Raw genomic sequence first — 228,368 nt, 5'->3', positions numbered from 1 at the left:
GGGCCAGCGTGCTGACCGTACTCGGCCGTGCGCTGGAGCAGATCAGCCAGTCCGGTCGTGCCCGAGCCTGCTGGTCCGAAGCTCTGTCGCTGCACGAGAGGGCGGGGGCCACGGAAGCAGCCCAGGTACGCGCCCTCCTCAGCCCGTCGGCCGTCGCCTGACGCACGGTCAACGCGGCCGTTCATCGAACGTTTATCACGAACAGGCACTCTTCTTGTCATAGGCCCGTCACTTCAGGGGAATGGCAGGCCCGCCGAGCGGCCGCAGTGCAGCACCATTATGGTGAGCGGCCGCACGGCGCCCGTCCGGCGATCCGCGGGGGAGTCGCCGGACGGGTCGCCACGGATATGCACGCCACCGATAAGGGGGAGAGCAAGTGCCGGAGAAAGACGAAAAGCTCAAGTACACGACAAAGGGCAACTCCCGGCCGACGCCGCCGACCGACGAGCCCGACCCGAACCACGACCCGACGACGGTCCATGAGCCCACCAAGGACGACGACTCGAACGGCGACCTCAAGCCGCTCGGCAACTCAAGGCCCTAACGGGCCTGCAGAACGGCCCGAGGGGGGGCCGAAACGGCCCGGTCGCGGCAGCAAGATGGGGACTGCTGCGGCCGGGCCTTCCTCTTGTCCTGGAGCGTGACTTGCCTTCTCTCATCCACCCCGCCCGTCGACATCGGGCCGTGCGCGCCGACGCTGCTGACACAGCGCCACGCCCCACGAAGGACTGTCGAACCGGGGGTCGTTGTACCGGAGGGGGTGGCGTATGGCTGGCGGGCGAGCGGTGAAGTCGTGTACTTCGCGGTGCTCGGGCCCGTGGCGACGTGGCGTGGTGCCGCACCCGTCAACGTCGGTCCGCCGCAGCAGCGCTGCGTACTCGCCGCCCTGCTCATCGGCTCCGGCCACCACGCCACCACCCACGAACTCGTCGACGCCCTCTGGGGCGACGACCCGCCGCGCGATGCCGTGGGGACGGTACGTACGTACGTCTCCCGGCTCTGCAAGGCACTCGGCCCCGACGCCCACCTCATCACCGGCCGGGCCCGCGGCTACGTCCTGCGGCCCGGGGCCGGCGCCGTGTCGGACGTGGCGATCGCCGAACAGGCCGTCGCCCTGGCCGACTCGGCTACGCAGGACGGCGACGCCGAACGGGCCCGGTCGCTGCTCCGCGAGGCCCTCGCGCTCTGGGACGGCGAGCCGCTCACCGGCCTGCCCGGGGCGTTCGCGGAAACCGAGCGCGCGCGGCTCACCGAGTGCGGCTGTCGCTGCTGGAGCGCCGGCTCGCCCTCGACATCGAGTCGCACGACTACGCGGAGGCGATCTCGGAGCTGACGGCGTTGACGGCGGCGTACCCGCTGCGGGAGCGGTTCCGGGAGCTGCTGATGCTCTCACTGTCCCGCAGCGGCCGGCAGGCCGAGGCGCTGGCGGCCTACACGGACAGCCGGCGGCTTCTGATCGATGAGCTGGGCGTCGAGCCCGGCCCGAAGTTGGCGGAACTGCAGCAGCGGATCCTCCGGGGAGGTGAGCAGCCCGTGGCACCAGCGGCCACCACGACCGCGCGGTTGTCGCCTGCTCAGTTGCCGGCGAGGCTGGCGGACTTCACGGGCCGGGACGCGTTCGTCGACGAGCTGGGCAAGCAGTTGGAGCAGGCGTCCGGCATGGTGATGGCGGTGTCCTCGGTCTCGGGCATCGGCGGCGTCGGCAAGACGACGCTGGCCGTGCACGTGGGGCATGCGGTACGGGATTCGTTCCCCGACGGCCAGTTGTACGCCGACCTCCAGGGCGCCGGTGCGTCACCGGCGGAACCGGCCGCCGTCCTCGGCTCGTTCCTCCGCTCGCTGGGCACCCCGGACGCCGAGATCCCCGAGCCGCTGGAGGAACGCGCGGCGCTCTTCCGGTCGGTGCTGGCGGGCCGCCGCGTCCTGGCCCTGCTCGACAACGCCCGCGACGCCGCCCAGGTACGGCCCCTCCTCCCCGGCACCGAGGGCTGCGCCGCGGTGATCACCTCCCGCGCCCGTATGACGGACCTGGCCGGCGCCCACCACGTGGACCTCGACGTGATGGCGCCGGACGAGGCGCTGCTGCTCTTCACCCGCATCGTCGGCGCCCACCGCGTCACCCCGGAGCGCAACGCGGCGATGGACGTCGTCGCGGCCTGCGGCTTCCTGCCCCTGGCGATACGCATCGCCGCCTCCCGGCTGGCCGCCCGCCGCACATGGACGGTCTCCGTCCTGGCCCGCAAGCTGTCCGACGAACACCGCCGCCTGGACGAACTCCGCGTCGGCGACCTGGCGGTGAAGGCCACCTTCGAGCTGGGCTACGGCCAGTTGGAACCGGAACAGGCACGCGCGTTCCGCCTCCTGGGCCTGGTCGACGGCCCGGACATCTCGCTGAGCGCGGCCGCCGCGATCCTGGACCGCACGGAGGACGACGCCGAAGACCTCCTGGAAACCCTGGTCGACACCAGCCTCCTGGAGTCAGCAGCTCCGGGCCGCTACCGCTACCACGACCTCCTCCGCCTCTTCGCCCGCGCCTGCGCACGCCGCGAGGAACCGCCTGCGGAGCGCCAGGCGGCCGAGATCCGCCTCCTGGACTTCTACCTGGCCTCAGCGGCACGGGTCTATGAACTGGGCCGCCCGGGCGACACCCTGACCAGGCACCTTCCGCCCGTGTCGTACGAGGGTCTGGCCTTCGGCTGTCGCGAAGCCGCACAGGACTGGCTCTTCAACGAGGCCCCATGCCTGCTCGCCACGGCACAGCAATTCGCCCACGGGGAGTCCCTGTCCCGCGCGGTCGACCTCCTCTGGGTGACGAAGGATCTCGCCGAGTCCGGCATCTACTCACAGCCGTTCATCCTGGCGGCGGACCGCCTCCTTGATGCCTCCCGGCAGGCGGGCGACAGCCGTACCCAGGCCCGTGCCCACGACGTCCTGGCCGGGGTCCACATCGACGCCGGTTGCTTCAGGGCGGCGGACCTGCATGCGCAATGCGCCTACGAGCTCGCCCGGCGCGACCCGGATCCGCTCGTGATCGGCCACGCACAGAGCAACCGCGGAATCATCGCCGGCATTCAGGGCCGCTACGACGACGCCGGTGACCACCTCGCACTGGCGCTGTCCGAGTACCGCGCCGACGGCAATCTGCTCGGCGAAGCCTCCGTCCTCAGCAATCTCTCCCGCATGCACTGCGGCGCGGGCCGGATCTCGATCGCCATCGAGCTGGCCGAGCAGTCGCTGACCGCCCATCGCCAGCTCGGTACGAGCTTCCGGATGGCGAACAGCATGTACGCCCTCGGCATCGCCCTCACCGCTGCCGGCCGGCACGACGACGCGCTGATCCAGCACACCCAGGCCCTCAGCATCTTCCGCGAGAACCGCATGCACCTCTGGGACGGCATGACCCAATTCCGCATGGCCGAAGCGGCCCTCGCCGCCGGGCGGCACTCGCAGGCCGCCGTGCTAGCCGAGCAGGCGCTCGGGCGGTTGCAGGGCATCGGGGGTGACTGGCATCGCGGGGTCGTGCTGACCCTTCTGGGCCGTACGCTGCTGGCGATGGGGCACAAGGGGCGCGCTCGGGTCTGCTTGGCCGAGGCGCTCAGTCTGCTGGAGAGGGCGGATTCCGCGGAGGCCGCCGAGGTCAGCTCGCTGCTGGCGTCCATCCCTCCGGGCTGAGGGCCCTCACGGCGGTCCGTTCCCCAGCAGGGCCACCGCCCCGTACACTCCCGACGCCAGCGCGCATCCCGCCACCGTCCCCACCCCCCAGCGCCACCGCCCCAGCCACCCCGCCACCGGCAGCAGCAGTGGGAACGCCGGGAGCAGCAGGCGGGGGCGGGAGCCGAAGTAGGCGGAGCCGGCGAGGGAGAGGGCCACCGTGGTGAGGCTGAAGGCGAGGAGCGCGGGCGGCTGGCGGTCGCGGACGATGTGCATGGTCAGGAGGGCCAGGGCCGCGAACCCCGCGCAGAGCGCGGCGCCCGTGAGCGGCGACGGCCAGGGGCCCGTCAGGCGGGCCCAGGTGAAGCGGGCCAGGGCGGCGCCGCCGTCGACCCTGTTGCCCCACTCCGCCTGTACGTCGAGGTAGCCCGTGGGGCTTCCGCGGTGGACGCCCACGTACGTGACGTACGCCAGCCACCCCACCGGCGCCAGCAGCACCCCCGCCGCCGCCCGCCGGCGCTCCGCGCCCCGTACCCCCAGCGCCGCCACCGCCAGCGCCGCGATCAGCGCCACCCCGCTCGGCCGGCAGAGCCCCGCGAACGCCGCCAGCCCGCCCGCCGCGCGCCACCGGCCCGTCTGCACCGCGTACAGCGACCACGCCGCCAGCGCCGTGAACAGCGACTCGGTATACGCCATCCACTGCACGTAACCCACCGGCACCGCCCCCCACAGGGCGGCGAGGAAGGCCCCGGTCCGGTGCCCCGCCACGTGTGCGCCGACCGCGTAGATGCCCGCGGCGGCGGCGAAGGACGCCGTACCGGCGACCAGCAGCCCGGCGTCGGCGGCGTCGAGCGGCGAGACCGCCGACAGGCCCCGTTCCAGCAGCGGCAGCAGCGGGAAGAAGGCCAGGTCGGGGTGGACGGTGCCGTCGGGGAGGCGGATTTCGTGGCCGTAGCCGTCGCGGGCGATGCGCTGGTACCAGACCGCGTCCCAGCGGCCGTCGAGCCGGTGCCACGGGTCCTCGCCCCGGAGCGCCGCGCCCGCGCAGAGGGCGAGCAGGCCCGTGAGGCGCACGGCCGCGTACGCCGCCACGGCCTGCAGCGCGTACGGAACGGACGGGAGCGGGCGCGCAGTCGACGGGACCCGCAGGTCCGCAGGCGATGGGGCCGGCATGCAGGACCTCACCTCGGTGGTACGGAATCCGGAAGTCCGGATTGTCTCCCGCGACCACTGCGCGCAGGCTGCAGGACACTGCGACGGCGCGCGTCGGACCCGAAGAATTCCCGCGGCCTTCAGCTTTGCAGCCGCCTTCCCTCCCGGCGGTCTCAGCCCTGCGGTGCCTGCGTCGAGCCTGATTCCTGGAGGTCACGCGCCTCCGACAGACACGCCCGCGCCCGGTCCGCCTGCCCGAGTTCGTCGAGGGCCCGGCCCAGCACGGTCAGCGCGCTCCCCCGGTGCCAGTCGCCGCCGATACCGCGGAGCTGGGAGAGGGCCTTCTCAGCGTACGAAGCGGCCTCGGCCGGCCGCCCCATGGAGAGGTGGACCTGCGCGATACGGAAGTGGGCCAGCCCCACCCACAGGCCCATGCGGTCCTCGCCGAAAGCCGCGACGGCGAGGTCCAGTTGGGCGAGGGCGTCCGCGTGCCGACCGGCCTGGTTCAGCGCGATGGCCAGGTGGTACCTGCTGCATGCCATGCGGAGCAGTGCGCCGGCCCGCCTGTCGATCTCCACGGTCTGCTCGGCCAGCTCGATCGCGGTGGCCGTCGCACCCGCGTCGAGGTGGACGCGCGCGAGGTTGCTCAGCGCACAGGACTCCCCGTCCAGGTTCCCGTCCGCGCGGTAGGCGACCAGGGCCCGTTCCAGGTAGTACCGGGCGTCGTCCAGGTTTCCCAGAACGGAAGCCGTGACCCCGCGGTCGTTCGCGGCCTCGCCGGACTCCCAGATGTCCTTGCGGGCACCGGCCGAGCCATGGGCGTCGCCCGCGTGCTGGTACGACAGCTCGAACCGGCCCGTGAACTGGTGAGCCGACGCCAGCACGACATGCGCCCGCGCCTGGCTACGCACGTCGCCCGCCTCTTCCGCCGCCGCCAGCAGGGCCGTGGCCAGGCGTAGGAACCGCGGGGAGTGCAAACCGGACTCCGCGAGGTCCTTGGCCGTGAGCAGCACGTCCACGGTGCGCGGGAGCGAGTCGCCGTGGGCGAACTGGCGGGCGGCGGCGAGCAGGCACTCCACCTCGGTGAAGAGCCAGTCCCGTGCCGTGTGCTGGTTGTCGAAGTCGAGCCCGGCGTGGGTCACCGGGGCCAGGTGCCTGATCAGGGTGTCGCCCGGGCGGCCCAGCTCGTACACCCGTGCCGCCGTGGCCAGGTAGAAGTCCAGGAGGCGGGATACGGCTGCCTCACGTTCCGCCTGCGGCTCCTCGCGGGTCGCGCAGGTGCGGGCGAAGAGGCGGAGGAGGTCGTGGTAGCGGTAGCGGCCCGGTGCTACGGATTCGAGGAGGCTGGTGTCCACCAGGGCCTCCAGGACGTCTTCCGTGTCCTCTTCCGTACGGTCCAGGATCGCCGCCGCCGCGCTCAGCGAGATGTCCGGGCCGTCGGCCAGGCCCAGGAGGCGGAACGCGCGGGCCTGTTCGGGTTCCAACTGGCCGTAGCCCAGTTCGAAGGTGGCCTTCACCGCCAGGTCGCCGACCTGGAGTTCGTCCAGGCGGCGGTGTTCGTCCGACAGCTTGCGGGCCAGCACCGCCACCGTCCACGTGCGGCGCGCCGCCAGCCGGGAGGCCGCGATGCGGATCGCCAACGGCAGGAAGCCGCACGCCGCCACCACATCCATCGCCGCCGGGCGGTGCGGGTCGACGCGGTCGGCGCCGACGACGCGGGTGAAGAGCAGGAGGGCCTCGTCCGGGTCCATCACGTCCAGGTCGACGTGGTGCGCGCCGACGAGATGGGCCATACGGGCGCGGGAGGTGATCAGGGCCGCACAGCCCTCCGTGCCGGGGAGGAGGGGGCGTACCTGGGCGGCGTCGCGGGCGTTGTCGAGCAGGGCCAGGACACGGCGGCCCGCCAGCACCGAGCGGTACAGCGCGGCGCGTTCAGTCAGCGACTCGGGGATGTCGGCGTCCGGGACGTTCAGGGCGCGCAGGAACGAGCCGAGGATGCCCGCCGGGTCGACCGGGGACGGGCCCCAGCCCTGGAGGTCGACGTACAACTGGCCGTCGGGGAAGGACTCCCGCGCCGCGTGCGCGACGTGCACCGCCAGCGTCGTCTTGCCCACCCCGCCGATGCCCGAGACCGACGACACCGCCACCACCATGTGCGGCGCCTGCACCAACTGCTTGCCCAGCTCCTCCACCACGTGGTCCCGGCCGGTGAAGTCCGGCAGCGTCGCGGGGAGTTGCGCCGGGGCGACCGAGGCGGTGACCGATGCGGGGGCCGGCTGGTCCGTGCCGCGCAGGATCCGCTGCTGGAGCGCCGCCAGCTCCTGGCCCGGTTCGACGCCCACTTCGTCCGTGAGCTGGCGCCGCGTGTCCGTGTAGACGGCCAGCGCCTCGGCCTGCCGCCCGCTGCGGTACAGCGCCAGCATCAGCAGCTCCCGGAACCGCTCGCGCAGCGGGTACGCCGCCGTCAGTGCCGTCAGCTCCGAGATCGCCTCCGCCCGCCGCCCGGTCTCGACGTCCAGCTCCAACTGCCCTTCAAGCAGCGCCAGCCGCCACTCCGCCAGCCGGGTCCGCTGCCGCTCCGCGTACGGTCCCGGCAGCCCGGCGAGCGGTTCGCCGTCCCACAGGTCCAGCGCGCCGCGGCGCAGCTCCCGGGCCCGTTCCACGTGGCCCGCGGCCCGGGCGGCGTCCGCGTCGGCCGCCAGCCGGGTGGCGGTCTCGACGTCCAGTCCCGCGCCCGCGCGCAGGTGTACGGCGTAGCCGCCGGCCTCGCCGCGCAGCAGGTCCGCGTCGGGGCCGAGGGCGCGGCGCAGCCGGGAGACATAGGTGCGTATCGTGCCGGTCGCGTCCCGCGGCGGGTCCTCGCCCCACACCGCGTCGACCAGCTCTTCCACGGCCACGTGCCGACCGCCCCGCAGCAACAGCACGGCGAGCACTGCCCGCTGCTGCGGCGAGCCCATGCTCAGGGGCCGTCCGGCCTGCCTGACCCGCACCGGTCCGAGCAGGGCGAAGCGCACCGACGCGCCCTCCGCCGGGCCCTCTCCGGATAACTCCGCGTGCTCACCCTCGGACATCGCCACCCCCTGTCCAGTCCCGCGCACACAGTCTGCCGCACCCGGGACACCCCCGCCACCGGCCCGTTTGCGACAGCCGGCCGGGCCGATTGACAGCGGATTGACGGCCTCCGACGCACCGTCCACAGCATGTCCATGGCCGTCCGTTTCGCTGGACGGCATGAGCGACTCGACTCCCCGGAAAGAATCGCACGCACACGGTCTTCGTCTCGTCGTCGGCGCGTTCCCGGACGAGCCGGTCGACCCGCGGCCCGTGCGGCAGCTCCCCGCACCGCCGCCGCCTCATCTGGTGCCGGTGCTGGCCGAGTTGTCACGCGGTACGCCCGACACGGTCGCCTGCCGAAAACTGCACATGTCCCCGCGCACGTACAGCAGGCGGGTGGCGGAACTGCTGGAGTGCCTGGGCGCGGAGAGCAGGTTCCAGGGCGGGGCACAGGCGGTACGGCGGGGGTGGCTCGTCGGGGCGTGCCTCGCCGGTACGGCGGAGGGGGGCTGAAGGGGCTGCTGATCGGCGGGCGGGCGGCTGCTGGACGGCGGGTGGTTTCGCAGTCCGGTGCCTCAAGTCCCGTATCAGCTACGCGCCCTGCTCCCGCAGCGCGCGCAGCGGCACGGCGGCCAGCGCCCCGGCAGCGGCACCGGGTCCCCGTCCGAGGGCCGGTAGCGCGTACGGCTCGCGGGGCCGCGGCGGCCGGACCGCGAGACGTGGTAGACGGTGAGCGTCAGGCCCGGGTGGTCCGGCGGCGGGCGCAGCGGCTTCGATGCCATCGGGCCCCCCTCACCTCGGTTCCGCGGCCGCCGGGATGTCGACGAGGTCCAGGTAGGCGAACGCGAAGACCGCCGCCTCCGCGCGCGAGCGGACCCCGATCTTGCGTACGGCGTTGCTGAGATGCGCCCGTACCGTCCGTTCCGAAATCCCCAGCCGGCGCGCGATCAGCCGGTTCCCCGCGCCCGTACCGACGAGGAAGAGCGTCTGGCGCTCACGCTCGGTCAGAAGCGGGATGCCGTCCGGGTCCCCCGGAGCCCGTAAACGCCCTTGCGTGGCGGCCTCGCACAGGCTCGTCCTCCTCTGGCCCACGACAGTCAGTCCTCCCAGCCCCCCGATTCGCAGTGGCATGGCAGCCGCGAAAGTATTCCGGCGGCCGGACGCCGGTCAAGGAATCCGGACGTCCCCGCGCAATGCTGGCGATTACTCGCCAATGTCCCCGCGACTCCCTTGCGGCGGCGCCCCGTACGCCACGCCCGCCCCACGCCCGGGAACGCCCCGGAAGGCGCTGAACGAAAGCTTGACGTGGGCATTAACCAAACGTTGATCGGCCCCTGCCATTCTCTTCTCAGGCCCGCAACAGGGGGAAAAGCCGGGCCGAGCGGTCGGCCGCTTTCTACACCGATGAGGTGAGCGGCCCACACGGTGCCCGTCCGATGACCATCAGGGGAAGTCGTCGGACGGGCACCGTCCTCGTTTCCGGACGCGGTCACGTACGGTCGGGCTCCTCGGGCGGAAGGGGCGCGCGCATGGAGCGGGACGTACGGTCCGTGGAGGACGTACTGCGGCTCATGGACGGGATGTTCGAGGCTGGCGCGGACCGGTGGAGCGACCGGGGCGGCGGCTGGTGGGACGGCTTCTACGCGGACCGGGAGCGGGAGGTCCCGTTCTTCGCCGCCAAGCCCGACGAGAACCTCGCCGCGTACCTCGACCGCGGCCTCGTCACCCCCGGCCGGGCCCTCGACCTCGGCAGCGGCCCCGGGCGCAACGCGGTCTTCCTCGCCGGGCACGGCTTCGGCGTCGAGGCGGTCGACCTCTCCGCCACCGCCATCGCGTGGGGCGAGGAGCGGGCGCGGGAGGCGGGGGTGGCGGTGCGGTTCCACTGCGGTGACGCCTTCGACCTCGTACGGGACGAGCCCCATCCCGTACGCGCCGATCCCGGTCCCGTACGCGACCGGCCCCGCCCCCTGCGCGGCGGCCCGTACGACCTCGTCTACGACTCCGGCTGCTTCCACCACCTGCCCCCGCACCGCCGCGTCAGCTACCTCGCCCTCCTCCGCGCGCACGTCGCCCCCGGCGGGCACTTCGGCCTCGCCTGCTTCGCGGCCGGCGCCGGCGGGATGGGATCGGAGCTGCCCGACGCCGAGTTGTACGGGGACGGGCGGCTGCACGGCGGGCTGGCGTACACGGCGCAGTCGCTGCGGTGGATCTTCGGCGCGCTGGGGTGGGAGGAGGTCGAGCTGCGGCGGATGCGGGACGAGGGGGCGGACTCGGCGTACTTCGGCGAGGCGTTCTTGTGGACGGCCCTGTTCCGGCGACCGGTTCGAGGTGACCGCTGTGAGGCGGGCGGGGGCCTGACTGCCGCCGGGCCCGCCTGACTTCGGCGACCGCGCCCCGCTCCGCCGCCCCGTCTCAGCTCTCCCCCGCCACCTCTCGCGCCAGCTCCCCCGCCTCCGCCCCGATCTCCCGCAGGCTTCCGCTCACCGGCCCCGCGAACCCCACGAAGTGCAGCCCCCGCGCCCCTTCCGGCGACCGCCACCGCCGCGCTCGCGGCAGGCCGCGGGCGTCCAGCACGTCCAGGTGGCCGACCAGTTCCTCCAGCCCTCGCCGCCAGCCCGTCGCCGCGATCACCACGTCAGGTTCCGCGCGGTCGCCGTCCGCGAGGATGACGCCGTCGCCGTCCAGCGCCGCCACCGCCGGGACCGGGAGCACCCGGCGGTCGCGTACCGCCGCGACCAGGCCCGTGTCGACGACGGGGACCGCCCCCTCCCGCAGCCGGGTGTAGAGGCCGCTCGCCGGGCGGGGCAGCCCGTACGCGCCGAGGTCCGGGACCCCGATCCGGCTGACCCTGCCCGCCAGCCGGTCCACCGTCCTGGCCGGCAGCGCGCCGCTCAGCCGCCGGCCCGCCGCCGCGCACCAGCCGGCGGCCGGTCTGCGGACGACGTGCGGCAGCGTCCGTACCGCCAGCCGCACCCGCTGCGCGCCGCCGGCCGCCAGCTCCACGGCTATCTCCGCGCCCGTGTTGCCGCCGCCGACGACGAGGACGTCCTTGCCCTCGTACGGGGCGGGGTTGCGGTAGTGCGCGGCGTGCAGGAGTTCGCCGCGGTACGTGTCGCGGCCGGGCCAGTCCGGTACGTACGGGGTGTGGCAGTACCCGGTGGCGACGACGACCCGGCGGCCGTCGAGGACGCGGCCCCCGGTCGCGGCCACCGTCCATCCGGGCCCGGACCCGGACCCGGAACCGGACCCGGGCCCGGGCCCGGACGCAGACCCGGACCCGGAACCCGAGCCCGCGCGGTCGACCCGCGCCACCTCCACGTTGTGGACGATCTCCAGCTCGTGGCCCTCCGCATACTCCTCCAGGTAGTGCGCGAGCTCGTCCCGCCCCACCCACCGCCCGTACCGGCGCGGGAGCGGCGTGCCCGGCAGCCCCGACATCCCCCGCGGCGTGTGCAGCCGCAGTCCGTCGTAGTGCCGGCGCCACGAGTCGCCGACCCGGGCGCCCCGCTCCAGGACCACGGCCCGGACCCCGGCCGCCCGCAGCGCCGCCGCCGTCGCGAGCCCGGCGGGGCCGCCGCCGACGACGAGCACGGGACGCTCGTCCCGGCCACCAGGCTGCCTGCCACCCGGCTGCGGCCCGCCCGGCGGCCGCCCGCGATCTGATGGGACACGGTCATGAGACATGCGGGTGAGCGTAGCGCCGCCGGAGCGGCCGTCCGGCGGCTTGCCCGGCTCCGTGCACTAACGATTCAGCAGCCGCTACGCTGCGCGCTCACACCTGCTTCGGCGGCTTCCGCCCCGTCACCCCGAGGTGCACCAGCAGCGCCAGCGACGGCTTCAGCTCCGCCTGCTTCACGCCCCAGGTCTGGAACGCCTTCTGGTGCGCTGCCACCCCGGCGAGCATCACCACCAGCGACCCGGCCACCGCCGCCGGGTGCACGGCCGCGTCGGCCTTGCCCTTCGCCTGGAGCTCCCGGATCGACTCGGTGAGGGACTTGGTGACGGAGTTCAGGATCTTCATCCGGATCTTGTAGAACCGCTTGTCGCCCTCGGCGGCCCCGAGGTCGACGACCCGCAGGATCGCCTCGTTCCGCCGCCAGAACCCGAGGAACCCGTCGACCAGCTCCTCCGCGGCCTGGGCCCCGGACTTGCCCGTCCACGAACGGCCCGCCACGAGCCCGGTCAGACCGGCGCCCTCCTTGGCCATCTGCTCCGCCAGCTCCAGTACCGCGCCCTCGACATCGGGGAAGTACTGGTAGAAAGTCGCCGGCGAGGTGCCCGCCCTGCGGGCGACGTCGATCACCTTCACGTCCCGGTACGGCGAGGAGTCGAGCATCTCGCCGAGGCATTCGAGCAACTTGGTGCGGGTCGCCTGGCCGCGCCGGCCGGCGACACGGCCGTCGACCGTCCGAACTTGACCTGTCATGCCGTCAGCTTACCGACGCGTGATCGAACCGCGATCTGACGAGGGCAAACGGGGAGGTCACACGGTCGGAAGTGCGCGAATTGTCACTCTCGAACAGAATTGACGCGACGTTCGGGGTATTTTCGCAAGAGCCCATGTCCGCACCGGATACGTTGGCGATGCGACCCATCGCGCGATCCCCGTCCCGCCAGTCCCCCCATCACGCCACTTCCCCTCACGGTCCCATGGAAGGACGACGACGGTCATGGCCGTATTCGCCGAGGGCTCACCCTGCTGGGCCGACGCCACACTGCCCGACCTGCGCGCCGGTGAGCGCTTCTACGGTGAGCTGTTCGGCTGGACGTTCACGGAGGGCGGCGCGGGTACGGACGCCGGCCCCGGCTTCCCCCGGCACTCCCGGGCGTACCTCGACGGCAGGCCGATCGCCGCGCTCGTCGCCAAGCGCGACGGCCGGATGCCCACCGCCTGGGGCATCCACCTGGCCACCCCCGACCTCGCCGGCACCGTGGAGAAGGTCCGGCGGGCCGGCGGGACCGTGCTCACCGAGCCGGTGGCGGCCTCGGACGCCGGCCGCTCGGCGACGGTCGCGGACCCGGACGGCGCGGTGTTCTCCGTCTGGCAGGCGGGCGAGCGGCCGGGCTTCGGCGTGACCGACGTGCCGGGCTCCTTCTGCTGGACCGAGGTCTACGTACGGAACGCGGACGCGGCCGACGCCTTCTACCCGGCGGTTTTCGGCTACGAGTTGCAGGCACCCCCGTTCGACGCGGGCGACTTCAAGGCGTGGGCGCTGCCGGAGTCCGGCCGGCAGGTGGCGGGCCGGGCGATGGTCGGAGACGTGCTGCCGCGGGAGATGCCGCCGCACTTCCTCGTCTACTTCCGGGTGGGCGACGTCGGCGACGCGCTGCGGACGGTACGGCGCGGGGGCGGGCGGGTGCTCGTGGACCGGCAGGAGATCCCGGGCGCGACGTTCGCGGTGGTGGTGGACAACCAGGGGGCGGCGTTCGCGGTGATGGACGGGGCGGCGGCCGGGGACGACGAACCGGCGGGAGCCGAGGCGGCACAGGGCGAGGCGGCACAGGGCCCGCCCGCCGCCACCGGGGACGGCGAGCCGCCGCGGAGCGGGTCGGCCGGGGCCGGCGGCACCGCCTCCGGCGCGCGCGCAGCGGAGCCGCCCTCCGCCCCCGCGACCAGCGCCGACGGGACCTGACCCGGTGCTGTCCCGCGCCCCGCGCGCCGCGCGGCCCGCGGGGCTCCACCGGACCCGGCGGTTCCAGGGGCGGCGGTGTCCGGAGCCGCCCCCCGGGTTAGCCCCGGCGCGTTCCGGAGTGGAGAATCGGCAGGCGTACTTTCGGGACTGACGGCCGTACGCCTGCGGTGAGAGGCTGCAGGGGGGCCCGGTTCCGGGAGCCCCCCACGGGGAGGTGGATGGTTACGTGGTCGAGCAGCTTGCGCAGCACGACCCGAGGCGGATCGGTCCTTTCGAGGTGCTCGGCAGGCTGGGCGCCGGCGGGATGGGTCTCGTCTATCTCGCGCGGTCGGCCTCCGGCCGCCGCGTAGCGATCAAGACTGTCCGCACCGAGCTCGCCGAGGACCAGCTCTTCCGCGTGCGCTTCACCCGCGAGGTCGAGGCCGCCCGGGCCGTCAGCGGCTTCTACACCGCCCCCGTCGTCGACGCCGACCCGCGCGCCGCCGTGCCGTGGCTCGCCACCGCGTACATGCCCGCGCCCTCGCTGGAGGAGATGGTCAACGACTGCGGTCCGCTGCCGCCGAAGGCCGTGCGGTGGATCGCCGCGGGCGTCGCGGAGGCGCTGCAGTCCATCCACGGCGCCGGGCTCGTCCACCGCGACCTCAAGCCGTCCAACGTGCTGGTCCTGGAGGACGGGCCGCGCGTGATCGACTTCGGTATCGCGTCCGGGGTCTCCAACACCCGGCTGACCATGACCAACGTCGCCGTCGGCACGCCCGCGTACATGTCGCCGGAACAGGCGCGCGACTCGCGCAGCGTGACGGGTGCCAGCGACGTCTTCTCACTCGGCTCCACCCTCGTCTTCGCCGCTACGGGCCACGCGCCGTTCCACGGCGCGAACCCCGTCGAGACCGTGTTCATGCTGCTGCGCGAGGGGCCCGACCTGGAGGGGCTGCCGGGTGAGCTGCGGCCGCTCATCGAGGCGTGCATGCAGATGACCGCCGACCAACGGCCCTCGCCGGAGGCGCTGCAGTCCGACCTGGCGCCGCACCTGTTCGGCGCCGCGGGTGACGACAGCGGTACGGCGTCGGCGTGGCTACCGCGTACGGCGATCCGGATGATCGAGACGCGCCGGGGAGCCGCGGCCACGCTGGGCGGGGCCGGGGCGCACGGGGGTTCTTCGGGGCGGCACGGAGGGTCGCGGGGGTCCTCCGCCTCGCGCCGGTCGATGCCGCCGCGGCCCGCGCACCCGCCGTCGGCGGGTCCGGGGGCGGGGGGCGTACCGCAGTCGGCGCCCCACTCCGTACCCCAGCCGGCACCGCACTCCGCACCGCACTCCGCCCCCGGGCGGCACGCCGGGCCACCCGGGTCAGGACCCGCCCACGGCCCCGGCGGCGCGGGGCCCGCCCATGCTGCGCCCGGCGGCGCCGCGGCCGCACCCCCCGCGGCGCCGCCGGAGCGCGTGCCCCCGCAGCCGGCCCCCGCGTCCGCCGCCGCGCCGCCGCAGGCCCCCGGCGCCGACGTCCAGTTGGCCGGCGCCCCCGTGCCCATCGGCCCCGGACCCCGCGTCGTGGACGCCCGCGCGGCCCGCGCCCGCGCCGCCGCGGACGGCGGGCTCGACCTGGGCTGGGCCCGGCCCCGCGGCTCGGCCGCGGCGCCCGGCACCCAGCAGGCGCCCGCCGCGCACTCCGGCGGCCACCCGCCCGCCGGCTCCCCGCCCACCACCGCACCCACGCCCCCGGCCGAGGCGCCGCCGCAGGAGCCGGCGCGGTGGCGGCCGTGGCGGTTCCGGATGTCCAACGACGTGTGGGGCAAGCCCGTCGTCTCCGGAAACCTGCTCTACGTCACCTCCTTCGAGGTCCACGCCCTGGATGTGACCAGCGGCAGGCGGCAGTTCAAGACCCGCGAGGTCGCCTGGTCCATGGCGCTGTCCGAGGGCCTGATCCACGCCTCGGACGGCCCCAGCCTGTACGCCCTGGACGCCGCCGACGGCCGCGAGCGCTGGCGCCACGGCACCGGCGGCTGGGTGTACTCGCTCCAGGTCGCCGCCGGCACCGTCGTCACCGGCACCCGCGGCGGCGGCCTCCAGGCCCGGCACGCCGCCACCGGCGAGCCGCTGTGGGAACACAGCGGCGCCCAGACGGGGTTCGAGACCCAGGAAGCCGGGCCGCTGGCCCACGACGGCACGGTCTACGTCTGGGGCGACGGCCGGCTGCGCGCCCTGGACACCCGCTCCGGCGCCGAACGCTGGTCCTACCCCATCGGCGACGCCGCCGCCTGCGGCGGCGTCCCGGTGCGGCTGCACCCCGCCGACGACGTGGCCGCAGGACCCACGGTCTTCGCCGCCGCCGGCAAGCGGGTCCTCGCCCTGGACGCCGCGTACGGCACGCTGCGCTGGACGTTCGAGGCCCCCGCGGTGATCCTCAGCCCGCCCGCGTACGCCCCGGGCGCGGCGCTGACCGGCGGCGGCGTCTTCGTCGCCGACCACCTCGGCACCGTCTACGCCCTCGACGCCGCCGACGGCCGCGAACGCTGGCGCATCGCCACCGAGGCCCGCCAGTCCATCGAACCCGTCCTCGTCGCCGACAACCACGTCCACGTCGGCAGCGGCGCCGCCCTCTACACCCTCGACGCCGTCGCCGGCACCCCGATGTGGCGCTTCGCCACCCGCGGCGACCTCATCGGCGCCCCCGTCGCCGCCGACGGCCGCGTCCACTTCGGCTCCGCGGACCACTGCATCTACGCCGTCGACGCCGTCGGCGGCCAACTCCGCTGGAAACTCGCCACCGACGGCGAGATCACCGGCTCCCCCGTCGTCGCCAACGGCGTCGTCTACGCCTGTAGTAAAGACCGCTGCGTCTACGCCCTCGACGCCGGAAAGGGCACCGCCCGGCGCTGACTCCCGCGGGCGGGGCGGCCTCAGCGCAGGAGGAGATCGACCAGGCCGGTCAGGCCCTCGTCGGCCTTGCCTTCCGTGAGGCGGCGGCGCATCAGTTCGAAGTACGGGGTCAGGAGTTCGGGGCTCACGCCCTGCTGGCGGGCCGTGTCGAGGAACGTGGGCGTGCCGGCCACCTGCATGGCGAGGTTGGAGACGACGCCCTCCGTGTAGTCGCCGTCGCGGAGCTGGGCGGCGGTCTGGTGGACCGACTGGGCCATCGCCGTGAGCCAGCCGGCCAGCAGCGGGGCGAAGTCCACCGGGTCGACGGCTTCGCGCCGGAGCAGGGCGAAGGCGTGGGCGGAGCCCGCGTGCATGCCGTACATGGCGCTCAGCAGCGCCACGTCGTGCAGCGCCGCGAAGCCCGGGTCCTCGCCGACGTAGGTGGCGCCGGCCGGGACCGCCAGGGTGTCGCGGTGGTGGTCGAAGACGTCGCGCGGGCCGCTGTAGAGCACGTAGCCGCCGGTCTCCGGGACGCCGATCATCGGCGGTACGGCCATGATCCCGCCATCCAGGTAGCGCGCGCCCCGGTCGGCCGCCCACGCCGCGCGCGTACGGGCCTGGGCGGGGGTCGAGGTGGTCAGGTTGACCACGTCCTTGCCGGCGAGGTCCGTGCCGGCCAGGACCTCGCCGACCGACACGTCGTCCAGCAGGCAGACGACGACGAGGGTGCTCGCCTCGACCGCCGCCGCCGGGCCGTCCGCCCTGCGGGCGCCCTCGGCGGCGAGTGCTTCGGCGCGGGCGGGGGTGCGGTTCCAGACGGTCGTCGGGTGGCCGGCGGCGAGCCAGGTGCGGGCCAGCGCGGTGCCCATCGCGCCGAGGCCGAGGAGGGTCACGGGGGTCTTGTCAACAGTGTGCGGTGTCATGACGACAAGGCTGGTCACAGGCCCGTAAAGGATCAAGTACGCACTTCGGAGTGGGTGGTTACCCTGGGGTGAGCGAGCACCTCGGCGGGGGTCCGTGGGTGCGGAAGTAGGAGGGGAGAGCATGACCACGCTGAACCGGCCCGGTGCGCCCGACGGCCACGTCTGCGGCATCGACGCCGCGATGGAGATCATCGGCGGCAAGTGGAAGGTGCTGATCCTCTGGGCGCTCGACGACCGCCCCGCCCGCCGCTTCGGCGAACTCCGCCGCCTGCTGCCCGGCGTCACGGAGAAGGTCCTCGCCTCGCACCTGCGCGAGATGGAGGCGGACGGGATCGTCCGGCGGGTGTCGTACGAGGAGGTGCCGCCCCGCGTCGAGTACTCCCTGACGGCCTCCGGTGCCCGGCTGAACGCCGCGCTGGTGCCGCTGGCGGACTGGGGCCGGGAGCGGGTCGCCGCGGCGCGGGCCGCCGGTGCGGAAGCGCCCGTCGGCCGGGTCGTCGACGGCCGGGCCGTCGACGAGCAGGCTGCCGCCGGCCAGGACGCCGACGAGCGCGACCCCGGCCCGCAGGCCGCCGCCGCGCGAGCCTCCGGCGCGCCTGCCCCCGGCGAGGAGCACCCCCGCCCGCGGGCCACCCCCGCTCGGCGGCCCGCCGAAGGCCGGCCCCCCGGCGCACTGCCCGCCGCGGCGGCCTCCGGTGAGCAGCGCCCCGGCCCGCTCGCCGACCGTGCGCCGACCGCCGGGGGGCCGACCCACCGCTGGCCCGTCCCCGCCCCTGCCCGCGGCGGCGACCGGCAGGCCCGGTAGATGCGTCGTCGCCCCCTCGCCCCGCCCTCCCCCGCCCGCCTCACCGTCCGGCCCTACGCGCCCGCAGACGGGCCCGCCGTCCTCGAACTCGTCAACGCCGACCGGCTCCCCGGGCAGCCGACTGCCACCCACGCCATGCTCGCCGATGCCCTCGCCGGGCGGTCGCGCGCCGACGCCGACTGGTGGGCCGAGCTGGACCCGCCCGTCACCGCCGTCGCCGAGAGCCCCGGCGGCGGCGTACACGGCGTCGTGTCGTACGCGCTGCGCCCCCACGACGACACCGGGCTGATCCTCTGGGGCCACTGCCGCGAACGGGCCCCCGTCGCCCGCGCGCTGGCCGACCACGCCGTCGCCGCCCTCGCGCCCCGCGCCGTCGACGCCTTCCACATCACCTCCGCCCTCACCCTGGGCCTGGAGTGCCTGCCCGTACGCCACCGGCCCGCCACCCGCGCCGCCCTCGTCGGCGCCGGCTTCGCCGACCACCGCCGCTGGCGCTACCTCCGCCGCGGGCTCCCCGCCCCCGAACTCCCCCGCGTCCCGGGCCTCCTCGTGGGCCCCAGCCCCGACGACGACCCGCGGAAGCGGCAGTTGACCGTACGGGACGCGCGGGGCGACGCCGTCGTCGCCGAAGCCCTCGTCGGCGGCCACGGCGGCTACGGCGCCCTGTGGTGGATCGGCGTCGAGGAGCACGCCCGCGGCCGCGGCCTCGCCCGCCGCCTCCTCGGCTCCGCGCTCGCCACGCTGACGGACGACCTGCGGGCGAGGCAGGTCATCCTGCTGCTGGACGACGACGACACCGACGCCACGGCCCAGGACATCCGGGACCGTACGGCCGCGGCCGCGCTCTACGACCGCGCGGGCTTCACCGAGATCGACGTCCTCCACGCCTTCACCCGCCCCCGCGCCGACGGCCCGTGAGGGCCGCCGACGAGACGTACGCCCGCTGACAGGCCGCAGAGCCCGAGGCGTTCCGGGTACCGACCGGGGCCCCGCCCCCCGCGCGGGGCCCCTGACGGCGCTCACCGCCTGCGCCGGGGCCAGGGCCGAGGCCGGGGCCGGCTCCCCCGCGACGGCCCCGGCCCGTGCCGGTCCCGGGGCCGGGACCGGCTCGCCGTGCGCCCGGCGTAACGCGGCCGGCCCCCGTATCCGGCCCCGCCGCCGAGCGGTTGCGGCGACTGGGACCGAGAATGTGCGCCGCGGCGCGGACCTGACAAGGCGGATCGGCGTTCGCGTCCGTTCGGAACAGGGCTCACCTGTTCCGAACGGGCGCGAACGCCCCGCGAACAAGGCCGATTTCATGGTCGCGGGCGACCGCCCGCGCCGCCATGCTGGGGTCGTGATCCACGAGGAGGACGGCTTGCCAGGGCCGCGGCCGGTGCAGCCGGAGCCCCCGCGGGCGCCCCGGCCGGGGCAGCTTCGTACCCGCGCCGAGTACCTCGCCGCGCTGCGGGAGTTGCGCACCTGGTCCGGGCTGACGTACCGCGAGCTGGAGGCCAAGGCCGGCACGCACGCCGACTCCCTCCCGGCCAGCACCATCGCCACCACCCTCGGCCGGACCACGCTCCCCCGCGAGCGCTTCGTCGACGCCTTCACCCGCGCGTGCGGCCTGGCGGAACAGGACGTCGGCCCGTGGCTGGAGGCGCGCCGCCGCATCGCGACCCACGAACACGCGCCGCCGCCACCCGAGAAGGACGAGGGCGGCGAGCCACCGCCGCCCGCGTCCGGGCCCGTCCCGCGGTGGCGGTGGGCCGCCGCGCTGCTGGCGGCGGTGGCGATCGGCGCCGGGGGCGCGCTGGGCGTACAGGCGCTGCTGCCGGATGACTCCGGTCCCGGCGAGCCGCGCGCGGCGGTCGGCAACCCCGCGGTGCCCGGGCTCGGTCTCAAGGCCGTGGGCAGTTGGGCGGAGATCCGCCCGGCCCGCAGTCCCGAACTGTGCGTCACGGAGGGTACGGACCGTACGGGCCGCTACCGCACGGCGGTCGCGGCCCAGCAGCCCTGCGCGGAGGCGGCCCTGCCGCGGGTCTACCTCGAACCGGTCGGCGAGGGCGCCGTACAGATCCAGTGGCACCACCCGGAGCACGGCATCGGCTGCCTGACCGCGATGCGCGAGGGCCCCGGCCGGGGGTTGCTCGAACCGCGCGAGGCGTGCGCCGACGACGACCCGGCGCAGCGCTTCCGCCTCGAAGCGGCCGGCGAGGGCGAGGAGAGGCGCTTCCGTATCCGCCCGGACACCGGCGCGTGTCTGGCGCCGCGCGAGGAGGACACCGCTCCCGGCGCCGAGATGGCCCAGACGCGGTGCTCGGACGGGGCAGAGCAGGAGTTCACGATCAGCCTGACCCCGCCGCCGTAGCGGACCGCCTCAGTCGAGGAGCGTCCAGGTGCCCCTGTTCTGCTTGTCGTCGGGCTGCAGAAGAGGGTCCATCTGGTACGTCACGCTCGTGATCTCCGCGTCCTCCGGCACGTCGAAGATCATCCAGCCGGTGGCCTCCTCGCCCGGCGGAAGGTAGATGTTGATGGGCAGGGACGTCCCCGCGGTGGGGTCGCCGGGCTTGGCGGCGTAGGCGTTCCCGTCGGCGTCGACGACCTGCGCCCCGATGTTGCCGGGGTCGTCGTAGACGGTGTCGCCGGTGCTGAGGATCGTGAACTCCGCCGCGACCAGGCGCTGCCCGGGGCCCGCCCCGAAGATGGGCATCGCCGGTTCCGCGTCGTCCTCGTACGCGTTCAGCGTGGTGTCGCTCTGTACGCGCCCCGAGCCGCCCAGGCCGGCCGCGCCCTCCAGCGAGAGGGTGTCGCCGACCTTGGCGCCGAACGGCTCCGAGCTGCTGGGCGCGACGTCGGGCGTCTGCTCGGCGGACGGCACGGCGCCGGCGTCGGCGGCGGCGTCCGGGCCCTGGGTGGATTCGACGTCGCCGCCGTCCCCGACGGAGAGGTCGGAACCCCCGCACGCCGTGAGGACGGTGGCGAGTGCGACGGCTGCGGCGGTGGACGCGATGGTGCGGTGCATGGAGTTCCCCCGTGGTCGGCCCGTAGTCAACCGGGCGTGAAGTCAAAGGCATTATGGGGTCCGGACGTGCGTGCCGGGTGCCGGTTCTGTCACCGAACGGCATCAGAGGGCGCGGCCTGGCGGCGGCGGCCCGGGTTCAGGACGGCGACGCGTAGCGGGCGGCGAGGGCCGCGGCGCGGTCGCGCAGGGCCGTACGCAGCCACTCGGGGGTCAACGCCTCGGCGTCCGTCGCGAGTTGCCACACCGCCCACTCGGCGTGCCGCGCGTCCTGGAACGCTGCCTCCAGCCGCAGCCGCCCGTCCGGCTCCACGTCCTCGGCGAGTACGGCGAGCGCGGTGCCCACCAGCTCCTCGCGGCGCCGGGGCGTGATCCGTACCGCCACGGCGACCTGGTCCCCGCCGCTGCGGAACCGGGCGCTCCGCTCCTGCCACACCCGGTCGAGGTCGACGCGCTCGGGGCGCTGCGCGGGTTCGGGGAGTTCCTCCGCGGCGCGGACCCGCGAGAGGCGGTAGGTGCGGTCGGCGCCGTCGCGGGCGGCGAGCAGGTAGCCCTTGTCCCGTACGGTCACCAGGCCGATCGGGTCGACCGTGCGCCACGCCGCGGCCCGCCCCTCGGGGGCGTAGCGGATCCGCAGCTTCCGGCCGGCGAACACGGCGCCGCGGATGGCGGCCAGCACGTCGTCCGGTACCTCGTCGGCGGTGAGCGGGCGGGCGAGGAGGTCGGTCTCGGGGTCGACGAGGAGCCGTTCCGCGACCCCCGCGGCGGTGTCGCGGTAGCCGGGCGGCAGCGCGTCGACCACCTTGAGCATCGCCGACGCGAGCGCCGAGCCGAGCCCGAACGCCTGTGCGCCGCGCCGCGATCCGGCGATGAGGAGGGCCAGGGCCTCGTCGTGGTTGAGCCCGGTCAGCTCCGTACGGAACCCGGGCAGCAGCGCGAACCCGCCGTGCCGGCCGCGCTCGGAGTGCACCGGCACGCCGGCCGCGGACAGGGCCTCGATGTCGCGCAGCACGGTGCGGGTGGAGACCTCCAGCTCGCGCGCGAGCGTGGCCGCGGAGAGCCGGCCGCGCTGGCGGAGCAGCAGGACCAGCGAGACCAGGCGATCGGCGCGCATACGAAAAAATCTAGCAGGATATACGACACAGGATGTCGTCATTCGTTGCCAGGCTGACGCCCATGGAACGTACAGCGATAAACCCGGTCACCTGGTCGATGGAGATGGGCTTCAACCAGGGCGAACTGGTCTCGGGCCACACCCGCACCCTCTTCGTCTCCGGCCAGACCGCCATGAGCCCCGAGGGCCGTCCGCAGCACGAGGGCGACATGGCCGCACAGCTCACCCTCAGCCTCGACAACCTGGAGGCGGTCCTCGCCGGGGCGGACATGTCCCTGGACAACCTCGTCCGCCTCAACGTCTACACCACCGACGTCGACGCCCTCTTCCCGCACTACGGCGAACTGGCCGCCCGCCTCGCGGCGGCGAAGACGGCCCCGGCGACGACGATGCTCGGCGTCACCCGCCTGGCGATCCCCACCCTCCTGGTCGAACTGGAAGCCACGGCCGTCGCGTAGCACACCCCGGGACGGGTCCCCGGCCGGCCGCAGCACTCCGACCCCGCGGTCGATGAGGCTGTGGCCGGGCCGGGGCCCGGGGCCGCGCGACTGAACCCGCGCACGCCGGTTCCCGCGGGCGGGGTCAGCGTTTGAGGGTGAAGGTGAAGTCGCCGGTCTGTCTGGTGTTGAGGCGGACCGCCGAGATGAGCCTCCCCTCGCCGATCAGGCGTTCCGCCTCGGCCCGCGTGAGGGCGCGGCCGTCGGCGATCAGCCGCACCGGGCGGACCGGGATACGGGCCGCGAAGCGGCAGGCAGGTGGGCATGACCAACCAGTCTGTGAGCACAGAAGTACACCGGTATCCGTGTGAGAGAACCGCAGCAAAAAGCAGCGCGACGGCGCCCGCACGAAGCGGCGCACGACGCGCGGCCAATCAGCGCCTGGGAGGTCTCACACGGTGTACAACGGCACGCCCTTGCCTCGGGGACTCGGTCCCGGCACCGTACGGGCGCGGGGCGGCGCCCTCAAGGGATTTCCGCGGGCCGTAAATCCGTGGACGGCTCCGCGGTCGATCATCTACGGTGTGGCGGCACGCCCTGAGACGGTCGGAAGGAGGCGAGTGCCGTGAAGTTCACCCTTACCCAGCGCTCCCCTCGTCCGCAGTCCGGCGTGGTTCATCAGTCCTGACCGGGAGCGCGCCGCAAAGCCGTTGTCCCGGAGGAATCCATGACCGGTCCGGTCATCATCCGTGCGCTCACCGAGAGCGACGCCCATCTCTTCGACGCCCTGCCCGACCCCCTCGGCGCCCGCGAAGGCCACCGCCGCACCACCTTCCGTACGGAGTGGAAGCGCGTCGCCCTGCGCGACGGCCGGGTCGTCGCCCGCGGTGCCTGGTGGGGCGGCCCCGACGACGCGGAGCCCCTCAGCATCAACTGGTTCGACGTGGCGGAAGGTGAGGAGGAAGCGGGAGTCCAGCTCCTGCGCTCCGTGCCCTGGCGGGTCGAACTCGAAATCAACCTGCCCGGCGACTGGCGCGGCGACCCCGCCCTGCGCGCCGCCGCCGACGTCCGCTTCACCGCCGCCCGCGCAGCCGGGTACGAACTCCTCGTCGAGCGGTTCCTCTACCGCTGGACTCCCGACCACGGCGTCCCCGAGCGCCCCGGCCGGCTGCGCTTCAGGGCCGAGCCCGACGACAGCGTGTTCTTCGACGCCCTGCGCCGTATCCACTCCGTCACCCTGGACGCCCACGCGCTCAAGGCGATCGAGGAAGGCGGCCTGGACCAGGCGGCCAGGGAAGAACTGGACTTCTTCCACTGGTGCCCCTCCCCGCGGGAGTGGTGGCAGACCGCGTACACGCCGGACGGCGAGCTGGCGGGCATCCACATCCCCGCCCACAACCCCTCGGGCCCGATCGTCGGCTTCATCGGCGTCGTCCCCGAACAGCGCGGCCACGGTTACTCCTACGACCTCCTCACGGAGTGCACCCACTTCCTCGTGGAGCGGGGCGCGGAGTTCATCAGCGCCGCGACGGACCGGGGGAACTTCCCCATGGCGGCGAACTTCGCGAAGGCCGGCTATCCGGTCGTGAGGGAGCGGATCAACTTCCACCCGGCCGACGTGAAGGCGTAGCACGAGAGGCGGGGGCCCGGCGGCGAGCCGGGCCCCTCGTCCTACGGCTTCCGGCGCCCGCGGGGTTCAGGCGCCCACGGTCCCGTCGATGCCCTCGCGCAGGAAGTCCGCGTGCCCGTTGTGCCGCCCGTACTCCAGGAGCACGTGCACCATCACCATCCGCAGCGACACCTCCTCGTCCCACCGCGGCTGGTACCCGGCCAGGTCCAGCGACTCCGCCTCCCGCTCGATCCGGCGCGACCGCTCGACCTCCGCCTCCCAGGCGCCGAACGCCTCGGCCCTGGTCGACCCGCTCGCGTCGTACGCCGCCTGGAAGTCGATCCGGTCGGACCAGACCATGGGCGCGTCGTGGTCCTCGAACACGCGCCGGAACCAGGCCCGTTCCACCTCCGCCATGTGCCGCACCAGACCGAGCAGCGAGAGCGTGGACGGCGGCATCGAATTCCGCCGCAGTTCCTCGTCGCTCAGCCCCTCGCACTTCATGGCGAGAGTGGCGCGGTGGTAGTCGAGAGAGGCCCGCAGCGTGTCGCGCTCGCTGCCCAGCCGCGGCGGTCCCACCCGGTTGTCGACGGTCACGTGCCGTACCCCTCAGTCGTGCATGCGGTTCGGGGCCAGTATCCCCTCTTGGCGCACGGCTGCCGGGGCTGTCTCTTTGACGGGTTGGTCAGGTGACCGGGTGCGCCTGCCCGGTCCCGGCCGCGGTGATGTCCGCCAGTCGCCGTGCGGTGTCGACGTGGGGAGTGAGGCGGGTCTTGGTCATGGCGAAGGACGTACCGGTGGCGGTGTCGGCATACACGTAGCTGCCGCCGCCACCGACCCAGCCGAACGTGGTGGGCGTCTCGTCCGGCCGGGTACCGATGCGGCCGAGCGGATAGCCCAGGGCCAGGCGCGCGTCGTTGCCGAAGACCTGGTCCGTGCCCTCGAAGGCGACCGCCGTCAACTCCGCGAGCTGGTCTGCGCCGATGAGCCGGCCGTCGAGGACCGCGGCGTTCATGGCGGCGATGCCCCGCGCGGTGAAGGTACCGACCGACGGGATGTCCGCTTGCAGGATCTCGTGGCTGTTGCCCATGGCCGCGGTCGGTTGCAGTTCCCACGGCGCGAGAACGGCATCGTCGTCGCCGTCGGGCCGGGCCACCGGTGGCGGGGAGGCGTCTTCGAGTCGCGCCAGCCGGGCCAGGTCGGTTCCGGGGACACCGAAGTACAGGTCACCGTCGATGCCCAGGGGTGCGGCGACCCACTCGTCCAGAAGCTGTCCCATGGGTTTGCCCGTGGCCCTGCGTGCGACCTCGCCGACGAGGAAGCCGTAGGTGAAGGAGTGGTACCCCGTCGCGGTCCCGGATGGCCACCGCGGTTCGGAGCCGGCGATCGCGGCGCAGACCCGCGACCAGTCGGCCAGGTCGGCGGGGCCGATGCTCCGGGGCATCGCCGGCACGCCGGCCGAGTGTGTCAGCACGTGCCGAAGAGTCGCGGTCCCCTTCCCGCGGGCACCGAACTCCGGCCACACGTCGGCCACCGGCGTGTCGTATCCGACGGCACCGGTCCTGACGAGCAGGTGAGCGATCAGCGACGTCATGACCTTGCCGGCGGAGAAGCTGAAGAACGGAGTCTCCGGGGTCACCCCGCGCCCGGTTTGGCTGTCGGCGACACCGGCGACGGCGTCGACGACGAGAGCACCCCGGTGGTGAACGGCGACCTGCAAGCCGGTTTCGGCGCCGGAATCGACGAGTTCGTCGAGGACGCCTTGGACCTGCTGCTGCAATGAGGGCACCATCGCCACCGGCTCGGCCCGGTCCTTGTCCAACACGTCACATCCTCGACCGAGGCATGCTCAGCCATGCCGGACCTCATCGAACCACGGCTGCACCTGAAGCACACCGGTCCGGGTGAACCCGGGCTACGCGGCGCGCGGCGGCTCCTGGGGCCGCTCCTCGGGAGCTTCCGCCTCACCGGGCCGCCGGGACCGACCGGGCTCGCCCGGCTTCCCGGTGGTGGAGACGGAGCGGAGGTGCGGCTGCGGCGCGGGTTCTTCCGCGGGCGGGGTGAGGGGGCGGCGCTGCTGCTTGCCCCAGACGCCCACGCCGACCAGCATCAGCGCGGCGCCGATCACGGCGTTCGCCGTCCCGACGTCCAGCCCCGTACCGTCGGTGTTGACCTTCAGCCCGCCGACCGCCTGGCTCTGCCGGAGCATCCACAGCGCCGTGATGAAGAGCACCAGCAGCGCGGCGAGGATGACGAGGCGGCGCGAGCGCGTCAAGGTCCCGTAGACGGCCACCAGCGCGGCGACCGCGAAAGGCAGGAAGATCGAGCCGAAGAGCTGCGCCCGGGTCCCCGAGATCCCGTCGAAGACGCTGCCCAGCCCGTAGAACCGACCGTCCCGGCCGTTGTACCAGGGCCGCCAGACACTCCAGACCACGCCCACCACACCGGCGAGGACGAGGACGGATCCGGCGATCCAGCGCTTGTTGCGCGCGGTGTTCTCCAGCATCTTCGTACTCCTCCGATGCCGTAGTCCCCCATCCGACGCTACGTCCCACGCGCCCCTCCCGCCACCGGAAGAACAGAAGGCGCGACTGCGGCGAACAACTAGAGTCCTGTTCGACTACTTCTGGGGGGCACGGACCACGCATGCGCATTTCGTTCCTGCTGCACAATACGTACGGAATCGGGGGAACCATCCGTACGACCTTCAACCTCGCCCAGGCCCTCGCGGAGCGCCACGACGTAGAACTCGTCTCCGTCTTCCGGCACCGCGACGAGCCGATGATGGAAGCCCCGCGGGGCATCCCCATCCGCACGCTCGTCGACCTGCGTCGAACGAGCCCGGACTACGCGGGCGACCTGCCGGACCACCGAAAACCCGCCCGCGTCTTCCCGCGCGGGGACGGCAGACACCAGCAGTACAGCAAGCTCACAGACGACCGCATCGGCGCCTACCTGCGCTCCGTGGACGCCGACGTCGTCGTCGGCACCCGCCCCGGGCTCAACGTCCACATCGCCCGCCAGACCCGCCGCGGCCCCGTCCGCGTCGCCCAGGAACACCTCACGCTCGACGGCCACGGCGGGCGCCTGCGTCGCGAACTCGGCATCCGCTACGGCCTCCTCGACGCGGTCACCACCGTCACCGAAGCCGACGCCCACGCCTACCGCACCCGCCTGCACCTCCCCGGCGTCCGCATCGAGGCCGTCCCCAACAGCGTGCCGACACCGGCCGTCGCCCCCTCCGACGGCACCGCGAAAGTCGTCGTCGCCGCCGGCCGACTGACCCGGGTGAAGCGCTACGACCTCCTGATCGACGCGTTCGCCAAGGTCGTCACCGCACGCCCCGACTGGACGTTACGGATCTACGGCAGCGGCGACCGAACGGGCAACGAGCGCGACGCCCTGCGGGCGCAGATCGCGGATCTCCGGCTCACGGAGCACGTCTTCCTGATGGGCAACGCGAAGTCCCTGGAGAGGGAGTGGGTCAAAAGCTCCATCGCGGTGGTGACATCGAGCAAGGAGTCGTTCGGCATGACGATCGTGGAAGCGATGCGCTGCGCGCTGCCGGTCGTCTCCACGGACTGCCCGCACGGGCCGGGCGAGATCATCGAGGACGGCGTGGACGGCCGCCTGGTACCGGTCGGCGACGCGAACGCCGTGGCGGACGCGCTCCTTGAGCTGATCCAGGACGACGACCTGCGCCGCCGCATGGGAGCCGCGGCCCTCATCGCCTCCGAACGCTTCGCCCCGTCCCGGATCGCCGCCCGCCACGAGGCGATCTTCACGGAGTTGACGGAACGGACCCACCCGCGCGGGATGCTCCGCGACCTGGGCCTACGCTCCCGCGCGACGGCCTACGGCAGCGCCTATACGGCACGGCACCTGGCCGCTACCGCCCTGCGCCGAGCCCGCGGGCGAAGTCGGTGAACGCCTGCCAGGCGTCGGCGGAGAAGGTGAGCACGGGGCCGTCGGGGTCCTTGGAGTCACGGACGTGAACGGCGGCGGGGGTGGCGGCCACCTCGACGCAGGCACCGCCCTCGCTGTCGCTGTAGGACGACTTGCGCCAGTCGAGGGCGACCTCGACGCAGGCACCGCCCTCCCCGTCGCTGTAGCTGCTCTTGAACCAAGCCAGCATGCTCATAGCTCTCCCAGGACCTTCTCGATGAAGTCGAGTGATTCGCGAGGCGTCAGCGCCTGCGCCCGGATGATGCCATACCGAACTTCGATCTCACGGACCGTTTTCCGGTCCATGATCAGTTGGCTGGTGCCCTGCACCTCCACGTAGGCAATCCTGCGCTGGTCCTCCGTCTCAATCAAGTGCAGCGGGCCCGCCAGACCCGCGTGCTCGTCACGGTCCGTCGGCATCACCTGGATCTCGACGTTCGGCCGTCGCCCGATCTCAAGTAGGTGTTCCAACTGGGCGCGAAGCACGTCCCTTCCGCCGACCGGTCGTCGCAGCACGGTCTCTTCCAGCACGAAGCTCAGCATCGGCGGAGGCTGGCGGTCGAAGATCGCCTGCCGGTCCAGTCGGGCGGCCACTCGCTGCTGGATGGTGTCCTCATGTACGGGTGGACGGCGGGCGGCCAAGACTGCTCGCGCGTACTCCTCCGTTTGAAGCAGACCGTTGATCACTTGCGAGTCGTACGCCTGCAGTTCCACAGCCTCCTTCTCCAGGGCCGCGAAGTCCTCGAAGAACGCGGGATACTTCGCCCGCGCCACCTCCTCCTTCATCACCTTCAGTAACCCGCCCGCCTCCAGCGCCACATCCACCTGGTCGATGTACTCAGGCCGCGGGATCCGCCTGCCCTGCTCCACCGCTGCCACCAGGTCGAAGCCGTAGCCGATCCGCTCGGCGAGTTGCCGCTGTGTGAGACCGAGTCGCTCCCGCAGGATCTTCTGCTGCCTGCCGAAGGTCTTGAGGATCCCCGTCCCCTCGGCCCTTACCGGTCGACTCGGACGCTGAGATTCCGCCATACTGAATCGTCTCCCCATTCGCGATACGTGTCCGGTACAGCACTCTCCGTAGGCCCTGTACGCCTGGCCAGGGTATTCGCCTCAGGGGCACCGTGGGGATCCATGAATCCCCCAACGATTGCACGAGAACCGGAACGCGCCCCAGGCGCACAACCAACCGCGCTCGCCCGGACGTTCGCGATGCAGTTCACGTCCAGCCGCCGTGGCGCCCGCCTCGCCCGTCTGCTTGCCGTTCAGCGGCTGGAGACGTGGGGCTTTCCCCGCAACGGGGAGGTGTCGCTGAGGCTAGAGACAGTGGTCGCGGAGTTGTGTGCGAACGCCGTGCTGCACGGGCGGGTGCCCGGGCGGGACTTCCACGTGGCGATGCGGCTCCGCGTCGACGGCGTGATCCGTATCGAGGTGGCCGACGCGCGGCGCGAGCGGGTGCCGGTGCGGGAGCGGCAGTACGGCGTGGAGGACGAACGCGGGCGGGGGTTGCTGCTCGTGGAGTCGATGGCGGACCGGTGGGGGGTGGCGGAGCGCAAGGCCGTAGGGAAGATCGTGTGGTGCGAGCTTGATACCTGACGCCCGCCCTACGCGGCCTTCACGATCGGGGGGTGGAGAAATTGGATCGTAACTCGCGGTAACACCCCCCGATCCGCGCCGAATCGGGCCCCAGCGCCGACTTTCGCCCCTCCAGACGCACCCACCCACCGGGCAGCCGCCAGATCCGCCCCCAGGCCACCCGGAATGCGTGCCACCGCCACAAAGTCGCCGCAACAGCAGCCAGAAACCCGGGCAAAACCCCCGCCCAGCCCGACTTTCGCCCCACTACCGCCACCCCACACACCCACACCCACCGCACACCCCCCGGCGGAACACCCCAACCAGGGCTAGCAGACAAGCCGGCGGGCCCCGACTCCGTATGCCACCGGCACAGAGGCCGTACTGGCCACCGGCACAGGGGGCGGCGGCCTAAGCCACCGACGCAGGAGCCGTGTTGGCCACCGGCGCAGGGAGCCAAGCGGGCCACCGGCGCCGGGGCCGTCCGCGCACGGGGCGGGCCCGTCTCCGGTGGGTCGGCCCCCGTCCACCGGACGACCGATCCGTAGGTGGCTTCAAGGGACGCCGCTCCCTCCGGGCCACCCGTAGCCGCCGGTCTTTCGGGCCGGAGTCCGCAGTCAAGGGTGGGGCGAAGCCCCATCGCGCAGCGACGTTCCCGCAGCGAAGCGGAGGGGACGCCCTTGACGGCGGACGCAGGCCCGCACACTCAACAGCGGGGTGGCCCGGTGGGAGCCCCAACGACACGGCTACTCCCCTCGCCGCTCCCCCGTACACCGGCTGACCCACGGAGCAGAGCCCGCCCGACGCCGTACCCCCGTACCCGCCCCCGCACAGACACCACGTACCAGCTCAACGCGCTACTGCCCCCGCGCTGTCACACCGACCGCATACCCTTGGGCGGGTGTGAGGGCACGACTGGGCCTGAGCACGGACAGTCCATGTAAGCCGAACAGTGCGCGCAAGCCGAACAGGCCCCGCAAGCCCCGGGTAGCCCGCTTGAGCCGCGCGGACAGCCCCACCCGGCAGGCAGCCCCACCCGCGCACGCAGCCACCCGAGCGGGCAACCGCCTGGACAGTCCCCCGGCGACGGTCCGGCATCTCCTACGCCGCCGCCCGTACCGGCGCGTCCTCGCGTCCTCGCCTCACCACCAGCGACATCATCGCCGCCAGCGCGCACAGCCCGCCCGACGCCATCCACACCATGTCGTACGAGCCCGTGACGTCGCGTGCCACGCCGCCGAGCCAGGCGACGAGGGCGGCGCCGATCTGGTGGGAGGCGAGGACCCAGCCGAAGACGATGGCGCTGTCGTCGTCGAAGTGCTCGCGGCAGAGCGCGAGGGTGGGCGGGACGGTGGCTACCCAGTCGAGGCCGTAGAAGACGATGAAGAAGATCATCGGCGGGTGGATCGAGGGGCCGAGGAGCAGCGGCAGGAACATGAGGCTGAGGCCGCGGAGGCCGTAGTAGACGGCGAGCAGGCGGCGGGCGTCGTAGCGGTCGGTGAGCCAGCCGCTGGCGATGGTGCCGATGATGTCGAAGATGCCGACGAGCGCGAGGAGCGAGGCGGCGGCGGTCATGGCCATGCCGTGGTCGTGGGCGGAGGGCACGAAGTGGGTGCGGATGATGCCGTTGGTGGACGCGCCGCAGATGGCGAACGCGCCGCAGAGGAGCCAGAACGTACCGCTGCGGGAGGCGTCGCGCAGGACGCGCAGTGCTCGGCCCGCCGCGCCGCGCTGGGGCGGGGGCTTGGGGACGAACTCGTCGGAGCCGTAGGGGGCGAGACCGACGTCGGCGGGGTGGTCGCGGAGGAGGAGCCAGACGAAGGGGATGGCGGCGGCGGAGACGAGGGCGACGGTGACGGTGGCCGGCCGCCAGCCGTGGGTTTCCACGACCCAGGACAGCAGAGGGAGGAAGACGAGCTGGCCGGAGGCGGTGGCGGCAGTGAGAAGGCCGGTGACGAGGCCCTTGTGCTTGACGAACCAGCGGTTGGTGACGGTGGCGGAGAAGGCGAGGGCCATGGAGCCGGTGCCGAGGCCGATGAGGAGGCCCCAGTAGAGGATCAGTTGCCAGCTCGCGGTCATCCAGTGGCTGAGCAGGGCGCCCGTCGCGATCATCAAGAGGGCGACCGCCACCACGCGGCGTATGCCGAAGCGGTCCATGAGGGCGGCGGCGAAGGGGGCGGTGACGCCGTACAACGTCAGGTTGACGGAGGCCGCGAGGCCGATGGTGCCGCGGGACCAGCCGAACTCGTCGTGCAGGGGGCCGATGAGCAGCCCGGGGAGGGCGACGAAGGCGGCTGCTGCGACGACGGTCACGAAGGTCACCGCGGCCACGAACCAGGCGCGGTGCACGCGCCACTTGGCAGGGCGCTTCACCGGCGCGGGAGCGCCGGTCCCGGTCCCGGTCCCGGTCCGGGTCTCGGTCTCGGCCTCGGTCTCGGTCTCGGTTCGTGCGGAGGGCGTCGATGGCTGCGTCACCTGTCGAGGATGGCCCGGCGAGTACGCACGAACGAGTGGCCCGAGGGCCAAGGTATGCAAGGATCGGGCCATGGCTGATACGCAGCGCCCCGCCGCCGTGCAGGAGGCGGTCTCGGTGACCGTGTTCCGGCATCCGGAGCGGCATCCCGTCGCGGTCTTCGTACGGCACGGGATGCTGCCGATCGAGCTGGGGATCGTGCACCGGCTCTTCGGGCGGGCCAGGAATGCCGCGGGGAATCCGCTGTACGAGGTCGTGACCTGCACGGTCACGCCGGGTGAGGTCCGTACGGACGCGGACGTGACGATCAACGTGCGGTACGGGCCGGAGGCGCTGGCCCAGGCCCGTACCGTGGTCGTGCCCGCGTCGCACGAGGCGGACGAGGCGTACACGCGCGGGCGGCTGCCGGCGGAGCTGGCGGGCGCGCTGGCGTACGTGCGGCCGGAGACGCGGCTGGCGTCGATCTGCACCGGGGCGTTCGTGCTCGCCTCCGCCGGGCTGCTCGACGGGCGGCCGGCGACGACGCACTGGGCGTCGGGGGACCGGTTCCGGGCGCTGTTCCCGAAGGTGCGGTTCGATCCCGACGTGCTGTACGTGGACGACGGCGACCTGCTGACGTCCGCGGGGGTGGCCTCCGGGGTCGACCTGTGCCTGCACATGATCCGGCACGACCACGGCTCCGCCGTGGCCAACGACGTGGCGCGGCGCACGGTCGTACCGCCGCACCGGGACGGCGGGCAGGCGCAGTTCGTGCGGCGGCCGGTGCCGGAGCCGGCGGTGTCGACGACGGCGAAGGCGCGGGCGTGGGCGCTGGCACGGCTGCACGAGCCGCTGGCGCTGCGGGACTTGGCGGCGTGCGAGTCGATGTCGGTGCGGACGTTCACGCGGCGGTTCCGGGACGAGGTGGGGATGAGCCCGGGGCAGTGGCTGACGGTGCAGCGGATGGAGCGGGCACGGCAGTTGCTGGAGGACACGGACCTGCCGGTGGACCGGATCGCGACGGACGCGGGCTTCGGCACGGCGGCGTCGCTGCGGCAGCACATGCAGACGGCGCTGGGCGTCTCACCGAGCGCGTACCGCCGCACCTTCCGCGCGGAGTCGGACGGCGCGGTCGCCTGAGGCGGGGGTGCCGCCTGGCGCGGGGCGGGCCGCCTGAGGCGGGGCGGGCCGCCTGAGGCGGGGCGGGCCGCCTGAGGCCGGCGTGTGCCGCGGTGCGCCGGACTCGTCAGCGGGTCGGCCGGACCTGGGGCGGCACCTCCCGCTCGTCGGTCCTCCGGGTTCCCGGGCCGGGGCGTGAGGCACCTCCGTGTCCGTCCTTCGGGCCGCGAAGAGCGAGGAAGGCGCACAGCACGCCCATGACGGCGACGCCTGCCCACATGGCCTGCTGCCAGCCCGCCACGAAGGACTGCTGCGCGGCGTGGATCAGGTCCTGGGAGTGCGTGCCGGTGCCGGGTGCTGCCTCGACGGCGTTGGCGATGCCTTCGCGTGCGGTTCCCGCTGCACCCCGGGGGATGCCGTCGAGCTTGTCGTCGATGGCGCCGCGGTAGCCGGCCGACAGCAGGGCGCCGAGCATGGCCACGCCGAGGGCGGTGCCGAACTCACGGGTGACGTCGTTGAGTGCCGAGGCGACTCCCTGCTCGGCGCGCGGCAGCGAGCCGGTGATGGCCTCGGTGGAGGGCGTCATCGACAGACCCATGCCGATGCCCATGGCCAGCATGCCGGCCAGGATGGACGGGTAGCCGCCCTCGACGGAGACGAAGAGCGCCATCAGGGCCAGGCCGAGGGCGCCCAGGGCGACGCCCAGGGTCATGGTGAGGCGGGCGCCGGCGCGTGCGGCCATCCGGGGGGCCAGGCCGGACGCCGTCATCATCGTGACGGCCATCGGCATCATCGCCACCGTGGACAGCAGCCCGGACCAGCCGAGGACGGCCTGGAAGAACGGGAAGAGGACCACGGCGATCCCCGCCTGGACCCCGAAGACGACGAGCAGCGTGAGGGAGCCGCCGGCCAGGCCGCGCTCACGGAACAGGCGCACATCCAGCAGCGAGGCGTCGCGGCGGCGCAGCTCCCAGGCCACGAATCCGGCGGCGGCGAGAACACCGACGGCCAGGCTGCCCACGGTCACCGGGGCGGTCCAGCCGCGCTCGGGGCCTTCCTGAAGCACGAAGATCAGACCGGCCACCGCGACGGCGGACAGCAATGCTCCCAAGGCGTCGAAGGAATGAGCCGAGTGCTCACGGGAGTTGGGCACCGACTTCGCGGTCATCGCCAGCGCTACGGCGGCCAGGACCACGGGCAGGGCGAACAGCCAGCGCCAGTCGGCGACATCGACCAGCAGCGCGGACAGGAACATGCCCAGGATGCCGCCGCCCCCGGCGATGCCGGTCCACACCCCGATCGCCTTGCCCCGCTGCTCCTCGGGGAACGTACTCGTAAGGACGGCAAGCGTGATCGGCATGATCATCGCGGCGCTCACACCGGCGGCGACCCGCGCGGCGATCATGATCCCGGCGGACGGAGCCAGCCCCGCGAGGACGCCGGCGGCGCCGAAGACGACCAGTCCGGTGATCAGCATGGGCTTACGGCCCAGCCGGTCACCGAGGGCACCGAGCGGCAGCAGCAGCGCGGCGAGGACGAGGGTGTAGACGTTGATGATCCACAGAATGGTGGGCTGTGAGGCGCCGAACTCGACGGCCATGTGGGTCTGGGCGACGTTCAGCCCGGACACCGAGGCGATGACGGCCATCAGCGCGAGGGAGACGGCGACCAGGATCGTGCGTAGCTGACGGGCGTCCGGAGGATTCGCGCCGTTCAGCGGTGCCGCCGCTGGGAGGTGCTGGTGGTGGCTCATGGCTTCCTTCCGACGAATCCGGGCGTACGGGAGCAGCGCCGGAGCAGGGCCCGTCGCCGAACTGATGGGGTGGCGGCTCGTCCGGCTCACCGCGCGGACTGCCGGGTACCGGCCGCGCGGCTCCCCACGCTCCGGACACCTGCACTCGACGCTAAGCCCGTCTTGCAGCACAGGCATACGATGTTGCCTATGACGCAAGAAGATGGGCGGCTGGACAGCCTCGTACGCAAACGGATCCGCGCCCTGCGGGTCGCCCAGGGCTGGTCCCTGGAGGAGCTGGCCACCCGCGCCAAGCTCAGCCAGTCCTCGCTCAGCCGCATCGAGAACGGCCGGCGCCGCCTTGCCCTGGACCAGCTCGTCACCCTCGCCCGCGCCCTGGACACCAGCCTGGACCAGCTCGTGGCGAACGCCGCCGACGATGTCGTCATCAGCCCGATGATCGACAGTACCCACGGCCTGATGCGCTGGCCGATGAAAGGCGAACCCGGCATGAGCGTGATGCGTCAGCGGATGACCGAACCGCCGCCCGGCAACCCGGCCCGCATGCGCGCCCACCCCGGCCGCGAATGGCTTGTGGTGCTGTCCGGCACCGCCGCCCTCATGCTCGGCGACCGCCGGTTCCGCATCGAGACCAACCAGGCCGCCGAATTTCCCACGATGATGCCGCACGCGATCGGGGCCGAGGGCGGGCCGTGCGAGATCATGGGCATCTTCGACCGCGACGCCCGCCGCGGCCACCAACGCGATGCCGCGGAGGGCGACGGCTCCGGCGAGGCTCAGACGCCCTGACGGTGCCGTCGGCCGGCGAGGGCGGGTGCGGGGAAATGAGGGAACGGGCGGTACTCGGCTACGGCGTCGCGCCGGCCGACTGGGGCGCGTTCGCGTCTGCTCCCGCTGCCTGAGCCGCGTTCGCGTCTGCGGCGGCCGGCAGAGCCGCGTTCGCTTCTGCGCCGGCTGCCTGAGCCGCGTCGGCGCCGGCCGCCTGCTGCGGCGGCGGCGCGGGTTTGCCGGAGGGGCGGCCTGCCCTGGGGTGGGTGTGCGGGGAAGTGGGGGGATTTGCCGGGGTGTTGGGCGGCTGCTTGCGGTGGATGGTCAAGCCGGCTTCGCCCGGCGCCAGTTCCGGGCTCAGGCTCAGCTCCTCGTCGTAGTCCCCACTCCGCTCCGGGCGGTACGGCAGTGGCGTGGTCGTCCACAGGCCCCGCAGCCGGTCCGCCAGTTCCGACGCCGCCTGCGGGTACGCCTCCCGCGTCAGGCGGTCCGCACCGTAGACGACGAACGGCGGCAGCGGTGCCATCCCGGTGTAGAAGAACGTGCCGTGGTGCAGCGGCCACAGCACCTCGTCGATGTGTCCGTGGATGCCCCGCGGGCCGAAGCTCGCCTCGCGTGCGCCGACGGACGTGACCACCAGTGCGCGCCTCCCCGCCAGGCCCCCGTCCCCGTACCGCCGCGTTCTCCCCTCCGCGTCCTTCACCTTCGACGCCAGCCCCTGCACCAGCACCCGGTCGAACCACCCCTTCAGGATCGCCGGCGGTCCGAACCACCACAGCGGGAAGTGCACGACCAGCGCGTCCGCCCACGCCAGCTTCTCGTGCTCGGCCGCGATGTCGGGGCTCACCGTCCCCGCGCGCCAGGCGTCCTCCTGGGCGTCGCCGACCAGGAGGCGGTCCGCGTCACCGCCCGCGTAGTCGTCCGCGTCCAGGACGGCCTTGAAGCCCATGGCGTACAGATCGCTCTGTCGGACCTCGTGCCCCGCGGCGCGCAGCGCGCGGATGCCGTCGTCGCGTAGTGCGGCGTTGAGGGAGCGGTGTTCGGGGTGGGCGAAGAGCCAGAGGACGTTCATGCTTCGAGCTTCGCGCCGCTACGGGCCGGGGACGAGAGCCGTATCGCCATCATTCGCAAGAATCGCGCCACCCGCGCGAGAGAGGGTCGAGTGGCGGCGCGCCCGTGCAACCCCGAGCCCTGCACGGCGAACCGCCACCCGGCACCGGCGGATGGGGATTTACGCCGGATGCGCGACCCGCCTTCGCCAAGGGCGTCCGACCGGCCGGCAACCCTCGGCGTCCCCTCACGACGAATCGCTGCCCACCAGGGTGATCAGGCCCGTACGACTCGTCAACACCTGTTCCGCACCGGAGGTGTCACGTGCTGTTCGTGCCGGCGCGTGCGTGTTCGTGTGCGCCCGCGAAGAGCGCGCCGTCCGCGCCGTCCGCGCGCTCCCCCGGCGGCGGGGCAAAGGCGCAGGCGCGGTCGATCTCGCACCAAATGACCTTGCCGAATCCTTCCGCCTGCCAGCCCCAGCGGTCGGCGATGGCGTCGACCAGCTCCAGCCCCCGGCCGTGCGTCTCGTACTCCTGCGCGCGCCGCTGCCGCGGCGGGGCGGCGCAGGTGTCGACGACCTCCACCCGGTACGGGCCGCAGTCCGCGGCCGACGCGGGGAGGGCGAGGCGCAGCTCGGCGGGGCGGTCGGTGTGGACGACGGCGTTGGTGACCAGCTCGGAGACGAGCATCACCAGCGACTCGGCGTACGGCTCGTCGGCCGTCACCCCGGTCCACGCCAGCCGCGCCCGCGTCCACCGCCTGGCCCGGCCGACCTCGACCGGGTCGGGCCATACCTTGAGCTGTACCTGCAGGGTCTGCACCGCTCACACCATCCTCGGGATCACGCTGCGTGATCTCTCTGCCGTCCAGGATGATTGACGTAGCGTCACGACAACAAGCGCTTCGGGCATATTCCAGCGCGAAAGAGTGCGCGTGCGGCATACTGTGCGACGCTCACACACGACGGTCGAACGCCGGTCTGGCGTCGACCACTCATGCTGCTGTGACCTTGCACGAGTCCGGCAATTCCGCACCGCCCCGGCCACCGATTCGCGGGCCGCGGGTCCGTGCCGCCGCATGACAACTCGCACCCGATGAAGGGTAGTGGAGTCGGGGCCGACTTCGTTGCGTAACGGCAGAGTTCCCCCAAGCGTGTTGGGGCTCTGCCCAGTTTCGGCACTCTCCGTAGTCGAATCGCCGGACCTTCCCCCTTGCGCCGGCGACCCTCGATGTATAACTTCTTATACATGAGCGAGCAGGTCCACAACAGACTGGCGGTGATCCGCGCAGAGCGGAGCGTGTCGCGGAAGCAGTTGGCCGAGGCGGTGGGCGCGCACTACCAGACGATCGGGCACATCGAGCGCGGGCAGTACAACCCGAGCCTCGACCTCGCTCTGCGCATAGCGGAGTACTTCGAACTGCCGGTGGAAGTGCTGTTCGCCCTCCGGCCGTTCCGCCCGCTCAGCCACGAGCTGTACGGGGTGGAGAGGACACACGGGAACCACGGCAGGGACGACCACGAGCACGGCAGCGCAGACAGGGGAGCACGATGACCCAGCCCACGACCGAGCGCCCCCACGGGGACGCGAAGCAGGCCACGACGTACGACCGCGCCATGTTCCGGGTCATGAACGACCCCGCCGGGCGCCCGGTGTTCGCCACCGCCGGACGGCGCCGCGCCGCCGTGGGGGCGCACGTGGCGCTCACGGGCGCGACCCTGACGTGCGTCACCCTGCTCTACGCCCTCGACGACGCCTGGCTCATCGCGCCGTTGGCAGTCCTGCTGCCGCTCTGGATGGTCGCCACCGGCGTCCTGAACGGCGGCACGCGCGGCCTGCTTGAGCTGCGTACGCGGATGCTGGACGAGCGGCAGCTCGCCGACCGCGACCGGGCCGGGGCCGTGGCGCACCGGGCGGCGACGGCGCTGCTGGCCGTGGCGGCAGGGGTGTTCGTGCTCGCCGAGGCGGTGGGCGCGGACGGGCTGCCGGGGGTGCCCGCGGTGTGGGTCCTGGTGTACGCGGTGGCGGTGGTGTGGCTGATGCCGCTGTGGGTCGCCGGGCTCCAGGCGCGCGACGAGCCCGCGGAGGAGGCCGAGTTCGAGGAAGGGGGGGACGTGAAGGGGGAAATGTGAAGGGGTGAGACGTGAGGCGTGAGGGTGACGGCCGGCCCTGGCGGGCGGTACGGGCCCTCAGGGGCGCGTACGCCCCGCTCCCCCGGCTACGCCGACAGCGGCTCCGCCGTGCCGCTCGTCGCGTCGTCCACGTCCGCGTACACCGCGAACAGCCGCCGCACGCCCAGCGCCGCGAACACCCGGTTCACATGCGCCCCGCCGGAGACCGTGGTTCCCGGGACGCCCCCGGACGCGCCCACCCCGCCGTCCGCCGGCAGGATCAGGCGGAACTCGCCGCCGCAGGAACTCAGCAGCCGGCGGGCGGCGATGAGCACGCCGACGCCGCTGGAGTCGCAGAAGCGGACCGCGGAGAGGTCGAGGACGAGGCGGCGGCGGCCCTCGGCGACGGCGTCGTGCACGTGCTGCCGCACGCGGGGCGAGGTGACCAGGTCCAGCTCACCGCAGACCCACAGGACGTACCAGTCGCCTCGGTTGTCGGTGGTCACCTGCAGCAAAGACACCCGGTCGCTGTCCTTCCCTCGCCCGTCAGCCTGTCGTGCCCGCTCGCCTGCCCGTTTCGCTCATCCGCAATCTGCTGTGTTGCACGTGTCACCTGCTGTGCCCACAACACACAAGATGAAACACCGACCCTATGCGCAATCGCCCCAGACGTCCCCCGCATTCCGGTCAGCACTGGATAACCGTTGGCAATTCGTTGCCTTCTGTCGCGCGTCATGCGGTACGGATAACGCTCCTGGGGCGTACGCCCCCACTCTCCGGCGCTACATTCGTTGGCACCGGTAACCAGGGGGCGGGCGACGGATGGGGGGCGCATGGCGCACGGCACCGGACCGCACGGCACCGGACAGGGCGCCGTCCCGCCGCGCTGGAACCGCAAGATGCAGCAGCGGCTCGCGCGCGGCGAGGCCGCGGCGCTGAGCGAGCTGTACGACCGCTTCGCGCCTCTCGTCTACGGCCTCGCGCAGCGCGTGCTGGAGAACGAGGAGGAGGCGAACGGCGTGCTGGCCGAGGTGTTCTCGTACGTCTGGCAGCACCCTGACGCGTACGACCCGAAGCGCGGCCAACTGCGCTCCTTCCTGGCAGGTCTTGCGCACAAGCACGCCGTCCGGCGGCTGCGCTGGGCGGTGATCCAGGCGGGTGCGGCCGGGGAGATCGAGGACAGCGAGGAGCGCATCCGCGCCGTCTCCGCCGCCGCCCGCGCCGACTACATCGTCACGTCCATGCCGGAACCGCAGCGCGCCGCGCTGGAGCTGGCGTACTTCAAGCGCCGCGACTACCGCCAGACGGCCGAGGAACTCGGCGTCTCGCCCGACGAGGCCCGCCGCCGGCTGCGCTTCGGGCTGCAGATGCTCGCCACCGCGCACACCGAGGCCGGGCGGCCTTCATGATCATGGGCCCTTACGACCACGGCCGGCTGAAGTCCCTGCTCGGCGCGTGGGCGCTGGCGGCCTGCGCGCCCGAGGAGACCGCCGCCGTAGAGGCGCACTTGACCGACTGCGCGCCCTGCGCGGACGAAGCGCTCCGGCTGCGCGATGCCGTGCGCCTCCTGCACCCGCACGACAACCTCGACATGGACCCCGCGCTGCGCAGCCGGGTGCTGGAGCTGTGCCTGACGCGGCGGATGCCGGGGATCCCGATGCCGGCCTGGTCCGTGCCGTACGACGCCGAGGCGGCCCGGCTCGACGCGCTGCTGGCCGACATGAACGAGGCGGACTGGGGCGCTCCGGTTCAGCTCGCCTGGTACGACGACGACCGTCCCGCGGTCCGCGAGACGTCGGTGGCCGGTGTCATCGGCCATCTCCTGGCCGTGGACGGCCTGCTGGCCCTCGCGCTCGGCCTCCCCGACCCGCTGGCGGCGGACGCGCCCGCCGCCGGGACCCACCCGCGCACGGTCGCCTCCCCCGCCGAGCGCACCGAGGCGCTGTGGCGGGTGGCCGGCTCGTCGTACGCGGAACAGCAGTCGCTCGCCCGGGAGTTCCGGCGCAAGCACGCGAGCAAGATGCGCGGCGAGTGGCGGGGCCAGACGTACAAGCTCATACGGACCGCGGGGTTCGCCGGCAGCGGCGTCGCCGACGTGCAGGTGCCGTACGGCGGCGGGGCGGCGCTGCCGCTGCGCGACGCCTTCCTGGACCGGGCCTTCGAGTGCTGGATGCACGCCTGGGACATCGCGGAGGCCGTGGACTACCCGTACGTGCCGCCGACGCCCGAGCACATGCACCTGATGATCGACCTGGCGGCGCGGCTGCTGCCGCAGACGCTGGCCGACCGGCGCCGCTCGGGGCGCGCGGCGCCGCCGCGGACGCTGGTGGCCGCGGGGACGCCGGGGCGCACGCTGCACCTGGAGATCGAGGGCAAGGGCGGCGGGAACTGGTACCTCCCGCTGGACTCGCCGGCGGCGGTCGCGGGTCCTGAGCGGGCGGTGGCCCATGTGGCGCTGGAGGGCCTGGAGTTCTGCCGGCTGGCGGCGGGGCACGTATCGCCCGCCGAGGCGGCGGTGGGGCGCGACGGGGAGCGCGAGGCGGTGGAGGACTTCCTGTACGCGACGGCGTCGCTGTCGCGGCTGTAGCGGGCCGCGGGGGCGTGCAGGGCTTCGCGGGCGCCTGGGGCGGCCTGCGGGCGCGTACGGCGCCTTCAGGGGCGTACGGGACCGCGGACCGTACCGCGGGCGCGCAGGAGCTACGCGAAGACCACCGTGCGCGTGCCGTTCAGCAGCACCCGGTGCTCGCTGTGCCACTTCACCGCCCGTGCCAGTGCCTGGCACTCCACGTCCCGGCCGACCGCCACCAACTGCTCCGGCGTCACCTCGTGCCCGACCCGCTCGACTTCCTGCTCGATGATCGGGCCCTCGTCCAGGTCCGCCGTCACGTAGTGCGCGGTGGCGCCGATCAGCTTGACCCCGCGCGCGTGCGCCTGGTGGTACGGCTTGGCGCCCTTGAAGCTCGGCAGGAAGGAGTGGTGGATGTTGATGATCCGCCCCTCCAGCTGCTTGCAGAGGTCGTCGGAGATCACCTGCATGTAGCGCGCGAGCACCACCAGCTCGACGTCCTCGGCCCGGACCAGCTCCAGCAGCTTCTGCTCCGCCTCCGCCTTGGTGTCCTTGGTGACCGGCAGATGGTGGAAGGGGATGCCGTAGGAGCCGACCAGCTCCCCGAAGTCGGTGTGGTTGGAGACCACGGCCGCGATCTCCACCGGCAGCGCGCCGATGCGGGCGCGGAACAGCAGGTCGTTCAGGCAGTGCCCGAACTTGCTGACCATGAGCAGCACCCGCATCTTGGTGCCCTGCTCGTGGATCTGCCATTCCATCGCCCACGACTCCGCCACCGCCGCGAAGCTGGCCCGCAGCTTGTCGACGTGCGCCTGCGGCTCGGCGGAGAAGTGCACCCGCATGAAGAACAGGCCGGTGGTGGGGTCGCCGTACTGCTGGCTGTCCTCGATGTTGCAGTCCGTCATGAAGAGATAACTGGAGACTGCGTGCACGATGCCCTTTTTGTCCGGGCAGGACAGCGTCAGTACGTACTCGCTCATGGGCCTACGATCCCACACCCGTCAGGCGGCGCCCGTCATGATCGCCAGCACTTCGAGGGAGCGCGGCGGGGCGTCCGGGTCGTCACCGTCGGCCTCCGCGAGCCGCACGTGCGCCTCGCGCGCCGCGCGCACGGCCTCGGGCCACGCGTGGTTCGCCATGTACGCGGAGACCGGCGAGTCCGCGCCGACCTGGTGCATGATCCGCAGCACCCGCAGCACGGCGACGTCGACGAGCGCGGCCTCGCGGGAGTCGCGGAAGATCGTCCCGACGTACTTCTCCGCCGACCAGTTGTCCAGCCAGGTGTCCTCGACGAGGCGGTAGACGGCGTCGGTGACGTCCCCGTACCCCGCCGTCCCCGCCGCCCAGTACTCCCGCTGAAAATCCGGGTCGGAGAGCATGTGCAGCGCGGAGCGCACATTGGCGCGCCAGCGCCACCACGGCATGTCGTTGATGGGCATGGGCACCATGGTGGAGTAACGGCGGTCGCGGCGGGAAGCCCTTTCACCGACGGGACCGCCGGCGTCTTCTCCGGTGCCGTTCGCGGGGCTCACAGTTGCGTCGCCTGGCGCTGCGTGAGGCCGTACTCGTCCGCGATCGGGTTCCAGAGCCCGGCCGCCTCTTCCTTGGCGGTGGTGGCCTCGCCGCTGGCGCTGTTGCCCGCCGACAGGTGGTTCCCGCCGCCGCCGCAGCCCTTGCCGCGCTTGGCGGCGTCGGCCCAGGCGGCGTAGTGGTCGTCGGCGGAGGCGCTGGCGTTCCAGGCGTCGGTGAGCGAGCGCGTCAGGTCCTCGTACGACGGGAGCTTGTCGACGCTCAGGTCCGAGAGCCGGGCGACGAGGTCGCGGCGCTGGCCCGCCGCGTCGCGCAGGTCCTTGGCGGCCTTGCCGAGCGCCTTGCACTCGCGGATGTTCGCGACCGAGCCGATCACCGCGTCGCGGCTGTCGTTGCTCTCGGCGAGCAGCGCGTCCAGTTCCTCGGCCTGGGCCTTGGCGGGGTCGTCCTTGACCGGCTTCTCGCCGCCGTCGTCCTTGCCCCCGTCGTCCTTGCCGCCCGGGTCCTGGTCGGCGCTGGCGCTCGGGGTGGCGCCGCTGGCGCTGTCGCCGCCGCCGTCGCCGCTGCTGAGGAGCCAGCCCGCGGTGATGCCGACGGCGGCGCAGGCGGCGGTGCCGATGGCGATGGCGGCCCAGCGGGGGATGCCGCCGCGGCGGTCGTCGTCCTCGTCGTAGTAGCGGCCGCCGCCGCCCGGGCCGCCGCCGTTGCCGTACGGGCCGGGGGGCGGTCCCGCGGGGTGGGCGCCGGGCTGCTGGGCGCCGTACGGGGGCCGGGGACCGCCCGCGGGGGCACCGCCGGGACGGACCGGGGGGAGCCGCTGCGTGGCGCCTGCGTCGGCGCCGGGGGCGCCGGGTCCGCCGGGGCCCTCGCGGAACAGGCCCTCGAACTGCGTGTGCACCGGCGCCGCGTGGCGGCGCGAGCGCGGGGAGTCCTCGTCGAGGCCCGGCGGCGCGAACGGCGGCTGCGCCGGGGGCTGCGCGGGCGGGCCGCCGGGGTGCGGGGGCGGCTCGGCCGCGGGCGGGTCGTAGGCGCCGGGCTGGGGGGCGTCGTACGACCCCGGGAGCGAGGGGATGAGCTGGGTGGCGTCGGAGTCGTCCCCGGGTCTCTGCTGCGATGCGGCGGCGATCGGGGGTATGAGCTGGGTCGCGGCCGCGTCGTCGGCGACGCCCGGCGGCGGACCCGCGGGCGGCTGCTGCGGAGGGCCGCCGTACGGCGGCTGGGGCGCGGCGCCGGGGCGGCCCGTGGCGGCGGCGGCCTCCGGGCCGCCGAGGGCGCCGGGGCCCGCGGGGGCGCCCGGCGCGCCCGCCGCTCCCGGGGAGGCCGGGAGCGGCCAGGGCTGCTGGTCGGCCGGCGGGGCGGCCGGCGGCCGCGGGCGCTCCGGGCGGTTGCCGAGGTGACGTATCTGCTGCGTCGACTCGTCCTCGGTCTCGGCGGCTGCCGCGGCCGGGGACGGGTCCTGGGCCCACCACGGCTCGCCGCCCGGGGGCGGCCCGGCGCCGTCCGACGCGGGGGGCACCGCTCCCGCGCGCTCCTCGCGCCGGGGCTCGCTGCCGTGTCCGTCGTGGGTCAACGGGACTCCTCATGGGTACGGACTCTGACCGTCCGGACACTACCTGCTCGGTGCCGCGGTGAGCCAAGAGCCCAGCCCATGGCACCGGGCGGTGAACTCCCGCACCGCCGGCTCGGCCTCGTACGGCTCCAGGCTCCGTGCCAGCCGCGCCAGTTCGGCCGCCGCCCTGCCGGAGGCCAGCCCGTCGAGCAGCCGCAGCGCCCGCGCACCCGTACGGCATGCCTGCGCGGGCTCCCGCCGCCCGCTCTGCGCCCGGGCCAGCGCGACGAGCGCCAGGCAGCGCAGCCGCGTGGAGGACTCCGGCAGCCCGGCGAGCGCCTCCTCCGCGCGCCGCTGCGCGGCCTCGTAGCGGCCGAGTTCGAGCAGGGCGCAGGCCAGCTCGTAGGCGAGGGCGGGGCGGCCGAAGCGGGCCAGCCAGGCGGGTTCACGCCCGCGCGCCGGTTCGTGCCCGCGCGCCGGGTCGCGCGCGGGATCCCGTACGCCGCCCGCCGCGCTGGTCGCGCCCGCCGCCGCGGCCGTGCTCGCGGCACCCGGCGCGCTTCCCGCGCCGGCGCCGCCCGCCGCGCCCGCCGCGCCCGGCGCGCGCGCTCCGCCCGACTCGGCCTGCTCCATCGCCGCCCGCGCCCGTCCCGCCGCCTCCCGGAACGCCGCCTCGTCGCCCAGCCCCGCCGCGCCCCGCGCCTCGGCGGCGCTGAACAGCGCCTCGGCGCGCGGCGGCACGCGGTCGCGGGTGCCCTCGCGTGCCGTACGGGCCAACTGCACCACTTCCCTGTGGTTGCCCAGCGCCGCGGCCAGCCGGCTCATGCCGGCGGCCAGGACGTAGCCGCCGAAGGCGCGGTCGCCCGCGGCGTCGGCGAGGCGCAGGGCCTGGACGTAGTAACGCTGGGCGACGCCCGGCAGGCCGGTGTCGGCGGCCATGCCGCCGGCCAGCTCGGTCATCCGGGCTGCGGCGGCGAGGAGTTCGCGGCCGGTGGCGTCGTCGTAGCGGCCGGCGAGCAGGCCGGAGACGACGGAGTTGAGGTAGTGCACCGTCACCGGCCGGTAGTGGCCGCTGCCGTACCGGCGGTCGAGGGTGGCGAGGGTGGCGGTGGTCTCCCGTACGGCGGTCACGTCGGTACGGGTCACGGCCCGGCCCGAGGTACGGGCCAGCGGCGGGCCGGGCGCGCTGATCAGCCAGTCGCGGCTGGGCTCGACGAGCGCGGAGGCCACGGGGGTCGCGCGGGTCAGCACCTCGCGCCGGCCCACGTCGGCGCGCCACAGCTCGCAGACCTGCTCGACGGCGGCGGTGACGGTCGGGGCGTAGATCAGCCCCAGGGCGGTGCCGGAGTGCCGGGAGTCGGCCATGCCGACCTCGTCCAGGGTGACCGCGCGGCCGAGCTTGCGGCCCAGCGCCTCGGCGATCATCGCGGGCGCCTGGCCGCGGGGGCGCTGACCGCGCAGCCAGCGGGCCACGGAGGTCTTGTCGTAGCGCAGGTCGAGGCCGTGTTCCCGGCCGCACATGTTGACGCGGCGGGCCAGCCCCGCGTTGGAGCAGGCTGCCTCTTCGATCACCACCTGAAGTCGTACGTTCGGCGTGCGTGCCTCGATTGGCCTGGCGGCCATGGGTAGTCCTCCCTCAGGGGGCCGTGCGCGGCCGGTTCCTGGCAGAACCGACAGGACGATCATTTCCCGCGAAATAACCGGAAAACGCCATGCTCCCCACCCGCGCATCCGTGCGCCCCGCTGCCGGAACGTTGCTTCGGGAGAACCCGCGGAGGGCCCGTAACCCCTGCTCACGGCTGGAGTTGAGCCGTCCGTGAAGGAGACCCCGGGAACAGAGGCGACGCACGTACCCCGACAAGAGAACCCGCGCGAGCAGAGCGAAGAACTGCTGTCCGCAGCGCTGCAGTACGCGGAGGACCGGCACTGGGACGTGGTGCCGGGCACATGGATGGAGACCGACGACGGGGCCGGCGCACCGCGCTGCTCCTGCGGCGACACGGCGTGCCACGCGCCGGGCGCGCACCCCGCGCGGCGCGACTGGAAGGCAGCCGCAACGGCCAGCGCCACCACCCTGCGCCGCATGTGGTCGAAGCACCCGCGGGCGGCCGTACTGCTGCCCACCGGGCGGGCGTTCGACGTGGTGGACGTGGCGGAGAGCGCAGGATGCCTGGCGCTGGCCCGGCTGGAACGGGAGCGCACGGAACTGGGCCCGGTGGCGGCGACGCCGGACCGGCGGATGTACTTCTTCGTCCTCCCGGGCGCCACCCCGAAGGTGATCGACGGCCTGCACGCGCTGGGTTACGCCTCGTCGGCGGCCCTGGACCTGGCGGTACGCGCCGAGGGCGACTGGGCGGCGGCGCCGCCGACGCGGTTCGCGACGAGCGGTCCTGTGCAGTGGATCCGGCGGCCGACGGTGTCGAACGCGTACCTGCCGGACGTGGCGGAGTTGATCAGCACGCTGGCGTACGCCTGCGGCCGCGAGCGCGTAGGCGCACGCCGGAGCGCGTAGCGCGCCGGGGCGAGGGGGGAACGGCCGGGCGGCCCCGTACCAGACCCGAGGTCGTGCCGGCCGCCGGGCGTACTCCTCCCGCGCGCTCCGAGGAGGACTACGACCTGGCGATCTCCTGCCGGAGCTGGCGGGTGAAGCGGCGCAGGAGGTCCAGCGTCTCTCGGAACTCGGCCCGGCGGTCGTCCCTGCCTTCGGTGGGCCGGGTACTCCACACCCGACGCGCCAGAGCATCGGCGAGATCGACGGTGTCGCCGGCGCAGAGCAGGTAGAGAGCCGAGCGTGCTTCCTGCATCCGGTTCGCCAATTCGTTGGCTCCGGGGCCGTCGTCACTCAACCGTGCTTCCTTCAGGTAGTCCAGTAGCTGAACCACGGCCGTGTTGAAGCCGATCCCGGCCTTGAGCTTCTGTTCGCGGAGCCACATGCGGTCCTGTCGGCGAGCGGTGAACCACGAACCGAACACCACCCCGATAAGGCCGATAGCGGCCCCCATGCCCACGGTCAGGATGTTCTCCACGGTCAGCTCCCCCCAACATCAGCGGCGCCAGGCTACAGAGGCCCTCGGAGGCACCGCACTCGATAAGCGCGCTCGCGTGCCATGGGCAAACCGTCGTCCTGCTCCTGACCGGCCCCGCCGCGCGCGGGCCGTGGTCAGCTCGCCGCGCCCGCCGTCCCGGCCCGGGTGCGCCAGGCCGGGAGGAGTTCGTCCAGCAGGGCTTCCGTGCGGGGCGGCAGGCCGCGGGCGCCGTGGAGGGCCGCGGAGCGGTCCAGGAGGTCGGAGGCGGTGGCCTCCAGGCGCGCGGTTTCGCCGGTGGCGTGGACCGCGCGGAGGAGTTCGTTCCACAGGCGCTCGTCCGCCGGGGCGACGACCAGCGCCGCCTGCACCGCCGCCACCGCGCCGTCCGCCTGCCCCGACTCGCGGCGCAGCGCGGACAGCGCCAGCCCCGCGTCGGCGACGAGCAGCGGCAGTTGGGCCTCCACGATCTCGTTCGACAGCCAGCCGTACCGCCCCTGCGGCCGGTCCGCGAGCAGCGGGCCCGCGGCCAGCGCCAGCGCGTCGTTCAGCAGCCGCTCGCGCGTCTGCGGGCTCGACTGCCGCGTGGGGTCGGTCGCTTCGAGGTGCAGCGTGCGCAGCACGTCCCAGTCGGAGACGACCGACGTGGACAGCGCCAGCCGCCCGTCCGCGTCCGGCGCGAGCCGCGCCGCGCCCGAGGGATCCCGGCCCAGCCAGGTGACCAGCCGCTCCACGAAGGCGTCGCGCACGTCGTCCGTCACGCCGCGGGGCCACAGCGCCGCCGCGAGCACCTGCGGGTGCACGCCCTCGCGGTGGAACAGCAGCAGCGCCAGCGCCTCCCGCAGCAGCGGGCTGCGCTCGCCGTCCGGCTCGGCCAGGCCCATGATCTCGTACGAGCCGAGCAGCCGCGCGTACACCGCGGGCCGCCCCTGCTCCGACAGGTCCACGGTGAAGCCGACCTCGCCCGCCGCGCGCGTGACCGAGATCCCGCGCCCTTCCGTGCCGCTGGTCGCCGCCCCCTCGACCTCCACCTGCGAGAACAGCTCGACCAGCGCCTCGTGCTGCTCCTGCGGCAGCCGCTGCGCGTCCAGCTCCAGGCCCAGCAGCGGGGCGCGCAGCCGGCCGTCGCGGGTGATCTCGAACTCCCAGGATGCGCCGGCCAGTTCCTCCTGGCCGGTACCGACGAGGTAGCCGATGCCCAGGCGCGAGGAGCCGCCCGCGAGGTGCGCGAGCCGGTCGGCCTCGGCGGCGGTGGGCTCGGTGGCGACGATGACGAGGTGCGGCGCCCACTGGGTCCGGCCCGCCTGCCCGGCGCGGCCGGTGAGCACGCTGTCGTGGCCGGCGTTGCCCAGCGCGTTGGCGCGCTGCGCGGACTCGGCCTCCATGACCTCGATGAGCGCCGGCAGGTCCTCCAGGTAGCGCACGCGCGTCGGCGCCAGCTCCGTCAGCCGCTCGCCGAAGCCGACGACGGTCACCGACATCCGGTCCGACCACCCGTTCGTGGCCAGCTCCGCGGCGATCGACGACAGCACCGCGAGCCGGTCCGCGGGCGCGCCCTTGACGGCGGCGATGCCGGGGACGGCCTCCAGGTTGAGCAGCAGCCGGGCCTCCTCGCGGGTGCCGAGGCTGGCGAGGCCGGGGTACGGGGCCGCCGCGTCGTCGGCCTCGTCGGGCTGCGGGTAGCTCTCGATGTCGGCGCGGTCGATGCGCCAGAACGTCTGGTCCTGCCCGGTACGCCACGGGGCGGGCGGCTCGCCGGCCACGCCCGCGAGTTGCAGGTACAGGTCGGCGTCGGTCAGCCACGCCGCGTAGATCGTGGGCAGCGGGCGGGCGGCCTCGGTGAGCGAGGCGGACAGCCCGCGCAGCGCGCGGTCGAGGAACCGGACGCCGCCGGGGTCGGCGCCCACGAGCAGCGCGTCGCGGGCGAGCGCGGCGCGCCCGGTGGGCTCCGCGCCCGTACGGCCCGCGCCGCCGGACTGGAACGCCGCCTGCCACAGCGCCTGCCGGCGCCGCCGGCTGAGCGCGCCGAGAACGCCGGCGGCGAGCAGCGGCGCGGCGATGAGCACCTCCGGCAGGCCGATGCCGCCGCCGTCGCTCTGCACCTCGGGTGCCGCCTGGTCGCCGCGGTCCGCGCCGGCGTCGCCGCCGTCGCTCTCGCGGGTCGGGATCTGCTGGACCGACTGCTCGCCGCCGCGGTCGCCGGAGTCGCGGTCGACGGCGGGGGTGTCGGGCACGAGGCGCTCACCGCGGCCGGAGGTGGCCTGCCGGTCGTCGCCGCCCGAACCGCGCTCGTCGAGCGTGGGGCTGGACCTGTCGTACTCGTTGATCTGCTCGGCCTCGGACTGGGACACCTCGTTGCGCTCGTCGGGCATCTCGACGAGGTCGCCGCCGTGCGCGTCCGCGGGCATCTCCATGATCCAGCCGGGGCGGATCAGGCTGGCCTGGCTGAGCTTGGAGCCGTCGGGCTGGATGCGGTCCTTGTTGAGCTGGTAGATCTCGCCGTAGCGGCGGCCGTCGCCGAGGTGCCGTTCCGCTATCTCCCACAGCGAGTCGTGGTGGCGGCCCTCGGGCGGCTGGATGCGGTAGAACTTCGTGTCCCGCTCGGCCTGTTCGCGGGTGTCCTTCTGCACCTCGCCGCCGGCGCCCTGGCCGCGCGGGGTGTCGACGTCCACGGCGGGCCTGGCGGTGTCGACCTGCTGGCCCGGGGTCTGCTGGGCGGCGGCGACCGGCGGCGGCTTGTGCTGGTCGAGCTGCTGGCCGAGCTGGGAGAGCCCGGGCGCGAAGCTGGCGGCGCCGGCGGTGAGCAGCAGCACGGCGGCGACGAGCTGGCGGGCGAGCGCCTGGCTGGCGCCGGAGCCCGGCACCCGGCCCGGCATGCCCATCCCGGAGACGGCGGCCTTGGCCTCGACGAGCACGCAGGCGGCGAACTGCGCCCAGGCCAGCCAGACGACGACCGCGAAGACCTTCAGGAAGACGTCGGCGGTGACGTCCTCGTTGAGCATGCTGAGGGAGGGGGCGGAGTCGGGCAGCGGCCAGCCGATGAAGTAGGCGAGCGCGCCCGGCACGCCGACGACGAGGACGACGAGCGCGACGAAGGCGAAGAACGCCCTGACGACGTCGCCGAAGGTCCTGCGCCGGATGCGTACCGGTACCGGAGTCCTGTTCGCACTGCTGCGTGCCATCGCTGGTCCTGAGCCCTCCCGGTAGCCGCGGCGCGGACCGCGGCCCCCTGATGCGCGCGCTGCGCGCGCCGGCCGCTGGGCGGCGTCCCCGTACTTGCCCACCTGACGTTACCGAAGGCCGATTTGAGGGTCGAGCCCAGACAGGTGACTGCATCGTCACGACCTCGTCACCGCGGCCGTGCAGCGTACGGCGCCGTGCCACCCTCGGCCCGCCCCGGGCCGCCCTCCGAGCCCCCGCCCCGCCCCTGGGCCCGCGCGCGGCAAGGCCGCCGGTACCGCCCCGCGTTCGGCGGTGCGGCCCGGCGGCCTGCGGTACGGGCAGCGCCCGCGGGCGGTCAGCAGAACGGGATGTGGTCCACGTTCTTGACCCAGCGCGCGGAGATGAAGCCGTTGTGGGAGCCGATCTTGTACCAGAGGGAGTTGCCGAACACGTCCTGGCCCTCGACCTTGCAGTCGATCCAGACGATCTCGCCGCGCGGGATGAACCCCTTCTCGTGCGAGGCGGTGGTGGGCTGCGAGCGGATCAGGACGCCGGGCTTGGCGATCACCACGCCGCGCTGCGAGACGTTCCAGTCGTCTTCCCAGGTCTTCATGGCGGGCGCGTGGCCCGCCGTCGTGGTCGCCGCCACCGGGGCGGCGCCCAGCAGTCCCAGCGCCATGGCTCCCGTGGCGAGCGCGACGGCGGTCTTCTTTCTCTTCAGCACAGATGCCCCTTGACAGTCGATCGGAGTGAGGCGGTCGCCTCGTTCCGGTTTGTATGACTATCTGACCGATGTCCGGGACCTAGCTCGCCGAAGAGGGCCCATTTCCCCCGATTGGCAGGACGGCCTCCCGCGTACGGCCCATCCCCCGCCGTGGCGCCTGCCGCCGGCCGGGTGTCTCCCCCCGCTCCGGACGGGCGCCGCTTACGGCTCGCCGACCTCCGTGCGGGGCTCGGCGCGGGCACTGCCGGTGGCCTCCAGGGGGCCGCTGAGGGCCAGGCCCGTCAGCAGCGGGCGGTAACTGAGGACGATCTCGACCTCGACGTGGTCGGCCGCCGCGCTCGTACACTTCGCGGACTCGACGTCGCCGTTGTGGACCGTCACGTGCGACATGAACTCCCGCACCCGGTTGTCGCAGTTCTCGGACCGGATCGGCGCCTCCAGTTCCGTCTGTCCCTCGTACAGTGCTTCCTTGTCGGTGTCCTGCGCCGCGTACCGCGCCGCCTGCTCCGCGATGTCCGCCGCCCGCTCGCGCTGCGAGATCGCCAGCCCGCCGTCGACCACGAACGCCGCCAGCGCCATGAACAGGAACGCGAAGATGATGACCGCGCCCGCGCCCGAGCCCCGGTCGTCCAGCTTCCGCACCCGCCCGGCCAGGCCCGCGCGCAGGTGCGCGGCCAGGACACGTACCCGCGTCATGCCGCCCTCCGGTACGGGTCGAGCGGCGCGGACGACGTGCCCGTCATCCGCGGGTCGATGTCCAGGCCCAGCATCCCCAGGCCCTTCACCTCGCAGGTCACCTCCACGGTGATGATGTTGCTGGCGGCGCCCGGCTCGGGCGGTGAGAAGTCCCCCGACAGGTCCACGTCCACCGGGCCCTTGCACACGTCGCCCTCCAACTGCGACTCCGCAGCCCGCTGCGCGGCCCGCTGCGCCTCGCCCACGGTGCGCTGCAGGGACGCGGCCCGTACCGCGTCGCGCGCCGCGCCGTCGACCCCGCCGCGGCCGTCGACCAACTGGCCGAAGGCGACGAGGACGAGGATGAACAGGAACATCACCGGGGCGAGGATCACCACCTCGATCGTCGTCACCCCCCGGTCGGACCCGAGGTCCCGGCGCTCCCCCGGCTCCCGGGCCCCGTGCTCCCCCCGGTCGCCGCGCGCCTTCCCCGCCGCGCTCACAGCCATGCGTCCCCGTCCCCCGTCATCCCAGATCCGGTACGAACCGCTCGATCGGCCCCTCCGACTCCGCCCGCGCCTTGAGGTCGATGAACGGGAAGACGTTGACCACGCCGCCCTCCACCGCCACCCCGACCCGGTCGTCCGCGGCCTCGTACACCCGGATGTCCGGGCTGGTGAGCAGCTTCGGGCCGACCGTGTTCAGCCGCTCCCGCGCCGCCTGCTGGGCCAGGCCCTGCCAGCCGCCCGGGTTCGACTCGGCCGTCCTGCGCGCCTCGCGCGCCCCGTGCTGCGCGGTCGCCTGCGCGACGTGGTCCGCGAAGAAGTACAGCCCGAACTGCACGGTGGCGAAGATCATGAAGTACAGCACCGGGGTGAGCAGCACGAACTCGACCGCGGACATGCCGCGGTCGCCCCCGCGTGCGCCGTGCCGCCCGCTCCCCGGCCCCGTGTCACCGCCGCCGCCGTCGCCGCGGCAGGCGTCCAGCCTGCGCCGCAGCCACGCCGGTGCCTGTGCCGTTGTCGCCATGATCGTCAGCCCGCCCCGTCAGCCGGCGGCTCAGCAGCCGTCAGCGCCGGCGTTGCTGATGCAGTCCTTGACGTCGTTCGCGCCGTCGGACAGCGCCTGGTTGATGATGACCGCGACCGCGCTGACGATCGCGACCACGATGGCGGAGATGATCACCCACTCCACGGCGGAGGCGCCGCGGTCCAGTTCGCCCGAGCGGGCGCGCTCCACGCGGCCGCGCAGGAAGGTGACCAGGAAGTCGATGGCCGGATGTCCGGTGCTGGTGAAGCGGTTCTTCATGACGTCGGTACGTCCTCTCTGCGTAGTGGGGGGATGACTCAGACCTGCAACACGCGGATCGCCGCGGGATAGACCAGGAAGACCAGGAACCCGGCGCACAGCAGTAGTTGTGCGACGAGCATGGACTGCGACTTCTCGCCTGCCGCCCCCTCGATTTCGGCAAGCTCGCGGTGCCTCATGGTCTCCGCCCTGGCCGCCAGCGACTCGCGCACCTTCGCGCCGTCGTCGGAGACCAGCGCCAGCGACGCCGACAGGTCCTTCAGCTCTTCGATCCCCAGCTCGTCGCCGAGATTGCCCAGCGCCTGCCACTGGCTGGTGCCGGTGATGCGGGCGTCGGCAAGTGCGTTGCGTACCCTGCGCAGGGCCCAGCCGTCGCTGATGTCGGCCGCGGCCATCAGGGCCTCGGGCAGGCCGCGGCCGCCCGCCAGGTTCATCGCCACCAGGTCCAGGTACGCGCCCACCACGCGGCGCAGGTCCTTGCGCTTGTCGGCGGCGTCCCTGCGTACCTCCAGGTCGGGCAGGAGGAAGAAGAGCAGGGCGGCGACCAGCGCGAGCCAGACCGGGATGACGGGGTTCAGGCCGAAGCCGGCCACCGAGATCAGCGCGTACACGCCGGGGCCGAAGACCAGCCCCACCGCGGACAGCAGCACCTTCGTCGCCAGGAAGCTCTCCCAGGAACGGTCCAGCACCGCCAGGTCGGAGCGGAGCGAACGCTGCTCCCAGCCCTGCCGCAGATAGAACTCGGCGGCCCGCTCCCCGACCTGCGCGCGCAGCCCGCCGAAGCGCCCCTCCTCCTGCTGCGGCGAGGAGGTCGCCGTCCGGCCGGAGCCGCGGGCCCGCAGCGCGTCGACCCGCGCGACCGTCGCGACCGCGCCGCGGCGGCCGGGCGCGATGGCCCGTACGAGCAGATAGATGCCCAGGCCCATCACCGCGCCGATGACGACGGAGTACGTCAGCGTGTCCGCACCCTGGAACTCCATCAGGAGACCTCCTCACGCGGCCGGACGAAGGCGACCTGCTGCGGCTGCTGCTTCGCGCCGGCCAGGAAGCGCTCCGGCGTCTCGATCGTCGACAGCTTGCGCAGCCACCAGAAGCCGGCCGCGAACAGCCCGCAGACGCAGGCCAGGACCGCCTGGCCGACGGGCGAGCCGTACGGCTCGACGAAGCCGCGGTTGAAGACCGACAGGCCGAGCACGAACGCCACCGAGACGCTGACGACGATCTGCACGCTGCGCCGCGTCGAGGCGCGCTGCGCCATCACGCGCTGGCGCATGTCCACTTCCTCGCGCGCCGACTTCGCCAGCGCTCCCAGCACCTCGCGCAGACCGGGGCCGCGCAGCCGGGCGTTGAGGATCAGGGCGGCGATGATCAGGTCCGCGGAGGCGTCGTCGAGGTCGTCGGCGAGGTGCTGCAGGGCGTCCGGCAGGGGGGTACGGGACCGCAACCGGTCGACCATCGCGTCCAGATGCGGCCGCAGCGCGGGCGCCGCGGCCCTGGCGGACGCCGGAATGGCCTGCTCCAGGCCGACCGCGCCGGCGATCGTGTCGCGCAGCGACTCCGTCCACTGGGCCAGCGCCTCGACCCGCTTCATCGCCATCCGCTCGGCCGCCGCGCCGCCGAAGAGCTTGTCCCAGAACGCCACCAGCACGCCCGTCGCCAGACCCGCGACCGGCCAGCGGGTGAGCAGCAGCACCAGCAGCCCGGCGACCGCCGCGAGCGTCGCCCGCTGGCTGGCGAACCGCACCAGGTCCGCGGCCCGTTCGCCCTGCTCCTCCTTCTCGTGCTGCGGCTTCGCCGGCAGCCCGCGGAGCGCGACGATGAGCAGCGCGATGCCGCCGCCGATCACCGCGCCGGCGAGCAGCCCGTAGCCCATGGTGGCGGAGAAGACCGATCCGTTCATCTGCCGCTACCTCCAATCCCCGCTGGGCTGGTAACCGAACGGAATCAGCTCGTCGATGCAGTGGATCGGCGCGTGCGGGTGCAGCAGGCCGTCGGGGCCCTCCTTGAAGACCTCCGACGACATCACGCGGCCGTCCACGCCGTTGACCTCGCGCACGGAGGTGACCGAGCGCTGGAGGCCGCCGCCCTGGTGGTAGAGGTTGCGCCGCTCGACGAAGACGACGAAGTCGATGGCGCCGGCGACCAGCATCTGGCTGGCCTCCACCGGCAGCCGCTCGCTGGCCTGGAGGGCGTACGTCGAGATGCGGTTGAACACCTCGGAGGAGCTGTTGGCGTGGATCGTGGACAGCGAGCCGTCGTTGCCCTGCGACATCGCGTTGAGCATGGTGACGATCTCGTCGCCGAGCACCTCGCCGACGATGACCCGGGACGGGTTCATACGCAGCGACCGGCGGACCAGCTCGGCCATCGTGATGGCGCCGTGGCCCTCGGAGTTGGGCAGCCGCTCCTCGAACGCGACCACGTTGGGGTGCAGTTCGGGGAACTGGTCCAGGCCCAGCTCCAGCGCGCGCTCGACGGTCACCAGGCGCTCGACGGCGGGGATCTCGTTGGCCAGCGCGCGCAGCAGCGTCGTCTTCCCGGCGTTGGTGGCGCCGGCGATCATGATGTTCTTACGGGCCCGCACGGCGCTGGTCAGGAAGGCGCCCAGCTCCGGGGAGATCGTCGCGTTGCCGATGAGGTCCGGCAGGAACACCTTGCCGAGACGGGCGCGGCGGATGGACAGCGCCGGGCGGCGGGTGACGTCCATGACCGCCGAGAGCCGGGAGCCGTCGGGCAGGCGCAGGTCGAGCTGCGGGTTGGCCGAGTCGAAGGGGCGGGAGGACAGACCGGAGTAGGCGCCGAGTATCTGGATCAGCTCGACGAGCTCCTCGTCGCTCTCCGCCACCGGGTCGGTCTTGACCTCGCGCCCGTCGGCGTAGCCGACGAAGACGTGGTCGAAACCGTTGATGTCGATGTTCTCGACCTCGGGGTCGTCCAGCAGCGGCTGCAGCCGGCCGACGCCGAAGAGGGCGGCGTGCACGGCCGCGGCGTACGCCTCCTCGGTCTCGGCGTCGAGGGGCGTACGGCCGTAGTTGATCTCGGCGCGGGCGTAGTCCTCCAGGATCTGCGCGATGACGGCGCGGGCGAAGTGCCGCTCGTCCTCGGCGGACATGGGGGTGACGCCGGCGAGCTGGTCCTCGTGGCGCTGCCGGGCGATGCGGTCGCCGGCTTCCTGGCGGAAGCGTTTGACGAGGCCGTGGTCTACTGCGGGTCCGCTGCTCATCTGGCGGCTCCATGGCGGGGGCCGGGGCCCTGCGCGGGGCCGGGGCCGGGGGTGGCGCCGGGGGCGCCGTAGGCGGGGTGCTGGCCGGGGGCGGCGGACTGGCCGGGCTGGACCGGCTGACCGGGCGCTCCGGGCTGACCGGGGGCGGCGGGCTGACCGGGCTGGCCCGGGGCCTGGGGCTGCTGGGGGTGGGGCTGCTGGGCGTGGGGCTGCTGGGCGTGCTGCGGGGCCGGGTGGCCGGGCTGCTGCGGGGCGCCCTGGCCCGTAGCGCCGCCGCCGTACGGTGCCTGCGGGGCCCCGCCGCCGTACGGCGCCTGCGGTGCGCCCGCGGACGCCGGCTCGGCCAGCAGCGAGCTGCCGAAGTGCTGGTGCAGATCGCTGGCGACCTTGCGGATGGACCGGACGAGCATCGACTTCTCCGTGCGCCCGCGCCGCCGCCCCGCCAACTGCTCGGCGCCCGCGACGTCGTCCGCGATCACCCCGAGCACGCGGGCGCCCGACTGCGACGCCGTGAGCATGTCGTTGACCTGCGCGGCGACCTTCGCGGCGCCGGACGGCTCGGTGACCAGCAGCACGCCGATCAGCGGCGTGCCCAGCGCCGCGGCGCCGCGCTGCGTGCCGTGCAGCCTGGCGGACAGGGACGACGCCCGGTCCCGTACCCGCGCGATCTGCTCGGGCAGCGCGCGGGCCACCAGCAGCACCAGCGCGGCGTGCGAGAACAGCTCCAGGGTGCCGGAGTCCACGCCGACGCGGCCGCAGTCCGCGATCACGTCCGCGCCGCCGTGCGGCGACTCGGCGAGCGCGGCGAACGCGCGGCCCAGCGTGGGCCAGAGCCGGGTGAGTCCTGCGGACTGGTCGGAGTTGCCGAGGCCGACGATGACGTCGAGCCCGCCGGATATCGGCTGCGCGTGGTCCCACAACTGCTCCGCGGCGATCCCGCGGCGGGCGGTGGCGGCCAGCGACAGCATGCCCGTGTTCGGGTCGAGTGAGTTGCCGTTCTGCCCGACCGAGCGGTAGACGAGGTCGCCGCCCGCCGGGTCCGCCTCGGCGAGCAGCGCACGCCGGGGCCAGACGGCGGCCAGCGCGACGGCGGTCGTCGTCACGCCGGGCGCGCCCTTGTCGGCCGCGACTGCGATCAGCGCCATGGTGAGTTCCCTCGCTCCCGTGAAGACCCGCTACGACGTCAGCTACCGCTGGATACGAGAGTCAGGCCGACTTCCTTCTCGGACGCCGCCGCCACGAGAGGGCCTGCCTGTGTCTTGTCGACGAGGAGATTGACGGTCATGGTTCCACTGGTGACCGTGCCCTCGTCGCCCTTGACGATGCTCTGCACCTTGACGCCCTCGGCGAGCACGTCGCCGGTCGTGACGGTGCCGGTGGAGCCGGTGCTGCCGTCCTCGCTGCTGCCGGACGAGCTCGGGCTGTCGCCGACGAAGTAGGCGTCGACGCGGGCGCCGTCGACCAGGCCGCCGGGCATCTGGCCGGACTCCATGGTCACGCCGACCACGGTCTGGCCCTCCTCCAGCCCCTTGCCCTTCTGGATCATCTCGCTGACCAGCACGCTGCCGGGGACGAGGTCGGTGGTGGCGTAGAACTTGTCGAGGTCGCCCCGCAGGTCCCAGCGGATGTAGGGGATGTCGCTGTCCTCCGGCACCATCACCTGCTCGATGTCGTCGTCGGAGATGCCCTCGCCGGCGGGGACGCGGTCGGAGATCTGCACGGCGGCCACCTGGTTGCCGGCGCGCAGCACGAGCACGGCGGTGCCCAACGCGCCCGCGAGGATGAGCAGCACGGCCAGCGCCGCCAGCGCGGGTTTGCGTTCGCGAGGAGCAAACGGCAGTCTGTCGCCGGACTGCGGAACAGGGGCGGCCGACCTGCCGCCCGCGGCTGCCGTGCGTTCCCTGGTCTTCACGGAATCACCCCGTAACTCGCCGTTTCCTGGCCGAAATTCCCCTACCTGATCGGCCGAGAACGCCGCAACAGGTTGTCAAGCCATCGAACCGTAGCAGTAGCCTAAACCCCCCTCAACCCGCGCCAGGCAACGAGAGCGTCACAGCCCATCGACAGTTCCGATAGCTGAGACGACAATCTTGTCCGGGCCGCAAACGACCAGCTTGCGGGGGCGCATGGGGCCGGTTCCCGCGGGCGTACGTGTCCACGCGCGCGCCGGGAGCGGGGGCGGCGGCGCCGTTGGGGGTGCGCGTCGTGACAGAACTGTGCACCGGGTATTGGCGAATCCGGATATGTGCAGTCGCCAACTCACCGAATGACCGGAATTCCACGGGAGTCGGGGCGCGATTACGGATGTCAGTGGTCGTCGCTACGATCCGGTGGGAAAGGGGGATGCACGTGCGACGGCCGGTACGGCAGCGGGTGTGCGGCGGACTCGGGGAGTCCGGGGGGATGGTGAAGTTCGTGGGGGGCGCGGGGGCTTCGGTGCGTACCTTGCTGGCTGTCGGCCTGCTGCTGCTTCTGGCGAGCCTGCCGGGGGCGTGGTTGCTGACCGGTGATGCGGTCGCGGCCGGGCGGGCGGAGGGGGGCGGGGGTGGGCAGGCGGCGTATCTGGCGGAGCGGTTGCGTGCGGATGCGGTGTATGTGACGGACCAGGCCCCGCGCGAGATACCGCGGTCCGCCGCCGGGGAGTTCGCGAAGGCCGCGAAGCGGACCGGGGTGCCGACGTACGTCGTGCTGCTGCCCGAGCGCAACCCGTTCGACGAGCGGCTGCTCGGCGCCGTGCACGACAGGCTGCGCCGGGACGGGCTGTACGTGCTGCTGGACAGCAGCGGCATCGGCATCACCGCCGTGCCCTTCGGCGTCGACGTGCCGGCGGAGTCGGCGACGACCGTGGCGCTGTATGAACTGCCGTATGACGCCGGGCCGCTGCTCACGTTCCAGCGCTTCGTGGACGCGCTGACCGACGACGACCCGGCGGGGCGCGCGGAGGCGGCGCGGAAGAAGTACGGCAGCGACGCGGGCCGCGCGCCGGAGGAAGAGCCGGACAGGCTGCACATCACGCGCACCGACCGCGCGAACCAGTCGTTCCTGACGGGCATCCTGCTGGCCGGGGTGCCGCTGCTGGTGCTGCTGCTCCTGCTGTACGTACTGCGCAGGCGGGCGGCTCGGGCGGGCGCCAAGTCGGCGGGCCGCGGCTTCGCGGGCGCCGGCGGGAGCGGGCTGCTCGCGGCGGTCGCGACGGCGGCGGTGCTGGCCGGGGGCATCGCGCTGGGTGCGGCAGTGCTGTACGACGACGAGACGACGGACCCGGGCCCGCCGCCGACGCGGGCGGACATGGACGCCCGGCTGGACCGGGTGTCGGCGGGGCTCGCGAAGGACCCGGTGTACGTGGACCCGGAGTCGCCCGCGCGGATCGACGCGAAGGAACTGGCCGGGCTGCGCGAGAAGATCGGCGGCCTCGACGTACCGGTGTACGTCGCCTCGGTGCCCATGGCGCCGGAGGACGAGTCCGGCGGGCAGGGGGACACGTTCCTGAGGTCGCTGGGCCGCACGGTCGGCGGGGACGGCATCTACGTACTGGCCGATCCGCGGAGCGGCTACGTGAACGCCGTGGACTACGGGATCGGGCTGGACGTCGACCTGTATCTGCTGCCGGAGGCGATCGGATACCCGCCGCGCGACGTGGACGACGACGACCTGCGGCTGGGCGAGCGGGTCGGGATGCTGGTCGAGGAGCTGACCGGGGCCCGGCCGGGCGGCGACCCGGGGATGGCACCGTCACCCATGGACCCGCCGGACCCGGTGGCGGAGGACGCGCTGCCGTCGGTGTTCGCGGCGGACTTCGTACCGGGGCTGTTCGTCGGGACGCTGGCCGCGGGGCTGGTGTTCGGGCTGGTGGCGGGGGCGGTGCGGATCGTCGGCAGGGTGCGGCCGGCGACGGTCGCGGCGGTCGCGGCCGCCGGCGGACCGTCGTACGAGGCGCCGCCGGACCCCTCGGAGGCGTACCTCCGGCGGACGGCGCACGCGGAACTGGAGGCGCTGGCGAGGGAGTTCGAGACGGCGGACCCGGGGGGCGCGGTGCGTGTCCGGGTGTGGGACTGCCTGGACGCGGCGCAGTTGCTGGTCGACGTGGAGGAGGACGGCCGCGTCGACGCGGACGCGACCCCGGAGGCGCTGGCGGCGGCGATCACGCTGATCCGCGCGGCCCGCGCGACGCTGGCCGCCCCGGGTACCCCGGCCCGCCTGTGCACCCTGAACCCGATGCACGGCCCCGCCCACGGCAGGCAGCGCACCCGCCTGGCCCCGGGCACCCCCGCCCGCGCGGTCCCGCTCTGCGCGGGCTGCCGCAGGGCGACGAGGTCGAACCCGGGCACGGCGCACAGGCGGCGCCTCACGCTCCCCGCGCCGCGCGGGGAGGCCCGTATCCCGTACGACACGGCCCCGGGTCCGCTGCGCACGGCGGGCGAGGGGGTGCCCCGACTGATCCGCGAGGTACAGGAGGCCGCCGGTGTCCACGACTGAGCAGGGCAGGGGACGGCTGCGTGCCGGGGCCGCCCGCGGCCGCGGGCGGTTCGTTCGGGTGACGCCGCTCGCCGCCCTGGCCGCGCTGCTGCTGGTCCTCCTCCCCGTCCCCGCCGCCTGGGCGGCGCCCAGCCCCGGGGAGGAGATCGCCGACCGCCTCAGGGACTCCCCCGTCTACGTACACGACGCCTACACCGGGGCCGTGGACGAGGCGCGGCAGCGCGCGATCACCGCGCAGATCGAGGAGACGGGACTGCCGATCAAGGTGGTGCTCGTGCCGCTCGCGAAGGGCGACGACTTCGCCGGGGATCCCGGGACGCTCGCGGAGGTGGTGCGCGGACGGCTCGGCGGCGGGGACCTGATCCTCGTCACGACCAGCGAACAGGCCGACTGGCTGCAGGGGTTCGAGTGGCCGGGCGACGCCCGCCAGGCGCAGGACGCGGTGGGCGCGGTGGGGCACCTGGACGAGATGGGCGAGGCGGGGCTCGCGGCGCGGGTGGAGAAGGCGGTGGAGCTGATCGACGCGGGCAACGGCACGGAGGTGTACGAGGAGGCGGTGGCGGACCTGGGCGCGGACTCTCCGCCCGCGACCGGGGCGGAGGACCCCGACGCCGGAGAAGAGGAGTCCGGGGGCGGCTCGGCCCTGGCGCTGACCCTGGCCGGGGTGGCGGCGGCCGTCGCGGTGCTCGCCGGACTGGTGTGGTACGTCCGCCGCGGCCGGACCGGCTCCCCCCGGGCCGGATCCCGCGCCGCCACGGCGCCGTTCGCGACGCCGCAGGCGGTGTTCGCGGCGGCCCGCGCGGCGGACGGGGCGGAGGTGCGGCGCCGCGCGGAGGAGGAGGTGGTGGCCCTGGGCGAGGCGGTACGGGAAGTGGAGACCGACGCCCCCGACCGGGCGGCCCACGTCCACGCCGCGCTGGATGCGTACGCCGCGGCGGGCACGGTCCTCGACGGTGCCCGGAGCCGCGCCGATCTGGCGGGCGTGCTGGCGCTGGTGGCGGAGGGCCGCGACGCACTGGAAGCCGCCCGCACCACGCGCCCCCGCCGCACCGCCCCGCTCCCCCTGTGCTTCTTCAACCCCCTCCACGGCCGCGCCGCCCACCGCACCCGCTGGCGCCCCCTGGGCAGCCGCCGCCAACTCCCCGTAGCCACCTGCGGCATCTGCACGAAGGCACTGCGCGAACGGCGCGCCCCGGAGGTCCTGACGGACATGGCGGACGGCCGCGAGGTGCCGTACTTCGAGGTCCCGGCGGAATCCAGCATCTGGGCGGCCACGGGCTACGGCTCCCTGACCCGCGACGCCCTGGCCCCCCGGGTGGCGCGGGGCGACTTCACCCGCACCCGGGACTGACATCCCGCGCCCGCACCGTACGCGCCCGGCCCACCGGCGTAGGCGCCGATACAGACGGGATCAGCCCTGCCTCCCCCCGGCCGGCCACTCGACTCCCGCCTGCTCCAGCATGCTGCTGTACTTGAGCCGCCCCCGCCGCATGACGGCCGACGCCAGCCACAGATACAGCCACCACACCACCGCGATCCCGCCCGCCACCGCCAAGGGCGCCGGACGCAACCCGCTGTTGACCGCGGTGGCGGCAAAAACGCCTACGGGGACGGCCACCGCCAGCATCCGGATGCGGCCCCGGCGCGACGTGCCGTAGAGGTCGACCATGATCCGGGCGTGCAGCATCTCCACCTCCCGCCGCGCCTCGGGCAGCGGCACCGGCCTGCGGCCGCCGGTCAGCCCGGGGAGCGGCCCGCCGAGGGGGCCGTCCGGGTAGCGGGCGCGCGTACGGGTCGCGCGCTCCACTGCGTCGGGCAGCCGGCTAAAGGCGAAGACGGGGTGGGCGCGGCTCACGCTGTGCCTCGCAGAGAGGCCGGCGTAGCGGTATCCGTACTGCTCGGCGAGGTAGGCGAACACCGCGAACGTATACCGCGAACTCCACGGGTTGACGGTCGCGTACGTCTCGGCGCCCTGCTCCCCCGCCTTCAGCAGCGCCCGGAGCTGCGGCCGGAGCTGCGGCCGTGGTGACATCGCCGTCCTTCGAGCGGAGCCGCTACTGGTTGCCGCCGCCTACCTGGGTCTCCTCCTTCTTCGTGCCCTTCTTGAGCTCGTTCTCCAGGTCCACGTCCACCTTGTGCGCCTCGCGCACCACCGTGTCCGACATCTCCGCCAGGCTCGACAACTGGTCGTCGATGTCCCCCCGGCCGTCCTTCCAGCCCGACTCGAAGTCCTCCAGCTTGTCGACCACGCCGCCGTCACCGATGTCGTCGCGGTACGACTCGAAGGTGGCCTTCGTACGGTTCATCCGGTTCTTGATGCTGCGCAGCCGGCCGCCGAAGCCGTCGAGCTCGCTGAGCGGAATCGCCAGCCTGTCGCCGTCGTTGCCCATGAGCCTCTCCCCCAGTCACTACGAAAGCGGGGCGCCGCCGCACCGAATACGATGCCACGGCGCCCCGGCCAAGCGAAACGAACCGAACCGAATCGCGAAGGTCAGCCCTTGAGGCCCTTCTCCAGCTCGGAGTCCAGGTTCTCGAATGCCTCGGCGGCGGACTTCAGGAAGTCGCCCATTCCCTCAAGGCCCTCGATGGTCTTCTTCGCGCCGGTGGTGAACTCGTCGAAGGACTGGTCGAACTGCTTCGAGGACCGACCGGTCACGTAGCCGTCGCTCACCAGGCTCTGGATGTACTTGCGCAGGTCATCCAGCTTGCGGTCGATGTCCTGCCGCTCGTCCTTGAGCCGCTTGGCGGCATCCCGCATGTCCTGATATGTAACATCGACATCGGCCTTGCCCATGGCAGCTACCCTCCCGTTTGTCTCAACCGTCGCGAGGGCCGTCCCCGAGACGTCAGTCATGCATCGTTCGTTATCCTGCAACCGTAGACGCAGTCCCCCGCCCCCGCGGTTGCAGGGTCATGCCACACGCCGCGACGGCGGTTGCGCCAGTGGCGGTTGCGGCAATGGCGCGCACGCCGACGGCGGTTACGCCAGCGGCGTCGTCACCGCGAACGGCTCGCTGTCGCCCAGGTGCAGCAGGCCCTTGCCCGGCTGCACCTGGTCGCCGACCGAACTGCGGTTCAGCCGGATGCCGATGAGGTCGCCCGCCGACGGGTCCTGCGGAGACAGGGCGACACCGCGGCGGGCCTTCTTGGCCTCCACCTGCCAGCCGGAGAAGCCCGAGGCGACCTCCTCCTCGTCGCCCGCGAGGACCAGCGCCCAGCCGCGCTCCGCGCCACGGCGGGCGATGGCCTTGAACTCGTCGCCCGCGTCGCAGTTCGTCAGCATCTCGGCGTCGTCCACCAGGACGACGATCGGCTCGTCCGGCGACGCCTGCTTGAGCAGGTCGTGCACCTCGTCCTCGTCGATGTCGTCCTCGGTGAAGACCTGCAACACGCCCTCGCGGTCCGCCAGATCGCGCATCGGCGACGGCCGCGGCGCGGCGATGATCAGGCGTACGCCCTGGTGGAGGAAGGTCAGCGCCATCGACTTCAGCACCGTGCTGCGTCCCGACTTGGCCGGGCCGCCGATGATGAACGCCGGGATGCCGTCCGCCAGGTCGGGGCCGAAGCCCATCAGCTCGTCGCCGCCGACGCCGACCAGCGCCCACAGCTTGGAAGCCTCCTGCGCCTGGACGTCGCGCATCTCCCAGGCTTCCTCGAAGCCGAGCCGGCTGGGCAGCACGTCGACGCGGAACGGGCGCAGCGAGCGCGGCACCCCCGCGTCCCGCGCCGTCGCGGCCTCGCCGATGGCGGCGACGGCGGCGGCCTGGGCGGCGCCGGACAGGTCGTCGGAGAGGACGGCTATCTGGGTCTCCAGGCCGCTCTCCGCGCGGAACATCCGGCCGGGCTCGATGTCCTCGGGGATGTTGCGGGCGTTGAGGCTGATCATGGAGAAGTCGGAGCGGTCGGGCAGCCGGAAGGCGAACTTGTCCTCCGTCAGCGTGCTGATCCGGCCGGTGAGCACGCTGCGGTCACCGGTGATGATCATGTGGATGCCGACGCTCGCGCCCTCCCGCAGCAGCCCGTAGATCTCGTCGGTCAGATCGCCGTGGTTGATCTCGCCGAGGGTGGGCAGCCAGCCCTCCCAGCGGTCGAGGAGCACCACGGTGTACGGCAGCTTCTGCTCCGGGTCCGAGGCCGCGGCCCGCTGCTCGGCGATGTCGGCGAAGCCGTCGGCGGCGAGCAGCTCCTGGCGGCGGCCCAGCTCCTGCTTGAGCCGGCCGATGAGGCGCACCGCGCGCTCCGTCTGGTTGCGGCTGACGACGGCGCCGCAGTGCGGCAGCCGGGTCAGCGCGTTGAGCGCGCCGTTGCCGCAGTCGATGCCGAACAGGTGCAGGTCGGCGACGGAGTGCGTACGGGCCAGGGAGGCGGCGATCGTACGGAGCATCTGCGAACGCCCGCTGCGCGGCGCGCCGCCGACGATGAGGTGCCCGAAGTCGGCGAAGTCGATGGCGACCGTGCGCCGGGCCTGCTGCGCGGGCAGGTCCTCGATGCCGTACGGGGCCGGGGGCAGCGGGCCCGCGCCCTGCGGGGCGGGCAGCGCGTCGAGTTCGACGCTGTCGGGCAGCGCGGGCAGCCACGGGCTGTGCTGCTCGGGGATGCCCAGGCGCTCGTTGGCCTCGTTGACCGCGTCGACGAGCACCTTCAGGTCGGTGATCTCGTCCTCCTCCTGCTGCGCTCCCGCGGGGCGCTTCAGCGCGCCCCGGCCCAGCTCGGCCCAGCCGAGGCGGCCGGCCCAGGGCTGGGCGGTCGCCGGGTCGGCGGCGCCGGGCCGGCGGCCGCCGACGCGGCCGGACTGGAAGGGGACGAGGGAGGCGTGGCCCAGGCGCACATAGGCGCGGCCGGGCATGGACTTGGCGATGAACCCGGCATCGGGGGCGTCGATGACGTCGGCGGACTCGCCGCCGTCGGTGACGCGCAGCGCGATGCGCAGGTTGGTGTTCGCGCGGATCTCCGGGGAGACCACGCCGCTGGGGCGCTGGGTGGCGAGCATCAGGTGGATGCCGAGCGAACGGCCGCGGGCGGCGATGTCGACCAGGCCGGTGACGAAGTCGGGCAGCTCGCGGACCATGGCGGCGAACTCGTCGATGACGAGCAGCAGCCGGGGCAGCGGCGCGTACCGGCCGGGCTCGCGGCGCAGCAGGTCCTGGAAGTCCTCGATGTCCTTGGCCTCGGCGTCGGCGAGGATGTGCTCGCGGCGGTGCAGCTCGGCGCGGAGCGACTCCAGGGCGCGGGTGACGAGGTGGTTGTCGAGGTCGGTGACCATGCCGACGGTGTGCGGCAGCTTCACACAGTCCTTGAACGCGGAGCCGCCCTTGTAGTCGATGAGGACGAACGTCATGTTCTCCGGGGTGTTGGTCACCGCGAGCGCCGCGACGATCGTCTGCAGCAGCTCGGACTTGCCGGATCCGGTGGTGCCGGCGATGAGGCCGTGCGGACCGTCCTTGCGGATGTCGATGGCGAACGGGCCGTCGTACGACTCGCCGATGACCGCCGTCGTCGACTGCCCGCCGATCTGCCAGCGGGCGGCGATGGCGTCCCCGGTCGGCGGCTCCAGCTCCACCACGTCGAGCAGCCGGCTGGACGACGGGATGGCCGCGTCCTCGGCCTCGCCGCTGATGTCGCGCACGGGCGACAGACCGCGCGCCACCAGCGCGCACCACGCCGGCGAGACGAAGTCCGGGCGCACCCCGCGGCGCCGCTCGGCGCCGGCCTGCTCGACGCGCAGCCGGATCGGTCCGGTGCCGTCGGCGGCGGCGGCGCGCTGCGCGGCGTCCTGCGAGTGGCCCGTGCCCCAGGCGCCGACGCGGAACGGCGGGAAGCCCCCGGCGCCGCCGGGCCCGCCGGCCCCGGCCACCTGCTGCATCGGGATGCCGCCGTGCGCGGCGGCCCGCGGGTCGTGCTCCTCCGGCTTGGGCTCGGCGACGACGATCGCCTGGCACTCGCCCGGCAGGAAGCGGTCCTCGGAGTCGAGGCAGATGGCGAACATCGACACCGCCGGGCCCTCGCGCAGCAGCCGCACCACGCCCGGCAGCGAACGCAGCCGGCGCGAACCGTCGAAGACGATGAGGATGTCGGGGTCCTTGAAGGAGGTCGGCCCGCTGGACCGCTGGTCCTTGGCGGCCTTCTGCCGTGCGTCGAGCAGTTGGGTCAGCTCGGCGATGCGGGCGGCGACGGTCTCGGTGTCGGTGCCGACCAGCGCGTTGGTGTCGTACTCCCCGGGCGGGCGGGCGTGCGGCAGCCAGCGCACCCAGTCCCAGCCGGCCTGCCCGCCGGGCTCCGTCAGCACGTAGAACTGGACGTCCAGCGGGCTGTGCAGCACGGCGGACTGCGCGACGGCCCAGCGGCCGAGGGAGCGCGGGGTGTCGCCGGCGCCTGCGATGCCGAGGACGCCGATCTGCCGCAGCGGCACGGTGACGGGCGCGTCCTGGATCTTCCACAGCACCTGGCGGCGGTGCTCGTCCTGCTCGGGGTCCTCCAGCAGCACTTCGGAGTCCAGCTCGGCGGTGCCGAAGCGGATCAGCAGATGGTCGGCGTCGGTACGGCGCCGCTCCCACAGCCGGGTGCGCGGGCCGGTGGCGGTGGACAGCAGGAGCGCGGGGTCGGGACCGCCCAGCCGCCGCTCGTTGCGCTCGGCGACGAGGGCGTCGCGGGCGTCCTTCTCGATCCTGGCCTTGTGTTCCTTGTACTCGGCGACGGCCTTCACATGGGACTTGCGGCCGTGCTTCTTGTCCATGAAGTAGTTGCCGATCATGATGATCGGGCTCATGAACGCCATCAGCAGGTAGTACCAGCGGCCCATGACCAGGCACATCGTCACGCCCATGACGGCCGGCATCAGCGCCATCAGCCACGGCAGCGGCCGGGCCTGGCCCTCCTTCGGCGGCGCGGGCAGCTTGAAGCGGGTCTCGCGGTCGGGCGGCAGCAGGCGCGGCGGGCGGTTGTAGTCGAGCCCGCCGCCGTCCTCCGAGGTGGCGACGGCGGCGTCCGGCGGGCCGTAACGCACCAGCTCGAACAGCGAGTTGCCGATGGCGACCTGGGACCCGTACGGCCAGGCGTCCTTGCTCTGCGGCGGCTCCTGCGGCAGCGGCGGGGGCGCCGGCTCGCCGGCGCGGCGCCGGCGGCGCTCCTCCTTGCGGGCCTCGCGGCGGCGGCGCCTGCGGGCCCTGCGGGTGTCGTCGTCGTCCGACTTCTCCTTGGGCTTGGCCAGCTCGGCGAACGTCGTGCCGTCGAGGGTGGCCTTCTCCTGGTCGCCGTGGACGTGGACCTTGCACCTGCCGTCGGCCGAGACGGTGAGGCTGAAGGCGCGCTCGGGCAACTCAGGGTCGGAGACGCGGATATGCGTCGCGTTGCCGCTGCCGATGTCGACGCGGCCCAGGCCCAGCCGGTGCACCGCGCCGGCCATGGGACCGCCGACGACGCGCAGCTCGACCAGGCCCGTGACCTCGCGGGGCGGGCAGCCCACCGGGTCGTACAGGCTGACGACCGTGCCCTCGCGCAGCGGCGACTGGGCGACGGGCAGGCGGGGGTCGACGGCGAAGCCGTCGACGAAGACGGGCGGCGGTGCCGGCGCAGCCGCGGCCGGCTGCTGCGGCGGGGCGCCGGGCGCGCCGAAGGGGACGGCCGCCGGGGGCGCTCCGGGCGGCGCGGCAGGCGGCGCGCCCGCCGTGGCCCAGCCCCCGGGCATCTGCACGGGAGCGGCCTGGGCGTGGGCGTGCTGGGCCTGTTGGGCGTGCGGGGCCGGCACCTGGACGGCCTGCGGCACACCCTGCGGCGGCGCGGCGGGCGGCGGCGAGTCGAGCTGGCCGGCCAGGACGCGGGCGACATCGCCTACGGACGACTCCGCCTCGGCGTCGAGGACGACATCGGCACGGTCGCCCCCGAGCGGATCGACGACGGTGAGGGTGAGGCGCACGCTGATCCTCCTCGAACGTCCCCGGCTGTTCCCCGGCTTTCCCCCCGCGGAAATGCGTTCAGCTCGGACACTAGGGTCTACGAAACGATATCCGCCCCGGGCTTCGCGGGGACAGCTCGTATCCGGGATTGTGGATAACTACGTGTGGATAACCGCGCCGCCGCGGTCCGGCCGCGGGGCGCGGGAGACGACCGGACGTGCGACAAAGGGGGCAGGGCATGAGCCGCTGGATGGAGGCGCTCACGATCGAGCGCGGAGGCTTCCGGATCCGGGTGCCGGAGTCGTGGTGGGAGTTCGACGTACGGCCCGAGTCCCGGGACGACAGCATCCGGCAGATGGTCAACGACCGGGTCCGCCGCAATCCCGAACTGGCCGAGCAGCGCGGTGTGCTGGAGGCGTTCCTGCGCAAGGCGGCCAAGGACGCCTGGGCTTCCGGCGCGTTGTACTGCGGATGCATGGCGGAGACCTTCGGCGGCGACGTGCCGGTGACCGGCTCGATCACCGTCTCCCTCATCGGCGCCCGCACCGAGAGCGGCGAGCTGCTGCCGACCGACCCGGCGCTGATCGTCGGCCAGATCAAGCAGATCCGGCCGAAGAAGGAGGGCGACGCCTGGCGGAAGGTCTCGACCGTCGAGATCGAGGGGATCGGCACGGCCGCCCGCACGCAGGGCGTCGAGGACGTCAAGATCCCCGGCGACGACCGCACGATCCGCGCCGTGATGATGCAGACCTTCATCCCGGTCCCGGGGCAGGAGGGCAAGGTGGCGCTGGTGGCGGGGAGCAGTCAGGTGCTGGACCTGGCGGACTCGTTCTTCGACGTGTTCGACGCGATCACGTCGACGTTCCGGTTCGTCGGCGAGTAACGCCGGGCGGACGACCGCGGCGGACGGCACCGCGGCGAACGCCTCAGGCCCCGCGGGCGCCTTCGTACCGTACGGCCCGCAACCCGCACCGCTCCGCCGCCGCTTCGGCTCACTTCGGGGTGAGCACGTTCTCCAGGAACGGCTCTATCGCCCGGTGGAACGCCTCCGGGTCCTCCAGGTGCAGCAGATGGCCGGCCTCCAGCTCCGCGTACTCACCGCGGGGCAGGACGCGGACCATCTCCTGGGCCTCCGCCCGGCCCAGCTCGCCGTCGATGCCGCGGATCACCAGGGCCGGGCACTGCACGAGGGCCAGTTCCTCCCAGTGCGCGTCGTGCACCCACGTCTCGCGGGCCCGCAGCATCTGCCGGCGGGAGAACACCGGGCGCCAGCCGTCCGCGCGCTCGGCCATCACCTCGGCGAAGAACTCGCCGCGCGCGGGACGCGGGCGCTCCAGGATGGGGTCGTCCTCGCCGAACCACTTGCGGACGTCGGCGAGCGTGGCGAACGGCGTCGGCCAGGAGCGGAACCACTCCTCCCACTCGCGCTGCGAGGCCGCGCCGAGCGCCGAGGCCCGCATGTCGCAGATCACCAGACCGCGCACCAGGTCGGGGCGGCGGGCGGCCAACTGCCAGGCGGTGAGCGCGCCCATCGAGTGGCCCACGAGAACCACCGGCGCGAGGTCCAACTGCTCGATGACGGCTTCCGCGTCCGCGATGTACGCCTCGCGGTCGAACGGGCCGTCCCCCGGTTTGTCACTGCGTCCGTGCCCGCGCTGGTCGAGCGCGATGGCGCGGGAGCGGGCCGAGAGCCAGCGGGAGGTGGTCGCCCAGTGGGACCCGCGGCCCATCAGCCCGTGCAATAACAGCACGCCGGGGCGGTCCTGCGGCGCCGTGCCCGGCGGGCCGCCGGCCGGCCCGGCCGCGGACCGCCTGCGCGCCGCGATGCCGTCGGCACCGCGCTTCGGCGGATCTCCGTACTCCCAGGCGGCGAGACGCAGCCCGCCCGCACCCGGCACGTTGATACGACGCACCATGTGTGCCGACACCCCCAATCCGTTCGGCAAGCTCACGCTATCGAATGTCTATTCGAACACCGCGGCACGAGGCCCAACACCCCTCGTTCGAGTGACCGCGGCCGGGGATTGGCCGCGGTCGTCGCGGGGAGACAGAGACCGGGAGGCGGACCCGCATCGGGGACAACGGGTCCGTGGGGAGGCGACCCTGGGAGCTCGGGGCTCCGGGTCGTCACGGGGAGGCGGGGCCCCGGCGAGCCAGGCGCCGGGGCTCTCGTCACGCCCCCCGCAGGTGCGCGGGGGTCCGGATATGTCAGCGGCATGCCCACCCCTCCCAGATGCCGTCAGCGACAGCGTGGCACGCCGGGCCCAGGTGCGCTGCCGTTCGGACAGGAATCCCGCGGTCCGCTTAACGCCAACCGCGGCAACGGCGCAAACCCGCCACCAGCCTGGCCCGAACGGATCTAGCGCTTGGCCACGAAGACGTGCGAGGCGACCTCGGCGTCCAGCTCGGCGGCCTCGCCGCCGCTGCCGACGAGCACGCCGCCCGCCGAGTCCGTCACGCTCACCACCGCGCCCGGCTGCACACCGGCCCGCCGCAGCGTGTACATGAGCTGGGAGTCGGTCTGGATCGGCTCCCCGATCCGGCGGATGATCACCGTGCCGGCGTCGGGACCCAGCGCGGAGAGGCTCACCATGCCCTCGTCCAGGAACGGGTCCGCCTCGGCCTTCTCGCCCAGCTCCTCAAGGCCGGGAATGGGGTTCCCGTACGGCGACTCCGTCGGGTGCTTCAGCAGCGCCAGCACGCGGCGCTCCACGGCCTCGCTCATCACGTGCTCCCAGCGGCACGCCTCCGCGTGCACGTGCTCCCACTCCAGGCCGATCACGTCGACCAGCAGGCACTCCGCCAGGCGGTGCTTGCGCATCACCCGGGTCGCGAGCATGCGACCCTCTTCCGTCAGCTCCAGATGCCTGTCGCCGGCCACGCGCACCAGCCCGTCCCGCTCCATGCGGGCGACGGTCTGGCTCACCGTGGGGCCGCTCTGGTCGAGCCGCTCCGCGATTCTCGCGCGCATGGGGACGACGCCCTCCTCTTCGAGTTCGAGGATGGTGCGGAGATACATCTCCGTTGTGTCGATCAGTCCGGACATGCGTGCCCCTAGATTTCTCGTGCGGTGGCCCTGCACCAATTCTGACTCATCGCGGTGACAACCGGACCTGCCGCGTTCCTTTCGCCTGACTTTCGCCGCCGATCTACGGGAAAAAGGCGATCCGCGCCCGGTCTCGGGCCCCGGTCACCGGGCCCCGCCGGGCTGGTCCTAACCCAGCAGCTCCGCCAGGTCCAGCGAAGCCGCGACCCGTACGGCCACGTCCTCCGCGTACGCCGCGTCCTGCCGGGTGAAGCCCTTGCGGCCGCCGCCGCGCAGGAACGTCACGACGCCCAGCGTCCGGCCGCGGCTGCGCAGCACCGTACACAGCGCGTGCATCGTGCCGGGCGGCCACTTCCGCGCCACCGACCAGCCCTCCGCAACTTCCGGGTCCACGCCGCCGCAGCCCGCGCGCACGGTGCCGCCGCGCTCCACCGCCTGCAGCGCGGGGTGCCCGGCGGGGTAGCGGACGGGAAAGCCGTGCGGCCCGGCCGGCAGGCACGGGCCCGGGCCCTCGGCGGGGGTGGCCGCGGCCCGGGTGAGCTGCACCGGGCCCGGGGGCGCACCCGCGTCGTGCGGGGCGCCGGGGCCCGGCGGGGAGCCGGGGTCCGCGGGGGCGGCGGCGAGGTCGACCAGCGCGTGGTCGGCGAAGCCGGCGAGGGCGAAGTCCAGGTAGACCGTCGCGGCCTCCATCGGGTCCTCGCACTCGGCCGCCGCGCGCGAGGCGCGGTGCAACTGGTGGTCGCGGAAGCGCAGCACCGAGGCCGCGTCCTCGGCGAGCTTCGCCTCGGTGACGTCCTGGAAGAGCCAGCCGACGCCGAGGGGCACCGGGTGCTCGGCGAGCGGCGAGGCGAGCCGTACGAACGCGCCGCGCAGGCACCGCCGCCGGATCGCCGGATCGCCGCCGGTCTCGCCGCGCACCGTCACCCACACGTCGGCGGGGACCGCGGTGCTGCCCTGGGCCAGTACGTGCTGGAGGGCGCTCTCGACCTCTTCCGCGCCCTGCTCCAGCAGCTCGCCGAAGGGGCGCCCGAGCAGCCCCGAGCGCCGGGCGCGCAGCACGCGCGCCGCCTGGCCGTTGGCCAGGGCGGGACGTAGGTCCGCGTCCACGAGGAGCACGCCCCAGGCGGCGTCCTCGCACAGCGCCTCGCTCAAGGCGATGGACCGCTCCAGGTCCATCTGCGCGTGGACCTCGCTGAACGCGCAGTAGACCCCGACCGCGACCCCGCCCGTCTCGGCGCCGCCCGGGCGGACGGCGGAGGTCTGGGTGCGTACGAGCACCCGGCCGCCGTCCTTGCGCAGCAGCGCGAACTCCTGGACCTGCCGCCCCGGCACGTCCATCGCGCCCATCAGCCGCGCCTCCACCTCGGCGGCGTCGTCGGCGCGGACCGCCCAGCCGGCAAGACCGTGGCGGCCGACGGCCTCCGCGGCGGTCCAGCCGAGCAGCCGCTCGGCCTCGCGGTTCCAGTGGGTGACGACGCCCTCGGCGTCGAAGGCGCACAGGGCGGCGTCCATGCCGTCGAGCAGCGCCACCAGCAGATCGGGGGCCGCGGCGCGGCGGTCCTGCGGCGGCGCGTCCTCAGCGCCCGCGTCCGCCGCCGCGGGCGGTGACCCGGCGGCGTCGTCTCCCGTGTCCGGAGCGTCCGCGGCCTGCTCGCCGGAGGCGTTCCTGCGGTCCCGGTTGGTACGCCGGGTCGCGCTCATCAGGCACCCCCTGCTCGCCGCGGCGTCGTGTGCGTGGTGTGGTGCACCCGGATCATTCAACTCGAACGTGACGCAGCACACACCCCATTCCGTCGAAATCGTTGCACGCGGAAGGGGTCCACCGGGAGGGGGCGCGGGCGGGGAACCCGGTGGCCGCGCCCCGGGACCGCCGCGGACCAGCGGGTTCCGGTCGTACGCGGGGACGGCCGGGGCGCCGTGGCCGGTGTCGCCGGGGCCACAGAGAAATCGCTTGAGGGGGCGGAGGGGCGTGCCTACTGTGTGAGGCACACGAGAAGGGAGGTGGTTCGGCAGATGATGAAGTACCGGACGCGTGAGGTGACTGCGGGCTAGTGGTCCGCCGTCGCGCTTGAGCGCAATGCCGGACCCGGGTGCCTAGGACGCACCCAGCCGGCCCTTATCCCAAGCAGTTCACCCGACCCGCGGTCCGCCGGTACGTCCGACCGGCTCCCCTCCAGGGGAATGGGCCGCGGGTCGTCTGCTGCCCGGGGCTGACCTTTCCCGGCCTTCGTGCCGCGGCGGGGGCTCCGCCCCCGGACCCCCGCGCGCGCCGTCGTCGTCCCGTATCGCTACGGGCAGAGGCGCTCCACCGTCCAGCCGCCGCCCGCCGCGCCCTCGGTGCGTACGTACCTCAGGCGGTCGTGCAGCCGGTTCTCGCGGCCCTGCCAGAACTCCACCGTCCGCGGCCTGACCCGGAAACCGCCCCACTCCGGCGGCGCCGGCACCTGCTCGCCCTCCGGATAGCGGTCCGCCAGCTCCTCGTACATCCGGTCCAGCTCCGCCCGCGACGCCACCGCCGACGACTGCTCGCTCGCCCACGCGCCCAACTGCGAGCCGTGCGGCCTGGTACGGAAGTACGCCACGGTCTCATCGCGGCCCGTACGCTCCGCCGCCCCCGCGACGATCACCTGGCGGGCGACGGGGTGCCAGGGGAAGAGCAGCGACACGTGCGGGTTCGCGGCCAGCTCGCGGCCCTTGCGCGAACCGTAGTTGGTGTAGAAGACGAACCCCCGCTCGTCCACCTGCTTCAGCAGCACGGTGCGGGAGCTGGGCCGGCCCTCGGCGTCCGCGGTGGAGACGACCATCGCGTTGGGCTCGTGCAGTCCGCTCGCCGCGGCCTGCCGGAACCAGCGGCCGAACTGCTCGAAGGGATCGGCGGCGAGGGAGTCCTCCGACAGTCCCGCGGCGCGATAGTGCGCGCGCATGGCAGCCGGATCGAGGGAGCGTTCGGTGTCAACGTCAACGTGTCGCACCTACATATCTTGCAGTATGAGCGGCCGTTGCGGGGCGGGAGTTTGCCCGCTCGACGCACCACGTAACCCTCCGGGCCGGGATCGATGGAGTGTGCCCGATCTCACGCCCCCTCGCATGTAGGCGACCCGACAGATCCGCCGCCCGACCACTGTGGAAACTCCACACCCCCGGCTATGGTGGCCCGGAATGCACGCCCCGGACCGCGAGCGATGGCGCCGCGGAGCCTGGCCAGCAGGTCCACCCCCCGCACCACTCCACGCCCTGGGGCCGACCCGTCCGTCGCTGCACACCCCCGCAGCGCACGCCACACATGAGGGAGCCGCCTGATGTCCGATTTCGTACCCGGGCTTGAGGGAGTCGTCGCCTTCGAGACAGAGATCGCCGAACCCGACAAGGAGGGCGGCGCGCTCCGTTATCGCGGTGTGGACATCGAGGACCTGGTGGGTCACGTCTCGTTCGGCAACGTCTGGGGTCTTCTGGTCGACGGCGCCTTCAAACCCGGTCTGCCGCCCGCCGAGCCCTTCCCCATCCCCGTGCACTCCGGCGACATCCGCGTCGACGTGCAGTCCGCGCTGGCGATGCTCGCGCCCGTCTGGGGGCTGCGCCCGCTGCTCGACATCGACGAGGCGCGCGCCCGCGAGGACCTGGCGCGGGCCGCCGTCATGGCGCTGTCGTACGTTGCGCAGTCCGCCCGCGGGCAGGGGCGGCCGATGGTGCCGCAGCGGGAGATCGACAAGGCCCGTACGGTCGTCGAGCGGTTCATGATCCGCTGGCGCGGCGAGCCCGACCCCAAGCACGTCGCCGCCGTCGACGCCTACTGGACCTCCGCCGCGGAACACGGCATGAACGCCTCCACCTTCACCGCCCGCGTCATCGCCTCCACCGGCGCCGACGTCGCGGCGGCGCTGTCCGGCGCGGTCGGCGCGATGTCCGGGCCGCTGCACGGGGGCGCGCCGTCGCGGGTGCTCGGGATGATCGAGGAGATCGAGCGCACGGGCGACGCCGAGGGCTACGTGAAGCGGGCGCTGGACGACGGCGAGCGGCTGATGGGCTTCGGCCACCGCGTCTACCGCGCGGAGGACCCGCGGGCGCGGGTGCTGAGGCGCACGGCGAAGCAGCTCGGCGCGCCGCGGTACGAGGTCGCGGAGGCGCTGGAGAAGGCGGCGCTGGCGGAGCTGCGGGCACGGCGTCCGGACCGGGTGCTGGAGACGAACGTCGAGTTCTGGGCGGCGATCGTGCTGGACTTCGCGGAGGTGCCGGCGCACATGTTCACGTCGATGTTCACGTGCGCGCGGACGGCGGGGTGGTCGGCGCACATCCTGGAGCAGAAACGGACGGGGCGGCTGGTGCGGCCGTCGGCGCGGTACGTGGGGCCGGGGACGCGGTCGCCGCAGGAGATCGAGGGCTACGCGGAGGCGGGCGGGTCGGCGTGAGCCGCGGGTCGGCGTGAGGCGGTTCCGTCTGCGACGTGCCGGCTCAGGGCTGGTCGGCCTGAGCCGGCTGCAACGGTGGCGGCTGGAGGCGGTTCGATCTGAAGCGACTGGACCTGGCCCCGCGGGCGACCACGGCCTCGTTGTCGGTGGGGCGGCCTACCCTTGGGCGGGTGCGTGGGGGACTTTGGGGGGCTGTGGGGGCTGTGCGGGTACGGGGCCGGGCAGGCCCGTGCGCCTGGGCCTCAGCGGGGCTCGGTGTGCGACAGGGCTGTCGTCAGCAGGTGCGACCACTGCGTCACGACGCGGTCGCGGCGAGCGCTGTCGTCCGTGAGCAGGGTCGCCAGGCCCAGGCCCCGGGCCATGTCGAGGAAGCCCTGCACCGTCTCCCGTACGCCCGGCACCGACTCGTCGGCGCCGAGCAGCGCCACCGTCATCCGGTGCGCCTCGCGGCCGACGCGGGCCTCCAGCGCGGCGACGCGGGGGCGTAGCTGGTCCTCGTTGGCGGCGGCGGCCCAGAGCTGGAGCGCGGCCCGGAAGAGGGGCCCGGTGTAGAGGTCGACGACCCCGCGCACGACGGCGGCGGTGGCGTCCTCCTCCCGCGCTGCGGCACCTGCTCCCGCCGCCCGTACCGGATCCGCCCCTCCCGTCGCCGGCAGCAGCGCGCGCAGGGCCGCCGAGCGTTCCGCCGCCACGTGTTCCACCGCCGCCGTGAACAGGTCCTCCCTGGTCGGGAAGTGGTGCTGCGCCGCGCCGCGCGAGACGCCCGCCCGTTCCGCGACCACGCTGACCGTGCTGCCGCCCCAGCCCAGTTCCGCCAGGCACGCGACCGCCGCCTCCAGCAGCCGCTGCCGGGTCGCCCGGCTGCGGTCCTGCTGCGGGCCCCGGCCCCGTGGCTGGCGCGGGGCGTCCGTCAGCGGGACCACTTCGGCTCCCGGCGCTCCAGGAACGCCGTCATGCCCTCCCTGGCCTCCGGGGACGCGAACAGCGACGCCGACAGCTCCGCGAACGGCTCCGTGTCCCGGTCGAACGTCCGCAGCACCTCCCCCGTCACGAGCCGCTTCGACGCCGCAAGACCCTGCGGCGACGCCGCCCGCAGCCCGTCGAGCACCGGCGTCAGCAGCGCGTCCACGTCGTCACCCGCCAGCGTCACCAGGCCGGTCCTCGCCGCCTCCTCCGGGCCGAAGCGCTCGCCCGTGAGGTAGTAGCGCGCCGCCGCGCGGGCGTCCAGCCGCGGCAGCAGCGGCATCGAGATCACCGCCGGCGCGAGCCCGAGCCGCGCCTCGGTGAACGCGAACGTCGCCCCCGTCCCCGCCGCAGCGATGTCGCACGCGCCGAGCAGCCCGAGGCCCCCCGCCCGTACGTGCCCGGTCACCCGCGCGACGACCGGCTTCGGGCACTCCACGACCGCCCGCAGCAGCCGCGCCAGCGCCAGCGGCCCGTCCGTGGGGGCGGCGGCGCCCGTGGCCTCGCCGAGGTCGGCGCCGGCGCAGAAGGTGTTGCCGGTGTGGGTGAGCAGCACGGCCCGTACGTCGTCGTCCTCCGCGGCGGCGGCCAGGCCCGCGTCGAGTTCGGCCATGAGGCGGGCGGAGAGCGCGTTGCGGTTGTGCGGCGAGTCCAGCGTGAGGGTCGTGACGCCGCGGTCGTCGCGCGCGATCCGGACGAGGGGCGCGTCGTCGGCGGCCGGTTCTGCGGGTGCGTCGGTCATGGCGGGGAGGTGCTCCTTCGGTACGTCGGCGGCGTCAGTACGACTTGGGCAGGCCCAGCGTCTGGTGCGACACGTAGTTGAGGATCATCTCCCGGCTGACCGGGGCGATCCTGGCCACGCGGGACGCGGTGAGCATCTGCGCAAGACCGTACTCGGTGCTGAGCCCGTTGCCGCCGAGGGTGTGCACGGCCTGGTCGACGGCCCTCGCCGCCGCCTCCGCGGCCGCGTACTTCGCCATGTTCGCCGCCTCGCCCGCGCCCGCGTCGTCACCGGCGTCATACAACGCGGCCGCCTTCTGCGTCATCAGCCGGGCCAGCTCCAACTCGATGTGCGCCTGCGCGAGCGGATGCGCGATCGCCTGGTGCACGCCGATGGCGCCGCCCTTCCACACCTGGCGCGTACGGGCGTAGTCGACGGCCCGCGCCACCGCCTGCCGCCCCAGGCCCAGCGCGAACGCGGCGGTCATGATGCGCTCGGGGTTGAGCCCCGCGAAGAGCTGGAGGAGACCGGCGTCCTCGTCGCCGACGAGGGCGTCCGCGGGCAGCCGCACGTCGTCGAGGACCAGCTCGAACTGCTTCTCCGGAGCGTGCAGTTCCATGGGTATGTGCGAGCGCTGAAAGCCCTCGGCGTCGCGCGGGACGATGAACAGGCAGGGCTTGAGCTTGCCGGTGCGCTCGTCCTCGGTGCGGCCGACGACGAGCGTGGCGTCGGCGATGTCGACGCCGGAGATGAACACCTTGCGGCCGGACAGCACCCAGTCGTCGCCGTCGCGGCGGGCGGTGGTGGTGATGCGGTGGGAGTTGGAGCCGGCGTCGGGCTCGGTGATGCCGAAGGCCATCTTGCGGGTGCCGTCGGCGAGTCCGGGGAGCCAGTGCCGCTTCTGCTCCTCGGTGCCGAAGCGGGCGATGACCGTGCCGCAGATCGCGGGCGACACCACGAGCATGAGCAGCGGGCAGCCGGCCGCGCCGAGTTCCTCCAGCACGATCGCCAGCTCCGCGATGCCGCCGCCTCCGCCGCCGTACGCCTCGGGGAGGTTGACGCCGAGGTAACCGGCCTTGCCGGCCTCGGCCCACAGCTCGTCGGTGTGCCGGCCGTCGCGGACGGCGGCGGTGAAGTAGTCGCGGCCGTAGCGGGCGCCGAGCGCGGCGACGGCGGCGCGGAGGTCGCGGTGCTCCTGGGGTTCGAGGATGGCGCTGGTCATGGCTGTCGGCCTTCCTGATCGCGGGGCGGGGCGTCTGCGGTTACGGCTTCGGCTGCGGTTTCTTCTACGGCTTCTACTACGGCCAGGAGGGCGCCGACTTCGACCTGACGGCCGGGGGCGGCGTGCAGGGCGGTGAGCACGCCGGAGGCGGGGGCGGCGACCTTGTGCTCCATCTTCATCGCCTCCAGCCAGAGAAGGGGCTGGCCCTGGCGGACCGCCTGCCCGGGGGCGATCCCGTCGGCGAGGCGGACGACCGTGCCGGGCATGGGGGCGAGGAGGGAGCCGGGCGGGGTGTCGGCGCGGGGGTCGGGAAAGCGCGAGAGGGGGCGGAGGGCGTACGAACCGTGGGGGGTGTCGACGTACGTGGCCGGGGCGGGATGGGGCGCTGCGGAGGCGTCGTCGTAGACGGCGATGTCGAAGGCACGGGCGACACCGGCGACTTCGAGCACCACGCGCCCGGGAGCGGCGGAGAGCACGCGCACCTCGGGCAGGCCGTCGGCCCGTACGCCGTCGCGGGTTCGGCGGTAACGAACCTCAGCCCCGGCACCGCCGGGCTCGACCCGGTACCCCTTCACCTGCGGCTGCGACGGCACATTGCGCCACCCCCCGAACCGGACGGGCAGCACCGCACCCCCCGCCTGCTGCCGCGCGGCGGCATCGGCGAGCGCGGCGGCGAGAGCGGCGAGTCGGAGGTGGGCATCGGCCTCGCCCGGGGGGCTCGTGAGCGTCGGCAGGTGGGCGTCGTAGAAGGAGGTGGTCATCCGCGCGCCGGTGAACTCCTCGTGTTCCAGCGACCGGACGAGCAGGTCCCTGTTCGTCACCGGACCGTGGATCCGTGCCCGCCGCAGCGCGGTCGTCAGGTGGCGGACCGCCTCGGCGCGGGTGGGGGCGTGGACGATCACCTTGGCGAGCAGGGCGTCGTAGTACGGGGTGACGGTGTCGCCGGCGGTGTAGCCGGTGTCGAGGCGGAGGGTGGGGGGTTCCCCCGCGGCATACGGCACACGGTCGTTCCCGGCGGTCCGGAGCAGCTCGCCCCCCGTGGCGCCCCCGACCTCCAGGCAGGAGACCCCGCCCGTCTGCGGGGCGAAATCCGACGCCGGGTCCTCCGCGTACAGGCGGGCCTCCACCGCGTGGCCCCTCGGCCGCGGTGCCGACGGCGGCAAGTGCGCGCCCTCCGCGATCCTCAACTGCCCGGCCACCAGGTCGACCCCGTACACCGCCTCCGTCACCGGGTGCTCCACCTGCAGCCGCGTGTTCATCTCCAGGAACTGCGCCCGCCCGTCCGGCGCCAGCAGGAATTCCACCGTGCCCGCGCCCACGTACCCGATCGCCCGCGCCGCCCGTACCGCCGTCTCCTCCAGCTCCGCCGCCACGCCCGCCGCGAGACCCGGTGCGGGCGCCTCCTCCACCACCTTCTGGTGCCGCCGCTGCAGCGAGCAGTCGCGCGTGCCCAGCGCCCACACGCCCCCGTGCGCGTCCGCGAGCACCTGCACCTCCACGTGCCGCCCGCCCTCGACGTACGGCTCGACGAACACCTCGCCGTCCCCGAACGCCGCCGCGGCCTCCGCCGACGCCGACTCCAGTTCCAGCTCCAGCGCCGCCAGTTCGCGGACGATCCGCATACCGCGGCCGCCGCCGCCCGCCGCCGCCTTGACCAGCAGCGGCAGGTCGGACTCCACCGCCTTCGACGGGTCGAAGGGCGCCAGGCCCATCAGTTCCTTCGCGCGCGTCTTGGACGCCATCGCCTCGATCGCCTCCGGCGGCGGCCCGACCCACGTCAGCCCCGCCGCCCCGACCGCCCGCGCGAACTCCGCGCTCTCGGAGAGGAACCCGTAGCCCGGGTGCACCGCGTCCGCGCCCGCCGCCAGCGCCGCCGCGACCAGCAGGTCCGCCCGCAGGTACGTGTCCGCCGCCGCCCGCCCCGGCAGCCGGACCGCCGCCCCGCCGGCATCCAGCGCGGCGCGTACGTGCAGCGCCCCCGCGTCCGCGTCGGAGTGCACCGCGACGGGCGTGATGCCCAGCTCCCCGCAGGTACGGAAGACGCGGCAGGCGATCTCGCCGCGGTTGGCGACGAGGAGGGTACGGATCATCGGTGCTCCCCTGTGGATGCCGGTCGCCCTGTGGATGCCAGATGCCCCATGGATGCCGGTCGCCCTGTGGATGCCGGTCGCGCGGTCACAGCCGGAACACCCCGTACCCGTCGTGCACGCCCGCGTACGGTGCCGTGTGGATCGCCGACAGGCAGATCCCCAGCACCGTCCGGGTGTCCCGCGGGTCGATGACCCCGTCGTCGTACAGCCGCCCCGACAGGAACACCGGCAGCGACTCCGCCTCGATCTGCTGCTCCACCATCGCGCGCAGCGCCGCGTCGCCCTCCTCGTCGTACGGCATCCCCTTCGCCTCCGCCGACGCCCGCGCGACGATCGACAGCACGCCCGCGAGCTGCTGCGGCCCCATGACCGCCGACTTGGCGCTCGGCCAGGCGAAGAGGAACCGGGGGTCGTACGCGCGGCCGCACATGCCGTAGTGGCCGGCGCCGTAGCTGGCCCCCATGAGGACCGACAGGTGCGGGACGCGGGAGTTGGAGACCGCGTTGATCATCTGGGCGCCGTGCTTGATGATGCCGCCCTGCTCGTAGTCCTTGCCGACCATGTAGCCGGTGGTGTTGTGGAGGAAGACCAGCGGGATGTCGCGCTGGTTGGCGAGCTGGATGAACTGCGCGGCCTTCTGCGACTCCTCGCTGAACAGCACCCCGCGCGCGTTGGCGAGGATCCCGACGGGATAGCCGTGCAGCCGCGCCCAGCCGGTGGCCAGGCTCGTCCCGTACAGCGGCTTGAACTCGTCGAAGTCGGACCCGTCCACCACCCGCGCGATCACCTCGCGCGGGTCGAAGGGGACCTTCAGGTCGCCCGGCACGATGCCCAGCAGCTCGTCCTCCGGGTACGCGGGCGGGGCGGCCGGCGGCGGGTCGGGGTGCGCCTTGCGCCAGGCGAGGCGGGCGACGACGCGGCGTGCGGTGTGCAGCGCGTCCGGCTCGTCGACGGCGAAGTAGTCGGCGAGTCCCGAGGTACGGGCGTGCATGTCGGCGCCGCCCAGCGACTCGTCGTCGCTCTCCTCGCCGGTGGCCATCTTCACCAGCGGCGGGCCGCCGAGGAACACCTTCGCGCGCTCCTTGACCATGATCACGTGGTCGCTCATGCCCGGCACGTACGCGCCGCCCGCCGTGGAGTTGCCGAAGACGACGGCGACCGTGGGGATGCCGGCCGCGGACGAGCGGGTGAGGAACTTGAAGAGGGCGCCGCCCGGAATGAAGATCTCCTTCTGCGACGGCAGGTCGGCGCCGCCGGACTCCACGAGGTGGATCGACGGCAGCCGGTTGGCGAGGCTGATCTCGTGGGCGCGGAACGCCTTCTTCAGCGTCCAGGGGTTGGACGCGCCGCCGCGTACGGTCGGGTCGTTGGCCGTGATCAGGCACTCCACGCCGGAGACGACGCCGATGCCGGTGACGAGCGAGGCGCCGACCGTGTAGGCGGGGGAGGCGGAACCCCAGCCGGCCAGCGGACTCAGCTCCAGGAACGGGGTGTCGGGGTCCAGCAGCAGCTCGACCCGCTCGCGTACGAGCAGCTTGCCGCGGGCGCGGTGCCGGGCGACGTACTTCTCGCCGCCGCCCGCCACCGCCTTGGCGTGCTCCTCGCCGAGCGCGGCGAGCTTGTCGAGCATCGCCGCGCGGTGGGCGGCGTAGTCGGGGCCCGCGGTGTCCAGCGACGAGGCCAGCACGGTCACAGCAGCTCCTCGGGGATGTCGGCGTGCCGGGCGCGCAGCCACTCGCCGAGCGCCTTGGCCTGCGGGTCGAAGCGGGCCTGGGAGGCGACGCCTTCGCCGAGGAGTCCTTCGACGGTGAAGTTGAGCGCACGGAGGTGCGGCAGGACGTGGCGTACGACGGGGAAGGGGGCGGTCTCCGGGAGGAGTTCGCGGAAGCGGTCGACGGTGAGGGTGTGCGCCAGCCACGGCCAGGCGGCGCCGGACCGGGCCCAGACGCCGAGGTTGGCGCTGCCGCCCTTGTCGCCGCTGCGCGCGCCGGCCACGGTGCCCAGCGGGGCGCGGCGGGTCGGTCCCGGCGGCGGGGGCGGCGGCAGCGGCGGTTCCGGTACGGGCTCCAGCGCCCGGGTGCGCGGCGGCGGGGCGACGGGGACGCGGGTGCCGTCGGGGAGCACGGCGGTGTGGGGGACGCCGGCGGCGGGGACGTACGCGGCCTCGAAGACGCCGTACGGCTGCGCCCTGCCGGGCGGGGCGGTGACGTGGAAACCGGGGATGCTGGCGAGGGCCAGTTCGACGGCGGCGCCGCTGACGGCGCGGCCGACGGCGGCCTCGTCGGGGTCCCGGACGGCGAGGCGGAGCAGGGCGGACGCCTCCTCCTGCACGCCGGCGTCGGGGCGGTCGGTGCGGGCGAGGGTCCAGCGGACGTCGGCGACGCGCTTGAGGACGGGGGCCATCTGGTCGCGTACGAGGGCGGCCTTGGCGTCGATGTCGAGCCCGGTGAGGACGAAGACGACCTCGTTGCGGTGGCCGCCGAGGCGGGAGAGGCCGACCTTGACGTCGGGCGGCGGCGGCTCACCGCGTACGCCGGTGATGCGGACGCGGTCGGGTCCGTCCGGGGCGAGGCGTACGGAGTCGAGGCGGGCGGTGACGTCGGGTCCGGCGTAGCGGGGGCCCGCGGTCTCGTAGAGGAGCTGGGCGGTGACGGTTTCGACGGTGACGGCGCCGCCGGTGCCGGGGTGCTTGGTGATGACGGCGCTGCCGTCGGGCTCGATCTCGGCGAGGGGGAAGCCGGGGTGGCGGACGTCGTGTTCGGTGAAGAAGGCGTAGTTGCCGCCGGTGGCCTGGGTGCCGCACTCCAGCACATGGCCGGCGACGACGGCGCCGGCGAGGGCGTGGAGGGCGGGGTCGTCGGCGGGGTCGTCGGTGGCGGCGGGGTCGTCGGCGGTGGCCGGGGTCCAGCCGTAGTGGGCCTGGGCGGCGCCCGTGACGAGCGCGGCGTCGGTAACGCGGCCGGTGACGACGACGTCGGCGCCCGCGCGCAGGCAGGCGGCGATGCCGGCGCCGCCGAGGTAGGCGTGGGCGGCGAGGGCGCCGGGCCACGTGCCGCGGGCGGTGAGGTCGTCGCCCTCGACGTGCGCGACGCGGGCCGGCACGCCGACGCGCTCGGCCAGCTCGCGGACGGCGGCGGCGAGCCCCGCGGGGTTGAGGCCGCCGGCGTTGACGACGAGCGCGACGCCGCGGTCGCGGGCCAGGCCGAGGCCGTCTTCGAGCTGGCGGAGGAAGGTCCTGGCGTAGCCGGCGCCGGGGTCCTTGAGGCGGTCGCGGGCGAGGATGAGCATGGTCAGCTCGGCGAGGTAGTCGCCGGTGAGGACGTCGAGTCCGCCGCCGGTGAGCATCTCGCGGACGGCGGCGAAGCGGTCGCCGTAGAAGCCGGAGGCGTTGCCGATACGGAGGGTCACGGGCACTCCCCGGGAGCGGCGCCGGTACGGGCCGCGCCGTCCGGTGCCGGGTCCCGCCCGGCGCCCGGCGGGCCCGCGAACGCCTGGGCGATGCCCAGCCAGCGCTCCGCCTCCGCGCCCTCGGCGACGAGCGCGGTGTCGGCGCGATGCACGCGCTGGGTGGCCAGCAGGCAGAAGTCGAGCGCGGGCCCGGTGACGCGCTCGGCGGCGTCCTCGGGCCCGTACGCCCACACCTCGCCGCCGCCGGGCGCGGTCAGCTCGACGCGGAACTCCCCTGCGGGCGGCGCGAGCCGGTGCACGGCGTACGCGAAGTCCCGCGTCCGTACCCCGATACGGGCCACGTGCCGCAGCCGGGCGGTGGGCGCACGCCGTACGCCGAGCGCGTCGGCGACGTCCTGCCCGTGGGCCCAGGTCTCCATCAACCGCCCCGAGGCGACGCCCCCGACGCTCATCGGCGGCCCGAACCACGGCATCCGCACCCCCGCCGGCAGCGCCGGCAGCACCCGCCGCAGCTCCTCCCGCCCCCGCCGCCATTCGTCCAGCAGCACCTCCGGCGGCTGCGCGGCACCCCGCTCGGCACCCTCGTCGACGAAGCCGAACGGCGCCTCCCGGGCGTGCGTCAGCATCGCCCGGAACTCGTCGGGATCGCGGGCGGCGGCGAGCGCGGCGCGATCGGTCCAGGCGAGGTGGGCGATCTGGTGCGCGACGGTCCACCCGGCGGCGGGGGTGCCGAGCGCCCACCGCCCGGGCGGCAGCCCGGCAACGAGGGCGTCCAACTCGGCGCTCTCGTCGCGGAGGTCGTCGATCAGGGTGATGATCTCCGGGCCCGCCATGCTGCGCTCCCCTCGTGACTACTGCGCAGTAGGGTGGCAGCGGACCGGAAAACAAGCAAGCGTGCTTGCCGGATTCGGCCGGTGTGCGTCAGCCTTGTCCGCCCCGCCCGCCCTCCTCCGGCAGGCCCTCCGCGAGGAGTTCCGCCAGGTGGCGGGCGCGGATGCCGGCGAGCTGGGCGAGTTGGGTGCGGCAGGAGTAGCCGTCCGCGACGACCGCCGCGTCTTCCGGGGCGTTGCGTACGGCCGGGAGGAGCTGGTCTTCCGCGCAGGCGGCGGAGACCTCGTAGTGGCCGCGCTCGAAGCCGAAGTTGCCCGCCAGGCCGCAGCAGCCGGAGGCGAGTTGCCCCTCCAGACCCGCCTTCGCCATCAGCCGGCGCTCGGCGCCGTCGCCGAGGACGGCGTGCTGGTGGCAGTGCGTCTGGCCGGTGACCGGGCGGTCGAGGCGGGGCGGGGTCCAGTCGGGGGCGGCGGTTTCGAGGGCCTCGGCGAGGGTGCGGACGCGGGCGGCGAGGCGCGGGGCGCGTTCGTCGTCGGGCAGCAGCTCCACGAGGTCGGTCTTGAGCGCGGCGGCGCAGGGCGGTTCGAGTACGACGAGGGGCGGGCCTGCCGCGCCCGTCTCGTCGCCGCCGCCGTCCGCCGGCTCCAGCGCGTCCAGCGTGCGCCGCATCGCCTCGCGGGCCAGGTCCAGTTGGCCCGTGGAGACATACGTCAGCCCGCAGCACACCTTCCCCGCCTCCCGCGGCAGCCCCACCCGCAGGCCCGCCGCCCGCAGCACCCGGACCGCCGCCGTACCCGCCTCCGGCGACAGGTAGTTCGTGAACGTGTCCGGCCACAGCAGCACGTCCGGATCCGCGTCGGCGCCCCGCCGCAGCGACCGCGTCAGCGGCACCCGCGCGATCGGCGGGATCGCCCGCTCCCCCGCAAGCCCCGCCGCCCGCTTCGCCACCGCCGCCAGCGGGCCCACCGCGGCCAGCGCGTTCGCCACGCCCGCCGCCCGCAGCGCCGCCGTCAGCCGCAGCCACTGCGGCAGCCGCCCCATCGCGTAGTGGGCCATCGGCCGCCGCCGTCCGGCGTAGTGGTGGTGCAGGAACTCGGCCTTGTACGTGGCCATGTCGACGTCCACCGGGCAGTCGCTGCGGCACCCCTTGCACGACAGGCACAGGTCGAGCGCCTCGCGCACCTCCTCCGAGCGCCAGCCGTCGGTGATGACCTCCCCGGCCAGCATCTCGTGCAGCAGGCGCGCGCGCCCGCGCGTGGAGTGCCGTTCCTCGCCCGTGGCCCGGTACGACGGGCACATCACCCCCGGACTCCCCGCCGGGTTCCGGCACTTGGCGACCCCGACGCACCGCCGCACCGCCGCGGCGAAGTCGCCGCCCTCGGGACCGTCGTGCGGATAGCCGAACGCCACCGGCACCGGCACCCGCGGCAGCGGCGCGAAGCGCAGGTCGGCGTCGAGGGGGGCGGGGCGGGCGATCACGCCGGGGTTGAGGGCGCCGTCGGGGTCCCAGAGGTCCTTGAAGCCGCCGAAGAGACCGACGAGTTCGTCCCCGTACATCGCGGGCAGCAGCTCGGAACGCGCCCGTCCGTCGCCGTGCTCCCCGGACAGCGAGCCGCCGTGGGCGACGACGAGGTCCGCCAGCTCCCCCGAGAACTCCCGGAAGCGGCCGATGCCGGGCGCGGTCAGCAGGTCGAAGTCGATCCGGACGTGGATGCAGCCGTCGCCGAAGTGCCCGTACGGCAGCCCGCGCAGCCCGTGCGCGGCGAGCAGCGCGCGGAACTCGCGCAGATACTCCCCGAGCCGCGCGGGCGGCACCGCGCAGTCCTCCCAGCCGGGCCACGCCTCGCTGCCGTCGGGCATGCGGGTGGCGGTGCCGGAGGCGTCCTCGCGGATACGCCACAGGGCGCGCTGCTCGGCGGGCTCCGCGACGACGGTGTGGTCGACGGCGTCGGCGGCGCGGCACACCTCCTCGGCGGCGGCCCGCGCGGCGGCGGGGGTGTCGCCGCCGGTCTCGACGAACAGCCAGGCGCCGCCGCGGGGCAGCGCGTGCGCGTCGGGCACGAGGTCGGCGGCCATGCCCTCGACGGTCAGGGGGCGCAGCGGCAGCAGTCCGGCGGCGGCTTCTGCGGCGGCGGACTCGTCGGCGTAGCCGAGGACGGCGAGGGCGCGGGCGGGGGGCGCCTCGACGAGGCGGACGGTGGCCTGGGTGAGGACGGCGAGGGTGCCTTCGCTGCCGGTGAAGGCGCGGGCGAGGTCGCCGCCGCGTTCGGGGAGGAGGGCGTCGAGGGCGTAGCCGGAGATGCGGCGGGGGAGGTCGGGCCAGCCGGGGAGGTCGCGGGGGTACGGGGCGGGAGCGCCGGCGTCCGCGGCGGGGGCGCGGCCTCCTTCCCGTACGCCACCCGCATGCCCGGGCGCCTGCCCGCCCGCACGACCGCCCGGATGGCCGGTGGCGCGCCCCACCCCGCGCCCGCCCGTCCGCAGCGTCGCCAGATGCCCGTCGACGAACTCCCGCAGCCCCGGCAGCACCCCCAGGTCCCGCTCCAGCCGCACCGCCCGCCCGCGGTACGTCACCACGTCCAGCGCCCGTACGTTGTCCGCGGTCGTCCCCCACGCGACGCTGTGCGAGCCGCAGGAGTTGTTGCCGACCATCCCGCCGATCGTGCACCGGCTGTGCGTCGACGGATCGGGCCCGAAGGTCAGCCCGTGCGGCGCCGCCGCGCCGCGCAGCCGGTCGAGCACGAGCCCGGGCTGCACGACGGCGGTGCGCGCCCCGGGGTCGAGGTCGACGAGCCGGTTCAGGTGCCGGGTGAAGTCGAGGACGACGCCGGCGCCCACGGCGTTGCCCGCGATGGACGTACCGCCGCCGCGCGCGACGACAGGCGCGCCGTACTCGCGGCACACGGCGAGCGCAGCGGCGACGTCGTCGGCGTCGCGGGGGGCGACGACGCCGAGGGGGACGCTCCGGTAGTTGGAGGCGTCCATGGTGACCAGGGCCCGGTCCCGGGTCCCGAACCCCACCTCGCCGCGGACGGCGTCCCGCAGCCGGCGCTCCAGCGCCACGACATCCACCCCGGCGTCCGTACCCGCGTCCGCGCCCGTCTCCGTATCCATGGCCCCAGCGTGCCGGACACCCCCACCCCGTCGCGCGTATTGACGTGCCCCACTCGCGCCTCTAACGTCCGACCCCAGAAAGATTCGAAACCAGTCCCGAATGTTTCGATCCGAAGGTTTCGATCCCAGCCCCACCACCCGCACGCACGGATCCGGCGCCACCCACTCCACCACCGCCCGCGCCCGCCCGCGGGGGAAGAAGGGGAACATGCGAAGACTCCGCAGCAGGCCCAGGGCCCTGCTGGCCGCGCTCGCCGGCGCCCTCTGCCTGTACGGCCTCGGCACCGCCGCCCCCGCACAGGCATCCGCCCCCGCCGAAGCCGGCCCGCCCGCGGCGGCCGCCGCCTCGCTCAACCAGCTCGCGCAGGCGCACGGCAAGTTCATCGGCTCCGCCGGCGCGACGTCGCACTTCTCCGACACCCAGTACACCGGGATCCTGGGCAGCGAGTTCGGCCAGGTCACGGCGGAGAACGAGATGAAGTGGGACACCGTGCAGCCGTCCCGCGGCCAGTTCAACTACGCCCCGGGCGACCGGGTCGTCGACTTCGCGCAGCAGAACGGCCAGTCCGTACGCGGCCACACCCTCGTCTGGCACAGCCAGCTCCCCGGCTGGGTCCCGGGGCTGCCGAGCGGCGAGGTCCGTACGGTGATGGAGAACCACGTCACGCAGGTCGCCCGGCACTACGCGGGCGAGATCGACGCCTGGGACGTCGTCAACGAGCCGTTCAACGAGGACGGCACGTTCCGCACCAGCCCCTTCTACAACGCCATGGGCCGCGACTACGTCGCCCACGCGCTGCGCGCCGCGAAGGCGGCGGACCCGGGCGCGAAGCTGTGCATCAACGACTACAACATCGAGGGCGTCAACGCGAAGAGCACCGCGATGTACAACCTCGTACGCGACCTGAAGGCCCAGGGCGTACCGATCGACTGCGTCGGCATCCAGGGCCACCTGGCGATCCAGTACGGCTTCCCGAGCGACCTGCGGCAGAACATGCAGCGCTTCGCGGACCTGGGCGTCGACGTGGCGATCACGGAGCTGGACGTACGGATGCAGCTCCCCGTCAGCGCGCAGAAGGAGGCCACCCAGTCGCAGTACTACACGAACGTCATCGACGCCTGCCTGGCGGTCACCCGCTGCAAGGGCGTCACGGTGTGGGGCTTCCCGGACAAGTACTCCTGGGTTCCCGGCGTCTTCAACGGCGAGGGCTCGGCGACCCTCTGGAACGACAGCTACCAGCCGAAGCAGGCGTACAACGCGGTGGCTGAAGCCCTCGGCGGCGACCCGGGCCCAGGCCCGGGACCCGGCCCCGGTGACGGCTGCAGCGCGAGCTACGCCGTACCCCAGCAGTGGAACGGCGGCTTCACCGCCGCGGTGACGTTGAGCTGCGACGGCGACTCGCTGTCCGGCTGGTCGGTCACCTGGGACTACGCGGCGGGCCAGCGGGTGACCAGCGCCTGGAACGCCACGTGCCAGCAGACCGGCACGAGGGTGACCTGCACGAACGCCCCCTACAACGGCAACGTCCCGGACGGCGGCTCGGTCACCTTCGGCTTCAACGGCACCTGGACCACCACCAACCCCTCCCCACCCACCCTCACCCTGGGCTGACACCGCCCCGCCGGGGGCCACCGCCGTCGCGCGCGGCCCCCGGCGGCCGGCCGCGTCCGCCGGACCACCGCCCCGCGGAGGTCAGAAGACTTCGGACTCGACGTCTTCGCCCTCGTCCTCCGAGTCCTCCGGATGAACAAGGGTGTAACTGGGCGGAAGTGGCTGCTCGTCCGCGGGTGCGTCGTACGGGATGAATGCGGCGCCATCCGGAACGTCGACACGGGAAAGATGAATTCCGAACCCACACGACCCGCACCAGAAGAACACATGGCCGATTCCGTCGGAGGTCTTCTCCCGGAACAGGAGCGACAGCGCACGCGCGCCGCAGTTGGGGCACGGGAGTTGCAGCGGAGGCGTCGGGGAGCGGTACGCGATCTCGTAGGCACGCAGCCAGTCGTCCCAGGTGTTCGCCATGATCAGTCACCGTCTCCCGGGGGCTGGTTCAGTGGGTGATTCTGCCACCACTCCTCCTCGAAGGCGTACGCTTCGTCCTCCCACCGGGCCAGCTCGGCAGGGTCCTCGGGCACCCTGCGGCCGTTCCTGATCTGGTCGACGTGGAACCTCTCGTGGGCCAGCGTACGAGCCAGGGTCTGTTCGTCGTAGAAGGCGTCGCGATAGAGATTGATCCGATTCGCGGTGGGAGTGGTTCCGCACACACCGGACACGTTTCGATTGATATTGACGCGTATTCCCGTCAGATCCACCTGGTAGCGCGCGGAGATGTTGCGCACACTCTCCATGGTCATCCGCATCGGAGGACCGATACGCGGACGGCGCTCCGGGCGCCGCTTCAGCGCGGTTGCCAGGTCGTCGAGGGAGCCGCGGAGGCGACCCGCCATGGCCTTCATACCGCCCTTGACCGCGGCCAGCCCGCCCTTGAGGCCCCTGGCCAGGCCGCCCAGGGTGGTGAGGCCCTTCATGCCGGGGATGCAGTCCAGCGCGGCGAAGGCGACATCCCACAGGGATGCCTCGCCGTTCATGTACTTCATCAGGGTGTCGGCCAGAACGACCAGAGCGGCCGCGAGAACCACCCACGCCAGCGGGCCGCCGATGATCAGGACGACGATGCCCAGGACCGCGACGATGACCTTGCAGACGCTGACGATGGTGTCCCAGTTGTCCTTGACCCAGTCGACCGCCTTCTCCCACCACTTCCGGTTCTGAATACCGGCGTCCGAGGCTTCTTCCAGCTTGTCCTTGGCCTCGGACGCGGCGTCCTCGCGCATCTTCTTGGCGTCGGCGGCCATCTTCTTGGCCGCTTCGAGGCCGCCTTGCGCGTTGTCGACGGCCGTCTGGGCGCTGGCCCGGGCGGACTTGGCGTCGGTCGCGTTGCGGGCAGCGGCGCGTAGGTCGGACTCGTCGGGCTTCTCCTTGCCCTCCTTCTCGTCGTACTCCTTGGTCTTGGCCGTGGCTCGCTCGAACCAGGAGTCGGCCGAGTCCAGACGGCCGGTCGCGGACGATAACTCGCTGCGGGCCTCGCGCCCCCGGACCAGCGCCTTGTCCGCCAAGGACTGCGCCCGCTCCAGCTTCGGCCAGTACGCCGCGAGCGCGTCGCCCGCCAGATCGTACGAGCGCTGGAGCTTCTTCAGGTTCTTCGGAACGTCCTCGAACTCGTCCTGGAACGCCTTCGCCGTCTTCCCCGCCCACCGCAGGATGGCGTCTTCGCCCGCCATCGCCTTGATGTCGCGGAGGGCCCCGCCGACGTCGTCGGCGAAGTCATGTAACTCCCGTGCCAGTTGCCGGACGCGAGCCGGGTCGCCAGGGACCGGATCCTCGTCGAGGTCGAGCACGTGCCAGTCCGTCGGGCGACTCCCCATCGCTCCCACCTCCTGTCCGCACAAAGTTAGCGACCGTCACTCACCGTGTGAATACGCGCCGGAGGCGGTGCCCGGCGGGCCGCCCACCACGTGGGTGTTCTTGTCTCAGAGGGTGGACAGGAGCGTCGTCGGCGGGTGGGTGGGTCGTAGGCTTCGGGGGTGGCTGAGATCGTGATTCCTGATGACATCAAGCCCGCCGACGGACGCTTCGGGTCGGGCCCGTCCAAGGTGCGCACCGAGGCGCTTGAGGCGCTGGCCGCCACCGGATCCTCTCTTCTCGGTACGTCTCACCGGCAGGCTCCCGTGCGGGACCTCGTCGGCCGGGTGCGTGACGGGGTGCGTGAGCTGTTCTCGTTGCCCGAGGGGTACGAGGTGGTTCTCGGGAACGGTGGGGCCACCGCGTTCTGGGATGTGGCCACCCACGGGCTGATCGAGCGCAAGTCGCAGCACCTGTCCTTCGGCGAGTTCTCCTCGAAGTTCGCCAAGGCCGCGAAGCTCGCCCCGTGGCTGGACGAGCCGACCGTCGTCTCGTCCGAGCCCGGTACGCACCCTGAGTCGCGGGCCGAGGCCGGGGTGGACGTGTACGCGCTGACGCACAACGAGACCTCCACCGGTGTCGCCATGCCGCTGCGCCGGGTCGAGGGGGCCGACGACGGGGCGCTCGTGCTCGTCGACGCGACGTCCGGGGCCGGCGGGCTGCCGGTGGACGTGGCGGAGACCGACGTGTACTACTTCGCGCCGCAGAAGTCCTTCGCCTCCGACGGCGGGATCTGGATCGCCGCGTTCTCGCCCGCCGCCCTGGAGCGGGCCGCGCGCGTGCACGCCTCCGGGCGGCACGTGCCGGAGTTCTTCTCGCTGCCCACGGCGATCGACAACTCCCGCAAGAACCAGACGTACAACACCCCCGCCCTCGCCACTCTGTTCCTCCTCGCCGAGCAGCTCGACTGGATGAACGGCCAGGGCGGTCTGGAATGGGCCGTACGCCGCACCGCCGCCTCCGCCCGGACGCTCTACAACTGGGCCGAGGAGGCGAAGGCCACCACCCCGTTCGTCGCCGACCCGGCGCAGCGGTCCGCGGTCGTCGGCACGATCGACTTCTCCGACGACGTGGACGCCGCCGCCGTCGCCAGGACGCTGCGGGCCAACGGCATCGTGGACACCGAGCCGTACCGCAAGCTGGGGCGCAACCAGCTCCGGATCGCGATGTACCCCGCGGTCGACCCCGCCGACGTCGAGGCCCTGACCCGCTGTATCGACTACGTGGTCGAGCGGATCTGAGCTCCGTTCACCCCCGTTACGGGCCCGGCGCGCCTCCCGCGTGCCGGGCCCGTTCCGTAGGCGCGCGGTCAGAGCGACAGCCGCTGGTACTTCCGTACCGCCAGCGGCAGGAACACCGCCGTGATCACCACGGGCCACACCACCGCCATCAGCATCGCGTGCTGCTCGATCCACGAGTCGCCCAGCCGCCCCGGGTTGCCGAACAGCTCGCGCACCGCGTTGGCCGTGGAGGACACCGGGTTCCACATCGCTATCGCGCCCAGCCAGCCCGGCATGTCCGCCGGTGAGGCGAAGACGCTGGAGACCATGCCGAACGGGAACGCGACCGCGAAAAGATTGCCCGCCGCCTCCTGGTTGGGCGTCAGCAGACCGAGCACCACCCCGACCCAGATCAGCGCGAAGCGCAGCCACAGCAGCAGCGCGAATGCCGCCGCGGTCTCCAGCACCGAGCCGTCCGAGCGCCAGCCGATGACCAGCGCGATCGCCGCCATCACCGCCAGGTCCAGCCCGGCGCCGATGAGGTCGGAGACGCCCCGGCCGCTGACCACGGCCGACGGGGACATCGGCATGGAGCGGAAGCGGTCGGTGATGCCGTGCTCCTTGTCGATGGCGATCAGCATGGCGGTGTTCATGAACCCGAAGGCCATGGTCATCGCGAACATGCCGGGCATCGCATACGACTTGTAGGCGTCCGCGCCGCCCTCCATCGCGCTGCCGAAGACGTAGACGAAGAGCAGCACGGAGACGACGGGGAAGCCGAGCTGCCAGGCGATGTTCGACGGCTGCCTGCGGTAGTGCAGCAGGCCGCGGCGCACGACGGTCCAGCAGTCGGCGATCGCCCACTTCAGGGCCCCGCCGGGGGCCTGCTCGCGGGCGGGGGCCGGGGGCGCTTCTCCGCCGCCGCGGTGTCGGTGACGGTACTCATGCGACCGTGGCCTCCTCTTTCCTGCCGGATGCCGTCTTGCCGGATGCCTTGCCGCCGGAGGCGTTCTTGCCGGCGTCCTTCTTGCCGGAGTCCTGCCTGCCCGCTGCCTCCGCCGGCTCCTTCTCCGCCGCGGTGTGCCCCGTCAGGCTCAGGAACACGTCGTCGAGCGTGGGCCGCCGCAGCGCTATGTCGTCCACCGCCACCCCCTCGTCCTGCAGCGTGCGCGCCACCTCCGTCAGCGCCGCGACCCGGTCGGTCACCGCGCCGTGCACCCGCAGCTCCTCCAGGTCGATGGCCGGGTCGGCGCCCGAGACCCGGGCGACGGCACGCACCGCGTCCGGGATCTCCTCCGCCGAGCCGACGACGACCTCGATACGGTCGCCGCCGACCGTGTTCTTCAGCGCGGCGGGGGTGTCGTCCGCGATCGTCCGGCCGTCGTCGATGACGGCGATGCGGTCGGCGAGCTTGTCGGCCTCGTCCAGATACTGCGTCGTCAGCAGCACCGTCGTGCCGCCAGCGACCAGGTCCCGCACCGCCTCCCAGACCTCGCCGCGGCTGCGCGGGTCGAGGCCGGTCGTCGGCTCATCCATGAACAGCACGTCCGGCGCGAGGATCATGCTCGACGCCAGGTCGAGCCGGCGGCGCATGCCGCCGCTGTACTCCTTGGCGCCCTTGTCCGCGGCCTCGGTCAGCCCGAACTGCTCCAGCAGCTCCACCGCCCGCTCGCGGGCGCGCCGGGAGCCGAGGTGGAACAGCCGGGCGAACATCTCCAGGTTCTGCCGGCCGGTCAGCACCTCGTCCACCGCCGCGTACTGCCCGGCGAGGCCGATCCGCCGGCGCACCTTGACCGGCTCCTTCATCACGTCGTGCCCGCCGACGCGGGCCTGTCCGCCGTCGAGGCGGATGAGGGTGGACAGGATCCGCACCGCCGTGGTCTTGCCGGCGCCGTTGGGGCCGAGCAGGCCGTAGACCGTGCCGTACGGCACGGTCAGGTCGAAGCCGTCGAGGGCCCGCTTCTCTCCGTAGCGCTTCTGCACGCCGTCCGCCACAACGGCGTCGGCCGAGCTTGCCTTCACGCTCTTCCTCCCCTATCTGAGTACGCCGTACTCATTTACGCATACAGTGTACGCAGATCGCAAGTCCGCAGCTAGACTCGGCCGCATGGCGGCAAGGGAACACAGCGGCAGCGGCGACCTCAGCCGCAGCATGGCCCTGCTCTGGGGCATCGACGAGCGCGGCAAGCGCGGTCCGAAGCCCGGCATCTCGGTGGACCGGATCGTGTTCACCGCGATCGGCATCGCGGATGCCGAAGGGCTGGAGGCGGTCTCGATGCGCAAGATCGCCGTAAGTCTCGGCGTGGGCACCATGTCGCTGTACCGGCACGTGCCCGGCAAGGCCGAGCTGCTGGACCTGATGCTCGACGGTGTCGGGTCGATCGAGCCGGAGGACGTCGAGCGCTTCGAGAGCAAGCCGACCTGGCGGGAGCGGCTGCGGGAGCTGGCCCACTCGTTCTGGGAGCACTACCTCGAACACCCGTGGCTGCTCCAGGTCGACCAGGGCCGGCCCGTCCTCGGCCCCAACGGGCTGGACTCCTTCGAGCTGGCCCTCAGCGTCTTCGACGGGCTGCTGCTCACCGACCAGGAGAAGGTCGGCTTCATCACCTCGCTCGACTCCACCGCCGCCGGCCTCGCCCGGGTGCACGTCAACGCCAAGCAGGCGGAGGAGCGGACCGGGATCAGCGACCAGGAGTTCTGGGAGGCGCAGTCACCGGCGCTGGAGTCGGCGATGACGTCCGGGCGCTATCCGAGGATCGCCGGACTGTCCGAGGACTCCTTCTCGGCGCTGGACGAGGAGACGTACAAGTTCGCCACGGAGCGGATGCTCGACGGCCTGGAGTCGCTGCTCGAACACCGCCGTGCGACGGGATGGACGCTGCCGCAGGGCGGGGCGGGGATCTTCCACTCGGAGGAGTGCCAGAAGGAGGACGCCTGAGGGGGGATCCGACCCGCTCAGTCCGGTCGCGGCCGCCGCGCCAGCAGCTTGCGCAGCCCCACCACCGCGCCGATGCCACCGGCCACCAGCAGCACCGTCTTCAGCGGGTCGCGGTCCTCGTCGCCCCCTGCCCCGCCCGCGCCGTCGCCCGAGCCGCCCCCCGACCCACCCGAGCCGTCCGCCCCGTCCGACGACGAGCCGCCCCCCTCGACCTCACGCCAGATCAGGTCGCTCTGTTCCCCCTCGCTCCCGAACACGATCGCCGACCCGTCCGCCGTGTACGTCATCGACTCGCCCTGCCGCTGCAGCGGCACGTCGAGACGCCCGTCCTCCTCCGGCTTGCCGTTCTCGAAGCGGTACATCCGCCCGCCGACGTAGCTGCGCAGCGCCAGCCGCGTACCGTCGGGCGAGAACGCCCCGTCCGTCACCCACAGGTTGACCGGCGCGACCCGCTCGAAGATGTTCATCGAGCCCGTCGACAGCTCCTCGGGACCGGCGTACAGCGCCGCGCCCCCGTTCTCCTTCTTGCTCACCACGTACACCCGCCCCGTCTTCGGGTGCACCATCAGCGCCTCCGCGTCCCGCGGGCCGTCCTCGTACTGCGCCTCGTACTGCACCGCGTCCACGGTCGCGTCCTTGAGCTGCTTCGGTTCGGGGAAGCGGTAGATCCACACGTACGACCAGGAGCCGTCCATGTTGTCGCCGATGTCGCCGACGTAGAGCTGGTTGTCGGGTCCGAGCGAGATGGCCTCGACGTCGCGCGGCTCCCCTATGCCGCGCAGCGTGATCGTCGCCAGCGTCTCGCCGGTCTCGCCGTCGACGGCGTAGACGTACGGGCCGTCGTCGGAGTCGTTGTGCGTCCAGTACACGTTCTCGTGCTGCCGGCTGGCGGCCAGGCCGCTGGACTCGGTGATCCGGGGGTCGGTGAGTATCACGTCGTCCTGCGCCGCGGCGGGCGGGGCGTACGCGGCGGAGGTCGCCACCGCCGCCGCGGTCAGGAGGGCGGCGGCGGTCGGCAGGCGGTGGGCGCGCATGGCGCCAAGCCTGCCATGCGCACGCGCGGGTACGGGGGCCGGATCCGCGTGCCGGATACGCCTGCGCTGCGTGTGCGTTGTGCTTGCTTCGAGCGCGCTCGAAGGAGTTGGCTTGATCCTCATGAGGTATACGCAGTTGGGACGTACGGGACTCAAGGTCAGCCGGCTCGTGCTCGGCACCATGAACTTCGGGCCGCATGCCGACGAGGCCGCGAGCCACGCCATGATGGACGCCGCCCTCGACGCGGGCATCAACTTCTTCGACACCGCCAACGTCTACGGCTGGGGCGAGAACAAGGGCCGTACCGAGGAGATCGTCGGCACCTGGCTCGCGCAGGGCGGCGGCCGCCGCGACAAGGTCGTGCTCGCCACCAAGGTCTACGGCTCGATGGACGCCGACCGCGACACCACCTGGCCCAACCACGACCGGCTCTCGGCGCTCAACATCCGCCGCGCCGTCGACGCCAGCCTCAAGCGGCTGCAGACGGACCACATCGACCTCTACCAGTTCCACCACGTCGACCGGCACACGCCCTGGGACGAGATCTGGCAGGCCGTCGACGTCCTCGTGCAGCAGGGCAAGATCCTCTACGCCGGCTCGTCCAACCACGCGGGCTGGCACATCGCCCAGGCCAACGAGGCGGCGCGGCGGCGGCACTCGCTGGGCCTCGTGAGCGAGCAGTGCCTCTACAACCTGTACGAGCGGCGCGCCGAGATGGAGGTCATCCCGGCCGCCGGGAGCTACGGCCTCGGCATCATCGCGTGGTCCCCGCTGGGCGGCGGCCTGCTGGGCGGCGCGCTGCGCAAGGAGCGCGAGGGCGGCGGCGCGCGCTCGGGGGCGGCGCTGTCGCGGGGCGCGGTGCGCGAGCAGGTGCAGGCGTACGAGGATCTGGTCGCCGAGCACGGCCTGGACCCGGCGGAGGTGGCCCTCGCGTGGCTGCTGACGCGGCCGGGCGTGACGGGCCCGATCGTGGGCCCGCGCACGATGGAGCAGCTCACGTCCGCGCTGCCGGCGCTGGACCTGACGCTGCCGGACGGGCTGCTGGCGTCGCTCGACGAGATCTTCCCGGGCCCGGGTCCGTCCCCGGAGGCGTTCGCCTGGTGAGTGTTCCGTAGGCGGGCGCCTCAGCCGCCGAAGGCGGCGGCGATGGCGACGACGGCGAAGATCAGCACGAGCGTGGCGCTGACGACGCGGATGCGGGTCTTGGCGTTCACGCGTACGAGCTTACGGGCCCGCCACCCCCCGCGGGGCGGCGGGCCCGTGCCGGTGGTAGCGGGCCGTGTCGACTCACCGTGAGTACGGTTGTACTACCGGCTGCTGCGCTTGGGCAGCAGCGGGGAGGAGCGGCACGATGACCGTCGTGGAGACCGACAGGATCGATATGGCCGACGAGAGCGGCGAACTCACCCTCGACTTCGGTGAGCAGATCGATCTCACCGATACCCCCGTCGGTCTCAAGCTGAGGACCGACGAGTTCCCCCGCGACTGAGTTCCCCTCTACGTCCCGCCCCCGCCCAGGGGCCAGGTGGCTACGGGCTCGTAGTGGGGCTGGGCGCCGGGGTGGCCGGGGGGTGGGGGGTGGCTGCGGATGAGGGTGAGGGTGGTCAGGTCGCGGCGGGGGGTGGTGAAGTCGCGTAGCGCGTACGTGAACGGGGTCAGGTCCGTACCCGCGCGGTGGCGCTGGCGGGCCAGCGTCAGGTGCGGGCGGTAGCGGCGCTCCGGTCGCCGAGGGCCCCCGCCCCCGCCCTGCTGCGCCGCCAGCGGCACCCCCGCCGTGCGGTGCCCCGCCGCCGCGGTGCTTGCCGCGAGCCGGCCCAGCTCCTCGACGTCGCCCGCCGCCCCCGCCCACAGCACGGTGTCGGAGAACCGCCCGCCCCCCGCCAGCCGCAGCCCGACCGGCCCCCGGCGCCGGGCCGCCCGCGCCAGCCGCTCCTCCAGCTCCGCGACGGAACCGGCCGGCACCTGCCCGTAGAACGCCACCGTGAGGTGCCACCCCTCCGGCGGCACCCAGCGCAGCCGCCCGGCGCCTGGCAGCCGCCGCAGCCGTGCCACCGCCTCCGCCAGCTCGCCCAGCACCTCCGCGGGCGGGATCACCGCGGCGAACAGCTTCATCGCACCCGGCTCACCCGCAGCGGCACCGCCCGCACCCGGCACGACGGCGCCCGGCCCGCCCGCACCCGTACCGCCGGCGGTCACGGCCGCCTCAGTCCGGGAACCGGCGCGTCACCCACCGCCACGCGAACTCCAGCAGCACCGCCGACACGACCGCGATCCCCACCGCCGTCCACGGCATCTCCGTACCCACCAGCTTCAGCGCGAAGAACTTCTGCAGCCAGGGCGTGACCAGCACGATCACGAACCCCAGCGCCATCGTCCCGACCAGCCCCACCCGCCACCAGGTGTACGGCCGCGCGATGATCACCAGCACCCACATCGCGATCAGGAACAGCGTCAGCGTCGCCGCCGACGTCTCCGCGTCCAGCGCCCCAGGACCCGAGTAGTGGGACCGCGCCAGCATGTACGTCACGAACGTCGCCGTCCCGGCGATCAGCCCCGCGGGGATCGCGTACCGCATCACCCGGCGCACGAAGTGCGGCCGCGCCCGCTCCTTGTTCGGCGCCAGCGCCAGGAAGAACGCCGGCACACCGATCGTCAGCGTCGAGAGCAGCGTCAGATGCCGCGGCAGGAAGGGGTACGGCACCTGCGTGGCGACGACGAGCAGCGCGAGCAGCACCGAGTAGACGGTCTTGACCAGGAACAGGTTCGCGACCCGCTCGATGTTGCCGATGACCCGGCGGCCCTCGGCGACCACCGAGGGGAGGGTGGAGAAGCTGTTGTTCAGCAGGACGATCTGCGCGACGGCCTTCGACGCCTCCGAGCCGGAGCCCATGGACACGCCGATGTCCGCGTCCTTCAGCGCCAGCACGTCGTTGACGCCGTCGCCCGTCATCGCCACGTCGTGGCCGCGGGACTTCAGCGCGGCGACCATGTCGCGCTTCTGCTGCGGGTTGACGCGGCCGAAGACCGCGTTGTCGTCGAGGACGGCGGCCATCTCGTCGCGGTCGGCCGGCAGGGTGCGGGCGTCGACCGTACGGTCCGCGCGCGCCATGCCGAGCTTCGCGGCCACCGCGCCCACGGACACCGCGTTGTCGCCCGAGATGATCTTCGTCTCGACCCGCTCGTCCGCGAAGTAGCCCAGGGTGTCGGCGGCGTCCGGGCGCAGCCGCTGCTCCAGGACGACCAGCGCGGTCGGCTCGACGCCGGCCGCCACCTCCGGGTCGTCGAGCTCCCGTACGGCGCGGGCGAGCAGCAGCACACGCAGGCCCTGGGCGTTGAGGTCGTCGATCTCGGCGAGGGAGGCGTCGTCGGCGGGCAGCAGCACGTCGGGGGCGCCCAGCAGCCACGTACCGCCGTCCCCGGAACCCTGCGCCTCGCTGAACGCCGCCCCGCTGTACTTGCGCGCCGAGGAGAACGGCAGCGCCCCCGTGCAGCGCAGCTCCCCGGTGTCCGGGTACGCCTCGATGATGGCCTGGAGGCTGGCGTTCGGCCGCGAGTCGGACGAGCCGAACGCGCCCAGCACCCGCCGTACGTCCGCCTCCGTCGCGCCGCCCAGCGGCCGCAGCTCGGTGACGTCCATGCCGCCCTCGGTGAGGGTGCCGGTCTTGTCGAGGCAGACGACGTCGACCCGCGCGAGCCCTTCGATCGCGGGCAGTTCCTGCACGAGGCACTGCTTGCGGCCGAGCCGGATGACCCCTATGGCGAACGCCACCGAGGTCAGCAGCACCAGCCCCTCGGGCACCATCGGCACGATGCCGCCGACCATGCGGCGGATGGCGTCCTGCGGGCTGTTGTTCTCGACCACGAGCTGGCTGATGACCAGGCCGATGGCGGCCGGGATCATCATGTACGTCACGTACTTGAGGATCGTGCTGATGCCGCTGCGCAGCTCGGAGTGGACGAGCGTGAAGCGCGACGCCTCCTCCGCCAACTGCACGGCGTACGCCTCGCGCCCCACCTTCGTCGCCGTGAACGCGCCGCCGCCGGCGACGACGAAGCTGCCGGAGAGCACCTTGTCGCCCGGCTGCTTGATGACGGGGTCGGCCTCACCGGTGAGCAGCGACTCGTCGACCTCCAGGCTGTCGGACTCCAGCACCTCGCCGTCGACGACGACCTTGTCGCCGGGGCCCAGCTCGACGAGGTCGCCGAGGACGATCTCGGCGGTGGGGATCTCCGCGGTGCGGCCGTCGCGGCGCACCTGCGGCTTGGCCTCGCCGATGACGGCGAGGTTGTCGAGGGTCTTCTTGGCGCGCAGTTCCTGGATGATGCCGATGCCGGTGTTCGCGAGGATCACGAAGCCGAAGAGGCTGTCCTGGATGGGCGCGACGACGAGCATGATGACCCACAGGACGCCGATGATGGCGTTGAAGCGGGTGAAGACGTTGGCGCGGACGATGTCGGCGGTGGAGCGGGAGGAGCGTACGGGTACGTCGTTGACCTCGCCGCGGGCGACGCGCTCGGCGACCTCGGCGGCGGTGAGCCCGTCGTGCCGCAGCGCGACGGCGCCTGTCCCGTTCGCCCCGGCCCGGCCCGGCTCGCCGCCGGTACCACCCGGCGTACCGCCGGCTCCGTTCGGTTTCCCGCCCGCCCCGCCCGGCCCGCCGCCGGGCTCCGGCCCCTCGCCGCCGTCGGCGGCCGTCTCGACCCGCTGCGTCATGCGTACGACGTTACGTGTTCGACCGGGCGCCCGCGTCGCCGCCCCGCGCAAGCGCGGCCTCGCGGCGGCGTACGTACCAGAGGCCGAGGACGCCGAGACCGGCGCCCGCCAGGCAGGTCCACAGCCACCACATGCGGTCGTGGTCGTCCAGCCAGCCGAGGAACGGCAACTGGACCACGAAGAGCACCAGCCAGAGCACGGTGCCGCCGACCGTCACCGCTCTGATGTCGCCTTCGAACGGCTCCGGCGCCGGGTGCCTGTACGCCTTCTTGCCCATGTCGACCAGGGTACGGGGCCGATCACGGCGGCATACTGTGTGGGCGCCGAAGTCCGGCCGCGGTTCCGTACGAAGGTCACGCATGCCCCCCTCCGCGAAGACCACCGGCACGGCCCCCGGGGACGGACCCCCGCCCCCTCCCCCCTCGCCGCTCGACGCCTACTTCCACATCTCGCGGCGCGGCTCGTCCGTCACCCAGGAGCTGCGGGGCGGGCTGGCGACGTTCTTCGCCATGGCGTACATCATCGTGCTGAACCCGATCATCCTCGGCTCGGCGAAGGACAAGTTCGGCCACAAGCTGGACCACGGCGAACTGGTCACGGCCACCGTGCTGGTCGCGGCGGTGACCACCCTCCTCATGGGCGTCCTCGGCAACGTCCCCGTCGCCTGCGCCGCCGGCCTCGGCATCAACGCCGTGGTGTCGCTCCAGCTCGCGCCGGAGATGTCGTGGGCCGACGCGATGGGCATGGTGGTGCTCGCGGGGCTGATCATCATGCTGCTGGTGGCCACCGGGCTACGGGAACGGGTGATGTCCGCGATCCCCGACGGCCTGCGCAAGGCCATCGCGATCGGCATCGGCCTGTTCATCGCCCTCGTCGGCCTGGTCGACGCGGGCTTCGTCACCCGCAACCCTGACTCCGCGCAGACCACCGTCCCCCTCACCCTGGGCACGGCGGGTCACCTGAAGGGGTGGCCCGTCCTGGTCTTCATGCTGGGCCTCGGGCTGACCTTCGTGCTGCTGGCCCGCCGCTTCCGCGGCGCGATCCTGGTCAGCATCGTCACGATGACGGTCCTCGCCGTGATCATCCACGCGGTCGCCGGCCTCCCGGAGAAGGAGTGGGGCCTGACCGCCCCGGTGCTCCCCGACCACGTCGTCGAGGCCCCCCACTTCGGCCTGCTCGGCGAGGCGAGCCTCTTCGGCGGCTTCCGCGAGGCGGGGATCCTGACGGGCTGCCTCTTCGTCTTCACCGTGCTGCTGTCCGGCTTCTTCGACGCGATGGGCACGATCCTCGGCGTCACCGAGGAGGCCCGCCTCCTCGACGAACACGGCCGCCTCCCCGAGATGAACCGGGTCCTCATGGCCGACGGCGCCGCCGTCGCCCTGGGCGGCGCCGCCTCCGCCTCGGCGGGCACGGCCTTCGCCGAGTCCACCGCGGGCGTCGGCGAGGGCGCGCGTACGGGCCTCGCGAACCTCGTCACGGGCGGCCTGTTCCTGCTGGCGCTGGTCTTCACCCCGCTGGTGACGATCGTCCCCTCGCAGGCGGCGACCCCGGCGCTGGTGGTGGTCGGCTTCCTGATCCTGTCGGCCAACATCCGCAGCATCGACTGGTCCGACACCACGATCGCGGCCCCCGCCTTCCTGACCATCGTCCTGATGCCCTTCAGCTACAGCATCACGGTCGGCATCGGCATGGGCTTCCTGGCCCACACCCTCCTCCGCACGGCGGTCGGCCGCCCGGCGAGCGTCCGCCCGGCGCTGTGGGTGACCTCGGCGGTGTTCGTCGTCTACTTCGCCCTGAACCCCATCGAACGCTGGCTGGGCCTCAACTGACCGTGCGGCGCCGTCGTGGTCGTGGCAGCCGGGTTCGTGGTGGTGGGCCAGTGGGTGAGGCGGGCGGATTCCGCTTCCGCGGTCTGGACGCGTTCGTCGAAGTCGTTGCGCTGCAGCAATTGCAGCACGTAGTCCTGCACGGGCATGTCCCGCTTCGCCGCGTGGGTGCGGAGGCGGTCGAGGAGGTTGCCGTCTATTCGCAGACTCAGCACGTGTGTCCCCATGCCGCTCAGGGTCGCCGTTCGCGTATACCGGGGGCGGGCTTTCCCGTACGCGGCCATCCTTTCGGGTGGGCCGCACGACCAGGCCGTAACCTCCTCTGTCTCGGCTTCCGAACTTTACTTAGCTAAAGTAATGAGGTACGCTAATGACCATGCCTGACCTGTCCCAGGAGGAGAACGCCGCCGCGGTGAACTCGCTCCGCTCCGCGATCATGCGGCTGACCCGCCGGCTGCGGCACCAGCGCGTGGACGAGTCGCTGAGCCCGACCGAGATGTCGGTGCTCGGCACGCTCTTCCGCTGCGGTCCGCTCGGCCCCGGTGAGCTGGCGCGCAAGGAGCACGTCCAGCCGCCGTCGATGACGCGCATCGTCGCCATGCTGGAGACCAAGGGGCTGGTCCGGCTGGAGCCGCACCCGGAGGACCGGCGGCAGAAGGTCGTCAGCCAGACCGAGCAGGCCGAGGCGATGCTTGAGGAGAGCCGCCGCAAGCGCAACGCCTGGCTGGCCGAGCTGGCCGGCGGTCTGTCCGAGGAGGAGTGGGCCACGCTGCGCGACGCCGCACCGGTGCTCGAAAAGCTGGCCCACCTGCCGATGCCGGAGGCCGCACCACGCTGACGAAGGACGATGACCGGAGGAGAACGCCTTGAGTACGGGACCCGGAGCAGACTCCGCACCCGCACCCGCACCCGATGACTACGAAGAAGAAGAGGAGAGCAGCAGACGCGGCACCTTCAGCTCGCTGAGGATCCGCAACTACCGGCTCTTCGCCTGCGGCCAGGTGGTCTCCAACACCGGTACCTGGATGCAGCGCATCGCCCAGGACTGGCTGGTGCTCAGCCTCACCGGATCCGCCACCGCCGTCGGCATCACGACCGCGCTGCAGTTCCTGCCCATGCTGCTGTTCGGCCTCTACGGCGGCGTCCTCGCCGACCGGCTGCCGAAGCGCAAGCTGCTCCTCGCCACCCAGGCGGCCATGGGTCTCATCGGCCTCGCGCTCGCGGCGCTCACGCTGAGCGGAGCCGTGACGGTGTGGCACGTCTACCTCATGGCGTTCCTGCTCGGCCTCGCCACTGTCGTCGACAACCCGGCGCGCCAGGTGTTCGTCGCCGAGCTGGTCGGCAAGGAGCAGATGCAGAACGCCGTCAGCCTCAACGCCGCCAACTTCCAGACGGCCCGCCTCCTCGGGCCCGCCGTCGCCGGCGTCCTCATCACCGCCGTGGGCAGCGGCTGGGCGTTCCTGCTGAACGGGCTCTCCTTCATCGCCCCCATCACCGGGCTGCTGCTCATGCGCACCGCGGAGCTGCACCGCGTCGAGCGCGCGCCGCGCGGCAAGGGGCAGTTGCGCGAGGGCCTGAAGTACGTCGCCGGGCGGCCCGAGCTGCTGTGGCCGATCGTCCTGGTCGGCTTCATCGGCACGTTCGGCTACAACTTCCCGATCTGGCTCACGGCGTACGTGGACGAGGTCTTCCACGGCGACGCCGGCACGTACGGGCTGCTGAACTCGCTGATGGCCGCCGGCTCCCTCGGCGGCGCGCTGTTCGCGGCGCGGCGCGGGGCCAGCAGGATGCGGCTGACGGTGCTCGCGGCGGTGGCGTTCGGCGTGCTGGAGATCGTCGCGGCGGTGTCGCCGGCGTTCTGGCTCTTCGCGGCGCTGCTGGTGCCGGTGGGCGCGGCCGGGCTGCTCTTCAACACGACCGCGAACGCCAACGTCCAGCTCGCCACGGACGAGGCCATGCGCGGCCGGGTGATGAGCCTGTTCGTCATGGTGTTCGTCGGCGGCACGCCGATCGGCGGGCCGGTCGTCGGCTGGGCCACGGACACGTTCGGCGCCCGGATCGGGTTCCTGACCTGCGGGGTGATATCCGCGCTCGCGGCCGTCACGGTGGGTCTGGTGCTGGCCAGGGTCGGCGGGCTGCGGCTGCGGATAGACCTGCGGCGGGGGCGCAAGCACGTCGCGTTCGTGCCGTCGCAGCGGGCGGAGGAGCTGGCTCCGGCGGCGTAGGCACGGAAGGGGTTCTACGGGCCGGGTGACTGCTTGTTCCGTTCACCCGGCCCCTGTTCCGTGCGCGGGGTCCCTGGGGCCGCCCCTCCTCAGTCGAACCAGCGGGCCTCCGCCAGCTCCCGCGTCCGCGTCGGGTCCTCCAGCAGCGCCGCCGCCTCGAACCGCCGCTGCCACTGCCCGGTGGCCCACGCCAGACCGGCCGCCAGGCCCTCCATCGTCGCCGCGTGGACGGTGCCGTCCGGGGTGCGGCGCCAGTCGAGTTCGGTGCCGCCGGCGGTCAGTTGCCCGTGTTCCTCGTACGTCGCCGGGGTGTCCGGGCCCAGCAGGTCCCGTACGGGCCGCGGGACCTCGCGGGTCTCGCCCGCCGTCTCCACCCGGGCCTCGTACGCCTCACTCAGCCGCCGGACCTGGAGCAGTTCCCCCAGCGCCGCCGCCTCCCCCGGGGCGACCGGGAGCAGCGGGTGGGCGGTGGCCAGGGGCACCAGGTCGGGGGCGTCCGCGACGAGGGCCTCGCCGGCCGGCACCACCTCGGTGGCGCCGTCGCGGACCGCGCGGAGGTCGTCCGGGAGGGTGACGTCTGCGGGGTCGAGGCCGGCGAGGAGGGTGTACAGGGCGTGGAGTTGCCCCGGGGTGACGTCGTGGTCGGGGTCCGCGAGGCGGGCGAGGAGTTCCGCGGCGCCGCCCGGTTCGTCGAGGAGCGCGGCGGCGGAGGTGCGTACGCCCAGGGCGCGCAGGACCTGTTCGTCGCCGACGGCGGAGGCGTCGGCCGGTTCGTACAGCCCGGCGAGCAGCGGGTCGCCGCCCGCGGCGCGCAGGCCGGCGGGCGGGCGGCCGTCGAGTACGGGGTTGCCGCGCAGCCACCAGGCGGTGTACGGGCGTACGGGATACGCCTCGCCGTTCGGCAGCAGCACGCGCGCCGAGCGCGTCAGCGCCTCGCGCAGCGGCGGGCGGGACAGCAGCGCGAGGGCCTGCGGCCAGTGCGCGTCGTCCACGAGGTCCAGGTCCCGTACGCCCACCAGCTCGGTGAGCACCGGCGGCACCGGGGTCTCGGGGAGCTGGTCGAGGACGTCCTCGCACCACACGTCGACCGCGTCGAGCAGCCCGGCGTCGTCGGCTTCGGGGTAGGGGGTGTCGCGGGGCTCCAGCTCGTCGGGGTCGAGGACGACGTCCTCGGCGCGTACGAGCACGAAGTCGGCCTGCACCCCGACCGCCGTCAACGGCTCCTCCCCCCACCGCTCGACCAGGTCGGCGGCGCAGTACGCCAGCTCACCCGGTCGGATGACGGCGGCGAACGGGCTGCCGGGGTAGACGAGTTCCCCGGCGGGGGCGGGGTCGCCGTCCTCGTCGGGCAGCGCGAGGGCGGCCAGCCACGGTTCGTCGCCCGGCGCCAGGTGCGCGTCGCGGACCAGTCCGAGGACGATGTCCGCCAGCTCCTCCGGATCCGGCGCGCCCTGCTCGGGCCCCTCGTCGAACCACACCTCCCCCGCGTCCAGCGACCCCGCCACCGCTGCCCGCACCTGCGGCGTCGTCAGCACGGCGCGGGGCGTGGCGGGCACGGCGCCGAGCTGCTCCAGCACGGGGTGCGCGGCGACCGGGTCGGCGACGCGCAGCCCGAGCCGGGCGAGGCGGGCCGGCCGCCCGCCGGTGCCGCCGTCGCCCCAGTCGCCGCCGGCCGGCAGCAGCACCTGCCGCGGGCCGGCGACGACGCGGCCGTCGGCGAGCGGCACCGGCAGGCCGCCCAGCTCCTCGGGGTCGGTGCCGGCGAGGGAGCCGTAGAGGCCGTGCCACCAGGCGGCGGGGCGCTCCACGCCGGCCAGCCGCTCGACGAGTTCACCGAGCGGCATGCGGGAGACGCCGAGGGTGCGCAGCTCGCCGCGGCGCTCCAGACCGGCGGGCAGCAGGTGCGGGAAGACGTCGCCGAGCCGGTGCACGGTCTCGGCGCCCGCGCCCTCGGCGACGAGCGCGTCGCGGGGGCGCAGCGGCTGCGGCTTGGCGCCCTCCTCGGGCGCGGCCGGGGGCAGGAACGCGACGCCGGGCAGGAGCCGCAGGATACCGGCGCGCAGGGCGCCGTCCAGCTCGCCGCGGCCGAGGGGTCCTGGGACGAGGTCGATGGTGCCGGGGGTCAGCGGGGCCCAGTCGGCGAGGAGTTCGGCGTAGGCGTCGGCGGCGCGGGCGACGAGGAAGTCGGTGAGCGGTCCCGGGGCGAGGTGGCGGCGGGTGGGTTCCAGGGGGAAGGAGGCGATGAGCAGGGCGGGGACGCCGAGGGGTTCGTCGGTGGGGGTGGGGGCGTGGAGCACGGGGGCGGTGGCGGGCGCGGCGGGGGCGCCGTCGGGGTCCACGGGGACGGCCCAGGTGACGCTCCAGGTGGGGCGGAGGCGTTCCTCCACGGGGCGGTCGGCGAGGAGGTGGGGGTCGAGGCGGCCCGCGGCGGTGCGGGTGCGGTAGCGGGTGGCGGCGGGGGGTTCGGCCTGGGAGCGGGGGTGCCGGTCCGTACGACGGGTGTCCTCGACGACCGTGTACGGGCCGTCTTCGCGGCGGCGCAGCGTGCGTACGCCCTCGGGGGTCTCCACGACGACCTCGGCGAGGCCGGGCAGGGCGAGCAGCAGCGCGTCGTCGATGCCGCCGAGCAGCCGGCGGGCCAGGGCGGCGGCGGCCTCGTCGCGCAGCGGGAGGCGGACGGCGGTGTCGTACCCCTCGGGTACGGCCGGGGCGTCGGCCGCCGCGAGGGGCAGGGGGAGGCGGAGCAGGGGGACGTGGCCGTCGCGGCGGGCGGCTTCCCCGGCGAGGGCGGGGTTGCGCTCGGCGGTCGTACGGACCAGCTCCCGCGCCTCCGCCAGTGACCACCGCACGCGGGCGCCGCCGCGGGAGGCGACCGCGGGCGCGTCGCTGACGGCCAGCACGGCGGAGAACCCCACCCCGAACCGCCCGACGGCCTCCTCGGTGTCCTCCCCGCGCTTGGCGGAGGCCCGCAGCGTCGACAACGACTCGACTCCGGCGGCGTCGAGGGGCGCTCCGGTGTTGGCGACGGTCAGCACCCATTCCTGGCCGGGGGCCGACGCCACCGCCGGCCCGCCGCCGGCGGCGGGTTCGGCTGCGGCACCTGCGGAACCGGACGCGCTCGGCTCGTCATCGCCGCCGGCGGCGTGCGCAGCACTGCCGCCGGCGCCCTCGTCAACCGGCCGCGCTCCTCCGGCGTCTTCGACCGGCCCGCCGGGACCGCCTCCGGAGGCGGCCTCCGTCAGCGTCAACCTCAGTCGGCCCGCCGCGCCTGCGCGCGCTGCCGCGTCCGCCGCGTTCTGCGCCAGCTCGACCACCAGGCGGTCGCGGTAGCCGCCGAGCGCCAGGTCCTCCTCCGCGTTGGCGTCCTCCCGGAAGCGCGCGGCCGAGGCCGCCCAGGCGTCGAGCGCCGCGGTACGCAGCCGGGCGGTGGGGTCTGCCACGGGGTCCAGGGGGTCCACGGGGTCCACTGAGGCTCCTTGTCGCGGGAGGTGCCGGTCCGCCGCAGCGTATTCGGTCCCCCGCCGCGTACGCGCGCCGCACCGGCCGCCGCGGCCGCCCGGGCCCCTGGGGCGGCGTGCGCGGGGGCGAGGGGGCGGCCGTGCGCGCGGTACGGTCGACAGGTCAACAGCGCACGGCCGTAGGGGATTCGGTGGGCATCGAGAGCGACCAGCTCGTATACGACTACCTGAGCCGCGTCGGCGACATCGCGCAGCAGCGTGCCCTGCCCTCCGGGCAGCGCATGCGGCTGGTCAACGAACTGCGGGCCAGCATCGACAAGGTGCGCGCCGCCGAGGGCGCGCACAGCGTGTCCGCGGTGAAGCAGGTGCTCGCCCGGTTCGGCAGTCCCGGCGACATCGTCGAGGCCGCCAAGCGGGACCCCGCCTCCGCGGTGCCGGAGGTCGCGGTGCAGCCCGGGGAGCCGCCGGGCGGTGGCGGCGGGTTGACGTCGCGGCTGCCGCGGCCGCGGGTCGGCGGGTCGGAGCGGTGGCTGGGGCGGCTGCCCCGGCCGCGTACCGGCGGCGGCGAGGCGGGCGGCAGGGCGGGCGCCCGGGAGCCGAAGCCGCCCGCGCCCGAGGTGCCCCACCCCGCACCCGAGGACTTCACCCCGCCTGCCCAGCCGCCGCCCACCGCCGCCGCCCCGCCGCACCTCGCCGGCGAGGACGAACTCGACCCCGCGCACGGCGACCCCGACTGGTGGCGCGTGGAGCCCGCGCCGTTCGCCGGCCCGATGCCCGGCGCCGGCAGCGGCGCCGACAACGTGCCGGGGTTCACCGGCGGCATCGAACTCCCCGAGCTGTTCCAGCCGCCGGACCAGCAGGACGGCGACGAGGACGGGAAAGGTGCGCAGAAGGGCGGCGGCACGGGCGCCATGGGCCGGGCCGCCCGCGCCGCCAAGGCCGCCAAGGCGGCGAACGCCGCGCGCGCGGCCCGCGCCGCCAAGGCCAAGCAGGCCCGGCGGGAGGCCGCGGAGGCGGAGGAAGAGGAGGCGTACGAGGACGAGGAGCCCTCGCCCCCGAACCCGCGCGGCGCCGCCACCCGCGAACTCCTGCGCAGCGCCGGGCTGCTGGAGGTGCTGGCGATGGGCGCGCTGCTGGGGGGCGCCGCGCTCGACCAGTGGATGGCGTCGGTCGTCGGCTGGGCCCTGGTGTACACCTCGCGGCGGCTGTCGATGACGGAGAAGAAGTGGGCCGCGCTCGGGGTGCCGGGCACGGTGGGCGCCGCCGGGCTGGTGTGGCTGTGGGGGCGGAGTCAGGAGCGGTGGGGCGAGCCGCTGAAGGAGGGGACGCTGGGGCAGGAGTTCTCGGACATGCTGCCCACGCTGGTCCGGTTCGCGGCGGTCGCCTCGACGCTGTTCCTGCTGTGGCGGGCGCGCCGGCGGCTGCGGCAGTAGGGCCGGGTACGGAACGGACGGGACGCCCGCGGGCGTAGGACCGCGGGTGTGGGCCGCGTACGGCCGCCATCGGCCCTCGTACGGTACGCCCGCCGGTCCGCTGTACGGCGCCGTCCCCCGCCGCCACTATGGCCACCACCCCGCAGAGAGGGCAGCCGCATGAGCAACTCCCCCATCGACCTGGTCGACCTCGAAGCGTGGCGCTCCGGCGGCCCGGAGGAGCGGCGGCGGACCCTCGCCCGGCTCGACGCGTCCCTGCGCGACACCGGGTTCGTGATGGTCTCGGGCCACGGCGTGGACCCCAGCCTGCGCGCGGCGGTCAGGGAAGCCGCCGGTACCGCCTTCGACCTGCCCCCCGCGGTCAAGGACGGCTACCGCAACGTGGGCAACGGCGGCTGGACAGGACCCGGCGGGATATCCGCGGGCGCCATCCAGGACGCGGCGAGCCCGCCGGACCTGGTGGAGCTGTGGAGCTTCTACCCGCACCACCCGGGGGTGTGGCCGGCCGAGGTGCCCGCGCTGCGCGAGCCGGTCGACGAGTATCTGCGCCAGATGCGGCGCCTGTCGCTCGAACTGCTGGGCCTCCTCGCCGCCGCGCTCGGCGAACCGGCCGGCTTCCTCACCCGCCACGACACCGACGCGGCCTGGCAGTGCACTCTCAACTGGTACGGGAGCAGGGAGCACACCGGCGCGCCCCGGCCGGGGCAGTTCCGCCTCGGCGCGCACCAGGACTGGGACTTCATGGCCGTACTCGACCGCCAGCAGGGGCTCGGCTGCCTCCAGGTCCGCACGGACCCGTCGGATGCCGCGGCTGCGGAGGACGGCTGGGAGGACGCCCCGTACCACCCCGAGGCCGACGCCCTGACCGTCAACATCGGCGAGCTGGGCGCCATGTGGAGCGACGGGCGCTGGCGGGCGGGCTGGCACCGCGTGCTGCCCCCGCCCGCGGACGCGCCCGCGGAGCAGCTCACGTCGCTGGTCTGGTTCTACAACCCCGGCCCTGCCACCCCCATGCCGCCGGCCGCCGCCGCGCGGGGGAGAGCGCCGCGACCGTGGGCGCGTTCCTCGACGAACGGCTGCAGGCCATCCTCCTGTCCTGACCGGAATCGGCGGCAGGCAGAATCGAGGGGTGCGTACTCCCTCCCCGCCGCCGTCTTTCACGGTCGGCTTCGACCTGGACATGACCCTCATCGACTCCCGGCCCGGGATCAAGGCGGTGTACGAGGCGCTCGTCACCGAGACCGGCGTGTACGTCGACACCGACCTCGTGACCTCCCGCCTCGGCCCGCCGGTGGAGAGCGAGCTGGCCAACTGGTTCCCCGCCGACCGCGTGGCCGCCCTCGGCGACCGCTACCGCGCCCTCTACCCCGACCACGGCATCGCCCCCACCACCGCCCTGCCCGGTGCCGCCGCGGCCATCGCGGCGGTGCAGGCGGCGGGCGGCAGGGCGCTCGTGGTCACCGCCAAGAGCCGGCCGCTGGCGAAGCTGCACGTCGACCACCTGGGCCTGGCCCCGGACGCCGTGGTCGGCGGGCTGTGGGCGGACGCGAAGGCGGAGGCCCTGACGGAGTACGGGGCGTCGGCGTACGTCGGCGACCACGTCGGGGACGTCGCGGGGGCGCGGGCGGCGCGGGTGCTGTCGGTGGCGGTGGCCACCGGACCGTGCCCGGAGGCGGAGCTGCGGGCGGCGGGGGCGGATGTCGTGCTGCCGGACCTGACGGCGTTCCCGGGGTGGCTGGCGGAGCACCGGACGGGGGCGGCGCGCGGCTGAGGCGCCCGTACGCGACGGGCCGCGCGCCTCTGCGCCGCCGGGGCCGTCCACGGCGCTGCGTCCTGGCGGCGCCGCGCTACGGCGCCGCCTGCCGGGCCTCGCGCCTGGACGCCGACGCGGAGCGGAAGAGCCCGGCCAGCGCCAGCCCGAAGCCGACGCCCATCAGCATGGACACGAGATAGGCGGCTGTCGGCAGCGGGTCCGTCCCGATGAAGAACGGGACGAAAGTGACGAAGGTGCCGAGTGCGCCGACGAGGAAGACGATCGCCCCGGCGCGTACGAGGAGATCCCCGGGGCGGGAGGTTCCGGTGTTCACGCAACCAGGGTAGGCGGCGCGCCCGGCGGCCGGATTGTGCGCTGAGGAAGCACCCGGCGACATCTTGTCACCACGCGGGGGACCATTAGCCTTGAGGTGGCGGGTCACTGGACCCGCCCTCCTGCTCTTTCACGGCAGCGAGTACGAAAACGAAGACAGGGCGACGACACGTGCCTACCGGCAAAGTCAAGTGGTTCAACAGCGAGAAGGGCTTCGGCTTCCTCTCCCGCGACGACGGCGGTGACGTCTTCGTGCACTCGTCGGTGCTGCCGGACGGAGTGGAGACGCTCCGGCCGGGTCAGCGCGTCGAGTTCGGCGTGGTGGCCGGGCAGCGCGGCGACCAGGCGCTGTCCGTAACGCTGCTGGACCCCACCCCGTCGGTCGCGGCCGCGCAGCGGCGCAAGCCGGACGAGCTGGCGTCGATCGTGCAGGATCTGACGACGCTGCTGGAGAGCGTGACGCAGCAGCTCGAACGCGGCAGGTACCCGGACAAGACACACGGCCGCAAGATCGCCGGGATGCTCCGGGCCGTCGCCGATCAGTTGGACGTCTGAGGGGGCGGCGGGAACGGACGCGCCGGCGCCTTCGGCCCGTGGCGGCCGCTACGGGAACGCCAGCGCGTCCGGGGCGACGGGCGGCACCAGGCCCTCCGCCGCCGCCCGGGTGAGCAGACCGCGCACGGCCGCGTAGCCGTCCCCGCCGAGGTCGGCGGTGAACTCGTTGACGTACAGGCCGATGTGCTGGTCCGCCACGGCGGGGTCCATCTCCTGCGCGTGCTCCATCACGTAGGCCCTTGATGCCTCCGGGTCGTCCCACGCCATCCGTACCGAGGTGCGGGTCGCGGCCGCGAGCGCGTGCAGCGTTTCGGCGCCGAGGGCGCGGCGGGCGACGATGGCGCCGAGGGGGATGGGCAGGCCGGTGGTGGCCTCCCAGTGCTCGCCCATGTCGGCGAGGCAGTGGAGGCCGTAACCCTGATAGGTGAAGCGGGCCTCGTGAATCACGAGCCCGGCGTCGACCTTGCCGTCGCGGACGGCGGGCATGATCTCGTGGAACGGCATGACGACGACCTCGCCGACCCCGCCCGGCACTTCCGCCGCGGCCCAGAGCCGGAAGAGCAGGTAGGCCGTCGACCGCTCGCTGGGCACGGCGACGGTGCGGCCGGCGAGGTCGGCGGGGCGCTGCGCGCCGGCGGTGAGCACCAGGGGCCCGCAGGCCCGGCCGAGGGCGCCGCCGCAGGGGAGGAGGGCGTAGCGGTCGAGGACATAGGGGAGGACCGCGTAGGAGACCTTGAGCACGTCGAGCTCGCCGCGTTCCGCCATGCCGTTGGTGAGGTGGATGTCGGCGAAGGTGACGTCGAGGGGCGGGGCGCCGGGGACGAGGCCGTGGGCCCAGGCGTGGAAGACGAAGGTGTCGTTGGGGCAGGGGGAGTAGGCGATCCGGAGCAGCCGGCCGCTCGGGGTGCTCGGCGAGGTCATCGGGGCTCCTCTCCGTCGGGTGGGGCGGGGTCGGTGGCGGGTGCGGTGGCCGCGTCGTCGGCGTCGGCGGCGGCGGGCGCGGCGGTCGGATCCGCGGCCGGCGCGTCGTCCGCGGCGAGGTCGGGGCGGGACGCGAGGTCGGGTACGGCGGCGAAGTCGGGGAGTTCGCCGAAGTCGGGGAGGGCCGCGAAGGCGGCCGTGAGGGCTTTCAGCGCGTCCGGGATGCGCCAGGCGGCGCGGTCGCGGGGGCCCACGGCGTTGGACACCGCGCGGATCTCCAGGACCGGGACGCCGTGCCGGGCGGCGGCCTCGGCGACGCCGAAGCCCTCCATCGCCTCGGCCGCGGCGCGCGGATGGCGGCGGCGCAGCTCGGCGGTGCGCTCGGCGGAGCCGGTGACGGTGGACACGGTCAGCACGGTACCCAGCACCGCGCCGGCCGCCTCCGCCGCGGCCCGCGCCGCGGCCGGCGGCGGACGGTGCGCGACGGCGCCGAAGCCCAGCTCGGTGACCGGCACGAACCCGTCCGGCGTCTCCGCCCCCAGGTCCGCGGCGACGATCTCGTCCGCCACGACCACCCCGCCCACGGGCGCGACGCCCGCGAAGCCGCCGCCGATGCCGGCGGCGATGACGAGGTCGTACGGAACGGGCGCCGCGGCCAGCGCGGTGGCGGCCCCCGCGGCTGCGGCAGCGGGCCCCACGCCGCCGATCACGACGTCGTACCCCCGCCCGCCCCGCTCGACGGCCTCCCCCTCGGCGGCAACGGCCACGACCACCAACACCCGCGCACCGGCCCCGGACACACCCCCGGACACCGCGTCTCCGTCCGGCACCACACCACTCCCACGCACCCGCCCAAGGGTAGGCCGCCCCGCCGACAAGTCGCGTCCGCCGCCGGGTGTCCCCGCGCCGCCGTCGCCGGGCATCACCGCCACCGGGCCGTCAGTACTGCTTCCGCTTCAGGTCGAAGCTCCACGCGCCCTTGTAGTTGCCCTTGTCGTCGATCTCCACGATCCCGACCTTCGCCTTGTCGCTCTGCACCGGCGGCTGCCCCGGCTCCGACTGCGCGTTGAAGAACTGGTCCCCGCTGAACGTCACATACGTGTGCTTGCTCGGCTGCGACGTCACCAGCCGGCCGTCCACGAACAGCACCCACCCGTTGTCCGCGATCTCCGGCTCCACGCCGATCCTGACCCGGTCGCCGCTGTCCACCGTGATCGACTTCTCCGCGCGCTCCGAGATGCAGGACTCCAGCTCCTCGTTGGCGATGTCCTTGCCGTCGTCGTAGCACTGCGCCTCCGCGCTCGCCGTCCGGTCGTCCACCGTGATCTGCGCCAGCGGCGTCGGCTTCTCGCACGCGGACAGGGCGAAGGCGGAGAGGACGACGGCACCGAGCGCCGCCGCGCCGCGGCGGCTGCGGAGGCCGCGGGCACGGGAGAACACGGTGGTGGCGGGCGCTGTGGTCATGCGGGCAGGCTACCTGCCGGCCCCGGTCAGGCCACGCGCGGGTGCGGCGTGCCGTGCCGGGCCGCGGTGAGCAGCCCTCGTACGGTCGCGGCCAGCCCGGCGGCGACGACGGCCGCGCCCGCGGCCATGCCGCCGACCCCGTTCAGCGGCAGCAGGATGCCGATCGCGCCGCCCACGACCCACGACAACTGGATCACCGTCTCGGAGCGCGCGAACGCCGACGTACGCACGTACTCCGGTACGTCCCGCTGGATCAGCGCGTCCAGCGACAGCTTCGCCAGCGACTGCGCGAACCCCGCCATCGCCGCGACGCAGATCAGCAGCGGCAGCGAGTAGAAGACCGCCGCCAGCACCGTCGTCGTCAGGGCGAGCGTCAGCAGCACGGCGATCAGCTTCTCCGGCCCGCGCGAGCGCAGCCAGGAGCCGATGACCGAGCCCAGCGCGTTGCCCGTGCCGGCGGCGACCGCCGCCATGCCGAGCGCCAGCTCCGGCCGCAGGCCGCCCGGCGGGTTGTCGCGCAGCAGGAACGCCAGGAAGAGCGTCATCAGCCCCGACAGCACCCGCAGCGCGGAGTTGGCCTGGAGCGCGTACAGCACCGAGGGGCCTACGGAGCGCAGCCCCGGCTTCGGCGTCGTCCGCAGCCGGCCCTCCTCGCCCGACGCCAACTGCGCCTTGCCCTCGCCGCGCGCCGAGTCCACCGCCGGCGGCATCCGGAACGCCAGGAAGACGCCGAAGCCGAAGATGACCATCGCCCCGTACAGCGGGAAGCCGGGGCCGATGAAGTGCAGCAGCCCGCCGACCGGTGCGGCGATGCCGGTGGCGAGGAGGCCGGCGAGCGTCACCCGGCTGTTGGCCTTCACCAGGGAGATGCGCCGCGGCAGCAGCCGCGGCACGACGGCCGAGCGCACCACCCCGTACGACTTGGAGCACACCAGCACCCCGAGCGCCGCCGGATACAGGCTCAGGTCGCCCGTCTGCACCGCCCCCGACAGCACCAGCGCCAGTACCAGCCGCGCGAACATCGTGCCGGCCATCGCGGCGCGGCGGCCGTGCGGGATCCGGTCCAGCAGCGGGCCGACGACGGGGGCGAGCACGGCGAACGGCGCCATCGTTATGGCCAGGTAGAGCGCGACCCGGCCGCGGGCCTCGTCCGTGGGCACGGAGAAGAACACCGTCGACGCCAGCGCGATGGTGATCATCATGTCCCCGGCGGCGTTGACCATGTGCAGCTCCATCAGCCGCCCGAGGCCCGACTCCCCCGCGCCCTGCGCGTCCGTGGCCCGGCGGATCCGCCGGCCCGCGCCGACCACCGGCCGCCGCACGGCACGCCCGACCGCCCGGCCCGCCTGCTGCAGCGGGCCGGCCGCGGGTGCCGTCCGGTCTTCGACCACCTCGCCATAGTGCCCGCATGCGGGACCGTAGGGCGAGAACCCCGCGGGGGCGCATGCGGTCATCCGGGGTGCCGCGGGTGGTCCGTACGGGGCACGGGGCAGGCCGGCGGGGGGGCGTAGGGGCGCGGCGGGGGCCCGTGGTAGGCAGTGGGCGTACGGTCCCGGCGCTGCGCCAGGTAGGGTGAACGACGCGCCTCTGAGTGTGTCGTGAGGATACGAGCGTTGACGCGGCCCCCTGTCCGCTCCCTCGGCTCCCGCGTCCGCCCGGCCGTCCGTACCGAAAGACTGTGAGCCAGATGAGCCCTGCGAACAGCCCCGCCAAGACGACCGCCGTGCGCGGCGCCGCGGTGCGCAGCCGCGTCACCCCCGACCAGCAGTGCGCCGACGCCGTCGACCTCGCCCGTGCGGCGGCCGAGGAGGCCGCGGGCGCGGAGCAGATCGGCGGGCACATCGGCGTCACCGCCGACGACACGCGCGTGGTGACCCACCTCTTCGAGTGCCGGCTGCCCGGCTACCGAGGCTGGCGCTGGGCGGTGACCGTCGCGCGGGCGTCCCGCGCGCGGACGGTCACGCTTGACGAAACGGTGCTGCTGCCAGGCCCTGACGCGCTGCTGGCGCCGGAGTGGGTGCCGTGGAACGAGCGGCTGCGCCCCGGCGACCTGGGTCCCGGCGACCTGCTGCCGACGGAGGCCGAGGACCTGCGGCTGGAGCCGGGCCTCGCGGTCGGCGACGAGGAGCTGGAGCCGGCCGAGCCGGCCGAGGCCGCAGCCGCCGAGGCCGCAGCCGCGGAGGGCGTCGGCGAGGCCGGCGCGGGTGCCGCGGAGGGCACCGGGGGCACGGAGGCCGGTCCGGCCGCCGCGGCGGCGCCCGGCGGCGTACCGCGGCGCGCGGAGATCGGCGCCGTCGCCGACGAACTGGGCATGACCCGCCACCGCGTGCTCTCCCGCTACGGCCTGCACAGCGCCGCGGACCGCTGGGAGGACGAGTACGGCCCCAAGACGCCGATGGCGCAGGCCGCGCCCGCGTCCTGCGTGAGCTGCGGCTTCCTCATGCCGATCGCGGGCTCCCTGCGCCGCGCCTTCGGCGTCTGCGCCAACGAGTACTCCCCGGCGGACGGCCACGTGGTCTCCCTCGCGTACGGCTGCGGCGGCCACTCGGAGGCGGCGGTGATGCCGAAGCCCATCGAGCCGGCACCGCCGGTGCTGGACACGATGGGCGCGGACCCCACGTAGCCCGCGCCGCTACGGTCACCGCCTCCCCGCCGGAGGCGGTGCCGCGCACCGCCACCCCGGCTCCGTCCGGTGCCGTACGTCCGGCGAGGACTACTGTGGAGCGGATGACGACCGGCAACCCCGCCCGGACCCTCGCCGAGGAGCTCCGCGGCCGACCGGACACCGCGCTGGCCGAGCTGCTCCGCGCCCGGCCCGATCTGCTCACCCCCGTACCGGGTGACCTGACCCAACTCGCCACCCGCGCAGGCACCCGCGCCTCCGTCGTCCGCGCGCTGGAACGGCTCGACCGGTTCACGCAGCAGACCGCACAGGCACTCGCGATCGCGCCCGACCCGTGCCCGTACGACGTGCTGGCCGGGCTGATGGGCGACGAGCCCGGCACCGTGGCCGCGCTGCCGCGCGCCGTCGCGGAGCTGCGGGCGCAGGCGCTGGTGTGGGGGGACGACCAGCGGCTGCGGCTGGTGCGTACGGCGCGGGAGCTGCTGACGCCGCAGGCGTCCGGGTCGGCGACCGGCCTGGGGCCCGCCGCCGCGGAGGTGGCGATGGGCATGTCGCCGGGGCGGCTGCAGCAAGTACTGGCGAACGCGGGGCTGCCGACGACACATGACCCCGTCTCGGCCGTGGAGTCGCTGACGGCGCTCTTCTCCGACCCGAAGCGGATGGCTGACCTGCTGGACCAGGCGCCGGCGGAAGCCGTGACGGTGCTGGGGCGGCTGACGTGGGGCCCGCCGTACGGGACGGTGTCGGCGCAGCCGCCGGCGCACGTGCGGTGGCTGCTGGACCGGGGGCTGCTGCTGCCGACCGCGCCGGGCAGCGTGCTGCTGCCGCGCGAGGTGGCGCTGCACCTGCGCGACGGGCGGGCGCACCGGAGCGTGGCGGCGGTGCCGCCGGAGCCGGTCGCGGCCGGGACGTACGGGATGCGGATCGTCGACGCGACGGCCGCCGGGCAGGCGGCGGTGGCGGTCGAGACGGTCGAGGAGCTGCTCGGCCAGTGGGCGACGGCGAGCCCGCCGGTGCTGCGGGCGGGCGGTCTGGCCGTACGGGACCTGAAGCGGACGGCGACGGCGCTGGACGTCGCGGAGCCGCAGGCGGCGTTCTGGGTGGAACTGGCCTACGGGGCCGGGCTGCTGGCCTCCGACGGGGGGACTGACGAACGGTACGCGCCGACGCCCGCGTACGACGAGTGGCTGGCGCTGCCGGCGGCCGAGCGGTGGGCGGAGCTGGCGGCGGCGTGGCTGGCGGCGACGCGGACGCCGGGGCTGGCCGGCGGCCGGGACGGCAAGGGCCGGGCGCTGTCGGCGCTGGGCGAGGGCCTGGACCGCGGCGCGGCACCGGAGGTGCGCCGCGCGGTGCTGGCGCTGCTCGCGGGGCTCCCGGAGGGCACGGCGGCGACGCCGGACTCGGTGGTGGCCCGGCTCCGCTGGGAACGCCCCCCGCGCGGCGGCCCCGCGGCGGCGGGCGAGGAGGAGGACCTGCGCACGCGGCTGGCCCGCTGGACGCTGGCGGAGGCGGAACTCCTGGGCGTCACGGGCCGCGGCGCCCTGGCCACCCACGGACGCGCCCTGCTGAGCTCCCCGGAGGAGGGCGCAGGCCCACCGCCGGCCCCGCCGGAGGCGGACACCCCCGACGCCGCAACCCCACCTCCCCCGCGCACCCGCCCAAGGGTAGGCAGCCCCTCCGACAACCACCTCGCTCCACCCCCCGCCACCAGCACCGACGCCCCGGAGCGCCCCGCCACCCCCGCCGAAGCCCGTGCCGCCGCGCTCCGGGCCGCAGGGGCGCTCGCGCCGCACCTTCCCCCGCCCGTCGACCACGTGCTGCTGCAGGCCGACCTCACCGCCATCGCCCCCGGCCCCCTCAAGCGCGAACTCGCCGCCGTGCTCGGCGTGCTCGCCGAGGTCGAGTCCAAGGGCGGCGCCACCGTCTACCGCTTCACCCAGGGCTCCGTACGCCGCGCCCTCGACGCCGGACGGTCCGCCGCCGAGCTGCACGACTTCCTCACCGCCCACTCCCGCACCCCCGTGCCGCAGCCGCTCAGCTACCTCATCGACGACGTCGCCCGCAAGCACGGCCGGTTGCGGATCGGCGCCGCCGGCGCGTATCTGCGCTGCGACGACGACGCGCTCCTCGCCGAGATCGTCGCCGACCGGCGCTCCGAGGAGCTGCGGCTGCGCCACCTCGCGCCCACCGTCCTCGTCTCCCCCACCCCGCCCGACGTGCTGCTGGCCCGGCTCCGCGCGATGGGCTACGCGCCCGCCGCCGAGTCGCCCGACGGCGCCGTCCTCATCGCGCGCGCCGCCGCGCACCGCACCCCGCCCCGTACGCCGCCCGCGCCCGTCCCCGACGGCCCGCCCGCCCCCGACACCACCCTCCTCGCGGCGGCCGTCCGCGCCGTACGCGCCGGGGACCGCGCCGCCACCGCTCCCCTCCGGACCCCCCAGGCACCCCAAGACCCACAGGACTCGCAAGCACCCCGGACCCCGCGAGCCCCGAGCACCCCGCAAGCCCCCGGCGGCCTCCCCCGCACCCCCGCCGCCGAGACCCTCGCCGTCCTCCAGGCCGCCGTCCTCGGCAACGCCGCCGTCTGGATCGGCTACGTCAACGCCGACGGCGCCGCCAGCCAGCGCGTCATCGCCCCCGTCCGCGTCGAAGGTGGCTACGTCACCGCGTACGACCACACCGCAGACGAGGTACGCACCTACCCCCTCCACCGCATCACCGGCGCCGCGGAACTCGCCGACGACCCCACCTGAAGCGCCGCGCCGGCAGTACCCGGACGGGCCCTTGACCCTCACACCGTGTCAGCCCCTCCACTAGAGCACGTCATGTTCACCATCGGAGAGTTCGCCCGCCACGGCCGCGTCTCAGTCCGCATGCTGCGCCACTACGACGCCCTCGGCCTGCTGCGCCCCGCCCGCGTCGACGCGCACAGCGGCTACCGCAGCTACGAGGCCGCCCAGCTCAGCCGCCTCAACCGCATCGTCGCGCTCAGGGATCTCGGCTTCAGCCTCGGCCAGATCGGTTCGATACTGGACGAGAAGCTGACCGCCGAGGAGCTGCGCGGCATGCTGCGGCTGCGCCGGGCGGAGCTGGAGACCGCCGCCGCGGCCGCGGTACGGCGGCTCGCCGGGGTGGAGGCGCGGCTCCGTACGATCGAGAGCGAGGGCCGCATGTCCGCCACCGACGTCGTCCTGAAGTCCGTCCCCGCCGTCCGGGTCGCCGAGCTGAGCGGCAGCGCCGCGAGCTTCGAGCCGGCCGACATCGGCCCGGTGATCCAGCCGCTCTACGAGGAGCTGTGCCGCCGCCTCGACGCCGCGGGCGTCGTACCCACCGGCCCCGGCATCGCCTGGTACGAGGACGCCCCCGACGGCACGATCACCGTCCACGCGGGGCTCCAGGCCGGCATCGAGCCTTCGCCGGCGTACGACTTCACGGTCACCGACCTGCCGCCGCTCGACACCGCGGCCACCGTCGTCCACCGCGGCGACATGGACGCCGTGCTGCCGACCGTCCAGGCCCTCGCCGCCTGGATCGACGAGAACGGCTACCGCTCCACCGGCTACGCCCGCGAGCTGTACCTCGAAGTCCACGAGTCCCACGCCGACTGGGTCACCGAACTCCAGGAACCGGTCACCCCCGCCTGACACCCGCCCCCGGCCTGCCCCCGCCCCGCCCGGACGACGCCTTGCACCCGGCGGTCGTCCGGGTGGTCAGTTCTGGAGAAGTCGTCGCCGCTGAATCTCCGTAGGCTGGGATCCGGACCAGGTCAGACCCGGAAAGGTACTGCTATGGCGGACGCGAAGAAGGCGGCCACGGCCGATGGCGGCGAGTCCTACGAGGGCTTCACCGAGGCGGAGATCGCGGCCATGAAGGACCGCGCGAAGGAGATCAAGAAGACCAGGCGCGGCGGCCAGAAGACCGACCCGGTGGCCGAGCTGCTGGAGAAGATCGCCGAGATGCCCGAGTCCGACCGGACCATCGCCGGCAGGCTGCACACCCTCATCACCGAAGCGGCGCCCGAGCTGTCGCCGCGGCTGTGGTACGGGATGCCCGCCTACGCCGCCGGCGCCAAGAACGGCAAGGGCGGAAAGATCGTCTGCTTCGTGCAGGCCGCGGACAAGTTCGGCTCGCGCTACCTCACCCTCGGCTTCAACGACGCCGCGCACCTCGACGACGGCACCATGTGGCCCACCGCCTTCGCCCTCACCGACCTGACGCCCGCCCACGAGAAGACGGTCACCGAACTGGTGAAGAAGGCCATGAGCTGAGCCCCCGGCAGCCGGTCCTCCGGCCACCCGGGCCCCCGCGGCCCGTACCCCCCGGCCGCCGGCGCGCCGCACGCTGTCGCCGCCGCGAGGTAGACTTCCCTGTTTCCCGCGTATCCCCCGGGCCCCCGGGGTCCCCGAACCGGGCGCGGCAGCAGCGGCAGCAGTGGGAGGGAGGTCCGCATGTCCTGCCTGATCGTGCAGTCGGACAAGACGCTCCTGCTGGAAGTGGACCACGAGCTGGCGGAGGAGTGCCGGCGCGCCATCGCGCCCTTCGCCGAGCTGGAGCGCGCCCCCGAGCACATCCACACCTACCGCGTCACCCCCCTCGGCCTGTGGAACGCGCGCGCCGCCGGACACGACGCCGAGCAGGTCGTCGACGCCCTCGTCACCTACTCCCGCTACCCCGTGCCGCACGCGCTGCTCGTCGACGTCGCCGAGACCATGGCGCGCTACGGGCGGCTGACCCTCACCAGGGACCCGGCCCACGGCCTCGTGCTGTCCAGCACCGACCGGCCGGTGCTGGAGGAGATCCTGCGGTCCAAGCGGATCCAGCCCCTGGTCGGCGCCCGGCTCGACGACGACACCGTCGCCGTCCACCCCTCCGAGCGCGGCCAGATCAAGCAGGCGCTGCTGAAGCTCGGCTGGCCCGCCGAGGACCTCGCCGGGTACGTGGACGGGGAAGCCCACCCCATCGCGCTGGTCGAGGACGGCTGGGGGCTGCGCCCGTACCAGAAACAGGCCGTCGAAGGCTTCTGGCACGGCGGCTCCGGCGTCGTCGTGCTGCCCTGCGGGGCCGGCAAGACCCTCGTCGGCGCCGGGGCCATGGCCGAGGCGAAGGCCACCACGCTGATCCTCGTCACGAACACCGTCGCCGCCCGGCAGTGGAAGAGCGAACTGCTCCGCCGCACCTCGCTCACCGAGCACGAGATCGGCGAGTACAGCGGCGCCCGCAAGGAGATCCGCCCGGTCACCATCGCCACGTACCAGGTGCTGACCACCCGCCGCAAAGGCGTCTACCCGCACCTGGAGCTCTTCGACTCCCGCGACTGGGGCCTCATCGTCTACGACGAGGTGCACCTGCTGCCCGCGCCCGTCTTCAAGTTCACCGCCGACCTCCAGGCCCGCCGCCGGCTCGGGCTGACGGCCACGCTCGTACGGGAGGACGGCCGCGAGTCCGACGTCTTCTCGCTCATCGGGCCCAAGCGCTTCGACGCCCCGTGGAAGGAGATCGAGGCGCAGGGCTACATCGCGCCCGCCGACTGCGTCGAGGTGCGGGTGAACCTCACCGACGCGGAACGGCTCGCCTACGCCACCGCGGAGGCCGAGGAGAAGTACCGCTTCTGCGCCACGACCGACACCAAACGCAAGATCGCCGAAGCGCTCGTCGCCCGGCACGCGGGCGAACAGACGCTCGTCATCGGCCAGTACATCGACCAGCTCGACGAGCTGGGCGAGCACCTCGACGCCCCCGTCATCAAGGGCGAGACCACCAACGCCCGCCGGGAGAAGCTCTTCGACGCCTTCCGCAGCGGCGAGATAAGCGTCCTCGTGGTGTCGAAGGTCGCGAACTTCTCCGTCGACCTGCCGGAGGCGACGGTCGCCATCCAGGTCTCGGGCACGTTCGGCTCCCGCCAGGAGGAGGCGCAGCGGCTCGGCCGCGTGCTGCGGCCGAAGGAGGACGGGCACGAGGCGCGGTTCTACTCGCTCGTCGCACGCGACACCATCGACCAGGACTACGCCGCGCACCGGCAGCGGTTCCTCGCCGAGCAGGGGTACGCGTACCGGATCGTGGACGCCGACGACGTCCTCGCCGGCGACGACGCCTGACGGCGGGCCGCGGGCTTCGGGCTGTCGCGTACGGACACCGGGCTTCACGCCCGTCCCGTACGAGGGCGGGCCGCACCCCGTCACCGCGTACGCCGCCGCCTCACGCCGTCGTGTACCCGTACGCCAGCATCGCGTACGTCACCGCCGGCACCGCCAGCGTCCCCAGCACCAGTGCCACCCCCCGCCGCTCCCGCCCCGTCTCCGCCATCCGCCGCCCCACGGACTGCGCGACCGCGCCCGCCACCAGCAGCGTCAGCACCCCCAGGCCAAGACCCGCGGCCGAACCGGCGCTCATCTCCTGGATGCGGTCGCACGGACCCGTATGGTCCGGCGGCGCGCAGTACTCCCGCTCGCCGCGGAACAGCGGGATCATCAGCGCCATCAACGCCGCCGGTAACGCCCCCAGCGCGTACGCCATCTGCCCCAGCGTCGTCGTCACGCCGACCCACGGCGGACGGCTCAGCAGCGGCGGCTCCCCCAGTGACATCCGTACCCCCCTTTGGACACACCTGCTGCCCCAAGGAGACGTGCCGAACGGAGACGGGGTTCCCGCGGCCCGGCCCCTCCCCCCGCAGTGGGGGCCGGGGCCGCGGGAAGCGCGGCGGGCCGGGGACGGTGCCCCGGCCCGGAAAACCGGGCGGCGTGCGTGCCCGTCAGGCGTAGAACGCCGGGCGTTCCACGAGGTTCACGTCCACCACCGCGCCCGTCCGCTGCGCCTCGACCGTCGCCGCCGCGACCGCTGTGGCGGCGTAACCGTCCCAGGCGCTCGGCCCCGTGGCCGCACCCGCGGCCACCGAGTCGGCCCACGCCTGCACCTCCACGTCGAACGCCTCCGCGAAGCGGCCGCCCCACTCCTGGTCGATCTCCGTGCCCACCCGCGCCGCCGCACGCACCTGAGCGCGCGCCGGTTCTGGCAGCCGGATCAGACCCGTCTCGCCGACCGTCTCGCACTGGATGTCGTACCCGTACTGGCAGTTGACGAAGACCTCCAGGTCGATACGGACCCCGCCGGCCGTCTCGAAGAGCATGAACTGCGGGTCCTGCAAGTGCGGGAAGCGGCGCTCCGTGGCGCGCGGCATGATGACCTGCGCGGAGACGATCTCGTCGGCCAGCAGCCAGCGGGCCGCGTCGATCTCGTGCACGCCCGTGTCCTGCGCGGCCATCTCGGTCGTGTACCGCTCGGGCGCCGACCGGTTGCGGTGCGCGCAGTGCATCATCAGCGGCCGGCCGATGCCTCCGTCGGCGATGACGCGCTTCAACTCCCGGTAGCCCGGGTCGTAGCGGCGCATGAACCCGACCTGCACCAGCCGCCGCCCGAACGCCTCCTCCGCGGCCAGCACGCGCAGCGCGTCCTCCGCCGTCGTCGCCAGCGGCTTCTCGCAGAGCACCGGCTTGCCCGCGGCGATCGCGGCCAGTACGTGCTCGGCGTGCGCGGCGTGCCAGGACGACACCAGCACCGCGTCCACGTCGTCCGCGGCGATCAGCGACCCCGCGATATCCGCGGCGTCGGCGACCCGCGCGCCCCCCGCCTCCGCCGCGGCCTTCTCCGCCAGCGCCGCGTCGATGTCGGCGACGGCGCTCACGCGGGCCCCGCTGATGACGCGGCTGATGCGCTCGATGTGCTCGCGGCCGATGGCGCCGGTGCCGACGACTCCGATGCGTACGGTCATGACTTCTTGCTCCTCAGTACTGAGTTCGGCTTCAGCGGGGGCGGCGCGTGCCGCTCAGGCCGACGCCCGCCAGGTAGTCGCGGGTACGGACCGCGATCGGCAGCGGCACCTCCGGCTCGCACGGCCACAGGTCCTGCTCCACCACCACGAACAGCTCCGCGTCCAGGCCGGACAGCGCCTGCACGATGTCCCCCGGGTTGGGCACCCCCGCGGGCGGCTCCACGGCCACGCCGCGGCTGACCGCCTCGGAGAACGACAGGTTCTCGGCCCGGACCTGCTCGATGATCACCGGGTCCATCTGCTTGATGTGGACGTAGCCGATGCGCTCGGCGTAGCGGCGGATGAGATCGAGGTTGTCGCCGCCGCCGTACGCGACATGGCCCGTGTCCAGGCAGAGGTTGGCGTAGCGGGAGTCGGTCGCGTTCAGGAAGCGCTCGATCTCCGGCTGCGTCTGGATGTGGCTGTCGGCGTGCGGGTGGACGACGAGACGGACGTCGTAGTCGTCCAGGAGGATCTTGCCCAGGTCGTCGGCGGCCTTGCCGAGCGCCGTCCACTGCGCGGCCGTCAGCTCCGGCGGCTCGGTGAAGTCGCCGGTCTTCTCGTCGCGGTACAGCGGCGGGATGAGCACGAGGTGGTGCGCGCCGGCGGCGGCGGTCAGCTCGGCGACGCGGCGCACGTTCGCCAGCGTCTCGTCCCACTCGGCGGGGCGGTGCAGGGCGCCGAAGATCGTGCCGCCGGAGACCTGGAGGCCGCGCTCGGCGAGTTCGCCGGCGAGGCGCTGCGGGTCGGTGGGCAGATACCCGTACGGGCCCAGCTCCAGCCACTTGTAGCCGGTCTCGGCCAGCTCGTCGAGGAAGCGCGTGTACGGGACCTGGTGCTCCTCCTCGGGGAACCACACCCCCCAGGAGCAGGGGGCGGAGCCCAGGCACAGATTGCCGGCGGCGGTTCCCGCGGCGGGGCGCGGGGCGCCGGGTGCGTCGGTCATGAGGGTGCGGCCTCTCGGTGGTCGGGGCTCGTGACGGGGTGGGGGGGCGGGTCAGTTGGCGGTCGGGAACGCGAACGCCGCGCCGCGGGCCGCCGGGTTGCCGCCGGCCGGCCAGCGGGTCGTGACGACCTTCGGGCGGGTGTAGAAGCGCACGCCCTCCGGGCCGTGCACGGGGCTGTCGCCGATGAGCGAGTCCTTCCAGCCGCCGAAGGAGTACGCGGCCATCGGCACCGGCACCGGCACGTTGATGCCGACCATCCCGACGTGCACCTCACGCTGGAAGCGCCGGGCCGCGCCGCCGTCGCCGGTGAAGAGCGCCGTGCCGTTGCCGTACGGGTTGGCGTTGATGAGCGCGATCGCCTCGTCCAGGGTGGCGACGCGGATCACCGCGAGCACCGGGCCGAAGATCTCCGTGCGGTACGCGTCCATCGCCGCACTGACGTGGTCCAGCAGCGTCGGCCCGGTGAAGAAGCCCTCCTCGTGCCCGGCGACCTTCAGGTCCCGGCCGTCGACCACGACCGTCGCGCCCTGCGCCGCGGCCGAGGCGACGGCCCCGCTGACGCGCTCCTGCGCGGCGCGGGTGACGAGCGGGCCCATCTCGCTGGCCGGGTCGTCGCCGGGGCCGACGCGCACCGCGCGCGCCTTCCGCTCCAGCACCTCGACCAGCGGCTCCGCCGCGTCCCCGACCGCGACGGCGACGGAGATCGCCATGCAGCGCTCGCCCGCGGAGCCGTAGGCGGCGGCGACGAGCTGGTCGGAGGCGTACTCCAGGTCCGCGTCCGGCAGCACGACGGCGTGGTTCTTCGCGCCGCCGAGCGCCTGGACGCGCTTGCCCGCGGCGGTGCCGCGCTCGTGCACGTAGGTGGCGACGGGCGTGGAGCCGACGAAGGAGACGGCGGAGATGCCGGGGTGGTCGAGGATGGCGTCGACGGCGGTCTTGTCGCCGTGGACGACGTTGAAGACGCCGTCGGGCAGCCCGGCGTCCGCGTAGAACTGGGCGATCAGGTTGGAGGCGGACGGGTCGCGCTCGCTGGGCTTGAGCACGAAGGTGTTGCCGGTGGCGATGGCGATGGGGTGCATCCACAGCGGCACCATCGCGGGGAAGTTGAACGGGGTGATGCCCGCGCAGACCCCCAGCGGCTCACGGAAGGAGAGGACGTCGACGCCGCGCGAGTACTGGTCGGAGAAGCCGCCCTTGAGGGCGTCGGCTATGCCGCAGGCGTACTCGACGACCTCCCGGCCGCGGACGATCTCGCCCCGGGCATCGGAGATGATCTTGCCGTGCTGGGCGGAGATGACGCGGGCCAGCTCGTCCTCGTGCCGGACCAGCAGCTCGCGGAAGGCGAACATGACGCGCATCCGCTGGGACAGCGAGCTGTCGCGCCAGGTGTCGTACGCCTTGGCGGCGGCGCTGACGGCGGCGTCGACGTCGGCGGTCTCGGCGAGCAGGACGCGGGCCTGCTCGCGTCCGGTGGCGGGGTCGTAGACGGGGGCGGTGCGGGCGGAGGTAGCCGAAACGGACGCAGCAGCGCCGCCGGCGATCCAGTGCTCGATCGTGTGCATGAGGGTCTCGCTTAACTTGCCGGGGAAGTACGGGGGTTGCTGGCTGTCAGAGGTACGGGCGTTGGGCGCGCTTGCCGTCGCGGTACTCCTCGTACGCCTTGCGCGTGGACTCCAGCTCGGAGACCTCACTGACCGGCACGTCCCACCACGCGGAACTCGGCGGGTTGGGCCCGGTCAGGTCGGTGACGACGTGCACCACCGTGGTGCGTTCCGCCTCCTTGGCCCGGACGAAGGCGTCCCGGAACTCCGCCACCGTCGTCGCCCGCAGCACGTTCGCGCCGAGGCTCGCCGCGTTCGCCGCCAGGTCCACCGGCAGCGGCCCGCCGTCCAGCTCGCCGGTGTCGGGGTTGCGCCCCGCGTACCGGGTGCCGAAGCGCTGCGAGCCCAGCGACTCCGACAGCGCGCCGATGGACGCGAAGCCGCCGTTGTCGACGAGGACGACGATCAGCTTCAGCCCCTCGGAGACCGCCGTGACGATCTCCTGGGAGAGCATCAGGTACGAGCCGTCGCCGACGAGGACGACGACCTCGCGGTCGGGGGCGGCGAGCTTCACGCCGAGTCCGGCGGCGATCTCGTAGCCCATGGTGGAGTAGGCGTATTCGACGTGGTACGCCTTCGGGTCCCGGGCCCGCCAGAGGGCCTGGAGGTCGCCGGGCATGGAGCCGGCGGCGTTGATGACGACGTCGCTGTCGCCGGCCAGGTCGTTGACGGCGCCGAGGATCTCGGTCTGCGCGGGCGGCGGGCCGTGGCCGCGCCCGGGGTGGTAGACGGCGTCGGTGGTGCGGCGCCAGGCGTCGGCGAGTTCGTGTACGCGCGCCCGGTGGGCGTCGTCGGCCTGCCAGTCGGCGAGTTCGGCGTCGAGCGCTTCGAGGCCCGCGCGGGCGTCCGCGACCAGCGGCTCGGCGGCGTGCTTGACGGCGTCGAGGCGGGCGACGTTGAGGTTGACGAACGCCACGTCGGGGCGGGCGAAGACGGTGCGGCTCGCGGTGGTGAAGTCGCTGTAGCGGGTGCCGACGCCGAGGACCACGTCGGCCTCGGCGGCCAGCGCGTTGGCGGCGGCGGTGCCGGTGGAGCCGAGCGCGCCGACGGCCGAGGGGTGGTCCCAGGGCACGGCGCCCTTGCCGGCGTGGGTGTCGGCGACGGGGATGCCGGTGCGCAGCGCGAAGGCGCGCAGTTCCTCCCACGCCTCGGAGTACACCGCGCCGCCGCCGGCGACGAGCAGCGGCCGGCGGGCGCCGCGGAGCAGCGTGACGGCGCGGGCCAGCGCGGCGGGCTCGGGTGCGGGGCGGGGCACGTGCCAGACGCGGCGGCGCAGGAACGCCACGGGCCAGTCGTACGCCTCGGCCTGTACGTCCTGCGGCAGCGCGAGGGTGACGGCGCCGGTCTCCGCGGGGTCGGTGAGCACCCGCATCGCGGCGAGCGCGGCGGGGATGAGCTGCTCGGGGCGTTCGACGCGGTCGAAGTAGGCGGAGACGGGCCGCAGTGCGTCGTTGACGGTGATGTCGCCGTTGCGGGGGTCTTCCAGTTGCTGGAGCACCGGGTCGGCGGCGCGGGTGGCGAAGACGTCGCCGGGGAGGAGGAGGACCGGCAGGCGGTTGGTGGTGGCGAGGGCGGCGCCGGTGACCATGTTGGTGGCGCCGGGGCCGATGGAGGAGGTGCAGGCGTAGGTCTGGAGGCGGTTGGCCATCTTCGCGTAGGCGGTGGCGGAGTGGACCATGGCCTGCTCGTTGCGGGCGAGGTGGTACGGGAGGTCCGCTTCGCCGGTACGGGCGGCCTGGAGCAGCGCCTGGCCGACGCCGGCGACGTTGCCGTGGCCGAAGATGCCCCACATGCCGGGGATGAGGCGGTGTTCGACGCCGTCGCGTTCGCTGTACTGGCCGGCCAGGAAGCGCACCAGCGCCTGGGCGGTGGTGAGCCTGACGGTCTCGCCGTCCTTGGTGCTCGTCGCGTCGCTCGTCGCGTCGGTCATCGCGTCCCTCCTCCGAACGGCAGCCTCGGGTCGGTGTCCTGGTCGTCCCAGGTGCTGCGGATCCAGCCGTGTGCCGGGTCGTCGCAGATGAGCCAGGCCCGTTCGGCGCCGGGTCCTGCCATGACGTTCAGGTAGTAGAGGTCGTAGCCGGGTACGGCCATGGAGGGGCCGTGCCAGCCGTGCGGGATGAGCACGGTGTCGCCGGTGCGTACCTCGGCGAGTACGTCCAGCGGCCGTTCCGCGGTGCCGTAGACGCGCTGGTACGCCATGCCGGGGCCGCCGCCGGGGCCTTCCGCGACCTCGAAGTAGTAGATCTCCTCCAGCTCGCTCTCCTCGCCGGGGCGTGCCTCGTCGTGCTTGTGCGGCGGGTAGGAGGACCAGTTGCCGCCGGGGGTGAGTACCTCGCAGACGAGGAGCCGGTCGGCGTCGAAGGTCTGGGGGAGGCAGTAGTTGTGCACTTCGCGGCTGCAGGTGCCGGCGCCGCGCAGTTCGACGGGTACGCCGGCGGCGGGCCCGTAGCGTACGGGCAGGCGGCGTTCGCAGCGGGCGGAGGGCAGGGCGAAGCGGCCGCCGCCGGGGCTGGTGATGCGGACGTCGGTGTCGCGGGGGACGTAGGCGAAGTCGGTGGGCTCGCCGAAGACGCCGGGGCGGCCGGTGAGTTCGAGGCTCAGGCCGTCGGCTTCGACGGTGCAGCCGCCGGCCAGGGGGAGCACGAGGTGTTCGGCGTCGCCGGTGGCGAGGGTGTGGCTCCGGCCGGGGGCGAGTTCGAGGATGCGCAGGCCGGAGTAGCCCCAGCCGGCGGTCCCTGGGGTGATGTCCGTACGGTACGGGCCGGAGGCGGCGGCGCCGCCGGGTACGTACAGCTCGCCGTTGGTGTCGTTGGCGCCGTTCACAGCAGGCTCACCGCCCGGTCGACGGCCCCGCTGACGTCGCCGTCGGCGGGGTAGAGCAGCGAGCGGCCCACGACGAGCCCTTGCACGCCGGGCAGCCGCAGGGCGCCGCGCCAGGCGTCGAAGACGGCGCGCTGGCCGTCCGCGCCGCCGACGTCGCCGCCGAGGAGGAGCACGGGCAGGGTGGTGGCGGCGACGACGCGCTCCATGTCGGGGACGACGGGCAGCTTGAGCCAGGTGTAGGCGCTGCGCCGGCCGAGCCCGGAGGCGATGGAGACGGACTTGACGACGGCGTCGGGGGTGAGGTCGTTGCGTACGCGGCCGTCGTGCCAGCGGGAGAGGAAGGGTTCGACCATGGCGATGAGGCGCCGGTCGGCGAGGGCGTCGACGGCGCGGGCGCTGGATTCGAGGGTGGCGGCGGTGGCGGGGTCGTCGAGGGCGATGCGGGTGAGCATCTTGCCGCCGTCGAAGCCCATGGCGGCGATGGTTTCCGCGTCGTAGCCGGTGAAGCGGTCGTCTATCTCGAAGGCGGAGCCGGCGAGGCCGCCGCGGTTCATGGAGCCGAAGACGGACTTGCCGTCGAGGACGCCGAGGAGCAGGAGGTCTTCGAGGATGTCGGCGGTGGCGAGGACGCCGGTGACGCCGGGGCGTTCGAGGGCGAGGCAGAGCCGTTCGAGGAGGAGTCCGCGATCGGCCATGGCGTGGGCGTCGCCGCCGACGGCGTTGGCCCCGCGGGCGGGGTGGTCGGCGGCGATGATCATGGCCCGGCCCGGGTCGCCGTCGCCGAGGGGCGAGGCCGCGGGGCGGCGGGCATCTGCCGCGGCGGCGATGGCTTCGGGGTTGTGGACGCGGGTGGCGGTGAGGTCGCCGGTCTTGTCAACGGTCATGCCTGGGTCTCCGGGGAGTGGGCGCGTGCGCGGGTGGGTGCGGTCATGGCTGCGGTGCGGACTTCGATCGTCGCACTGCTCGACCTTGTACGCCGCGTACGCTGCGTGCGCGTGCTGTCACTGGGGCGGCCTACCCTTGGGCGGGTGCGTGGGGGAGGTGCGCGGCGTGGGGGGCGTGCGGGTGGGGTCACGCCCGGGTCTCCACTGCGCGCAGCCTGGCCTCCACCTGTGCCGCCGTGGGCATCGCGTCGGAGCACGCGAGTTGGCCCGCCACGTGGGCTCCGGCGGCGTTGGCGAAGGCGATGGTGCGATCCAGTTGCCAGCCTTCCAGCATGCCGTGGATGAGGGCGCCGCCGAAGGCGTCGCCGGCGCCGAGGCCGTTGACGACCTCGACGGGCACGGGGGGTACTTCGGCTTCCGCGCCGTCGCGGTGGACGGCGAGGACGCCGCGGGGGCCCTGTTTGACCACGGCGAGTTCGACGCCCGTCGCCAGCAGGGCCCGCGCGGCGGCACGCGGTTCCCGCTCCCCCGTCGCGACCGCGCACTCCTCCAGGTTGCCGACGGCGACCGTGGCGTGGGCCAGCGCCTGCTGGTACAGCCCGCGGGCGAGTCCGTCGGCGGACGCGCCCGCGCCCTCGGGCCAGAACATGGGGCGCCAGTCGAGGTCGAAGACGGTGTGTGCCGCCCGGCCCCGGGCTTCGAGTGCCGCGAGCGTCGCGGCCCTGGAAGGTTCTTCGCTGAGTCCGGTGCCGGTCATCCAGAACACCCGGGCGGCGCGTACGGCGTCCATGTCCAGTTCGTCGGCCGTGAGGTCCAGGTCGGGTGCCTTGGGGTAGCGGTAGAAGTAGAGCGGGAAGTCGTCCGGCGGGAAGATCTCGCAGAACGTGACGGGTGTGGGAAGTGCCGGTGAGGTGCCGACGAAGTCGGTGCCGACCCCGTATCCGCGCAGCGCGTCGCGGATGAAGGTGCCGAAGGGGTCGGCGCCCGTCTTCGTGATCACCGCCGCGCCGTGCCCGTAGCGGGCGGCGGCGACGGCGACGTTGGTGGCGCTTCCGCCGAGGTATTTGCCGAAGGTGCTGACCTCCGCGAGGCTGACGCCGGTCTGGAGTGGATAGATGTCCACTCCGACGCGCCCCATGGTCACCACGTCGTACGGCTTCGGCTTCGGCACTGCCACTCCCAACTCTCTTACTCCTTCACTGCTCCGGTGAGCATTCCCTCGATGAACCGCCGCTGCAGCGCTATGTAGACGACGACCACGGGCAGTGCGATGAGCACGGCCGCGGCGGCGAGCAGCGAGGTGTCGGAGGTCTGCTGTCCCTGGAAGAAGGCCAGGCCCAGCGGTACGGTGCGCAGTCCTTCCTCGCTGATCATGACCAGGGCCATGAGGAACTCGTTCCAGGTCCACATGAAGGTGATGACGATCATGGTGGTGATCGCCGGCCGCCCCATGGGGACGAGGACCCGCCACAGCGTCGTGAAGCTGTTCGCGCCGTCGACGCGGGCGGCTTCCACGACGGATTGTGCGCTGTTGCGGAAGTAGGTCCGCATCCAGAACACGCCGAACGCGAGGGACTGCGCGGTCTGCGGCAGGATCAGCGCCCAGTACGTGTCGGTGATCTCGTAGTGCCGCAGGTCGAAGTAGAGCGGTACGACCAGCGCTTCCTGCGGCAGCGTGAGGCCGATGACGAACACGTAGAAGAGGACGTTGGAGCCGGGGAAGCGCATCACCCCGAAGGCGTACGCGGCCAGGATCGACAGGACGGTCGCGACGGTGACCACGACCACGGCCACCAGGATCGAGTTCCCGAGGTACCTGCCGAAGTTGCCCTGGCTCCAGGCGTCGGAGAAGTTGCTCCAGCTCAGGCCGCCTTCGGGCAGCGAGAATCCGGTGTCGAGGGAGCCCTTTTCGCCGAACGCGGTCGACAGGATGCCGATGACGGGCGTCAGGGAGATGACGGCGAAGATCGACAGGATGCCGTACGTGAAGGTGCGTTCGATCTTGGTGCTCATGAGCGCCGCCCTTCGACGAGCCGGGAGACCGTGACGGTCAGGGTGAAGATCAGCACGGTGAGCGCGACGCCCACGGCGGCGGCGGAACCGACCTGGTTCAGCTCGAAGGCGCGGTGGTAGACCTCGTACGCCGGCACGGAGGTGGCCTCGCCGGGCCCGCCGCTCGTCATGACGTAGATGAGGTCGAAGTTGCGCAGTCCGGCGACGATCGTCAGGGTCAGCGCGACGGCTATCTCGGCGCGCAGCGCCGGCAGCGTGACGGCGAAGAACTCGCGGAACGCGCCCGCGCCGTCCAGCCGTGCGGCCTCGTACAGCTCCTTGGGGATGCGCTGGGCACCGGCGAGGAAGAGGACGAGACACAGACCGGTCATGACCCAGGTGCCGACGATGCCGACGGCGGGCAGTGCCCAGTCGTAGTCGCCGAGCCAGGGCCGGGCCAGGGAGTCCAGGCCCACGGCCCGCAGTACGTCGTTGAGGAGCCCGTCGGGCGCGAGTATGGACTGCCACGCGACGCCGACGACGACCATCGCCAGCACCTGCGGCAGGAACAGCACGGTGCGGAAGAAGGTCATGCCCCGCACCCGTATTCGCGACATGGCGGCCGCGAGGAGCAGGCCGATGCAGACGGGGAGCACCGAGTAGAAGATCAGCAGTATGAGTGCGTGCCCGAAGGGGGCCCGCAGGGACGGGTCGGTGAATATGTCGGAGTAATTGGAGAACCCGGCGGAGGTGGCCCGGGTGAGGCCGTCCCAGTGCAGGAACGACAGCCACACGGACTGCCCGAAGGGGACGAGCAGGAACAGCGCGTAGATGACGAGCGCGGGCAGGACGTACAGGTATCCGACCGCGCGTGGTTCGCCCGGCGCGCGGCGGCCGTAGCCGGCGGTGAGGGACTTCATCACGACCCCGCAGGCTCGGAGCCGGCGCCGTCGCCGCGCTGCTTCTCCATGAACGGCCCGTAGTCGTCCTGGAGCTTCTGCGCGAAGCCGTCGGGCGACGTCTTGCCGGCGATGAGGTCCTGGAGCCCGGCGGAGACGGTGTCGTAGAACGTCGGCGTCGAGTAGTCCAGGTACGGGACGAGGCCGTCGTCGGCGTTCAGCCGCTTCCAGGCGGCGATCATCTGGCCGTCGGGGCTCTCGGGGTCGACTTCGTCGGCCGCCTTGCCGGGTACGGCCGGCAGGACGCCGTTCTCCGTCATGACGTCGGCGGCGTGCTCGTTGGTGATGAAGTCGAGGTACGCGGCGGCGACGTCGGGGTGCGCGGACTTGGACGTGACGGACCACGACAGGCCCTGGCCGCCGGTGGTGGTCGGGTTGCCGCCCTGGGAGGCGGGCGGCGGCGCCATGACGCCGAGGTTGTCGCCCATGGGCTTCTTCAGGTCCGCCTGCAGCCAGGTGCCGGCGATCAGGTACCCGCCGTCGCCGTTGGCGAACTGCTTGTAGGAGTCGTCGTAGCCGCGGCCGTTGGCGTCCTTGGGCAGGTAGCCCTTGTCGATCCAGTCGGCGAGTTCGGCAGCGGCGTCCTTCGTGTACGCGTTGTCGAAGCCGTCGCCGCGGCCGAGCACGGTGTCGCGCGCCTCGGCGGCGCCGTGCTGGTCCTGGAGCACGCCGAAGTTGTGGATGGCGGGCCACTGGTCGAGGTTGCCGAACTGGATGGGCAGCTCGCCCTTCTCCTTGAGGGTGGCGAGGCTGTCCGTGAACTCCTTCCAGGTCTTCGGCGGCTGGATGCCCGCGTCGGCCAGCTTCTCCTTGTTGTAGTAGACGCCGATGAACTCGCCGGTCTGGGAGATGCCGTAGAGGCGGCCGGTGCCGAACTGCTTGCCGTCGGCGGAGACCCGGTTGAGGTTGAGCAGGGTGTTGGGGTAGCGCGTGTTCCAGTCGTAGACGCCCGCGTAGTTGTCGAGCGGCATGAGCAGCCCGGCCTTCACGAACGCGACCATGTCGGGGTAGCCCTGATTGGCCTGCACGATGTCGGGCGGCTTGTTGCCGGACAGGGCGAGCTTCAGCGTCGTCTTGAGGTCGTCGAAGCTCCGGGAGACCCGCTTGATCTTGACGTTCGGGTACTTCTCCTGGAACTCCTTGTTGAGCTGCTCGATCTCGGCGTTGGTGCCGCCGCGGACCTCCTGGTCCCATACGGTCAGCGTCACGTTCCCCGCCTTCGCCGGGTCCGGTACGCCGCCCGCGCCACCGGCGCCCCCGCCATCGACGGCGCCGGAGCCGTCGGTGCCGGGCACGCAGCCGGCGGCTATCACGGCAAGTCCCGCGGCGAGCGCGGCGGGCGCCATGGCCCTCGGCCGGGTCCGCCGTCTACCGCCGCCCTTGTTGCGCAATCCCATCAGAACTCCTTCGTTCTACTCGGCCCGGAAGCCGATGGTCGGGATGGCCCGCCGGCGCGGACGCTGCCGCACCAGGGCCGGGACCAGGCCGTCCAGGAAGTCGTACCGCCGGGCCACCTCGGCGGCGTCCGCGTCGCCGGCCTTGGCACGGGCGGCGGCCTCGATCCACCACGCGGCCACCTCCGTCCAGTCGGGCGCGGACAGCGAGCCGCCGAAGTGCTGTACGGACAGCGCGGCGGTGAGGTTGGCGAAGGCGAGCCGGTCGGCGAGCGGCCAGCCCGCCAGGGTTCCGGTCATGAAGCCGGCGACGAACACGTCGCCGGCGCCGGTGGGGTCGAGGGCGTCCACGAGCAGGCCGGGGACGTCGGCGGTCTCGCCGGTGACGCCGTCGACGGCGACGGCGCCGTCGGGGCCCTTGGTCACGACGGCGATCGGCACCAGCTCGGCGAGGGCGCGTACCGCCTGCTCCGGGGAGTCGGTGCGGGTGTACCGCATCGCCTCGGCGGCGTTGGGCAGGAAGGCGTGGCTGTAGCGCAGCCCCGTCAGTGCGTTGAGGTCCCAGCGGCCGGTCTCGTCCCAGCCGACGTCGGAGAAGACCTGCGAGCCCTGCTCGTGCGCGTGCCGTACCCACTCCTCGTCCCGGCCCGGCTCCAGCGACGCCATCACGGAGCGGGCGTGCGGGAGCGTGGCGCAGACGGGGGGCGGTGCGGGGTGCTCGTGCGTCACCATGGTGCGCTCGCCCTCGTACGCCATGGAGACCGTGACCGGCGAGTGCCAGCCGGCCAGCCGCCGCGACGGGCTGAGGTCGACGCCTTCGCTCTCCGACAGGCTCTCCCAGCAGTAGTCGCCGTAGAGGTCGGTGCCGAAGCTCGCGCTGAGGGTGGTGCGCAGCCCGAGGCGGGCGAGCGCGGTGGCCATGTTCGCGATACCGCCCGGGCTGGAGCCCATGCCGCGGGCCCAGTTCTCGCTGCCGCGCACGGGCGCGCCTTCGAGGCCGGTGAAGACGATGTCCATGAACACGGTGCCGGTGAGGAGAACGTCGTGCTCAGGATCGCCGGGAGCGCGTGTGCCCGCCAGCGGATCGATCGCTGTGCGGACCGCCGAGGGTGTGCTCAACGGCGTGCCCTTCCTGCTCGTGGTTCACATTGAGCGACACCTTGCACCGCCGCGACGGAATTTGCAAGAGGTCACTCATACTCGCGCAAACTCGCTCACGTGGAGTACATTGCGGTCCATGCTGCGAGAGACGCGCCACGAGAAGCTGCTCAGCATCCTCGGCGACGAGGGCGTGCTGCCCGTCCGGGACATCGCCAAGCGGCTCGGCGTCAGCGAGGCCACGGCCCGCCGCGACCTCACGGAACTCGGCCGCGCCGGCCGCCTCACCCGGGTCTACGGCGGCGCCGTGGCAGCCCGCGCAGACGACGAGAGACCCTTCGCCGAGGTCGCGGACGACGACCCCGGCGGACGGGAGTCGGTCGCCACCCGCGCCGCCGAGCTGATCGAGGACGGCGACGTGGTGCTGCTCGACATCGGCACCACCACGCTGGCCCTGGCCCAGCGGCTGCGCGGCCGCCCTGTGACGATCGTCACCAGCAATCTCGCGGTCTACGAGGAACTGCGCGACGACCACGCGGTCACCCTGATACTGCTCGGCGGCGAGGTCCGGCGGAACTACCGCTCGGTCGTCGGCGTACTCACCGAGTCCAACCTCCGTGAGCTCTACGTCGGCCGCCTCTTCCTCGGCGCCAGCGGGATCCTCCCCGACGGCAGCGTGCTGGACAGCACCCACGTCGAGGTCCCCGTCAAGCGCGCCATGATCAAGGCGTCACGGCAGGTGGTGCTGCTCGCCAGCGCGGGCAAGTTCCCCGGCGACTCGGGGCTCGTCCGCATCTGCGGCCCCGAGGACGTGCACATGCTCATCACGAACACGTCATCGGACCCGGTGACCCTCGCCGCCTTCGGCGAGGCCGGTGTGGAGGTAATCACGGTATGAGGCTGACAGTGCTGGGCGGCGGCGGGTTCCGCGTGCCGCTGGTGTTCCGGGCCCTGCTCGAAGACAGCGGCGACGAGTCGGGGCGGTGCACCGAACTCGTCCTCTACGACACGGAGCCGCGGCGCCTGGAAGCCATCGGCGCCGTCCTCGCGCAGCACGCGGCGGACGGGGAAGCCAGAGGCGCCCGGCCGCCGGCGGTCCGTACCACCACCGACCTCGACGACGCCCTGCGCGACACGGACTTCGTCTTCTCCGCCATCCGCGCCGGCGGCCTCGAAGGCCGCAGCCGCGACGAACGCGCCGCGCTGACCGAGGGGTTGCTCGGCCAGGAGACCGTCGGCGCCGGCGGCGTCCTGTACGGGCTGCGCTCCGTACCCGCCGCCATGCACATCGCCGAGCGGGTCGCGGCCGTCGCCCCGAACGCCTGGGTCATCAACTTCACCAACCCCGCCGGCATGGTCACCGAGGCCATGCAGCGCCTCCTCGGCGACCGCGTCATCGGCATCTGCGACTCCCCCGTCGGCATGGCCCGCCGCGCCGCCCGCGCCCTGGGCGTCGACCCGGAGCGCACCGAACTCGACTACGTGGGCCTCAACCACCTCGGCTGGCTGCGCCGCATCCTCGTCGACGGCGAGGACCGGCTCCCGGAGCTGCTCGCCGACACGGCGACGCTGGAGTCCTTCGAGGAGGGCAAGCTCTTCGGCGCCGAGTGGCTGCAGGCGCTGGGCTCGCTGCCCAACGAGTACCTGCACTACTACTACTTCAACCGCGAGGCCATCGCCGCCCTGCGCGACGCGCCCGCGACCCGCGGCGAGTTCCTGCGCGAGCAGCAGGCGGCGTTCTACGCCGCGGCGGCCGCCGACCCGGGCGAGGCGGCGGCGGTCTGGGAGCGCACGCGCAAGGAGCGCGAGGCGACGTACATGGCGGAGAGCCGGGAGAGCACCGGCGGCTGGCAGCGCGACACGTGCGACCTGGACGGCGGCGGCTACGACCGGGTGGCGCTGGCGCTGATGCGCGCCATCTCCCGCGACGAGCACGCCACCCTGATCCTCAATGTCCCCAACCGCGGCACGATCCCGGGGCTGGACGCGGAGGCGGTCATCGAGGTCCCGTGCCGCGTGGACGCCCAGGGCGCCCACCCGATCCCGACGCGCCCGGCGGCGGCGGACCAGTTGGGCCTGATGCTCACGCTGAAGGACGTGGAGCGTTCCACGATCGCGGCGGCGGACACGGGCAGCCGCGCCAAGGCCCTCCGGGCCGTGACCCTGCACCCGCTGGTCGACTCGGTGAACGCGGCCGATCGCATCCTGACGTCCCGCGGCATCTGACACCCCTCCGCCGGCCCGCCCCGGGCCGGTGGAGGGGCGGCCCGAGGGGGGCCGGGGGCAAGCCCGAGGGGGGGCGGCCCGGGGCGGGGGCGCCGGTCGGCGGGACCGGCGCCCCCTTTGCCGTCAAGGCGACGAAGGTCGGCCACTCGTTCGAGGGGCAAGACCGGCGTTCCCGGTGGGTACGCTGGTCGTACGGGCGAGGATCCGTCGTATGGGAGCACCTGCTATGAGCGTGGCACCGAAGAAGCCGGAGCACACGACCCCGGCATGGCCGATGCCGCCGTCCGGCGGCTATACGGCCGACGACCTGGACACGCTCCCCGACCTGCCTCCACACACGGAGCTGATCGACGGGAGCCTCGTTTTCATGACGCCGCAGACCATTTTCCACAGCGTGACCATTCGCATGCTGGAGAACAGTCTTCTGCGCACAGTCCCGGACGACCTGGCGGTGCTACGCGAGATGACGGTCGTGATCAGCCAGCAGCAGCGGCCCGAGCCCGACCTCATCGTGGTCCGGAGGGACGCGGCGACCACACTTGCGCAGACCAGCTTCCAGGCCGAGGACGTGCTCCTCGCCGTCGAGGTCGTCTTGCCCGAATCCCTCGACCGGGACCGGGAGACCAAGCCGCTGAAGTACGCGAAGGCGGGAATCCAGCACTTCTGGCGGGTCGAGAACAAGCGCGAGCAAGCAGTCGTGCACGTCTTTCAGTTGGATGAAGCCACCCGGAACTACATGCTCACGGGAATTCACACCGACCGTCTGAAGCTCTCGCTCCCGTACGAGACCGACATCGACCTCACCCTCACGTACTGACCGGCGGGCCCCTCCGGGTGGCGCCGCTCAGGGGCGGCAGACCCTCGTGACCAGGATCTTCCAGCCCTCCGCCAGCGCCTGGAGATAGCGGGTCGCCTCCGCCTCCTCCTGCGCGGGCGTCGCGACGTAGAGCAGCACCGGGCCCTCCAGGGCCGCGGACAGTTGCAGGGTCAGGGCGTCGAGGTGGTCCGCGGCCACGCCTGACTGTTCCAGCAGCAGGCGGATGTGCATCCGTGTCAGCCCCGGGACCGCCACCGGCACGGGCCGGTTCTGGCCCAGCGCCGCGCGCGCCACCGCGTGGTGGTCGAGCAGGAACGTGATGCGCCCCTGGCCGTACGCGATCAGCCGGTCCACCGGGTCGCCCCCCGGGCCCAGCGGCGGCGGACCGGAGAGCACGCGCTGCTGGAAGCCGCGTTCCTCCTCGTCCAGGAGCGCGACGAAGATCCCCGCCCGCGTACGGAAGCGGCGGTAGACCGTGCCCTTCCCCACCCCGGCCTGCTCCGCGAGGCCGTCCATCGTCACGTTCTCGGCGCCCGCCTCGGCGATCATCCGGCGGGCCGTATCCAGCAGCAGCCTGCGGTTTCGCGCCGCGTCCGCGCGCTCCGCGCGGGGTCGCCCCAGGGGGATCAGGTCACCGTCCACGGTCGCCACCGTATCGTCAGGAATATAAGCGGGGTAAAGTCCGCTTATGCTGGATCGCGAGTCCTGCGCAACCCGCGCAACCCCCTGCATACGGAGATCAACCCCTATGAAGCTCTTCCGCATCGACGCCAGCATCCTCCCCGGCGCCTCCGCCTCAGCCGAGATAGCCGACACCGTCCAGGCCGCATGGGCCCAGACCCACCCCGACGCTCCGGTGGAGCGCCGCCACCTCGGCACCGCCCCGCTCCCCGCCGACGCCTGGGCGCTGGCCACCACCGCCGGCTTCACGCCGGCCCCCGAGCGCACCCCCGCGCAGCTCCGGGCCATGGAGCTGGCCGCCGAGCTCGCCGCGGAACTGGACGGCGCCGACGCCGTCCTGCTCGCCGTCCCGCTCTACAACTACGGCGTCTCCCAGCACTTCAAGGTCTGGGCCGACCTCGTCATCAACGCCGCCGGGGCCGCCACCCCGGTGCTCAAGGAGAAGCCCACCGTGCTGGTCACCAGCAAGGGCGGCGGCTACCAGCCGGGCGCGCCCCGGGCGGGCTGGGACCACTCGACGCCGTATCTGCGGCGGGTCCTGGTCGACATGTGGCAGGCCGATCTCACCGTGATCGAGCGCGAGTTGACGCTGGCGGCCAGCACCCCCGGCATGGAGGCGCTGCGCGAGGACGCCGCGCGGGAGCACGAGGAGGCGCTCCGGGCCGCGCGGGGCGCGGGGCGGGGCCTGGCGGACGCGGTGGCGCGGGTGTGAGGAGGGCGGCGGCCGGCGGGTGGGGCCGGTTCGGGGTGCGGATCGGGTCGCCCGGCCGCGTACCGTACGGGCCCCCGCGGCAGGCCCGCCGCACCCCGCGGCCGTGCCCGCCCGCGGCCCCGCGCGTACGTACGGCACGGCCCCGTACGTACGCCCCACCCGCACCGCCCGCCCCGCGCGCGTAGCCCGTTACGGTCATCTGCCCGGCCACGCGGCGGGGCGGCCTCCCGCTCACCTCCCGGCGATCACACAATCCCTTCGTCTTCACTCCACTCGCTCCACCGCCGAAGGGGATCCGCGTGCCGTACGTGAGTCGCAGGACCGCCGTCATCGCCACGACCTGGCTCGCCGCCGCCGTCGTCCTCGGACCCACCGCCGGGTCCGCCGCCTCCGCGGCCGAGGAGGACTGCTTCGACCGCCGCACCGAGCCGTACACCTCGGTCGTCGACGGGCACCTGCACTTCCGCCCCTTCGGGGGCGAGGCCGTCCCGTTCCGCGAGGTGGTCGGCTACCTCAAGCGCACCGGCGTACGGCACGCCGGCGTCTTCGGCATCGGGCAGAAGCTCCCGGTGGACTCCCCCTGCACGTACTACCTGGACTGCCCCGGCACGCCCGTGCTCCCCAGCATCAAGAACGACTTCGTCAACGCCGAGAACGTCGTGGAGCACAAGCAGGAGGACGTCGACCTGGCCCTGTCCATGACGTACCCGGACCTCGCCCACCCCGAGACCGTGAGGGGCGGGATGCGGCAGCTCGACGAGGAGTTCCCGGGGATGTTCCGGTGGATGGGCGAGGTCAACCTCATCAAACAGGCCCTCCTGCCCAACAAGCACGAGCCCGCGGACGAGGCGGACATCACCGGGTGGGCGCCGTTCATGGACGAGCTGCGCCGGCGCGACATGCCGATCACCATCCACTCCGACCTCGGCAACGACCAGGACCCGACGCAGTATCTGCACCTGATGGAGCGCGTGCTGCGGCTCTATCCGCACAACAAGATCGTCTGGGCGCACATGGGGCTCTCCAAGGAGCTGTCGACCATGGACCCGGACGAGCACATCGCCATCATGAAGCGGCTCCTGGAGCGCTACCCGAACCTCACGCTCGACCTGAGCTGGCGGGTGCTGGAGGACATGTACTTCGGCAAGCCGGGGGTGCGGGCGAAGTACGCGGCGCTGTTCGACGCGTATCCGGAACAGGCGATCCCGGGGACGGACTTCGTCGCGTCGCGGGACAAGAGCTTCGGGGTCTACAAGGAGGAGCTGGAGGTGACCAGCCGGATCAACAAGGCGATGGGGGACGAGGCGTTCCGGCGGATCGCACTCGGGCAGAACTACTTCGACCTGCTGGGGATCAAGGAGCGGGCGCCGGAGATCTGCGAGGCATAGGCGGAACGACCGACGCGGGCCGCGCGCGTCCGGCCGTAGTGCTCGGCCGGACGCGGGCGGGGGTCCGTGCGGACTGCCGGGTACGGACCCTCAGCACTGGCCCCACTGGTGGGACGAGACCGCGTTGTCGGCGTCGGCCCAGTCGAGCTGGCCCCAACTGTGGCCGCGCTTGAGGCAGCCGATCAGGGTGCGCTCACCGCTGCTCTTGTAGTAGCCCGAGTAGAAGTACACGCCGTCGTTGCGGGTGTTCCAGCCCAGGTTGACGGCGGAGCTGGTGTCGTTGTTGTCGCCGCCCTTGCACTGCCCGCCGCGGCCGTAGTGGCTGTCGTTGTCGTAGTCCTTGCACAGGGCCGGGCCCTTGCATTGGCGGCGGTCGTACATGTTGACCGTGCCGGAGTTCGCGTACCTTTCCGCGGTGTCCTCGCAGTCGAGGTCCTGCGCCGAGACGTCGCGGACCTCGGTGCCCGCGGTCGCCCGGACCGCGGAGTCCGCGGAGTCCGCGGCGGCGTTGGTGGCCGGGACCAGGGCCCCGGCGGAGGCGAGGGCGGCCGCGGCGGCCAGAACGAGCTTGTACGTGCGCATGGGTGATCTCCCTTTCCTGGTGGTACAGGCCGATACGGGGCGATGGGTGTCAGCGAGGCAGCAGTTCCCGGGCGCGGGCCTGTTCCAGTGCCAGGAGCCGCATCCGGTCGCGACCCTCGATCTCCGCGGCGTACTGCGCGCGGTCGGGCCGCGCGAGCCGGCGGGTCAGGCGGTCGACGGTCTCCGGCAGCGGCGTACTGCGCGCGCACTCGGCCTCGGCCGTCGCGAGTTCGACCTCGACGGCGTGGGCCTCGTCCGGGCCCGCGCCCTTCGTGAGCGCGGGCAGGCGGCGCTGGATGTCGTCGGGGCTCTCGTAGGGGTGGCCGCGGCCGGCCATGCAGGCGGCCCACTTCGCGACGGCGGCGCGGTACTCGGGCGCGCGGTGCAGTTCGGCGGTGTGGTCGGGGAGGTTGGCGGCGACGTTGTCGACGCGGAACCATTCGCGGAGATCGCCGTAGAGCGTGCCGTCCGCCTCGGCGAGGCAGCCGGTGCGGGACCTGCGGATGTCCAGGCCGGTCGGGACGGTGACCTCGATGGCCGTGGCGGGGTCGCCGTAGAGGGCGGTGCCGTAGGCGCGTTGGCGGTCGGGGGAGAGGGCGCGGAGGTACGCGGCGTTGGGGTTGCCCTTCCGCTCGCGTACGGACCGCCGGTCGAGCGCGCCGCCGTAGCCGTACTCGCGGGCCCACGCGGGGTCGTCCACGACGTACGGGAAGTCGCGCCGCTCGTCGGCGGTGACGGGGGCCGCGGGGTGGTATTCGAAGCCGCTGCGGTCCATGCACCGGTCGACGAGGGTCTCCTGGGCCTGGTCGAGGAGGGCGAGTTCGCGGGGGGGGGGGGGGGGGGGGGGGTGGCGGTGCGGGGAGGCTTCGCGGGACGGTCGCCGCCTTGGGCGCCGCCGGCGACGCCGCAGGCGGTGGCGGCGGCGAGGAGGAGGGCGCAGAGGGCGACTCTGGACGCCGTCGCGTACGCGGCAGCACCCCTCGTCCCGTACGAACGCATACGCATGTACGCCCCCTGTTCCCCCGTGGTGCCGGGTCGCCCGGCCGTGCTGGTCGTGCTGGTCGTGCTGGTCGAAGACCCGGCGCCGCCGCATGGTCGGTCCGAACGGGCGGCGCCGGGCTGTGGCAGGAGTGTGGGGGGACGGGGGAAAGCGGGGGGAGGTGTTTCGGCGGTGGCCGAAGGAGGGGGGTGGCGGGGGGCGCAGGGGGCAGGCGACGCGACGGGCGCCGGTGGGGGTCGGCCGAACGCGCGCAGGGGGGCAAAAGCAGACCCCCGGGGGGCCGATTCGCCCCGGAACCGGGGATGTTACCGGCGGATACCCCGAATCCCTCCACCCAAGCACCGGGAGCGCCGGGGACGGCCCCGGGAACCACAGCGCGCACGCGCGCGGCGGGGGGGCAAAAATCAGCACGGATGGCCGTTTTGCACCGATTCGCAGGGGGCGCGACGGCGACTTCGTACCACCAAGGCCCGTTCGGGATGGCCCGGACAGGCAGCCGAGGCTCCAGGGCCCGGCAAGTACGCACGGACGGGCGAAAGTCGCACCGCACGGGCGTTTTGCCCCGATTTTGAGTCCGAGTTACCGCGCTTTCGTCTCGGCGAGACTCACGAAAGGAGAACGGCCACCCGGGAGCGTGCCTGGAGGGGCGAAAGTCGATATCGGACGCCCAATTCACCCCGAATCGAGGGGTATGCCCCCGAGTTGAGACCGAACTTCGCACAGCCGGCCGACGGGAGGTGACGCGACAGAAGACGGCAACCCCAGGCACGGGTCGGACCCCGCCCCCGGAGGCATCGCCGACCAGGCCCAACCCGCCTCCGGCAGCCGCCAACGCCCGCCGGGAACATCAGCGAGCGGCGAAAGCCCGGATCTGCGGGCCCGCCCCCGTCCGCCGGGGCACATCCGCGACGGAGCGCAGCCATCGCCGGCTTCCGCCCCGGTCCGGCGGGGGCATCGGGGATGGGGGCGGCCCGGCTCCGTGGGTCCGCGGCCGCGGGGGGGCACCTCGGCGCTCGGGGAAGACCCGGCGTCCGGCGGCGCGGCCCCGGTCCGGCGGGGGCATGGGCGATCGGGCCCGGCCGTCTCCGTCTTCCCGCGTCGGCCGGGATCTCGGCGAGCGGGGAGGGCCCGGCGCCGGGCGGCCCGGCCCCCGTCGGCGGGGCTCCGCCTTCGTAGTGCAGTGTTAGGGTGCCCGCTCCCTCCGGGCCACCCATAGCCGCCGGTCTTTCGGGCCGGAGTCCGGTGTCAGGGGTGGGGCGAAGCCCCATCGCGAAGCGACGTCCCTGGAGCGAAGCGGAAGGGGCGCCCTTGACACCGGACGCAGGCCCGCACACTCAACAGCGGGGTGGCCCGGGGGGAGCCTTTACGACACGGCCACTCCCCTCACCGACACCCCCGCACACCGGCCCACCCCACGCACCACCGCCACCCCGACGCCGCACCCCCCGCACCCGCCCCACACGGCCACGACGTACCAGCTCAACGCCCTACTACCCCCGTGCTGTCAGAGCAGGCGCATACCCTTGGGTGGGCGTGAGGGGAGATGGGTCCGCGGGCGAACCGGGCCGGCACGGGAGCGAGATCAGGCCCCGGGCGAACGGGCCGGCACGAGAGCGAGATCAGGCCCCCGGACAAGCGGGCCGGCACGAGAGCGAGATCAGGCCCCCGGACAAGCGGGCCGGCACGAGAGCGAGATCAGGCCCCCGGACAAGCGGGCCGGCACGAGGGATATCGAGTCCGGGGCGAACCGGGCAGGCGCGAGAGCGGGATCGGGCCCCAGCGGGCGGGCGGGCGCGGGGAAAATCAGGTCCGCGGGCCTACGCGCAGGCACCAGAGCGAGACCGGACCCCAGGCGAACGCGCGGGCGCCAAGGGAGATCCAGCCGCGTACGACTTGGGCGTGCAAGCGGGCACGGGCATGCGGGCATGCGGGCATGCGGGCATGCGGGGACACCTTGGCCGCACCCCGGGCGTGCGGAGGTGCCTCCCAGTCTCCGGCCCGGAAGGGCCGCTCCTGCGGCCCAGACAGACGAGGGCACAGGCGTCCGTGCTCCGACTCCCCGGCAGGGGCCGGGCCTGTGGCACAGATTGACCAGGGGCGAAGGCGTACGTGGTCTGACCGGGCCTCCGGCCCAGACGGACCGGGGCAAGGCGGCCGTCGTCCGACCAGACAACAGAACCCCGCAGGACCCCGCGCCTCCTGCCAAAGGCCCCGAGGCAAAACCACCCGCCGTCCGACCGCACATCAAGCCCGCCCCCTCAGCCCTCCGCCCCCAACTCCCTCCCCAGCTCCTCCAAACACCCCATAACCCGCTCCCGCTCCCCCACGCCAACCCCCACCCCATACGGGTCGTGCCCCCACCCCTCCGGCACCAGCCCCTCCCACACCGCCGCCCAGTGCATCCGCTGCACGTACCCCTCGATCGGGGCGTAGAACGCCGCCTCCGCGAAGCGGTCCAGCCGGCCCGATGCCCGCACGAACTCCGCCGCGTCCCCCCTCCGCCACGCGTCGAGTACCGCCGTCGTCAACTCCGCCCGGGCCGCCGCGATGCCGACCAGTGCCGTGTCCGCGCCCCACATCAGGCTCGGGCCGAACATCCTGTCCTCGCCCGTGACGACCAGGCCGTCCGTGGCCTGCGCCGCGCGGATCGCGTCCTGGCAGGCCATCGCCCGGTCCAGCGTGGCCAGTTTGACCCCCAGCGCTCCCGGCAACGCCAGCAGGTCGCGGATCAACGCCGGCGGGTACTCGTACCCGCCGGCCTCGCCGTGCAGGAAGAACCCCAGCACCGGCAGCCCGCTCGCCTCCGCCACCCGCTCGTGCAGCCGCACTGCCCGCGCGTGGCCATCGGCGTGGCCGGCCAGCGCGCTCAGCGGGTACACCATCACCGCGTCCGCGCCCAGTCCCGCCGCCGTCACCGCCATCGCCTCGACCGCCGCCTCCGCCTCCGCCACCGTCGCGCCCGGCGCGACATCCCGGGGGACCCCCGCGCCCGCGACCAGCGGCTTGTCCGTCGCCTCCCGCCACGTGCGCAGCACCGCCACGCGGTCGGCCTCCGACAGGTACAGGCCCCGGCCCGTGTGGGCCCAGACCGCGAACCCGCCGACCGGCGCCGCGTCGAGCCTCGCCGCGTAGTCACGGAGCACGCCGAGGTCGACCACCCCCCGCTCGTCCATCGGCGTCAGCACCGCCGGGAGCACCGTCCCGCGCAGTTGCTCAAGCAACTCGTCGGCCCTGTCCACCACGTGTTCCGGAACCCCTTTGGCAACCACGGACCACACGCTAACCTTTACGGCCCAGACCGTAAAGGGATAGGAGTCCGGCCATGCGACTCGGCCTCTACGTCAACCTCTTCACCGGCAAGGACGACCGCCCCGCCCTCGCGGACGCCGTCGAGCAGGCCCGGCTCGCCGAGCAGGCGGGCTTCGACTGGGTGGTGCTCGGCGAGCGCCACCTGCACCGTCCCGGTTACCACGAAGCGCTGACCTCCCTGACCTGGCTCGCCGCGCACACCGAGCGCATCGGCCTCGCCACCGCCGGCCTCATCGCCCCCGTCTACCAGCCCGTGTGGCTCGCCGAGACCCTCGCCCACCTCGACGTCCTCTCCGGCGGCCGGGTCACCGCCGGCCTCGTCCTCGGCTACCGCCCCGAGGAGTTCGCGCTGTACGGCATCCCGCCGCGCGAGAAGGTCGCGCGCTTCGAGGAGTGCGTGGAGCTGGTCACCCGGCTGTGGACCGAGGAGTCGGTCACGTACGAGGGGCGCTTCGCCTCCGTCACCGACGCCTTCCTCTCCCCCCGCCCCGCCCAGCGCCCCCGCCCGCGCCTCTGGAACGGCGGCCGGGTGCCGGCCGCGCTTGCGCGCACGGCGCGGATGTGCGACGGCTGGACGACCTCCTTCAACGAGACCGACGCCGAACTCCCCGTGAAGATCGCCGAGTACCTCTCGTACGAGCGCGGCCCCGGCACCCTCGGCGCCGACGTCCTCGTCTGCCGCGAGGGCCACTGCGCCCCCACCTCCCTCCAGGCCCGCAAGGCGCTGGAGGAGCCGCTGCGCGGGCTGTACGACGCGTACGGGTCCTGGAAGCGCACGTCGATGGACGCGGGCCGGTACGCGCAGGAGTGGGACGACATCGCCGCGCGCAGCGTCGTCGGCTCCCCGGAGCAGTGCGTGGACGGCCTCGGCCGGTACGCCACGATGGGCGCGGACGGCGTCATCCTGCGCGTCCAGCCGCCGGGCATGCCGCAGGCCGACGCGCTCCGGGCCATCGAGGGGTTCGGCGACGTACTCCGGCGGCTGGAGGGCTAGCCGACCACCCCCCGGGGGGCGAGACCCGACCGGCCGCGGCAGCCGGTGAGCCGGGACGCGTCGACCGCCGGCATGCCTCGACGGCCACGGCGGCCCCCGCCCAGCCCCCAGACCGACCCCCCAGCTCCGCGCCGCCCGACGTATTGCCGTCCCCTCCCCCGCCATTTACGGTCAGGGCCGTAAATCACTCCCGTTGGAGGTCCCATGCGTCGCGCCCTCACGGCCGCGTGCCTGCTCGTGGTGACCCTCGCCCTACCGGCCCACGCCGAAACCGCCCCCGACACACCCGCGTTCACCCCGCCCGCCCCCGCCCAGTGCGGCTTCGCCGACCTCGGCAGTTCTACACCTACCGGGTCTGCTGACCCGGCGCACGGCGAAGGCGGTGGGGGCCGGCCCCCAAGGCCGGTCCCCACCGCCGGATTCCGGTCAGGCCGGCCCGCGGCTCACACCGCTCACACCGCTCAGCCCGACACGCGCGTGCACGCGTCCCGCACCTTCCGCGCCGCCCGCGCGATGTCCCCCATCGCGTCGTCGTCCGCCATCAGCAGGTGCTGCCGCACCCACACCGTCGCCTCCGCCTCCCCCTCCGCCACCGGGCACGGCCGGGCGTAGCCGGCGAGGGACGGCTCCACCGACAGTGCCCGGTAGCCGGCGTCGAGCGGGATGCCCTCCGCCGCCATCGCGGCGATGAACTCGTCCTTCGTCCGGCCCCCGAACGCCGCCGCGTCGTACCGCAGCAGCGCCAGGTGCCAGGTGTGCCGCTCGGTGTCCGGGGGCGCCGGGCGTACCGACAGGCCCTCGACGTCAGCCAGCGCCGCCGCGAGCACCGCGGCGGAGCGGGTCCGCCGGTCGATCTGGGCGGGCAGCCGGGCGAGCTGCGGCCGGAGTACGGCGGCCTGGAAGCCGGTCATCCGCAGGTTCCAGCCCAGCGCGGGGTGTTCGTACCAGCCGCCGTCGAGCCTCCGCCCGACGTTGTGCAGGGACCACAGCCGCTCGTACGTCGCGCGGTCGCCGGTGACGATGACGCCGCCCTCGCCCGCCGTCATGGCCTTGCTCGCCTGGAAGCTGAAGCAGCCCGCGTCGCCCAGCGTGCCCGCCGCCCGCCCGCCGCGCACCGCGCCGTGCGCCTGCGCGGCGTCCTCGACCACCGGCACCCCGGGCGTGCCGGCGTCGGCGATCGCCCCGGAGATGTGGACGGTCATGACGGCCCTGGTCCGCGGCCCGACGAGGGCGGCGACCGCCTCGGGGTCGACCAGCAGCGTGTCGGGGTCCACGTCGGCGAACACCGGCACGGCGCCCGCCAGTACCACCGCGGAGGCGCTGGCGACGAAGGTGTACGCCGGAACGATCACTTCGTCGCCCGGCCCGACGCCCACCGCGCGCAGGGCGAGGAAGAGCCCCACGGTGTTGTTGACGGTGCACACCGCGTACGGCGCGCCCGTCATCGTCGCGAACGCGGCGGCGAACTCCTCCACCTCGGGACCGTTGGTCGCGCCCCACCTGCCGCTGTCGAGCACGGCCAGCAGCGCCTTGCGCTGCTCGTCGGTGGCGGGCGGCGGCCACTCGGGCCAGGGTGCGGTGCGTACAGGCGACGACGTCACAAGAGCCCTTTCATCGTTCCGTAGAGAATCTGCGCGCGGTCCGCCTCGGAGAGCTCCGCCAGCCGTACGCGGCCGAGCCCGACCCGCAGGTCGAGGAAGACGGCGTCCGAGCCGAACGCGATGCGCTCGGCGCCCACTTCCCGTACCAGCCGGACGAGGTGCCGCGCGGTCATCCGCGAACCGCACGTCTCCAGCACGAGGTTCGGGGCCGCGGCGGCGGCGCGTGCGGCCGCGGCGAAGCCCTCGGGCCACAGTCCCGCGTGGCCCATGAGGACGGGCAGCGCCGGATAGCGCGGGCCGACCGCGGCGAAGCGGGCGGGGTCGGACCAGGGCGAGCCGTACTGGCCGTGGGAGAGCACGGGCACGCCGCGCTCCGCCGCGATCTCGAACGCCTCGGCGTACGCGGGCGCGTCCAGCTCGGCTTCGTGCACGTCGGGGTGGAGCTTGACGCCCGCCATGCCGGGGACGTCGAGCAGGTCGCGCAGCCGGGCGCCGGCTTCCGGGTCGTGCGGCTGGTAGACGGCGTAGCCGAGGAGGCGGCCGGGGTACCGGGCCAGGTCGGCGACGAGGAGCGCGTTGCCGGCGCGGGCGTCGGGGCCGACGGCCAGCAGGTGGGAGACGCACGCCTGGGCGACGCCGCAGCGGTCCATGACGGCGAGCAGGCTCTCGGCGGAGCCGTCGGGGATCGCGAAGTTGAACCAGCGGCCGAGGTGGGCGTGCGCGTCGATGACGTTCATCCGCCCGCCTCCCGCCCGCCGGTACGCGATCGTCCCGTAGGCGATCCGCCCGTACGCGATCCGCGTTCCCCTGCTGCGTGCGCTCCGCCCGCCTCCCGCAGCAGCCGGTCCGCGTTGCCCGCGGCGATCCGCGCGACGTCCGCCGCCGGCAGGTCGAGGTGGTCGAGCTGGAACCGCGGCCCGGCGTCGTCGGTGAGCGGCGAGCCGGTGCCGAACAGCACCCGGTGCGCCCCGAAGCGCTCGGCGGCCCACTCCACCTGCCGGTGGCCGCAGAGCGTGGAGGTGTCGACGTGCAGGTGCTCGCAGCGGGCCAGCAGGCCGGCCAGCTCGCGCAGGCTGCGGTAGCCGGTGCCGGTCAGGACGAGCGGCGGCATGCCGGGACGGCGGGAGAGGCGGCGCCGGCCGGCGGCGTCGAGCTGCTCCCAGTCGACCAGGGTCACGGTGCGCCGCTCGCCGAGCAGCCGGAGCAGCCGGGCGCCGTCGTCGTGGTGGTCGCTGCCGTCGTCGCCGAGGGAGAAGCGGTGCGCGGCCGGGTAGAGCCGTACCACCGGCACCGGCGGCAGCTCCCCCGTGCCGAGCGGCCCGGGGATCACCGCCGGCACCGCCAGCAGCCGGTCCTCCTCGACCGGCGGCACGGTCAGCGGGTCGCCGTAGACCGCGTGGGAGTGCACCACCCATGCCTCGTCGATGCGCAGCCGGTCCAGTTCGCCGCGCAGCCCGGCGGCGTCGCGGCCCGGCACGTCGTCGTGCGGTACGGGCCCGAGGATCCGGTTGACGTCGACGACCCTCACGACTTCAGCCCCGTCGTCGCGATGCTGTCCGTCAGATACCGCTGGAGCAGTCCGAAGACGAGCAGGCACGGCACGACGGTGATCGTCGCCCCGGCCATCACCTGGTTGATCGTCACGTTCTCGCCGTCGAGCGTGGCGAGGCCCACGGTCAGCGTGTGCATGTCCCCGGACTGGGCGATGACCAGCGGCCACAGGAAGTCGTTCCAGTGCCAGAGGAAGACGAACACACCGAGCGTCGCCATGATCGGCCGGATCAGCGGGATGACGATCGTGGTGTAGATCCGCCACTCCGAGGCGCCGTCGATCTTCGCGGCCTCGAACAGCTCGTCCGGCAACTGCATGATGAACTGCCGCATCAGGAACACGGCCTGGGAGTTGGCGAGGGTCGGGACGATCAGGCCCCAGTACGTGTCCACGCCGTTCATCTCGGAGATGAGGATGTAGTACGGGATGAGCGTGGCCTGGAACGGCACCATCAGGGTGGCCAGGAACGACCAGAACATGATCTCCCGGCCGGGGAAGCGCTTCTTGGCGAAGGCGTAGCCGGCCATGGAGGCGAAGAGCAGGATCAGCACGACGGAGACGACGGAGTAGACCGTCGAGTTCAGCGCCCAGCGCAGGATGTCGGAGCTGCCCAGGACGTCGTCGAAGTTCGCCGGCGTCGCCTTGGTGACGTCGAACGCGCCCGGCAGGGTCTTGCCGCTGTGCGGGGCGAAGGCGACGAGCACCATCACCGCGAACGGCGTGACGGTCACGAACGCGACCAGCACCAGCAGCGTCGGCAGCGTGAGCCGCGCGGGGCCCCGGTCGGGCCGCGGCGCCCCGGGCGTACGGCCCTTGCCCCGCCCTCTGCCGCTGCCCTTGCCCTTGCCGCCGCCGGTGTCCGGGGGCGCGTTGTCGCGGGTGAGCACAGCCATCAGTCGTCCCTCCCGATCAACCACCGCTGGATCAGCGAGAAGACCAGTACGACCACGAAGAGCACGAGTCCCAGCGCGCTGGCGTAGCCGAAGTCGAAGTACTTGAAGCCGGTGTCGTAGAGGAGGTAGACGAGGCTGTAGCTGGAGCGGACCGGGCCGCCCGCCGTCATGACGTACATCTGGTCGAAGACCTGGAACGCCTGGATGGCCTCGATGACGAGCACGAAGAACAGCACCGGCCGCAGCATCGGCAGCGTGATGTGCCGGAAGCGCTGCCAGCCGCCGGCGCCGTCGATGGTCGCGGCCTCCGTGACGGCCCTGGGTATGGACTGGAGGCCGGCCAGCAGGATGAGCATCGAGTAGCCGAAGCCCTTCCAGGCCGAGGCCGCCGCGATCGACGGCAGCACGAGCGTGTCGCTGCCGAGGAAGTCGACGGTGCCGAAGGACAGGGCGCCGAGGGCGGAGTTGAGCAGGCCGTCCTCGATCTCGTAGATCCACTTCCAGACGACGGCGGCCAGCACGATGCTGGTGACGTACGGCAGGAAGAACACCCCGCGGAAGAAGCCGCGCATCCAGACCGTGCGGTGCAGCAGCATCGCGGTGCCGAGGGCGACGCCGACCGTCAGCGGGACGTAGACGGCGGTGTACATGGCGGTGACGCCGAGGCTCTCCCAGAACAGGTCGTCGTCGACCAGCCGGGAGTAGTTCTCGGCCCCGATGAACTCCCATTCGCCGTTGAGCCGGTAGTCGGTCAGCGACAGGAACCCCGCGCCGACGACCGGGCCGAAGCGGAACACCGTGAACAGGAGGAGCATCGGGGCCACGAACAGCAGCCCCGCGCGCGCGTCGTGCCGGCGCAGCGGCGCAATCTTCCGCATTCGGCGGCTACCGCTGCCTGGCCAGCAGGTCGTCGGCCTGCCCGGCCGCCGCGTCGAGCGCCTCCTGCGGGGACTTCTTGCCGGTCATCGCCGCCTGGATCTCCGGCGCGAGGATGCCCATGAGCTGGCGGGCGATGGGGCTGGACTCGCCGGGGACGACGACGGACAGGGCGTCCTGGAGCTTCTCGACGTACGGGCTGTCGGAGGGCACGGTGACGTCGGTGCGCGGCGAGAGGAAGCCGGCCGCCTTGCCGAGGCTCTCGATCTGCTCCGGCCGGGTCATGAAGGTGATGAACTGCTCGGCGCCCGCGATGTTGCCCTGGGCGTTGATGCCGAGCGCGCCGGGGACGCCGAAGGCGGCCTGCTTCTCGCCGGTGAGCGGGGCGCCGACGATGACGTTCTCCTTGCCCCACGCCTCCTCGGCGACGCCGAAGTCGATGCCGGAGTTGGTGAAGCCCATGGCGGCCTGCTGCTTGCCGAGCGCCTGGTCGGCGACGACGTTGACGTTGGTCATCGCCGTCTTGGGGATGGCGCCCTGCTCGTAGAGGTCGGTGAGAAAGGTGAGCGCGGCGACGCCCTTGTCATCGTTGAACGCGACGCTCTCGCCGTCCTCGCTGAATATCTTCCCGCCGGCCTGCCAGAGCAGCGGGTAGAAGTTGAGGTTCAGGGTGGCCTCGTTGCTGGCGGAGTAGTCCAGCGTGGCCAGGCCCTCGGCCTTCAGCCTGGGCGCGGCGGCCTCGATGTCGGCCCAGGTGGCGGGGGGTTCCTCGATGCCGGCCCGGTCGAGGAGCTTCTTGTTGTAGAGCGTCGTCGTGATGGTGTGGTAGATCGGGGCGCCGTACGCCTTGCCGTCGTCGCTGAGCGCGTCCAGGGCGGCCGGCAGGAACTTGTCCGCGTAGTCCTTGATCGCACCGTCGACGGGGGCGAGGGCGCCGTTGGCGAGGTACTGGGGTATCTGGTCCGGTTGCAGGACCACGACGTCGGGGCCCTTGCCGCCGCTGAACGCGGTGGCCAGCTTCTCGTCGCGGTTGTCCCAGGGCTGCTGCTCGATGGTGAGCGACGCGTCCGGGTACTCCTTCTCGTACGCCTTCTCCAGGCCCTCCCAGTACTCGGCGTTGGCCTCGGGGTCGCCGATCACCGGGTACATCCAGACGGTCACCTCGTCGGAGACCGAGCCGGAGCCGCCGTCGGAGCCGCCGCAGGCGGCGGCGAGGGCGGTGAGGCTGAGCAGGGCGAGGGGGATGCGGACGCGCTTGAGCATGGTGTTCATAAGGGCCTCCGGGGGCCTCAGGATGCAGTGGAGCCCGTCTAGTTTCGGCCTTGACCGAAAATAATCATCTACTTTGGGACTGTCAATGGCTGTGCGAGGGGCGGGGATTGGGATCGGCCGGGGTCAGTCGTCGCCGTCGCCGGGGGCGCGGTCCCGCGGGTCGACGGAGTACAGCCCGGCGCCGCTGCTGAAGTAGAGCCGGCGGTCGGAGTGGGCCACGAGCCGCCGGTGCGCATGCTCGACGACCAGCACCGGAGCCGTCCGCGACCAGGGATCGACGCGGTAGACGCGGTTGCCGTCGATGCTCGCGTACAGATACCTGCCCAGCACGGCGAGATCGCCGCCGCCCCGGCCCGCGCCCAGCGGGATGCGCCGGACGACCTTCCGGGAGTACGGACTGACGGCGAAAACCGTGTTTCCGGCGATGCCCCAGAGCTTGCGGTCAGGGCCGATGGCCACGGCGGTGACGGTGGCCGCCCCCGGCACCGGAACCAGCTCCCAGAGCTTGCGCCTTCTGCGTAGGTGCCAGGCGAACACGGCGCCCGACTCGCGCGTCGGCGGCGTGGTGCCCAGGCCGCCGGTGACCGAGCACCCGCCGTAGACGACGCCGCCCGCGGTGGCCAGCGAGAAGACCGACTCGTCCCTGACGACGTGCCGGTGGACCTCCAACTCGCCGCTGTCCGGGTCGTACACGGCGATCGCGCCGCCGAGCCGGTCGCCGTCCGGGACGGTGCCCATGACGATCTTCCCGCGCACCTCCACCAGGGCCTTGGCCCGCATCTGGAGGTGTTCCTGGAGCGTGTACGCGCGCTCGGGGTTGTCGGGAGCACCGTCCGGGCCCGGGGAGTACTCCGGCGAACTCCAGGTCCTGCCCGGCTCGTAGCGGTAGAGGCGCGCCTCGGGGTACGTGCCGATCCACACCGAGCCGTCGCTGCCCCGCAGCAGGGACTCGATCTGCGAGAAGCAGTGGAAGTCCGGCGTGCCGGTGCGGGTGCCGACGGCGGCGAAGCCGCCGTTGAGGAACCCGCCGGCGTAGACCGTGCCGCGGCCGCCGGCGCCGAGGGCGAGGATCTCGATCGGCTCGTCCCGCCGGACCTGCGTCTCCAGGGTGGCGTACGCGCCGGTCCGCGGGTTGTAGCGGAACATCGCGCCGCGCCACAGCGTGCCGACGAGGCTGGTCCCGGGGTAGTCGGGCAGGCCGAGTTCGGCCCAGCCGATGGAGCGGGCGTTCTGCACCCGGCCGCTGAAGGTGAGCCCGGTGCCGGTGAGTTGCCGGGTGGCCGGGTCGTAGCGGCGCAGTTCGCTCTGCTGGATGAGGTAGACGCCGCCGTCCGCGTCGGGCGGGGAGACGTTGAGGCCGTGCGCGCCGGGGATCTCGTCGGTCCAGGCGCGGGCGGCGAGGTCGTAGACGAACAGCGGGCCGGGGTTGGCGCTGCCGATGCGGGCGTAGAGGCGGCCGTCGTGGATGTCGATGTCGTAGACGCTCAGGTTGTCCGCGGTCGGCAGTCCGGGCGGCTTGCGCAGCTCGGTGAAGGTGCGGGTGGCGGGGTCGAACTCGGCGATACGGGCCTGGGAGTACGCGCCGCTGTAGACCTTGCCGCCGGCGCAGGCGAGGCTCTTGATGTACGTCTGGTCGGCGATCGGGCGGCCGAAGTCCTCGACGGCGCCGGTGTCCGGGTCGTAGCGGAAGAGGTGGCCCTGGGGCGAACCGCCGCCCCACACCTTGCCGTCGGCGTCGACGGCGACTCGCCAGATGAAGTCCTCGCCGGGGACGGGCACGCCCAGGTCCTCGGCGGTGTCGCCGCCGCGCCAGCGGTAGAGCCGGCCGCCGCTGCCCCAGGTGCCGGCGTACACGCTGCCGTCGGGTGCGGCGGCGGCCGTCCAGCCGCCGTCGGCGCCGGGCAGCGCGGCGGAGACGGAAACCTCCCCGGTGGCGGGGTCGATGGCGTTGAGGTGGGCTGGATCGCCGTTGGAGACGTTCCAGCAGGCCGGGCGGCCGTCCGGGCCGGGCGCGACGAGTCCGCCGATCAGGAGCACGTCCTTGAGGGGGACGCCGAGGGAGTCGGGCCCCGGGGCCGCGGCGCCCCCGGGGGTCCCGGCAAGTGCGGGGCCCGCGGGCAGGGCGGTGGCGGACAGGGCTGCGGTCGTGCTCACCAGAAACGCGCGGCGCGTCGGCATGGTGTGGGACACCTCCGGTTCCGGGCCTGAATTACGGCACTAGCCGAAAGTGATACGCCGCGCCCTGAACGGGCGTCAAGACTCTGTTCGCGTCCGCCACTTGGCCGTAGGGTCATTGACGGCGGGCGTGAAGGTCGGTCTACTTACGGCATTGACCGAAACATGAACCCGTGGAGGAGCGCTCCATGAGACGTTGGTCCCTCGCGTTGTCGCTCGGCCTGTTGCTCGCCCTGCTCGGCATCGCGCCCCCCGCGAACGCGGCCGTCGAACTCCCCGGCGGGAAGAAGAACTTCGTCGTGAGCCTCGGCTCGCTGCGCGACGGCTCCCGGGAGAACTGGACCCGGCTGGGCACGTACGCCTTCGACGCGAACGGCACGGTCACCGCCCGCACGTACCTGTGGAACCAGAAGACGCCTGTCGCCCGCGAGAAGACGGGCACGACCCCCGACCTGTCCTGCGCCACCAACGCGAACGACTCCCGGACCCACGTCCGCCGGTGCGAGACCCTGACGGCCGGCGGCTTCAAGGGCGCCCCCGCGGAGACGCGCACCGGCACGTACACGACGCGCACCGACGCGAGCGGGGTGCAACTCGTGCACATCACCTGGCAGATCGGCCAGGCGTGGTCGGAGCAGTGGGCCGTCACGCTCACCCCCGACCGCACGCTGGCCAGGCTCGACTACCGCTTCAACACCCTCGCCACCCACGGCTACGCGTACGGCAGCAACGCGGAGTTCACCACCCGCAGGGCGATGAGCTCGGTGCTGGCGTTCCCCGGCACGCTCAAGCAGGACATCACCTCGTGGGCGAAGGACAAGGTCGGCACGAGCACCGGACAAACCTTCCAGCACCGGCAGTTCCGGATGTGCACGACGGCGACCCACTGCCTGACGTACGTCCAGCCGTCGTCCACGGCGGCGTGCCAGAAGACCGGCGGCTGCCCGAACTACGGGGGCGGGACGACGGCCGACGTCACCTCGATCCAGTACCACCTGCTGAAGATGTCCAGCTACGACCGGCGGGACTCGCTGTGGCACTGGTGCACGTGCCTGGCCATGGAGCGGAACGAGTTCTGCTACACGGGCAACTCGCATGTGAAGCCGATGCTCCAGATCATCGACGACAACGGGAACTTCCACGGCTGGGTGGGCGCGGAGGCGTCCTTCTACCCGTCGTCGGCGGGCGAACCGCGCTACTCCGACATGCTGGCGACGTTCCGGATCACGACCTTCCGCTGACCGGCGGTGCCCCCCGGCCGGACTGTGCGGCCGGCCGGGGCCCGCCTGTTGCGGGTGTGTGGCCGGACCGTCCGGTGCTGCGCGCCTAGCGAGTGGGGCGCCGTCGATGGTGGAGGAGGGCGTGGGGCACGGGCGAGCTGCTGCAGTACGACGTGAGCGACCCCTTCCACCCTCGCCGCACGGCCTCCGCCCGCCTCGGCGGCATCACCGCCGGGACGCCGCAAGACGGGCGGCGCGTGTACCTGACGAACTCCCTCTACGGCTCCTGGGACGACCAGTTCCACCCGGACGGCGTGGAGCCGTGGCTGATCAAGCTGGACACCGACCCGGCGGCGGGCGGGCTGACGGTGGACCACCGGTTCTTCCCGCACGGCGCGGACTTCCGGGGCCGCCGCGTCCACCAGACGCATCTGCAGGGCGGAGACCCCTCGTCGGACTCGTACTGCTACCGCTGAGGGCGATCGGGCGGCGGGGGGCCCGACTCGATGTGGATGCCCTGGGCGGCGTGGAAGTCGCGCCCCTGGACGACGGGGCCGTTCCAGACCTGGCCGCTGACGCTGTTGCTCACCGAGTCGGCGCCGTCGCCCGGCAGCGGGGGCAGTTCCTCGTGCCAGGTCCGCAGCGCGGCCCGGAACTCCCCGTCCAGCGCGGCCCGTACGGCCAGCGCCGTACTCAGCGCCTGCGCCCGCGCCTCGTCGGTGGGCTCCTCGGCGAGCCGCGTCAGCTCCGCCTCGGCGGAGCCGCCGCCGGCGTCGCCCCCGCCGTCGCGCCGGAACGGCATCCGCACCAGCCGCACCAGACCGGCCCAGGCATCCCGCCCGATCTCACCCCCGGCCCCACCGGCCAGCGCCACCAGCAGCCCCACAGAAACCGGATCCACCCGGACCACCCCTTCTCCGGCTACGCCACGTCCCGCATGAAGACTGACGCCCGACCGCCCCCGGCGGGTTCCTGGGTCAGCTCCGGTGCTCCAGACAGCGCGGAGTGAGTACTCACTCATTGACGGAGTGAGTACTCACTCCGTACGCTCGGGGATATGACCACACCGAAGGAGAACCAGAGCGCCCGCCGCCGCGCCCCCGCCATGTCGCCGGAGCAGCGCCGCGAAATGATCATCCAGACCGCCATCCCGCTGATCACCGAGTACGGCGCCGCGGTGACGACCGCGAAGATCGCCCGCGCCGCGGGCATCGGCGAGGGCACGATCTTCCGGGTCTTCGCCGACAAGGACGAGTTGCTGAACGCCTGCATGGCCGAGGCGCTCTCCCCCGAGCACGCCGTCCGCGAGCTCGACGCGATCGACCTCTCCCAACCGCTGCCCGCCCGGCTCGCGGAGGCCGCCGAGGCGCTGGAGGCGCACATGTCCAGGATGGGCGCGATCGCCGGCTCGCTGGGTCATCGCGGCGGCAAGCACCCCGGCACGGTGCGCGGCGCGGGCCGGCACGAGTCGACGACCCGTATCCGCGCGGCCCTCGCGGAGCTGCTGGAGCCCGACAGGGCCGCCCTGCGCCGGCCGCCGGAGCAGATCGCGGCCCTCTTCTTCGGACTGCTCTTCACCCAGCCGCGTACCGCGGACGAGACCGACCTGACCCCGCGGGAGCTGGTGGAGGTCTTCCTGTACGGGGCCCTCTCGGACGACGCCAGATGAGCGCCGGTGCCGCCGGGGGTGACCGCTCAGGACCGGACGGCGGCCGCGCGCCGGATCGGGTCTAGGCGGTGACGCGCTCGCCGGAGGCGGGCTCCGCGTCCGCCTCGGGGGTGGACTCCGCGGCCTCGTCGGCAGGCGGGGTCTCGACCCGGCGGGGGAGGGTGGCGGCCAGGGCGATCATCACCACGGCCAGGGCCGCCGCCACGCCGAAGGCCAGCTTCATGCCGCTGACCTGGGCGGGGATCGGGGCCATGCCGTCATCCACCAGACTCGTGGCGCGCGACGACATCACCGTCACCACCAGCGCCGTCCCGAACGCCGCCGCGACCTGCTGCAGGGTGCCGAGGATGGAGCTGCCGTACGAGTACAGGTGGGGCGGCAGCGCGCCCATGCCGAGGGTGAAGACCGGAGTGAAGGTCGCCGCCAGGCTGGCCATGAGGATCACGTGCAGCACGAGGATGAGCCCGTACGGGGTGGTCGTGGAGATCTGCGTGTAGCCGAAGAGGGCCACCGCGATGCCGGCCGAGCCCGGCACCACCAGTCCGCGGCTGCCGAAGCGGTCGAACGCCTTGCCGACCGTCGGGCCCAGCAGACCCATCGCCAGACCGCCCGGCATGACCAGCAGGCCGGTCTCCAGAGGGCTGAGGCCGCGGACGTTCTGCAGGTACAGCGGCAGCAGGATCATCGAGCCCATCATCGCCAGGAAGCCGACGGACATGACGGCCAGCGACCGGGTGAAGGCCCCGTACCGCAGGGTCCGCAGGTCCATCAGCGGGGTGCCCGTGCGCTGCAGCCGGAGCTGGCGGAAGGCGAAGAGGCCGATGGCCACGAGGCCGGCCACGGCGATGCCGATGCCGGTGCTCCTGCGGTCGTGCTCGCCGATGAGACTCAGCCCGTACACCAGACCGCCGAAGCCGAGGGTCGCCACGCCGACGCTGGCCCAGTCGATGGAGCTGACCTGCGGCTCACCGACGTTCTCCAGCTTGCGCAGCCCGAAGACGGCGACCAGCGCCGCGATCGGCAGCACTACGACGAAGAGCAGCCGCCACGAGCCGGCCTGGAGGATCACCCCGGACACCGTCGGGCCGAGCGCGGGGGCGGTGGACATCGCGAGGGTGACGTGGCCCATCACCTTGCCGAGGTGCTCCGCGGGCACCACCGCCATGAGGGTGGTCATGAGCAGCGGCATCATCACGGCGGTCCCGGCGGCCTGCACGATCCGGCCGGCGAGCAGTACGGCGAAAGTCGGCGCGACGGCCGAAATGACGGTGCCGAGGAGGAAGGTGCTCATGGCGACGGCGTACGCGCGGCGGGTCGTGACCCGCTGGAGGAACCAGCCCGTGACGGGGATCACGGTGGCCATGGTGAGCATGAACGCGGTGGACACCCACTGCGCCGCCTGCTCGGTGACGTCCATGGACTCCATGAGCCGCGGGATGGCGTTGATCATGATGGTCTCGTTGAGGATCACCACGAACGTCGCCAGAACCAGCAGCCGCACGACGGTGGGGGTCCGCCCCTCGGCCGCTTCATCTGCGGAGAAACGTTTCGTTATGGCCACTCGCATGACAGCTCCTCGCTGGGGTTCCTGATCACAGTCACCTCGCAGCCGGGGGCCGCGGACTGGATGGCTCGGTCGTTCCACCAAGGCAGACCGGCGGGCACGCCGGAACTCATCGGCGTACAAGAATCGCACGCGGGACGGTGGCGCCGCCTCCGCATTTCGCCGCGGGCAGACGAACGGAGAGGTGCAGGTCAGGAGGGCTGGCGGCCAGATGGGCGACAGGGAACCCCGGGGCCGCGGGGAGCACACCCGGGGCAACTCGCGGCGGATGCCGAGCGCGGGACCATCCCGGGTGCGGGGAGTGCGCCGTACGGCGCACGGGCGTCGCCTTCAGGGCAACACCTGGGCCCAGATCCCCAGGTCAGGTCTCCTCTGGAGCCCCCTGTCGGATTCGAACCGACGACCTACGCTTTACAAGAGCGTTGCTCTGACCGGCTGAGCTAAGGAGGCGCGCCCGTGAAGTGTAACCGGGGCGTCGAGTGGCGCGGTGATGCGTTTTCGGGACCTTCCAGGTGGTGACAAGGGGCCTGACCGGCAGGTACGGTCGGCGCCAAGGTTCACTCAGTGGACTGGACCACATCCTTTACTCGGATCGTCCGGCACGTTCCTGCCGGTGAAGGGAAACACCATGGCAACGGTTGCGTTCGACAAGGCCACCCGGGTCTACCCCGGCTCAGAAAAGCCCGCGGTCAGCGAGCTGGAGATCTCCATCGCGGACGGTGAGTTCCTCGTCCTGGTCGGCCCCTCCGGCTGCGGCAAGTCCACCTCCCTGCGGATGCTCGCGGGTCTGGAGGACGTGAACTCCGGCACCATCCACATCGGCGACCGCGACGTCACCCACCTGCCCCCGAAGGACCGGGACATCGCCATGGTGTTCCAGAACTACGCGCTGTACCCGCACATGACCGTCGCCGACAACATGGGCTTCGCGCTCAAGATCGCCGGCGTGCCGAAGACCGAGATCCGGCAGAAGGTCGAGGACGCCGCCAAGATCCTCGACCTCACCGAGTACCTCGGCCGCAAGCCGAAGGCGCTCTCCGGCGGTCAGCGGCAGCGTGTCGCGATGGGGCGCGCGATCGTCCGCGAGCCGCAGGTGTTCCTCATGGACGAGCCGCTGTCGAACCTCGACGCCAAGCTCCGCGTCCAGACCCGTACGCAGATCGCCGGCCTGCAGCGCCGCCTCGGCGTCACCACCGTGTACGTCACCCACGACCAGGTCGAGGCCATGACCATGGGCGACCGGGTCGCGGTGCTCAAGGACGGCCTGCTCCAGCAGGTGGCCACCCCGCGCGAGATGTACGACAAGCCGGAGAACCTGTTCGTCGCCGGCTTCATCGGCTCCCCCGCGATGAACCTCGTCGAGGTGCCGATCACCGACGGCGGCGTCAAGTTCGGCAACAGCGTCGTGCCCGTCAGCCGCGAGGCCCTGGCCGCCGCCGCCGACAAGGGCGACCGCACCGTCACGGTCGGCGTCCGCCCCGAGCACTTCGAGATCGCCAACGGCGACACGCCCGCGGACAAGAGCCTGTCGAAGGAGAAGGACGGCGCCCCGGCCGGTCTGCCGGTCACGGTCAACGTCGTCGAGGAGCTGGGCGCCGACGCCTACGTCTACGGTTCCGCGAACGTCGGCGGCGAGGACAAGGACCTGGTCGTCCGCGTCTCCGGCCGCGCCGTGCCGGACAAGGGCTCCACGCTCCACATCGTCCCGCGCTCCGGCGAGACGCACGTGTTCTCCACCTCCACCGGCGCGCGCCTCAGCGACTGACCGACCGACTGAGCGATACCGCCGGGCAGTTCCTACGCAACGGCGCCGCAGCCCTCTCAAGGCTGCGGCGCCGTTGCGCGTTTCCGGCGCCGAATACCTCGCGTAACGGCAAGTACGTCGGAAAGTCCGCCACTTCGTTCGACGTCCACGTCAACACGGAATTCGAATTTCCCGCCCAACCGCGCTCGTTAGGGTGACTCAATGTCGCCAAATCACTACCGATCGCTACGATCGCCCTCGTGAAACAGGCAGCCCGCCGTATCGGCAGAACCATCGCATTCGTCCTCCCCGTCGTACTCGTTCTGTCGGGTACGCTCGCGGTCGCCACCGTCCCCTGGGCCTCGCCCTCCACCGACGCCCGGATGCTCAGCGCCTCCGCGGAGAGCGCCGCGGCCAAGTCCGGCGCCCGCGCCCCGCATGAGGTGCTACGGGACCGGCTGATCGCCGAGTTGCAGGAGAAGGACCCGGGTGCCGCGCTCACGCAGTTGCAGCGCGAGGTGCACGCCCGGCCGTCACTCGCGCGGCACTGCGTCGGCCTCGCCCGCGCGCTGGGCGAGGCGGCGGTCGCCAAGTACGGGGTCGCCCGCGCGCAATCGTTCTCGCGCCCGGTGTGCGACACCGCGTTCGCGTCCGGGGTCGTCACGGCCCAGTAGGGACGTCCGCCACCGGCCGGGAGCAGAGGGCCCCGCACCCGCGGACCCTTGCTACCGGCCGGTTAGGGTGCGGGGTATGACCGCAGCCGCAGCACTACCCACTCAAGCCGTGGTCCTTGCCGGGGGGCAGGGGTCACGGCTTCGTCCGTACACCGACGACCGCCCCAAGCCGATGGTCGAGATCCCCGGCACCGGCGTGCCCATCATCGGGCACCAACTGGCGTGGCTGGCGGCCGAGGGCGTCACCGACGCGGTGGTGTCCTGCGGGCATCTCGCCGAGGTGCTGATGGACTGGCTGGACGCCACGGAGCTGCCGCTGAAGGTGAGCTGCGTGGTCGAGAAGGAGCCGCTGGGGCGCGGCGGCGGGCTGAAGTTCGCGGCGGCGTCGCTGCCGCGGCCCGACGAGCCGTGGTACGCGACGAACGGCGACATCTGGACCCGGTTCTCGCTGGCCGCGATGGCCGCGTTCCACCACGAGCGGGGCGCGGACGCCACGCTGGCGCTGGCGCGGCCGCACATGCCGTGGGGCGCGGTGGAGACGGACCAGTTCGGGCACGTCATCGACTTCATCGAGGCGCCGCCGTCGCCGTATCTGATCAACGCGGGGGTGTACGTCTTCTCCGCCGCCTTCCGCGGCCTGCTGCCGGAGCGCGGCGACCACGAGCGCACGACGTTCCCGCGGCTGGCGCGGGAGCGCCGGCTGGCGGGCTTCCCGCTGCCGCAAGGGGCGTACTGGCGGGCGATCGACACGGCGAAGGACCTGACGGAGGCGGCGAAGGAACTGCGCCGGGGTTAGGGGCGGGGCCCGGCGTCGGTACGGACCGGGCGCTGCCTTCGCGTACGGGCACGGGCCCCTGGCGGTACGTGTCCGCTGCCGCACGTGCGCCGCGCCCCCCACGCGTACGGGCCGGGACCCCCTCCGTATCGCGGAGGACGGCCCCGGCCCGCGGGCCCGCGGCTACCCCAGCAGTCCGCCGACCAGGCCCTTCGGCTTCTCCTCGCCACCGCCCGTCGACCCGCCGCCCGGCGAGCCGCCGCCGCCCGTGCTCCCCGCACCGTCGGCACCCGCCTCCGGCGCGCCCGCGCCCGGTGCCGGGTCCGTGCCGGAGCCCGTGCCGGAACCCGTGCCGGAGGGCGGCGGCGCCGGGTTCTCGGCGGACGGGGGCGGCGCCTGCTGCGACGCCGGGGGCGCCGCCGGCTGCTGCTCCGGGGGGACGCTGCGCGACTCCGTCGCCGGACCCGCCTCCTCCGTACCCGGCTCGCCCGCCGCACCGGGGGAGGACGCCTCGCCGCCCGGCTCCGCGGAGCCGTCCCGCGACGGGGTCGCGGAACCCGCGTCGCCGCCCCGGGCCTTGCCGCCCGGCGTGGCGGGCAGCGGGGTGCCCGGCAGGTGGTTGACCGGCGGCTCGTCGGGGCCCGGTACCCGTACCGTGCTCGACGACCGCACCGCCGCCCCCAGCATCGACCCGACCAGCAGCGCGAGCCCCACGATCACCGTGGCCAGCACCGTCCCGCGGCGCAGCACCCGGCGGCGCAGCTCCCACAGCTCCGAGCGCGGCCCCAGCGTCCGCCACGCCTCGCCGGCGAGCCGGGCGTCGAGGGAGTACACGGGGGCGCCCGCGATCACGAGCGGGGACCAGGCGGCGAGGAACAGGGCGTCCGTCGCGTCGTACGCGGAGGACGTCTGCCACGCCACCGTCACCAGCAGCCCGAGCGCGAGCAGCCCGCCGAGGGCCGCCGCGAGCCGCTGCCACAGCCCGCAGATCGTCAGCACGCCGACGATGATCTGGAGGAATGCCACCGTCAGCCCGGTGCCGACGGGGTGCGCGAGCCCGAAGTCGTAGAGCGGCCTGGCGACGAACCACGGGTCCATCCGCTCCAGCCAGCTCCGCATCGAGCCGTGCTCGCCGCCGTCGAAGAACAGCGGGTCGCTGAGCTTGCCCATGCCGGCGTAGAGGGAGACGAGGCCGAGGACGATGCGCAGGGGCAGCAGGACGACGCCGAGGTTCATCCGGCGCCCGGGGTAGTAGGCGTGCCGCACGGGGTCGGCGCCGTGGCGCTGGGTGCGGCGGCCGTCGTCGGGGCCGCCGTCGGGATCGGCTCCGGCTCCGCCCGGCTCGGCGTAGAGGCCGTACGGCCCGTCGTGGCCGCCCCGCCCGTCGTGGCCGCCCCGCCCGTCGTCGTACGGGCCGTCCGCCGGGCCGTACGCCCCGGGGCCGCCCGGCTCGTACGGGCCGGCGGGCTCCGGAATGCGCGGGATCACCTGCGTCGCGTCGCCGGCCGCCCCGTGCGGCATGCCTGAGCCGTCGATGCGGGGCAGCCGGTGGGTGGCGTCGTCGAGGGGCGGGAGCACCTGCGTGGCGCCGTCGTAGCGGGGCAGGAGCTGCGTCGGCGCCGCGTCGGCGCCGCCCGCGGGGTGCGGTACCGCGTCGCCCCGGGGGATGGCCTGGAGCAGCCGCCCCGCTGCGGTGTCATCGACGCGCCCGGTCCACACCACGGGCACCCGCCGCCGCCCGGCCCCGGCGCCCACCGCCCCGGCGCCCGCGCCCGCGCCGACGAGGGCGGGCTCGTACCCGCCGCCCCCGTACAGCGGCGCACCCGCCGCGGCGAGCGTGCGGCGGGACGAGGGCCCGAGCCGCACCCGGAAACTGGGGTTGTCGACGTTGATCCGGGTGGGCTCGCTCGGCACCCGCACCATCGTCAGCCGGCCGGTGTCCTCGGGTTCCTGGGCGCTACCACCCGTGGGGGTGGGCGGTGTTCTGGTGTCCACGCTCCACTAACCGAGTGACGCGCCATGAAGACACTGCCTGACACAACCCTTTTGTGTCGGAGGCCGGTCAAACACACCGTTCGCAGGGGCTCGTTCCGATTCGCCGCGCGCCGTCCCGTACGGCGGTCACGCCCGCCGGCGCGCCGCCTCGTACAGCACCACACCGGCCGCGACGCCCGCGTTCAGCGACTCCGCGCCGCCGGGCATCGGGATCCGTACCCGTACGTCGCACGTCTCCCCCACCAGCCGCGACAGGCCCTTGCCCTCGCTGCCGACCACGATGCACACCGGGCCGTCCAGCAGGTCCAGATCCGGCAGCTCGACCTCGCCGTCCGCCGCGAGCCCGACGACCATCACGCCGGCCTTCTGGTATGCCTCCAGCGCGCGCGTCAGGTTCGTCGCCCGCGCCACCGGGGTGCGCGCCGCCGTGCCCGCGGAGGACTTCCACGCGCCCGCGGTCATGCCCGCCGCCCGGCGCTCCGGGATGACGACGCCGTGGCCGCCGAAGGCGGAGACGGAGCGGACCACGGCGCCGAGGTTGCGCGGGTCGGTGACCCCGTCGAGGGCAACGGTCAGCAGGTCCTCGGCGTCCTCCGCGGCGGCGTCGAGCAGGTCCTCGGGGTGGGCATACTCGTAGGGCGGGACCTGGAGCACCAGGCCCTGGTGGTTCAGGCCGTCCGTCATCCGGTCCAGCTCGGGGCGCGGCGCCTCCATGAGGTGGACGTCGCCGCGGTCGCCGGCGAGCTGGAGGGCGGCGCGTACGCGGTCGTCGCTGTCGACGTACTGCTGGACGTACAGCGTCGTGGCGGGCACGCCGTCGCGCAGCGCCTCGTACACCGAATTGCGCCCGACGACCAGCTCGCTGCTGCCCTTCCCGCCGCGGCGCTTCGCGGCCGGGCGGGCGGTGGCGGCCCTCTTCGAGCGCGCGTTGGCGGCGCGCGCCTTGGCGTGCCCGGGGCGCTGGTCGGCGGGCGGCGTCGGCCCCTTGCCCTGGAGGGACCGGCGGCCCTTGCCGCCGCTGCCCTTGGTCGCCCCCTTCTTGCTCGCCGTTCTGCGGCCTCGGCGCTGACTGTTCCCGGCCATGGGAGCTCCACCTGCTTCTGCGATCGTCGTTCTCTACGTCATGAGTGTGCCGCCCGGCCCGCCGGGCGGCACAACGGGGCTCGTCCGCCCTGCTCCGCCGGTCAGCAGAGCGTCCAGCGCGGCCCGTCCGGGGTGTCCTCGATGGCGAGGCCCGACTGCTGGAGCTGGTCGCGGATGGCGTCCGCGGCGGCGTAGTCCTTGCGCGCCCGCGCCGCCTCGCGCTGCTCCAGCACCAGCCGGACGAGCGTGTCCACGGCCCCGTGCAGATCCGCGCCGCGGTCGGCGGCACCGGCCCCCGTCCACTGCGGGTCGAGCGGGTCGAGGCCGAGCACGCCCAGCATGGCACGCACCTCGGCCAGGCGGGCGACGGCGGCTTCCTTGTCGTCGGCGGACAGGGCGGCGTTGCCCTGCCGGACGGTGGTGTGCACGACGGCGAGCGCCTGCGGCACCCCGAGGTCGTCGTCCATCGCCTCGGCGAACGCGGGCGGCACGTCCGCGGCCGGCGCGACGGGCCCGCCTGCCTTTTCGACTACACGCTGCACGAAGCCCTCGATGCGCGCGAACGCGGACTCGGCCTCGCGCAGGGCCTCCTCGCTGTACTCGATGGTGGAGCGGTAGTGCGGGGTGCCCAGGTAGTAGCGCAGGACGATGGGGCGCCAGCGCTTGACCATCTCGGAGATGAGCACCGAGTTGCCGAGCGACTTGCTCATCTTCTCGCCGCTCATGGTCACCCAGGCATTGTGCAGCCAGTAGTCGGCGAACTCGTCGCCGAAGGTCTTGGACTGCGCGATCTCGTTCTCGTGGTGCGGGAAGACGAGGTCGATGCCGCCGCCGTGGATGTCGAAGCGGGAGCCCAGGTACTTGTGGGCCATGGCCGAGCACTCCAGGTGCCAGCCGGGCCGGCCGCGGCCCCAGGGGGTCTCCCAGGACGGCTCGCCCGGCTTGGCGGCCTTCCACATGGCGAAGTCCCGCTGGTCGCGCTTGCCGGTCTCGCCCTCACCCTCGGGCTGACGGAGGTTGTCCAGCTCCTGGTTGGACAGGGCGAGGTAGTCGGGGTACGAGCGCACGTCGAAGTAGACGTTGCCGTCGGCGGCGTAGGCGTGCCCGGACTCGATGAGGGCGCGCATCATCTCGATCATCTCGGGTACGTGCCCGGTGGCGCGCGGCTCGTACGTGGGCGGGAGGCAGCCGAGCGCCTCGTAGCCGTCGTTGAAGGCGCGCTCGTTCTCGTACCCGATGGCCCACCAGGGGCGGCCCTGGTCCGCGGACTTGGAGATGATCTTGTCGTCGATGTCGGTGACGTTGCGGATGAACGTCACGTCGTAGCCGCGGTGGATGAGCCAGCGGCGCAGGATGTCGAAGTCGAGCCCCGACCGGATGTGGCCGATGTGGGGGGCGGCCTGCACGGTGGCGCCGCACAGGTAGATCGAGACGCAACCCGGGACGATCGGGGTGAAGTCACGGATCTGCCGGGTGCTGGTGTCGTACAGGCGAATGGTCACCCCTCAAGGGTAGTAGGACCGGGACACCCCGATGGCCGCAGCCCGCGGATAGACGCCCCGAAGCCCGCCCCGGGCCCGCGCCCCGCCCGGCTCCCCCCGACCGTCCCTCCCGAACCTCTCCCGCACTCCCGCCCAAGGGTAGGCCGCGCCACCGACACCGGAGCCGGCCCGACCGCCGGCCCACGTCCCCCTCACGTGCCCGCACGTCCCCCGCACGCCCGCCCCAGGGTAGGCCGCACCACTGACGGCCTGGCGTGGGGCGGACCGCCGCCCCACGCCGCGGGCGGCCTCGCTCAGTGCAGGTTTCCCTGGCCCGAGATCGTCTCCGGGGTGACGCGCACGACCACCCGCGTACCGTCCCCGGCGCGGCCGCCGCTGAAGGTGTCGTAGTCCTTGCCCGTGTACTTCACCGACAGCTCGTCGATCAGCTCCCGGCCGCCCTCCGTGGTGACGCTGGCGGTGCCGCGCACCTGGGCGTAGTTGTACGGGGCCGCCGGGTCGATCACGACGACGCTGATCCGCGGATCGCGGTTCAGGTTACGGGCCTTGACGCGCTCGGCGGTGGTGGAGAACAGCAGGTCGTCGCCGTCGCGCTTCACCCAGACGGGCGATGCCTGCGGGGCGCCGTCGGGCTGAACGGTGGCGACGGTGATGAAGACCTGGCCGTCGAGTACCTGCTTGAGGTTGGCGGAGAGGGCGACAGACACGGTAGGGACTCCTCGGGTTTCACGCACGTAGGGCACTACCTGGGTACCCAACAACCAACCCGCCGCGGACCTTCCGCGCGGCGGCGCGGAGCCCGCGTCACCCGCCCGGAAGCCCCCGTCACCCGGCCGGCGGCAGCAGGAGCGCGGTGGCGATCGCCGCCAGGCCCTCGCCACGGCCGGTGAGCCCGAGGCCGTCGGTCGTCGTGCCGGAGACCGACACCGGCGCCCCGGCCGCGGCCGACAGCGCCTCCTGGGCCTCCGCCCGCCGCTTGCCGATCTTCGGCCGGACGCCGATCACCTGGATCGCGACGTTGCCGATGTGGAAGCCGGACGCGCGCACGATACGGGCCGCCTCGCCCAGCAGCGCGACGCCCGCGGCGCCGGACCACTCGGGGCGGCCGGTGCCGAAGTGCGCGCCGAGGTCGCCGAGGCCGGCCGCGGAGAAGAGCGCGTCGCAGGCGGCGTGCGCGGCGACGTCGCCGTCGGAGTGGCCGTCGAGGCCGTGGCTCTCGCCCTCCCAGAGCAGCCCCGCGCACCACAGCTCGCGCCCCTCCGCGAAGGCGTGCACGTCGGTGCCGACGCCGATGCGCGGCAGCACGCCGTACGCACCGGCCGTACCGGCCCCGCCGCCGGCTCCGGGCAGGCCGGCGGGATCGTTCGTGTCAGAAGGCATCCGTCGCCCTCCTGCGCGCCAGTACGGCCTCGGCCAGCACCATGTCCAGCGGCCGCGTCACCTTGAACGCCTCCTCGTGCCCGGGTACGAGCACGACCTCGACGCCCAGCCGCTCGACCATGCCGGCGTCGTCCGTGGCGCCCTCGCCGGCGGCGGGCACCTTCTCGTGGGCCTCGGTGAGCACCCGGCGGTCGAAGCCCTGCGGGGTCTGCACCGCGCGCAGCGCGGCCCGCTCGGGGGTGGCGACGACCGGCTCCGGGCGGCCCGGCTCGCCGCCGGGCACGACCTGCTTGACGGTGTCGGTGACGGGGAGCGCCGGTACGACGGCGGGCGCCCCGGCCCGTACCGCGGCGGCGACGGCCTCCACGGTGTCCACCGGGACCAGCGGGCGGGCGGCGTCGTGCACGAGCACGACGTCGACGTCGTCGGGGAGCGCGGCCAGCCCGAGGCGTACGGAGTCCTGGCGGGTGTCGCCGCCCGGGACGACGACGATCTCGGTCGAGTCGAGGTGCTCCAGGTGGTCGTCGAGCAGGGTGCGCACCTGCGCCGCCTCCTCCGGCGGGCCGACGACGACCACGAGGGACACCGCGCGGGCGCGGGAGAGGGCGCGTACGGCGTGCACGAGCATCGGCGTACCGCCGAGGGCGCGCAGGGCCTTGGGCGCGCCCGGGCCGAGCCGTACTCCGCGGCCGGCGGCGGGGATCACCGCGGCGCATCTGTACGGACCTGACGGTTCCGAGTGGCCGGGCCGGGTCCGTACGGACGCGGCGGGCGAGTCGGACGTGCCTGACGGAGACATTGCGGTGTTCAGGTTTGTGTCCTTGGACGACATGGGTATGGCCAAAAGCGTGCCGGGCACGTGCTTCGTGCCCCCACCGCGGAGCTCGCTGACGACCCCCTTCCGTGACGCACATGGTCGCAGCAGCTACCCGGGCCCGGCACGGTTGTCCACATGACAGCGGGACAGCCGTCGGCCCGGCGCGCCGCACGCGAGCATACGCACGCGCGGCGCGGGAGCCTACGGCTGCCCCCCGAAACCCGGCACGCTTTCAGGCCGTCGGACGGACGTGAAAGGACGAGCGGGGACAAACGGACGGACCACGAAGGACGTGACCGGGCAGCGCCGGGACACCGGCGTCGGCAGCGGCATCCGGAACGACACCGCGACACGGCGGCTCGACGGGGCGCGCGCGTGCGACGACACACGCCACCGGCGAACGCCGACGACGGCCGGAACCGGACAACCCGGCACCGTACCGGTGCCGAGACGGCGGCACCGGTGGAACCCGGCGCCGAACAGGGCATGACCACCTCACCGGGCAGCCGCGGCGGCACCCGGAAACCGGGCGATGCCGCAGCCGTCACGGCTACGGCGCCCCACGGGGCACCGCCGACGTGACGTGAGGCGTGTCAGGCACCGTTCAGGACGCCAGCACCTCGTCGAGCAGCGCTTCCGCCTTGTCCTCGTTCGTGCTCTCACACAGCGCCAGCTCGCTCACCAGGATCTGGCGGGCCTTGGCGAGCATCCGCTTCTCCCCTGCGGAGAGACCGCGCTCGCGCTCCCGGCGCCACAGATCCCGGACGACCTCCGCGACCTTGATCACGTCGCCCGAAGCGAGCTTCTCCAGGTTCGCCTTGTACCGCCGGGACCAGTTGGTGGGCTCTTCCGCATACGGTGCACGCAGCACCTCGAAGACCCGCTCCAACCCTTCCTGGCCCACCACATCGCGTACCCCGACGAACTCGGCATTGTCCGCCGGCACGCGCACCGTCAAGTCGCCCTGCGCGACTTTCAGCACCAAGTAGGTCTTGTCCACACCTTTGATCTGGCGAGTTTCGATGGCCTCAATCAGCGCGGCCCCGTGATGGGGATAGACCACGGTGTCGCCAACCTTGAACGTCATGTGACAGGTACCCCTTCCGTGGCTATCCAGGGTAACACGGCCCAGGCCGCTTCTGAATGGCGTTTTCGCAGGTCAGGGCCCGTCTCGGGGCTTGACAATCGACCCTGGAACGTGCTTCGCCCGCCGCCGGAATCATGGTTTCCGCAGGTCGGACCGCCCCTGCCGGAAACTCGAAACGCGAAGGTTACCTGCCGCCGGAAGGTTCGACAGGGCGACGATCGTCCCGATTTGTCGGAGTCGGCCGGTGAAGTCGTACTGCTCCGTTCGGCCGATCACGAACGAATCCGGCCGGATTCCCTGAATTGATCACGCGGGCTGTGATCGATATCCCCGTTCTCCCTCCGCCCGTGTTCCCGTGCTTCTTCCAACACCCCTTCCCACGCGAATATTGCCGGGCATTAGCACGGCCGTACGCCGAAGGTGAACGAAGGCGCGCCGGGACGCGAGAGGGCGGGTCGGGTCCGTGCCCCCAGAAGGGGGTCGGTACTGTTCCCCCCAGCACCACCGTCACCGCACCCGAGCCAACCGGCCCTCACGTCCAAGGAGATGCCGCCGCCGTGAGCAGCAGCAGCATTCGACGCGGCACGCTCGCCGCGACCGCCCTCGCTCTCTCGCTCGCCGCCCTCACCGCGTGCGGGGCGGGCAACAACGCCGAGACCCTGAAGATCAACCCCGACAACGCGCGGGTCACCGCGGGCAGCATCAAGATCCTGAACGCGGTGGTCATCACCCCGGCGGACGAGGCCGACGGTCCGGCCGCGGTCTCCGCGCGGATCTTCAACAACGGCGACCGGGACCAGACGCTGGAGCGGCTGACGCTCGCGGACGGCGGCCAGGAACTGGAGCTGTCCGGCAAGAACGGCCGGGGCGGCGTGGTGGTGCCGGCGGGCGGCTCGGTGATGCTGGGCGGCGAGGGCCACGCCTCGGCGGTGCTGCCCGACGGGCACGACGCCGGGCACGGCGCGACGAAGAAGCTCGCCTTCGAGTTCAGCCAGGAGGGCGAGGTACGACTCGCCGCGTTCATCGTCGCCGACGAGGGTGAGTACGCGCCCTGGGCCGCGACCCCGACGCCGACCCCGGTGGAGACCGGGACGTCCTCCCCGGACGCCGAGCCCGGCGAGGACGCTGGTACGGGCACGGGCACGGACGCCACCGAGGGCACGGAGGGCGGCACCGAGGGCACGGACGCCACCGACGGCGCCTCGCCGGAGGCGGGCACGGACGCGGGTGCCACGGAGAACGCGACCGACGGCACGGACGGCACCGAAGGCGCGACGTCCTCGGAGAGCCCGGTCACCGGGCAGTAGGCGGTACGCCCCGGGCGCGCGGCAGCGCGGTCACGCCCCGGCGCCCCGGCGCTGCCGCGCGCCGGGGCCGGGTGCCCTTCCGTTCCGTACGGCGGACGCACACGCGCACCCGCCGCACCGGCCCGTCTACGGCTCGAACTTGTAGCCCAGGCCGCGGACCGTCACCAGATACCGCGGCGCGCCCGGATCGGGCTCGATCTTCGCGCGCAGCCGCTTGACGTGGACGTCGAGGGTCTTGGTGTCGCCGACGTAGTCGGCGCCCCAGACCCGGTCGATGAGCTGCATCCGGGTCAGCACGCGGCCGGCGTTGCGCAGCAGCATCTCCAGCAGGTCGAACTCCTTCAGCGGCAGGTCGACCTTGTCGCCGGCGACCGTCACCACGTGCCGGTCGACGTCCATCCGGACCGGGCCGACCTCCAGGGCCGCCGGTTCCGCCTCCTCCGGTTCGCCGCGGCGGCGCAGGACCGCGCGGATCCGGGCGACCAGCTCCCGGGAGGAGAAGGGTTTGGTCACGTAGTCGTCGGCTCCTATTTCCAGGCCGACGACCTTGTCGATCTCGCTGTCCTTGGCGGTCACCATGATGACCGGGACGTTGGACCGGCCACGCAACTGGCGGCACACCTCGGTGCCGGGCAGGCCCGGCAGCATGAGGTCCAGCAGCACCAGGTCGGCGCCGTTGCGGTCGAAGTCGTCGAGCGCCTCGGGGCCCGTGGTGGCCACGGCTACCTCGAAGCCCTCCTTGCGGAGCATGTACGACAGTGCGTCGCTGAACGATTCTTCGTCCTCGACGACGAGAACCCGGGTCACGCTCTGACCTCCGAGGGGGACGGACAGCACGAAGTGGGAGGGGCGGGGCGGCGGGGGGTGGGGCCGCGCCGGGGGGTGGGCACACGGGTCACGGAATGACCTCCGGAGCTGTGTCTGACGCGTCGGTCACATCGAGCCGGAGCCGGTCCTCGCCGTCGAGGTCCTCCGGGCCGATGAGAGCGCCGCTGCGGCCGGTGTCGGGCCGGCCGGTCTTCGGACGTGCGGCTTCGGGTAGCCGCAGGGTGAACGTGGAGCCCTGGCCCTCAGCGCTCCACACCGTGACCTCCCCGCCGTGCGAGGCGGCCACGTGCTTGACGATGGCGAGACCGAGTCCGGTCCCGCCGGTGGCCCGCGAGCGCGCCGGGTCGACCCGGTAGAAGCGCTCGAAGACCCGCTCGCGGTCTTTCTCGGAGATGCCGATGCCCTGGTCGGTGACCGCGATCTCGATCAGGTCGCCGCCCTGGGCGGGCAGCCGGCGGGCCGCGATGCCGACCCTGGTGCGGGCCGGGCTGTAGTTCACGGCGTTCTCCACCAGGTTGCCCAGGGCCGCGGCGAGCTGGCCGCGGTGGCCCCAGACGTGGAGTCCGGCCGTGCCGCCGGTGGCGATGGTTATCTGCTTGGCACCGGCCTGCTGCCGGCACCGCTCTATGGCCTCGCCGACCAGCTCGTCGACCCGTACGGGCTCGGCGTCCTCCAGCGGGTCGTCGTTCTGCACCCGGGAGAGGTCGATCAGCTCCTGGACGAGGCTGGTCAGCCGGGTCGCCTCGCCCTGCATCCGGCCGGCGAACCGCTCCACGGCCTCGGGGTCGTCGGCGGCGTCCATGACCGCCTCGGAGAGCAGGGACAGCGCGCCGACCGGGGTCTTCAGCTCGTGGCTGACGTTCGCGACGAAGTCGCGGCGGACGGCCTCGATGCGCCGCGCCTCGGTCATGTCCTCGACGAGCAGCAGGACCAGCCGGGAGCCGAGCGGGGCGACGCGGGCGGAGACCGCCAGCGCCTCGCCGCGGCCGCTGCGCCGGGGCAGGTCCAGCTCCACCTGCCGTATCTCGCCGTCGCGCCGGGTGTCGCGGGCCATGGCCAGCATCGGCTCCACCGCCAGCCGGCCGCCGCGGACCAGTCCCAGGGCGTACGCCGCGGAGCTGGCCTTGACGACGGCGTCTTCCTCGTCGAGCACGACGGCGGAGGAGCGCAGGACGGACAGGACGGTGTCCACGCCGGGAGGCAGCACCGCGTCCGTGTGCAGCGAGGTGCGCGTCGGCCTGGCCTGCTCACGCTCGCTCCAGCGGAACGCGAGCACGGCAATGACGCCGGTGCACAGCCCGGCGATCGCTGCCGCTGCGGCGACTGCCGCGTTCACGTCCATGACTCCAGGTTAGGCACCTCGCCCACCCCTTCCACAGCCATCCGGGTGCCAGCTCGAACACTGGTCGCCAAGAGTTCACTCTCAGGTCGGTCTCGATTCACTAAGTGGCGCATCGTCCCCTGCATGGTGGATGCTGCATAAATCGGCATAGAGGATGGACGGGACACTGGGATGCGCGACTCTTACCACGAGGAGCTCGACTCGATCGGCGAGGGCCTTGTCGACATGGCCCGGCTGGTCGGCTCCGCCATGGGCCGTGCCACGGCAGCCCTGCTCGACGCCGACCTGCAGCTCGCCGAGAGCGTGATCGCGGGCGACGAGAAGGTGGACGACCTGCAGCGCGAGCTGGAGACGCGGGCCATCCAGTTGCTCGCCAGGCAGCAGCCCGTGGCCACGGACCTGCGCATCGTGGTGACGTCGCTGCGGATGAGCGCCGACCTGGAGCGCGCCGGCGACCTGGCCAAGCACGTCGCCAAGCTCGCCCGGCTGCGCTACCCCGGCCGCTGCATCCCCGACGACCTGCACGCCACCGTCCTGGAGATGGGGCAGCTCGCGCAGCGGCTGATGGCGAAGACCGCGGAGGTCGTCACCACCAAGAACGTCGACCTGGCGCTGGAGCTGGAGCAGGACGACGATCGGATGGACTACCTGCACCGCAAGATCTTCCAGCACCTGATGGACGACCGCTGGAAGCACGGCATCGAGACCGCGGTGGACGTGACGCTGATCGGCCGCTACTACGAGCGCTTTGCCGATCACGCCGTGGCCTGCTCCGGCCGGGTGGTCTACCTGGTGACCGGCGAGCACGCCGACGAGCTGAGCGCGGCACCGATCGAAGGAGCGTAGGGGCGTAGCCACCGGAGCGCGGGGGCGCGGCCCCCGCGCGCGCCGGGCGCGCTCGGGGGCGGCTCACGCGCCGGGCGCGGCCTCCGTGGCGTACGGCCGTACGACGGCCGCAGATGCATCCGCGCGCCCGCATGTGCGCCCCGGCCGCCGGGGCAGCCTCCTGGTGGAAGGGAACACCCCCGCTAGGAGGTCCGCATGCCGGAAGAGTTCACCTCCCGCACCCGTGCCGACCCGCGCGCCACGGCACGGCCGCCGCGGATGCGCCCGAAGATGACCCCGCTGCCGAAGCTCAGCGCCTGCTCGTGCGGCTCCGGCTGCTCCTGCGGGTGCAAATCGGGCGGGTCGTGTAGCTGCGGCGGGAGCTGCCGCTGAGCCGCCGGAAGACGCCTGCGACGAGACGCCCGCAGCCCCTGCCCTGACGACGCCGGGCAGGGGCTGCGGTGTACGTGCGCCGGGGGCGCCGCTACTTCTTGCCCTGGTTCGCGACCGCCTGGATGGCCGAGGCCGCCGCCTCCGGGTCGAGGTACGTGCCGCCGCTGCCGACCGGGCGGAGATCGGCGTCCAGCTCGTACGCCAGCGGGATGCCGGTGGGGATGTTCAGGCCGGGGATCTCCTCGTCGGGGATGCCGTCGAGGTGCTTGACCAGCGCCCGCAGGCTGTTGCCGTGGGCCGCGACGAGCACCGTCCGGCCGGCCTGGAGGTCCGGCACGATGCTGTCGTACCAGTACGGCAGGGCCCGCTCCAGCACGTCCTTCAGGCACTCGGTCTTCGGCCGCAGCTCGCTGGGGATGTGCGCGTAGCGCGCGTCGTGCGCCTGCGAGAACTCGCTGTCGTCGGAGATCGGCGGCGGGGGCGTGTCGTACGAGCGGCGCCAGGTCATGAACTGCTCCTCGCCGAACTCGGCGAGCGTCTGCGCCTTGTCCTTGCCCTGCAGCGCGCCGTAGTGCCGCTCGTTGAGCCGCCAGGAGCGGGCGACCGGGATCCAGTGCCGGTCGCAGGCGGCCAGCGACATGTTCGCGGTCCTGATGGCGCGCTTGAGCAGCGACGTGTGGACGACGTCCGGCAGCCAGCCGGCCTCGCGCAGCAGCTCGCCGCCGCGCACCGCCTCCTTCTCGCCCTTGTCGGTGAGGTTCACGTCCACCCAGCCGGTGAACAGGTTCTTGGCGTTCCAGTCGCTCTCTCCGTGGCGGAGGAGGATCAGCTTGTACGGTGCGTCGGCCATGGCTCCGAGCCTAATCGAGTGGTCCGCCCCCTCCCCCGCGGCCCCGGATTGACGGCAGCCGTCAATCCGGTGGCGAAACGGCACCCCCGCTTCGTAACATCCCCTCATCCATCGCGCCGCTTACATCCGGGGGTCCCGTCGTGTCCGTCACCCGCATCGGACGTGCCGCCCGCGAGACCGTCTCAGGACTGCCGCGCGAGTTCTGGTGGCTGTGGACGTCCACGCTCGTGAACCGGCTCGGCGGCTTCGTCGCCACCTTCATGGCCCTCTACCTCACGCAGGAGCGCGGCCACTCCGCCTCGTACGCCGGTCTGGTCGCCGCGCTCTACGGGCTCGGCGGCGTGATCTCCTCGCTCGGCGGCGGCGTGCTCGCCGACCGCCTCGGGCGCCGCCCCACGCTGATGCTCGCGCAGTCCTCGACCGCCGTGACCGTCGCCGTCCTCGGCTTCACCAGCCACCCCGTGGCCATCCCCGCCGTCGCCTTCGCCGTCGGCATGGCGTCCAACGCCTCCCGGCCCGCGGTGCAGGCGATGATGGCGGACATCGTCCCGCCCGCCGACCGGGTACGGGCCTTCTCGCTCAACTACTGGGCGATCAACCTGGGCTTCGCGATCTCCTCCGCCGGCGCCGGCTTCATCGCCGAGTACAGCTACCGGGCCGGTTTCCTCATCGAGGGCGCCCTGACCCTCGTCTGCGCGATCCTCGTCTTCGTCAAGCTCCCGGAGTCCCGGCCGGAGCGCCCCGCGGGCGCGGCGGGCGAGGCGGCGGACCCCGTCAGCCTGGGCACGGTCGTGCGCGACGGGCGGTTCATGGGGGTTGTCGGGCTGTCGTTCCTGATCGCGCTCATCTTCATGCAGGCGTACGTCTCGCTGCCGGTGGCGATGGGCGACCAGGGCTTCTCCAGCTCGGACTTCGGGCTCGCCATCGCCGTGAACGGCGTGCTGATCGTCGTCATGCAGATACCCGTGACCCGGTTCATCGAGCACCGCGACCCGAGGATGCTGCTGATCGTCTCCTCGCTGCTGGCGGGGTACGGGTTCGGGCTCAACGTCTTCGCCGGGTCCGTCGCGGTGTACGCGCTCGTCGTCTGCGTCTGGACGCTCGGCGAGATCGTCAACGCCCCGACGCAGACGAGCATCGTCGTCCGTCTCTCCCCCGTCCACGGGCGCGGGCGGTACCAGGGCATGTACACCACGTCCTGGGCCGTCGCGTCGCTGGCCGCGCCGCTGCTGGGCGGGTGGGTCATCGACGCGGCCGGGGCGGAGTGGCTGTGGGCGGGGTGCGCGGCGGTGGGCACGGTGGCGGCGGCGGGGTACGGGCTGCTGATGCGCGGGCTGCCGACGGAGGACCCGGTGGTGGAGCCGGTGGTCGATCCGGTGGGGAAGCCGGGGGGTGACGCGGCCGGGAAGCCCGGCGCGGAGTCCGCCAAGGACCGGGCGCCGGGGGCGGATTCGGCCACCACGGCGGTCGTGGGGTCGGCAGAAAACGTCGTTGAAGAATCGTCCGCCAGACCGCTGTAGCAGCCCCATGCGTCACACGGGTAGCGTCGGCCACTCGGAAGAGCCCACCGTTCCGGTCCGGCCGCGCTGGCCCTCCGCGGCGCGGACGGCGCGGCGCTGGACGTCCCGCTGACGGCGCTGCTGGGCGCGGTGGACCAGCCGGGGACGTGGCCGGTGCAGGGCTGCGTGGACGTCCACCTGCGGTCGGGCGAGGCGGCACAACTCCGCACACCGCACCGCAGAGAACTGATCACGGAGCTGCGCGCGGCGGGCGTACGGATCCCGCGCTGACGCGGTGCGGCGGGGCGCCCGGCACCCGGCACCCGGCACCCGGCACCCGGCACCCGGCACCCGGCACCCGGCACCCGGCACCCGGTGGGAACGCGCCCAGGGGTCGGCAAGGTCCCGCGGGGTCCACGACCCCCCTCGAAGAAGCCACCCGCCGCGGCCCCGCACGCGCGGCCGGGAAGTCGTCGGGGGCTCGTACGCTGGACGCATGGTGTCCCAGCAGCGGCCCGGTCAGGCCGCGCCCCCGGCGCGGTCCGCGCGGCCCGTGGGGTCCGCGACCCGGGGGACGACCAACCCCAACCGGCTGCGCCGCATGGACCGCTGGATCGCCGCCGCCCACGGCACCGCCCTGCGCCGCACCGCGCGCACCGAGGGCCGGGCCGTCGCCGTCGACCTCGGGTACGGCGCCGCCCCCTGGACCGCCGTCGAACTGCTGGAGCGGCTGCGCACCGCCTGCCCGCGGGCCGAGGTCGCGGGCGTGGAGATCGACCCGGAGCGGGTGGCCGCGGCGCGTCCGTACGCCCGCGAAGGGCTGACGTTCCTCCGCGGCGGCTTCGAGGTCCCGCTGCCCGGCGGCGCCCGCCCGGCACTGATCCGGGCGGCCAACGTGCTGCGCCAGTACGGCGAGGAGGAGGTCCCGGCGGCGTGGGCGCGGCTCACGGCGCGGCTCGGCGCGGACGGCCTGCTGGTGGAGGGGACGTGCGACGAGGCGGGCCGCCGGCACGTGTGGGTGGCGCTGGGTCCCGAGGGCCCCCGTACCGTCACCTTCGCCGCCCACCTGGCGACCCTCGCCGCGCCCTCGGACCTGGCGGAGCGGCTGCCGAAGGCGCTGATCCACCGCAACGTCCCGGGCGAGCCGGTGCACGCGTTCCTGCGCGACTTCGACCGTGCCTGGTCGACGGCGGCCCCGTACGCCCCGCTCGGCGCCCGGCAGCGCTGGATCCGTACGGCGAACGCCCTGTCGGCGGACTGGCCCCTGACCGACGGCCCGGGCCGCTGGCGCCAGGGCGAGCTGACACTCCCCTGGGCGGCGGTGGCCCCGCGGGGCTGGGCGGCGTAGCCCGCCCCGGGCACCCCTGCGGCCTTGGCCCTCGCGCCGAACCCACCCCGGGAATGAAGCCCCCCGCCGCCGGTGTTCCTCCCAGGACGGCGGGGAGGACGGCGATTCCGAGGAGGAAACAGCAGCCGTGAGCCACCACCTGTCCCGGCTCCGCGCGCTCGCGCGGCACCGGCGGCCGCGTCGCGTCGCCATGCTCTCCGTGCACACCTCACCCCTCCATCAGCCGGGCACCGGCGACGCCGGGGGCATGAACGTCTACATCGTCGAACTGGCCCGCCGCCTCGCCGAGATCGGCGTCGAGGTGGAGGTCTTCACCCGTGCCACCACCGCCGGTCTCCCGCCGGTCGTCGAGCTGGCGCCAGGGGTGCTCGTACGGCACGTGGACGCCGGCCCGTACGAGGGGCTGGCCAAGGAGGATCTGCCCGCACAGCTCTGCGCGTTCACCCACGGCGTGATGCAGGCCGAGGCCGGGCACCGCCCCGGCTTCTACGACCTCGTGCACTCCCACTACTGGCTCTCCGGCCAGGTCGGCTGGCTCGCCGCCGAGCGCTGGGGCGTGCCGCTCGTGCACGCGATGCACACCATGGCCAAGGTCAAGAACGCCGCCCTCGCCACCGGCGACAGCGCCGAGCCGCCCGCCCGCGTCATCGGCGAGAGCCAGGTCGTACGGGCCGCGGAGCGGCTCATCGCCAACACCGACGACGAGGCCCACGACCTGATCCACCACTACGACGCCGACCCCGCCCGCGTCGCCATCGTGCGCCCCGGCGTGAACCTCGACGTCTTCCGCCCCGGGGGTCCGGGCCGCCACGGCGACTCCCGCGCCCGGGCCCGCGCCGCGCTCGGGCTGCCGCAGGGCGCCTTCGTGCCGCTGTTCGCCGGCCGCATACAGCCGCTCAAGGCCCCCGACGTGCTGCTGCACGCCGTGGCGCTGCTCCTGGAGCGGGAGCCGGCGCTGCGCGAGCGGCTGGTGGTGCCGGTGGTGGGCGGGCCGAGCGGGAGCGGTCTTGCCAGGCCGGCGGCGCTGCAGAAGCTGGCGGCGAAGCTGGGGATATCCGACGTCGTACGGTTCACGCCGCCGGTGGCGCAGGAGGCGCTGGCCCGCTGGTTCCGGGCGGCGTCGGTGCTGGTGATGCCGTCGTACAGCGAGTCGTTCGGGCTGGTCGCGCTGGAGGCGCAGGCGTGCGGGACGCCGGTGGTGGCGGCGGCGGTCGGCGGGCTGCCGGTCGCGGTGCGCGACGGCGTCACGGGGCTGCTGGTCGACGGGCACGACCCGGCGGACTTCGCCGGCGCACTGGGGCGGCTCGCCGCCGACACGGCGCTGGCCGGCCGGATGGGCACGGCGGCGGCCGGGCACGCGGCGGGCTTCGGCTGGGACGCCGCCGCCCGTGCGACGGCCGACGTGTACGCCGCGGCGATCGCCGGGTACCCCCACGCCGTAGAGCCTCGCCTACGATCGCCGCATGGCTGAGGCAGCGAGCACGGACACGGCCGCGGGCGCGGCGGGCAAGGTCGTCGAGGACACCCTCCGCGAGGCCGGGATCGAGTACGAGTCGCCCGCCCCGGGCACGTACGTCGCCTCCCTGCCCGGCACCCGGAAGCTGTCGACCACCTGCCAGCTCATCGTCGGCCGGCACTCCCTGTCGGTGAACGCCTTCGTGATCCGCCACCCCGACGAGAACGAGGCCGGCGTCCACCGCTGGCTGCTGGAGCGCAACACCCGGCTGTACGGGGTGGGTTTCGCCGTCGACCGGCTCGGCGACATCTACCTCGTCGGACGGCTGCCGCTGGCCGCGGTGTCGCCTGAGGAGCTGGACCGGGTGCTGGGCACGGTGCTGGAGACGGCGGACGGCAGCTTCAACAGGCTGCTGGAGCTGGGGTTCGCGACGGCGATCCGCAAGGAGTACGCGTGGCGTACCGCCCGCGGGGAGTCGACGCGCAACCTGGAGGCGTTCACGCACCTGACGCGCGCGGAGCGGCCGGAGCGCCCGGAGTAGTACGGAGCGAGTCCAGCATCCGGGCCAACGCCGCCCAGGTGTCGGCGAGATCACCGGGGCCTGCGTCGGCGGCCAGCCACAGCGCCGCCTCGTTCATCGCGCCCGACAGCAGGTGCGCCAGCGGCGCCACCGGCTGCCGCACCACCACCCCCGCGTCGACCAGTTCCGTCAGCGCCTCCGTCAGATGCCGCGCGGACGCCGCCTCGTCCATGGCCCGCCACTCGCTCCACCCCAGCACCGCGGGCCCGTCGACGAGCATGATCCGCTGCAGCTCGGGGTCGGTGCTCGCGGTGAGGAACTCGCGGCAGCCGGCCGTCAGTTGCTCCCAGGGGTCCGGGTGCCGCCCGGCGGCCGCCGCGACCCGCCGGCCGACCTCCTGCTGCACCTCCTCCAGGACGGCGCGGAAGAGGTCCGCCTTGCCGTCGAAGTGGTGGTACAGCGCGCCCTTCGTCACGCCGGACGCGCGCACGATCTCGGCCAGCCCCACGGCCCCGTAGCCGCGGCCCGCGAACAGCCGCCGGCTCTCCCGCAGCAGCGCCCGCCTGGTCTGCGCCCGCTGCTCCGCCCTGACTCCGCCGCGCGCGGTCATGCGCACCTCCCCATTTGACGTACCGATGGTATGCGAACTACGGTTTTGACATACCGATGGTACGCGAAAGGAGTCGGCCATGGAGCTGACCAGTTTCTATCCCGTGATCGGCACGAGCCGGCCGACCGAGTCCCGGGACTTCTACGTCCGGCTGATGGGCTTCGAGGTCACCTTCGAGGCCGACTGGTACGTGAGCCTGCGCCGCCCCGGCGACCCGGCGTACGAGCTGGCCCTCCTCGACCCGGAGCACCCCACGGTCCCCGAGGGCTACCGGGCGGCCGTGCGGGGGCTGCTGCTCAACTTCGAGGTCGCGGACGTGGACGCGGAGTGGGAGCGGCTCGTCGTCCGCGAGGGGCTGCGGCCCGAACTGGAGCTGCGCAGCGAGGACTTCGGGCAGCGGCACTTCATCGTCGCGGACCCGAACGGGATCCTCATCGACGTGATCACGCCGATCGCGCCGACGGGCGAGTTCGCCGAACAGTACGCGGCGCAGTAGCCCCGCGGGGGCGGGCGCGGTCCCTCAGGCCGCCTCGGAGGGCAGGGTGGCCAGGAGGGCGTCGACCAGGGCGCGGTCGTGGCCCTGGGTCAGTCGGCGGCGGGCCGCGGCCGGGGGGAGCCAGACGACGCGGTCCACCTCGTGGTTCGGGACGAACGCGCCCGCGGCCGCCCGCGCGGCCCAGTAGCGGACCTCCTTGGGGCGGCCGTCCGCCACCCGGTAGTGGGTCGTGGGCAGCGGGGCGCCGGGCTCGCAGGCCATGCCCGTCTCCTCGGCGACCTCGCGGACCGCGGCCGCCAGGGGCTCCTCGCCGTGCTTGAGCTTGCCCTTGGGGTGGGACCAGTCGTCGTACTTGGGGCGGTGGACGAGAGCGATCTCCAGCCCGCCGGGGACGTCGGGTGCGGTACGCCACAGGACGCAGCCCGCGGCGCGGATCGGGCGGGTCGGGTGCTCCTTCACTCCTGCTCCCCTCTCGTCTGCCAGAGCCTGCCGAAGGTGAAGCGGGCGGCTTCCACCTCGTGGCGCTGGTCGGCGTGGAGTACGCCGAGGGCGTAGGCGGTGGCGGGGGCGATCCGCGGCGTCGCGGCGGCGGCCGCGGCCGCCGCGGCGGCCTCGACGGCCTCGCGGTCGCGGTCGAGCGCGGCGCCGGCCGCGGGCAGCGGCGGGCCCGCGGGGCGTACGGGGACCGTGCCGGGCGGGCAGGCTGCGAGGATCTCCGCGGCGTGCCGGGCGCGGCGGACGAGGGCGTGGACGTGCCGCCAGGGGGCGTCGTCGCGGTCGTCGGCGGCGGGTGCGCGGGGGGCGGCGAGCCCGCGGGCGAGGGCGGCGGCGTTGTACGGGCGGCCGGCGCGGGCCAGCGGCAGCGCGGCGACGGCGGCGGCCAGCACGCGGCGCAGCTCGTCGTGGTGCTCGGGCAGCGCGGCGGCGGACCGCCGGGCGGCGCCGGTCAGCGGCGCGTCGGAGACGAGCATCGCGACAGCGTCGGCGAGCGCGTGGTACCGCGCGGACGTCAGCGCATCCAGCGCCTCGGAGTGCGCCCGGCTCCGCGCCAGCCCCAGCCGCCGCTCCAGCAGCGCCCCGGCCCGGGCCGCCCCCACGGCCCGCGGCGCGCCGACCGCGGCAGCGGTGGCCACCCCGGTACGCCGCCCACCGGCGGCGGTCACCCGCCCGGAACCGGCGCCGGCCGCGGCTTCGCCGCCGGCGCGGGACCGTGCCCCCGGCACCGCGCCGCCCGCGTACCCCGTGCCGACCGCCTCCGCCACCCCGTTCCGCCGTCCCGTCCCGTCGGCCGCGGGGTCCGCGTCGTCCTCCCCCGACAGCCGCCGCAGCGCCGTCACCAGCCGGTCCCGGCGCGCCGCGTACACGTGCTCGCGCAGCACCGTCGTGCCCAGCCAGTACAGCTCGCCCTCCAGGCGCTCCGCCCACTCCGGGTCCAGTAACGGGCCGAAGCAGCCCAGCGCGTCCGCGATGCGGAACGCCGCGTCGTGGACCGCGCCCGCGACCGCCGCCGCGCCCGCCTCGGCGCCCGTCTCCTGGGCCGGGAGGTCCCGCAGGCCGCGGAGCAGCTCGGTGGCCTGCGTGCTCAGATACCGGGCCAGCACCTCGCCCGCGGCGAGCGTGCCGCCGCCCGGCGCCGCCGTGGCCGTCACGGATGTCTCATGCGGCGATGACACGCCGGCGCCTCCGGGCGTCGATGAGCATTTCCTGTACGTTCGCCAGCCGGTTCCCCGCGTCGTCCACGGCGTTGCGCGTCCAGTCGCCGTTGGAGTCGAGGCGCCAGGAGTCGACCGTGTCCGACATGCCCGTCTCCAGCAGCCGGTTCAGCGCCTCGCGGTGCGCCGGGTCTGCGACCCGGACCAGCGCCTCGATGCGCCGGTCGAGGTTGCGGTGCATCATGTCCGCGCTGCCGAACCACACCTCCGGCTCGCCCCCGTTGCCGAAGGCGAAGACCCGGGAGTGCTCCAGGAACCGGCCCAGGACGCTGCGTACCCGGATGTTCTCCGAGAGCCCCGGCACCCCGGGCCTGACCGCGCAGATGCCGCGCACCCAGATGTCGACCGGCACGCCCGCCGCCGACGCCCGGTAGCAGGCGTCGATGACCGCCTCGTCGACAATCGAGTTGACCTTGATGCGGACGTACGCGGGCTGCCCGGCCCGGTGGTGCGTGATCTCGCGGTGGATCCGGTGGACCAGCCCCTCGCGCACCGACGTCGGCGCGACCAGCAGCCGGCGGTAGTTCTCCCGCCGCGAGTAACCCGAGAGCCGGTTGAACAGGTCGGAGAGGTCCGCGCCCACCTGCGGGTCGGCGGTCAGCAGGCCCAGGTCCTCATACAGCCGCGCGGTCTTCGGGTGGTAGTTGCCGGTGCCGACGTGGCTGTAGCGGCGCAGGGTCTCGCCCTCCTGCCGTACGACGAGCGACAGCTTGCAGTGCGTCTTCAGCCCGACGAGCCCGTACACGACATGGCAGCCCGCCTCCTCCAGCTTCCGCGCCCACTTGATGTTCGCCTGCTCGTCGAAGCGCGCCTTCAGCTCCACCAGCACCAGCACCTGCTTGCCGCTCTCCGCCGCGTCGATGAGGGCGTCGACGATCGGCGAGTCGCCCGACGTGCGGTACAGCGTCTGCTTGATGGCCAGCACGTCCGGGTCCGCCGCCGCCTGCTCCAGGAACGCCTGGACGGAGGTGGAGAAGCTGTCGTACGGGTGGTGCAGCAGCACGTCGCGCTCGCGCAGCGCCGCGAAGATGTCCGGAGCGGAGGCCGACTCGACCTCGGCGAGGTCGCGGTGCGTGCCGGCGACGAACTTCGGGTACTTCAGCTCCGGCCGGTCCTGCGCGGCGATGCCGAAGAGCCCGGTGAGATCGAGCGGTCCCGGCAGCGGATAGACCTCGGCCTCGGAGATCTTCAGCTCGCGGACCAGCAGGTCCAGCACGTACGGGTCGATGGACTCCTCCACCTCCAGCCGCACCGGCGGCCCGAAGCGGCGCCGCATCAGCTCCTTCTCCAGCGCCTTCAGCAGGTTCTCCGCGTCGTCCTCCTCGACCTCCAGGTCCTCGTTGCGCGTGACCCGGAAGGTGTGGTGGGCGAGGACCTCCATGCCCGGGAAGAGGTCTTCGAGGTGGGCCGCGATGACGTCCTCCAGCGGTACGAACCGCTGCGCACCGCCGACCGTGGCGGTCTCCAGGAACCGCGGCAGCAGCGGCGGCACCTTGACGCGGGCGAAGTGCCGGTGGCCGCTGACGGGGTTGCGGACGACGACCGCGAGGTTCAGGGACAGTCCCGATATGTACGGGAACGGGTGTGCCGGGTCGACCGCCAGCGGCGTCAGCACCGGGTAGATCTGCTGCCGGAAGAGGGTGAAGAGCCGGGCCTGCTCCTTCTCGCCCAGATCGGCCCAGCGGATCAACTGGATGCCCTCGTCCGCCAGCGCCGGCTGCACGTCCTGCTGGAAGCAGGCGGCGTGCCTGGCCATCAGCTCGCGCGAACGGTTCCAGATCAGGTCCAGCACCTCGCGCGGCTGCAGCCCGGAGGCGGAGCGGGTGGCGACGCCGGTGGCGATGCGGCGCTTGAGGCCGGCGACGCGCACCATGAAGAACTCGTCCAGGTTGCTGGCGAAGATCGCCAGGAAGTTCGCCCGCTCCAGCAGCGGGGTGGCTGGGTCCTCGGCCAGCTCCAGCACCCGTTCGTTGAACGCCAGCCAGCTTCGCTCGCGGTCCAGGAAGCGGCCCTGGGGCAGTTCCTCGTCCGCCTCCTGGCCGTCGTAGTCGTCGGCGTCGGCGTCGATGTCCGGGTCGATCTGCTGGGCCGCGCGCTGCATGGCGGGGGCCACCGGGTGCGGGCGGCGGGCGGCGATCGAGCCCACCGACGGCTGGGCCGGCTGCGCGGGCTGGGTGACGAGGGGCGAGCTGTCGTCCATGCCCCTATTCTCCCGTGTCCGGGCCTGACCCGGCACGGTGGAGAGGTTCGCGGCGGAGCGCTGCATCCATCGATGCTCGCAATTGAGGTTGAACCGAGGGTAACGACACGGCTAACCCTCGGTGTGTGGTACGGCCCGCCCGCCCTGGTCAGCCCTCCGTGCGGTACATCAGGTCCGTCTCGTGGGTGCTGAAGCCCATGCCCTCGTAGACGACGACCGCCGGGGTGTTGTCGGCGTCGACGTAGAGCATGGCCGTGGGCATGCTGCGGTCGTACGCCAGATGGCGCAGCCCGATCGTCGTCAGCGCCTTGCCGAGCCCGCCGCCCTGCGCGTCGGGGTGCACCCCCAGGACGTACACCTCGCCGAGGTGCTCCGCGCTGTGCACCTTCGTCCAGTGGAAGCCGACGAGCTTCCCGGCGCGCTCGGCGAGGAAGAAGCCGCGCGGGTCGAACCACGGCTCGGCCATCCGGTCGTCCAGGTCGGCCTGCGTGAGGGAGCCCTGCTCGGGGTGGTGGGCGAAGGCGGCGGCGTTGAGGGCCAGCCACTCCGCGTCGTCCTCGCCGGGCCGGAACGTACGCACCGTGACCCCCGCGGGCAGCCGCGGCTCGGGCGCGCCCTCGCCCGCGTACCCGTCGAGCGGCATCCGCAACTGGCGCAGCTCGCGGAAGAGCGTGAGGCCGAGCAGTTGCGCCAGGTGCCGGGCGGCGGGGTGGCCGCCGTGCGCCCACAGCCGCATCCGCTGCCCCGACTCGGTGAGCAGCGCGCGGCCCAGCGCCCGGCCGTGGCCGCGGCGGCGGTGGTCGGGGTGGACGACGAGTTCGGCGGCGGGCGGCTCGACGGGGTCGGTCTCCTCAAGCTGCGCGTAGCCCGCCGGCTCCGTGCCGTCGTAGAGGAGGAGGTGCTTGACGCCCTCGCGGTGGCCTCTGCGCAGGGTGAGCCGGCCCTGCTCGGAGACGGCCGGCCGGCCGTCGGTCGCGGCGGCGGCGTCGATGATGCCGAGCACGGCGTGGGACTGGGACGGCGTGAGCTCGTCGAGCACCTCGATGCGCCTGCCGCGCGGCTTCCCCGTGTCGGTCTTACCGGACTCCGTCATGGAGAAAGCCTAAGGCCAGCGGGACGCCCGACAAGCTTTGGGAATAGTTCAGTCCTTGTTGGAGACGCGCTACGCGCGTCGACCTTAAGCTGCCGAGCGGAGTTTCCACGTCGCGCCGAGGGGGCGTTCGCAGTGAGGTCTGGGAGAACAGAGCCGTCAGGCAGGTTCCGTACGACACGAAGAGGGCGGCGGGCCACGGCCGGTGCCGCCGCGCTGGCGGTGGCCGGCAGCCTGTTCGCCGCCGCGCAGCCCGCGGGCGCGGACAGCGCGGACAAGCAGGACCGCAGCCGTACCGTCGATGTCCAACTGCTGTCCTTCAACGACTTCCACGGCAACCTCGAACCCCCGCAGGGCTCCTCGGGAGAGGTCGCGGAACTCCAGCCGGACGGCTCGAAGAAGACCGTCAAGGCCGGCGGGGTCGAGTACCTCGCCACCTCCCTGCGCGACGCCCGCAAGGGCAACCGCTACTCCGTCACCGCCGCCGCCGGCGACATCGTCGGCGCCAGCCCGCTGATCTCCGGCCTCTTCCACGACGAGCCCACCGTCGAGGCCATGAACGGCCTCGGCCTCGACGTCGCGGGCGTCGGCAACCACGAGTTCGACGAGGGCATCGCCGAGCTGCGGCGCCTCCAGGACGGCGGCAACCACCCGGAGGACGGCGGCTACAAGGAGGACCGCACCTACGGCGGCGCCGACTTCCCGTACCTCGCCGCCAACGTCACCGACGAGAAGACCGGCAAGCCGGCCCTCGACCCGGTGTACGTCTGGGAGCAGAAGGGCGTGAAGATCGGCTTCATCGGCGTGACGCTGGAGGCGACCCCGGACATCGTCTCGGCGGAGGGCGTCAAGGGCCTGAAGTTCCACGACGAGATCGAGACGATCGACGAGTACGCGAAGCAACTGCGGCGCCAGGGCGTGGAGTCCATCGTCGCCCTGGTCCACGAGGGCGGGTACCCCGCGGCCTCGGCGGGCGGCGCGTACAACTACGACTGTGACACCCCGGGCCCCGGCGCCGGGATCTCCGGTCCGGTCGCCGAGATCGCCAAGGGGACGACGGCGAGCGTCGACGCCTTCGTCACCGGACACACCCACCAGCCGTACGCCTGCACCATCCCCGACCCGAAGGGCAACCCGCGCAGCGTCACCTCCGCGTCGTCCTTCGGCCGGCTCTACACCGACACCACGCTGACGTACGACCGCCGCACCGGCGACATCGTGCGCACCGCGACCAAGCTGCCGGACGCCGAGAACCACGTGGTCGACCGCGAGCAGCGCCGGGCGCGGGACATGACCTCGCTGATCGAGGAGTGGAACGCGCTCGCCGCGCCGATCGCCGCCAAGCCCGTCGGCTACGTCTCCGGCGACATCCCGCGCGAGGGCACCGAGTCCCCGCTCGGCGACCTCATCGCCGACGCGCAGTTGGCCCACGCCAGGACGCTCGACGAGGGCGCCCAGGTGGCGCTGATGAACCCGGGCGGTATCCGCGCGGGCATCACGTACGCGGCGGCCGGCGACGAGGGCGACGGGGTCGTCACGTACGGGGAGGGCTTCACGGTCCAGCCGTTCTCGAACACCGTGAACCTGACCAGCCTGACCGGCGAGCAGCTTCTCCAGGTGCTCCGCGAGCAGGTCAGCGGCGCCAACGAGGCGGCGCCGAAGGTCCTGCAGCCGTCCGCGGGGCTGACGTACACGCTGGACTTCACGAAGTCCGGCGCCGACCGCATCGCCGCCGACTCGGTCAGGCTCGACGGGCAGCCGCTCGACCCCGCGGCCACCTACCGGGTCGCCGTCAACTCCTTCCTCGCCGGCGGCGGCGATGGCTTCCCCACCCTCGCCGACGGTACGGACCCGCTGGTCGGCGGGGACGACCTGGCCGCCCTGGAGAGCTACCTGACGGCGAACTCCAGCGCGGACAAGCCGCTGGCACCGCCGGCCGCCGACCGGATCACGGTGATCGGGCAGCCGTAAGCGACCGGGGAGACCCTCGGAGGGGTGAGCGGCTGGGCGGCCGGAATCGCCTGCGCCGCTCACCCCCTTCTGCTGTGATGGTCCTCCGGCGCGTCCCTCCCCGACTCCCCGGCGGGACGGGCCCTTCCGGCGCAGCCCACTCCCGGTAGGACGGTCACGATGAGCAACGAGGACGCGGCACCACCGGCGGTCGACCCCACCGTGCCGCACGCGGCGCGGATCTGGAACTACTGGATGTTGCGCCACGAGGCGCCGTATGACCGAGCGGAGGTGAAAGACCTCCGCCGTAGGGCCGTCGCAGTGGCCTGACCGAAGATGGGGGCAGTCCGACCCGGGGAACGCCGGCGAGGACGGCAAGCAGCCCCGACAACGCCGGAACGGCTCAGAACTGTCAGATGGGTCGGGTTCGGCAATCGAGGACAGAAGGTACAGTGAAAGCGAATCGGTGGCAGACGCTCCGTAAGAGTTCCGTCGGCTCAAATCTGGCAGATATGGGCCGATGTGCAGTAGTTGGGCGCCTGTGAGTCAGAGGTGTCCATCCTTGCTGGGAGTTTCAGTCAGCTGCCAGCAGGGGCCATGGTGAAAGTCTGCGGCGTAGCCGTGGCGAAGCTGCCGGAGTACAGCCGGGTGCCTAACTGTCCGATCGGTCATGCGGTGAACGTGGGAACTGCTCGTGACCGCCCAAAGCCTGCTGCAGCCTGCGGCATGTCAGGGCAGGTCCGTTGCCGACTGATGGCCATGAGCAGGGCGGAGGCCCCGTAGTACTCCGAGCACGCGAAAGGCGTGTACATGGGGAAGGGGGCCAGCAAGTCTGTAGGGCGGAACTGAAATGCCAGGAGCGCATTGGTGAACATCGATGATCCGGAGCGATCGTATGTCCCGTTCAGGGTCGAGCGCCGGGTACTGGAGATTCAGGCCAAGCTACACCGTTGGTCAAACGAGAATGGTCACCGCCGGTTTGATGACTTGTATAACCTTGTCTGCGATCCTGACTTCCTTCTGGTCGCATGGGATCGCGTGAGGAGCAACAGGGGTGCTCGGTCGGCCGGGATTGACGGCCGGTCAGCCTTCTCGATCGAGTCTGCCGGGGTGGAAGAATTCCTCGGTGGATTACGGTCGCAGTTGAAGGATCGGAGCTTCAGCCCGTTACCGGCACGGGAGCGCATGATTCCCAAATCGGACGGGAAGAAGCGCCGTCTAGGTATTGCGACCGTGTGTGACCGAGTGGTACAGGCGTCCCTGAAGCTGGTGCTGGAGCCCATCTTCGAGGCGGATTTTCTCCCGTGTTCATACGGGTTCCGGCCGAACAGGAGGGCCCACGACGCCGTGGCCGAGATCCGTTACTACTCGTCTCGCCCACGTCAGTACGAATGGGTGGTCGAGGGCGACATCAAAGCCTGCTTCGACGAGATTTCGCACTCCGCGCTAATGGATCGGGTGCGGATGCGTGTTGGAGACAAGCGAGTGCTGGCACTGGTGAAGGCGTTCCTGAAGTCGGGCATCCTCTCCGAGGATGGATCCCTGACGGAAACGAACACCGGAACCCCTCAAGGGTCGATCCTTTCTCCGCTACTGAGCAATGTGGCTCTCTCGGTTCTGGACGAGTACATCGAACAGGCTCCCGGAGGACCGTCCAGTAGTGAATGGCAACGGCGCGTTCGTCGTCGTCAGGGGCTCCCCAATTTTCGACTCATTCGATATGCGGATGACTGGTGCCTGATGGTCAGAGGCACACGGGAAGGGGCGGAAGCCCTCAAGGAGGAAGTGGCTGAGGTTCTTGCGACGATGGGGCTACGCCTGGCCGACGCGAAGACCTTGATTACCCACATTGACGAGGGTCTCGACTTTCTTGGGTGGCGCATCCAGCGTCATGTTAAAGCGAGCGAGAAACGGGAGTACGTGTACACCTACCCTGCAAGGAAGGCGCTGCGCGTCATCTGCAGGAAGGTGAAGCGCATCTGCCGTAATACGAGCACGAACCAACCGCTTTCCACCCTGCTGTATCAGCTCAACCCGGTACTGCGGGGCTGGTGCGCCTACTTCCGGCCCGGGGTGTCGAGCAAGGCGTTCGGGTACCTGGCGAAGGTCGCCTGGTATCAGGTCATCGCCTGGATTCGACGCAAACACCGGGGGATCACTTGGAAGGAACTCCGGCGCCGCTACTGCGCCGGAGGATGGCAACCACGTGACGGACAAATCAAACTCCTCCACACCGGAACCATCAGCACCACTCGGTACCGGTACAGGGGAACCAAGATTCCGTCTCCGTGGGCGGCGGCCGCGTAACGCATCATCGTTCCCAAACGGGACTTGCGGAGAGCCCGTTGCGCGGAGACGCGCACGGCGGGTTCGGGAAGCGGTTCGGGGAAACGGGCCGGTCGAAAGACCGGAACCGCGCCCCGGGCCGACTTCACGGCGGCAAGGACAACTACGAGTCCGACCGCGCCGCGGGCGATGCCGTGGCGGAGGTCTACCCGGACATCGTCACGATGGCCCGGCAGTCCCGCCAGTTCCTCATCCGCGTCGTCTCCCACCTGGCGGGGGAGGCAGGGATCCGGCAGTTCCTGGACGTCGGCACCGGCCTGCCCACGATGCAGAACACCCACGAGGTGGCGCAGCAGAGCGCTCCCGCGGCCCGCGTCGTGTACGTCGACAACGACCCGCTGGTGCTGGCGCACGCCCGCGCCCTGCTGGTCAACACCCGCCCCGAAGGCGTGACGGCCTACGTCCACGCCGACTACCACGACCCGGAGCGGATCCTCGCCGGCGCGGCGGACACCCTGGACCTCACGGAGCCGGTGGCGGTGATGTTCATGGGAGTGCTGGGCTACGAGCCGGAGCTGAGCGAGCTGCGCCGCATCGTGGGCCGGGTCATGGACGCCGTGCCGCCGGGCAGCCACCTGGTGCTGTGGGACGGCACCGACACCGGCGAGGCCGTCGTCGAGGGCGGCGAGAAGCTCATCGAGGCCGGCGGCATCCCGTACCACCTGCGCGGCCCGGACGAGCTGGCCCGCTGCTTCGAGGGTCTTGAGCTGCTCGAACCCGGCATGGTGCCGATCACCCGCTGGCGCCCCGGCGCGCCGAAGGTGGGCACGGCGAAGCCGATCGACGCGTACGGCGCGGTGGGGCGCCAGCCGTAGGGCGCTCGCGCCCCACCGCGGTGGTGGCCGGGGCCGGGACGGCTAGAAGTTGAAGACGTTGCCGCCGGTCGCGAGGTCCGCCATGCAGGGGTTGGGGAAGACCTCGGAGACGTAGTCGACGGGCTTGCCGCGCCAGGTGCCGGTGGCGTGCAGCTCCACGGGCTCGTACTGCATCGTGCACGCGCCCTGCTTGTCGGACAGGTCCTCGAACCGCCCGTCGGCCTTCGTCAGGTCCGTGCAGGCCGACTCCGCCGCGGGGTGCGTGCCCCCGACGGGGTCGCAGTTCAGATACGTGAAGCCGCCCTTGGCGCGGTCGCTGACGTACTTCGTCGTCAGCCGCAGGTGCGTGGCGTCGAACGGCTCGGGCAGCGGGCGCTCGGCGGAGGCGGTGGAGGCGGCGGTCAGCGGCAGCAGCACGGCGGCGGCGGTGGCGGCCAGGACGGCGGCGAGGGGCCGGACGGTCATGGGGGGTTTCTCCTCGGCGGGGGCGTGGGCGTACGGGTGTCTGGCACGTCAGAGATACCCCAGTTGGTCAGCGGCGCGCGGTACCGTCACCCGAAAGAGGCATGTCCTTCGATTCCGTCTCACCCCGCCCCGTACGGGTCCCGCGGCCGCTGCCGCCGCCCCGGGCGCAGTGGGCCGAACGGCCCAGCGCCCGCCGCCCCGCGCTACGCCGACCGGTCGGGCCCGCGACCCCGGATCGCGGCTGAGGACCCCGGCGGCGGCTCCGGCGCCCCCGGCAGCCGCAGCAGCGCCTCCGTCCCGCCGCCGGCCGCCCGGCGCAGCGCCACGGTGCCGCCGGCCTGCTGCACCGTACGGGCCACGATCGACAGCCCGAGCCCGCTGCCCGGCCGGCTGCGCGCCGAGGGCGAGCGCCAGAACCGCTCGAAGACGTGCGGCAGCTCCGCCTCCGGGATGCCGGGCCCGTGGTCGCGCACCCGCAGCAGCCCGTCGCCGCCGAGCCCGACCTCGACCCGGCTGCCGGCGGGCGAGAACTTCACCGCGTTGTCCAGCAGGTTGACCACGGCCCGCTCCAGCGCCGCGGGCTCGGCCCGTACGAACCAGGGCGCCAGCTCCGCGTCGATCCGCACCTCCGGCGCCCGCAGCCGCACCCGCCGCACGGCCCGCTCGGCGATCTCGTCCAGCGCGACGACCTCCAGTTGGGCCTTGTCCGGCGCGGCGTCGGGCCGGGACAGCTCCTGGAGGTCGCCGATGAGCGCGGCCAGCTCGGTCATCTGCGCGGTGACGGACTCCAGCAGCTCCCTGCGCTGCCGCGGCGGCAGCTCGCGGCCGGACTCCTCGCTGCGGGCGAGCAGCTCGATGTTCGTACGCAGCGAGGTCAGCGGCGTCCGCAGCTCGTGCCCGGCGTCGGCGATGAGCTGCTGCTGCCGCTCCTGGGAGGTGGCGAGGGCGGCGGTCATGGCGTTGAACGACCGGGACAGCCGGGCGATCTCGTCGTCGCCCTCGACGGGGATCTCGACGGCGAGATCCTCGGTACGGGCGATGTGCTCGACGGTATGCGTCAGCCGCTCCACGGGGCGCAGGCCCGCGCGGGCGACGCCGAGCCCGATCGCCCCGGCGCCGAGGACGCCGCCGCCCGCGACGAGGGCGAGGACGAGCGCGAGGGTGTTGAGGGGGTCGGTGACCTCGCTGAGGGGCCGGGCGATGGAGATGGCGGCGGGCTGGCGGTTCACAGTGAGGCCGCCGCTGATGGTGCGGACCCGCCACTCGGTGCCGTCCGAGGTGACGTCGTGCACGACCTCGGTGCGCTGCGGGCCGCCTCCGGCGGCGATCGCCTGGTCCGTCTCGGTGACGGTGATCGTGTGCTCACCCTGGAGCCAGCAGGCGCTGCCGTCCGCGAGCACGATCTGCGCGGTCGTCCGGTCCGTGTTCAGCTCGTCCGGCGGGCCCGGGGGGCGTTCGTCCACGCAGCCGACGGTGCGGAAGATGTCGGGCAGGGTGCTCGGCACCTCGGCCTGCCGCAGCGAACGGTCGAACTGGCTCATGAGCTGGTCGCGGGTGATCAGCCAGCAGGAGACCGCCGCCGCCGCGATCGCCACCGCCATCGCCGCGGCGGTGAGCAGGGCCAGCCGGGAGCGCAGGGGCAGGCGGCCGAAGCGGGACGTCACCTGGCGGCGCCCCTGCCGCCGGGCTCCGGGGCGCGCAGGACGTAGCCGACGCCGCGGACCGTGTGCACCAGCCGGGGGGCGCCGCCGGCCTCGGTCTTGCGGCGGAGGTACATGACGTACACGTCGAGGGAGTTGGAGGACGGCTCGAAGTCGAAGCCCCAGACCGCCTTGAGGATCTGCTCGCGGGTGAGCACCTGCCGCGGGTGGTTGAGGAAGAGCTCCAGCAGCGTGAACTCGGTGCGGGTCAGCTCCACAGGACGGCCGCCGCGGCTGACCTCGCGGGCCGCGAGGTCCATCCGCAGGTCGCCGAACTCCAGCGTCTCGGCGGTGCCGGCCGGCTCGCCGCCCTCGGCGTACGCGCGGCGCCGCAGCAGCGCGCGGATGCGGGCGAAGAGCTCGTCCAGCTCGAACGGCTTGACGAGGTAGTCGTCGGCGCCCGCGTCGAGGCCCGTCACGCGGTCGCCGACGGTGTCGCGGGCGGTGAGCATGAGGATGGGCGTCCGGTCCCCGGCGGCTCGCAGCCGGCGGGCGGCGGTCAGGCCGTCCATGCGGGGCATGAGCACGTCGAGGACGACGAGGTCGGGCCGGTACGAGGCGGCCTTGTCGAGGGCGTCGAGACCGTCGACGGCGAGTTCGGTCCCGTAGCCCTCGAAGGCGAGGCTGCGCTCCAGCGCCTCGCGTACGGCCGGTTCGTCGTCGACGATCAGGATGCGCTGCTGCTGCTCGGTCACGGCCTCAATTGTTCCTGAGGTCGCCGAGGATGTGCTTCACATCGTTGACGGGGATGGCGAAGCCGAGGCCGACGCTGCCCGCGGAGGAGCCGTCCTGCGGCGCGTACATCGCCGAGTTGATGCCGACGATCCGGCCGTTCATGTCGACGAGCGCGCCGCCGGAGTTGCCGGGGTTGAGCGAGGCGTCGGTCTGGATGGCCTGGTACGTGGTCGTCTGCGACCCGAGCCGCCCGTTGTACTGGCCGCCGCCGAAGCCGAACGGCCACTGCTCGCCGCTCTGCGGCTGCTGCTGCTCCTTCTCGACGGTCACGTCGCGGTCGAGCGCGGAGACGATGCCGCTGGTGACGCTGCCGCTCAGGCCCTCGGGGGAGCCGATGGCGACGACCTCGTCGCCGACCTTCAGGGAGTCGGAGTCGCCGAGGGTGGCGGGCTTGAGGCCGCTCTTGCCCTGCACCTTGATGAGGGCCATGTCGAGGTCGGGGTCGGTGCCGACGACGTCGGCGGCGGCGGTGGAGCCGTCGCTGAAGGTGACCTGGACCTGCTCGGCGCCGGAGACGACGTGGTTGTTGGTGAGGATCTCGCCGCTCTCGGTGACGATCACCCCGGAGCCCGTCGACTGCCCGGCGGTCGAGGAGGACTGGATCTCCACGACGCTGGGGCTGACGGCGGCGGCGACGCCGGCGACGGAGCCGCTGTTCCCGGAGGAGACCTGGGTGCCGCTGGCGGGGCTGGAGGCGCTGGTGCTCGTACCGGACGAATCGGTCAGCTCCCCGACGAGGGCGGCGCTGCCGCCCCCGACGATGGCGGCGACGAGCGCGGCGGCGGCGAGCAGCCCGAGGGGGCCCTTGGCCCGCCTGCGCCGCGGCGGCCCCGCGGGGGGCGGCGGCGGGGCGCCGAACCCGGCGTACCCGCCGCCGTGCGTCCCGGCGAGGGTCTGGGGGTGGCCCGCGCCGGACCGGTCGGCGGGCAGGACCCCGTCACGGCCGGCTACGAAGGCGGGCTGGGTGCTGGTGCGGTATGTCTGCTCCGTCATGTCATCGACGATCCCCGCGGATTCTGAGAGGCGTCTGAGACGGATGTAAGAAGCGGAGTAAAACCGCGTTTGCCCGATATAAAGCCGGGGGCGGCCGGACCGGCCGGCGCCCTCGGGACGTGGGGGAGGCCGGATCGGCCGGCGCCCTCGGGACGTCAGGCGGCCGACTGCACGTCGATGATCTCCGCGAGCAGGGCTCCGGCCCGCAGCAGGGCGGGCGTGCGCGCGGTGATCGCCTCCAGGTGGGCGTCGGGGGCGGCGAGTGGGCGGCTCACGTCGCGGAGGTCGCGTACGGCCGTCACCGCCCTCCGTATGTCCGGGATGCGGTGCCCGCCCGCGCGCAGGGCGGCGACCCCCCGCGGTGCTGCGCGGCACCCGGCCGGTGCCGGTACCCGCCGGCGCGCAGGGCGGCGGTGATGCGTGCCTCCCGGGCGGCGGCGGGCGAGTAGCGCCGCGAAGTCCCGGCGCGGGTGGCGAGCACCCGCCCGCGTTCCTGTCGGAGCCCGGCGTGGTACCCGCCGATCACCGCCCCCTCGCCCCGCGGCCGTACACGGATCTCCCGCATCGCCTGCCGCGCGGCGGCGGGGCAGACGGCGAAGGCGAGGTCGCGGACGCGCGTAGGGCGCAGACGCGCGTAGGGCGCGGACGTGCGCGGCGGAGAAGCGCCGGTAGCCGTTGCCCGCCCCGTGGACGGAGGGCGGGCCGCCGAGTGCCGGGTCTGCCCCGAGCACCGATGCCCTGGGCGACGGAGGGAAAGACCTGAGACGGGCCGGGCCCGGTTGCGGATTGGCCCGGTGGACGGGGGCGGACGCCAGGATGGCTGCGCTCCGCCGCCGGGTGTCCCCGGCGGGCGTGGGCGGGCGCCACGGATCCGGGCTCAGTCCGGTTGCCGAGGTCGCCGGTCGCCGGTCGCCGGTGGCCGGGGGGCGGGGGGCGAAGGCCGGTGCCGGGCCTGATCCGGTCGCGGGCGGCCCCGGCGGGGTGGGGGCGAGGACCGGTGCGGGGTGGGACCGGTTGCAGGCGCTTGCGGCGCCGGGGTGGGAGCCCGGTACGGGGTGGGACCGGATGCGGGTGTTCCCGGCGGGGTGGGGGCGAGGACCGGTCCGGGGCGGGCCGGTTGCGGGCGCTCCCGGCGCCGGGGCGGGAGCCCCGTAACGGGGCGGGCCCCGCGGACGAGACCTTTCCGGCGCCGGGGCGGGAGCCCGGTACGGGGCGGGCCCGCGGACGAGGCGTTCCCGGCGCCGGGGCGGGAGCCCCGTAACGGGGTGGGCCGAGACCGGGAGGCTCCCCGGCCCCGGGGGCGGCGGCACGGTGGGCGCGAGCCCTCGTCGCCGGACTGCCCGGCGCGGTGGGGGAAAGGCGGGCGTCGGGGTGGGCGGTCTCGTAGGTGAACGGGCCGACGTGGGTGTTGGAGCATCGGGGCCCCCGGCCGCCGGAGCCCAGCCACGTCCCCGAAGGAACCCGTTCCGGCCGCAGCGGCGATCACACGCAGCACCCCGCGCCCGCCAGCACCCGGAACCAGCCCGCCCGGGGAAGCGACCGGCGACGAAGCCGCCCCCGCCGTATGCAGCACCGGAACCCGCCCACCCAGGTCAAGCCGCGCCCCACTCCCCGCCCCACGGCGCACTTTCCGCCCGAACGTCCCGGGGCAGGTGCCCGTGCCGCGGGAGCGGAGAGATTGGGCCGTAACTCGCGGTAACACGCCCGGATGCGGTCCGAATCGGCCCTCAAGGGCGGACTTTCGCCCGCCTGGACGCACCCATCCGACCATCCACCCTCCAGGCGACTCGGAATGCATGTGGCGGGGATGAACTCGGGTAATCCGCCCCGGGAACCGGACCAAATCGCCCACCGGCCCCGACTTTCGCCCACCCAGACGCGCCAGCCCCGCCCAGACCGCCCCGGCTGACCGCAGGCGGGCAGAACTCTCGCCAACCCCTCCACGAAACCAGGCCAAATCGCCCCCACAGGCCGACTTTCGCCCATCGGCGCGCACACAGACGCTCCCAGGCCCGGAGCGTAGGGATTGGGTCGTAACTCGGGGTAACACCCCCGGATCCGGGCCGGATCGGGCCCCGGAGCCCGAGTTTCGCCCCGCGGCAGGCACGCGCTGCCCAGTCGGCGCCGCACAGGGCCCCGCCGCACGCCACCGCCGGGCGGACACGCGCCACGCGGCCGGGAGTGGGGCGCCGCTTCCCCGGATACGCGGCGGGGGCGGCTTCGTCGCCGGTCGCTTCCCCGGGCGGGCTGGTTCCGGGTGCTGGCGGGCGCGGGGTGCTGCGTGTGATCGCCGCTGCGGCCGGAACGGGTTCCTTCGGGGACGTGGCTGGGCTCCGGCGGCCGGGGGCCCCGATGCTCCAAAACCCACGTCGGCCCGTTCACCTACGAGACCGCCCACCCCGACGCCCGCCCTCCCCCCGACGCCGGGCAGCCCAGCGACAAGGACCCACCCCGCACCGAACCCCCGTCCCCGGCGCCGGGAGCATTCCGCTTCGATAGGAGCGTTACCGCAAGTTACGGCTCATTTTCTCCGCTTCCGGTGGTGCGGGCCGGGCCCGGTAGGCGATCGCTGGGCGGATACATGCCATGCGGTGGGGAGTTGGGCGTTGCTTCCCCGGGTGCGTGGGTTTCGGTGCTGTATACGTCGGGGGCGGCCTCGTCGCCGGTCGCTTCCCCGGGTGCGCGGGTTCAAGGTGCTGGCGGGCGCAGGCTGGTACGTGTGATCGCCGCTGCGGCCGGAGCCGGGCCTTTCGGGGAGGCGGCTGTCGGGCCGGGTGGGGCCCGATGCTCTAAAACCCACGTTCGGGCGTCCGTATGCGAGGTCGCCCACCCCGACGCCCGCCCTCCCCACCGCGCCGGGCAGTTCGGCGACGACCGCCGACGGGAACCGGGCTGCCGACCCCGGCCCCGGGACACCGCGCGAACGCGCCTTGCCCGCCGCCGGCTTCCCCCCGCCCCCAGCGGCCGGTGCCCCCGCGGCCGGTGCCGTCCGCGAGCAGGTCCGTCCAGCGGCCGGCCGCCGCCACATCCGCCTGCCCTGCGTCTGCGGGCGCTCCTCGCGCTTGCTGTAGCTTGCCCGCCACTCGCGAAGCGGAGGACAGCTCCCATGGGACACGACGCGTTACCCCCCGACGGATCCGGATCGCCGATCGACGCGACGGTGCCGCACTCGGCGCGGATCTGGAACTACTGGCTGTTGCGCCACGAGGCGCCGTATGACCGAGCGGAGGTGAAAGACCTCCGCCGTAGGGCCGTCGCAGTGGCCTGACCGAAGATGGGGGCAGTCCGACCCGGGGAACGCCGGCGAGGACGGCAAGCAGCCCCGACAACGCCGGAACGGCTCAGAACTGTCAGATGGGTCGGGTTCGGCAATCGAGGACAGAAGGTACAGTGAAAGCGAATCGGTGGCAGACGCTCCGTAAGAGTTCCGTCGGCTCAAATCTGGCAGATATGGGCCGATGTGCAGTAGTTGGGCGCCTGTGAGTCAGAGGTGTCCATCCTTGCTGGGAGTTTCAGTCAGCTGCCAGCAGGGGCCATGGTGAAAGTCTGCGGCGTAGCCGTGGCGAAGCTGCCGGAGTACAGCCGGGTGCCTAACTGTCCGATCGGTCATGCGGTGAACGTGGGAACTGCTCGTGACCGCCCAAAGCCTGCTGCAGCCTGCGGCATGTCAGGGCAGGTCCGTTGCCGACTGATGGCCATGAGCAGGGCGGAGGCCCCGTAGTACTCCGAGCACGCGAAAGGCGTGTACATGGGGAAGGGGGCCAGCAAGTCTGTAGGGCGGAACTGAAATGCCAGGAGCGCATTGGTGAACATCGATGATCCGGAGCGATCGTATGTCCCGTTCAGGGTCGAGCGCCGGGTACTGGAGATTCAGGCCAAGCTACACCGTTGGTCAAACGAGAATGGTCACCGCCGGTTTGATGACTTGTATAACCTTGTCTGCGATCCTGACTTCCTTCTGGTCGCATGGGATCGCGTGAGGAGCAACAGGGGTGCTCGGTCGGCCGGGATTGACGGCCGGTCAGCCTTCTCGATCGAGTCTGCCGGGGTGGAAGAATTCCTCGGTGGATTACGGTCGCAGTTGAAGGATCGGAGCTTCAGCCCGTTACCGGCACGGGAGCGCATGATTCCCAAATCGGACGGGAAGAAGCGCCGTCTAGGTATTGCGACCGTGTGTGACCGAGTGGTACAGGCGTCCCTGAAGCTGGTGCTGGAGCCCATCTTCGAGGCGGATTTTCTCCCGTGTTCATACGGGTTCCGGCCGAACAGGAGGGCCCACGACGCCGTGGCCGAGATCCGTTACTACTCGTCTCGCCCACGTCAGTACGAATGGGTGGTCGAGGGCGACATCAAAGCCTGCTTCGACGAGATTTCGCACTCCGCGCTAATGGATCGGGTGCGGATGCGTGTTGGAGACAAGCGAGTGCTGGCACTGGTGAAGGCGTTCCTGAAGTCGGGCATCCTCTCCGAGGATGGATCCCTGACGGAAACGAACACCGGAACCCCTCAAGGGTCGATCCTTTCTCCGCTACTGAGCAATGTGGCTCTCTCGGTTCTGGACGAGTACATCGAACAGGCTCCCGGAGGACCGTCCAGTAGTGAATGGCAACGGCGCGTTCGTCGTCGTCAGGGGCTCCCCAATTTTCGACTCATTCGATATGCGGATGACTGGTGCCTGATGGTCAGAGGCACACGGGAAGGGGCGGAAGCCCTCAAGGAGGAAGTGGCTGAGGTTCTTGCGACGATGGGGCTACGCCTGGCCGACGCGAAGACCTTGATTACCCACATTGACGAGGGTCTCGACTTTCTTGGGTGGCGCATCCAGCGTCATGTTAAAGCGAGCGAGAAACGGGAGTACGTGTACACCTACCCTGCAAGGAAGGCGCTGCGCGTCATCTGCAGGAAGGTGAAGCGCATCTGCCGTAATACGAGCACGAACCAACCGCTTTCCACCCTGCTGTATCAGCTCAACCCGGTACTGCGGGGCTGGTGCGCCTACTTCCGGCCCGGGGTGTCGAGCAAGGCGTTCGGGTACCTGGCGAAGGTCGCCTGGTATCAGGTCATCGCCTGGATTCGACGCAAACACCGGGGGATCACTTGGAAGGAACTCCGGCGCCGCTACTGCGCCGGAGGATGGCAACCACGTGACGGACAAATCAAACTCCTCCACACCGGAACCATCAGCACCACTCGGTACCGGTACAGGGGAACCAAGATTCCGTCTCCGTGGGCGGCGGCCGCGTAACGCATCATCGTTCCCAAACGGGACTTGCGGAGAGCCCGTTGCGCGGAGACGCGCACGGCGGGTTCGGGAAGCGGTTCGGGGAAACGGGCCGGTCGAAAGACCGGAACCGCGCCCCGGGCCGACTTCACGGCGGCAAAGACAACTACGCCCCCGACCGGGAGATGGGCGACCGGATCGCCGCCTACTTCCCCGAGATCCGTGAGAACGCCCGCGGCAACCGCCGCTTCCTGGACCGCGCGGTCCGGTACCTGGTCGGCGAGGCGGGCATCCGGCAGTTCCTCGACATCGGCACGGGCCTGCCAACGGCGAGCAACACCCACGACGTGGCCCAGGGCATCGCACCGGAGTGCCGCATCGTCTACGTGGACAACGACCCCCTGGTCCTCGCCCACGCCCGCGCCCTGCTGAACTCCGCCCCCGAGGGCGCGACGGCCTACCTGGACGCCGACGTCCGCGACCCGCGGCGGATCCTGGCGGGGGCCGCGGAGACACTGGACTTCACCCGGCCGGTGGCGCTGGTCCTCTGCGGCGTCCTGCAGTTCGTCGCGGAGGACGCCACCGCCCACGACCTTCGCCTTGCCACCGCCGCCCATCTGTTCACTCGTCACCGGAAGAGTCCGGGCCGAGCGCGGGACGTGCTGCGGATCCAACTCGCTCGTTGGAGGTCGACAGCCGGACGGCAGAGACGGCCGTGCTGCTGCTCTCCGAACTGGTCACCAACGCGGTGTGTCACGGACGGGTTCCGCCGGGACGGCGTGTGGGTACGCGGTTCACGCTTGAGGTCGGATGCCTGCGGCTCGAAGTCGGCGACGCCAACGACGACTGGCCCCAGCCCCGCATCGCGGGCGACGACGACGAGAGCGGGCGCGGGCTGGCGCTCGTCGACGCGCTGGCGGATGGGTGGGGGACGTATCGGCGCGCGGGTGGGATCGGGAAGTGCGTGTGGGTGGAGCTGCGGCTTCCGGGCGGGCGGGGTTGACGCCCAGACCCCCTACGGGCAGCCGCAGGAGCGGCGGGTGACCAACTGGGAGGGGAACTGCTTGAGGCGTTCGCGGCGGGTGGCCAGGGGGGTTTCGTCCAGGACCAGGTCCACCGCCGCGCGGGCCATCGCCGGGCGGTCCGAGGCGACCGTCGTCAGGGGCGGGTCCGTGAGGCCCGCCTCCTTGACGTTGTCGAAGGCCGCCACCGCGAGTTCGCCCGGGACGTCTATGCGGAGTTCCCGGGCCGCGCGGAGGAGGCCGATGGCCTGGTCGTCGGTCGCGCAGAAGATGGCCGGCGGGCGGTCGGGGCCGGAGAGGAGCTTCAGGCCGACCTGGTAGGAGTCGTAGCGGTTGTACGGGGACTGGAAGAGCCGGCCCTCCGTCGAGCGGCCCGCCGCGCGCATCGCGATGCGCCAGCCCTCCACGTGGTCGGTCACCGGGTCGCCCGTCGTCGGGGTCGTCTCGACGCCGCCCAGGCAGGCCACGTACGCGTGGCCGTGCTCCAGCAGGTGGCTCGTCGCCAGCCGCGCGCCGCCGACGTCGTCCGTGACGACGACCAGGTCCTCCGGCTGGTCCCGGCGCTCGTGCATGAGCACCACCCGCGCGTCCCACGCGTCGATCTCGGCCGCCGCGGCCGCGCTCGGGCCCTGGCTGACGAGGATCAGGCCGGAGACGCGCATCCCGAGGAACGCCCGCAGATAGTGGACCTCGCGGTCGTCGAGATAGTCGGAGTTGCCGACGAGCACCATCTTGCCGCGCTCGGACGCCGCCTGCTCCACCGCGTGCGCCATCTCGCCGAAGAACGGCTGCCGCGCGTCCGGCACGATCATGCCGATGAGGTCCGTACGCCGCGAGGCCATGGCCTGCGCCACGCGGTCCGGGCGGTAGCCCAGCTCCTTTATCGCCGCGAGCACCCGCTCCCGGGTGGCCGGGGCGACCGGCCGGGGTCCGTTGTTGATGACGTAGCTCACGACCGCGGTCGAGGTCCCCGCCAGCCGTGCCACGTCGTCCCGCGTCACCTTGGCCACGGCGCAAGTCTACGCGTGATGACTCCCGGCACTACCCCGCCTCCGTGATGCCCCGGCCAGCCCAGGGAGGCTTACCTACGCGCGGTGCCGCACCTCCTGCGCGACGCCCTTCTGCTCATGCTTCTCCGACTTCTTCTCGGCCTTCTCCGGCACGACGAAGCGGTATCCCACGTTCCGTACCGTGCCGATCAGCGACTCGTGCTCGGGGCCGAGCTTCGCCCGCAGCCGCCGCACGTGGACGTCGACGGTGCGGGTGCCGCCGAAGTAGTCGTAGCCCCAGACCTCCTGGAGCAACTGGGCCCGGGTGAACACCCGCCCCGGGTGCTGCGCCAGGTACTTCAGCAGCTCGAACTCCTTGAAGGTCAGGTCCAGCACCCGCCCCTTCAGCTTCGCGCTGTACGTGGCCTCGTCCACCGTCAGATCGCCGTTGCGGATCTCGGTGGGGCTCTCGTCGGCGGGCAGTTGCTGCCGGCCCAGCGCGAGCCGCAGCCGCGCCTCCACCTCGGCGGGACCCGCGGTGTCCAGCAGTACGTCGTCCACGCCCCACTCGGCGGTGACGGCGGCGAGCCCGCCCTCCGTCACGACGAGGATCAGCGGACAGCCGGGGCCCGTGGACCGCAGCAACTGGCACAGGCTGCGCACCTGCGGCAGGTCGCGGCGGCCGTCGACGAGGATGACGTCGGCACCTGGGGTGTCGATCAGGGCGGGTCCCTCGGCGGGGGCCACGCGCACGTTGTGGAGCAGCAGCCCGAGCGCGGGGAGCACCTCGGCGGAGGGCTGCAGGGCGTTGGTCAGAAGCAGCAGAGAACTCACGGGCGCACCTCCCGGTGGGGGACGCCGGTCGCTGTCGTCTCGGTCTCGGCTCTGCCTCTGCGTTTGCCCATGTGGTCGGCCTCCTCAGAAGGTGGCATGAAAGCACGAAAGGACCCGGGGGCAACCTTGCCCGGGTCCTTCACACGTCAGAATAGCCCACATGAGCTCCACCTCCGCGGCCTCGTCCGGCCGACGAGACGCCGCGCCCGGTCCTGCCGCACCCGGTCCGCCCCCTTCCCGTACGGCGCTGCTGCGCGCGGCGGACGGGGTGCCGATCGAGGCGGCGTACGTCCCGGGCCCGGGTCCAGGCGCCCCGGCGATCGTGGTGGCGCACGGCTTCACGGGGGCCCTGGAGCGGCCGGCGATCCGCCGGGCGGCGGCGGTGTTCGCGCAGCGTGCGGGGGTGGTGACGTTCTCGTTCCGGGGCCACGGCGGATCCGGCGGGCGGTCGACGGTCGGGGACCGGGAGGTGCTGGACCTGGCGGCGGCGGTGGCGTGGGCCAGGTCGCTGGGGCACGCCCGGGTGGCGACGGTGGGGTTCTCGATGGGCGGCTCGGTGGTGCTGCGCCACGGCGCGCTGTATCGCCCGGAGGCGCGGGGCGACGAACGGGAGCGCGGGGGGCGCGAGGGGCGCACGGGGGCGTACGGAAACGCCGCCGCGGGAGCCGGCGGGGACGCCGCCCCGGGCCCGGTCCCGTACGCGGACGCCGTCGTGTCGGTCAGCTCGCCGGCCCGCTGGTACTACCGGGGCACGGCGCCGATGCGGCGGCTGCACTGGATAGTGGAACGCCGTACGGGCCGCGCGGTCTCCCGCCTCGCCCTGAAGACCCGCATCCACCACCGCCGCTGGAACCCGGAACCCCTCTCGCCCACGGCCGCGGCCCCCCTGATCGCCCCGACCCCGCTGCTGATCGTCCACGGCACCCGGGACACGTACTTCCCCGTGGACCATCCCCACGCCCTGGCCGCGGCGGCGGACCCGGACACGGCGGAACTGTGGCTGGAGGAGGACTTCGCCCACGCGGAGAACGCGGCGGGCGGGGAGCTGCTGGAACGGATCGCGGCGTGGACGACGGAGGCCGTCAGCGGACGTAGTCCTTGAGTTCCTCGGTGTCGAGTCCGATCCCCACGGGGTCGGGGAGGACTAGCTTCTCGCCGAACTTCGCGGTGCGTGTGACGCGGTAGCCCTCCGATGACGGCTCGCTGTACGCCGTGAGAACGCACGTGTCGCGGTCGATGAGCAGGTAGACCGGAACGCCGGCGGCCGCGTACGCGACAGGCTTGTCCTGACGGTCCCGCCGGTGGGTGTCCGAGTCGTACGAGGTCACTTCAACGACCATCGCGAGGGGAGCGGGATCGGCCCAGTCGCCCTGCCCGGTGAAGCTGCGTTTCGGGGCGAACGCAAGGTCCGGCGTTGCGCGGCCGTTGCGGTACTCGCCAACTTCGAGACCGAGGTCGCTCGTATACGGCCGCAGGCCGTTCCCACTCTGAACGCACTCTTCCAGCAGCCATCCGACGATCTCATTGTGATCTCCGTCCGGCACGCCCTTGACTCCGATCCGTCCGTCGATGAACTCGAACCTGACGGCGTCGTTCAGCTTCCCGGCAGCCTTGGCGATCTCCTCGAAATCCTCGACCGTCATCTGTGATGTGCGTGCCGTGGGCTCTGCCATAACCGTCATGGTGCGCCCCCTTCCGGGTCGCGGCCAGTCTCCCCCGTCCGCGCCGGGCCGATCATCGGTCCGGGACGGAGTCCACTCGCGCGGGTGACCTAGATCGTTTCTGCTGCCGGCTCCGCGAACTGCGCCTGGTACAGGCGCGCGTACGTGCCCTCCGCGGCCAGGAGTTCCTCGTGCGTGCCCTGTTCCACGATCGTGCCCGACTCCATCACCAGGATCACGTCCGCGTCGCGGATCGTGGAGAGGCGGTGGGCGATCACGAAGCTCGTGCGGCCCGTGCGGAGTTCCGCCATCGCGTGCTGGATCAGGACCTCCGTGCGGGTGTCCACCGAGCTCGTCGCCTCGTCCAGGACCAGGATCGCCGGTTCCGCGAGGAACGCGCGGGCGATGGTGACGAGCTGCTTCTCGCCCGCCGAGACGCCCGTGCCCTCCTCGTCGATCACCGTGTCGTAGCCGTCCGGGAGGGTGCGGACGAAGCGGTCCACGTGGGTGGCCTTCGCGGCGGCGACGATCTTCTCCTGCGGTGTGCCCGCCGGCGCCCCGTACGCGATGTTCTCCGCGATCGTGCCGCCGAACAGCCACGTGTCCTGGAGCACCATCCCGATCTGCGCCCGCAGCTCCTCGCGGCTCATCTCCGCCACGTTCACGCCGTCGAGCAGGATCCGGCCGCCGTCCACCTCGTAGAACCGCATCAGCAGGTTCACCAGCGTCGTCTTCCCTGCCCCCGTCGGGCCGACGATCGCCACCGTCTGGCCCGGGCGCACCGTCAGCGACAGGTCCTCGATCAGCGGTTTCTCCGGGTCGTACGAGAACGAGACGCCCTCGAACGCCACCTCCCCCCGCACCGGCGATGCCGGGCGGGCCGGAACGGCGGCGTCCGGCTCCTGCTCGTCCGCGTCCAGCAGCTCGAAGACCCGCTCCGCCGACGCGACGCCCGACTGCACCAGGTTCGCCATCGACGCGATCTGCCCCAGCGGCTGGCTGAACTGCCGCGAGTACTGCACGAACGCCTGCACGTCGCCGATCGACAGCGACCCCGAGGCGACCCGCAGCCCGCCGACGACGGCGACCAGCACGTAGTTGAGGTTGCCTATGCACATCATCGCCGGCTGGATCAGCCCGGAGATGAACTGCGCCCGGTAGCCGGCCCGGAACAGCTCGTCGTTCTCCTTCCGGAACGTCTCCGCCGCCTCCTTCCGGCGGCCGAAGACCTGCACCAGCGAGTGCCCGGTGTACATCTCCTCGATGTGCGCGTTCAGCTTGCCCGTGGACGCCCACTGCGCCACGAACTGCGGCTGCGCCCGCTTGCCGACCCGCGTCGCCACCGTGATCGACAGCGGCACGGTCACCAGCGCGACCAGCGCCAGCAGCGGCGAGATCCAGAACATCACCGCCAGCACCCCGGCGATCGTCAGCAGCGACGTCACGATCTGGCTCATGGTCTGCTGCAGCGACTGCCCGACGTTGTCGATGTCGTTGGTCGTACGGGAGAGGATCTCGCCCCGCTGGTGGCGGTCGAAGTACGAGAGCGGCAACCGCGACAGCTTCGCCTCCACCTCCTCGCGCAGCCGGAAGACCGCCCGCTGCACGACCACCGCCGTCAGCCGCGCCTGCGCGAGCCCGAGGCCCCACGCCGCGACGTACACCAGGGCCGCCCACAGCAGCGTCCGGCCGACCGCGTCGAAGTCGATGCCGTCGCTGGCACGCGCGGAGCCGGTGTCGACGCGGTCGCCGTAGACGCCGGCGACGACGAGGTCGGTGGCGTGGCCGAGGAGCTTCGGGCCCGCGACGGTGAGCGCGACGCTGGCGGCGCCGAGGACGAGGATGACGCGGATCAGGCTGCGGTCGGGGCGCAGGGTGCGCAGGAGGCGGACGGCGGAGCCGCGGAAGTCGAGGGAGCGCTCGACGGGCGGGCCGCTGAACATCCGCATGGGCCCCCCGCCGCCGGGACGCGGACCGGGCGGCGACGGCTGTTTCGCGGGCTCCTTCGCCGGCGCACTCATGCCGCGGCCTCCTTCGCGGGCTCCTTCGGCGGCGTACTCATGCGGCCGCCTCCTTCTCGGTGAGCTGCGAGAGCACGATCTCGCGGTACGTCTCGTTCGCCGCCATCAGCTCCGCGTGCGTCCCCGCGCCCGCCACCCGGCCCCCGTCCAGGACCACTATCCGGTCCGCGTCCCGGATCGTCGCGACCCGCTGGGCGACGATCACGACCGTCGCGTCCCCGAGCCGGCCCGCGAGGGCCGCGCGCAGGGCGGCGTCCGTGGCGTAGTCGAGGGCGGAGAAGGAGTCGTCGAAGAGGTAGATGTCGGGGCGGTGCACCAGCGCGCGGGCGATCGCCAGGCGCTGCCGCTGGCCGCCCGAGACGTTCGAGCCGCCCTGCGCGACGGCCGCGTCGAGGCCGCCGTCCATCTCCCGGACGAAGTCCGCCGCCTGCGCGGTGCGCAGCGCGTCCCACAGCTCCTCGTCGGTGGCGTCGGGCTTGCCGTAGCGGAGGTTCGAGGCGACGGTGCCGCTGAAGAGGTACGGCTTCTGCGGCACGTAGCCGATGGCCAGCGCCAGCGCCGCCGGATCCAGGTCCCGTACGTCCACGCCGCCCACCGCGACGCTGCCCCCGGTGGCGTCGAAGAGCCGGGGCACGAGCGCCAGCAGCGTCGACTTGCCGCTGCCGGTGCTGCCGATGACCGCCGTCGTACGCCCCGGCCGGGCCTCCAGGTCGACGTCCCTGAGCACCGGCTCCTCGGCGCCCGGGTAGCGGAACTCGACGCCGCGGACGTCGAGCCGGCCGCGCTCGCGCGGCTCGGCCGCCGCGGGCACCGGAGCCGCGGGCGGGACGACCGACGACTCGGTGTCCAGCACCTCCTGGATCCGCTCGGCGCAGACCTCCGCGCGCGGGATCATCATGAACATGAAGGTGGCCATCATCACGCTCATGAGGATGTACATGAGGTAGGACAGGAACGCCGTGAGCGCACCGACGTCCATGGCGCCGCTGTCGATCCGCCCGGCCGCGAACCAGACGACGGCGACGCTCGACAGGTTCACCGCGAGCATCGGGGTGGGGAACAGCAGCGCCAGCAGCCTCCCGGCCCGTACGCCCACGTCCATCAGGTCGGTGTTCGCCCTGCCGAAGCGGCGCTGCTCGTGTCCGTCGCGGACGAAGGCGCGGATGACGCGGATGCCGGTGATCTGCTCGCGCATGATCCGGTTCACCTCGTCGATGCGCTTCTGCATGCTGCGGAACAGCGGGCGCATACGGCGCACGATCAGCGTCACGACGACGCCCACCGCGGGCACGACGACGAGCAGCAGGGACGTCAGCGGCACGTCCTGGTTGAGCGCCATGACGATGCCGCCGACGCACATGATCGGCGCCGCGACCATCATCGTGAACGTCATCAGGGCGAGCATCTGGATCTGCTGCACGTCGTTCGTGGTGCGCGTGATGAGCGACGGGGCGCCGAAGTGGGCCATCTCACGGGCGGAGAAGGACTGCACCCGGTCGAAGACCGAGGCGCGCATGTCCCGGCCGAGGGCGGTGGCCGTACGGGCGCCGAGGAACACGGCGCAGCCGGCCGCGCAGAACTGCACCACGCTGAAGACGATCATCCAGCCGCCGGTGCGCAGGATGTAGCCGTTGTCACCGGGGATGACGCCGTGGTCGATGATGTCGGCGTTGAGCGTGGGGAGATAGAGGGTCGTCACGGTCGCGACGAGCTGCAGCGCCACGATCCAGCCGAGGTCCCGGCGGTACGGGCGCAGGTGAGCGCGGAGGATTCGGACGAGCACGTCCGCAGCGTACGTCGAAGGTTGCCCGGGGCGACGAGAATTTCGCCAGGGGCATCATGGGGATCGGAAGTCGGCGGACGGGGAAGGGCGGCACGCCATGGCGGCGAACGGCACGATCCGGTACTGGGCGGCGGCCAAGGCCGCGGCGGGCACGGCGGAGGAGCCCTACGCGGCGGACACGCTGGCCGAAGCGCTGGCCGCGGCCGGTGCGCGGCACGGGGAGGGGCTCACGCGGGTGCTGGCGCGCTGCTCGTTCCTGGTGGACGGACGGGCGGTCGGCAAGCGCGACCACGCGGGGGTGGCGCTGCCGGACGGGGGGACGGTTGAGGTCCTGCCCCCGTTCGCGGGAGGCTAGGCCCACGATGAGCGACCAGAGACACGACCCCACGCCGTGGTCGGCGGCCCCGCCGGCGCCCGCGGGCTGGGCCCCGTACGAGGAACCGCGCGAGGGCGCCGAGGCAGGCACCCCGAGCGGGCACACGCAGTTCCCGCCGGCCGCGGGCCAGGGCGACGACGGCTACGCGGGCCCGGAGACGCAGTTGGGGATGGCCCTGCACGAGGAGTCGGCGGCGGCCCAGCAGACGTCGTACCTGCCTCCGGTGACGGACGCGGGCCCCTATGAGGGCGGCTACGCGGGTTCGTACGGGGGCGGCGGTCAGCCCGGCGGAAGCGACGGCGGTCACGGAGTGCCGTACGGCGGCGGCCAGGGTTCCGCGGGCGCGGGACAATCCGGCGGCGCGGGGTACGGCGACGGCTCGTACGGCGGCGGGCACGGCTCCCCGGCGGGGGAGCAGGCCGCTGGACGGACCGGCGGCCTGGGATACGGCGGCGGTACGGGCCACGCGGACGCGGCGCGGGCCGGCAGGCACGCGGCGCCGTACGGCGGGGGCGGCCAGGGGCAACCCGGTGGACCGGGCGGGTCCGGAGCGTCGTACGGAGGCGGCTCGCTCGGCGGCGGTACGGGACCGGGCGGGCACCCGCAGGCGTACGCCCCCGGCAGCGGCGCCGCGGGTACGGGCTATCCGGCCCCGGCCGGGAGCGACGGCCGCGGCGCGGCGGCGCCGCAGGGACCGGCGGTCGACGAGACGGCGTACCTGCCGCCGGTGACGGACGACGCCCCCGCCGGGTACGGCGGCACCGGCGCCGGAGCGGCCGCCGAGCAGACGGCCTACCTCCCGCCGGTCACCGGACACGAGGCCCCGGGCGGGGGCGGCGCGCAGTGGCCCGACGGCTGGGACCGCGGCGGCACGGGCGCCTCCGGTCCGGGCGCGGGCCACCCGGGCGCGGCAGGCCACCCCGGCGCCGCGCCGGGCCACCCCGCACCCGCCGACGCCCACCCCGACGTCCCCTCCGCGGGCCGGCACGCCCACCCCGGCGCCCCGGGCCGCCCCGGCGCCTTCGGCCAACCCGGCGCCGACGCCGGTTTCCCCGGCCCCGGCGGCCCCGAGACCGGCACCCTCTACGGCGCTCCCACCCTCCGCCGCCCCAAGCCCCCCGCCGAAGTGCTCCGCGAGGAGGGCACCTCCGTCCTCATAGCGCCCGGGCCGCAGCCCGCCGCGCTCACCGCCGTGCTCGCCGGGCTCCTCGCCGTCGCCGCCGCGCTCGACGTGCGGCCCGGGCTCGCCGCCGCCGTCGCGCTGCTCCAGGTCGTCACCGCCGCCGGCTGGTTCCGGCTGAACGGCATGTGGCCCGCCCGCGAGGGCATCGCGCTGGCCGCGGCCGCCGGGCTCACCGCGACCGGCGCCGTGCTGGCCGTCGACGAGGACGACGCCACGATCGCCGCGCTCGGCTCCCTCGGCGGCTGGTTCCTCCTCATCTGCCTCGTCCAACTGCGCAGCACCACCGCGCCCAAGGAGCGCCTCACCGCACTCAACGTCGCCCTCGCCGCCGCCGCCCTCGCCGTCCTCGCCTCCGGCTACCTCGCCGCCGAGCGGCACGCCGTCGTCGTCGGCGCCGTCGCGGTGGCTGCCGGAACGCTGGGCCGCGCGGTGCCGCTGCCGCCGAACGCCTCGCCCGTCGCCGCGGTCGCCGCGGCCGGCGCCGGCGGGCTCGCGGCGGGGCTCGGCACCGACATGGGCGCGGCCGGCGGGCTGCTGGGGCTGGCGGCCGGGGTGTGCGTGCTCATCACGGTCCGGGTGGCCAGCTACGACTACCCGTCGCGGTTCGTGCACATGACGGCCGGGGTCTCCCTGCCGCTCACGCTCTCGGTGCCCGCGGTCCACCTGCTCGGGCTGGCCCTGCTCTGACCCCCGGCCGCAGGCCGCCGCTCCCGCCAACCTGCGGGTACGGAGCCGTACACCTGTCTAAGCTCTCAGGCACGACCGACCGGGGGGCGGAGAACCGATGCGCGCATTGAAGATCACAGCGGTGGTGCTGGTCGTGCTCGGCCTGCTCACGCTCGCCGCCGACCGCGTCGCGCTGAAGATGGCCGAGTCGGACGCGGCCGAACGCATCGAGAAGGAGTACGGGTTCTCCCAGCGGCCCGAGATCGACATCAAGGGATTCCCCTTCCTGACCCAGCTCATGTCGCGCGAGTTCGAGGCCGTGGACGTGCGGATCGACGGCATCGACGCCGTCGGCAGCGGCGGCCGCGCGCTGCGCCTGGACGGCGTGCGCGGCGAACTGGAGGGGGTGCGGATCTCGGGCGACGACTGGAACCGGGCGACGGCGGACAAGGCCGACGGCAAGGTGACGATCACGTACGAGGACATCTCCGCGGCGCTGTCGGTGGTGGACGTCTCGTACGGCGGGAAGGGCGCCGCCGGCGAGAACAAGGTGAAGGCGACGGTCGGCACGTCCTTCCTCGGGCAGCGGCTGGAGGAGTCGGTGCTGGGGAAGGTCAGTGTGGTCGACGGGGACACGATCCGGCTGCGCGCGACCGGGGTGGACAACCTCAAGGGCGTGCCGGGCCTGGAGGACTTCGTGCGCGACCGCATGGACTACAACTGGACGATCAACGACCTGCCGCCCGGGATACGTCTGACGGACGTCGAGGTGACGGAGGACGGCATCGTCGTCACGGGCAGCGGCACGGACGTCGAGCTGGGCGACGAGCGCTCGGCAAAGAAGTGACCCGGCGCCCCGCCCCCACCCGCCGGGATACGCCACCGACACGGCCGCCGTACCCCCCTGGGACCCCACCCCTGTCCGTAAGCTGAGACCGCCGCGTCCGTACCGCAGAAACCCCGCCCCCGCCACCCCCCGCCCACCCGGCCGCGCGGCACCGCCACCCCGCCCTCGTCCCATATCCCGGACAAAGCCGTCTCATAATCCGACACGACGGTGACACATGCACACGTCCCTCCGTACGATCGACCGCATGCTGTGCTCGATGAGCGGTCCCCGCCCCAGGGGACAGGCAGATCACCTGACCCAGCGGCGCGCCGTCGACCTGTGCCGCGTCGCCGCCATGCTCTGTCGCACCGCCTGACCGGGGTCCGGGTCCGCAGCTCCCGCCCCCAGCCGGGTCCGTGCCTCCCCGCACCGCCCGCCCGGCTGCCCGCACACTCCGCCCCCGGCGCTCCGCCCTGCCTGCTGCGCGCGCCGGCGGCACACCCGCCCGAGAACCCCTGTCTCAGCGCTCCGGAGGAGAGAAGCAGATGAGTCGCCGCAGTGACGTCCTGGTGGACGCCGACTGGGTCGAGGCCAACCTCGACAACCCGAAGGTCGTCCTCGTCGAGGTCGACGAGGACACGGCCGCATACGACAAGAACCACATCAAGAACGCCGTCCGCATCGACTGGAAGACCGACCTCCAGGACCCGGTGCGCCGCGACTTCGTCGACCAGGCCGGCTTCGAGAAGCTGCTGTCCGCGCGCGGCATCGCCAACGACGACACGGTCGTCCTCTACGGCGGCAACAACAACTGGTTCGCCGCGTACGCCTACTGGTACTTCAAGCTCTACGGCCACGGCGACGTCAAGCTCCTCGACGGCGGCCGCAAGAAGTGGGAGCTGGACTCCCGCGACCTGGTCGCCGAGGTGCCGCAGCGCGCGGCGACCGGGTACAAGGCCAAGCCGCAGGACACCGCCATCCGCGCCTTCCGCGACGATGTCGTGGCCGCGATCGGCACGCTCAACCTCGTCGACGTCCGCTCCCCCGACGAGTTCTCCGGCAAGCTGCTCGCCCCGGCGCATCTGCCGCAGGAGCAGTCGCAGCGGCCCGGCCACGTGCCCTCCGCGCGGAACATCCCGTGGTCGAAGTCGGCCAACGACGACGGCACCTTCAGGTCGGACGAGGAGCTGAAGGAGCTGTACGAGGGCGAGGGCGTGGACCTGTCCAAGGACACCATCGCCTACTGCCGCATCGGCGAGCGCTCGGCGCACACCTGGTTCGTGCTGCACGAGCTGCTGGGCCAGGAGAACGTCAAGAACTACGACGGCTCCTGGACCGAGTACGGCTCGCTCGTCGGCGTGCCGATCGAGCTGGGCGCCGGCGACTGACCGCCCGGTCACACCCCGAGAAAGGACACCACCCTTCATGTGCGGAGCCAAGGCAGGCGGCCCCGACGCCGCCAGCGTCAAGGCCGGCGAGACCACCATCCAGGGCTCCGTGACCCGCGACGGCGAGCCCGTCACCGGTTACGTGCGGCTGCTGGACGCCTCCGGCGAGTTCACCGCCGAGGTGCCGACCTCGGCCACCGGTCAGTTCCGGTTCTACGCCGCGGAGGGCACCTGGACCGTACGGGCCCTGGTGCCCGGCGCCACCGCCGACCGCACCGTGGTCGCCCAGCAGGGCGGCCTCTCGGAGGTCGCGATCGCGGTCTGAGACCGCGCGGTCCGCGCGAAGCCCCGCACCGCCTCCCCGGCGTACCGTGGAGGTATGCGGGGCTTTCGCCGTTCCGGCGTCCAGACGGACCCCCGCGCGCCGCGGAGTCAGCCGCGGCGCCGGAGGCGGTACTTCCTGCTCATGGGCACCGCGGTGCTCCTGTTCGTCCTCGCCGGTGCCGTCGTCGCCCCCTTCTCCGCACCCGCCGCGATCGCCATGTGCGTGGCCGCGGCGGCCCTCGTGCCGGTGGCGGTGATCGTCGGCAACCGGCGGGAGGAGGGCGACAAGTGGTGGGACGAGAAGTGATCCCGCGCCCGGGGGGTGCAGTGCGGCAAAAGAGGACGCACGCCGAGGAGAAGGGGACGGCGGACGGGCTCAGTAGACGAGGGCCTGGCTGCCGTCCGCCATGGCCTCGCTGACGAACACCTGCGCCCCCGCGATCCGTACGCCCTTCAGCACGTCCTTCTCCTCGATCCCGCGGCGCGCGGCGCACTGCGTGCACAGCGTGATCCGCCCGCTCGCCAGCACCCCGTCGATCAGCTCCGGCAGCGGCGCGGCGTGCGGCAGCTCGAACTCCGCGGCCCGCCCGGGCAGCGCGAACCACGCGGACTCGCCGGTCAGCCAGAGCGACACCTCCACCCCGCTGGCGGCGGCGACGGCCGCCACCGTGAACGCCTGGGAGCAGCGCTCCGGCGCATCCGTACCCGCGGTCACCTTGATCACAAGCTTCTTGGCCATGCGCCAACTGTAGGTACTGCCGCGAGGGTGACATTCTCGCGGCGCCGCGCGCTGTACAGGTATGGACCGGAGCAGGGGGCGCTTGTGACCTTTCCCGACGGAACGAGCGGCCCGCAGGCGGCCGACGACCCGCCGACGACCAGGCTCACGCCGATCAGACCCGACACCCGGCCCCCGGGGACCTCGTCGTACGGGACGTTCGGGAGCGCGGCGCAGGGAGCGTACGGCAGCACGGCACAGGGGACGTACGGCACGGCCGCCGAAGCCGGACAGGCCCCGGAGACGGGCGGCAGGCCGCGCCGCCGCGGGAGGCGCACCGCGCTGCTGCTGGCCGCGGCCGTGCTCGCGGGTGCCCTCGGCGGCGTCACCTACGGCTACTTCGAGCAGGCCGGCAACCCCCCGACCCCGCTCCCCCCGCTCAACCAGCCCGGCCTCGCCCACCCCGGGAAGCCGCTGCCCGCCGACGAGGCGGAGCCGCTGTCCGCCGCGCAGGACCGCCGGGTGAGGACGGACGGCGACCTGCGCGAGCTGCTCGTCTCCCGGCCGGACGGGACGGTCGACGCCGAGATCGACATCGGCGGCGAGGGCGAGGGCTGGCTCGCGCCGTACGAGGTGGCGGCCGACACGGGTGCACCCGAGGAGGTGCTCACCTTCATGCTGGAGAACGGGCTGCGGCGGACCGCGTTCACCGCGTGGCGCAACGAGGGGGACACCGAGTCCATCGCCATGGTCAGCCTCTACCAGTTCCGCAACGACGCCACCGCGGGCTCCGTGGACTACCTGGAGAACCAGCAGTTGTACTCCTCCCTCAGTCCTGGCGGCCGGGTACCTGCCGTGTCACTGGAGGGCTCCGCGGACGGCAAGGCGTACTTCCCGGAGGAGCCGTACCAGGAGGCGGGGGTGCCGCCGCTCTACCAGGGCATGGCCATCGCGCGCCGCGGCGACATCGTGATGGAGATCTACCTGATCGAAAGTTCCCCGCTGGAGCAGAAGGACCTGACGAAGCTCGCCGAACGCCAGTTGGAGCGCCTGTGACCGGCCACTACCCCGCACCCGTCCCGCCGCCGGCCGCCGCGCCCGCCCCGCCGCCCCCGGCCGCCCCGCGGTCCGGGCGGCGGCGGCTCGTGCCCGTCGTGCTGGCCGCGGTGCTCGTCGCCGGGGCGGCGGCCACCGGGATCGTCGCCACCGCGCTGAAGGTGCGGGACGCCGACCGCGGCGGCGGCAGCACCGACGTGTGGCAGAAGCCCGAGGAGCGCGGCCTCGAAGGCGACGCGGCCAAGGACCCGGGCGTCGCCGCGCCCCCCGGCGGCCCGATCGGCGACGCGCTGCTGCCGATGCCGACGGGGTACCACCCGGGGCCGGACATCGACGAGTTCGGCAACGACACCGTCCTGACCGCCAAGCAGGCGGAGGCCGTCTACGAGCAGAGCGCGCGCGGACTGCCGCCCGACCAGCGGCGGTTGCAGCTCGACGCGCTGGACGACCTGAAGCTGAAGGGGATGGCCATGCGGTCCTACGCGGCCGACGAGTCCGACCTCGTCGTCGAGGTGCAGCTCGCCGAGCTGTCGGGCGAGGGCAAGGCGGCGGGGCTCGCGGCCGTACAGGAGGAGCTGACGCGCACGATGGACCTGTTCGAGGAGGGGCCGAAGGTAGACGGGCACAAGAGCGCCGCGTGCTTCCTGGTGCCCGAGACCGCCCTCAGCGCGGAGGGCGACGCGGTGAAGATGATGACCTGCTCCGCGGCCAAGGGCGAGATGCTGGTCACGGTCACCGCGTACGGGCCCGCCGGGCACGGCGAGCGGGCGGTACGGCTCCTGGAGGAGCAGCTCGACCACATCGACGCCCCCGGGAAGTCCATATGAGCGGCTACGACCCGGCCCCCCGGCACCCGGACCCCACCCCGCTGCCGTCCCACGCCGCCCCGCCGCAGCATCCCCGGCAGTACCAGCAGCCGCAGCAGGCCCAGCCCCAGCAGCAGTACGGGCAACCGCAGTACCAGCAGCCGCAGTACGCGCAGCCCGCGCCCGAACCGGCCGCGCCCGCCCCCGCGTACGCCCAGCAGCCCCCGTCCCCGTACCAGGGCCAGGGCCAGGGCCAGCCGCACCTCCAGCCGCCCGCCCCGCCCAAGCCGCCCCGCCGGTGGCTGCGCCCCGCCCTGCGCTGGGGCGCCGCCGTCGTGCTGCTGGCCGGCGCCGCATTCGGCTCCGCGTACGCCGTCACCGGCGCCGAGCGCGGCGACCTGCCCGGGCTGGCCACCGAGAGCGACGGCCGCTGGGACTACCCCGAGCTGGAGCTGCCCGCACTGCCCGAGGGCGAGCCGCCGCCGTTCGCGCCCGCCAACGCCGGCGAGATCCACCACGCCGACCTCCGCGACCTGCTGCTGCCCGCCCCCGCGGGCGCCGAGGACGACGACGGGCTGAAGACCGAGGACGGCTGGCTGGCGCCCGCGGACTTCACCTCCATCTACGTCAAGGAGGAGCGCAAGGAGCTGCGGCAGGCGCTCACCGACGACGCCGTGCGGCACATCGCCGCCACCGGCTGGACCATGCCCGACGGCACCCGCGCCCGGGTCTACCTGCTGCAGTTCAACACCGGTGCCCTCGCCGCGCACTTCTACGACGAGCAGTTGGCCGGCGGCATCTCCACCGCCCGTGACCTGACCGGCGCCCCCGAGGTGGCGGTCGACGAGCGCTGGTCGGACAAGGACCAGTTGCCGGAGACGGAGCTGTACGTGTACGACGAGGCGAAGCCGCGCGGCAAGGAGCACGTCCGGCAGGCGTACGTCGTCGCCGGCGACACCGTGGGCCTCGTCACCGTCGAGGCGCCAGGGGAAGCGGAGCTGGTCCCGTTCCAGCAGACCCTCGTCCTCCAGCACCAGCTCCTCGGCTGACCCCCCGCCCGGCACCCCTCCGGCACCCGCGCCCGGCGCCCGCCGGGCCGGTGCCGGGCCCGGCGGTTAGACTCGCTGGCGGTACGTCCCTCACCGTTACGGAGCGCCCTCGTGCTTGTCGTCACCTTCGACATCCTGCTCGCGCTGGTCTGCGTGGGCACACTCGCCTTCGCCGGCCTGGTCGTGAAGAAGCTGTACCAGGGCCAGCGCTGACGATGCCGATCGAAATCCCCTCCGACCTGCACAAGGACCTGGTCCCGCTGGCGTTCCTGCTGGGCGACTGGCAGGGTGCGGGCGTCTTCGACTTCCCCGGCAGCGAGAAGTGCAACTTCGGCCAGGAGGTGCGCTTCGGCCACGACGGCCGGGACTTCCTGGCCTACACGTCGTACACCTGGGTGCTCGACGAGGACGGCGGGAAGGTGCGCCCGCTGGAGAGCGAGTCCGGCTACTGGCGGCTCCGGCCGGGCCGGCAGCTCGACGTCGTCATGGTGCGCGACCAGGGCGTCGCCGAGGTCTGGTACGGCGAGCTGGCCGAGGGCAAGCCCCAGCTCGACCTGGCCACGGACGCGGTCGCGCGGAGCGCGGCCTCCCCGCCGTACGCGGGCGGCAAGCGCCTGTACGGGTACGTGAACGGCGATCTGATGTGGGTCGGCGAGAAGGCCACCCCGGAGGTTGAGCTGCGCCCGTACATGTCGGCCCAGCTCAAGAAGGTCGTGAACCCGCGGGAGTGGGCGAAGGACCTCAAGGACCTCCCGGACGACGGGATCGCCTTCTTCCGCTGAGACCTGCGCCCGCGGGCCGGTCGCGGGCCTCGCCCGGGAGGCGCTTTCCGGCAACCGGCCGGGGTACCGCCGCGACGCTCATACACTTGAGCCGTGGAGACCACCGACTGGAAGCGCGACCTGCGCGAGCGCGGCTACCGCCTGACGCCGCAGCGGCAGCTCGTGCTGGAGGCCGTCGACTCCCTGGAGCACGCGACGCCCGACGGCATCCTCTGCGAGGTCCGCAAGACCGCCGCCGGCGTGAACATCTCCACGGTCTACCGCACGCTGGAGCTTCTGGAGGAGCTGGGCCTCGTCAGCCACGCGCACCTCAACCACGGCCCGCCGACGTACCACATCGCCGACCGCCACCACCACCTGCACCTCGTGTGCCGCGTCTGCGACCGGGTGATCGAGGCGGAGAACGCGGTGGCGGAGCCGTTCGCGGAGACGCTGCGGCAGCGGTTCGGCTTCGAGAGCGACGTACAGCACTTCGCGATCCTCGGCCGCTGCGCGACCTGCGCCGAGCCGGGCGCGTCCGACGCCACCGCTCCGTCCCACCCCTGAGCCGCCAGGCCCCCCGGTCCCCGCGGCGCCGGGACTCCCCGAAGGCGGCCGGATCCGGCCCGTGACCGCGGGTGCCCACCCGGACGTACTCTTGAAGCATGAACGCGCCTTCTCCCCTCCTCTCCCTGCCCGGGGCGGTCGCCGCCGAGGCTCCCGACGAGGGCGTCGCCGCGCACTACGGCGATCTCTTCCGGGAACAGCGCGCGCTGGACGCCGGCGAGGGCTTCGTCGACCTCTCCCACCGCGGTGTCGTCTCGGTCACCGGCCAGGACCGGCTGAGCTGGCTGCACCTGCTGCTGACGCAGCACGTGGAGGCGCTCGCGCCCGGGCACGCCACCGAGGCGCTGGTGCTGTCCGCCCACGGGCACATCGAGCACGCGCTGTACCTCGTCGACGACGGCGAGACGACGTGGGCGCACGTGGAGCCGGGCACGCAGAAGGACCTCATCGCGTACCTGGAGAGCATGAAGTTCTTCTACCGGGTGGACATCGCGGACCGCACGGACGACCTCGCCGTCGTCCATCTGCCGGCCGGCTCCATCGCGGAGGCGCCCGATGGCGCGCCCGTCCGCGAGACGGCGTACGGGCGCGACCTCTACCTGCCGCGCGAGTCGCTGGCGGACTTCGCCGCCGCCGCGGGCCCGCCCGCCGGGGTACTGGCGTACGAGGCGCTGCGGGTGGCGGCGCACCGGCCGCGGCTCGGCCTGGAGACCGACCACCGCACGATCCCGCACGAGGTGGGCTGGATAGGCACCGCCGTGCACCTGGAGAAGGGGTGCTACCGGGGGCAGGAGACGGTCGCGCGGGTGCAGAACCTGGGCCGGCCGCCTCGCCGGCTGGTCTTCCTGCACCTGGACGGCAGCGAGGTGACGCTGCCGCCGCACGGCGCGGCGATCCGGCTGGCGGCCGAGGAGGAGGGGCGCAAGCTGGGCTTCGTCACGACCTCGGTGCGCCACCACGAGCTGGGGCCGATCGCGCTGGCGCTGGTGAAGCGGAACGTTCCGGCGGACGCGGCGCTGCTGGCGGACGAGACGGCGGCGGCGCAGGAGACGGTCGTCGAGCCCTGAGCCCGCGGGGCGGTGGCGCCCCGGGCGCGGGGGCGTGCTCCCGTGCGCCTCGGATGTCGCGTACGCCCCTCACGCCCGGCGCGATGCGTACACCTGTGCGCCGCGAGTTCGTACGCCTTGCTCCGTACGGCTGCGTTCGCCTGCCGTCGTCCGGCCGCGCCCGCCTCCGGCTCGTACGGCTCAGACCTCGACCAGCACCGTGAACGGGCCGTCGTTCGTCAGCGTCACCCGCATCTTCGCGCCGAACGCCCCTGTCTCCACCTGCGCGCCCAGCGCCCGCAGTTGCGCCACGACCTCCTCGACCAGCGGCTCCGCGACCTCCCCCGGCGCGGCCGCCTGCCAGGTCGGCCGGCGGCCCTTGCGGGGGTCGCCGTAGAGGGTGAACTGGCTGATCACGAGCAGCGGCGCCGACACGTCCGAGCAGGACTTCTCGTCGTCCAGCACCCGCAGCGTCCACAGCTTGCGGGCCATCTGCGCCGCCTTCGCGGGGGTGTCGTCGTGGGTGACGCCCACGAGTACGCACAGCCCTTCGCCGATCACCTCGCCGACCGTCTCGCCGCCGACCTCGACCCGCGCGCCGTCCACCCGCTGCACCACCGCTCGCATACGTCGCATTATCCCGAGCGCGCCACGTGCGCCGCCGTGCCCCCGGGCGCCGCAACGTGCGCGGGGCCGAACGGGCGCAGTCTCCCTGCGATTCGACCGTCTGCAATGGCACGATTGCCTACGGTGTCCGGAAGGTCGCCACGCCGACGCGGCATCTTCGGACGAAGGGGACTGACACTCGCATGAGCTCTCCCGGAGCCGGGCGGCCCACGCCGCCCGTACCGACCGCGCGCAGCAGCCCGCCCGCGGCCCGCCCGCCCCGCCCGCCGGGGCCGCGCGCGCCGGACGGCGGTCCTGCGCAGGCGTCCCAGGCGGCCCAGGCCGCGCGGGCCGCGGCGACCGCGCCCGCGGCGGCCGGCGCCACCGCCGTGCTCGCCGCCGCAGGACCCGCCACTCCCGCCGCGCCGCTCGACGCGCTGGGCCTGCCCGAGCTGCGCCGGCTGCGCCGCTCCGCGCAGCAGGAGGAGGCCGACCTCAGCTACGTACGCCGCCTGCTGCACGGCCGGATCGACATCCTCCGCGCCGAGCTGGGCCGCCGCGCGAGCCCGCACTCGCCGGTGCTCGACCGGCTCCCCGAGATCCTCACCGACGGCCCCTCGCCGCGCCCCGCCTCGGCCCGGCACGTGACGCTGGGCACGCCGCTGCGCGAGGAGTACCGGGAGCTGGCGGAGGAGATGCTCGCCGAGGTCGCGCTCTCCGACCTCTCGGCCCGTACGGACGAGGAGCTGCACCGGGGCCTCGCCCGGCTGGCCGGCTACGAGGCGCGGATCTCCGGCCGCCGGCAGCGGCTGCAGCGGACCGCGGACGAGTGCAGCGCCGAGATCGCCCGCCGTTATCGTGAAGGGGAGGCGCAGGTCGACGACCTGCTGTCCTGAGTTCTGACCGAGCGACGGAGCGGAGATCCCGAGGCCGTCCCCGGCACGGAGGGCGCCCGCGCATGCACGACGACACCTGGATATCCCCGCCGCCGGTCCCCGGTCCCGCGGCGGCCGAGGAGGGCGCGTACGCCGGCGCCGCGCCCGTGCTGGCGGAGGTGGTGCGCTCCGGCTTCGCCGAGGGGCGGCACCGCGGGTCGCTGGTGCTGCTGGGTCCCGACGGCGAGGTGGAGCGGGCCTGGGGGGACGTGACGGCGCAGGTGTTCCCGCGGTCGTCGAACAAGCCGTTCCAGGCGGTGGCGGTGCTGCGGGCGGGGGCGCGTACGGACGCGGGGCCGCTGGCCGGCGAGCGGCTGGCGCTGGCCGCGGCCAGCCACTCGGGCGAACGGTTCCACCTGGATCTCGTACGCAAGGTGCTCGCCGAGACCGGGCTGTCGGAGGACGACCTGCGGACCCCGCCCGACCTGCCGCTGGACCCGGAGGAGCGGGAGGCGTACCTCGCCGCCGGCGGGCGGCGGGACCGGGTGACCATGAACTGCTCGGGCAAGCACGCCGCGATGCTCGCCGCCTGCGTCGCGAACGGCTGGCCGCAGGCGTCGTACCTCGCCGCCGACCACCCGCTGCAGCGGCTGGTGCGGCAGGTGGTGGAGGAGACGGCGGGCGAGGAGGTGCGGCACGTCGGCGTCGACGGCTGCGGCGCGCCGCTGATGTCGCTGTCGCTGACGGCGCTGGCGAGCGGCTTCCGGCGGCTGGTGCTGGCCGCGGAAGGCACGCCGGAGCGGCGGGTGGCGGACGCGATGCGGGCGCATCCGGAGTACGTCGCGGGCACCCGGCGGTGGGACACCTGGCTGATGCGCGGGGTGCCGGGGGCGCTGGCGAAGGTCGGCGCGGAGGGCGTGCAGGCGGTGGCGCTGCCGGACGGGCGGGCGCTGGCGTTCAAGGTCGACGACGGGGCGCTGCGGGCCGTCGGTCCCGTGCTGGCGCGGGGCCTTGCGCTGCTGGGCGTACGGTCACCGGTGCTGGCCAGGATCGGGGCGGCGCCGCTGCAGGGCGGTGCCGAGCGGGTCGGGGAAATTCGCGCGACGTTCTGACGCCCGCCGCCTAGCGTGGGCGGATGATCGATAACTCCGGCACAGCAGCGCATCCCGCGGACGGGGTGCGGCCATGAGCGACGGCATCGAGATCCGTACGCTCACCGAAGGCGACGTGGGCGACTGGATGCGCGCCCTGCACACCGGCTTCATCCGCGCCCCCGCGGTCACCGAGGAGGACGTGGCGCTGTTCGTCGCGGAGCGCGACCTGGCCCGGGTGCGGGGCGCGTACGACGGCAGGCGGTGGGTCGGCACGTACCGCAGCTTCGATCAGGAGCTGACGGTGCCGGGCGGGGCGGCGGTGCCCTCGTGCGCGGTGTCCAGCGTCACGGTCTCGCCGACGCACCGCAGGCGCGGGCTGCTGAGCCGGATGCTGCGGGACGACCTGGCGGCGGCGAAGGAGCGCGGCGACGTGGTCGCCAGCCTGATCGCCGCGGAGTACCCGATCTACGGCCGCTACGGCTTCGGCCCCGCCACCTGGACCACCTCATACGACGTGACCACCCCGCGCGCCCAGCTCGACCCGCGCTACGCGGGCCCTGACGACGGCGGCACCGTCGAACTCCTCGACGCCGCCGAGTTCCTGGCGATCGCCCCGGCGCTGCACGACCGCTTCCGCCCGCTGGTGCCCGGCGCGGTGAACCGGAGCCCGTACCGGTGGAAGGTGCACACGGGCGCGGCCCGCTTCAGCGTCGACGACCCGTGGCACGAGCCCTTCTACGCGGTCTACCGCTCGGCGGCGGGCGAACCGGAGGGCGTCGTCACGTACCGCACCAAGTGGGGCGAGTGGCCCGGCAAGCTCTCCGACGACGAGCTGACGGTGACCGACCTGATCGCCGTCACGCCCGCCGCGGAGCGGGCGCTGTGGCGCTATCTGGTCTCCTTCGACTGGATCACGACGATCCATACGGGCCACCGGGCGCCCGACGATCTCCTCCCCCTCTACCTAGGTGACCCTCGGGCGGCCCGGGTGACCACGCACGCGGACTACCTGTGGCTCCGGCCACTGGACGTCCCGCGATTTCTGGAGGCCCGCACGTACGCGGCCTCCGGCTCCCTGGTGCTCGACGTACACGACCCGGCCGGCCTGGCCGGCGGCCGCTTCCTGCTGGACGCCGGTGGCCCGGGCGACACCGGCTGCGTGCCCACGGACCGGCCCGCCGACCTCGCCCTGAGCGTGGCGGAGCTCGCGAGGCTCAGCCTGGGCGACGAGTCCGCGGTACGGCTCGCCGCCCTGGGCGTGGTCGACGAGGAGCGCCCGGGCGCCGCCGCACGGGCGGACACCCTGCTGCGCACCTCGCGCCGACCGTGGTGTCCCGACATGTTCTAGTTCTCTCCTGGTTCTTCTGGGATTTTTTGCTTACTTCCGCTCACTGCCCGGCCGCGGCGCGGCCGGGCTCGGCGGACTGGAGGAGCAGCACGGCGAGCGCGAGGCCGCCGATTGTCATGCACGTGACGTTCTGCGCCTTGAGCCCCACGAGCAAGGTGGTGAGCCCGATCGCTCCCACCGTGCCGAAGCGCCATTCGACGAAGCGCTCGAAGCCGACGAGCAGCGCGGACATGGCCAGCGTGATTCCGACAGGCATGGTGGGTCCCTCCCTTCTGCGTACGCAGCGGTCCCCCTCCCCCCATGCGCCTTCGGACAGCGGGAGAGCGCGAGCCCCGGGCGACGACCATCACTGCCAACTTCCTTCAGTTGCCGCCAGGGTCGCAGAGTTGGTGACCAACTCTGCTTAACTTGTGCCCAGTTGGTAACCAACTCAAAACATTATCGAGACAACCCCCGCCGGTTGGCTGGAAGTTGTAAGGTTGGCGAGGTGAGCAGGGACCAACCTTCGGCAACCAGCGCCCGAGCCGAACGCGACCGCGTCGCCGACGCACTGCGCGCACGCATCGACTCCGGCGAACTCCGCCCGGGCGACAGCCTGCCGACGCAGCAAGCCCTGATGGACGAGTTCGAGGTCGAACGCGGCGTGGTCCGCAAGGCCCTCGCCCTCCTCAAGAGCGAAC

The 228,368-nt window shown here is 73.3% G+C and carries 201 protein-coding genes, 1 tRNA gene and 6 pseudogenes (2 of these 208 cut by a window edge); 87 read left to right on the top strand and 121 right to left on the bottom strand.

What is annotated here, in order from left to right; translation table 11 throughout:
• The 3 genes and pseudogenes from CXR04_RS21855 to CXR04_RS21850 all read left to right on the top strand — a co-directional run.
• Positions 1–161, top strand: partial view of an AfsR/SARP family transcriptional regulator gene (locus CXR04_RS21855; protein WP_101424010.1) — the end only. Its footprint begins 2,755 nt before the window's first position; only the last 161 of its 2,916 coding nucleotides appear in the window; its start codon lies beyond the left edge, outside the window; the stop codon is at positions 159–161.
• A gap of 215 nt (positions 162–376) precedes the next feature.
• Positions 377–544 carry a hypothetical protein gene (locus CXR04_RS35300; protein ID WP_199850506.1) on the top strand — a complete coding sequence of 56 codons (168 nt, stop codon included), beginning with the start codon at positions 377–379 and terminating at the stop codon, positions 542–544.
• Positions 545–793: 249 nt separating this feature from the next.
• Positions 794–3,672, top strand: a pseudogene (locus tag CXR04_RS21850) (BTAD domain-containing putative transcriptional regulator).
• Positions 3,673–3,678: 6 nt separating this feature from the next.
• On the opposite strand, the gene CXR04_RS21845 reads toward CXR04_RS21850, so the two are convergent.
• Positions 3,679–4,824 carry a hypothetical protein gene (locus CXR04_RS21845; protein WP_101424009.1) on the bottom strand — a complete coding sequence of 382 codons (1,146 nt, stop codon included), beginning with the start codon at positions 4,822–4,824 and terminating at the stop codon, positions 3,679–3,681.
• A 152-nt stretch (positions 4,825–4,976) separates the two neighbouring features.
• Positions 4,977–7,874: an AfsR/SARP family transcriptional regulator gene (locus CXR04_RS21840; protein ID WP_101424008.1), complete on the bottom strand. Its 2,898-nt coding sequence runs from the start codon at positions 7,872–7,874 to the stop codon at positions 4,977–4,979.
• A 160-nt stretch (positions 7,875–8,034) separates the two neighbouring features.
• Between CXR04_RS21840 and CXR04_RS36085 the strand changes: the two genes are divergently transcribed.
• Complete coding sequence (locus CXR04_RS36085; RefSeq protein ID WP_234380398.1) at positions 8,035–8,370, top strand: hypothetical protein; 336 nt, start codon at positions 8,035–8,037, stop codon at positions 8,368–8,370.
• 74 nt (positions 8,371–8,444) lie between these two features.
• On the opposite strand, the gene CXR04_RS21830 is transcribed toward CXR04_RS36085, so the two are convergent.
• Together CXR04_RS21830 and CXR04_RS21825 are read right to left on the bottom strand one after the other, a co-directional pair.
• Positions 8,445–8,639 carry a hypothetical protein gene (locus CXR04_RS21830; protein WP_101424006.1) on the bottom strand — a complete coding sequence of 65 codons (195 nt, stop codon included), beginning with the start codon at positions 8,637–8,639 and terminating at the stop codon, positions 8,445–8,447.
• Positions 8,640–8,649: 10 nt separating this feature from the next.
• On the bottom strand, positions 8,650–8,949 hold the full coding sequence (locus tag CXR04_RS21825; protein ID WP_234380397.1) for a helix-turn-helix domain-containing protein: 300 nt from the start codon (positions 8,947–8,949) through the stop codon (positions 8,650–8,652).
• 437 nt (positions 8,950–9,386) lie between these two features.
• Here CXR04_RS21825 and CXR04_RS21820 point away from each other — a divergent pair, with 437 nt between their 5' ends.
• Positions 9,387–10,235 (top strand): class I SAM-dependent methyltransferase, encoded by an 849-nt coding sequence (locus CXR04_RS21820; protein ID WP_101424005.1) that lies wholly within the window; start codon positions 9,387–9,389, stop codon positions 10,233–10,235.
• A gap of 34 nt (positions 10,236–10,269) precedes the next feature.
• On the opposite strand, the gene CXR04_RS21815 is transcribed toward CXR04_RS21820, so the two are convergent.
• On the bottom strand, positions 10,270–11,448 hold the full coding sequence (locus tag CXR04_RS21815) for a flavin-containing monooxygenase (RefSeq protein WP_234380396.1): 1,179 nt from the start codon (positions 11,446–11,448) through the stop codon (positions 10,270–10,272).
• Positions 11,449–11,629: 181 nt separating this feature from the next.
• Complete coding sequence (locus CXR04_RS21810; RefSeq protein WP_101424003.1) at positions 11,630–12,283, bottom strand: TetR family transcriptional regulator; 654 nt, start codon at positions 12,281–12,283, stop codon at positions 11,630–11,632.
• A 244-nt stretch (positions 12,284–12,527) separates the two neighbouring features.
• On the opposite strand from CXR04_RS21810, the gene CXR04_RS21805 reads away from it, so the two are divergent.
• Together CXR04_RS21805 and CXR04_RS21800 are read left to right on the top strand one after the other, a co-directional pair.
• On the top strand, positions 12,528–13,490 hold the full coding sequence (locus CXR04_RS21805; RefSeq protein ID WP_159072372.1) for a VOC family protein: 963 nt from the start codon (positions 12,528–12,530) through the stop codon (positions 13,488–13,490).
• A 226-nt stretch (positions 13,491–13,716) separates the two neighbouring features.
• Positions 13,717–16,368 (top strand): serine/threonine-protein kinase, encoded by a 2,652-nt coding sequence (locus CXR04_RS21800; protein ID WP_101424002.1) that lies wholly within the window; start codon positions 13,717–13,719, stop codon positions 16,366–16,368.
• A gap of 20 nt (positions 16,369–16,388) precedes the next feature.
• On the opposite strand, the gene CXR04_RS21795 is transcribed toward CXR04_RS21800, so the two are convergent.
• The gene (locus tag CXR04_RS21795) at positions 16,389–17,270 is read right to left on the bottom strand and encodes an NAD(P)-dependent oxidoreductase (RefSeq protein WP_101424001.1); all 882 of its coding nucleotides are present in this window, start codon (positions 17,268–17,270) and stop codon (positions 16,389–16,391) included.
• A gap of 121 nt (positions 17,271–17,391) precedes the next feature.
• On the opposite strand from CXR04_RS21795, the gene CXR04_RS36930 reads away from it, so the two are divergent.
• The 3 genes from CXR04_RS36930 (at position 17,392) to CXR04_RS21775 (ending at position 20,425) form a co-directional block, all read left to right on the top strand.
• Entirely contained in the window at positions 17,392–18,075 is a 684-nt protein-coding gene (locus CXR04_RS36930; RefSeq protein WP_442802393.1) for a winged helix-turn-helix transcriptional regulator, read from the top strand.
• Positions 18,076–18,993: a GNAT family N-acetyltransferase gene (locus CXR04_RS21785; protein WP_101424000.1), complete on the top strand. Its 918-nt coding sequence runs from the start codon at positions 18,076–18,078 to the stop codon at positions 18,991–18,993.
• A gap of 418 nt (positions 18,994–19,411) precedes the next feature.
• Complete coding sequence (locus CXR04_RS21775) at positions 19,412–20,425, top strand: helix-turn-helix domain-containing protein (protein ID WP_234380395.1); 1,014 nt, start codon at positions 19,412–19,414, stop codon at positions 20,423–20,425.
• A gap of 9 nt (positions 20,426–20,434) precedes the next feature.
• Here CXR04_RS21775 and CXR04_RS21770 read toward each other — a convergent pair whose 3' ends face one another.
• Together CXR04_RS21770 and CXR04_RS21765 are read right to left on the bottom strand one after the other, a co-directional pair.
• On the bottom strand, positions 20,435–21,079 hold the full coding sequence (locus tag CXR04_RS21770; protein WP_101423999.1) for a hypothetical protein: 645 nt from the start codon (positions 21,077–21,079) through the stop codon (positions 20,435–20,437).
• 136 nt (positions 21,080–21,215) lie between these two features.
• Entirely contained in the window at positions 21,216–22,190 is a 975-nt protein-coding gene (locus CXR04_RS21765; RefSeq protein WP_101423998.1) for a helix-turn-helix transcriptional regulator, read from the bottom strand.
• 62 nt (positions 22,191–22,252) lie between these two features.
• Here CXR04_RS21765 and CXR04_RS21760 point away from each other — a divergent pair, with 62 nt between their 5' ends.
• On the top strand, positions 22,253–22,648 hold the full coding sequence (locus tag CXR04_RS21760; RefSeq protein ID WP_101423997.1) for a RidA family protein: 396 nt from the start codon (positions 22,253–22,255) through the stop codon (positions 22,646–22,648).
• A gap of 124 nt (positions 22,649–22,772) precedes the next feature.
• Here the strand turns inward: CXR04_RS21760 and CXR04_RS36510 are convergent.
• Positions 22,773–22,937: pseudogene (locus tag CXR04_RS36510) on the bottom strand (DUF1062 domain-containing protein); the annotation flags it as partial.
• A gap of 417 nt (positions 22,938–23,354) precedes the next feature.
• Here CXR04_RS36510 and CXR04_RS21750 point away from each other — a divergent pair.
• On the top strand, positions 23,355–24,257 hold the full coding sequence (locus tag CXR04_RS21750; RefSeq protein WP_101423995.1) for a GNAT family N-acetyltransferase: 903 nt from the start codon (positions 23,355–23,357) through the stop codon (positions 24,255–24,257).
• Between the two features lie 66 nt (positions 24,258–24,323).
• Here CXR04_RS21750 and CXR04_RS21745 read toward each other — a convergent pair whose 3' ends face one another.
• From CXR04_RS21745 to CXR04_RS21735, 3 genes are all read right to left on the bottom strand, one after another.
• On the bottom strand, positions 24,324–24,833 hold the full coding sequence (locus CXR04_RS21745) for a DinB family protein (RefSeq protein WP_101423994.1): 510 nt from the start codon (positions 24,831–24,833) through the stop codon (positions 24,324–24,326).
• A gap of 88 nt (positions 24,834–24,921) precedes the next feature.
• Positions 24,922–26,061 carry a serine hydrolase domain-containing protein gene (locus CXR04_RS21740; protein ID WP_234380394.1) on the bottom strand — a complete coding sequence of 380 codons (1,140 nt, stop codon included), beginning with the start codon at positions 26,059–26,061 and terminating at the stop codon, positions 24,922–24,924.
• Positions 26,062–26,151: 90 nt separating this feature from the next.
• Positions 26,152–26,742 carry a hypothetical protein gene (locus tag CXR04_RS21735; protein WP_101423993.1) on the bottom strand — a complete coding sequence of 197 codons (591 nt, stop codon included), beginning with the start codon at positions 26,740–26,742 and terminating at the stop codon, positions 26,152–26,154.
• Positions 26,743–26,882: 140 nt separating this feature from the next.
• Here CXR04_RS21735 and CXR04_RS21730 point away from each other — a divergent pair, with 140 nt between their 5' ends.
• On the top strand, positions 26,883–28,163 hold the full coding sequence (locus CXR04_RS21730; protein WP_101423992.1) for a glycosyltransferase family 4 protein: 1,281 nt from the start codon (positions 26,883–26,885) through the stop codon (positions 28,161–28,163).
• Here the strand turns inward: CXR04_RS21730 and CXR04_RS21725 are convergent.
• Both CXR04_RS21725 and CXR04_RS21720 read right to left on the bottom strand, forming a co-directional pair.
• On the bottom strand, positions 28,126–28,377 hold the full coding sequence (locus CXR04_RS21725) for a DUF397 domain-containing protein (protein ID WP_101423991.1): 252 nt from the start codon (positions 28,375–28,377) through the stop codon (positions 28,126–28,128). The genes CXR04_RS21730 and CXR04_RS21725 overlap by 38 nt on opposite strands.
• On the bottom strand, positions 28,374–29,210 hold the full coding sequence (locus CXR04_RS21720) for a helix-turn-helix domain-containing protein (protein ID WP_199850505.1): 837 nt from the start codon (positions 29,208–29,210) through the stop codon (positions 28,374–28,376). Before CXR04_RS21720 ends, CXR04_RS21725 begins: the two co-directional genes overlap by 4 nt.
• Positions 29,211–29,390: 180 nt before the next feature.
• Here CXR04_RS21720 and CXR04_RS21715 point away from each other — a divergent pair, with 180 nt between their 5' ends.
• On the top strand, positions 29,391–29,774 hold the full coding sequence (locus CXR04_RS21715; RefSeq protein WP_234380393.1) for an ATP-binding protein: 384 nt from the start codon (positions 29,391–29,393) through the stop codon (positions 29,772–29,774).
• Between the two features lie 1,080 nt (positions 29,775–30,854).
• On the opposite strand, the gene CXR04_RS21710 is transcribed toward CXR04_RS21715, so the two are convergent.
• Positions 30,855–32,126 carry an MFS transporter gene (locus CXR04_RS21710; protein WP_101426516.1) on the bottom strand — a complete coding sequence of 424 codons (1,272 nt, stop codon included), beginning with the start codon at positions 32,124–32,126 and terminating at the stop codon, positions 30,855–30,857.
• 172 nt (positions 32,127–32,298) lie between these two features.
• Here CXR04_RS21710 and CXR04_RS21705 point away from each other — a divergent pair, with 172 nt between their 5' ends.
• Complete coding sequence (locus CXR04_RS21705; protein WP_101423988.1) at positions 32,299–33,345, top strand: GlxA family transcriptional regulator; 1,047 nt, start codon at positions 32,299–32,301, stop codon at positions 33,343–33,345.
• 106 nt (positions 33,346–33,451) lie between these two features.
• Here the strand turns inward: CXR04_RS21705 and CXR04_RS21700 are convergent, their stop codons facing one another.
• A complete protein-coding gene (locus CXR04_RS21700) occupies positions 33,452–35,077 on the bottom strand; it encodes an MFS transporter (protein ID WP_101423987.1) in 1,626 nt (541 codons plus the stop codon).
• A 189-nt stretch (positions 35,078–35,266) separates the two neighbouring features.
• On the opposite strand from CXR04_RS21700, the gene CXR04_RS21695 reads away from it, so the two are divergent.
• A complete protein-coding gene (locus CXR04_RS21695; RefSeq protein WP_199850504.1) occupies positions 35,267–35,866 on the top strand; it encodes an XRE family transcriptional regulator in 600 nt (199 codons plus the stop codon).
• Between the two features lie 295 nt (positions 35,867–36,161).
• On the opposite strand, the pseudogene CXR04_RS21690 reads toward CXR04_RS21695, so the two are convergent.
• Together CXR04_RS21690 and CXR04_RS21685 are read right to left on the bottom strand one after the other, a co-directional pair.
• A pseudogene (locus tag CXR04_RS21690) lies at positions 36,162–36,917 on the bottom strand (NAD(P)H-dependent oxidoreductase); the annotation flags it as partial.
• A gap of 298 nt (positions 36,918–37,215) precedes the next feature.
• Positions 37,216–37,716, bottom strand: coding sequence for an ATP-binding protein (locus tag CXR04_RS21685; RefSeq protein WP_101423985.1), 501 nt, complete (start codon positions 37,714–37,716; stop codon positions 37,216–37,218).
• Positions 37,717–38,142: 426 nt separating this feature from the next.
• On the opposite strand from CXR04_RS21685, the gene CXR04_RS21680 reads away from it, so the two are divergent.
• Positions 38,143–38,448, top strand: a complete 306-nt coding sequence (locus tag CXR04_RS21680) for a helix-turn-helix transcriptional regulator (protein ID WP_199850503.1) — start codon at positions 38,143–38,145, stop codon at positions 38,446–38,448.
• Entirely contained in the window at positions 38,445–39,026 is a 582-nt protein-coding gene (locus CXR04_RS21675) for a hypothetical protein (protein ID WP_101423983.1), read from the top strand. Before CXR04_RS21680 ends, CXR04_RS21675 begins: the two co-directional genes overlap by 4 nt.
• An 86-nt stretch (positions 39,027–39,112) precedes the next feature.
• Here the strand turns inward: CXR04_RS21675 and CXR04_RS21670 are convergent, their stop codons facing one another.
• On the bottom strand, positions 39,113–39,520 hold the full coding sequence (locus CXR04_RS21670; protein WP_101423982.1) for an STAS domain-containing protein: 408 nt from the start codon (positions 39,518–39,520) through the stop codon (positions 39,113–39,115).
• A gap of 318 nt (positions 39,521–39,838) precedes the next feature.
• Here CXR04_RS21670 and CXR04_RS21665 point away from each other — a divergent pair, with 318 nt between their 5' ends.
• Both CXR04_RS21665 and CXR04_RS21660 read left to right on the top strand, forming a co-directional pair.
• Positions 39,839–40,414, top strand: coding sequence for a sigma-70 family RNA polymerase sigma factor (locus CXR04_RS21665; RefSeq protein ID WP_101423981.1), 576 nt, complete (start codon positions 39,839–39,841; stop codon positions 40,412–40,414).
• Positions 40,411–41,592, top strand: a complete 1,182-nt coding sequence (locus CXR04_RS21660) for a zf-HC2 domain-containing protein (protein WP_101423980.1) — start codon at positions 40,411–40,413, stop codon at positions 41,590–41,592. The genes CXR04_RS21665 and CXR04_RS21660 overlap by 4 nt, the downstream gene beginning before the upstream one ends.
• Before the next feature lie 110 nt (positions 41,593–41,702).
• Here the strand turns inward: CXR04_RS21660 and purU are convergent, their stop codons facing one another.
• The 4 genes from purU to CXR04_RS21640 form a co-directional block, all read right to left on the bottom strand.
• Positions 41,703–42,551, bottom strand: coding sequence for a formyltetrahydrofolate deformylase (gene purU, locus CXR04_RS21655; RefSeq protein ID WP_101423979.1), 849 nt, complete (start codon positions 42,549–42,551; stop codon positions 41,703–41,705).
• Between the two features lie 21 nt (positions 42,552–42,572).
• Positions 42,573–43,010, bottom strand: a complete 438-nt coding sequence (locus tag CXR04_RS21650) for an SCO4402 family protein (protein WP_234380391.1) — start codon at positions 43,008–43,010, stop codon at positions 42,573–42,575.
• A gap of 89 nt (positions 43,011–43,099) precedes the next feature.
• Entirely contained in the window at positions 43,100–44,671 is a 1,572-nt protein-coding gene (locus tag CXR04_RS21645; RefSeq protein WP_101423977.1) for a hypothetical protein, read from the bottom strand.
• Between the two features lie 39 nt (positions 44,672–44,710).
• On the bottom strand, positions 44,711–46,273 hold the full coding sequence (locus CXR04_RS21640; protein ID WP_234380390.1) for a transcriptional regulator: 1,563 nt from the start codon (positions 46,271–46,273) through the stop codon (positions 44,711–44,713).
• 193 nt (positions 46,274–46,466) lie between these two features.
• Here CXR04_RS21640 and CXR04_RS21635 point away from each other — a divergent pair, with 193 nt between their 5' ends.
• Positions 46,467–47,162 (top strand): bifunctional DNA primase/polymerase, encoded by a 696-nt coding sequence (locus tag CXR04_RS21635; RefSeq protein WP_101423975.1) that lies wholly within the window; start codon positions 46,467–46,469, stop codon positions 47,160–47,162.
• A gap of 97 nt (positions 47,163–47,259) precedes the next feature.
• Here the strand turns inward: CXR04_RS21635 and CXR04_RS21630 are convergent, their stop codons facing one another.
• From CXR04_RS21630 to CXR04_RS21575, 12 genes are all read right to left on the bottom strand, one after another.
• On the bottom strand, positions 47,260–47,676 hold the full coding sequence (locus CXR04_RS21630) for a hypothetical protein (protein WP_101423974.1): 417 nt from the start codon (positions 47,674–47,676) through the stop codon (positions 47,260–47,262).
• Between the two features lie 134 nt (positions 47,677–47,810).
• Positions 47,811–50,855 carry a LysM peptidoglycan-binding domain-containing protein gene (locus CXR04_RS21625; protein WP_101423973.1) on the bottom strand — a complete coding sequence of 1,015 codons (3,045 nt, stop codon included), beginning with the start codon at positions 50,853–50,855 and terminating at the stop codon, positions 47,811–47,813.
• Positions 50,856–51,190: 335 nt separating this feature from the next.
• The gene (locus CXR04_RS21620; RefSeq protein ID WP_101423972.1) at positions 51,191–51,559 is read right to left on the bottom strand and encodes an SH3 domain-containing protein; all 369 of its coding nucleotides are present in this window, start codon (positions 51,557–51,559) and stop codon (positions 51,191–51,193) included.
• Positions 51,560–51,760: 201 nt separating this feature from the next.
• The gene (locus tag CXR04_RS21615; RefSeq protein ID WP_101423971.1) at positions 51,761–52,255 is read right to left on the bottom strand and encodes a TadE/TadG family type IV pilus assembly protein; all 495 of its coding nucleotides are present in this window, start codon (positions 52,253–52,255) and stop codon (positions 51,761–51,763) included.
• Entirely contained in the window at positions 52,252–52,647 is a 396-nt protein-coding gene (locus CXR04_RS21610; RefSeq protein ID WP_101426515.1) for a TadE family protein, read from the bottom strand. Before CXR04_RS21610 ends, CXR04_RS21615 begins: the two co-directional genes overlap by 4 nt.
• A 112-nt stretch (positions 52,648–52,759) precedes the next feature.
• Positions 52,760–53,263 (bottom strand): TadE family protein, encoded by a 504-nt coding sequence (locus CXR04_RS21605; protein ID WP_101423970.1) that lies wholly within the window; start codon positions 53,261–53,263, stop codon positions 52,760–52,762.
• Between the two features lie 30 nt (positions 53,264–53,293).
• On the bottom strand, positions 53,294–53,542 hold the full coding sequence (locus CXR04_RS21600) for a hypothetical protein (protein WP_027770593.1): 249 nt from the start codon (positions 53,540–53,542) through the stop codon (positions 53,294–53,296).
• Between the two features lie 38 nt (positions 53,543–53,580).
• On the bottom strand, positions 53,581–54,522 hold the full coding sequence (locus CXR04_RS21595; protein ID WP_101423969.1) for a type II secretion system F family protein: 942 nt from the start codon (positions 54,520–54,522) through the stop codon (positions 53,581–53,583).
• On the bottom strand, positions 54,522–55,442 hold the full coding sequence (locus CXR04_RS21590) for a type II secretion system F family protein (protein ID WP_101423968.1): 921 nt from the start codon (positions 55,440–55,442) through the stop codon (positions 54,522–54,524). The genes CXR04_RS21595 and CXR04_RS21590 overlap by 1 nt, the downstream gene beginning before the upstream one ends.
• A 6-nt stretch (positions 55,443–55,448) precedes the next feature.
• Positions 55,449–56,765 (bottom strand): CpaF family protein, encoded by a 1,317-nt coding sequence (locus tag CXR04_RS21585; RefSeq protein WP_101423967.1) that lies wholly within the window; start codon positions 56,763–56,765, stop codon positions 55,449–55,451.
• Positions 56,762–57,910, bottom strand: coding sequence for a hypothetical protein (locus CXR04_RS21580; RefSeq protein WP_101423966.1), 1,149 nt, complete (start codon positions 57,908–57,910; stop codon positions 56,762–56,764). The genes CXR04_RS21585 and CXR04_RS21580 overlap by 4 nt, the downstream gene beginning before the upstream one ends.
• A gap of 38 nt (positions 57,911–57,948) precedes the next feature.
• On the bottom strand, positions 57,949–58,677 hold the full coding sequence (locus tag CXR04_RS21575) for a hypothetical protein (RefSeq protein WP_234380388.1): 729 nt from the start codon (positions 58,675–58,677) through the stop codon (positions 57,949–57,951).
• A 491-nt stretch (positions 58,678–59,168) separates the two neighbouring features.
• Between CXR04_RS21575 and CXR04_RS21570 the strand changes: the two genes are divergently transcribed.
• Together CXR04_RS21570 and CXR04_RS21565 are read left to right on the top strand one after the other, a co-directional pair.
• Positions 59,169–61,241: a hypothetical protein gene (locus tag CXR04_RS21570; protein ID WP_101423964.1), complete on the top strand. Its 2,073-nt coding sequence runs from the start codon at positions 59,169–59,171 to the stop codon at positions 61,239–61,241.
• A complete protein-coding gene (locus CXR04_RS21565; protein WP_101423963.1) occupies positions 61,228–62,592 on the top strand; it encodes a hypothetical protein in 1,365 nt (454 codons plus the stop codon). Before CXR04_RS21570 ends, CXR04_RS21565 begins: the two co-directional genes overlap by 14 nt.
• A gap of 60 nt (positions 62,593–62,652) precedes the next feature.
• On the opposite strand, the gene CXR04_RS21560 is transcribed toward CXR04_RS21565, so the two are convergent.
• The 4 genes from CXR04_RS21560 to CXR04_RS21545 all read right to left on the bottom strand — a co-directional run bounded on the left by CXR04_RS21560 (position 62,653) and on the right by CXR04_RS21545 (position 69,153).
• Positions 62,653–63,273 carry a hypothetical protein gene (locus tag CXR04_RS21560; protein WP_101423962.1) on the bottom strand — a complete coding sequence of 207 codons (621 nt, stop codon included), beginning with the start codon at positions 63,271–63,273 and terminating at the stop codon, positions 62,653–62,655.
• A 22-nt stretch (positions 63,274–63,295) separates the two neighbouring features.
• The gene (locus CXR04_RS21555) at positions 63,296–63,631 is read right to left on the bottom strand and encodes a hypothetical protein (protein ID WP_101423961.1); all 336 of its coding nucleotides are present in this window, start codon (positions 63,629–63,631) and stop codon (positions 63,296–63,298) included.
• A 101-nt stretch (positions 63,632–63,732) separates the two neighbouring features.
• Complete coding sequence (locus CXR04_RS21550; protein ID WP_026276583.1) at positions 63,733–64,035, bottom strand: WXG100 family type VII secretion target; 303 nt, start codon at positions 64,033–64,035, stop codon at positions 63,733–63,735.
• Positions 64,036–64,221: 186 nt separating this feature from the next.
• On the bottom strand, positions 64,222–69,153 hold the full coding sequence (locus CXR04_RS21545) for an FtsK/SpoIIIE domain-containing protein (RefSeq protein ID WP_101423960.1): 4,932 nt from the start codon (positions 69,151–69,153) through the stop codon (positions 64,222–64,224).
• A gap of 218 nt (positions 69,154–69,371) precedes the next feature.
• Here CXR04_RS21545 and CXR04_RS21540 point away from each other — a divergent pair, with 218 nt between their 5' ends.
• Positions 69,372–70,016 (top strand): hypothetical protein, encoded by a 645-nt coding sequence (locus tag CXR04_RS21540; protein WP_199850502.1) that lies wholly within the window; start codon positions 69,372–69,374, stop codon positions 70,014–70,016.
• 109 nt (positions 70,017–70,125) lie between these two features.
• Here CXR04_RS21540 and CXR04_RS21535 read toward each other — a convergent pair whose 3' ends face one another.
• The 4 genes from CXR04_RS21535 to pdxH form a co-directional block, all read right to left on the bottom strand.
• Positions 70,126–71,049, bottom strand: a complete 924-nt coding sequence (locus CXR04_RS21535) for an alpha/beta fold hydrolase (RefSeq protein WP_101423958.1) — start codon at positions 71,047–71,049, stop codon at positions 70,126–70,128.
• 443 nt (positions 71,050–71,492) lie between these two features.
• Complete coding sequence (locus tag CXR04_RS21530) at positions 71,493–72,179, bottom strand: metal-dependent transcriptional regulator (protein ID WP_047016343.1); 687 nt, start codon at positions 72,177–72,179, stop codon at positions 71,493–71,495.
• Positions 72,180–72,347: 168 nt separating this feature from the next.
• Complete coding sequence (locus tag CXR04_RS21525; RefSeq protein WP_101423957.1) at positions 72,348–73,880, bottom strand: PAS domain-containing protein; 1,533 nt, start codon at positions 73,878–73,880, stop codon at positions 72,348–72,350.
• 587 nt (positions 73,881–74,467) lie between these two features.
• The gene (gene pdxH / locus CXR04_RS21520; RefSeq protein ID WP_107497113.1) at positions 74,468–75,103 is read right to left on the bottom strand and encodes a pyridoxamine 5'-phosphate oxidase; all 636 of its coding nucleotides are present in this window, start codon (positions 75,101–75,103) and stop codon (positions 74,468–74,470) included.
• Positions 75,104–75,478: 375 nt separating this feature from the next.
• Between pdxH and CXR04_RS21515 the strand changes: the two genes are divergently transcribed.
• On the top strand, positions 75,479–76,585 hold the full coding sequence (locus CXR04_RS21515; RefSeq protein WP_101423955.1) for a citrate synthase 2: 1,107 nt from the start codon (positions 75,479–75,481) through the stop codon (positions 76,583–76,585).
• Between the two features lie 242 nt (positions 76,586–76,827).
• On the opposite strand, the gene CXR04_RS21510 is transcribed toward CXR04_RS21515, so the two are convergent.
• The 8 genes from CXR04_RS21510 to CXR04_RS21475 form a co-directional block, all read right to left on the bottom strand.
• Positions 76,828–77,508, bottom strand: coding sequence for a TetR/AcrR family transcriptional regulator (locus tag CXR04_RS21510; protein WP_101423954.1), 681 nt, complete (start codon positions 77,506–77,508; stop codon positions 76,828–76,830).
• Positions 77,496–78,290: an enoyl-CoA hydratase family protein gene (locus CXR04_RS21505; protein ID WP_101423953.1), complete on the bottom strand. Its 795-nt coding sequence runs from the start codon at positions 78,288–78,290 to the stop codon at positions 77,496–77,498. Before CXR04_RS21505 ends, CXR04_RS21510 begins: the two co-directional genes overlap by 13 nt.
• A 34-nt stretch (positions 78,291–78,324) precedes the next feature.
• On the bottom strand, positions 78,325–79,491 hold the full coding sequence (locus tag CXR04_RS21500; RefSeq protein WP_101423952.1) for an acyl-CoA dehydrogenase family protein: 1,167 nt from the start codon (positions 79,489–79,491) through the stop codon (positions 78,325–78,327).
• Entirely contained in the window at positions 79,488–81,581 is a 2,094-nt protein-coding gene (locus CXR04_RS21495; protein WP_101423951.1) for an ATP-binding protein, read from the bottom strand. The genes CXR04_RS21500 and CXR04_RS21495 overlap by 4 nt, the downstream gene beginning before the upstream one ends.
• An 85-nt stretch (positions 81,582–81,666) precedes the next feature.
• Complete coding sequence (locus CXR04_RS21490; RefSeq protein WP_101423950.1) at positions 81,667–83,274, bottom strand: acyl-CoA carboxylase subunit beta; 1,608 nt, start codon at positions 83,272–83,274, stop codon at positions 81,667–81,669.
• Positions 83,271–84,989 carry an acyclic terpene utilization AtuA family protein gene (locus CXR04_RS21485; protein WP_101423949.1) on the bottom strand — a complete coding sequence of 573 codons (1,719 nt, stop codon included), beginning with the start codon at positions 84,987–84,989 and terminating at the stop codon, positions 83,271–83,273. Before CXR04_RS21485 ends, CXR04_RS21490 begins: the two co-directional genes overlap by 4 nt.
• Complete coding sequence (locus tag CXR04_RS21480; RefSeq protein ID WP_101423948.1) at positions 84,986–85,822, bottom strand: TIGR03084 family metal-binding protein; 837 nt, start codon at positions 85,820–85,822, stop codon at positions 84,986–84,988. Before CXR04_RS21480 ends, CXR04_RS21485 begins: the two co-directional genes overlap by 4 nt.
• A gap of 88 nt (positions 85,823–85,910) precedes the next feature.
• Positions 85,911–88,931, bottom strand: coding sequence for an FAD-binding and (Fe-S)-binding domain-containing protein (locus tag CXR04_RS21475; RefSeq protein WP_101423947.1), 3,021 nt, complete (start codon positions 88,929–88,931; stop codon positions 85,911–85,913).
• A gap of 208 nt (positions 88,932–89,139) precedes the next feature.
• Here CXR04_RS21475 and CXR04_RS21470 point away from each other — a divergent pair, with 208 nt between their 5' ends.
• On the top strand, positions 89,140–90,543 hold the full coding sequence (locus tag CXR04_RS21470; protein ID WP_101423946.1) for an endo-1,4-beta-xylanase: 1,404 nt from the start codon (positions 89,140–89,142) through the stop codon (positions 90,541–90,543).
• Positions 90,544–90,624: 81 nt separating this feature from the next.
• Here CXR04_RS21470 and CXR04_RS21465 read toward each other — a convergent pair whose 3' ends face one another.
• Positions 90,625–90,957 (bottom strand): hypothetical protein, encoded by a 333-nt coding sequence (locus tag CXR04_RS21465; RefSeq protein WP_101423945.1) that lies wholly within the window; start codon positions 90,955–90,957, stop codon positions 90,625–90,627.
• A 404-nt stretch (positions 90,958–91,361) separates the two neighbouring features.
• Positions 91,362–92,360 (bottom strand): annotated as a pseudogene (locus CXR04_RS21460) (putative T7SS-secreted protein); the annotation flags it as partial.
• Between the two features lie 159 nt (positions 92,361–92,519).
• On the opposite strand from CXR04_RS21460, the gene serC reads away from it, so the two are divergent.
• Positions 92,520–93,638, top strand: coding sequence for a phosphoserine transaminase (gene serC, locus CXR04_RS21455; protein WP_101423944.1), 1,119 nt, complete (start codon positions 92,520–92,522; stop codon positions 93,636–93,638).
• Positions 93,639–93,706: 68 nt separating this feature from the next.
• On the opposite strand, the gene CXR04_RS21450 is transcribed toward serC, so the two are convergent.
• Entirely contained in the window at positions 93,707–94,486 is a 780-nt protein-coding gene (locus CXR04_RS21450; RefSeq protein ID WP_199850657.1) for an ABC transporter permease, read from the bottom strand.
• A 73-nt stretch (positions 94,487–94,559) separates the two neighbouring features.
• A complete protein-coding gene (locus CXR04_RS21445) occupies positions 94,560–95,639 on the bottom strand; it encodes an ATP-binding cassette domain-containing protein (RefSeq protein ID WP_101423943.1) in 1,080 nt (359 codons plus the stop codon).
• Between the two features lie 130 nt (positions 95,640–95,769).
• Here CXR04_RS21445 and CXR04_RS21440 point away from each other — a divergent pair, with 130 nt between their 5' ends.
• Positions 95,770–96,555, top strand: a complete 786-nt coding sequence (locus CXR04_RS21440) for a TetR/AcrR family transcriptional regulator (protein WP_101423942.1) — start codon at positions 95,770–95,772, stop codon at positions 96,553–96,555.
• 17 nt (positions 96,556–96,572) lie between these two features.
• On the opposite strand, the gene CXR04_RS21435 is transcribed toward CXR04_RS21440, so the two are convergent.
• On the bottom strand, positions 96,573–97,589 hold the full coding sequence (locus tag CXR04_RS21435; RefSeq protein WP_101423941.1) for a hypothetical protein: 1,017 nt from the start codon (positions 97,587–97,589) through the stop codon (positions 96,573–96,575).
• Between the two features lie 121 nt (positions 97,590–97,710).
• On the opposite strand from CXR04_RS21435, the gene CXR04_RS21430 reads away from it, so the two are divergent.
• Positions 97,711–98,694 (top strand): aldo/keto reductase, encoded by a 984-nt coding sequence (locus CXR04_RS21430; RefSeq protein WP_101423940.1) that lies wholly within the window; start codon positions 97,711–97,713, stop codon positions 98,692–98,694.
• Positions 98,695–98,941: 247 nt separating this feature from the next.
• Positions 98,942–99,079 carry a hypothetical protein gene (locus CXR04_RS34940; RefSeq protein WP_234380387.1) on the top strand — a complete coding sequence of 46 codons (138 nt, stop codon included), beginning with the start codon at positions 98,942–98,944 and terminating at the stop codon, positions 99,077–99,079.
• 8 nt (positions 99,080–99,087) lie between these two features.
• Here CXR04_RS34940 and thpR read toward each other — a convergent pair whose 3' ends face one another.
• From thpR to CXR04_RS21415, 3 genes are all read right to left on the bottom strand, one after another.
• Positions 99,088–99,702: an RNA 2',3'-cyclic phosphodiesterase gene (gene thpR / locus CXR04_RS21425; protein WP_101426514.1), complete on the bottom strand. Its 615-nt coding sequence runs from the start codon at positions 99,700–99,702 to the stop codon at positions 99,088–99,090.
• Between the two features lie 91 nt (positions 99,703–99,793).
• Complete coding sequence (locus CXR04_RS21420) at positions 99,794–102,304, bottom strand: cation-translocating P-type ATPase (RefSeq protein ID WP_101423939.1); 2,511 nt, start codon at positions 102,302–102,304, stop codon at positions 99,794–99,796.
• A gap of 10 nt (positions 102,305–102,314) precedes the next feature.
• Positions 102,315–102,581, bottom strand: a complete 267-nt coding sequence (locus tag CXR04_RS21415) for a DUF2530 domain-containing protein (protein ID WP_101423938.1) — start codon at positions 102,579–102,581, stop codon at positions 102,315–102,317.
• Positions 102,582–102,663: 82 nt separating this feature from the next.
• On the opposite strand from CXR04_RS21415, the gene CXR04_RS21410 reads away from it, so the two are divergent.
• On the top strand, positions 102,664–104,133 hold the full coding sequence (locus CXR04_RS21410) for an NCS2 family permease (protein ID WP_101423937.1): 1,470 nt from the start codon (positions 102,664–102,666) through the stop codon (positions 104,131–104,133).
• On the opposite strand, the gene CXR04_RS36695 is transcribed toward CXR04_RS21410, so the two are convergent.
• The gene (locus CXR04_RS36695) at positions 104,088–104,357 is read right to left on the bottom strand and encodes a hypothetical protein (protein ID WP_324842487.1); all 270 of its coding nucleotides are present in this window, start codon (positions 104,355–104,357) and stop codon (positions 104,088–104,090) included. The two genes, CXR04_RS21410 and CXR04_RS36695, sit on opposite strands and share 46 nt — an antisense overlap.
• A gap of 149 nt (positions 104,358–104,506) precedes the next feature.
• Here CXR04_RS36695 and CXR04_RS21400 point away from each other — a divergent pair, with 149 nt between their 5' ends.
• The gene (locus tag CXR04_RS21400) at positions 104,507–104,968 is read left to right on the top strand and encodes a MarR family winged helix-turn-helix transcriptional regulator (protein ID WP_101426513.1); all 462 of its coding nucleotides are present in this window, start codon (positions 104,507–104,509) and stop codon (positions 104,966–104,968) included.
• A gap of 28 nt (positions 104,969–104,996) precedes the next feature.
• Entirely contained in the window at positions 104,997–106,355 is a 1,359-nt protein-coding gene (locus CXR04_RS21395) for an MFS transporter (protein ID WP_101423936.1), read from the top strand.
• 89 nt (positions 106,356–106,444) lie between these two features.
• Here CXR04_RS21395 and CXR04_RS21390 read toward each other — a convergent pair whose 3' ends face one another.
• On the bottom strand, positions 106,445–109,822 hold the full coding sequence (locus tag CXR04_RS21390; protein ID WP_442802392.1) for a sacsin N-terminal ATP-binding-like domain-containing protein: 3,378 nt from the start codon (positions 109,820–109,822) through the stop codon (positions 106,445–106,447).
• Between the two features lie 182 nt (positions 109,823–110,004).
• On the opposite strand from CXR04_RS21390, the gene CXR04_RS21385 reads away from it, so the two are divergent.
• From CXR04_RS21385 to CXR04_RS21375, 3 genes and pseudogenes are all read left to right on the top strand, one after another.
• Complete coding sequence (locus CXR04_RS21385) at positions 110,005–111,246, top strand: hypothetical protein (protein WP_101423935.1); 1,242 nt, start codon at positions 110,005–110,007, stop codon at positions 111,244–111,246.
• A 159-nt stretch (positions 111,247–111,405) separates the two neighbouring features.
• Positions 111,406–112,134, top strand: a pseudogene (locus CXR04_RS36690) (2-oxoglutarate and iron-dependent oxygenase domain-containing protein); the annotation flags it as partial.
• A 292-nt stretch (positions 112,135–112,426) separates the two neighbouring features.
• On the top strand, positions 112,427–113,017 hold the full coding sequence (locus CXR04_RS21375; RefSeq protein WP_101426512.1) for an HAD family hydrolase: 591 nt from the start codon (positions 112,427–112,429) through the stop codon (positions 113,015–113,017).
• 76 nt (positions 113,018–113,093) lie between these two features.
• Here the strand turns inward: CXR04_RS21375 and CXR04_RS21370 are convergent, their stop codons facing one another.
• Positions 113,094–113,333, bottom strand: a complete 240-nt coding sequence (locus tag CXR04_RS21370) for a hypothetical protein (protein ID WP_047016368.1) — start codon at positions 113,331–113,333, stop codon at positions 113,094–113,096.
• Between the two features lie 170 nt (positions 113,334–113,503).
• Between CXR04_RS21370 and CXR04_RS36685 the strand changes: the two genes are divergently transcribed.
• Complete coding sequence (locus CXR04_RS36685; protein ID WP_027755166.1) at positions 113,504–113,887, top strand: cold-shock protein; 384 nt, start codon at positions 113,504–113,506, stop codon at positions 113,885–113,887.
• Positions 113,888–113,935: 48 nt separating this feature from the next.
• Here the strand turns inward: CXR04_RS36685 and CXR04_RS21360 are convergent, their stop codons facing one another.
• The 4 genes from CXR04_RS21360 to CXR04_RS21345 all read right to left on the bottom strand — a co-directional run bounded on the left by CXR04_RS21360 (position 113,936) and on the right by CXR04_RS21345 (position 117,726).
• Positions 113,936–114,808: a 1,4-dihydroxy-6-naphthoate synthase gene (locus CXR04_RS21360; RefSeq protein WP_101423934.1), complete on the bottom strand. Its 873-nt coding sequence runs from the start codon at positions 114,806–114,808 to the stop codon at positions 113,936–113,938.
• The gene (locus CXR04_RS21355) at positions 114,805–115,581 is read right to left on the bottom strand and encodes a futalosine hydrolase (protein WP_442802468.1); all 777 of its coding nucleotides are present in this window, start codon (positions 115,579–115,581) and stop codon (positions 114,805–114,807) included. The genes CXR04_RS21360 and CXR04_RS21355 overlap by 4 nt, the downstream gene beginning before the upstream one ends.
• Positions 115,582–115,747: 166 nt before the next feature.
• A complete protein-coding gene (locus tag CXR04_RS21350) occupies positions 115,748–116,272 on the bottom strand; it encodes a hypothetical protein (protein ID WP_101423933.1) in 525 nt (174 codons plus the stop codon).
• Between the two features lie 26 nt (positions 116,273–116,298).
• On the bottom strand, positions 116,299–117,726 hold the full coding sequence (locus tag CXR04_RS21345) for an MFS transporter (RefSeq protein ID WP_442802391.1): 1,428 nt from the start codon (positions 117,724–117,726) through the stop codon (positions 116,299–116,301).
• A 269-nt stretch (positions 117,727–117,995) separates the two neighbouring features.
• On the opposite strand from CXR04_RS21345, the gene CXR04_RS21340 reads away from it, so the two are divergent.
• The 5 genes from CXR04_RS21340 (at position 117,996) to CXR04_RS21320 (ending at position 124,990) form a co-directional block, all read left to right on the top strand.
• Positions 117,996–118,895, top strand: a complete 900-nt coding sequence (locus tag CXR04_RS21340; RefSeq protein WP_442802467.1) for a DUF3027 domain-containing protein — start codon at positions 117,996–117,998, stop codon at positions 118,893–118,895.
• A 104-nt stretch (positions 118,896–118,999) separates the two neighbouring features.
• Positions 119,000–121,648 carry a helicase-associated domain-containing protein gene (locus CXR04_RS21335; RefSeq protein ID WP_101426511.1) on the top strand — a complete coding sequence of 883 codons (2,649 nt, stop codon included), beginning with the start codon at positions 119,000–119,002 and terminating at the stop codon, positions 121,646–121,648.
• A 72-nt stretch (positions 121,649–121,720) separates the two neighbouring features.
• Positions 121,721–122,539, top strand: a complete 819-nt coding sequence (locus CXR04_RS21330; RefSeq protein ID WP_101423930.1) for a MerR family transcriptional regulator — start codon at positions 121,721–121,723, stop codon at positions 122,537–122,539.
• A 144-nt stretch (positions 122,540–122,683) separates the two neighbouring features.
• Positions 122,684–123,163 (top strand): iron chaperone, encoded by a 480-nt coding sequence (locus CXR04_RS21325; protein ID WP_101423929.1) that lies wholly within the window; start codon positions 122,684–122,686, stop codon positions 123,161–123,163.
• Between the two features lie 180 nt (positions 123,164–123,343).
• A complete protein-coding gene (locus CXR04_RS21320; RefSeq protein ID WP_101423928.1) occupies positions 123,344–124,990 on the top strand; it encodes a DNA repair helicase XPB in 1,647 nt (548 codons plus the stop codon).
• Between the two features lie 100 nt (positions 124,991–125,090).
• Here the strand turns inward: CXR04_RS21320 and CXR04_RS21315 are convergent, their stop codons facing one another.
• The 12 genes from CXR04_RS21315 to CXR04_RS21260 form a co-directional block, all read right to left on the bottom strand.
• Positions 125,091–125,477, bottom strand: coding sequence for a hypothetical protein (locus tag CXR04_RS21315; protein ID WP_101423927.1), 387 nt, complete (start codon positions 125,475–125,477; stop codon positions 125,091–125,093).
• Positions 125,478–125,643: 166 nt separating this feature from the next.
• A complete protein-coding gene (locus tag CXR04_RS21310) occupies positions 125,644–126,660 on the bottom strand; it encodes a Gfo/Idh/MocA family protein (protein ID WP_101423926.1) in 1,017 nt (338 codons plus the stop codon).
• A 31-nt stretch (positions 126,661–126,691) separates the two neighbouring features.
• Positions 126,692–127,645 carry a TIM barrel protein gene (locus CXR04_RS21305; RefSeq protein WP_101423925.1) on the bottom strand — a complete coding sequence of 318 codons (954 nt, stop codon included), beginning with the start codon at positions 127,643–127,645 and terminating at the stop codon, positions 126,692–126,694.
• 51 nt (positions 127,646–127,696) lie between these two features.
• A complete protein-coding gene (locus CXR04_RS21300; protein ID WP_101423924.1) occupies positions 127,697–129,208 on the bottom strand; it encodes a CoA-acylating methylmalonate-semialdehyde dehydrogenase in 1,512 nt (503 codons plus the stop codon).
• 46 nt (positions 129,209–129,254) lie between these two features.
• Positions 129,255–131,177, bottom strand: coding sequence for a 3D-(3,5/4)-trihydroxycyclohexane-1,2-dione acylhydrolase (decyclizing) (gene iolD, locus CXR04_RS21295; RefSeq protein ID WP_101423923.1), 1,923 nt, complete (start codon positions 131,175–131,177; stop codon positions 129,255–129,257).
• On the bottom strand, positions 131,174–132,070 hold the full coding sequence (gene iolB / locus CXR04_RS21290) for a 5-deoxy-glucuronate isomerase (protein ID WP_101423922.1): 897 nt from the start codon (positions 132,068–132,070) through the stop codon (positions 131,174–131,176). The genes iolD and iolB overlap by 4 nt, the downstream gene beginning before the upstream one ends.
• Complete coding sequence (locus CXR04_RS21285) at positions 132,067–132,954, bottom strand: Cgl0159 family (beta/alpha)8-fold protein (protein ID WP_101423921.1); 888 nt, start codon at positions 132,952–132,954, stop codon at positions 132,067–132,069. The genes iolB and CXR04_RS21285 overlap by 4 nt, the downstream gene beginning before the upstream one ends.
• Positions 132,955–133,141: 187 nt before the next feature.
• The gene (gene iolC, locus CXR04_RS21280; protein WP_267898201.1) at positions 133,142–134,131 is read right to left on the bottom strand and encodes a 5-dehydro-2-deoxygluconokinase; all 990 of its coding nucleotides are present in this window, start codon (positions 134,129–134,131) and stop codon (positions 133,142–133,144) included.
• 11 nt (positions 134,132–134,142) lie between these two features.
• Positions 134,143–134,967, bottom strand: a complete 825-nt coding sequence (locus tag CXR04_RS21275) for a carbohydrate ABC transporter permease (protein WP_101423920.1) — start codon at positions 134,965–134,967, stop codon at positions 134,143–134,145.
• Complete coding sequence (locus tag CXR04_RS21270) at positions 134,964–135,866, bottom strand: carbohydrate ABC transporter permease (protein ID WP_101423919.1); 903 nt, start codon at positions 135,864–135,866, stop codon at positions 134,964–134,966. Before CXR04_RS21270 ends, CXR04_RS21275 begins: the two co-directional genes overlap by 4 nt.
• Positions 135,866–137,251 carry an extracellular solute-binding protein gene (locus CXR04_RS21265; protein WP_101423918.1) on the bottom strand — a complete coding sequence of 462 codons (1,386 nt, stop codon included), beginning with the start codon at positions 137,249–137,251 and terminating at the stop codon, positions 135,866–135,868. The genes CXR04_RS21270 and CXR04_RS21265 overlap by 1 nt, the downstream gene beginning before the upstream one ends.
• Before the next feature lie 66 nt (positions 137,252–137,317).
• Positions 137,318–138,418 carry a carbohydrate kinase family protein gene (locus tag CXR04_RS21260; protein ID WP_101423917.1) on the bottom strand — a complete coding sequence of 367 codons (1,101 nt, stop codon included), beginning with the start codon at positions 138,416–138,418 and terminating at the stop codon, positions 137,318–137,320.
• Between the two features lie 118 nt (positions 138,419–138,536).
• On the opposite strand from CXR04_RS21260, the gene CXR04_RS21255 reads away from it, so the two are divergent.
• The 3 genes from CXR04_RS21255 to CXR04_RS21245 all read left to right on the top strand — a co-directional run bounded on the left by CXR04_RS21255 (position 138,537) and on the right by CXR04_RS21245 (position 141,440).
• Complete coding sequence (locus CXR04_RS21255) at positions 138,537–139,295, top strand: DeoR/GlpR family DNA-binding transcription regulator (protein ID WP_101423916.1); 759 nt, start codon at positions 138,537–138,539, stop codon at positions 139,293–139,295.
• The gene (locus tag CXR04_RS21250; protein ID WP_199850500.1) at positions 139,292–140,623 is read left to right on the top strand and encodes a 6-phospho-beta-glucosidase; all 1,332 of its coding nucleotides are present in this window, start codon (positions 139,292–139,294) and stop codon (positions 140,621–140,623) included. Before CXR04_RS21255 ends, CXR04_RS21250 begins: the two co-directional genes overlap by 4 nt.
• 226 nt (positions 140,624–140,849) lie before the next feature.
• Positions 140,850–141,440 (top strand): Uma2 family endonuclease, encoded by a 591-nt coding sequence (locus CXR04_RS21245; protein ID WP_101423914.1) that lies wholly within the window; start codon positions 140,850–140,852, stop codon positions 141,438–141,440.
• A 27-nt stretch (positions 141,441–141,467) separates the two neighbouring features.
• On the opposite strand, the gene CXR04_RS21240 is transcribed toward CXR04_RS21245, so the two are convergent.
• A complete protein-coding gene (locus CXR04_RS21240) occupies positions 141,468–142,091 on the bottom strand; it encodes a TetR/AcrR family transcriptional regulator (protein WP_101423913.1) in 624 nt (207 codons plus the stop codon).
• Positions 142,092–142,188: 97 nt separating this feature from the next.
• Between CXR04_RS21240 and CXR04_RS21235 the strand changes: the two genes are divergently transcribed.
• A complete protein-coding gene (locus tag CXR04_RS21235; protein WP_101423912.1) occupies positions 142,189–142,833 on the top strand; it encodes an FMN-dependent NADH-azoreductase in 645 nt (214 codons plus the stop codon).
• Between the two features lie 299 nt (positions 142,834–143,132).
• Positions 143,133–144,221, top strand: a complete 1,089-nt coding sequence (locus tag CXR04_RS21230) for an amidohydrolase family protein (protein WP_101423911.1) — start codon at positions 143,133–143,135, stop codon at positions 144,219–144,221.
• A gap of 90 nt (positions 144,222–144,311) precedes the next feature.
• On the opposite strand, the gene CXR04_RS21225 is transcribed toward CXR04_RS21230, so the two are convergent.
• The 3 genes from CXR04_RS21225 to CXR04_RS21215 form a co-directional block, all read right to left on the bottom strand.
• A complete protein-coding gene (locus tag CXR04_RS21225; RefSeq protein ID WP_101423910.1) occupies positions 144,312–144,803 on the bottom strand; it encodes a hypothetical protein in 492 nt (163 codons plus the stop codon).
• A gap of 49 nt (positions 144,804–144,852) precedes the next feature.
• Complete coding sequence (locus CXR04_RS21220) at positions 144,853–145,578, bottom strand: hypothetical protein (protein WP_234380386.1); 726 nt, start codon at positions 145,576–145,578, stop codon at positions 144,853–144,855.
• Between the two features lie 2,483 nt (positions 145,579–148,061).
• Positions 148,062–149,072 (bottom strand): dihydrodipicolinate synthase family protein, encoded by a 1,011-nt coding sequence (locus CXR04_RS21215; protein WP_234380384.1) that lies wholly within the window; start codon positions 149,070–149,072, stop codon positions 148,062–148,064.
• A 53-nt stretch (positions 149,073–149,125) separates the two neighbouring features.
• Between CXR04_RS21215 and CXR04_RS21210 the strand changes: the two genes are divergently transcribed.
• Positions 149,126–150,106 (top strand): LLM class flavin-dependent oxidoreductase, encoded by a 981-nt coding sequence (locus tag CXR04_RS21210; protein WP_101423908.1) that lies wholly within the window; start codon positions 149,126–149,128, stop codon positions 150,104–150,106.
• A gap of 461 nt (positions 150,107–150,567) precedes the next feature.
• Here CXR04_RS21210 and CXR04_RS21205 read toward each other — a convergent pair whose 3' ends face one another.
• The 7 genes from CXR04_RS21205 to CXR04_RS21175 form a co-directional block, all read right to left on the bottom strand.
• Positions 150,568–151,707, bottom strand: a complete 1,140-nt coding sequence (locus tag CXR04_RS21205; RefSeq protein WP_101423907.1) for a DegT/DnrJ/EryC1/StrS family aminotransferase — start codon at positions 151,705–151,707, stop codon at positions 150,568–150,570.
• Entirely contained in the window at positions 151,704–152,444 is a 741-nt protein-coding gene (locus CXR04_RS21200) for an amidohydrolase family protein (RefSeq protein ID WP_101423906.1), read from the bottom strand. Before CXR04_RS21200 ends, CXR04_RS21205 begins: the two co-directional genes overlap by 4 nt.
• A complete protein-coding gene (locus CXR04_RS21195) occupies positions 152,441–153,235 on the bottom strand; it encodes an amidohydrolase family protein (RefSeq protein WP_101423905.1) in 795 nt (264 codons plus the stop codon). Before CXR04_RS21195 ends, CXR04_RS21200 begins: the two co-directional genes overlap by 4 nt.
• Positions 153,232–154,152: a carbohydrate ABC transporter permease gene (locus CXR04_RS21190; RefSeq protein WP_101423904.1), complete on the bottom strand. Its 921-nt coding sequence runs from the start codon at positions 154,150–154,152 to the stop codon at positions 153,232–153,234. The genes CXR04_RS21195 and CXR04_RS21190 overlap by 4 nt, the downstream gene beginning before the upstream one ends.
• Positions 154,152–155,030, bottom strand: coding sequence for a carbohydrate ABC transporter permease (locus tag CXR04_RS21185; protein WP_101423903.1), 879 nt, complete (start codon positions 155,028–155,030; stop codon positions 154,152–154,154). The genes CXR04_RS21190 and CXR04_RS21185 overlap by 1 nt, the downstream gene beginning before the upstream one ends.
• A 7-nt stretch (positions 155,031–155,037) precedes the next feature.
• The gene (locus CXR04_RS21180; protein ID WP_101423902.1) at positions 155,038–156,300 is read right to left on the bottom strand and encodes an extracellular solute-binding protein; all 1,263 of its coding nucleotides are present in this window, start codon (positions 156,298–156,300) and stop codon (positions 155,038–155,040) included.
• A 123-nt stretch (positions 156,301–156,423) separates the two neighbouring features.
• Positions 156,424–158,478, bottom strand: coding sequence for a WD40 repeat domain-containing protein (locus tag CXR04_RS21175; RefSeq protein ID WP_101426509.1), 2,055 nt, complete (start codon positions 158,476–158,478; stop codon positions 156,424–156,426).
• Positions 158,479–158,663: 185 nt separating this feature from the next.
• On the opposite strand from CXR04_RS21175, the gene CXR04_RS21170 reads away from it, so the two are divergent.
• Complete coding sequence (locus tag CXR04_RS21170; RefSeq protein ID WP_159072371.1) at positions 158,664–159,716, top strand: hypothetical protein; 1,053 nt, start codon at positions 158,664–158,666, stop codon at positions 159,714–159,716.
• A 92-nt stretch (positions 159,717–159,808) separates the two neighbouring features.
• The gene (locus tag CXR04_RS21165; RefSeq protein ID WP_267898200.1) at positions 159,809–160,171 is read left to right on the top strand and encodes a selenium-binding protein SBP56-related protein; all 363 of its coding nucleotides are present in this window, start codon (positions 159,809–159,811) and stop codon (positions 160,169–160,171) included.
• On the opposite strand, the gene CXR04_RS21160 is transcribed toward CXR04_RS21165, so the two are convergent.
• Positions 160,162–160,596: a hypothetical protein gene (locus tag CXR04_RS21160; RefSeq protein WP_234380380.1), complete on the bottom strand. Its 435-nt coding sequence runs from the start codon at positions 160,594–160,596 to the stop codon at positions 160,162–160,164. The genes CXR04_RS21165 and CXR04_RS21160 overlap by 10 nt on opposite strands.
• Positions 160,597–160,752: 156 nt before the next feature.
• On the opposite strand from CXR04_RS21160, the gene CXR04_RS21155 reads away from it, so the two are divergent.
• Positions 160,753–161,364 carry a TetR/AcrR family transcriptional regulator gene (locus CXR04_RS21155; RefSeq protein WP_101423899.1) on the top strand — a complete coding sequence of 204 codons (612 nt, stop codon included), beginning with the start codon at positions 160,753–160,755 and terminating at the stop codon, positions 161,362–161,364.
• A gap of 61 nt (positions 161,365–161,425) precedes the next feature.
• On the opposite strand, the gene CXR04_RS21150 is transcribed toward CXR04_RS21155, so the two are convergent.
• Both CXR04_RS21150 and CXR04_RS21145 read right to left on the bottom strand, forming a co-directional pair.
• Positions 161,426–162,931 (bottom strand): MDR family MFS transporter, encoded by a 1,506-nt coding sequence (locus CXR04_RS21150; RefSeq protein WP_101423898.1) that lies wholly within the window; start codon positions 162,929–162,931, stop codon positions 161,426–161,428.
• Between the two features lie 370 nt (positions 162,932–163,301).
• Positions 163,302–163,378: transfer RNA gene (locus CXR04_RS21145), tRNA-Thr, on the bottom strand.
• 178 nt (positions 163,379–163,556) lie between these two features.
• Between CXR04_RS21145 and CXR04_RS21140 the strand changes: the two genes are divergently transcribed.
• The 3 genes from CXR04_RS21140 (at position 163,557) to CXR04_RS21130 (ending at position 166,142) form a co-directional block, all read left to right on the top strand.
• Positions 163,557–164,693 (top strand): ABC transporter ATP-binding protein, encoded by a 1,137-nt coding sequence (locus tag CXR04_RS21140; protein WP_101423897.1) that lies wholly within the window; start codon positions 163,557–163,559, stop codon positions 164,691–164,693.
• A 239-nt stretch (positions 164,694–164,932) separates the two neighbouring features.
• On the top strand, positions 164,933–165,346 hold the full coding sequence (locus CXR04_RS21135) for a hypothetical protein (RefSeq protein WP_101423896.1): 414 nt from the start codon (positions 164,933–164,935) through the stop codon (positions 165,344–165,346).
• Between the two features lie 76 nt (positions 165,347–165,422).
• Positions 165,423–166,142: a nucleotidyltransferase family protein gene (locus CXR04_RS21130; RefSeq protein ID WP_101423895.1), complete on the top strand. Its 720-nt coding sequence runs from the start codon at positions 165,423–165,425 to the stop codon at positions 166,140–166,142.
• Positions 166,143–166,304: 162 nt separating this feature from the next.
• Here the strand turns inward: CXR04_RS21130 and CXR04_RS21125 are convergent, their stop codons facing one another.
• The 7 genes from CXR04_RS21125 to CXR04_RS21095 all read right to left on the bottom strand — a co-directional run bounded on the left by CXR04_RS21125 (position 166,305) and on the right by CXR04_RS21095 (position 173,985).
• Positions 166,305–168,044: a DoxX family membrane protein gene (locus tag CXR04_RS21125; RefSeq protein WP_101423894.1), complete on the bottom strand. Its 1,740-nt coding sequence runs from the start codon at positions 168,042–168,044 to the stop codon at positions 166,305–166,307.
• A gap of 198 nt (positions 168,045–168,242) precedes the next feature.
• Positions 168,243–169,199, bottom strand: a complete 957-nt coding sequence (gene rlmB / locus CXR04_RS21120; RefSeq protein WP_101423893.1) for a 23S rRNA (guanosine(2251)-2'-O)-methyltransferase RlmB — start codon at positions 169,197–169,199, stop codon at positions 168,243–168,245.
• A 101-nt stretch (positions 169,200–169,300) separates the two neighbouring features.
• Positions 169,301–170,701: a cysteine--tRNA ligase gene (gene cysS / locus CXR04_RS21115; protein ID WP_101423892.1), complete on the bottom strand. Its 1,401-nt coding sequence runs from the start codon at positions 170,699–170,701 to the stop codon at positions 169,301–169,303.
• A gap of 293 nt (positions 170,702–170,994) precedes the next feature.
• Positions 170,995–171,408, bottom strand: a complete 414-nt coding sequence (locus tag CXR04_RS21110) for a PPOX class F420-dependent oxidoreductase (RefSeq protein WP_101423891.1) — start codon at positions 171,406–171,408, stop codon at positions 170,995–170,997.
• Positions 171,409–171,526: 118 nt separating this feature from the next.
• Positions 171,527–172,081: a 2-C-methyl-D-erythritol 2,4-cyclodiphosphate synthase gene (gene ispF / locus CXR04_RS21105; protein WP_234380379.1), complete on the bottom strand. Its 555-nt coding sequence runs from the start codon at positions 172,079–172,081 to the stop codon at positions 171,527–171,529.
• Complete coding sequence (gene ispD, locus CXR04_RS21100; RefSeq protein ID WP_101423890.1) at positions 172,071–172,880, bottom strand: 2-C-methyl-D-erythritol 4-phosphate cytidylyltransferase; 810 nt, start codon at positions 172,878–172,880, stop codon at positions 172,071–172,073. Before ispD ends, ispF begins: the two co-directional genes overlap by 11 nt.
• 622 nt (positions 172,881–173,502) lie before the next feature.
• The gene (locus CXR04_RS21095) at positions 173,503–173,985 is read right to left on the bottom strand and encodes a CarD family transcriptional regulator (RefSeq protein WP_018836077.1); all 483 of its coding nucleotides are present in this window, start codon (positions 173,983–173,985) and stop codon (positions 173,503–173,505) included.
• A 557-nt stretch (positions 173,986–174,542) separates the two neighbouring features.
• On the opposite strand from CXR04_RS21095, the gene CXR04_RS21085 reads away from it, so the two are divergent.
• The gene (locus CXR04_RS21085; protein ID WP_101423888.1) at positions 174,543–175,292 is read left to right on the top strand and encodes a hypothetical protein; all 750 of its coding nucleotides are present in this window, start codon (positions 174,543–174,545) and stop codon (positions 175,290–175,292) included.
• A 126-nt stretch (positions 175,293–175,418) separates the two neighbouring features.
• On the opposite strand, the gene CXR04_RS21080 is transcribed toward CXR04_RS21085, so the two are convergent.
• Both CXR04_RS21080 and CXR04_RS21075 read right to left on the bottom strand, forming a co-directional pair.
• Complete coding sequence (locus CXR04_RS21080) at positions 175,419–176,099, bottom strand: response regulator transcription factor (protein WP_047016404.1); 681 nt, start codon at positions 176,097–176,099, stop codon at positions 175,419–175,421.
• A gap of 88 nt (positions 176,100–176,187) precedes the next feature.
• Entirely contained in the window at positions 176,188–177,462 is a 1,275-nt protein-coding gene (locus tag CXR04_RS21075; protein WP_101423887.1) for a sensor histidine kinase, read from the bottom strand.
• Between the two features lie 171 nt (positions 177,463–177,633).
• On the opposite strand from CXR04_RS21075, the gene phoU reads away from it, so the two are divergent.
• Positions 177,634–178,308 (top strand): phosphate signaling complex protein PhoU, encoded by a 675-nt coding sequence (gene phoU / locus CXR04_RS21070; RefSeq protein WP_101423886.1) that lies wholly within the window; start codon positions 177,634–177,636, stop codon positions 178,306–178,308.
• A gap of 463 nt (positions 178,309–178,771) precedes the next feature.
• Here phoU and CXR04_RS21065 read toward each other — a convergent pair whose 3' ends face one another.
• The gene (locus CXR04_RS21065; protein ID WP_101423885.1) at positions 178,772–179,530 is read right to left on the bottom strand and encodes a phosphoglyceromutase; all 759 of its coding nucleotides are present in this window, start codon (positions 179,528–179,530) and stop codon (positions 178,772–178,774) included.
• A 140-nt stretch (positions 179,531–179,670) separates the two neighbouring features.
• Here CXR04_RS21065 and CXR04_RS21060 point away from each other — a divergent pair, with 140 nt between their 5' ends.
• The 5 genes from CXR04_RS21060 (at position 179,671) to CXR04_RS21040 (ending at position 184,374) form a co-directional block, all read left to right on the top strand.
• The gene (locus tag CXR04_RS21060) at positions 179,671–181,050 is read left to right on the top strand and encodes an MDR family MFS transporter (RefSeq protein WP_234380378.1); all 1,380 of its coding nucleotides are present in this window, start codon (positions 179,671–179,673) and stop codon (positions 181,048–181,050) included.
• A gap of 129 nt (positions 181,051–181,179) precedes the next feature.
• Positions 181,180–181,320, top strand: a complete 141-nt coding sequence (locus CXR04_RS35295; RefSeq protein WP_199850499.1) for a hypothetical protein — start codon at positions 181,180–181,182, stop codon at positions 181,318–181,320.
• Positions 181,321–181,525: 205 nt separating this feature from the next.
• Positions 181,526–182,377, top strand: coding sequence for an SAM-dependent methyltransferase (locus tag CXR04_RS21050; RefSeq protein WP_101423883.1), 852 nt, complete (start codon positions 181,526–181,528; stop codon positions 182,375–182,377).
• 127 nt (positions 182,378–182,504) lie between these two features.
• Positions 182,505–183,848: a D-inositol-3-phosphate glycosyltransferase gene (gene mshA / locus CXR04_RS21045; protein ID WP_101423882.1), complete on the top strand. Its 1,344-nt coding sequence runs from the start codon at positions 182,505–182,507 to the stop codon at positions 183,846–183,848.
• Complete coding sequence (locus CXR04_RS21040) at positions 183,841–184,374, top strand: YbjN domain-containing protein (protein WP_101423881.1); 534 nt, start codon at positions 183,841–183,843, stop codon at positions 184,372–184,374. The genes mshA and CXR04_RS21040 overlap by 8 nt, the downstream gene beginning before the upstream one ends.
• Here CXR04_RS21040 and CXR04_RS21035 read toward each other — a convergent pair.
• The gene (locus CXR04_RS21035; RefSeq protein ID WP_101423880.1) at positions 184,331–184,963 is read right to left on the bottom strand and encodes a TetR/AcrR family transcriptional regulator; all 633 of its coding nucleotides are present in this window, start codon (positions 184,961–184,963) and stop codon (positions 184,331–184,333) included. The genes CXR04_RS21040 and CXR04_RS21035 overlap by 44 nt on opposite strands.
• 79 nt (positions 184,964–185,042) lie before the next feature.
• On the opposite strand from CXR04_RS21035, the gene CXR04_RS21030 reads away from it, so the two are divergent.
• Positions 185,043–185,459 (top strand): VOC family protein, encoded by a 417-nt coding sequence (locus CXR04_RS21030; protein WP_101423879.1) that lies wholly within the window; start codon positions 185,043–185,045, stop codon positions 185,457–185,459.
• A 24-nt stretch (positions 185,460–185,483) separates the two neighbouring features.
• On the opposite strand, the gene CXR04_RS21025 is transcribed toward CXR04_RS21030, so the two are convergent.
• The 4 genes from CXR04_RS21025 to mshD form a co-directional block, all read right to left on the bottom strand.
• Positions 185,484–185,918, bottom strand: a complete 435-nt coding sequence (locus tag CXR04_RS21025; protein WP_101423878.1) for an NUDIX hydrolase — start codon at positions 185,916–185,918, stop codon at positions 185,484–185,486.
• Positions 185,915–187,108, bottom strand: a complete 1,194-nt coding sequence (locus CXR04_RS21020) for a CHAD domain-containing protein (RefSeq protein WP_101423877.1) — start codon at positions 187,106–187,108, stop codon at positions 185,915–185,917. The genes CXR04_RS21025 and CXR04_RS21020 overlap by 4 nt, the downstream gene beginning before the upstream one ends.
• Before the next feature lie 7 nt (positions 187,109–187,115).
• On the bottom strand, positions 187,116–189,371 hold the full coding sequence (locus tag CXR04_RS21015; RefSeq protein ID WP_101423876.1) for an RNA degradosome polyphosphate kinase: 2,256 nt from the start codon (positions 189,369–189,371) through the stop codon (positions 187,116–187,118).
• Positions 189,372–189,519: 148 nt separating this feature from the next.
• Complete coding sequence (gene mshD / locus CXR04_RS21010) at positions 189,520–190,464, bottom strand: mycothiol synthase (RefSeq protein WP_101423875.1); 945 nt, start codon at positions 190,462–190,464, stop codon at positions 189,520–189,522.
• Positions 190,465–190,596: 132 nt separating this feature from the next.
• On the opposite strand from mshD, the gene CXR04_RS21005 reads away from it, so the two are divergent.
• From CXR04_RS21005 to CXR04_RS20995, 4 genes are all read left to right on the top strand, one after another.
• Positions 190,597–192,432: a bifunctional metallophosphatase/5'-nucleotidase gene (locus CXR04_RS21005; RefSeq protein WP_101423874.1), complete on the top strand. Its 1,836-nt coding sequence runs from the start codon at positions 190,597–190,599 to the stop codon at positions 192,430–192,432.
• A 159-nt stretch (positions 192,433–192,591) separates the two neighbouring features.
• Positions 192,592–192,741: a hypothetical protein gene (locus CXR04_RS34935; RefSeq protein ID WP_159072368.1), complete on the top strand. Its 150-nt coding sequence runs from the start codon at positions 192,592–192,594 to the stop codon at positions 192,739–192,741.
• Positions 192,742–193,278: 537 nt separating this feature from the next.
• Complete coding sequence (gene ltrA / locus CXR04_RS21000) at positions 193,279–194,718, top strand: group II intron reverse transcriptase/maturase (protein WP_101421458.1); 1,440 nt, start codon at positions 193,279–193,281, stop codon at positions 194,716–194,718.
• 38 nt (positions 194,719–194,756) lie between these two features.
• Positions 194,757–195,572 (top strand): SAM-dependent methyltransferase, encoded by an 816-nt coding sequence (locus CXR04_RS20995; protein ID WP_101423873.1) that lies wholly within the window; start codon positions 194,757–194,759, stop codon positions 195,570–195,572.
• 42 nt (positions 195,573–195,614) lie between these two features.
• Here the strand turns inward: CXR04_RS20995 and CXR04_RS20990 are convergent, their stop codons facing one another.
• The 5 genes from CXR04_RS20990 to CXR04_RS36070 form a co-directional block, all read right to left on the bottom strand.
• Positions 195,615–196,037, bottom strand: coding sequence for an SSI family serine proteinase inhibitor (locus CXR04_RS20990; protein ID WP_101423872.1), 423 nt, complete (start codon positions 196,035–196,037; stop codon positions 195,615–195,617).
• Positions 196,038–196,240: 203 nt separating this feature from the next.
• Positions 196,241–197,701 (bottom strand): sensor histidine kinase, encoded by a 1,461-nt coding sequence (locus tag CXR04_RS20985; RefSeq protein ID WP_101423871.1) that lies wholly within the window; start codon positions 197,699–197,701, stop codon positions 196,241–196,243.
• Positions 197,698–198,432 (bottom strand): response regulator transcription factor, encoded by a 735-nt coding sequence (locus CXR04_RS20980; RefSeq protein WP_101423870.1) that lies wholly within the window; start codon positions 198,430–198,432, stop codon positions 197,698–197,700. The genes CXR04_RS20985 and CXR04_RS20980 overlap by 4 nt, the downstream gene beginning before the upstream one ends.
• Before the next feature lie 4 nt (positions 198,433–198,436).
• Positions 198,437–199,465, bottom strand: a complete 1,029-nt coding sequence (locus CXR04_RS20975) for a S1C family serine protease (protein ID WP_234380375.1) — start codon at positions 199,463–199,465, stop codon at positions 198,437–198,439.
• 155 nt (positions 199,466–199,620) lie between these two features.
• The gene (locus CXR04_RS36070) at positions 199,621–199,767 is read right to left on the bottom strand and encodes a hypothetical protein (protein WP_234380374.1); all 147 of its coding nucleotides are present in this window, start codon (positions 199,765–199,767) and stop codon (positions 199,621–199,623) included.
• Positions 199,768–203,270: 3,503 nt separating this feature from the next.
• Between CXR04_RS36070 and ltrA (CXR04_RS20965) the strand changes: the two genes are divergently transcribed.
• The 3 genes and pseudogenes from ltrA (CXR04_RS20965) to CXR04_RS20955 all read left to right on the top strand — a co-directional run bounded on the left by ltrA (CXR04_RS20965) (position 203,271) and on the right by CXR04_RS20955 (position 205,689).
• Positions 203,271–204,710 (top strand): group II intron reverse transcriptase/maturase, encoded by a 1,440-nt coding sequence (gene ltrA / locus CXR04_RS20965; protein WP_101421458.1) that lies wholly within the window; start codon positions 203,271–203,273, stop codon positions 204,708–204,710.
• A gap of 161 nt (positions 204,711–204,871) precedes the next feature.
• Positions 204,872–205,282 (top strand): annotated as a pseudogene (locus tag CXR04_RS20960) (SAM-dependent methyltransferase); the annotation flags it as partial.
• A gap of 86 nt (positions 205,283–205,368) precedes the next feature.
• Positions 205,369–205,689 (top strand): ATP-binding protein, encoded by a 321-nt coding sequence (locus tag CXR04_RS20955; protein ID WP_101423869.1) that lies wholly within the window; start codon positions 205,369–205,371, stop codon positions 205,687–205,689.
• Between the two features lie 12 nt (positions 205,690–205,701).
• Here the strand turns inward: CXR04_RS20955 and CXR04_RS20950 are convergent, their stop codons facing one another.
• Together CXR04_RS20950 and CXR04_RS20945 are read right to left on the bottom strand one after the other, a co-directional pair.
• Positions 205,702–206,718, bottom strand: a complete 1,017-nt coding sequence (locus CXR04_RS20950) for a LacI family DNA-binding transcriptional regulator (RefSeq protein ID WP_101423868.1) — start codon at positions 206,716–206,718, stop codon at positions 205,702–205,704.
• A gap of 75 nt (positions 206,719–206,793) precedes the next feature.
• On the bottom strand, positions 206,794–207,531 hold the full coding sequence (locus CXR04_RS20945; protein ID WP_101423867.1) for a response regulator transcription factor: 738 nt from the start codon (positions 207,529–207,531) through the stop codon (positions 206,794–206,796).
• Positions 207,532–207,691: 160 nt separating this feature from the next.
• Between CXR04_RS20945 and CXR04_RS20940 the strand changes: the two genes are divergently transcribed.
• Positions 207,692–208,633 (top strand): alpha/beta hydrolase family protein, encoded by a 942-nt coding sequence (locus CXR04_RS20940; protein WP_101423866.1) that lies wholly within the window; start codon positions 207,692–207,694, stop codon positions 208,631–208,633.
• Here CXR04_RS20940 and CXR04_RS20935 read toward each other — a convergent pair.
• From CXR04_RS20935 to CXR04_RS20925, 3 genes are all read right to left on the bottom strand, one after another.
• A complete protein-coding gene (locus CXR04_RS20935) occupies positions 208,614–209,213 on the bottom strand; it encodes a Uma2 family endonuclease (RefSeq protein WP_101423865.1) in 600 nt (199 codons plus the stop codon). The genes CXR04_RS20940 and CXR04_RS20935 overlap by 20 nt on opposite strands.
• An 89-nt stretch (positions 209,214–209,302) precedes the next feature.
• Complete coding sequence (locus tag CXR04_RS20930; RefSeq protein WP_101426506.1) at positions 209,303–211,141, bottom strand: ABC transporter ATP-binding protein; 1,839 nt, start codon at positions 211,139–211,141, stop codon at positions 209,303–209,305.
• Positions 211,142–211,250: 109 nt separating this feature from the next.
• A complete protein-coding gene (locus tag CXR04_RS20925) occupies positions 211,251–212,996 on the bottom strand; it encodes an ABC transporter ATP-binding protein (protein ID WP_101423864.1) in 1,746 nt (581 codons plus the stop codon).
• Between the two features lie 97 nt (positions 212,997–213,093).
• Between CXR04_RS20925 and CXR04_RS20920 the strand changes: the two genes are divergently transcribed.
• The 7 genes from CXR04_RS20920 to CXR04_RS20895 all read left to right on the top strand — a co-directional run bounded on the left by CXR04_RS20920 (position 213,094) and on the right by CXR04_RS20895 (position 218,069).
• Positions 213,094–213,351, top strand: a complete 258-nt coding sequence (locus CXR04_RS20920) for a MoaD/ThiS family protein (protein WP_101423863.1) — start codon at positions 213,094–213,096, stop codon at positions 213,349–213,351.
• A 7-nt stretch (positions 213,352–213,358) separates the two neighbouring features.
• Positions 213,359–215,242 (top strand): hypothetical protein, encoded by a 1,884-nt coding sequence (locus CXR04_RS20915; RefSeq protein WP_101423862.1) that lies wholly within the window; start codon positions 213,359–213,361, stop codon positions 215,240–215,242.
• Between the two features lie 97 nt (positions 215,243–215,339).
• Positions 215,340–216,068, top strand: a complete 729-nt coding sequence (locus CXR04_RS20910; protein WP_101423861.1) for an LmeA family phospholipid-binding protein — start codon at positions 215,340–215,342, stop codon at positions 216,066–216,068.
• A 217-nt stretch (positions 216,069–216,285) separates the two neighbouring features.
• Positions 216,286–216,426, top strand: coding sequence for a putative leader peptide (locus CXR04_RS34925; RefSeq protein WP_159072367.1), 141 nt, complete (start codon positions 216,286–216,288; stop codon positions 216,424–216,426).
• A gap of 169 nt (positions 216,427–216,595) precedes the next feature.
• On the top strand, positions 216,596–217,438 hold the full coding sequence (locus tag CXR04_RS20905) for a sulfurtransferase (RefSeq protein ID WP_101423860.1): 843 nt from the start codon (positions 216,596–216,598) through the stop codon (positions 217,436–217,438).
• A 37-nt stretch (positions 217,439–217,475) separates the two neighbouring features.
• Entirely contained in the window at positions 217,476–217,763 is a 288-nt protein-coding gene (locus tag CXR04_RS20900; protein WP_101423859.1) for a DUF1416 domain-containing protein, read from the top strand.
• A 54-nt stretch (positions 217,764–217,817) separates the two neighbouring features.
• A complete protein-coding gene (locus tag CXR04_RS20895; protein ID WP_101423858.1) occupies positions 217,818–218,069 on the top strand; it encodes a DUF3099 domain-containing protein in 252 nt (83 codons plus the stop codon).
• A 69-nt stretch (positions 218,070–218,138) separates the two neighbouring features.
• On the opposite strand, the gene CXR04_RS20890 is transcribed toward CXR04_RS20895, so the two are convergent.
• Positions 218,139–218,501: a DsrE family protein gene (locus CXR04_RS20890; protein ID WP_101423857.1), complete on the bottom strand. Its 363-nt coding sequence runs from the start codon at positions 218,499–218,501 to the stop codon at positions 218,139–218,141.
• An 84-nt stretch (positions 218,502–218,585) separates the two neighbouring features.
• Between CXR04_RS20890 and CXR04_RS20885 the strand changes: the two genes are divergently transcribed.
• From CXR04_RS20885 to ygfZ, 6 genes are all read left to right on the top strand, one after another.
• Positions 218,586–219,536 carry a hypothetical protein gene (locus CXR04_RS20885; RefSeq protein WP_101423856.1) on the top strand — a complete coding sequence of 317 codons (951 nt, stop codon included), beginning with the start codon at positions 218,586–218,588 and terminating at the stop codon, positions 219,534–219,536.
• Complete coding sequence (locus tag CXR04_RS20880) at positions 219,533–220,363, top strand: hypothetical protein (protein ID WP_234380373.1); 831 nt, start codon at positions 219,533–219,535, stop codon at positions 220,361–220,363. The genes CXR04_RS20885 and CXR04_RS20880 overlap by 4 nt, the downstream gene beginning before the upstream one ends.
• Positions 220,360–221,391, top strand: a complete 1,032-nt coding sequence (locus CXR04_RS20875) for a hypothetical protein (protein ID WP_234380372.1) — start codon at positions 220,360–220,362, stop codon at positions 221,389–221,391. The genes CXR04_RS20880 and CXR04_RS20875 overlap by 4 nt, the downstream gene beginning before the upstream one ends.
• Before the next feature lie 215 nt (positions 221,392–221,606).
• On the top strand, positions 221,607–222,173 hold the full coding sequence (locus tag CXR04_RS20865) for an FABP family protein (RefSeq protein ID WP_101423855.1): 567 nt from the start codon (positions 221,607–221,609) through the stop codon (positions 222,171–222,173).
• 93 nt (positions 222,174–222,266) lie between these two features.
• Positions 222,267–222,719, top strand: coding sequence for a Fur family transcriptional regulator (locus tag CXR04_RS20860; RefSeq protein WP_101423854.1), 453 nt, complete (start codon positions 222,267–222,269; stop codon positions 222,717–222,719).
• A gap of 98 nt (positions 222,720–222,817) precedes the next feature.
• Complete coding sequence (gene ygfZ / locus CXR04_RS20855; RefSeq protein ID WP_101423853.1) at positions 222,818–223,786, top strand: CAF17-like 4Fe-4S cluster assembly/insertion protein YgfZ; 969 nt, start codon at positions 222,818–222,820, stop codon at positions 223,784–223,786.
• 180 nt (positions 223,787–223,966) lie between these two features.
• Here ygfZ and dtd read toward each other — a convergent pair whose 3' ends face one another.
• Entirely contained in the window at positions 223,967–224,392 is a 426-nt protein-coding gene (gene dtd / locus CXR04_RS20850; protein WP_101423852.1) for a D-aminoacyl-tRNA deacylase, read from the bottom strand.
• Positions 224,393–224,574: 182 nt separating this feature from the next.
• On the opposite strand from dtd, the gene CXR04_RS20845 reads away from it, so the two are divergent.
• The 3 genes from CXR04_RS20845 (at position 224,575) to CXR04_RS20835 (ending at position 227,688) form a co-directional block, all read left to right on the top strand.
• Complete coding sequence (locus CXR04_RS20845; protein WP_101423851.1) at positions 224,575–225,267, top strand: RsiG family protein; 693 nt, start codon at positions 224,575–224,577, stop codon at positions 225,265–225,267.
• Between the two features lie 62 nt (positions 225,268–225,329).
• Positions 225,330–226,358: an asparaginase gene (locus CXR04_RS20840; protein ID WP_101423850.1), complete on the top strand. Its 1,029-nt coding sequence runs from the start codon at positions 225,330–225,332 to the stop codon at positions 226,356–226,358.
• Between the two features lie 73 nt (positions 226,359–226,431).
• Positions 226,432–227,688 carry a GNAT family N-acetyltransferase gene (locus CXR04_RS20835; protein WP_101423849.1) on the top strand — a complete coding sequence of 419 codons (1,257 nt, stop codon included), beginning with the start codon at positions 226,432–226,434 and terminating at the stop codon, positions 227,686–227,688.
• 40 nt (positions 227,689–227,728) lie between these two features.
• Here the strand turns inward: CXR04_RS20835 and CXR04_RS20830 are convergent, their stop codons facing one another.
• Positions 227,729–227,944 (bottom strand): hypothetical protein, encoded by a 216-nt coding sequence (locus CXR04_RS20830; protein WP_101423848.1) that lies wholly within the window; start codon positions 227,942–227,944, stop codon positions 227,729–227,731.
• Positions 227,945–228,175: 231 nt separating this feature from the next.
• On the opposite strand from CXR04_RS20830, the gene CXR04_RS20825 reads away from it, so the two are divergent.
• A protein-coding gene (locus tag CXR04_RS20825) for a GntR family transcriptional regulator (protein ID WP_101423847.1) crosses the window boundary here: on the top strand, positions 228,176–228,368 show its start. It continues 698 nt past the right edge of the window; 193 of the gene's 891 nt are visible here — the first part of the coding sequence; the start codon lies at positions 228,176–228,178; the stop codon falls past the right edge of the window.

It is taken from the genome of Streptomyces sp. CMB-StM0423 (assembly GCF_002847285.1).
Lineage (GTDB): Bacteria > Actinomycetota > Actinomycetes > Streptomycetales > Streptomycetaceae > Streptomyces.
The sequence above is the reverse complement of the archived record's forward strand: the minus strand, read 5'-3'. Positions and strand labels throughout refer to the sequence as shown.

Coding starts and splice junctions, on each gene's coding strand:
- CXR04_RS21350 (WP_101423933.1), bottom strand. CDS start 116,272: ATGACCACAGCGCCCGCCACCACCGTGTTCTCCCGTGCCCGCGGCCTC.
- CXR04_RS21570 (WP_101423964.1), top strand. CDS start 59,169: ATGGTGAAGTTCGTGGGGGGCGCGGGGGCTTCGGTGCGTACCTTGCTG.
- CXR04_RS21400 (WP_101426513.1), top strand. CDS start 104,507: ATGCCTGACCTGTCCCAGGAGGAGAACGCCGCCGCGGTGAACTCGCTC.
- CXR04_RS21180 (WP_101423902.1), bottom strand. CDS start 156,300: ATGAACACCATGCTCAAGCGCGTCCGCATCCCCCTCGCCCTGCTCAGC.
- CXR04_RS21475 (WP_101423947.1), bottom strand. CDS start 88,931: ATGGATACGGAGACGGGCGCGGACGCGGGTACGGACGCCGGGGTGGAT.
- CXR04_RS20845 (WP_101423851.1), top strand. CDS start 224,575: ATGAGCTCTCCCGGAGCCGGGCGGCCCACGCCGCCCGTACCGACCGCG.
- CXR04_RS20920 (WP_101423863.1), top strand. CDS start 213,094: ATGGCGGCGAACGGCACGATCCGGTACTGGGCGGCGGCCAAGGCCGCG.
- CXR04_RS20910 (WP_101423861.1), top strand. CDS start 215,340: ATGCGCGCATTGAAGATCACAGCGGTGGTGCTGGTCGTGCTCGGCCTG.
- CXR04_RS21320 (WP_101423928.1), top strand. CDS start 123,344: ATGTCCTGCCTGATCGTGCAGTCGGACAAGACGCTCCTGCTGGAAGTG.
- CXR04_RS21665 (WP_101423981.1), top strand. CDS start 39,839: ATGGCGCACGGCACCGGACCGCACGGCACCGGACAGGGCGCCGTCCCG.
- CXR04_RS20990 (WP_101423872.1), bottom strand. CDS start 196,037: ATGACCGTCCGGCCCCTCGCCGCCGTCCTGGCCGCCACCGCCGCCGCC.
- CXR04_RS21720 (WP_199850505.1), bottom strand. CDS start 29,210: ATGGCGGAATCTCAGCGTCCGAGTCGACCGGTAAGGGCCGAGGGGACG.
- CXR04_RS21175 (WP_101426509.1), bottom strand. CDS start 158,478: ATGCCGACGCGCCGCGCGTTTCTGGTGAGCACGACCGCAGCCCTGTCC.
- CXR04_RS21500 (WP_101423952.1), bottom strand. CDS start 79,491: ATGACCAGCGCCATCCTCGAACCCCAGGAGCACCGCGACCTCCGCGCC.
- ygfZ (WP_101423853.1), top strand. CDS start 222,818: ATGAACGCGCCTTCTCCCCTCCTCTCCCTGCCCGGGGCGGTCGCCGCC.
- CXR04_RS21550 (WP_026276583.1), bottom strand. CDS start 64,035: ATGGGCAAGGCCGATGTCGATGTTACATATCAGGACATGCGGGATGCC.
- CXR04_RS21725 (WP_101423991.1), bottom strand. CDS start 28,377: ATGAGCATGCTGGCTTGGTTCAAGAGCAGCTACAGCGACGGGGAGGGC.
- CXR04_RS21335 (WP_101426511.1), top strand. CDS start 119,000: ATGACGACCGGCAACCCCGCCCGGACCCTCGCCGAGGAGCTCCGCGGC.
- CXR04_RS21225 (WP_101423910.1), bottom strand. CDS start 144,803: ATGCGCACGTACAAGCTCGTTCTGGCCGCCGCGGCCGCCCTCGCCTCC.
- CXR04_RS21305 (WP_101423925.1), bottom strand. CDS start 127,645: ATGACCGACGCACCCGGCGCCCCGCGCCCCGCCGCGGGAACCGCCGCC.
- CXR04_RS21730 (WP_101423992.1), top strand. CDS start 26,883: ATGCGCATTTCGTTCCTGCTGCACAATACGTACGGAATCGGGGGAACC.
- CXR04_RS21765 (WP_101423998.1), bottom strand. CDS start 22,190: ATGCGCGCCGATCGCCTGGTCTCGCTGGTCCTGCTGCTCCGCCAGCGC.
- thpR (WP_101426514.1), bottom strand. CDS start 99,702: ATGAAGCTGTTCGCCGCGGTGATCCCGCCCGCGGAGGTGCTGGGCGAG.
- CXR04_RS21540 (WP_199850502.1), top strand. CDS start 69,372: ATGAGCCGCTGGATGGAGGCGCTCACGATCGAGCGCGGAGGCTTCCGG.
- CXR04_RS21470 (WP_101423946.1), top strand. CDS start 89,140: ATGCGAAGACTCCGCAGCAGGCCCAGGGCCCTGCTGGCCGCGCTCGCC.
- CXR04_RS20935 (WP_101423865.1), bottom strand. CDS start 209,213: ATGACGGTTATGGCAGAGCCCACGGCACGCACATCACAGATGACGGTC.
- CXR04_RS21845 (WP_101424009.1), bottom strand. CDS start 4,824: ATGCCGGCCCCATCGCCTGCGGACCTGCGGGTCCCGTCGACTGCGCGC.
- CXR04_RS21535 (WP_101423958.1), bottom strand. CDS start 71,049: ATGGTGCGTCGTATCAACGTGCCGGGTGCGGGCGGGCTGCGTCTCGCC.
- CXR04_RS20890 (WP_101423857.1), bottom strand. CDS start 218,501: ATGGCCAAGAAGCTTGTGATCAAGGTGACCGCGGGTACGGATGCGCCG.
- CXR04_RS20875 (WP_234380372.1), top strand. CDS start 220,360: ATGAGCGGCTACGACCCGGCCCCCCGGCACCCGGACCCCACCCCGCTG.
- CXR04_RS21310 (WP_101423926.1), bottom strand. CDS start 126,660: ATGACCGTACGCATCGGAGTCGTCGGCACCGGCGCCATCGGCCGCGAG.
- CXR04_RS21760 (WP_101423997.1), top strand. CDS start 22,253: ATGGAACGTACAGCGATAAACCCGGTCACCTGGTCGATGGAGATGGGC.
- CXR04_RS21035 (WP_101423880.1), bottom strand. CDS start 184,963: ATGACCGCGCGCGGCGGAGTCAGGGCGGAGCAGCGGGCGCAGACCAGG.
- purU (WP_101423979.1), bottom strand. CDS start 42,551: ATGAGCGAGTACGTACTGACGCTGTCCTGCCCGGACAAAAAGGGCATC.
- CXR04_RS36695 (WP_324842487.1), bottom strand. CDS start 104,357: ATGGGGACACACGTGCTGAGTCTGCGAATAGACGGCAACCTCCTCGAC.
- CXR04_RS21360 (WP_101423934.1), bottom strand. CDS start 114,808: ATGACCTCGCCGAGCACCCCGAGCGGCCGGCTGCTCCGGATCGCCTAC.
- CXR04_RS21505 (WP_101423953.1), bottom strand. CDS start 78,290: ATGACCGACGCACCCGCAGAACCGGCCGCCGACGACGCGCCCCTCGTC.
- CXR04_RS21605 (WP_101423970.1), bottom strand. CDS start 53,263: ATGGCGACAACGGCACAGGCACCGGCGTGGCTGCGGCGCAGGCTGGAC.
- CXR04_RS21700 (WP_101423987.1), bottom strand. CDS start 35,077: ATGAGCCACCACCAGCACCTCCCAGCGGCGGCACCGCTGAACGGCGCG.
- CXR04_RS21530 (WP_047016343.1), bottom strand. CDS start 72,179: ATGTCCGGACTGATCGACACAACGGAGATGTATCTCCGCACCATCCTC.
- CXR04_RS21245 (WP_101423914.1), top strand. CDS start 140,850: ATGAGCGTGGCACCGAAGAAGCCGGAGCACACGACCCCGGCATGGCCG.
- CXR04_RS21210 (WP_101423908.1), top strand. CDS start 149,126: ATGCGACTCGGCCTCTACGTCAACCTCTTCACCGGCAAGGACGACCGC.
- CXR04_RS21235 (WP_101423912.1), top strand. CDS start 142,189: ATGAAGCTCTTCCGCATCGACGCCAGCATCCTCCCCGGCGCCTCCGCC.
- CXR04_RS21130 (WP_101423895.1), top strand. CDS start 165,423: ATGACCGCAGCCGCAGCACTACCCACTCAAGCCGTGGTCCTTGCCGGG.
- ispD (WP_101423890.1), bottom strand. CDS start 172,880: ATGTCTCCGTCAGGCACGTCCGACTCGCCCGCCGCGTCCGTACGGACC.
- CXR04_RS21075 (WP_101423887.1), bottom strand. CDS start 177,462: ATGGACGTGAACGCGGCAGTCGCCGCAGCGGCAGCGATCGCCGGGCTG.
- CXR04_RS21250 (WP_199850500.1), top strand. CDS start 139,292: ATGAGGCTGACAGTGCTGGGCGGCGGCGGGTTCCGCGTGCCGCTGGTG.
- CXR04_RS21315 (WP_101423927.1), bottom strand. CDS start 125,477: ATGTCACTGGGGGAGCCGCCGCTGCTGAGCCGTCCGCCGTGGGTCGGC.
- CXR04_RS21840 (WP_101424008.1), bottom strand. CDS start 7,874: ATGTCCGAGGGTGAGCACGCGGAGTTATCCGGAGAGGGCCCGGCGGAG.
- CXR04_RS21675 (WP_101423983.1), top strand. CDS start 38,445: ATGACCCAGCCCACGACCGAGCGCCCCCACGGGGACGCGAAGCAGGCC.
- CXR04_RS21200 (WP_101423906.1), bottom strand. CDS start 152,444: ATGAACGTCATCGACGCGCACGCCCACCTCGGCCGCTGGTTCAACTTC.
- CXR04_RS21480 (WP_101423948.1), bottom strand. CDS start 85,822: ATGGCGGGCCCGGAGATCATCACCCTGATCGACGACCTCCGCGACGAG.
- CXR04_RS20975 (WP_234380375.1), bottom strand. CDS start 199,465: ATGACGGAGCAGACATACCGCACCAGCACCCAGCCCGCCTTCGTAGCC.
- CXR04_RS21580 (WP_101423966.1), bottom strand. CDS start 57,910: ATGGCGCTGATCGCAGTCGCGGCCGACAAGGGCGCGCCCGGCGTGACG.
- CXR04_RS21440 (WP_101423942.1), top strand. CDS start 95,770: ATGGCCCTGCTCTGGGGCATCGACGAGCGCGGCAAGCGCGGTCCGAAG.
- CXR04_RS21555 (WP_101423961.1), bottom strand. CDS start 63,631: ATGGGCAACGACGGCGACAGGCTGGCGATTCCGCTCAGCGAGCTCGAC.
- CXR04_RS21715 (WP_234380393.1), top strand. CDS start 29,391: ATGCAGTTCACGTCCAGCCGCCGTGGCGCCCGCCTCGCCCGTCTGCTT.
- ispF (WP_234380379.1), bottom strand. CDS start 172,081: ATGCCTTCTGACACGAACGATCCCGCCGGCCTGCCCGGAGCCGGCGGC.
- CXR04_RS21415 (WP_101423938.1), bottom strand. CDS start 102,581: ATGGGCAAGAAGGCGTACAGGCACCCGGCGCCGGAGCCGTTCGAAGGC.
- iolD (WP_101423923.1), bottom strand. CDS start 131,177: ATGACCGACGCGACGAGCGACGCGACGAGCACCAAGGACGGCGAGACC.
- CXR04_RS21600 (WP_027770593.1), bottom strand. CDS start 53,542: ATGAAGAACCGCTTCACCAGCACCGGACATCCGGCCATCGACTTCCTG.
- CXR04_RS21190 (WP_101423904.1), bottom strand. CDS start 154,152: ATGGCTGTGCTCACCCGCGACAACGCGCCCCCGGACACCGGCGGCGGC.
- CXR04_RS20905 (WP_101423860.1), top strand. CDS start 216,596: ATGAGTCGCCGCAGTGACGTCCTGGTGGACGCCGACTGGGTCGAGGCC.
- CXR04_RS21830 (WP_101424006.1), bottom strand. CDS start 8,639: ATGGCATCGAAGCCGCTGCGCCCGCCGCCGGACCACCCGGGCCTGACG.
- CXR04_RS21750 (WP_101423995.1), top strand. CDS start 23,355: ATGACCGGTCCGGTCATCATCCGTGCGCTCACCGAGAGCGACGCCCAT.
- CXR04_RS20915 (WP_101423862.1), top strand. CDS start 213,359: ATGAGCGACCAGAGACACGACCCCACGCCGTGGTCGGCGGCCCCGCCG.
- CXR04_RS34940 (WP_234380387.1), top strand. CDS start 98,942: ATGACCGTCGTGGAGACCGACAGGATCGATATGGCCGACGAGAGCGGC.
- CXR04_RS21465 (WP_101423945.1), bottom strand. CDS start 90,957: ATGGCGAACACCTGGGACGACTGGCTGCGTGCCTACGAGATCGCGTAC.
- CXR04_RS21595 (WP_101423969.1), bottom strand. CDS start 54,522: ATGGAGTTCCAGGGTGCGGACACGCTGACGTACTCCGTCGTCATCGGC.
- CXR04_RS21185 (WP_101423903.1), bottom strand. CDS start 155,030: ATGCGGAAGATTGCGCCGCTGCGCCGGCACGACGCGCGCGCGGGGCTG.
- CXR04_RS36085 (WP_234380398.1), top strand. CDS start 8,035: ATGAGCGACTCGACTCCCCGGAAAGAATCGCACGCACACGGTCTTCGT.
- CXR04_RS20940 (WP_101423866.1), top strand. CDS start 207,692: ATGAGCTCCACCTCCGCGGCCTCGTCCGGCCGACGAGACGCCGCGCCC.
- CXR04_RS21660 (WP_101423980.1), top strand. CDS start 40,411: ATGATCATGGGCCCTTACGACCACGGCCGGCTGAAGTCCCTGCTCGGC.
- CXR04_RS20835 (WP_101423849.1), top strand. CDS start 226,432: ATGAGCGACGGCATCGAGATCCGTACGCTCACCGAAGGCGACGTGGGC.
- CXR04_RS21325 (WP_101423929.1), top strand. CDS start 122,684: ATGGCGGACGCGAAGAAGGCGGCCACGGCCGATGGCGGCGAGTCCTAC.
- CXR04_RS21255 (WP_101423916.1), top strand. CDS start 138,537: ATGCTGCGAGAGACGCGCCACGAGAAGCTGCTCAGCATCCTCGGCGAC.
- CXR04_RS21590 (WP_101423968.1), bottom strand. CDS start 55,442: ATGAACGGATCGGTCTTCTCCGCCACCATGGGCTACGGGCTGCTCGCC.
- CXR04_RS20900 (WP_101423859.1), top strand. CDS start 217,476: ATGTGCGGAGCCAAGGCAGGCGGCCCCGACGCCGCCAGCGTCAAGGCC.
- CXR04_RS21050 (WP_101423883.1), top strand. CDS start 181,526: ATGGTGTCCCAGCAGCGGCCCGGTCAGGCCGCGCCCCCGGCGCGGTCC.
- CXR04_RS21275 (WP_101423920.1), bottom strand. CDS start 134,967: ATGAGCACCAAGATCGAACGCACCTTCACGTACGGCATCCTGTCGATC.
- CXR04_RS21695 (WP_199850504.1), top strand. CDS start 35,267: ATGACGCAAGAAGATGGGCGGCTGGACAGCCTCGTACGCAAACGGATC.
- dtd (WP_101423852.1), bottom strand. CDS start 224,392: ATGCGAGCGGTGGTGCAGCGGGTGGACGGCGCGCGGGTCGAGGTCGGC.
- rlmB (WP_101423893.1), bottom strand. CDS start 169,199: ATGGCCGGGAACAGTCAGCGCCGAGGCCGCAGAACGGCGAGCAAGAAG.
- CXR04_RS21770 (WP_101423999.1), bottom strand. CDS start 21,079: ATGCACCGCACCATCGCGTCCACCGCCGCAGCCGTCGCACTCGCCACC.
- mshD (WP_101423875.1), bottom strand. CDS start 190,464: ATGACGGAGTCCGGTAAGACCGACACGGGGAAGCCGCGCGGCAGGCGC.
- CXR04_RS21410 (WP_101423937.1), top strand. CDS start 102,664: ATGCCCCCCTCCGCGAAGACCACCGGCACGGCCCCCGGGGACGGACCC.
- CXR04_RS21095 (WP_018836077.1), bottom strand. CDS start 173,985: ATGACGTTCAAGGTTGGCGACACCGTGGTCTATCCCCATCACGGGGCC.
- CXR04_RS21300 (WP_101423924.1), bottom strand. CDS start 129,208: ATGCACACGATCGAGCACTGGATCGCCGGCGGCGCTGCTGCGTCCGTT.
- CXR04_RS21150 (WP_101423898.1), bottom strand. CDS start 162,931: ATGCGAGTGGCCATAACGAAACGTTTCTCCGCAGATGAAGCGGCCGAG.
- CXR04_RS21170 (WP_159072371.1), top strand. CDS start 158,664: ATGAGACGTTGGTCCCTCGCGTTGTCGCTCGGCCTGTTGCTCGCCCTG.
- CXR04_RS21220 (WP_234380386.1), bottom strand. CDS start 145,578: ATGGACCGCAGCGGCTTCGAATACCACCCCGCGGCCCCCGTCACCGCC.
- CXR04_RS21785 (WP_101424000.1), top strand. CDS start 18,076: ATGCGTCGTCGCCCCCTCGCCCCGCCCTCCCCCGCCCGCCTCACCGTC.
- CXR04_RS21435 (WP_101423941.1), bottom strand. CDS start 97,589: ATGCGCGCCCACCGCCTGCCGACCGCCGCCGCCCTCCTGACCGCGGCG.
- CXR04_RS21430 (WP_101423940.1), top strand. CDS start 97,711: ATGAGGTATACGCAGTTGGGACGTACGGGACTCAAGGTCAGCCGGCTC.
- CXR04_RS20895 (WP_101423858.1), top strand. CDS start 217,818: ATGCGGGGCTTTCGCCGTTCCGGCGTCCAGACGGACCCCCGCGCGCCG.
- CXR04_RS20865 (WP_101423855.1), top strand. CDS start 221,607: ATGCCGATCGAAATCCCCTCCGACCTGCACAAGGACCTGGTCCCGCTG.
- CXR04_RS21625 (WP_101423973.1), bottom strand. CDS start 50,855: ATGGCACGCAGCAGTGCGAACAGGACTCCGGTACCGGTACGCATCCGG.
- CXR04_RS21585 (WP_101423967.1), bottom strand. CDS start 56,765: ATGAGCAGCGGACCCGCAGTAGACCACGGCCTCGTCAAACGCTTCCGC.
- CXR04_RS21030 (WP_101423879.1), top strand. CDS start 185,043: ATGGAGCTGACCAGTTTCTATCCCGTGATCGGCACGAGCCGGCCGACC.
- CXR04_RS34925 (WP_159072367.1), top strand. CDS start 216,286: ATGCACACGTCCCTCCGTACGATCGACCGCATGCTGTGCTCGATGAGC.
- CXR04_RS34935 (WP_159072368.1), top strand. CDS start 192,592: ATGAGCAACGAGGACGCGGCACCACCGGCGGTCGACCCCACCGTGCCG.
- CXR04_RS21735 (WP_101423993.1), bottom strand. CDS start 26,742: ATGCTGGAGAACACCGCGCGCAACAAGCGCTGGATCGCCGGATCCGTC.
- CXR04_RS21125 (WP_101423894.1), bottom strand. CDS start 168,044: ATGGTGCGGGTGCCGAGCGAGCCCACCCGGATCAACGTCGACAACCCC.
- CXR04_RS21640 (WP_234380390.1), bottom strand. CDS start 46,273: ATGGCCGCCAGGCCAATCGAGGCACGCACGCCGAACGTACGACTTCAG.
- CXR04_RS21330 (WP_101423930.1), top strand. CDS start 121,721: ATGTTCACCATCGGAGAGTTCGCCCGCCACGGCCGCGTCTCAGTCCGC.
- CXR04_RS21065 (WP_101423885.1), bottom strand. CDS start 179,530: ATGGCCGACGCACCGTACAAGCTGATCCTCCTCCGCCACGGAGAGAGC.
- CXR04_RS21375 (WP_101426512.1), top strand. CDS start 112,427: ATGACCCTCATCGACTCCCGGCCCGGGATCAAGGCGGTGTACGAGGCG.
- CXR04_RS21525 (WP_101423957.1), bottom strand. CDS start 73,880: ATGAGCGCGACCCGGCGTACCAACCGGGACCGCAGGAACGCCTCCGGC.
- CXR04_RS21040 (WP_101423881.1), top strand. CDS start 183,841: ATGGCTGAGGCAGCGAGCACGGACACGGCCGCGGGCGCGGCGGGCAAG.
- CXR04_RS21515 (WP_101423955.1), top strand. CDS start 75,479: ATGTCCGATTTCGTACCCGGGCTTGAGGGAGTCGTCGCCTTCGAGACA.
- CXR04_RS21495 (WP_101423951.1), bottom strand. CDS start 81,581: ATGATCCGTACCCTCCTCGTCGCCAACCGCGGCGAGATCGCCTGCCGC.
- CXR04_RS21015 (WP_101423876.1), bottom strand. CDS start 189,371: ATGGACGACAGCTCGCCCCTCGTCACCCAGCCCGCGCAGCCGGCCCAG.
- CXR04_RS21140 (WP_101423897.1), top strand. CDS start 163,557: ATGGCAACGGTTGCGTTCGACAAGGCCACCCGGGTCTACCCCGGCTCA.
- CXR04_RS21805 (WP_159072372.1), top strand. CDS start 12,528: ATGGCCGTATTCGCCGAGGGCTCACCCTGCTGGGCCGACGCCACACTG.
- phoU (WP_101423886.1), top strand. CDS start 177,634: ATGCGCGACTCTTACCACGAGGAGCTCGACTCGATCGGCGAGGGCCTT.
- CXR04_RS21650 (WP_234380391.1), bottom strand. CDS start 43,010: ATGCCCATCAACGACATGCCGTGGTGGCGCTGGCGCGCCAATGTGCGC.
- CXR04_RS21155 (WP_101423899.1), top strand. CDS start 160,753: ATGACCACACCGAAGGAGAACCAGAGCGCCCGCCGCCGCGCCCCCGCC.
- CXR04_RS20840 (WP_101423850.1), top strand. CDS start 225,330: ATGCACGACGACACCTGGATATCCCCGCCGCCGGTCCCCGGTCCCGCG.
- CXR04_RS21285 (WP_101423921.1), bottom strand. CDS start 132,954: ATGACCGTTGACAAGACCGGCGACCTCACCGCCACCCGCGTCCACAAC.
- CXR04_RS21795 (WP_101424001.1), bottom strand. CDS start 17,270: ATGACACCGCACACTGTTGACAAGACCCCCGTGACCCTCCTCGGCCTC.
- CXR04_RS21615 (WP_101423971.1), bottom strand. CDS start 52,255: ATGACGCGGGTACGTGTCCTGGCCGCGCACCTGCGCGCGGGCCTGGCC.
- CXR04_RS21420 (WP_101423939.1), bottom strand. CDS start 102,304: ATGACGCAGCGGGTCGAGACGGCCGCCGACGGCGGCGAGGGGCCGGAG.
- CXR04_RS21820 (WP_101424005.1), top strand. CDS start 9,387: ATGGAGCGGGACGTACGGTCCGTGGAGGACGTACTGCGGCTCATGGAC.
- CXR04_RS21705 (WP_101423988.1), top strand. CDS start 32,299: ATGGCTGATACGCAGCGCCCCGCCGCCGTGCAGGAGGCGGTCTCGGTG.
- CXR04_RS21560 (WP_101423962.1), bottom strand. CDS start 63,273: ATGTCACCACGGCCGCAGCTCCGGCCGCAGCTCCGGGCGCTGCTGAAG.
- CXR04_RS21265 (WP_101423918.1), bottom strand. CDS start 137,251: ATGGCGCCCGCCGCGCTCGCCGCGGGACTTGCCGTGATAGCCGCCGGC.
- CXR04_RS21270 (WP_101423919.1), bottom strand. CDS start 135,866: ATGAAGTCCCTCACCGCCGGCTACGGCCGCCGCGCGCCGGGCGAACCA.
- pdxH (WP_107497113.1), bottom strand. CDS start 75,103: ATGCGCGCGCACTATCGCGCCGCGGGACTGTCGGAGGACTCCCTCGCC.
- CXR04_RS21810 (WP_101424003.1), bottom strand. CDS start 12,283: ATGACAGGTCAAGTTCGGACGGTCGACGGCCGTGTCGCCGGCCGGCGC.
- CXR04_RS21680 (WP_199850503.1), top strand. CDS start 38,143: ATGAGCGAGCAGGTCCACAACAGACTGGCGGTGATCCGCGCAGAGCGG.
- CXR04_RS20930 (WP_101426506.1), bottom strand. CDS start 211,141: ATGCGGATGTTCAGCGGCCCGCCCGTCGAGCGCTCCCTCGACTTCCGC.
- CXR04_RS20830 (WP_101423848.1), bottom strand. CDS start 227,944: ATGCCTGTCGGAATCACGCTGGCCATGTCCGCGCTGCTCGTCGGCTTC.
- CXR04_RS36930 (WP_442802393.1), top strand. CDS start 17,392: ATGACCACGCTGAACCGGCCCGGTGCGCCCGACGGCCACGTCTGCGGC.
- CXR04_RS21345 (WP_442802391.1), bottom strand. CDS start 117,726: ATGACCGCATGCGCCCCCGCGGGGTTCTCGCCCTACGGTCCCGCATGC.